General features: G+C 65.8%; 211 protein-coding genes, 1 tRNA gene and 1 riboswitch (1 of these 213 running past the window's edge). Of the genes, 71 read left to right on the top strand and 141 right to left on the bottom strand.

Translation table 11 applies throughout. The annotated features are described in order from the left end of the window. A partial coding sequence (locus tag B0I08_RS17910; RefSeq protein WP_219905663.1) for a hypothetical protein occupies nucleotides 1-248 on the top strand: 248 nt, incomplete at its 5' end. A 209-nt stretch (nucleotides 249-457) separates the two neighbouring features. Here the strand turns inward: B0I08_RS17910 and B0I08_RS13025 are convergent. After that, nucleotides 458-1,135, bottom strand: a complete 678-nt coding sequence (locus tag B0I08_RS13025) for a hypothetical protein (protein WP_146134415.1) — start codon at nucleotides 1,133-1,135, stop codon at nucleotides 458-460. Nucleotides 1,136-1,300: 165 nt separating this feature from the next. Between B0I08_RS13025 and B0I08_RS13020 the strand changes: the two genes are divergently transcribed. The 6 genes from B0I08_RS13020 to pstB all read left to right on the top strand — a co-directional run bounded on the left by B0I08_RS13020 (nucleotide 1,301) and on the right by pstB (nucleotide 8,717). Beyond that, nucleotides 1,301-3,481, top strand: coding sequence for an RNA degradosome polyphosphate kinase (locus B0I08_RS13020; protein ID WP_106213499.1), 2,181 nt, complete (start codon nucleotides 1,301-1,303; stop codon nucleotides 3,479-3,481). Then, entirely contained in the window at nucleotides 3,478-4,428 is a 951-nt protein-coding gene (locus B0I08_RS13015) for an NUDIX hydrolase (protein ID WP_106213497.1), read from the top strand. The genes B0I08_RS13020 and B0I08_RS13015 overlap by 4 nt, the downstream gene beginning before the upstream one ends. A gap of 230 nt (nucleotides 4,429-4,658) precedes the next feature. Then, entirely contained in the window at nucleotides 4,659-5,750 is a 1,092-nt protein-coding gene (locus tag B0I08_RS13010; RefSeq protein WP_106213496.1) for a phosphate ABC transporter substrate-binding protein PstS, read from the top strand. A gap of 121 nt (nucleotides 5,751-5,871) precedes the next feature. Then, the gene (gene pstC / locus B0I08_RS13005) at nucleotides 5,872-6,813 is read left to right on the top strand and encodes a phosphate ABC transporter permease subunit PstC (protein ID WP_106213494.1); all 942 of its coding nucleotides are present in this window, start codon (nucleotides 5,872-5,874) and stop codon (nucleotides 6,811-6,813) included. Nucleotides 6,814-6,854: 41 nt separating this feature from the next. After that, nucleotides 6,855-7,910 carry a phosphate ABC transporter permease PstA gene (gene pstA, locus B0I08_RS13000; RefSeq protein ID WP_106213563.1) on the top strand — a complete coding sequence of 352 codons (1,056 nt, stop codon included), beginning with the start codon at nucleotides 6,855-6,857 and terminating at the stop codon, nucleotides 7,908-7,910. Nucleotides 7,911-7,937: 27 nt separating this feature from the next. Continuing rightward, nucleotides 7,938-8,717, top strand: a complete 780-nt coding sequence (pstB, locus tag B0I08_RS12995; protein WP_106213492.1) for a phosphate ABC transporter ATP-binding protein PstB — start codon at nucleotides 7,938-7,940, stop codon at nucleotides 8,715-8,717. A 189-nt stretch (nucleotides 8,718-8,906) separates the two neighbouring features. On the opposite strand, the gene B0I08_RS12990 is transcribed toward pstB, so the two are convergent. The 3 genes from B0I08_RS12990 to B0I08_RS12980 form a co-directional block, all read right to left on the bottom strand. Further along, the gene (locus B0I08_RS12990) at nucleotides 8,907-9,656 is read right to left on the bottom strand and encodes an anti-sigma factor (RefSeq protein WP_245884792.1); all 750 of its coding nucleotides are present in this window, start codon (nucleotides 9,654-9,656) and stop codon (nucleotides 8,907-8,909) included. Between the two features lie 206 nt (nucleotides 9,657-9,862). Then, nucleotides 9,863-10,465 carry an ECF RNA polymerase sigma factor SigK gene (sigK, locus tag B0I08_RS12985; protein WP_106213491.1) on the bottom strand — a complete coding sequence of 201 codons (603 nt, stop codon included), beginning with the start codon at nucleotides 10,463-10,465 and terminating at the stop codon, nucleotides 9,863-9,865. A 235-nt stretch (nucleotides 10,466-10,700) separates the two neighbouring features. After that, on the bottom strand, nucleotides 10,701-11,330 hold the full coding sequence (locus tag B0I08_RS12980; protein ID WP_106213489.1) for a DNA-directed RNA polymerase subunit beta: 630 nt from the start codon (nucleotides 11,328-11,330) through the stop codon (nucleotides 10,701-10,703). 77 nt (nucleotides 11,331-11,407) lie between these two features. On the opposite strand from B0I08_RS12980, the gene B0I08_RS12975 reads away from it, so the two are divergent. Next, a tRNA-Lys gene (locus tag B0I08_RS12975) sits at nucleotides 11,408-11,480 on the top strand. Between the two features lie 18 nt (nucleotides 11,481-11,498). Here B0I08_RS12975 and B0I08_RS12970 read toward each other — a convergent pair. From B0I08_RS12970 to B0I08_RS12960, 3 genes are all read right to left on the bottom strand, one after another. Further along, nucleotides 11,499-12,095 carry a site-specific integrase gene (locus B0I08_RS12970; protein ID WP_181243409.1) on the bottom strand — a complete coding sequence of 199 codons (597 nt, stop codon included), beginning with the start codon at nucleotides 12,093-12,095 and terminating at the stop codon, nucleotides 11,499-11,501. Nucleotides 12,096-12,536: 441 nt separating this feature from the next. Next, entirely contained in the window at nucleotides 12,537-12,983 is a 447-nt protein-coding gene (locus B0I08_RS18315) for an ImmA/IrrE family metallo-endopeptidase (RefSeq protein ID WP_425433003.1), read from the bottom strand. 114 nt (nucleotides 12,984-13,097) lie between these two features. Then, the gene (locus B0I08_RS12960; RefSeq protein WP_106213483.1) at nucleotides 13,098-13,463 is read right to left on the bottom strand and encodes a helix-turn-helix domain-containing protein; all 366 of its coding nucleotides are present in this window, start codon (nucleotides 13,461-13,463) and stop codon (nucleotides 13,098-13,100) included. Nucleotides 13,464-13,607: 144 nt separating this feature from the next. Here B0I08_RS12960 and B0I08_RS12955 point away from each other — a divergent pair, with 144 nt between their 5' ends. From B0I08_RS12955 to B0I08_RS12945, 3 genes are all read left to right on the top strand, one after another. Further along, a complete protein-coding gene (locus tag B0I08_RS12955) occupies nucleotides 13,608-14,567 on the top strand; it encodes a hypothetical protein (protein WP_106213481.1) in 960 nt (319 codons plus the stop codon). 38 nt (nucleotides 14,568-14,605) lie between these two features. Then, a complete protein-coding gene (locus tag B0I08_RS12950; RefSeq protein ID WP_146134414.1) occupies nucleotides 14,606-15,157 on the top strand; it encodes a hypothetical protein in 552 nt (183 codons plus the stop codon). Nucleotides 15,158-15,329: 172 nt separating this feature from the next. Further along, nucleotides 15,330-15,851: a hypothetical protein gene (locus B0I08_RS12945; protein WP_106213477.1), complete on the top strand. Its 522-nt coding sequence runs from the start codon at nucleotides 15,330-15,332 to the stop codon at nucleotides 15,849-15,851. 78 nt (nucleotides 15,852-15,929) lie between these two features. On the opposite strand, the gene B0I08_RS12940 is transcribed toward B0I08_RS12945, so the two are convergent. Continuing rightward, entirely contained in the window at nucleotides 15,930-16,346 is a 417-nt protein-coding gene (locus B0I08_RS12940; RefSeq protein WP_106213475.1) for a hypothetical protein, read from the bottom strand. A 1,111-nt stretch (nucleotides 16,347-17,457) separates the two neighbouring features. Between B0I08_RS12940 and B0I08_RS17610 the strand changes: the two genes are divergently transcribed. Further along, nucleotides 17,458-18,303, top strand: a complete 846-nt coding sequence (locus B0I08_RS17610; protein ID WP_146134413.1) for a hypothetical protein — start codon at nucleotides 17,458-17,460, stop codon at nucleotides 18,301-18,303. A 691-nt stretch (nucleotides 18,304-18,994) separates the two neighbouring features. Here the strand turns inward: B0I08_RS17610 and B0I08_RS17905 are convergent. Further along, a complete protein-coding gene (locus B0I08_RS17905; protein WP_219905662.1) occupies nucleotides 18,995-19,357 on the bottom strand; it encodes an alpha/beta fold hydrolase in 363 nt (120 codons plus the stop codon). Here B0I08_RS17905 and B0I08_RS18085 point away from each other — a divergent pair. The 3 genes from B0I08_RS18085 (at nucleotide 19,298) to B0I08_RS12925 (ending at nucleotide 23,028) form a co-directional block, all read left to right on the top strand. Beyond that, on the top strand, nucleotides 19,298-19,621 hold the full coding sequence (locus B0I08_RS18085; protein ID WP_245884800.1) for a CGNR zinc finger domain-containing protein: 324 nt from the start codon (nucleotides 19,298-19,300) through the stop codon (nucleotides 19,619-19,621). The two genes, B0I08_RS17905 and B0I08_RS18085, sit on opposite strands and share 60 nt — an antisense overlap. A gap of 76 nt (nucleotides 19,622-19,697) precedes the next feature. Further along, entirely contained in the window at nucleotides 19,698-20,339 is a 642-nt protein-coding gene (locus tag B0I08_RS12930; RefSeq protein ID WP_106213471.1) for a TetR/AcrR family transcriptional regulator, read from the top strand. A gap of 160 nt (nucleotides 20,340-20,499) precedes the next feature. Further along, on the top strand, nucleotides 20,500-23,028 hold the full coding sequence (locus tag B0I08_RS12925; protein ID WP_106213469.1) for an MMPL family transporter: 2,529 nt from the start codon (nucleotides 20,500-20,502) through the stop codon (nucleotides 23,026-23,028). Nucleotides 23,029-23,166: 138 nt separating this feature from the next. On the opposite strand, the gene B0I08_RS12920 is transcribed toward B0I08_RS12925, so the two are convergent. From B0I08_RS12920 to B0I08_RS18195, 6 genes are all read right to left on the bottom strand, one after another. Next, a complete protein-coding gene (locus B0I08_RS12920; RefSeq protein ID WP_106213467.1) occupies nucleotides 23,167-24,288 on the bottom strand; it encodes an ABC transporter ATP-binding protein in 1,122 nt (373 codons plus the stop codon). A 9-nt stretch (nucleotides 24,289-24,297) separates the two neighbouring features. Continuing rightward, entirely contained in the window at nucleotides 24,298-25,998 is a 1,701-nt protein-coding gene (locus B0I08_RS12915; protein WP_106213465.1) for an ABC transporter permease, read from the bottom strand. A gap of 45 nt (nucleotides 25,999-26,043) precedes the next feature. Then, entirely contained in the window at nucleotides 26,044-27,069 is a 1,026-nt protein-coding gene (locus B0I08_RS12910) for an ABC transporter substrate-binding protein (RefSeq protein ID WP_106213463.1), read from the bottom strand. After that, a complete protein-coding gene (locus B0I08_RS12905; protein ID WP_106213461.1) occupies nucleotides 27,066-27,884 on the bottom strand; it encodes a metallophosphoesterase family protein in 819 nt (272 codons plus the stop codon). Before B0I08_RS12905 ends, B0I08_RS12910 begins: the two co-directional genes overlap by 4 nt. A 229-nt stretch (nucleotides 27,885-28,113) precedes the next feature. Next, nucleotides 28,114-28,941 carry a MurR/RpiR family transcriptional regulator gene (locus tag B0I08_RS12900; protein ID WP_106213459.1) on the bottom strand — a complete coding sequence of 276 codons (828 nt, stop codon included), beginning with the start codon at nucleotides 28,939-28,941 and terminating at the stop codon, nucleotides 28,114-28,116. Between the two features lie 143 nt (nucleotides 28,942-29,084). Then, entirely contained in the window at nucleotides 29,085-31,178 is a 2,094-nt protein-coding gene (locus B0I08_RS18195) for a TPM domain-containing protein (RefSeq protein ID WP_281260220.1), read from the bottom strand. A 231-nt stretch (nucleotides 31,179-31,409) separates the two neighbouring features. Between B0I08_RS18195 and B0I08_RS12890 the strand changes: the two genes are divergently transcribed. The 8 genes from B0I08_RS12890 to B0I08_RS12855 all read left to right on the top strand — a co-directional run bounded on the left by B0I08_RS12890 (nucleotide 31,410) and on the right by B0I08_RS12855 (nucleotide 44,463). Beyond that, nucleotides 31,410-33,425 carry a sigma-70 family RNA polymerase sigma factor gene (locus B0I08_RS12890; protein WP_106213457.1) on the top strand — a complete coding sequence of 672 codons (2,016 nt, stop codon included), beginning with the start codon at nucleotides 31,410-31,412 and terminating at the stop codon, nucleotides 33,423-33,425. A 191-nt stretch (nucleotides 33,426-33,616) separates the two neighbouring features. Then, nucleotides 33,617-38,494, top strand: coding sequence for a DUF5979 domain-containing protein (locus B0I08_RS12885; RefSeq protein ID WP_181243408.1), 4,878 nt, complete (start codon nucleotides 33,617-33,619; stop codon nucleotides 38,492-38,494). Beyond that, nucleotides 38,491-39,024, top strand: coding sequence for a DUF5979 domain-containing protein (locus B0I08_RS12880; RefSeq protein ID WP_106213453.1), 534 nt, complete (start codon nucleotides 38,491-38,493; stop codon nucleotides 39,022-39,024). The genes B0I08_RS12885 and B0I08_RS12880 overlap by 4 nt, the downstream gene beginning before the upstream one ends. 60 nt (nucleotides 39,025-39,084) lie before the next feature. Beyond that, nucleotides 39,085-39,924, top strand: coding sequence for a DUF1206 domain-containing protein (locus B0I08_RS12875; RefSeq protein ID WP_181243407.1), 840 nt, complete (start codon nucleotides 39,085-39,087; stop codon nucleotides 39,922-39,924). A 198-nt stretch (nucleotides 39,925-40,122) separates the two neighbouring features. Then, nucleotides 40,123-41,250 (top strand): glycosyltransferase, encoded by a 1,128-nt coding sequence (locus B0I08_RS12870; RefSeq protein WP_181243406.1) that lies wholly within the window; start codon nucleotides 40,123-40,125, stop codon nucleotides 41,248-41,250. Then, complete coding sequence (locus tag B0I08_RS12865) at nucleotides 41,250-42,407, top strand: glycosyltransferase (RefSeq protein ID WP_106213449.1); 1,158 nt, start codon at nucleotides 41,250-41,252, stop codon at nucleotides 42,405-42,407. The genes B0I08_RS12870 and B0I08_RS12865 overlap by 1 nt, the downstream gene beginning before the upstream one ends. Further along, complete coding sequence (locus B0I08_RS12860; RefSeq protein ID WP_106213447.1) at nucleotides 42,404-43,546, top strand: glycosyltransferase; 1,143 nt, start codon at nucleotides 42,404-42,406, stop codon at nucleotides 43,544-43,546. Before B0I08_RS12865 ends, B0I08_RS12860 begins: the two co-directional genes overlap by 4 nt. Nucleotides 43,547-43,599: 53 nt before the next feature. After that, nucleotides 43,600-44,463, top strand: coding sequence for a glycosyltransferase family 2 protein (locus B0I08_RS12855; RefSeq protein ID WP_106213445.1), 864 nt, complete (start codon nucleotides 43,600-43,602; stop codon nucleotides 44,461-44,463). Nucleotides 44,464-44,555: 92 nt separating this feature from the next. Here the strand turns inward: B0I08_RS12855 and B0I08_RS12850 are convergent, their stop codons facing one another. Together B0I08_RS12850 and B0I08_RS12845 are read right to left on the bottom strand one after the other, a co-directional pair. After that, complete coding sequence (locus B0I08_RS12850; RefSeq protein WP_245884791.1) at nucleotides 44,556-45,557, bottom strand: ATP-grasp fold amidoligase family protein; 1,002 nt, start codon at nucleotides 45,555-45,557, stop codon at nucleotides 44,556-44,558. Beyond that, nucleotides 45,554-46,150: a TetR family transcriptional regulator gene (locus tag B0I08_RS12845; RefSeq protein ID WP_106213441.1), complete on the bottom strand. Its 597-nt coding sequence runs from the start codon at nucleotides 46,148-46,150 to the stop codon at nucleotides 45,554-45,556. The genes B0I08_RS12850 and B0I08_RS12845 overlap by 4 nt, the downstream gene beginning before the upstream one ends. Nucleotides 46,151-46,281: 131 nt before the next feature. Here B0I08_RS12845 and B0I08_RS12840 point away from each other — a divergent pair, with 131 nt between their 5' ends. Then, entirely contained in the window at nucleotides 46,282-46,872 is a 591-nt protein-coding gene (locus tag B0I08_RS12840) for an isochorismatase family protein (protein WP_106213439.1), read from the top strand. A 477-nt stretch (nucleotides 46,873-47,349) separates the two neighbouring features. Here the strand turns inward: B0I08_RS12840 and B0I08_RS12835 are convergent, their stop codons facing one another. From B0I08_RS12835 to B0I08_RS12815, 5 genes are all read right to left on the bottom strand, one after another. Next, nucleotides 47,350-47,922, bottom strand: coding sequence for a hypothetical protein (locus B0I08_RS12835; RefSeq protein ID WP_106213437.1), 573 nt, complete (start codon nucleotides 47,920-47,922; stop codon nucleotides 47,350-47,352). Between the two features lie 148 nt (nucleotides 47,923-48,070). Beyond that, on the bottom strand, nucleotides 48,071-48,541 hold the full coding sequence (locus B0I08_RS12830; RefSeq protein ID WP_106213435.1) for a pilus assembly protein CpaE: 471 nt from the start codon (nucleotides 48,539-48,541) through the stop codon (nucleotides 48,071-48,073). Nucleotides 48,542-48,573: 32 nt separating this feature from the next. Next, nucleotides 48,574-49,539, bottom strand: coding sequence for an aldose 1-epimerase family protein (locus B0I08_RS12825; protein ID WP_106213433.1), 966 nt, complete (start codon nucleotides 49,537-49,539; stop codon nucleotides 48,574-48,576). A gap of 9 nt (nucleotides 49,540-49,548) precedes the next feature. Further along, nucleotides 49,549-50,298, bottom strand: a complete 750-nt coding sequence (locus tag B0I08_RS12820) for a hypothetical protein (RefSeq protein WP_106213431.1) — start codon at nucleotides 50,296-50,298, stop codon at nucleotides 49,549-49,551. A gap of 48 nt (nucleotides 50,299-50,346) precedes the next feature. Next, a complete protein-coding gene (locus B0I08_RS12815) occupies nucleotides 50,347-51,195 on the bottom strand; it encodes a DeoR/GlpR family DNA-binding transcription regulator (protein ID WP_106213429.1) in 849 nt (282 codons plus the stop codon). 120 nt (nucleotides 51,196-51,315) lie between these two features. Here B0I08_RS12815 and galT point away from each other — a divergent pair, with 120 nt between their 5' ends. Both galT and galK read left to right on the top strand, forming a co-directional pair. After that, the gene (gene galT, locus B0I08_RS12810; RefSeq protein WP_106213427.1) at nucleotides 51,316-52,428 is read left to right on the top strand and encodes a galactose-1-phosphate uridylyltransferase; all 1,113 of its coding nucleotides are present in this window, start codon (nucleotides 51,316-51,318) and stop codon (nucleotides 52,426-52,428) included. Continuing rightward, nucleotides 52,425-53,687 (top strand): galactokinase, encoded by a 1,263-nt coding sequence (gene galK, locus B0I08_RS12805; RefSeq protein ID WP_425433000.1) that lies wholly within the window; start codon nucleotides 52,425-52,427, stop codon nucleotides 53,685-53,687. Before galT ends, galK begins: the two co-directional genes overlap by 4 nt. 157 nt (nucleotides 53,688-53,844) lie before the next feature. Here galK and B0I08_RS12800 read toward each other — a convergent pair whose 3' ends face one another. Continuing rightward, nucleotides 53,845-54,438 carry a biotin transporter BioY gene (locus B0I08_RS12800; protein ID WP_106213425.1) on the bottom strand — a complete coding sequence of 198 codons (594 nt, stop codon included), beginning with the start codon at nucleotides 54,436-54,438 and terminating at the stop codon, nucleotides 53,845-53,847. A gap of 222 nt (nucleotides 54,439-54,660) precedes the next feature. Here B0I08_RS12800 and B0I08_RS12795 point away from each other — a divergent pair, with 222 nt between their 5' ends. Further along, nucleotides 54,661-56,235 (top strand): glycoside hydrolase family 43 protein, encoded by a 1,575-nt coding sequence (locus B0I08_RS12795; RefSeq protein WP_245884790.1) that lies wholly within the window; start codon nucleotides 54,661-54,663, stop codon nucleotides 56,233-56,235. A gap of 110 nt (nucleotides 56,236-56,345) precedes the next feature. Further along, the gene (locus B0I08_RS12790; protein ID WP_106213421.1) at nucleotides 56,346-58,109 is read left to right on the top strand and encodes an HNH endonuclease signature motif containing protein; all 1,764 of its coding nucleotides are present in this window, start codon (nucleotides 56,346-56,348) and stop codon (nucleotides 58,107-58,109) included. Nucleotides 58,110-58,252: 143 nt separating this feature from the next. On the opposite strand, the gene B0I08_RS12785 is transcribed toward B0I08_RS12790, so the two are convergent. From B0I08_RS12785 to B0I08_RS12765, 5 genes are all read right to left on the bottom strand, one after another. Then, nucleotides 58,253-59,143, bottom strand: a complete 891-nt coding sequence (locus B0I08_RS12785; protein WP_106213419.1) for an META domain-containing protein — start codon at nucleotides 59,141-59,143, stop codon at nucleotides 58,253-58,255. A 241-nt stretch (nucleotides 59,144-59,384) separates the two neighbouring features. After that, nucleotides 59,385-60,401 (bottom strand): LacI family DNA-binding transcriptional regulator, encoded by a 1,017-nt coding sequence (locus B0I08_RS12780; RefSeq protein ID WP_106213417.1) that lies wholly within the window; start codon nucleotides 60,399-60,401, stop codon nucleotides 59,385-59,387. A 133-nt stretch (nucleotides 60,402-60,534) separates the two neighbouring features. Then, a complete protein-coding gene (locus B0I08_RS12775) occupies nucleotides 60,535-61,464 on the bottom strand; it encodes a carbohydrate ABC transporter permease (protein ID WP_106213415.1) in 930 nt (309 codons plus the stop codon). A gap of 5 nt (nucleotides 61,465-61,469) precedes the next feature. Continuing rightward, nucleotides 61,470-62,339, bottom strand: a complete 870-nt coding sequence (locus B0I08_RS12770; RefSeq protein ID WP_245884799.1) for a carbohydrate ABC transporter permease — start codon at nucleotides 62,337-62,339, stop codon at nucleotides 61,470-61,472. A 294-nt stretch (nucleotides 62,340-62,633) separates the two neighbouring features. Then, nucleotides 62,634-63,935: an ABC transporter substrate-binding protein gene (locus tag B0I08_RS12765; RefSeq protein ID WP_106213411.1), complete on the bottom strand. Its 1,302-nt coding sequence runs from the start codon at nucleotides 63,933-63,935 to the stop codon at nucleotides 62,634-62,636. Between the two features lie 204 nt (nucleotides 63,936-64,139). Between B0I08_RS12765 and B0I08_RS12760 the strand changes: the two genes are divergently transcribed. The 3 genes from B0I08_RS12760 (at nucleotide 64,140) to B0I08_RS12750 (ending at nucleotide 69,178) form a co-directional block, all read left to right on the top strand. Next, nucleotides 64,140-66,269, top strand: coding sequence for a beta-galactosidase (locus B0I08_RS12760; protein WP_106213409.1), 2,130 nt, complete (start codon nucleotides 64,140-64,142; stop codon nucleotides 66,267-66,269). Nucleotides 66,270-66,392: 123 nt separating this feature from the next. Continuing rightward, the gene (locus B0I08_RS12755) at nucleotides 66,393-68,726 is read left to right on the top strand and encodes a glycoside hydrolase family 53 protein (protein ID WP_146134412.1); all 2,334 of its coding nucleotides are present in this window, start codon (nucleotides 66,393-66,395) and stop codon (nucleotides 68,724-68,726) included. Nucleotides 68,727-68,839: 113 nt separating this feature from the next. Next, complete coding sequence (locus tag B0I08_RS12750; protein WP_106213407.1) at nucleotides 68,840-69,178, top strand: hypothetical protein; 339 nt, start codon at nucleotides 68,840-68,842, stop codon at nucleotides 69,176-69,178. Between the two features lie 72 nt (nucleotides 69,179-69,250). On the opposite strand, the gene B0I08_RS12745 is transcribed toward B0I08_RS12750, so the two are convergent. Continuing rightward, complete coding sequence (locus tag B0I08_RS12745) at nucleotides 69,251-71,044, bottom strand: glycerol-3-phosphate dehydrogenase/oxidase (RefSeq protein WP_106213405.1); 1,794 nt, start codon at nucleotides 71,042-71,044, stop codon at nucleotides 69,251-69,253. Between the two features lie 300 nt (nucleotides 71,045-71,344). On the opposite strand from B0I08_RS12745, the gene B0I08_RS12740 reads away from it, so the two are divergent. Together B0I08_RS12740 and B0I08_RS12735 are read left to right on the top strand one after the other, a co-directional pair. Next, nucleotides 71,345-72,241 (top strand): sugar-binding transcriptional regulator, encoded by an 897-nt coding sequence (locus B0I08_RS12740; protein ID WP_245884798.1) that lies wholly within the window; start codon nucleotides 71,345-71,347, stop codon nucleotides 72,239-72,241. Between the two features lie 23 nt (nucleotides 72,242-72,264). Next, entirely contained in the window at nucleotides 72,265-72,594 is a 330-nt protein-coding gene (locus B0I08_RS12735) for a hypothetical protein (RefSeq protein WP_106213401.1), read from the top strand. A 152-nt stretch (nucleotides 72,595-72,746) separates the two neighbouring features. Here the strand turns inward: B0I08_RS12735 and B0I08_RS12730 are convergent, their stop codons facing one another. From B0I08_RS12730 to B0I08_RS12715, 4 genes are all read right to left on the bottom strand, one after another. Then, nucleotides 72,747-73,808, bottom strand: a complete 1,062-nt coding sequence (locus tag B0I08_RS12730; protein ID WP_245884789.1) for an NAD(P)-dependent alcohol dehydrogenase — start codon at nucleotides 73,806-73,808, stop codon at nucleotides 72,747-72,749. A 165-nt stretch (nucleotides 73,809-73,973) separates the two neighbouring features. Beyond that, a complete protein-coding gene (locus tag B0I08_RS12725) occupies nucleotides 73,974-74,849 on the bottom strand; it encodes a bifunctional methylenetetrahydrofolate dehydrogenase/methenyltetrahydrofolate cyclohydrolase (protein ID WP_106213397.1) in 876 nt (291 codons plus the stop codon). 401 nt (nucleotides 74,850-75,250) lie between these two features. Beyond that, entirely contained in the window at nucleotides 75,251-76,537 is a 1,287-nt protein-coding gene (gene glyA, locus B0I08_RS12720) for a serine hydroxymethyltransferase (protein WP_106213395.1), read from the bottom strand. A 58-nt stretch (nucleotides 76,538-76,595) separates the two neighbouring features. Continuing rightward, a riboswitch (ZMP/ZTP riboswitch) is annotated at nucleotides 76,596-76,679 on the bottom strand. Between the two features lie 134 nt (nucleotides 76,680-76,813). Beyond that, the gene (locus B0I08_RS12715; protein ID WP_106213393.1) at nucleotides 76,814-78,082 is read right to left on the bottom strand and encodes an MFS transporter; all 1,269 of its coding nucleotides are present in this window, start codon (nucleotides 78,080-78,082) and stop codon (nucleotides 76,814-76,816) included. Nucleotides 78,083-78,189: 107 nt separating this feature from the next. On the opposite strand from B0I08_RS12715, the gene purU reads away from it, so the two are divergent. The 6 genes from purU to B0I08_RS12685 all read left to right on the top strand — a co-directional run bounded on the left by purU (nucleotide 78,190) and on the right by B0I08_RS12685 (nucleotide 84,386). Further along, nucleotides 78,190-79,047 (top strand): formyltetrahydrofolate deformylase, encoded by an 858-nt coding sequence (gene purU, locus B0I08_RS12710; RefSeq protein WP_106213391.1) that lies wholly within the window; start codon nucleotides 78,190-78,192, stop codon nucleotides 79,045-79,047. A gap of 91 nt (nucleotides 79,048-79,138) precedes the next feature. Next, entirely contained in the window at nucleotides 79,139-80,281 is a 1,143-nt protein-coding gene (gene nagA / locus B0I08_RS12705) for an N-acetylglucosamine-6-phosphate deacetylase (protein WP_106213389.1), read from the top strand. Between the two features lie 162 nt (nucleotides 80,282-80,443). Further along, nucleotides 80,444-81,082, top strand: coding sequence for a flavodoxin family protein (locus B0I08_RS12700; protein ID WP_106213387.1), 639 nt, complete (start codon nucleotides 80,444-80,446; stop codon nucleotides 81,080-81,082). A gap of 127 nt (nucleotides 81,083-81,209) precedes the next feature. Further along, entirely contained in the window at nucleotides 81,210-81,740 is a 531-nt protein-coding gene (locus B0I08_RS12695; RefSeq protein ID WP_106213385.1) for an FMN-binding protein, read from the top strand. A 13-nt stretch (nucleotides 81,741-81,753) separates the two neighbouring features. Then, nucleotides 81,754-82,740 (top strand): FAD:protein FMN transferase, encoded by a 987-nt coding sequence (locus tag B0I08_RS12690; protein ID WP_106213383.1) that lies wholly within the window; start codon nucleotides 81,754-81,756, stop codon nucleotides 82,738-82,740. Then, entirely contained in the window at nucleotides 82,737-84,386 is a 1,650-nt protein-coding gene (locus tag B0I08_RS12685; RefSeq protein ID WP_245884788.1) for a ferredoxin--NADP reductase, read from the top strand. The genes B0I08_RS12690 and B0I08_RS12685 overlap by 4 nt, the downstream gene beginning before the upstream one ends. Nucleotides 84,387-84,767: 381 nt before the next feature. Here B0I08_RS12685 and B0I08_RS12680 read toward each other — a convergent pair whose 3' ends face one another. The 3 genes from B0I08_RS12680 to nirD all read right to left on the bottom strand — a co-directional run bounded on the left by B0I08_RS12680 (nucleotide 84,768) and on the right by nirD (nucleotide 87,073). Next, on the bottom strand, nucleotides 84,768-85,811 hold the full coding sequence (locus tag B0I08_RS12680) for an NAD(P)-dependent alcohol dehydrogenase (RefSeq protein ID WP_106213381.1): 1,044 nt from the start codon (nucleotides 85,809-85,811) through the stop codon (nucleotides 84,768-84,770). Nucleotides 85,812-85,937: 126 nt separating this feature from the next. Further along, a complete protein-coding gene (locus tag B0I08_RS12675) occupies nucleotides 85,938-86,675 on the bottom strand; it encodes a sirohydrochlorin chelatase (protein WP_106213379.1) in 738 nt (245 codons plus the stop codon). Then, on the bottom strand, nucleotides 86,672-87,073 hold the full coding sequence (gene nirD / locus B0I08_RS12670; RefSeq protein ID WP_106213377.1) for a nitrite reductase small subunit NirD: 402 nt from the start codon (nucleotides 87,071-87,073) through the stop codon (nucleotides 86,672-86,674). The genes B0I08_RS12675 and nirD overlap by 4 nt, the downstream gene beginning before the upstream one ends. A gap of 198 nt (nucleotides 87,074-87,271) precedes the next feature. On the opposite strand from nirD, the gene nirB reads away from it, so the two are divergent. Both nirB and cobA read left to right on the top strand, forming a co-directional pair. After that, on the top strand, nucleotides 87,272-89,944 hold the full coding sequence (gene nirB / locus B0I08_RS12665; protein ID WP_106213375.1) for a nitrite reductase large subunit NirB: 2,673 nt from the start codon (nucleotides 87,272-87,274) through the stop codon (nucleotides 89,942-89,944). A gap of 1 nt (nucleotide 89,945) precedes the next feature. Next, the gene (gene cobA, locus B0I08_RS12660) at nucleotides 89,946-91,115 is read left to right on the top strand and encodes a uroporphyrinogen-III C-methyltransferase (RefSeq protein ID WP_342748179.1); all 1,170 of its coding nucleotides are present in this window, start codon (nucleotides 89,946-89,948) and stop codon (nucleotides 91,113-91,115) included. Between the two features lie 26 nt (nucleotides 91,116-91,141). Here cobA and B0I08_RS12655 read toward each other — a convergent pair whose 3' ends face one another. Together B0I08_RS12655 and B0I08_RS12650 are read right to left on the bottom strand one after the other, a co-directional pair. Further along, complete coding sequence (locus tag B0I08_RS12655) at nucleotides 91,142-92,572, bottom strand: dihydrolipoyl dehydrogenase family protein (RefSeq protein ID WP_106213373.1); 1,431 nt, start codon at nucleotides 92,570-92,572, stop codon at nucleotides 91,142-91,144. Between the two features lie 48 nt (nucleotides 92,573-92,620). Next, entirely contained in the window at nucleotides 92,621-93,835 is a 1,215-nt protein-coding gene (locus B0I08_RS12650) for an NADP-dependent isocitrate dehydrogenase (protein WP_106213371.1), read from the bottom strand. A gap of 120 nt (nucleotides 93,836-93,955) precedes the next feature. On the opposite strand from B0I08_RS12650, the gene B0I08_RS12645 reads away from it, so the two are divergent. The 3 genes from B0I08_RS12645 (at nucleotide 93,956) to B0I08_RS12635 (ending at nucleotide 95,397) form a co-directional block, all read left to right on the top strand. After that, nucleotides 93,956-94,408 carry a GNAT family N-acetyltransferase gene (locus B0I08_RS12645; RefSeq protein ID WP_106213549.1) on the top strand — a complete coding sequence of 151 codons (453 nt, stop codon included), beginning with the start codon at nucleotides 93,956-93,958 and terminating at the stop codon, nucleotides 94,406-94,408. A gap of 74 nt (nucleotides 94,409-94,482) precedes the next feature. Then, nucleotides 94,483-94,791: an MGMT family protein gene (locus B0I08_RS12640; RefSeq protein WP_106213369.1), complete on the top strand. Its 309-nt coding sequence runs from the start codon at nucleotides 94,483-94,485 to the stop codon at nucleotides 94,789-94,791. Nucleotides 94,792-94,953: 162 nt separating this feature from the next. After that, entirely contained in the window at nucleotides 94,954-95,397 is a 444-nt protein-coding gene (locus B0I08_RS12635; protein WP_106213367.1) for a hypothetical protein, read from the top strand. Nucleotides 95,398-95,459: 62 nt separating this feature from the next. Here B0I08_RS12635 and B0I08_RS12630 read toward each other — a convergent pair whose 3' ends face one another. The 6 genes from B0I08_RS12630 to B0I08_RS12605 form a co-directional block, all read right to left on the bottom strand. Next, nucleotides 95,460-97,265 carry an ABC transporter ATP-binding protein gene (locus B0I08_RS12630; protein WP_106213365.1) on the bottom strand — a complete coding sequence of 602 codons (1,806 nt, stop codon included), beginning with the start codon at nucleotides 97,263-97,265 and terminating at the stop codon, nucleotides 95,460-95,462. Further along, complete coding sequence (locus B0I08_RS12625) at nucleotides 97,262-99,247, bottom strand: ABC transporter ATP-binding protein (protein WP_106213363.1); 1,986 nt, start codon at nucleotides 99,245-99,247, stop codon at nucleotides 97,262-97,264. Before B0I08_RS12625 ends, B0I08_RS12630 begins: the two co-directional genes overlap by 4 nt. 116 nt (nucleotides 99,248-99,363) lie before the next feature. After that, the gene (ddaH, locus tag B0I08_RS18190; protein WP_281260219.1) at nucleotides 99,364-100,587 is read right to left on the bottom strand and encodes a dimethylargininase; all 1,224 of its coding nucleotides are present in this window, start codon (nucleotides 100,585-100,587) and stop codon (nucleotides 99,364-99,366) included. A gap of 308 nt (nucleotides 100,588-100,895) precedes the next feature. Continuing rightward, nucleotides 100,896-102,623 (bottom strand): bifunctional phosphoribosylaminoimidazolecarboxamide formyltransferase/IMP cyclohydrolase, encoded by a 1,728-nt coding sequence (purH, locus tag B0I08_RS12615; protein ID WP_106213361.1) that lies wholly within the window; start codon nucleotides 102,621-102,623, stop codon nucleotides 100,896-100,898. Further along, on the bottom strand, nucleotides 102,620-103,213 hold the full coding sequence (gene purN, locus B0I08_RS12610; protein ID WP_106213359.1) for a phosphoribosylglycinamide formyltransferase: 594 nt from the start codon (nucleotides 103,211-103,213) through the stop codon (nucleotides 102,620-102,622). The genes purH and purN overlap by 4 nt, the downstream gene beginning before the upstream one ends. Nucleotides 103,214-103,353: 140 nt before the next feature. Continuing rightward, nucleotides 103,354-104,805, bottom strand: coding sequence for a cell division protein PerM (locus tag B0I08_RS12605; RefSeq protein ID WP_181243405.1), 1,452 nt, complete (start codon nucleotides 104,803-104,805; stop codon nucleotides 103,354-103,356). A gap of 161 nt (nucleotides 104,806-104,966) precedes the next feature. On the opposite strand from B0I08_RS12605, the gene B0I08_RS12600 reads away from it, so the two are divergent. Next, complete coding sequence (locus tag B0I08_RS12600; RefSeq protein ID WP_181243404.1) at nucleotides 104,967-105,596, top strand: DUF4166 domain-containing protein; 630 nt, start codon at nucleotides 104,967-104,969, stop codon at nucleotides 105,594-105,596. Between the two features lie 64 nt (nucleotides 105,597-105,660). On the opposite strand, the gene sucD is transcribed toward B0I08_RS12600, so the two are convergent. Both sucD and sucC read right to left on the bottom strand, forming a co-directional pair. Continuing rightward, on the bottom strand, nucleotides 105,661-106,557 hold the full coding sequence (gene sucD / locus B0I08_RS12595) for a succinate--CoA ligase subunit alpha (protein WP_106213355.1): 897 nt from the start codon (nucleotides 106,555-106,557) through the stop codon (nucleotides 105,661-105,663). A gap of 15 nt (nucleotides 106,558-106,572) precedes the next feature. Beyond that, complete coding sequence (sucC, locus tag B0I08_RS12590; RefSeq protein WP_106213545.1) at nucleotides 106,573-107,736, bottom strand: ADP-forming succinate--CoA ligase subunit beta; 1,164 nt, start codon at nucleotides 107,734-107,736, stop codon at nucleotides 106,573-106,575. A 182-nt stretch (nucleotides 107,737-107,918) separates the two neighbouring features. On the opposite strand from sucC, the gene B0I08_RS12585 reads away from it, so the two are divergent. Continuing rightward, a complete protein-coding gene (locus B0I08_RS12585; RefSeq protein WP_106213353.1) occupies nucleotides 107,919-108,704 on the top strand; it encodes an oxygenase MpaB family protein in 786 nt (261 codons plus the stop codon). On the opposite strand, the gene B0I08_RS12580 is transcribed toward B0I08_RS12585, so the two are convergent. Continuing rightward, entirely contained in the window at nucleotides 108,670-109,335 is a 666-nt protein-coding gene (locus B0I08_RS12580; RefSeq protein WP_106213351.1) for a biliverdin-producing heme oxygenase, read from the bottom strand. The genes B0I08_RS12585 and B0I08_RS12580 overlap by 35 nt on opposite strands. 108 nt (nucleotides 109,336-109,443) lie before the next feature. On the opposite strand from B0I08_RS12580, the gene B0I08_RS18185 reads away from it, so the two are divergent. The 4 genes from B0I08_RS18185 to B0I08_RS12550 are packed head-to-tail and all read left to right on the top strand — an operon-like array spanning nucleotide 109,444 to nucleotide 115,248. Next, nucleotides 109,444-112,119 carry an HtaA domain-containing protein gene (locus B0I08_RS18185; RefSeq protein ID WP_181243403.1) on the top strand — a complete coding sequence of 892 codons (2,676 nt, stop codon included), beginning with the start codon at nucleotides 109,444-109,446 and terminating at the stop codon, nucleotides 112,117-112,119. An 8-nt stretch (nucleotides 112,120-112,127) separates the two neighbouring features. Further along, nucleotides 112,128-113,243 (top strand): heme/hemin ABC transporter substrate-binding protein, encoded by a 1,116-nt coding sequence (locus tag B0I08_RS12560; RefSeq protein ID WP_245884787.1) that lies wholly within the window; start codon nucleotides 112,128-112,130, stop codon nucleotides 113,241-113,243. Next, nucleotides 113,240-114,433 (top strand): FecCD family ABC transporter permease, encoded by a 1,194-nt coding sequence (locus tag B0I08_RS12555; protein ID WP_106213341.1) that lies wholly within the window; start codon nucleotides 113,240-113,242, stop codon nucleotides 114,431-114,433. The genes B0I08_RS12560 and B0I08_RS12555 overlap by 4 nt, the downstream gene beginning before the upstream one ends. Then, nucleotides 114,430-115,248 (top strand): heme ABC transporter ATP-binding protein, encoded by an 819-nt coding sequence (locus tag B0I08_RS12550; protein WP_106213339.1) that lies wholly within the window; start codon nucleotides 114,430-114,432, stop codon nucleotides 115,246-115,248. The genes B0I08_RS12555 and B0I08_RS12550 overlap by 4 nt, the downstream gene beginning before the upstream one ends. A gap of 55 nt (nucleotides 115,249-115,303) precedes the next feature. Here the strand turns inward: B0I08_RS12550 and B0I08_RS18070 are convergent, their stop codons facing one another. From B0I08_RS18070 to B0I08_RS12535, 3 genes are read right to left on the bottom strand one after another with little or no spacing between them, the layout of a single operon-like run. Then, complete coding sequence (locus tag B0I08_RS18070; protein WP_245884786.1) at nucleotides 115,304-115,498, bottom strand: GNAT family N-acetyltransferase; 195 nt, start codon at nucleotides 115,496-115,498, stop codon at nucleotides 115,304-115,306. Nucleotides 115,499-115,503: 5 nt separating this feature from the next. Next, nucleotides 115,504-117,987: an ATP-dependent helicase gene (locus B0I08_RS12540; protein ID WP_106213337.1), complete on the bottom strand. Its 2,484-nt coding sequence runs from the start codon at nucleotides 117,985-117,987 to the stop codon at nucleotides 115,504-115,506. Further along, nucleotides 117,984-119,030 (bottom strand): glycerophosphodiester phosphodiesterase family protein, encoded by a 1,047-nt coding sequence (locus B0I08_RS12535; RefSeq protein ID WP_106213335.1) that lies wholly within the window; start codon nucleotides 119,028-119,030, stop codon nucleotides 117,984-117,986. Before B0I08_RS12535 ends, B0I08_RS12540 begins: the two co-directional genes overlap by 4 nt. Nucleotides 119,031-119,062: 32 nt before the next feature. On the opposite strand from B0I08_RS12535, the gene B0I08_RS12530 reads away from it, so the two are divergent. The 3 genes from B0I08_RS12530 (at nucleotide 119,063) to B0I08_RS12520 (ending at nucleotide 121,328) form a co-directional block, all read left to right on the top strand. Continuing rightward, nucleotides 119,063-119,551: a hypothetical protein gene (locus B0I08_RS12530; RefSeq protein WP_146134409.1), complete on the top strand. Its 489-nt coding sequence runs from the start codon at nucleotides 119,063-119,065 to the stop codon at nucleotides 119,549-119,551. Nucleotides 119,552-119,631: 80 nt separating this feature from the next. After that, entirely contained in the window at nucleotides 119,632-120,435 is an 804-nt protein-coding gene (locus tag B0I08_RS12525) for a Bax inhibitor-1/YccA family protein (protein ID WP_106213331.1), read from the top strand. 113 nt (nucleotides 120,436-120,548) lie between these two features. Then, complete coding sequence (locus B0I08_RS12520; protein ID WP_106213329.1) at nucleotides 120,549-121,328, top strand: polyprenol monophosphomannose synthase; 780 nt, start codon at nucleotides 120,549-120,551, stop codon at nucleotides 121,326-121,328. 62 nt (nucleotides 121,329-121,390) lie between these two features. On the opposite strand, the gene guaA is transcribed toward B0I08_RS12520, so the two are convergent. The 10 genes from guaA to guaB all read right to left on the bottom strand — a co-directional run bounded on the left by guaA (nucleotide 121,391) and on the right by guaB (nucleotide 134,893). Further along, on the bottom strand, nucleotides 121,391-123,019 hold the full coding sequence (guaA, locus tag B0I08_RS12515) for a glutamine-hydrolyzing GMP synthase (RefSeq protein WP_106213543.1): 1,629 nt from the start codon (nucleotides 123,017-123,019) through the stop codon (nucleotides 121,391-121,393). A gap of 32 nt (nucleotides 123,020-123,051) precedes the next feature. After that, nucleotides 123,052-123,540 carry a DUF3817 domain-containing protein gene (locus B0I08_RS12510; protein ID WP_181243402.1) on the bottom strand — a complete coding sequence of 163 codons (489 nt, stop codon included), beginning with the start codon at nucleotides 123,538-123,540 and terminating at the stop codon, nucleotides 123,052-123,054. 21 nt (nucleotides 123,541-123,561) lie between these two features. Next, entirely contained in the window at nucleotides 123,562-125,547 is a 1,986-nt protein-coding gene (locus B0I08_RS12505) for an O-antigen ligase family protein (protein WP_106213327.1), read from the bottom strand. Beyond that, nucleotides 125,544-126,392, bottom strand: a complete 849-nt coding sequence (locus tag B0I08_RS12500; protein WP_106213325.1) for an SURF1 family cytochrome oxidase biogenesis protein — start codon at nucleotides 126,390-126,392, stop codon at nucleotides 125,544-125,546. The genes B0I08_RS12505 and B0I08_RS12500 overlap by 4 nt, the downstream gene beginning before the upstream one ends. Nucleotide 126,393: 1 nt before the next feature. Continuing rightward, the gene (locus tag B0I08_RS12495; protein ID WP_106213323.1) at nucleotides 126,394-127,995 is read right to left on the bottom strand and encodes a cation:proton antiporter; all 1,602 of its coding nucleotides are present in this window, start codon (nucleotides 127,993-127,995) and stop codon (nucleotides 126,394-126,396) included. A gap of 3 nt (nucleotides 127,996-127,998) precedes the next feature. Continuing rightward, the gene (locus B0I08_RS12490; protein ID WP_106213321.1) at nucleotides 127,999-128,529 is read right to left on the bottom strand and encodes a cation:proton antiporter regulatory subunit; all 531 of its coding nucleotides are present in this window, start codon (nucleotides 128,527-128,529) and stop codon (nucleotides 127,999-128,001) included. A gap of 228 nt (nucleotides 128,530-128,757) precedes the next feature. Next, nucleotides 128,758-130,488, bottom strand: a complete 1,731-nt coding sequence (locus B0I08_RS12485; protein WP_106213319.1) for a glycerol-3-phosphate dehydrogenase/oxidase — start codon at nucleotides 130,486-130,488, stop codon at nucleotides 128,758-128,760. 111 nt (nucleotides 130,489-130,599) lie between these two features. Then, nucleotides 130,600-131,721, bottom strand: coding sequence for a GuaB3 family IMP dehydrogenase-related protein (locus tag B0I08_RS12480; protein WP_106213317.1), 1,122 nt, complete (start codon nucleotides 131,719-131,721; stop codon nucleotides 130,600-130,602). A gap of 358 nt (nucleotides 131,722-132,079) precedes the next feature. After that, on the bottom strand, nucleotides 132,080-133,021 hold the full coding sequence (locus B0I08_RS17605; RefSeq protein WP_146134408.1) for a hypothetical protein: 942 nt from the start codon (nucleotides 133,019-133,021) through the stop codon (nucleotides 132,080-132,082). Nucleotides 133,022-133,390: 369 nt separating this feature from the next. Then, on the bottom strand, nucleotides 133,391-134,893 hold the full coding sequence (gene guaB, locus B0I08_RS12470; RefSeq protein WP_106213313.1) for an IMP dehydrogenase: 1,503 nt from the start codon (nucleotides 134,891-134,893) through the stop codon (nucleotides 133,391-133,393). Between the two features lie 299 nt (nucleotides 134,894-135,192). On the opposite strand from guaB, the gene B0I08_RS12465 reads away from it, so the two are divergent. Genes B0I08_RS12465 through B0I08_RS12450 form a run of 4 tightly spaced genes read left to right on the top strand, consistent with a single transcriptional unit; the run spans nucleotide 135,193 to nucleotide 139,075 of the window. After that, a complete protein-coding gene (locus tag B0I08_RS12465) occupies nucleotides 135,193-136,461 on the top strand; it encodes a branched-chain amino acid ABC transporter permease (RefSeq protein ID WP_106213311.1) in 1,269 nt (422 codons plus the stop codon). 7 nt (nucleotides 136,462-136,468) lie between these two features. Further along, nucleotides 136,469-137,449 (top strand): branched-chain amino acid ABC transporter permease, encoded by a 981-nt coding sequence (locus B0I08_RS12460; protein WP_106213309.1) that lies wholly within the window; start codon nucleotides 136,469-136,471, stop codon nucleotides 137,447-137,449. A gap of 1 nt (nucleotide 137,450) precedes the next feature. After that, complete coding sequence (locus tag B0I08_RS12455) at nucleotides 137,451-138,338, top strand: ABC transporter ATP-binding protein (protein WP_425433002.1); 888 nt, start codon at nucleotides 137,451-137,453, stop codon at nucleotides 138,336-138,338. Continuing rightward, nucleotides 138,335-139,075, top strand: coding sequence for an ABC transporter ATP-binding protein (locus tag B0I08_RS12450; RefSeq protein WP_106213305.1), 741 nt, complete (start codon nucleotides 138,335-138,337; stop codon nucleotides 139,073-139,075). Before B0I08_RS12455 ends, B0I08_RS12450 begins: the two co-directional genes overlap by 4 nt. Before the next feature lie 606 nt (nucleotides 139,076-139,681). Here B0I08_RS12450 and B0I08_RS12445 read toward each other — a convergent pair. The 3 genes from B0I08_RS12445 to groES all read right to left on the bottom strand — a co-directional run bounded on the left by B0I08_RS12445 (nucleotide 139,682) and on the right by groES (nucleotide 142,548). Beyond that, nucleotides 139,682-140,962: an ABC transporter substrate-binding protein gene (locus B0I08_RS12445; RefSeq protein WP_106213303.1), complete on the bottom strand. Its 1,281-nt coding sequence runs from the start codon at nucleotides 140,960-140,962 to the stop codon at nucleotides 139,682-139,684. A 175-nt stretch (nucleotides 140,963-141,137) separates the two neighbouring features. Next, nucleotides 141,138-142,076, bottom strand: a complete 939-nt coding sequence (gene rarD, locus B0I08_RS12440; protein ID WP_425433001.1) for an EamA family transporter RarD — start codon at nucleotides 142,074-142,076, stop codon at nucleotides 141,138-141,140. 175 nt (nucleotides 142,077-142,251) lie between these two features. Continuing rightward, nucleotides 142,252-142,548: a co-chaperone GroES gene (groES, locus tag B0I08_RS12435; protein ID WP_106213299.1), complete on the bottom strand. Its 297-nt coding sequence runs from the start codon at nucleotides 142,546-142,548 to the stop codon at nucleotides 142,252-142,254. A 163-nt stretch (nucleotides 142,549-142,711) separates the two neighbouring features. On the opposite strand from groES, the gene B0I08_RS12430 reads away from it, so the two are divergent. Then, on the top strand, nucleotides 142,712-143,887 hold the full coding sequence (locus B0I08_RS12430) for a THUMP-like domain-containing protein (protein ID WP_106213297.1): 1,176 nt from the start codon (nucleotides 142,712-142,714) through the stop codon (nucleotides 143,885-143,887). 132 nt (nucleotides 143,888-144,019) lie between these two features. Here the strand turns inward: B0I08_RS12430 and B0I08_RS12425 are convergent, their stop codons facing one another. The 9 genes from B0I08_RS12425 to glmS form a co-directional block, all read right to left on the bottom strand. Then, nucleotides 144,020-144,946 (bottom strand): DUF4190 domain-containing protein, encoded by a 927-nt coding sequence (locus B0I08_RS12425; RefSeq protein ID WP_106213295.1) that lies wholly within the window; start codon nucleotides 144,944-144,946, stop codon nucleotides 144,020-144,022. A 364-nt stretch (nucleotides 144,947-145,310) separates the two neighbouring features. Next, nucleotides 145,311-145,655, bottom strand: a complete 345-nt coding sequence (locus B0I08_RS12420) for a DUF4190 domain-containing protein (RefSeq protein ID WP_106213292.1) — start codon at nucleotides 145,653-145,655, stop codon at nucleotides 145,311-145,313. A gap of 193 nt (nucleotides 145,656-145,848) precedes the next feature. Next, nucleotides 145,849-146,928, bottom strand: coding sequence for a tRNA (adenosine(37)-N6)-threonylcarbamoyltransferase complex transferase subunit TsaD (gene tsaD / locus B0I08_RS12415; protein ID WP_106213290.1), 1,080 nt, complete (start codon nucleotides 146,926-146,928; stop codon nucleotides 145,849-145,851). 41 nt (nucleotides 146,929-146,969) lie between these two features. Continuing rightward, nucleotides 146,970-147,461, bottom strand: coding sequence for a ribosomal protein S18-alanine N-acetyltransferase (gene rimI, locus B0I08_RS12410; RefSeq protein WP_106213288.1), 492 nt, complete (start codon nucleotides 147,459-147,461; stop codon nucleotides 146,970-146,972). Further along, nucleotides 147,461-148,159, bottom strand: coding sequence for a tRNA (adenosine(37)-N6)-threonylcarbamoyltransferase complex dimerization subunit type 1 TsaB (gene tsaB / locus B0I08_RS12405; protein WP_106213287.1), 699 nt, complete (start codon nucleotides 148,157-148,159; stop codon nucleotides 147,461-147,463). Before tsaB ends, rimI begins: the two co-directional genes overlap by 1 nt. Continuing rightward, complete coding sequence (gene tsaE, locus B0I08_RS12400; protein ID WP_342748178.1) at nucleotides 148,143-148,745, bottom strand: tRNA (adenosine(37)-N6)-threonylcarbamoyltransferase complex ATPase subunit type 1 TsaE; 603 nt, start codon at nucleotides 148,743-148,745, stop codon at nucleotides 148,143-148,145. The genes tsaB and tsaE overlap by 17 nt, the downstream gene beginning before the upstream one ends. Continuing rightward, entirely contained in the window at nucleotides 148,742-149,863 is a 1,122-nt protein-coding gene (gene alr, locus B0I08_RS12395; RefSeq protein WP_106213285.1) for an alanine racemase, read from the bottom strand. The genes tsaE and alr overlap by 4 nt, the downstream gene beginning before the upstream one ends. Next, nucleotides 149,860-150,216 (bottom strand): holo-ACP synthase, encoded by a 357-nt coding sequence (locus B0I08_RS12390; protein WP_106213283.1) that lies wholly within the window; start codon nucleotides 150,214-150,216, stop codon nucleotides 149,860-149,862. Before B0I08_RS12390 ends, alr begins: the two co-directional genes overlap by 4 nt. 110 nt (nucleotides 150,217-150,326) lie before the next feature. Further along, nucleotides 150,327-152,177: a glutamine--fructose-6-phosphate transaminase (isomerizing) gene (glmS, locus tag B0I08_RS12385; RefSeq protein WP_106213282.1), complete on the bottom strand. Its 1,851-nt coding sequence runs from the start codon at nucleotides 152,175-152,177 to the stop codon at nucleotides 150,327-150,329. Between the two features lie 117 nt (nucleotides 152,178-152,294). Here glmS and coaA point away from each other — a divergent pair, with 117 nt between their 5' ends. Then, nucleotides 152,295-153,239 carry a type I pantothenate kinase gene (coaA, locus tag B0I08_RS12380; RefSeq protein ID WP_106213280.1) on the top strand — a complete coding sequence of 315 codons (945 nt, stop codon included), beginning with the start codon at nucleotides 152,295-152,297 and terminating at the stop codon, nucleotides 153,237-153,239. Between the two features lie 670 nt (nucleotides 153,240-153,909). Here the strand turns inward: coaA and glmM are convergent. The 52 genes from glmM to B0I08_RS12120 all read right to left on the bottom strand — a co-directional run bounded on the left by glmM (nucleotide 153,910) and on the right by B0I08_RS12120 (nucleotide 195,724). Beyond that, nucleotides 153,910-155,271, bottom strand: coding sequence for a phosphoglucosamine mutase (glmM, locus tag B0I08_RS12375; protein WP_106213279.1), 1,362 nt, complete (start codon nucleotides 155,269-155,271; stop codon nucleotides 153,910-153,912). A gap of 23 nt (nucleotides 155,272-155,294) precedes the next feature. Next, nucleotides 155,295-155,780, bottom strand: coding sequence for a 30S ribosomal protein S9 (gene rpsI / locus B0I08_RS12370; protein ID WP_106213277.1), 486 nt, complete (start codon nucleotides 155,778-155,780; stop codon nucleotides 155,295-155,297). A 50-nt stretch (nucleotides 155,781-155,830) separates the two neighbouring features. Further along, entirely contained in the window at nucleotides 155,831-156,277 is a 447-nt protein-coding gene (rplM, locus tag B0I08_RS12365) for a 50S ribosomal protein L13 (RefSeq protein WP_106213275.1), read from the bottom strand. Nucleotides 156,278-156,431: 154 nt separating this feature from the next. Beyond that, nucleotides 156,432-157,373, bottom strand: a complete 942-nt coding sequence (gene truA, locus B0I08_RS12360) for a tRNA pseudouridine(38-40) synthase TruA (RefSeq protein ID WP_425432999.1) — start codon at nucleotides 157,371-157,373, stop codon at nucleotides 156,432-156,434. A 155-nt stretch (nucleotides 157,374-157,528) separates the two neighbouring features. Next, nucleotides 157,529-158,080 (bottom strand): 50S ribosomal protein L17, encoded by a 552-nt coding sequence (rplQ, locus tag B0I08_RS12355; protein WP_106213274.1) that lies wholly within the window; start codon nucleotides 158,078-158,080, stop codon nucleotides 157,529-157,531. 56 nt (nucleotides 158,081-158,136) lie between these two features. Beyond that, complete coding sequence (locus tag B0I08_RS12350; RefSeq protein WP_106213272.1) at nucleotides 158,137-159,132, bottom strand: DNA-directed RNA polymerase subunit alpha; 996 nt, start codon at nucleotides 159,130-159,132, stop codon at nucleotides 158,137-158,139. 278 nt (nucleotides 159,133-159,410) lie between these two features. Beyond that, a complete protein-coding gene (rpsK, locus tag B0I08_RS12345) occupies nucleotides 159,411-159,809 on the bottom strand; it encodes a 30S ribosomal protein S11 (RefSeq protein ID WP_106213270.1) in 399 nt (132 codons plus the stop codon). Nucleotides 159,810-159,851: 42 nt separating this feature from the next. Beyond that, a complete protein-coding gene (gene rpsM, locus B0I08_RS12340) occupies nucleotides 159,852-160,226 on the bottom strand; it encodes a 30S ribosomal protein S13 (protein WP_106213268.1) in 375 nt (124 codons plus the stop codon). Between the two features lie 215 nt (nucleotides 160,227-160,441). Then, complete coding sequence (rpmJ, locus tag B0I08_RS12335) at nucleotides 160,442-160,555, bottom strand: 50S ribosomal protein L36 (RefSeq protein WP_007540807.1); 114 nt, start codon at nucleotides 160,553-160,555, stop codon at nucleotides 160,442-160,444. A 116-nt stretch (nucleotides 160,556-160,671) separates the two neighbouring features. Beyond that, nucleotides 160,672-160,893 (bottom strand): translation initiation factor IF-1, encoded by a 222-nt coding sequence (infA, locus tag B0I08_RS12330; protein WP_035834638.1) that lies wholly within the window; start codon nucleotides 160,891-160,893, stop codon nucleotides 160,672-160,674. 223 nt (nucleotides 160,894-161,116) lie between these two features. Then, nucleotides 161,117-161,941 (bottom strand): type I methionyl aminopeptidase, encoded by an 825-nt coding sequence (gene map / locus B0I08_RS12325; protein WP_106213266.1) that lies wholly within the window; start codon nucleotides 161,939-161,941, stop codon nucleotides 161,117-161,119. 27 nt (nucleotides 161,942-161,968) lie between these two features. After that, nucleotides 161,969-162,586, bottom strand: a complete 618-nt coding sequence (locus B0I08_RS12320) for an adenylate kinase (RefSeq protein WP_245884785.1) — start codon at nucleotides 162,584-162,586, stop codon at nucleotides 161,969-161,971. Beyond that, the gene (gene secY, locus B0I08_RS12315; RefSeq protein ID WP_106213264.1) at nucleotides 162,583-163,908 is read right to left on the bottom strand and encodes a preprotein translocase subunit SecY; all 1,326 of its coding nucleotides are present in this window, start codon (nucleotides 163,906-163,908) and stop codon (nucleotides 162,583-162,585) included. Before secY ends, B0I08_RS12320 begins: the two co-directional genes overlap by 4 nt. Before the next feature lie 121 nt (nucleotides 163,909-164,029). After that, a complete protein-coding gene (gene rplO / locus B0I08_RS12310) occupies nucleotides 164,030-164,662 on the bottom strand; it encodes a 50S ribosomal protein L15 (protein WP_106213262.1) in 633 nt (210 codons plus the stop codon). After that, nucleotides 164,662-164,844 carry a 50S ribosomal protein L30 gene (gene rpmD / locus B0I08_RS12305; RefSeq protein WP_181243401.1) on the bottom strand — a complete coding sequence of 61 codons (183 nt, stop codon included), beginning with the start codon at nucleotides 164,842-164,844 and terminating at the stop codon, nucleotides 164,662-164,664. The genes rplO and rpmD overlap by 1 nt, the downstream gene beginning before the upstream one ends. Beyond that, nucleotides 164,844-165,575, bottom strand: a complete 732-nt coding sequence (rpsE, locus tag B0I08_RS12300; protein WP_106213258.1) for a 30S ribosomal protein S5 — start codon at nucleotides 165,573-165,575, stop codon at nucleotides 164,844-164,846. Before rpsE ends, rpmD begins: the two co-directional genes overlap by 1 nt. Next, entirely contained in the window at nucleotides 165,572-165,943 is a 372-nt protein-coding gene (rplR, locus tag B0I08_RS12295) for a 50S ribosomal protein L18 (protein WP_106213256.1), read from the bottom strand. Before rplR ends, rpsE begins: the two co-directional genes overlap by 4 nt. A 2-nt stretch (nucleotides 165,944-165,945) precedes the next feature. Beyond that, complete coding sequence (rplF, locus tag B0I08_RS12290) at nucleotides 165,946-166,482, bottom strand: 50S ribosomal protein L6 (RefSeq protein WP_106213254.1); 537 nt, start codon at nucleotides 166,480-166,482, stop codon at nucleotides 165,946-165,948. 6 nt (nucleotides 166,483-166,488) lie between these two features. Then, entirely contained in the window at nucleotides 166,489-166,887 is a 399-nt protein-coding gene (rpsH, locus tag B0I08_RS12285) for a 30S ribosomal protein S8 (RefSeq protein ID WP_106213252.1), read from the bottom strand. Nucleotides 166,888-166,963: 76 nt separating this feature from the next. After that, complete coding sequence (gene rplE, locus B0I08_RS12280) at nucleotides 166,964-167,560, bottom strand: 50S ribosomal protein L5 (RefSeq protein WP_106213250.1); 597 nt, start codon at nucleotides 167,558-167,560, stop codon at nucleotides 166,964-166,966. Beyond that, a complete protein-coding gene (gene rplX / locus B0I08_RS12275; RefSeq protein ID WP_106213248.1) occupies nucleotides 167,560-167,919 on the bottom strand; it encodes a 50S ribosomal protein L24 in 360 nt (119 codons plus the stop codon). Before rplX ends, rplE begins: the two co-directional genes overlap by 1 nt. 2 nt (nucleotides 167,920-167,921) lie before the next feature. Further along, nucleotides 167,922-168,290: a 50S ribosomal protein L14 gene (gene rplN, locus B0I08_RS12270; protein WP_106213246.1), complete on the bottom strand. Its 369-nt coding sequence runs from the start codon at nucleotides 168,288-168,290 to the stop codon at nucleotides 167,922-167,924. A 33-nt stretch (nucleotides 168,291-168,323) separates the two neighbouring features. After that, nucleotides 168,324-168,638, bottom strand: a complete 315-nt coding sequence (rpsQ, locus tag B0I08_RS12265; RefSeq protein ID WP_106213244.1) for a 30S ribosomal protein S17 — start codon at nucleotides 168,636-168,638, stop codon at nucleotides 168,324-168,326. Further along, complete coding sequence (gene rpmC / locus B0I08_RS18180; protein ID WP_106213242.1) at nucleotides 168,638-168,964, bottom strand: 50S ribosomal protein L29; 327 nt, start codon at nucleotides 168,962-168,964, stop codon at nucleotides 168,638-168,640. The genes rpsQ and rpmC overlap by 1 nt, the downstream gene beginning before the upstream one ends. After that, nucleotides 168,964-169,383 (bottom strand): 50S ribosomal protein L16, encoded by a 420-nt coding sequence (gene rplP, locus B0I08_RS12255; protein ID WP_106213240.1) that lies wholly within the window; start codon nucleotides 169,381-169,383, stop codon nucleotides 168,964-168,966. Before rplP ends, rpmC begins: the two co-directional genes overlap by 1 nt. A gap of 2 nt (nucleotides 169,384-169,385) precedes the next feature. Beyond that, a complete protein-coding gene (gene rpsC / locus B0I08_RS12250) occupies nucleotides 169,386-170,171 on the bottom strand; it encodes a 30S ribosomal protein S3 (RefSeq protein WP_106213238.1) in 786 nt (261 codons plus the stop codon). Further along, nucleotides 170,171-170,566: a 50S ribosomal protein L22 gene (gene rplV / locus B0I08_RS12245; protein WP_106213236.1), complete on the bottom strand. Its 396-nt coding sequence runs from the start codon at nucleotides 170,564-170,566 to the stop codon at nucleotides 170,171-170,173. Before rplV ends, rpsC begins: the two co-directional genes overlap by 1 nt. A gap of 24 nt (nucleotides 170,567-170,590) precedes the next feature. Continuing rightward, nucleotides 170,591-170,872: a 30S ribosomal protein S19 gene (rpsS, locus tag B0I08_RS12240; RefSeq protein ID WP_106213234.1), complete on the bottom strand. Its 282-nt coding sequence runs from the start codon at nucleotides 170,870-170,872 to the stop codon at nucleotides 170,591-170,593. A 12-nt stretch (nucleotides 170,873-170,884) separates the two neighbouring features. Continuing rightward, nucleotides 170,885-171,724: a 50S ribosomal protein L2 gene (gene rplB / locus B0I08_RS12235; protein WP_106213232.1), complete on the bottom strand. Its 840-nt coding sequence runs from the start codon at nucleotides 171,722-171,724 to the stop codon at nucleotides 170,885-170,887. Nucleotides 171,725-171,742: 18 nt separating this feature from the next. Further along, nucleotides 171,743-172,042, bottom strand: coding sequence for a 50S ribosomal protein L23 (rplW, locus tag B0I08_RS12230; protein WP_106213230.1), 300 nt, complete (start codon nucleotides 172,040-172,042; stop codon nucleotides 171,743-171,745). After that, complete coding sequence (gene rplD, locus B0I08_RS12225; RefSeq protein ID WP_106213228.1) at nucleotides 172,039-172,689, bottom strand: 50S ribosomal protein L4; 651 nt, start codon at nucleotides 172,687-172,689, stop codon at nucleotides 172,039-172,041. The genes rplW and rplD overlap by 4 nt, the downstream gene beginning before the upstream one ends. Nucleotides 172,690-172,694: 5 nt before the next feature. Next, the gene (rplC, locus tag B0I08_RS12220; RefSeq protein ID WP_106213226.1) at nucleotides 172,695-173,345 is read right to left on the bottom strand and encodes a 50S ribosomal protein L3; all 651 of its coding nucleotides are present in this window, start codon (nucleotides 173,343-173,345) and stop codon (nucleotides 172,695-172,697) included. Nucleotides 173,346-173,360: 15 nt separating this feature from the next. Then, nucleotides 173,361-173,669: a 30S ribosomal protein S10 gene (gene rpsJ / locus B0I08_RS12215; RefSeq protein ID WP_106213224.1), complete on the bottom strand. Its 309-nt coding sequence runs from the start codon at nucleotides 173,667-173,669 to the stop codon at nucleotides 173,361-173,363. A gap of 406 nt (nucleotides 173,670-174,075) precedes the next feature. Then, complete coding sequence (locus B0I08_RS12210; protein WP_181243400.1) at nucleotides 174,076-174,741, bottom strand: YoaK family protein; 666 nt, start codon at nucleotides 174,739-174,741, stop codon at nucleotides 174,076-174,078. 76 nt (nucleotides 174,742-174,817) lie between these two features. Further along, nucleotides 174,818-175,030 (bottom strand): antitoxin, encoded by a 213-nt coding sequence (locus B0I08_RS12205; protein WP_106213220.1) that lies wholly within the window; start codon nucleotides 175,028-175,030, stop codon nucleotides 174,818-174,820. A gap of 74 nt (nucleotides 175,031-175,104) precedes the next feature. Continuing rightward, nucleotides 175,105-176,073: a DNA topoisomerase IB gene (locus B0I08_RS12200; protein WP_106213535.1), complete on the bottom strand. Its 969-nt coding sequence runs from the start codon at nucleotides 176,071-176,073 to the stop codon at nucleotides 175,105-175,107. Between the two features lie 206 nt (nucleotides 176,074-176,279). Beyond that, nucleotides 176,280-177,473 carry an elongation factor Tu gene (gene tuf / locus B0I08_RS12195; RefSeq protein WP_106213218.1) on the bottom strand — a complete coding sequence of 398 codons (1,194 nt, stop codon included), beginning with the start codon at nucleotides 177,471-177,473 and terminating at the stop codon, nucleotides 176,280-176,282. A gap of 118 nt (nucleotides 177,474-177,591) precedes the next feature. Continuing rightward, entirely contained in the window at nucleotides 177,592-179,706 is a 2,115-nt protein-coding gene (gene fusA / locus B0I08_RS12190; RefSeq protein ID WP_106213216.1) for an elongation factor G, read from the bottom strand. A gap of 168 nt (nucleotides 179,707-179,874) precedes the next feature. Beyond that, nucleotides 179,875-180,345, bottom strand: a complete 471-nt coding sequence (gene rpsG, locus B0I08_RS12185) for a 30S ribosomal protein S7 (protein ID WP_106213214.1) — start codon at nucleotides 180,343-180,345, stop codon at nucleotides 179,875-179,877. Beyond that, on the bottom strand, nucleotides 180,345-180,719 hold the full coding sequence (gene rpsL / locus B0I08_RS12180; RefSeq protein WP_106213212.1) for a 30S ribosomal protein S12: 375 nt from the start codon (nucleotides 180,717-180,719) through the stop codon (nucleotides 180,345-180,347). The genes rpsG and rpsL overlap by 1 nt, the downstream gene beginning before the upstream one ends. A gap of 268 nt (nucleotides 180,720-180,987) precedes the next feature. After that, nucleotides 180,988-181,470 (bottom strand): DUF6121 family protein, encoded by a 483-nt coding sequence (locus B0I08_RS12175; protein ID WP_106213210.1) that lies wholly within the window; start codon nucleotides 181,468-181,470, stop codon nucleotides 180,988-180,990. Further along, nucleotides 181,433-182,593 (bottom strand): hypothetical protein, encoded by a 1,161-nt coding sequence (locus tag B0I08_RS12170; protein WP_106213208.1) that lies wholly within the window; start codon nucleotides 182,591-182,593, stop codon nucleotides 181,433-181,435. Before B0I08_RS12170 ends, B0I08_RS12175 begins: the two co-directional genes overlap by 38 nt. 113 nt (nucleotides 182,594-182,706) lie before the next feature. After that, complete coding sequence (locus B0I08_RS12165) at nucleotides 182,707-183,465, bottom strand: hypothetical protein (protein ID WP_146134407.1); 759 nt, start codon at nucleotides 183,463-183,465, stop codon at nucleotides 182,707-182,709. Between the two features lie 6 nt (nucleotides 183,466-183,471). Then, entirely contained in the window at nucleotides 183,472-185,235 is a 1,764-nt protein-coding gene (pilM, locus tag B0I08_RS12160; RefSeq protein ID WP_106213204.1) for a type IV pilus assembly protein PilM, read from the bottom strand. 11 nt (nucleotides 185,236-185,246) lie between these two features. Next, on the bottom strand, nucleotides 185,247-186,083 hold the full coding sequence (locus tag B0I08_RS12155; RefSeq protein ID WP_106213202.1) for a prepilin peptidase: 837 nt from the start codon (nucleotides 186,081-186,083) through the stop codon (nucleotides 185,247-185,249). Continuing rightward, nucleotides 186,080-187,969 carry a hypothetical protein gene (locus tag B0I08_RS12150; RefSeq protein WP_219905661.1) on the bottom strand — a complete coding sequence of 630 codons (1,890 nt, stop codon included), beginning with the start codon at nucleotides 187,967-187,969 and terminating at the stop codon, nucleotides 186,080-186,082. The genes B0I08_RS12155 and B0I08_RS12150 overlap by 4 nt, the downstream gene beginning before the upstream one ends. Then, entirely contained in the window at nucleotides 187,966-188,775 is an 810-nt protein-coding gene (locus tag B0I08_RS12145) for a PilW family protein (RefSeq protein ID WP_106213200.1), read from the bottom strand. The genes B0I08_RS12150 and B0I08_RS12145 overlap by 4 nt, the downstream gene beginning before the upstream one ends. Beyond that, entirely contained in the window at nucleotides 188,772-190,214 is a 1,443-nt protein-coding gene (locus B0I08_RS12140; protein WP_106213198.1) for a carboxypeptidase-like regulatory domain-containing protein, read from the bottom strand. The genes B0I08_RS12145 and B0I08_RS12140 overlap by 4 nt, the downstream gene beginning before the upstream one ends. A gap of 263 nt (nucleotides 190,215-190,477) precedes the next feature. Then, a complete protein-coding gene (locus B0I08_RS18175) occupies nucleotides 190,478-190,945 on the bottom strand; it encodes a prepilin-type N-terminal cleavage/methylation domain-containing protein (protein ID WP_281260215.1) in 468 nt (155 codons plus the stop codon). Between the two features lie 165 nt (nucleotides 190,946-191,110). Then, a complete protein-coding gene (locus tag B0I08_RS12130; protein WP_106213196.1) occupies nucleotides 191,111-192,358 on the bottom strand; it encodes a type II secretion system F family protein in 1,248 nt (415 codons plus the stop codon). Continuing rightward, nucleotides 192,355-193,962, bottom strand: coding sequence for a PilT/PilU family type 4a pilus ATPase (locus B0I08_RS12125; RefSeq protein ID WP_281260214.1), 1,608 nt, complete (start codon nucleotides 193,960-193,962; stop codon nucleotides 192,355-192,357). The genes B0I08_RS12130 and B0I08_RS12125 overlap by 4 nt, the downstream gene beginning before the upstream one ends. An 88-nt stretch (nucleotides 193,963-194,050) precedes the next feature. Further along, entirely contained in the window at nucleotides 194,051-195,724 is a 1,674-nt protein-coding gene (locus B0I08_RS12120) for a GspE/PulE family protein (protein WP_106213194.1), read from the bottom strand. A gap of 723 nt (nucleotides 195,725-196,447) precedes the next feature. On the opposite strand from B0I08_RS12120, the gene B0I08_RS12115 reads away from it, so the two are divergent. Further along, complete coding sequence (locus B0I08_RS12115) at nucleotides 196,448-196,819, top strand: hypothetical protein (RefSeq protein ID WP_106213192.1); 372 nt, start codon at nucleotides 196,448-196,450, stop codon at nucleotides 196,817-196,819. A gap of 92 nt (nucleotides 196,820-196,911) precedes the next feature. Here B0I08_RS12115 and B0I08_RS12110 read toward each other — a convergent pair whose 3' ends face one another. Together B0I08_RS12110 and rpoB are read right to left on the bottom strand one after the other, a co-directional pair. Continuing rightward, nucleotides 196,912-200,793 (bottom strand): DNA-directed RNA polymerase subunit beta', encoded by a 3,882-nt coding sequence (locus B0I08_RS12110; protein ID WP_106213190.1) that lies wholly within the window; start codon nucleotides 200,791-200,793, stop codon nucleotides 196,912-196,914. A 59-nt stretch (nucleotides 200,794-200,852) separates the two neighbouring features. Further along, nucleotides 200,853-204,377: a DNA-directed RNA polymerase subunit beta gene (gene rpoB, locus B0I08_RS12105; RefSeq protein ID WP_106213188.1), complete on the bottom strand. Its 3,525-nt coding sequence runs from the start codon at nucleotides 204,375-204,377 to the stop codon at nucleotides 200,853-200,855. A 295-nt stretch (nucleotides 204,378-204,672) separates the two neighbouring features. Between rpoB and B0I08_RS12100 the strand changes: the two genes are divergently transcribed. From B0I08_RS12100 to B0I08_RS12080, 5 genes are all read left to right on the top strand, one after another. Further along, nucleotides 204,673-205,536, top strand: coding sequence for a spermidine synthase (locus B0I08_RS12100; RefSeq protein ID WP_106213186.1), 864 nt, complete (start codon nucleotides 204,673-204,675; stop codon nucleotides 205,534-205,536). A gap of 436 nt (nucleotides 205,537-205,972) precedes the next feature. Then, nucleotides 205,973-206,200 (top strand): sigma factor-like helix-turn-helix DNA-binding protein, encoded by a 228-nt coding sequence (locus tag B0I08_RS12095; RefSeq protein WP_181243399.1) that lies wholly within the window; start codon nucleotides 205,973-205,975, stop codon nucleotides 206,198-206,200. Between the two features lie 191 nt (nucleotides 206,201-206,391). Then, entirely contained in the window at nucleotides 206,392-207,654 is a 1,263-nt protein-coding gene (locus tag B0I08_RS12090) for a PQQ-dependent sugar dehydrogenase (RefSeq protein ID WP_245884784.1), read from the top strand. 10 nt (nucleotides 207,655-207,664) lie between these two features. Next, on the top strand, nucleotides 207,665-208,186 hold the full coding sequence (locus B0I08_RS12085; protein ID WP_106213180.1) for a hypothetical protein: 522 nt from the start codon (nucleotides 207,665-207,667) through the stop codon (nucleotides 208,184-208,186). Between the two features lie 9 nt (nucleotides 208,187-208,195). After that, nucleotides 208,196-208,693: a SprT-like domain-containing protein gene (locus B0I08_RS12080; RefSeq protein WP_106213178.1), complete on the top strand. Its 498-nt coding sequence runs from the start codon at nucleotides 208,196-208,198 to the stop codon at nucleotides 208,691-208,693. Between the two features lie 46 nt (nucleotides 208,694-208,739). On the opposite strand, the gene B0I08_RS12075 is transcribed toward B0I08_RS12080, so the two are convergent. Further along, entirely contained in the window at nucleotides 208,740-209,159 is a 420-nt protein-coding gene (locus tag B0I08_RS12075; RefSeq protein ID WP_106213527.1) for an SRPBCC domain-containing protein, read from the bottom strand. 21 nt (nucleotides 209,160-209,180) lie between these two features. Here B0I08_RS12075 and B0I08_RS12070 point away from each other — a divergent pair, with 21 nt between their 5' ends. After that, nucleotides 209,181-209,771, top strand: a complete 591-nt coding sequence (locus B0I08_RS12070; protein ID WP_219905660.1) for a CGNR zinc finger domain-containing protein — start codon at nucleotides 209,181-209,183, stop codon at nucleotides 209,769-209,771. Nucleotides 209,772-209,930: 159 nt separating this feature from the next. Here the strand turns inward: B0I08_RS12070 and B0I08_RS17895 are convergent, their stop codons facing one another. Beyond that, nucleotides 209,931-210,569 carry a hypothetical protein gene (locus B0I08_RS17895; RefSeq protein ID WP_219905659.1) on the bottom strand — a complete coding sequence of 213 codons (639 nt, stop codon included), beginning with the start codon at nucleotides 210,567-210,569 and terminating at the stop codon, nucleotides 209,931-209,933. On the opposite strand from B0I08_RS17895, the gene B0I08_RS18310 reads away from it, so the two are divergent. Then, nucleotides 210,496-210,906 (top strand): pentapeptide repeat-containing protein, encoded by a 411-nt coding sequence (locus tag B0I08_RS18310; RefSeq protein ID WP_425432998.1) that lies wholly within the window; start codon nucleotides 210,496-210,498, stop codon nucleotides 210,904-210,906. The two genes, B0I08_RS17895 and B0I08_RS18310, sit on opposite strands and share 74 nt — an antisense overlap. On the opposite strand, the gene B0I08_RS12060 is transcribed toward B0I08_RS18310, so the two are convergent. Continuing rightward, nucleotides 210,890-211,192, bottom strand: a complete 303-nt coding sequence (locus B0I08_RS12060) for a DUF427 domain-containing protein (RefSeq protein ID WP_106213174.1) — start codon at nucleotides 211,190-211,192, stop codon at nucleotides 210,890-210,892. The two genes, B0I08_RS18310 and B0I08_RS12060, sit on opposite strands and share 17 nt — an antisense overlap. 191 nt (nucleotides 211,193-211,383) lie before the next feature. Between B0I08_RS12060 and B0I08_RS12055 the strand changes: the two genes are divergently transcribed. Further along, a complete protein-coding gene (locus B0I08_RS12055; RefSeq protein WP_106213172.1) occupies nucleotides 211,384-211,902 on the top strand; it encodes a hypothetical protein in 519 nt (172 codons plus the stop codon). An 86-nt stretch (nucleotides 211,903-211,988) separates the two neighbouring features. On the opposite strand, the gene B0I08_RS12050 is transcribed toward B0I08_RS12055, so the two are convergent. Next, nucleotides 211,989-212,639: a GyrI-like domain-containing protein gene (locus B0I08_RS12050; protein WP_106213170.1), complete on the bottom strand. Its 651-nt coding sequence runs from the start codon at nucleotides 212,637-212,639 to the stop codon at nucleotides 211,989-211,991. 45 nt (nucleotides 212,640-212,684) lie between these two features. On the opposite strand from B0I08_RS12050, the gene B0I08_RS12045 reads away from it, so the two are divergent. Both B0I08_RS12045 and B0I08_RS12040 read left to right on the top strand, forming a co-directional pair. Further along, nucleotides 212,685-213,377 carry a DUF1684 domain-containing protein gene (locus tag B0I08_RS12045; protein ID WP_106213168.1) on the top strand — a complete coding sequence of 231 codons (693 nt, stop codon included), beginning with the start codon at nucleotides 212,685-212,687 and terminating at the stop codon, nucleotides 213,375-213,377. 356 nt (nucleotides 213,378-213,733) lie between these two features. Further along, complete coding sequence (locus B0I08_RS12040; protein WP_106213166.1) at nucleotides 213,734-215,203, top strand: DEAD/DEAH box helicase; 1,470 nt, start codon at nucleotides 213,734-213,736, stop codon at nucleotides 215,201-215,203. 250 nt (nucleotides 215,204-215,453) lie between these two features. On the opposite strand, the gene B0I08_RS12035 is transcribed toward B0I08_RS12040, so the two are convergent. The 3 genes from B0I08_RS12035 to B0I08_RS12025 all read right to left on the bottom strand — a co-directional run bounded on the left by B0I08_RS12035 (nucleotide 215,454) and on the right by B0I08_RS12025 (nucleotide 219,480). Continuing rightward, on the bottom strand, nucleotides 215,454-216,200 hold the full coding sequence (locus B0I08_RS12035) for a glucose 1-dehydrogenase (RefSeq protein ID WP_106213164.1): 747 nt from the start codon (nucleotides 216,198-216,200) through the stop codon (nucleotides 215,454-215,456). A 277-nt stretch (nucleotides 216,201-216,477) separates the two neighbouring features. Continuing rightward, the gene (locus tag B0I08_RS12030; RefSeq protein WP_106213523.1) at nucleotides 216,478-218,070 is read right to left on the bottom strand and encodes a GH1 family beta-glucosidase; all 1,593 of its coding nucleotides are present in this window, start codon (nucleotides 218,068-218,070) and stop codon (nucleotides 216,478-216,480) included. A 279-nt stretch (nucleotides 218,071-218,349) separates the two neighbouring features. Beyond that, nucleotides 218,350-219,480, bottom strand: a complete 1,131-nt coding sequence (locus tag B0I08_RS12025; RefSeq protein WP_106213163.1) for an aldo/keto reductase — start codon at nucleotides 219,478-219,480, stop codon at nucleotides 218,350-218,352. Between the two features lie 314 nt (nucleotides 219,481-219,794). On the opposite strand from B0I08_RS12025, the gene B0I08_RS12020 reads away from it, so the two are divergent. Continuing rightward, complete coding sequence (locus tag B0I08_RS12020) at nucleotides 219,795-220,685, top strand: alpha/beta hydrolase (RefSeq protein ID WP_106213162.1); 891 nt, start codon at nucleotides 219,795-219,797, stop codon at nucleotides 220,683-220,685. 89 nt (nucleotides 220,686-220,774) lie between these two features. Here the strand turns inward: B0I08_RS12020 and B0I08_RS12015 are convergent, their stop codons facing one another. From B0I08_RS12015 to B0I08_RS11980, 8 genes are all read right to left on the bottom strand, one after another. Beyond that, nucleotides 220,775-221,311, bottom strand: a complete 537-nt coding sequence (locus tag B0I08_RS12015; RefSeq protein ID WP_106213160.1) for an NUDIX hydrolase family protein — start codon at nucleotides 221,309-221,311, stop codon at nucleotides 220,775-220,777. 64 nt (nucleotides 221,312-221,375) lie between these two features. Further along, the gene (locus B0I08_RS12010) at nucleotides 221,376-221,786 is read right to left on the bottom strand and encodes a PLD nuclease N-terminal domain-containing protein (RefSeq protein WP_106213158.1); all 411 of its coding nucleotides are present in this window, start codon (nucleotides 221,784-221,786) and stop codon (nucleotides 221,376-221,378) included. Nucleotides 221,787-221,864: 78 nt separating this feature from the next. Beyond that, entirely contained in the window at nucleotides 221,865-222,776 is a 912-nt protein-coding gene (locus B0I08_RS12005) for a type II secretion system F family protein (protein WP_245884783.1), read from the bottom strand. Next, nucleotides 222,743-223,672 carry a type II secretion system F family protein gene (locus B0I08_RS12000; RefSeq protein ID WP_106213156.1) on the bottom strand — a complete coding sequence of 310 codons (930 nt, stop codon included), beginning with the start codon at nucleotides 223,670-223,672 and terminating at the stop codon, nucleotides 222,743-222,745. Before B0I08_RS12000 ends, B0I08_RS12005 begins: the two co-directional genes overlap by 34 nt. Then, a complete protein-coding gene (locus B0I08_RS11995; RefSeq protein ID WP_106213154.1) occupies nucleotides 223,672-225,087 on the bottom strand; it encodes a TadA family conjugal transfer-associated ATPase in 1,416 nt (471 codons plus the stop codon). The genes B0I08_RS12000 and B0I08_RS11995 overlap by 1 nt, the downstream gene beginning before the upstream one ends. Then, on the bottom strand, nucleotides 225,084-226,286 hold the full coding sequence (locus B0I08_RS11990) for a CpaE/TadZ family protein (RefSeq protein WP_106213152.1): 1,203 nt from the start codon (nucleotides 226,284-226,286) through the stop codon (nucleotides 225,084-225,086). Before B0I08_RS11990 ends, B0I08_RS11995 begins: the two co-directional genes overlap by 4 nt. Next, entirely contained in the window at nucleotides 226,283-227,017 is a 735-nt protein-coding gene (gene cpaB / locus B0I08_RS11985) for a Flp pilus assembly protein CpaB (RefSeq protein ID WP_106213150.1), read from the bottom strand. The genes B0I08_RS11990 and cpaB overlap by 4 nt, the downstream gene beginning before the upstream one ends. 10 nt (nucleotides 227,018-227,027) lie before the next feature. Further along, nucleotides 227,028-227,914, bottom strand: partial view of a pilus assembly protein TadG-related protein gene (locus B0I08_RS11980; RefSeq protein ID WP_245884782.1) — the 3' portion only. It continues 28 nt past the right edge of the window; only the last 887 of its 915 coding nucleotides appear in the window; the start codon falls outside the window, past its right edge; it ends in the stop codon at nucleotides 227,028-227,030.

Below are 227,914 nucleotides of genomic sequence, written 5' to 3'. Positions count from 1 at the left end.
TTTGTGGGGAGTCCGGCGATGGTCCACCCGTTGGGTTCCATCTGGGTGGTGCCGGTATCGGGATGGAAGCTTGCGATGTCCTCAAGGGTGACCGGCTCGACTTCGGCGCAGGTGGCGATAGTGGGATCAGTGCACGGCCGATCAATCTGAATGTTGAACAGAAAGCCAAACTCATCGGTCCGCTGCGCGAACGCGGCGGGGTCCTCACGTTCGGGTATTGGGGCGGGCGCTGGGTTGCTCCAACCTGATGGTGTGCGCGGCGGGGTTGCAGAGTCGGCGCCGCTACTGCCTTCGAATCCGTCGAGGACCGCGTTCTCGCCATAAATCGATCCGTTGACCGTGGCGCAGTCCTGCCATAGGCGGTCGGCTCGCGCACAATCGTCAGCGGGCGATTGAGGTTGGGTGACGCCGGTTGGGACCAGGCTCGTGGCTAGAAGGAGACCAACCGCAAATCGACCTACGACGCTCGACATATTCCGCCACCCTCCCAAACGTCGTTGGCCATCACGATGAGCCGAGTTCTGTCTTCCGGCGATTGGGTAAAGGTCACCTCGAATGCCGTCTGGTCGGAGCGGTCCGGAGCAACTACGGATTCACCTTTAGCGTTGAACACATCGACTTCAGAGATGTCCACGCACGCGTAGATGGTAGCGACGTGCGAGCCACGGGCGTCGACAGAATGCGACTGGAACTGGGCCGCAGTGAGACGCGACCGGCCCGCGAGTTGATAGCCGTTCTCCACGAATCGCTGTACGCCCTCTTTTTCAAACCTCGCAACATCCGGGGTGGCGAACTCGTCGATGCGCTCTGGAGCCGCACCACCGTCGGCAATTACCGAATCCGTCGCATCGAGAAAAGCCGCGTAGGCGGCGGATGCAGCCGCGAGCGCCTCCTCGTCGCTCGCGAAGAGTGGAGCAGGCGAGGACGTCGTGGCCGTGTCGCTAGAGTCCGCCCCCGGCGTGGAGCCCGCAGTCAGCGGCGCGGTGGCTGTGGAATCTGCGGGGCCGAAAGCCAGGAGTCCCGCGGCAGACAACCCAAGCACAGCAACCAACGCAATGACCAGGGCCGCAACCAGCGCGGCTGCCACCAGAACAGCTCGACGGTGAAGTCGGGGGAGCTGGGCGCGGGATTGCATGCGGAGACGATAAGTCAGCTCCGTGGCATCCCGCTCGACTTATCCACAGGGCTGAACAGCTCCACAGGGCTGAACAGCGATCGAGCACGAGCTGAAGCGTCGAGATTTGCTGAACGTTAACGCCTATCGGGTTCGCGCGGGTGAATCGGGTGCCAGTATGGGGATATGGATTCCGAGACGTATTTGGGCGACGCCGCGGTCGGTGCTGATTATCTGGACGACTATGAAGACGAGTCGTCCGCCGAAGATGATGGAACGCTGCCCGCTGGCCGATATCTCGACCGCGAGCTGAGCTGGCTCGCCTTCAACCAGCGTGTGCTTGAACTGGCAGAAGATCCCGACCTTCCTCTGCTCGAGCGGGCGAACTTTCTCGCCATCTTCGCCAGCAACCTGGACGAGTTCTTTATGGTGCGGGTCGCCGGCCTCAAGCGCCGCATCGTGACCGGCCTCGCCGTGCCCACGAACGTTGGGCGTGGCCCGCGTGACGCTCTCGCCGACATCAGTGCCGCCGCGCATGAGCTGCAGAACCGCCACGCGAAGGCGTTCCAGTCCATGGTGAAGCCGGCGCTCGACGAAGCCGGGATTCACATCGAAAGCTGGAGCGACCTCGACGAGGCCGACCGCATCCGTGTCGACGACATCTTCTCGCGCCAGATTTTTCCCGTACTCATGCCCCTCGCTGTCGACCCCGCGCACCCGTTCCCCTACATCTCCGGGCTGTCGCTGAACCTGTCGATCCGCGTGCGCAACCCGAAGACGGATCGGGTCGAGTTCGCTCGGCTGAAGGTGCCGTCGGTTCTGCCTCGGTTCGTGCAGCTGCCCGACGACGGAACCGGCCAGCTCCGCTTCATCCCCCTCGAAGATTTGATTTCGAACCACCTGCCTGACCTGTTCCCGGGCATGGAGATTCTCGAGCACCACGAATTCCGCGTGACTCGCAACGAGGACATGCAGATCGAGGAAGACGAGTCGGAGAACCTGATCCAAGCGCTGGAGAAGGAGCTTCTGAAGCGCCGGTTCGGACCCCCCATCCGTCTCGAGATCACCGACGACATGGACCCGGTGACGCTCAGTCTGCTGATGCAGGAGCTGGACATCACCGAGCAGGAGGTTTACCGCCTGCCTGCGCCGCTCGACCTGGGCGGCCTGTTCGAAGTCACGCGGATCGACCGGCCGAGCCTGAAATACCCGAAGCACCTGCCCACCACGAGCGTGAGCCTGCTGCCCGGCGAGCCGACCGAAGACCCAGACATCTTCGCCTCGATCACCAAAAAAGACATCCTGCTGCACCACCCCTACGAGTCCTTCGCGACCAGCGTGCAGACCTTCCTTGAGCAGGCGGCCGCCGACCCGAACGTGCTCGCCATCAAGCAGACGCTGTACCGCACCAGTGGCGATAGCCCGATCGTCGAGGCGCTGATCGCTGCCGCGGAGTCGGGCAAGGCCGTTCTCGCGCTGGTGGAGATCAAGGCCCGCTTCGACGAGACCGCGAACATCAGCTGGGCCCGCAAGCTCGAAAAGGCGGGTGTGCACGTTGTGTACGGCCTGGTCGGATTGAAGACGCACTGCAAGCTCGCGCTGGTGGTGCGCCGCGAGAAGAACGGGCAGCTCAAGACCTACAGCCACATCGGCACGGGTAACTACAACCCGAAGACCAGCCGCATGTACGAAGACATGGGCCTGCTCACCGACAGCGACACCGTCGGCAAAGACCTCACCCGCCTGTTCAACGAGCTCTCCGGCTACGCGATCGAGAAGAAGTTCAAGCGCCTGCTCGTCGCCCCGCTGCACCTGCGCAAGGGTCTGCTCAAGCGGATCGCCACTGAAGCGGCCAATGCGCGCGCGGGTCTCCCCTCGGGGATCCGCATCAAGGTGAACGCCATCGTCGACGAGGCAATCATCGATGCGCTGTACCGCGCGAGCAATGCGGGCGTTCCGATCGATATTTTCGTGCGCAGCATGTCGTCGCTGAAGCCCGGCCAGGAGCGCCTGAGCGAGAACATCCGGGTGCGCTCGGTACTCGGTCGCTACCTCGAGCACTCGCGGCTGTTCTACTTCGTCAACGGCGGCGACACGCAGGTCTACATCGGCAGTGCCGACATGATGCACCGCAACCTCGACCGCCGGGTTGAAGCGCTGGTGCGCCTGACCGAGCCCGATCACATCGCGCAGATCGAGTCACTCTTCGATCGGGCGATGTCGGAGACCACCTCGTCCTGGTGGCTCGACGAGGACGGAACCTGGACGCGGCACTCGCGCGACGAGTCCGGAGCCCCTCTCGACGACATGCAGAACGTACTCATGCGTGAAATCATGCTGCGACGCCGTGTTGGCGTGCTTCGGTGACGTCGGTGGCGACCCTGCCGGTGTTGGCCGCGGGGGCGGTCTGTTGGCGCATGGTCGACGGTAAAGCACGCGTTTTGCTCGTTCACCGCACCCAGCACAAGGATGTGTCGCTGCCGAAGGGCAAGCTCGATCCCGGTGAAACCCTGCCAGAGACAGCCGTGCGCGAGATCGCCGAAGAAACGGGTCTCGCGATCGCGCTCGGCGCCCCGCTCGGCCAGGTCGAGTATGAGCTGCCGGGCGGGCGCGAGAAGAAGGTCTACTACTGGGCCGCTGAGGTGACCGACGAAACCGTCGCGACATCACGCTTCACTCCCAACGATGAGATCGCCGCCCTCGAGTGGGTCAGCCTGTCGCGCGCCCGTAGAGCGGTCAGTTACGACCATGATCGCCAGATCCTCGACACGTTCGAGCAGCGTCTCAATGCCGGCACCGCCCGCACCTTCGCCATCATTGCCCTCCGGCACGCGAAGACCGTGCCGGGTGAGGCCTGGGATGGACCCGACGCCACACGACCGCTGATGCAGCGCGGTGCTGACCAGGCCGCAAGCATCGCCCACGGCCTGGCGGCATACCGGCCGCAGAAGATCTTCACCAGCACGGCGGCTAGGTGCATCGCTACCATCGGCCCGATTGCGCGACTTTCCGGGGTGAAGGTGAAGCAGACCGAGGGCCTCAGCCAGGACGCGCACGAGCTCGGCGAAGCACGCGTGCACGAGATCGTGACCAAACGCCTCGCGCGCCGGCAGTCCGTCGTTCTCTGCACACACGGCCCGGTATTGCCCGATCTCCTTGACGAGATCGCCCATCTCACGCAGACACCGATCACATCGGCGGTGCGCCACGCGGCAATGCTCTCCCCCGGGGAATACAGCGTCGTGCATATCTCGTCCGAGAACCCGTCCGCGGGAATCGTCGCGATCGAGACCCACAGCCCGTCTGCCGGATAGTCGACGGCAGCGCGGGTTAGCCCCTGATGTTCGTGATGAGGCGGATGTCGGGTGCCCTCGTTTCCGCGAAATCCCGGGCGCACCCGCGGAGTTACGCCTGATGTTGGTGGGTCGTTTACCCTGCGTTCATCTTCCGGGCCGATCGTAGTTAACTTCGCGACGTAGCTTCGATTCTTGGGCCGCACCGGCCCGTTCTGTCCTGCAATCAAAGTATCCCCGAAGGGAACACTGTGAGATTCACCCGTTTCGGTAGCGTCGCTGCCGTAGCAATCGCAGCATCCGTCCTCCTGTCCTCCTGCGCAGCAAACGAGGGTGGCACGCCCACGGACGACGAAAGCGCAAGCACCCTCTCCGGCTCGCTGGTCGGTGGCGGCTCGTCCGCCGTTGGCGCGGCACAGGAGACCTGGATCGCCGAGTTCCAGACCGCAAACCCCGATGTTGACATCGCCTACGACCCCGCCGGATCCGGCGCTGGTCGCGAGACCTTCCTTGCCGGCGGCAGCGACTTCGCTGGCACCGACCGTGCATTCGACGACGAGGAAGTTGCCGCTGGCGGCTTCGCATCGTGCGCGCCCGACAGCCCCATCGTTCAGCTCCCGCTGTACATCTCCCCGATCGCCGTCATCTTCAACCTTGAGGGCATCGACACGCTGGACCTCGACGCCGAGACGATCGCGGGCATCTTTGCCGGCACGATCACCTCGTGGGACGACCCGGCCATCGCCGACCAGAACGAGGGCGTCGAGCTTCCCGCGACCCCCATCACGGCCGTTCACCGTTCGGATGACTCCGGCACCACCGAGAACTTCACCGACTACCTCGCTCAGGCCGCTCCCACGACCTGGACCTACGAGGCTGACGGCGTTTGGCCGATCGAAGCTGGCGAGGCCGCACAGGGCACCTCCGGCGTGGTTGACGCAGTCACCAACGGCACCGGCACCATCGGTTACGCGGACGCTTCGCGCGCCGGTGACCTTGGTACCGTTTCGGTTCTCGTCGGTGACGAGTACCTGCCCTTCTCCCCCGAGGCAGCTGCAGCAATCGTCGACGCTTCGCCGTTCGTCGAGGGCCGCGCCGAGGGCGACCTGTCCATCGAGCTGGACCGCACCCCGGATGAGGCCGCTTACCCGGTCGTTCTGGTTGCATACCTCGTCGGTTGCGAGACCTACGAAGATTCCGCTCAGGGCGAGCTCGTGAAGGAATACTTCACCTACATGGCTAGCCCCGAGGGCCAGGAGGCCGCAGCTGAGGGCGCCGGTTCAGCACCGATCTCCGACGCTCTGTTCGAGAAGGCTTCCGCCGCTATCGAGCTGATCAAGTAACACCTCTTCACATCCTGACGGGCTGCGGAACTTGTGCTGAAAAGCGCGAGTCTCCGCGGCCCGTCAGACTGGGTTCACACCCTTCTCCTATTCCTCCCGAACAGATGGGCCCGAAGGAAACATGACAACGACAGCAACACCGCCGCTCCGCGCGAAGGTACGGCGCGCTGACCGGGTCTTCTCGACCAGCACCGTAGTCGCTGGCATTCTGATCCTCGTTGCTCTTGCTGCCGTTGCGGTCTTCCTGATTGCGCAGAGCATCCCCGCGCTTCTCGCTGATCCTTCCGAGCTCAAGGGTTCGCCGTCGAGCTTCTGGGCCTACGTCGGGCCGCTCGCCTTCGGAACCGTGTGGGCTGCGTTCCTTGCCCTCCTGATCGCGTTCCCCATCTCGATCGGCATCGCGCTCTTCATCTCTCACTACGCCCCCCGCCGCGTCGCCCAGGGCCTCGGTTACGTCATCGACCTGCTCGCAGCGGTGCCGTCGGTCGTGTTCGGCCTCTGGGGCATCAAGGTGCTCGCACCGATGGTCACCCCGTTCTACGGATGGCTCGTCGACAACTTCGGCTGGTTCCCGCTCTTCGCCGGCTCCGTCTCCGGTACCGGAAAAACCATTCTCACGGTCGCCATCGTTCTCGCCGTGATGATCATTCCGATCATCACCGCGCTGTCACGCGAGATCTTCCTCCAGACTCCCGTATTGCACGAAGAGGCCGCCCTGGCGCTCGGGGCCACGCGCCTCGAAATGATCCAGATGGCCGTCCTGCCCTTCGGACGCGCCGGCATCGTCTCCGCCGCGATGCTCGGTCTTGGCCGCGCGCTTGGTGAGACCATGGTCGTCGCAATGGTGCTCTCCCCGGCCCCGGTGATCAGCTTCGTCCTCACCGGATCAGCGAACCCGTCAACCATTGCCGGAAACATCGCGCTGAACTTCCCCGAGGCTCACGGCATTGAGATCAACGCCCTCATCGCCACGGGACTCATCCTTTTCGCCATCACACTGGTCATCAACTCGGTGGCCCGCGTGATCGTCAACCGCCGCAAGGCGTTCTCTGGAGCGAACTAGTGACTGCCACAACCGCCACCCCCGTTGTTGCCCCCTCGGGCATGACCAACTCGCTGACTACCGGGCGCCTGCCGCGCTGGGTGCCATGGACTTTGCTCGGCGCCAGCTGGGCCGTGCTCCTCGTCGTGTTCGGCATGGTTGCCGCGAGCAGCGACACTGAGCTGAACGTTCCCGCCGCGATCTTCCTCGGCACCGTCCTCTTCGACGTGTTGCTGTTCGTGACGGCATACCTCGTCGAGGGCATCCGCCAGGCTCGCGACCGCTTCGTCACCTCGCTCGTGGTTACCGCCTTCATTCTGGCGCTGCTGCCGCTCATCTCGCTCCTCTTCACGGTGCTCACCAACGGCCTCGCCCGCTTCGACCTGGCCTTCTTCAGTCAGTCGATGCGCAACGTCGTCGGCGAGGGCGGTGGAGCACTGCACGCCATCACCGGCACCCTCCTCATCACCGGGATGGCCGCGATCATCTCCATCCCGGTCGGGCTGCTCACGGCCGTCTACCTTGTTGAATACGGACGCGGCGGCCTCGCCCGCGCAATCACCTTCTTCGTGGACGTCATGACCGGCATCCCGTCGATCGTCGCTGGCCTGTTTGCGTTCGCCTTCTTCTCCCTGTTGTTCGACGACGAAGGCATCCGTTTCGGCTTCGGCGGATCGGTCGCGCTGTCGCTTCTGATGATCCCGGTTGTCGTCCGGTCGTCGGAGGAGATGCTGAAGCTGGTTCCCAACGAACTGCGTGAGGCCTCCTACGCCCTTGGTGTGCCGAAGTGGCTCACGATCCTGAAGATCGTGATCCCGACATCCATCGCGGGAATTACCACGGGTGTGACGCTCGCAATCGCCCGCGTCATCGGCGAGACCGCGCCGCTGCTGCTCATCGCCGGATTCACGACGAGCATGAACTACGACCTGGGCGCCGACCGCATGATGTCGCTGCCCGTGTTCGTGTTCAACCAGTACGCGAACCCTGGTTCCAACGTTGACCCGTATCTCGAGCGCGCCTGGACCGGCGCGCTGACGCTCATCCTCATCGTTATGGCCCTCAACCTCATCGCCCGCCTCATCGCCAACATCTTCTCTCCCAAGCTCGGCCGCTGACCAGGCCAGAACAGACAAAAGGAAACCGTGTCTAAGCGCATCGAAGTCAACGACCTCAACGTCTTCTACAGCAAGTTCAAGGCGGTAGAGGGCATCTCCCTCACCATCGAACCTCGCACCGTCACCGCGTTCATCGGGCCCAGCGGCTGTGGCAAGTCCACCTTCCTGCGCACGCTGAACCGCATGCACGAGGTCATCCCCGGCGCCTACGTCGAGGGTGAAGTGCTCATCGATGGCAACAACCTCTACGGCGCCGGTGTCGACCCGGTGCTCGTGCGTCGCCAGGTGGGCATGGTGTTCCAGCGCCCCAACCCGTTCCCGACGATGTCGATCCGAGAGAACGTGCTCGCCGGCGTCAAGCTGAACAACCGCCGCATGAGCAAGTCCGACGGTGATGACCTGGTTGAGAAGTCGCTGATGGGGGCGAACCTCTGGAAAGAGGTGAAGGACCGCCTCGGCCTGCCGGGCTCCGGCCTCTCCGGTGGACAGCAGCAGCGCCTCTGCATCGCGCGCGCCATCGCCGTCTCCCCCGAGGTGATCCTGATGGACGAGCCCTGCTCTGCCCTCGACCCGATCTCCACCCTCGCCATTGAGGACCTCATCGAGGAGCTCAAGCAGCAGTACACGATCGTCATCGTGACTCACAACATGCAGCAGGCTAGCCGCGTGTCTGACCGCACCGCGTTCTTCAACATCGCGGGCACCGGCAAGCCGGGCAAGCTCATCGAGTACGACGACACCACCACGATCTTCTCCAAGCCGAGCGTCCAGGCGACCGAGGACTACGTGTCGGGCAAGTTCGGATAAACCGCCCCCGAAGACCGAGGTGGATGTGCCGCTGCACCGGTAGATTCACCTCACACACAACAAAGCCGCAGTCCGGGTTTCCCGGTGCTGCGGCTTTTGTTGTGAGAAGGGGTGCTACCAGCTGAGGGGGATGCCGCGGCGCGACATCCCCCTCATGACCTACTTCTGGTTTCTCAGACGGCGCTGCGCTCAGGCGGCGCTGGAGATGGCGACGATCGGATCCGTCGTGGGCTGCTCCGAGCCGCCCTTCGGCTCCACAGTCACGCCGATGGTGGCTCCCGCCTGCATCTCGCCCTCAAGGACCCGCCAGACGCTGTCTGAGCCATCCATAGTGAACAGCCCTGCCGCTGTGGCCGCGCCGTCGCCGGTGATGTACCAGAGTTCGTAGGTCTCGTCGCCCTCGAGCTCCGCGAGCCCCTCGGCCACTACAACGGATTTGCCGAGATCCTCTGACCACATCAGCGTCGCGGTGCCGCCGGTGGATACCGCGGCAACGGTCTGCTGCATATCCTCGGCCGAGGTGATCTGAGCAAGCTGGTCGGCCTGCTGGCGTTGGTAGGTCGCATCGTTCACGAGGTTGACCACGCCGGTGCCGCCGACGATTAGCGCGAGCGCTGCGGCGACCGCGGTCATCGCGAGGATGGGCCGGTTGAACCAGCGCGCCTGCGCCTTGGCCGCGGTGCGCGGCCGAAGCTCTGACGGAGCAGCCGGTGTGGCAGTGCCCTGCGGCTCGACCGGATCCGCGGGTGCGGCACTCCCCTGCGGCTCGAGCAGAGCCGCGGGTGCGGCGCTTGCCACCGGCACAGTAGGAGCATCGGCCTCAACCTGCCTCGGCAGCTGCGGGGTGGACGCGATCATCGCCATGAGGTTGCGCTTGAGGTCGGGCGACGGTGTCACCGGAGTGACCGACAACCCGAGCAACGCAGCAGTCTCAGTCATTTCGGTCACCTCTTTTCGTGTTGTGGGAGATTCACCAAGGTGAGTCTCAAATTCTTGTCTTTCGTCTGCGCTGAGTGCGTTGAGCACGTACGCTCCGGAATTCAGCGCAATGTCGGATGGATGTCCGTGACCACCTGCGGTGTTCATGTCGTCCTCGCTCGGGTTGCTGTTCTGGTGGGGAAAGCCGAGTGTGCCATCATCGTTCCTCATGACGCCACCCCCAACTCATCGCGGAGCCGGATCATTCCGTCCCTGAGTCGCGTTTTTACTGTGCCTATGGGCACCTTCAACAGCTCCGCGACTTCACTGTGGCTGTAACCGCCGTAGTAGGCGAGTTTCACGGCCTGTCGCTGTAGTTCGGTGAGCCGCTCCATTGCCTTCGCTACGCGTTCGGATTCGACGGTGACCTCTACGGTCTCCGCTACCGAGTCATAGTCGGGCGTGTAGTCGCGGATTCCCACCTTGGTGTCGCGGTCACGACCGGCCTGCGAGGAGCGCACCCGGTCAACCGCGCGTCGGTGTGCCATCGTGAGGATCCACGTCGCACCGCCGCCCTTGGCCGCGTCGAAGCGGGACGCGGTCTGCCAGACCTCCAGGAATACTTCTTGCGCGACTTCCTCCGACTGCGCCGGGTCTTTCAGCACCCGCCGAATCAATCCGAGTACGCGAGCAGCGGTGAGATCGTAGAGCTCTGCGAAAGCGCCCTGGTCTCCCTCTGCCACCCGCGAGAGGAGTAGTCCGGCGGCTGCGCGAGGCACAGCAGCCTCTTCTGGGGGTACGTCGTTGGATCGGGGCACGAGCTTAAGCATGTCAGGTCGCTCCCGAACGAACGCCGTGACTCGCTCGGCGAGCGGAGGCTGACTGGATCGAGAAGGATGACATACCAGTGGTTCGGTGCCCTCCGCCAAGCGGATTGGTAACAAGTGCATTCCGAATACCGGAAGAAGCGAAAGTTGGCCCGGGCCGCAGAACGCCTCTCGGCGCGAGGCCGCTCGGAGCGGCTATTAGTGGAGCCCGGGGTTACTGCGGCCCGGATTTACTATTTTACTCGAGTTGACCCGCGCGGTGTAGTCGTGCGCTAGCAGCGAATTCGGCGGCGGTTTGGGCGAGCCGCGCAGCACGTGCGGTCAATTCGGTCGCACGGGTGGGGTTGGTCAGCTCCGTGTCATCCGCCACGCTCGTCGCCCCTGCACCACTCACGCGACAGAAGGCCGCCGCCCGATCGAGCGCAACGGCGAAGTCGCCGACGAACATCCCGCGCAGGATCTGGTCGGCCAAGGCGGTGATCTCGTCCGGTCCGGTCGGCAGGGTTGCGCCGGCAACCACGGGATCGATTGTCTGCAGCACCTCGGTGCCGCGCTGGAAGAGAAAGGCCATCCCCGTCGGATCCTGACGGATCAGCACCCGCATCAGGTAGATCCGCCACAGGGCACCCGGGAGTGTGCGGGGGTTCGACCGCGCCCAGAGTTCGGCGAGGGCGTCGATGCCGTGCTCGTCGGTGTACGAGACGAGGCGCTGCAGCACCGCGGGGTCTTCTGTCGCGCGGCCGCGATCGATGAGGGCGTGCGCAGTGTCGTGGGCCATGCGCACGATCTGCGCCGGGTCCTCTCCTCCGATGAAGGTGTCGAACTTGTCGCCGGAGTACTGCGTGGGCTTGTGGAAGTCGTCGGCCATTCCACCGAGCCTAGGCTGTCCGTGCAAACCCGGGGGTGAATAGGCACTACATTTGTTAGCGCGGGATTTCTTGCCGCGGGCCTCTAGCTCAGTTGGTAGAGCATCGGACTTTTAATCCGCGGGTCGTCGGTTCGAGTCCGACGGGGCCCACCCTTTTGATCCTTTTATTTACGCGGATCTTGACCGCCGAGCACTCGTGTCGGAATCGACGTTGGGATCGTTTGCCCACATTTTGCCCACAATTGCTGAAGCACCGGCTTCATTCAGGGCGACTCCTACTGCATCAAAATCATCATCAAACAGGTCACTGTAGACGTCTAACGTCATGGCGGCCGTCTTGTGCCCGAGCATTCGCTGCACTGCGTTTACGTTCGCACCCGCCGGAATCGCAAGACTTGCCGCTGTGTGGCGTCGGTCGTGAGGCGAGAAAACGACGAGTTCGGGATGCGCTGTAGTGAGTTCGACGACAGCGCGCTCGAAGTTTCGCCGCCGCCAGTTCCGATTGCGCAACGCCCCTCCTTTTGGAGCCGTGAACACGAAATCGCCGTGGAGGCGATTCGCGGTTCGGTCGACCAGCGCAGTTTCGATGAACTCCGGAAAAGGGACACTTCGGCGGCTGTGATTCTTAGGGGTTCCGTAGATCAAATTAGGACCTACTTCTGTTACCGCTTGGTTGACAACTAGGCGCCGGCGTTCGAAATCAACGTCTTCGACGCGCGATGCCGCGAGCTCTCCCCAGGGCAACCCTGTATATGCCAGAGTCAAGACGATGTCCCCGTCTGGTCCGCATCGGTGAGCAAACTCATGAACGTACTCGTGTGACAGGTATTGGCGCCGTGCCCGGTCAATGCGGGGTAGGCCGATTCCAGCACATACATTCCGTGAAATCCGTCCGTCTCGGATCGCATACTTGAGCACCAGCGCCGCGCTGGAATATCCTCGAGCGCGACACCAAGATAACTCTCTAACCGACCGTCTCGTAACCCTGAACGAACACGGATATTCAGCCGACAGGTTGCGGGACATCGTTACGAGATTTCTCGGTTGTCGTCGTCGTCTCACAATGGCTGTCAGAGTCCAGCCATGAGCTACTCCGACATCGAGGCTTTACACGGAGTCATCAGCAGATGTGTCTCGTAACCTAAGCGCCTCGTAACCCAAGGGTTACGAGACATACCCGCGGTTTGGAAGTGCTCAAATCCTCAACTACCTGCCTTGCTTCGCCAGCCACCGCTCTCGGATTTTTGGACCTCCCGATATACCTATCCGCCAAGTTGCCATCTCGAGGCTCACTCCAAACTTTGCTGCGAGTGTTTCGGGCTGCCTCCCGTATACCGCATGTGTTTTAGCCGCGGCGGCAGGGACGAGAAGAGCTGCCCCTAACTCCGCCGCCTCTTTCTCATGCGCAGGCGAGGCTCCGCACTTCTTACCTCCGGGCTCCATCCATGCCACATCTAAGCGATGCTCTGCGATCAGATGCGCAACTTCATGCGCAAGGTCAGATCGAATCCTGGGTGCGGAATGTGCGTGGTTATAGATCACGCAATGCCCCAGTTGATCTCTTACCACCGCAGCCGACCATAGCTCGGGAGCGTCCACCGTCAACCGCTGCAGGGTAGCTGGGTCGCTGGTCGCCTGGTCCAAAGACAGCATTGGGACGCCCCACTCGCGGCCCCAGTGCAGAGGGTCAAACTGCTGATCTGGCGTCAAGCCCAGATCTCGTCGTACTTCATGCGCCAACCGTCCAAGCTCAGCCTTATTCATCAGTTACATTTCCGCTCGAGTACTCCGGACCACCTGCAAGCCTGACTTGAAGACGTTTTCAAGCAGCATCTTGTCGCCGTCGCTTAGATCACGTCTCGCGCGCAGCAATGCCGACACCTCACTCGTGAGTTCCGGCTGTTCCTCGCGATGACCTTCTCGCTCAAGAAAATCTTCAGTTGACATGTTGAGCCATCGAACAATCAGCACATAGGCATCGAGATCGGGGCGCTGTCTGTTTCGTAGCCGAGAGAGCAGTGACGGGCTGACCCCGATCTGCCCGGCTGCCTGTCGCCACGACAATTTATCCGCCTCGATCCGCGCATCAAGGACCGCTACGAGTCTTGAGACATCGATGTTTGTTTGCGCCATTTTGTTCTCCCTCTAGATAGGTCAATGGTACGCAACCGAGAGTGTGTTGCGCTACCGACACACTTAAGGTACATTTAGTGTGTCGGTAGCGCAACAGCATGCCGCATCCGACATTCCCGACGCTTACCCTGATTGGACCAAAAAATGCCCCGAATAACTGCCGACTTCCGCATCAGCGGACCTGTCGATTTTCTTGACGTGAACGTCGAGCGCGACAACTTGCTGTTTATCGATCCCAGTGCCATCCGAGTAGCGTCCAGAACCGGCGACCGGTATGGATTGGCCGCCGACGCTGCCCTCACCCAGTTCTTTGACGGGATACTCGTGAACCTTCGTTCTGCAGCCCCCGCAGATCACGTCTCCGGAGAACAGAGCCTGCAGCACTTCAGAGAGCTCAGCGCCACCCGATTGGGCATGTCCAGTAAGGGCACCCAGGGTCATGGCGCCGCCGAAAAGCTCGGCACACAGATCTGGAACGAACTCCTCGGCAACCCCCTGTGCCAGCTCGCCGTCGCAACGCTCAAATATGTCGAAGACATCCCGCTGTTCGTTGACAGAATCGATAAAGATGTCACTTCTGATATCACGGCAAGGATCGTGCTTGAAACCCTCGAACAGTTCACCAGCGACATGATGGCGAAGCACCCCGAGTTCCATACTCGCCGACCAACAACCACCATGGAAACCACCTATTGGAACAGTGCCCGCGCCACATGGGAATCGAAGACTCTCACTCTTCCGGTTGCGGATGGTAAACCCCTCCTCCTCGTCCCGAAGTGGTTCGCCAACTACAAAATCCAAATGACCTACGGCCAGTATTACGGGGTCGCTGTCCTCGATTACGTGAAGTGGGAAAACCTTGTGAAAGTCGTCCGGCGCAAAGAAATCTTTTCTCGTCCGCGGTTCACTAAAAAGGAACTCAAGACCACGTCGGCGTTTGCTCCGAGCCGAACGACAAGCGCAAATCAGACCGCCCGCATCCTTGAGAAGGATGGCACCGACGTGCTGGGGACCTACCGGGCCGAACGGCAGAGTTCTTTTCTCGCCCTGACAGACGACCAGCTCGAGTTCCACCTGAGCCGCAAGCCTGGACCACGCTCTTAACACACCGGTAGACGGTCAGCTAGGGAAGAGAGAGAACAGTGAAGACGGCAAATTTCCACGCGTTACGCCGCGCTGTTACTGAAGCGTCGACGGCCAGCAAATGGAAGACCGGCGTGCTGGAGTGGGAGGTCACGTCCGTGGCAGAGCACCCGACGGGCGAAGGAGAGTGCGTCTGCGGTCAAACGAACCTTCTCTGGCTGTACACCATCACGAACACTCACAATGGTGCAGAGCTATTCCCCATCGGGAGCACCTGCGTGAACCACTTCGAGCGGACCGACCTCAACAGACAAATTGCTGTGTTCCGGAAGTTAGTGCATATTCGCAGCGCCGCTCGCGAAGGAAGGCAGATTGCCCTAACAACGGAATACTTCTCACGCGCTGTACTCGATTATCTCTATGACGTCGGAGCATTTACTCCCGACCAGTACAACGAAAACGACGGCTGGAATGACTGGGAGTTCCTACGGAAAATGTTTGGCGTCCGAGATAAAACCGAGATCAGTCCGAAACGACAGTGGAAAATACGAAAAATTCTAGATCAAAAAGCCGTCCCATTCGTCATAAACGATGATCGATTAGGTGACTGAACCCATACGCGTTGGGCCACGAGGAAGCAGACTGCCTTGCCCCAGCACTGGTTAGGGATCGACCGGTTTGGCCGGGAGAGCAGTTACTGTGCTGCGATCGATCGCAGGGGTCACGGGGCTATGTCGTTCAGCCAACGGACCGGGCATCTTGCGGTGCGGGTACGCTCAGGCCATGGAATGGGTATGGTCACTGATCGGGATTGTGGTCACAGTGGTACTCGCGCTTATTGCAATTTCCCAATCTCGCAAATATCAGAACAGGCCAGACCTCTTCGTCACCTGGGACCGTATTGGACTAGCAGGCGGCATCGAATTAAAGACGTTCGCTAGCTTCACAATTCCGTACATGACTCTCACCATTGAGAATCATGGGACTGCTCCTGCTCGTCTTGTCGACCTCACCACTACTTCCGTAGTCATCGGGACAACTCAAGAGACGTCCGATGGCGTTCGCCCGTATCAGCAAAAAAGTGTTGTGGCGGTTAACGAGCCATGGGCGGTGAGGATTCCGCTTTATAAGATCCATGAAAGCTTCGATCACCCGATAGAAATTCTTGATCCTGTGCTCATGAGACCCACGGTCACTCTTCGATGGAAACGCGAACACGGCAAAGGGATGGCGCGCAAGGTCATACGCCTAGATGGGGATTGGCTAACCCGCTACGCGGACCACCTTCGGGCTTCTGGTAACTAAACCGCAAATTGCGCAGCATTGCATAGCGCCTGCCAAGTCGGCGTCATAGGTCCCGATCGACTCTGCTCGCAAAGATCGTTATTGATCGGGAGACTCGGACCCTATCGACCGAAACCATTCAGCGTCACGCTCTGCTTGCGCGGTCACCTGATTCTCGATGATCTGCTCGGTTCGTTTCTGTGAGAACCCGCTTACGTCGAGATCTCCGTCCTTGCTGATGGCGACACGCTTGCCGTCATGGCGATGCACGAAGGTCCTATACATAAAACCGAGACCGCCAACGATTCCAGCTGCGCCCGTCCCAATGCGCACGGCCTCGATTGCGAGTTCGACGCCCTCAGAAAACTCCGCTGCGCTGCTGTGCTCAATTCCGTTGTCGTCGAGCAAAGCCTTAATCTCTGCTGTGTACTCCCGTGGGAAACGCAGGTTGAGCGAGCCGGACCCGACAGGCCCAGCGGTGAGGAGAAGCGGGATGGTTTTAGAGTCGTCTGCCATTTGGGAAGTTTGGCACGACTGGCTATCTCGATGACCTCCGCGGGCACCACCGAGCACCGATTGTTATTGAGGACGAATCGATCTGGTGCGGTTCATGCCGCTACACAATCGCGGCCGATGTAGAGACGCGGTTTCACATCGACAACAGGCCCAGTTTGAAGAGCTACCCCGCCCTGTTTAGCGCTGCTGTATCCGTTCGATGAGCGATCGGAGGCGATAGCGCGGCGCAGCTTGCCGGCGTGGCTCCGATGCAAGACGACCAGGCAACGGCTCACTACTGACATGCAGCTGAGCCATCGCAGCGGGGAGCGACGGTAACGGGGCAAGAACCATGGCGCTGGCCCAGCTTGGGCGTTCGTACGTGTCGCCGCATGAGCACGTCAAAGACGTACCATCGGCGGTAAACGTGAGCGTCCCCAGGTGAGAGTCGTTCTGCATGTCTGCGGGAAAAATTTGACACCCTTCGCACAGTTCAACACCGTTGACGGTGGTTATCAAACTCCCATCCATTTGGCCTGTACAGAAGGCACATATTGCAGTTGGTTGGCCCGTGGGCTCCATCCTCTCTGCGACCACCGACAACAAGCATTTGCGGTGAGAGCGCGCCCAGGCGGCATGCGCCGCCCGGTCGAAGCACAAGTTAGCCCCTAGCCGAGTCCGGTTCCACCGCAAACGCGGGTCTGACGCGAAAACTGCAGAGGCTAGCTCGCTCAGCTACTTAGACCGAATACGGATGTTGCCGCGTGGACGAGCAGAAAGAACACCAGCCACGCCCGAGGTGCGGCGACCACCAGCCAGACTCAGCCTGTGAAAGTTGGAAGGTGTGGACGCGGATCGGGCTCTTCCGAGGCTAATGAGACGACCGCGAAGTTTTCAGCAAACCCCCCTCGCAAGGGGAGCCAATTATTCACGGACCCGAATCGCGGCCACGAGGTCAGACTAATCGCTGGTGTCATTGTTTGTCAATAGCACCCATCGCTATTCTTTTTCAGATTCTTCTTTTCGCATGTAAAACCCAGCAAACAAGCGGAACGTGCTAAGCACGATTCTAACCGGTCATTGTATAAACTAGTACTAGGCAGTTGTTTGCAACGGTGATAACCTATTGTTTGTGACGGCTCATAATAATTCCGAGAGTAATTACCTCGAACTACATCCACCCTCCTCCGTTTTTTTGGCTCAGCAGGCGGCGATGTCTGGGAAAGCATTTGCGCGTCGCATCAAACGCGAGTCTGCGATTATCCGATCCTCTTTCTTGGGACCATCGCTCTTGGAGAATCAGCCATCCCCGGTTGCGCGACTGTTACGCGGAGGTCGAGGTGGAGGCGTTGTAAAAATTAAGCTGTTGATTTCCATTTTGTGGATCGCTGTCAGTGAGCCTTACGACGTGAGCTTTTCCGCCAGGACTTGGGCTACGTTGTTGGGTCTTAGCGAACCTGAGACCAAAGGAGCGAGCCGCGTAAACGCTGCGCTGCGACGTCTCGTTGAGCAACAATTTTTAGATTCCGAACCCTCCCCGGGTTTACCACCCCGCTTACGTTTGCTGGAAGAAACTGGACGGGGCCGCCCTTACATTCCGCCGGGGAAAGTTCTGGTTGAAGCAAGGCAAAAAGAAATCGACGCGCTCGATGAGAATCGATATTTCAAGGTTCCTAATGAAATTTGGACCAATGGCTGGATTGCAAGGCTAAGCGGGCCCGGTTTCGTGATGCTGTTAGTGCTTCTCGACCTAGCGTCCGGAAGGAAACCAACAAATTTATGGCTATCTCCCAAACAAGCTGAACGTCGATATCAACTATCTGACGAGACCAGGAGTAAAGGATTTGACGAGCTTGTCGAGCTAGGCATTGCATCCGTACAGTTGCGACTCATACAACGAGATCTCACCCAATCTCCCTATCGCAGAAACGTTTACACCCTCCACCTCGAGAAGCTCAATGAGTCACCTCCAAAATGAGTATCGACAGCGCCAGCTAAATACATGGTCCCGGCAAGGGCATCGATTCCCTCGATTGTGCGGTGATGTCTCTTCTCGTCAGGTCGTTAGCTTGAGTGGGAGCATTGACCACATGCGACGATCACTGATGTCACACCAAATACCAGAGCCCACAGCGGAAGAGCTGGCGCGGATCAATAAGTTATTGCAACGTGTCGGCGGTAAGGATGTTCTGTGGGGTGCAGGGTCGTCACTTGACATCTGGGTGATAGAGCAGCGGGCCCGTCTCGACCAGCAGATGTCTGAGCGGATTCATTCGGCCTCTCAAGCACTAGTTGTAGCGACAGTCGGCTTAGTGATTTGTACGGCTGGTATTATCTGGGCGACGTTTGCCGCTTAGCCCGTCTCTGTGGCCAATGGTTCTGTGTCGCACTTACGGTCAATATCGGCACATTGCGACTTGCCGCTAATACGAGCATTCTGCAGAACCGTTTGACCACTTCCCCTATGCGGATTGTCCTCTGCAGTGAGGCAACAGGATCCTGAGCTGCGTACCGAGCAGCGGAGCAACCTCCTACACCTCAAGGCGCGACGGCCGGGGGCAACGCAGCTTGCACAGCGGCGTCGACCAACTTTTGGGTGCCCTCCACGCGGCGAAGGCACTCATCAGTCAGGCAGCGGTTCGGCGCCGGTGACCCCGGGTCTTCCACCATCACAGGCCGTGCACATCGGCCCAGGCCACGATCGCCCCGGCCACATGCTCGAGGTGCGTCTCGAGCATGAAATGGCCGCCGCCGAGGAGAAGCACCTCCGCGTCTGGGCTGTCATTTCCGAAGGCCTCGGCTCCTGCCGCCGCGAAGATCTCATCGTTGCGGCCCCACACGGCGAGGACAGGAACGGCGCTCTCGCGAAGCCACTCGTGCACGCGCGGGCAGAGCACGCGGTTACTGGCGTAGTCGGCGAACAGAGCGAGTTGCGCCTGGGAAACACCGGGACGGGCAAGCAGGGGGAGGTCGTGTTCCCAGGCGTCCGGGTCGACGAGCGACGGGTCAATGACGCCGTGCGGTACTGCCACTCGACAGCCTCGCGCTCGAGCGCGGGTCGCAGCGCGGCTTCCGTCTGCGAGTTCTGTTCGGCCCCGAATCACCAGATCAGCTTCGTCCTGGCCTGGGCCGAGGTGATCCGCCAACACCCGGGGCGACTCCGCCCCTGTGGCAACGACGAATGCCGGCTAGTTCTTCTCGACCGCAGCCGACCGGGCACCGCGAAATGGTGCTCCATGGCGACCCGCGGCAACCGGATGAAGGCACGCGCACACTTACAGCGGAACCGTGACTGATTCTTCACAGCTAAGTCGCAGCCGCGGCATTCGCTTTCCGCTGCACTTCGTGCGTCGTTGCACTTAGTGTAGATACGTGATTCAGGACATCGCCCCCGATCGACGGGCCGAGCTCAAAGCCCGGCACCGCCAGGCCATCCTGAACGCCGCCGATTCGCTCATTCGTGAACGCGGCAAGCCTCGCTTCAGCGTCGACGAGCTTGCCAAGCGAGCGGATGTCGCCCGCCGCACTGTCTTCAATCACTTCTCATCGCTTGACGACGTGATCATGACCACCTGCACGCGGGTAGTGAGCGATGCTGTCGAAGAGTTCCGGGCCACCACGGCGGCCATGCCGGTGGGCGACGGAAGCCGCGTCGCGCTGTTCGACGAGATCACTGCGACGCTGCGCAATATGGACCTCCCGACGGTGGTCGCCTACCTCTGGCGCGTGCTCTCCGACGAGGACAACGCCGGAAAGTCGCAGATGGCCGTGCAGGACGTCTTCACCCGCACCACCGAGCAGCTGTCGGCGGAGATGGCGCAGCGCAGCCGCGAGCTCGACGAGTTCGAGGTCGCCGTCATGGTCACCTCGCTCATGAACGGGATCGCCGTCGTCTGCCGGTACTGGATGGTGCAGACCGGAGCGGAACTCACCGAGGCCTCGCGGAAAGTTTGGGATGACCTGCTCGACCGGCTCATCACCAGCGTCCGCGCCGGATACGCACCGCCCGCCTGACCGCCCCCACACTCTTTTCTGCCCGCTTGACGCACTACCGCACCGCCCTGCACCACCGCACCGCCCTGCATCACCTCACCCGCTTCACCTCTCCGCTCTCATCGACGCGACGCGAGACGCACCATCCCGTCACCGCCTAACACGAAAGAACCTGAGGAACATGGCATCCCTTCTCTACCGACTTGGTCGGTTCTCCGCCCGCCGCGCGTGGCTGGTCATAGTCGCGTGGGTGGTCATACTCGGCCTCGCCGGCGGCGCGTTCGCGCTGTTCGGCGGCACGCTCACCTCGTCCGTGAGTATCCCCGGCACGGCAACCCAGAAGGTGAGCGACGAGCTCGCCGAGAAGTTCCCCGCAGCCAGCGGCGGGCGCGGCACGGTCGTCTTCACCACCACAGACGACTCCGCGTTCACTGCCGAGCAGCAGGCCGCGATCGGTGAACTGCTGACCAGCACCACGGAGCTGGACAACGTGACATCCACCACAAATCCATTTGAGACCCAGGCTCAGCTCGACGGCCAGGCACAGCAGGTCGCCGATGGTCGCACGCAGATCGCTGACGCGCAGGCGCAACTCGACGCCGGCCAGGCTCAAATCGACGCCGCTACTGCCCAGCTCGCCGCGGGCAGGCAGCAGCTCGACGCCGCGCGCGCCCAGGCAGAGGCCGCCGGACAGCTCGCCGCCGCGGAGACCCAGCTCGCCGCGCAGCAGGCCGAGATCGAGGCCGGCGCGGCCGCAATCGCCACCCAGCAGACGACCCTCGACCAGGGTCGGACCGAGCTTGAGACGCAGAGCACCACTCTGGAGGACGGCTCAGACCTGCTTGAGCTCGCCGCCGAGATCCGCCAGGTGTCCTCAGACGAAACCACCGCTGTTGCCAGCATCCAGTTCGATACCGGCCTCAACGCGGTCCCCGCCGAGTCGAAGGAAGCTGTCGTCGAAGAGATGACGAATGCTGACATCGACGGTGTTGTCGCCGAGGTATCGAACGATATCGCCGCCACCATCCCCGAGGTGCTCGGCCCAGGAGAGATCGGCGGCGTGATCGTTGCCGCACTCGTGTTGTTCATCATGCTCGGCACCCTGATCGGCGCGGGACTCCCCCTGCTCAACGCCCTCGTTGGCGTGGGTGTGGGTGTGCTCGCCTCTCTCGCTCTCTCCGGCTCCGTGGAGATGATTTCGGTCACGCCGGTTCTCGGTGTGATGCTCGGTCTCGCGGTCGGAATCGACTACTCGCTGTTCATTCTCAACCGGCATCGCACCCAGTTGCGGAGCGGTGTACAGCTGCACGAGTCCATTGGCCTGGCCAACGGCACCTCGGGCAACGCGGTGGTGTTCGCGGGCGCCACGGTGCTCATCGCACTCCTCGCCCTCAACCTCACCGGAATCCCGTTCCTCGGGCTGATGGGAACGGTCGGCGCGGTCTGCGTGTTCGTGGCGATCCTCATCGCTATCACGCTAACCCCGGCACTGCTGCGCCTGGTCGGCGAGAAAATCCTGACCAAGAAGGCGCGCGCCCGCATCGGCAACGCCGATCACCACGCCAGTGTGCCGAGCAAGCCGATGAACACCGTGCGCGCCGTGGTGACGGTTGTCGCTGGCGTTGCCGTGCTGCTCATCATCGCGATCCCCGCGCTGTCGATGCGCCTCGGCCTGCCGGCGGGGTCGTCTGAACCGGTCGACTCGAGTGCCTACAAGGCGTACAAGCTCGTTGACGACAAGTTCGGTGCCGGAGTCAACGGTCCGCTGCTTGTCGTCGCCGACCTCGAAACCGCCGTCTCGGAGGACCAGCTGGTCGCCGAGCAGGTACGCATCGGAACCGCCCTCAAGGCGGAGAACGATGTGGTCGCGGTCGCCCCGATTGGCGCGTCCGACGACGACCTGCTCCTCGCGTTCCAGGTCATCCCGGGCGAGGGACCGACGAGCGAGTCGACAGAGCAGCTCGTGCGCGATCTGCGCGGGCTCGAGATCGACGGCGTCGCGTCACTCGGTGTCGCGGGCAACGCCTCAGGAAACATCGACGTCAGCGAGAAGCTCGCCGACGCCCTGCCGCTGTATCTCCTCGTGGTCGTCGGGCTGTCGTTGATCATCCTGATCTTCGTGTTCCGCTCGATCCTCGTGCCGATTACCGCGACCCTCGGGTTCGTCCTGTCGCTGTTCGCGTCCTTCGGCGCCATCACCGCCGTGTTCCAGTGGGGCTGGCTCGCGCCGGTCTTCGGGGTGCACGATCCCGGCCCCATCCTGAGCTTCCTGCCGATCCTTGTGGTCGGTGTGCTGTTCGGGCTCGCCATGGACTACCAGCTGTTTTTGGTCAGCGGCATGCGGGAGTCGTACGCCCACGGCACCCCTGCGCGGCTTGCGGTGCAGCGCGGAGTGCACGCGGGTCGCACCGTGGTGATCGCCGCGGCGCTCATCATGACCTCGGTGTTCTCCGGGTTCGTCTTCTCGAACTCGGTGATGATCCAGTCCATCGGCTTCGGACTGGCCATCGGTGTGCTCTTCGACGCATTCATCGTGCGCCTGCTGATCATCCCCGCCGTGATGCACCTGCTCGGCGACGCCGCGTGGTGGATTCCGAAATGGCTCGACCGCATTCTGCCGAACGTTGACGTCGAGGGTGCTTCGCTCGAGCGCACCCATCCGGTCGCTCCCGCTGCGGTACCCGAGGTCGTGACCGCGCCTCGCGCGTAACGGCTGCAGCGAGAACCACAACGGTACGAGCAACACCCCAATCGGAACGGGCGCGTGGTGAGCAGAAATGCTCGCCACGCGCCCGTTCCTCTGTTCCGTGCCAGGCGTGCAGTGTGCTGGCGTAAGGACCAGGCGGCGCTACAGCTGTGCGGGCTCGAGGGTCGGCTCAGTCGCGACCGCGGGCGCAAGAGCGTAGACGATGGCACGCGCGACAGACACCGTGACCCGCTCCCCCACGACGGGGCGATGGCTGCGGCTGCGACACCGCAGCGACAGCCCGTCCCAGTCGAGCACCACATCGTTGCCGTCCCGGCCGAACAGCGACGACACCACCGTCGCCTCGTTCGCAACAAAACGGGTACCGGCATCACGCCCGCCCGATCCCGAGGCCGGCGCGATCTCGACGTCCTCGGGCAGAATCGCGATCTCGCAGCTGCCGGTTGAGCGCACGCCCTCGAGGCGGGATGGCTGCACGATGAGCGGATGCCCCGCCGCCGCGAAACCGTCCGCGGAGCTCATCCCGGTGATAGTGGTTGCATCGGACAGAAAGCGAGCGACGAGCGCAGACGCCGGGCGGGCCAGCATCTCCGAGGGCGTGGCGATCTGTTGGATCCGACCGGAATCGAGCACGACCACCCGGTCGGCGAGGGCAAGGGCCTCGTCCCGGTCGTGAGTGACGTGCAGAACCGTGAGTCCCATCCGGCGGGTGAGCGCCTGCAGCTCGATCCTGAGCCGATCACGCAAGGGCTCGTCAAGGGCCGACAGTGCCTCATCGAGCAGCAGCACGCGCGGCTCGGCGACGAGTGCACGCGCCAGCGCCACCCGCTGGCGCTGGCCGCCCGAGAGCGTCGCGGGATCTCGGCGTGCGAAGTCCTCCAGTCCGACGAGGGTGAGGGCCTTCTCCACCCGTTCGGTCCGCTCCCGGCGGGCAACACCCGAGCGGCGCAGCGGGTAGTCCACGTTGCGCCCGACGTTCCAGTGCGGCCAGACGGCGTGCTGCTGAAACACCATGCCGAGCCCCCGCAGCTCCGGCGGGACAGACTTGCCCGCCTCCGCCACGGTGCGGTCACCGATGCGAATCGTGCCAGCGGTGGGTGTCAGAAAACCGGCGACGGTGCGCAAGAGCGTGGTTTTGCCGGAGCCGGACGGCCCGAGTAGTGCGACGAATTCGCCGTCGGCGATGTGCAGGTCGATGTCGGCAAGACCGACGGTGCCCGACGGGTAGCGGAGGGTAACGGAGTCGAGAGATACGGAAGCCACGGTGACCTTTCAGCGGGGCGAGCGGGCGGCGAAGCCAAGCCCGGCCAGGCCCACTATCGTGATGATCAGGGACAGTGCAGACGCGGTGTTGTACGAACCGGCCTGCTGGAGGTTGAAGATCGCCACCCCCAGAGTCTGTGCGCCGGGTGACAGCAGCAGCACCGACAGGGTGAGTTCCCGAACCGCGGTGAGCGCGACCAGCACCGTTCCGGACACGGCTGCGGGAATGGCCATCCGGCAGGAGATGTCAACGAGCGCACGCAGCCTCGTTGCGCCGGAGGCCCGGGCCGCTTCCTCCGCCGTCAGCGGTGTCGCACTCAAGGGCGCGGCCACCGCCTGCACCACGAGGGCAACGAACGAGGTGATATAGGCGCAGAGGATGAGCCACGGGGTGTTGAACAGTCCGATGCGCGGCGCGATGACGAGCCACGCGACGGCGATCACGAGCCCGGGTATCGCTTGCGGGAGGATCGCGAGCGCGTGCAGGGCCCGGTTGTCGCGGGCCTTCGTGCGGGTCACCAGTGTTCCGATGCCAAGACCGAGGACGCCGCAGATCAGGCCGGCCAGGGTGGCGAGCATGATCGAGGTGGTCGCGCCCGTCACGGTTCCTCGCGCGGTGACCGCCCTGGTGATGTTGTCGAGGGTGAGGTTCTCCAGCGTCAGCGGCACCCCCGGAGCCGGCAACAGCGATTGGCTGAGCAGCGCGAGCAGGGGAAGGACGGTAATCGTGAGCACAAACGTCCAGGTGAGCACGGCGACGACAACGCGGCCACGCCCCAGCGGGAGGCGCTGCGGCGTCGAGGTCGAGGAGTCCAATTCCCAGCGACGACGGGATGCCACGAGGTCAAGCACGAGGGCGGCCAAAGCGACCACGAGCAGAACCGCGCCGATGGTGGCGACTACCTCGAGCGGGCGATCCACCGTGCCGGACTGGATGTAGCGGTAGACGAGGGTGGAGAGCGTGACGAAGCGCTCGGGCAGGCCGATGATCGACGGAATCCCGAAGTCGGCCAGGTTCGAGACGGCGATCAGGGTGAAGGAGGAAAGCAGCGCCGGACGCAGCAGCGGCAGTGTGATGTTCACCAGCGCGCGGAGGGCCGATGCGCCGCCGATGCGCGCCGCGTGTTCGAGGTCGGTGGGGATGCGGCGCAGGGCAGCCGATACGACGAGCATCGCGATGGGGTAGCTGTGCACGATGAGGAGAAAAACCACGCCGTCGCCGCCGTAGATGATCCAGAGGGGCCCGCCGAACTCGTCGCGCCACCAGAGATTGACCGGGCTGGTGGGCCCGGCGATGCCGATCCAGGCGATGGCACCGACGAAGGGAGGCACGAGCAGGGGGCTGAGCGCCAGCAGGCGGAAGACCCGCCGCCCCGGCAGGTCGGTGCGGTCGAACAGGATCGCCAGGGCGGATCCGACCACAACGGCGCCCGCCGCCGAGAGCACGGCCGAGACCAGGCTGTTCACGCCGGCTTCGAGAACGTCGCCCTCGAGCAGCAGGGCGAGGTGGTTACCACCGGCGGCAAGGGCGAGCACCGTGCCGAGCGGCACCACCACGAGTGCCAGGCACGCCAGCCACAGCAGGGTGCGGGTAATCGTCACACCATCGGGTCTGCGTCGGCCGGGCTCCGGTTGCCCCGGGCGCACGCCCTTGCGGGTCCGGCCAGAATCGGCCGAACCCGCAAGGGTGTTGCTACGTGTTGCGCTCATTACAGTACGACTACCTCAATACGGGTGTTGCTCGTGGACGAGCGTCTACGAGAACAGCTCGTTGAACTTCGCGACCGCCGCGTCCTGCGTGCTGCGAATGGTCTCGAGGTCGGGCGAGAGTACGGCGATGTCATCCATCGACGGGGCACCCTCGGGGGTTCCGACGTCGGAGCGCACGGGGAGGTAGGACTGCTCGACGGCAAGCTTCTGGCCTTCCTCGCTGACGAGGAAGTCTACGAAGGCCTCCGATGCGGCCTGCGCGTCGGTGCTGGCGAAGATTCCCACCGGCTGGGACACGTAGGGCACGCCCTCGGTGGGGTACGACACCGCGATCGGTGAGCCCTGCGCGGCGAGTTCGCGCACGAGGTAGTCAACGACGATGCCCACGGGCTGGGTGCCCGCCGCAATCGCCTGCGCGACGGGACCGTTGCTGTCGGCGATCACGGGCTCGTTCGCGGCGAGCTCGGTGAGCCAGGCCTCGCCCAGCTCCGGCTCCGCGAGCCAGACTGCTGCGTTGTAGGCCGCGGCTCCTGACACGTCCGGGTTCGGCATCACGATCTGGCCCGAGTACTCGGCGTTGGTCAGCTCCACCCACGAGGTGGGTGCGTCGTCGATCATGCCCGTGTTGTAGGCGATGACGGTGGGGATGATCCGCGTTCCGGTGTAGTAGCCGTCCGGGTCAACGACATCGGGGTTGAGAGCATCGACGTCGGCGGGCGAGTACTGCAGCAGCAGGTCTTCGGCGGCGTAGTCCTCGAACGTTCCCGAATCCGCGGCGAGCAGCACATCCGCCTGCACGTCGCCAGAGGTGCGCTCCGCTTCGATTCGCGCCGTGAGGTCGCCCGTACCTGCGCGGAACACCTCGACGGTGACTTCGGGGTGCACCTCGTTGAAGGCAGCGACCAGGGCGTCTGCTTTCTCCTGCGGTTCGGACGTGTACAGGGTGATCGTCGCGGGCTCGAGCGCGTCGTCGGTGGCAGGCGCGGCAGGCTCGGCGGCGCTGCATCCCGCAAGAAGGATGGTTGACAGCGCGAGGGCCGAGACGGCGGTCGTGCGGGTGATGCGGGTCATGATGTCCTTCGGTGTGTTTGGTGGTGGGGAGGGGTGTGTTGGGAGGTGAACAGTGGTTCTGGGGTGCGCATGCTCACCGAGGTCGCGCTCACGGAGTCCGCGGTGAGGTGCACCAGTGAGAACATCGCCGAGTCGTGGCCGCTCACCACGTTGGGGCCTGCGTTCATCACCTGGTGATAAGCCAGCGATGGTCCTACGGAGATCGGGATGCCGCGCACCGTTGCGGACAGCGGATGATGGAAATGCCCGGCCAGCACGAGGCGCGTGTCGGTGTGCACGAGCGCGTCCAGCAACTCCGAGCCGTCGCGGAGCCCCTGCTTTGCGAGGGTCGGAAGCGGCGAGCCGAGCGGTGCGTGGTGCAGGGCGACGACGGTGCCGAGCGCATGCGGAACGGCAAGCTGGCCGCGGAGCCAGCCGAGCTGCTCGTCTCCGAGAGCGCCGCTGCTGGAGTCCAGAATTAGGATCCGCACGGTGTCGAGAATGACGGCTCGGTAGTGCGCACTCTCGTGGTGCGCGAGTGCCCTGGCCGCCTCCGGGTCATCGTGGTTACCGAGCGCGGTCAGCACCGGGGCGCCGATGCGGTCCTCGAGGCGGGCGAACGCCCGGGCCAGTGCCGGGTACGCCGCGGCGTGACCCCGCTGCACGAGATCGCCGGTGACCACCACCGCCTCGGGGGTGATGCCCGCGTCGAGCGCGTAGGAGCAGACCAGAGCAAGCCGCTCGAGCCCGTTCACGGCGCCGTAGAGGAGTTCGCCGTTCGTTGCGTGCACGTCGCTCACGTGCAGGATCGTGATGCGCCCGGAGTCCGCGCTCATGCCACAGCACCCGCGAGTGGCGTGCCCAACGCGCTGCCGTCACTGAGGGGGAGTTTCACGAACTTGCGCACCGACCCACCGCCTCCCATTCCGTACATTCCACGGAGCGCGGAATGCGGTTACTGAGCCAGCGTGAGCGGACGGGATGAACGTCGGGTTACGTCGGAGTAACTAAGCGACGAACGTTGCGTAGTCACGACGAACCCGCACGGCACGGCGAACCGCAGAGCTACTCGTCCTCGGCGAGAGCCTCGGCAATAACGTGGCGCATCTCCACGACGTCCGAACCGATCCGTTGCGCCAGGAGTGAATGCAGCGCATGGAGGATCACCATGTGGTTGAGCCGGCTCAGGAACGGATCGATGCCGTGCGCGCTGCCCACGGGTGTGGTCACGAGGGCGATCGTGCCGAGGCGCGCAAGCGGGGACCGCGCAAAACTGGTGATAACGATCACCGTCGCCCCCCGATCCGCCGCAGCGCGGCAGGCGGCAAGCGAATGCAGGTTTGCTCCCGAGTAGCTCACCGCCAGGCAGACATCCCCCGGGGCAAGCGAATGCGACGCGAACTGTTGCGCGAGAACATCGCTCGGGGCTTCGACCGAACGACCGATCGTGCTGAACCGCAGTGCGGCATCCTGCAGTGGCGGCGACGAGAAGCCGTTGCCCACCAACACCAGGCGGCGAGCCCCCTCAAGCGCGCGCACCGCCGCCTCGACGGCGCCCGGATCGACGCTCTCGCGCCCAACCCGCAGGGCGTCCACCGCCTCGTCGAACAGCACGCCAACCGGATCATCGTTGGTCTCCGGGAGCGAGGGCGCCGCCCGCGCGAGTTCGAGGCGGAGGTGCTGGAAGCCCCGAAAGCCCAGGCTCTGGCAGGCACGGATGACCGTCGCGGCCGACGTCTCAGCGGCGGCAGCGAGCTCGGAGGTGGACCAGTCGGTGACCTCGGAGGGTCGCGCCAGAATGACGCTGGCGACCCGTCTTTCGCTGGGTCCGAGCTGAGGCGACCCGGCGCGCAGGCGCGCCATGACCGTGCTTTCGCCCCAGTTTCCGCTCATCGAATCCCTACTTTCTTGCGACCACCGTCGTCACAACCGACCGAACGAAGAGTACGCTACCGAGGAAAACTCCGAACAACGTCGTGCGAGAGACGATGCCGGAGCCAGTCGCTGCCCGGTGATACTTCGGCCAGCCTGGCGGGCTAGAACCGGCCGCCGCCGCGGCGGGAGCGGGTGCCGCCGCCACCGAAGCTGCCGGGTCCGCGACTTCCGCCGCCGCGACCACCGCCACCGCCGCCAAACCCGCCGAAGCCGCCCCCGCCGCCTCCACCACCAAAACCGCCTCCACCGAAGCCGCCGCCACCGAACAGGCCTCCCCCACGGTTGCCCCCACCGAGAACGGAATTGATGATGATGCCGCCCAGCACGGCCCCCATCATCCCGTTTCCGCTCGATCCACCGCCCGTCCCGGGCATACCGCCGAACCCGCCCATGTTAGAGCTGAACCCGCTGACGTCCTGTTCGGCGAGCTGGATGGACTGGCCGGCGAGGTCGTCGGCCCGCTGGGCGTGCGCCAGCGCGAGCGCGGGGTCGGTCGGGGCGGCAGCGTGGGCGGCGGACACGAGCCTGCTGGCCTCGGCCAGACGGGTGCGCGCCTCTGCCCCGACGCCCCCTCGGCGCGCGGAGATGAAGTCGGTCGCCGCCGACACCTTGCTCTCGGCGGACCCGAGCACCTGCCGGAGGGCCGCGCTGGCCCGGCGGTCCTGCGACTGGCGGTCGCGCACCGCGGCGAGAACACCGTCGATGTCGCGATTGGCGAGTTCGAGCTGCTGGGCCAGGCCGTGAGCATCGACGGCCTCAGCACCGAGCTGGCGCTGAACTTCGGCGACGGCTGTGGTGGTGGATGATGCGACCGCCGCAATGGAACCCTGCGAGTCACCCGCCGCAGCAAGGGCGCGGGCGTCCACGAGGTCACGCTGCAGGTCGGCGATGGCGGTATCGATCGCCGCGCGGGTGGCCGCGAGGTCGGTGCCCACCTTGTCGATGGCGTCGAGCAGACGCTGCGCCTGCGCGACAGCCTCCTGGGCCGCCTGGACACCGACGGCTGCCTCGCTCAGTTCGGCGGCAGCGACATCCTCCTCGGCTCCGGCAAGGGCGGTGCTCGCGAAGGTCAGCCGCTCGGCCGCCTGCTCGGGGTTGTCGGCGACGGTGTTCAGGGTGGTGTCGGTGAATCGTTGACTTAGCGCCTGCAGGGTGGCGCGGGCGGCCTCGATCCGGGGCTCTGTCGCGGCCAGGTCAGCCCGCACGGCGGCGATGGCGGTCGGCACGTTCTTCTCAAGTTCGCGCAACTCGTCGAACGCGTCTGCCTGCTCGTCGAGCACGGCGTTCGCTTCTTCACAGAGCTCGATGATCCGGGAGTTCCAGTCGCGGGCCTGGGCTTCAGAGTCCGGCTCGGCGTCATCGAGCTTCTGCTTCAGCCGGAATGCTTCCTCGAGCTGGGTCTTCGACAGGGCGAGGGCGCGGGTGAACGGCTCGGCAGCGGCGCCGTAGGAGGCGATGGCGAAACCGAGTTCTTCCTCGCTGGTTTGCACCGCATCATCCGTCTGCACGAGGGCACTGCCCGCTCGCTGCTGCAACTCGGCGAGAGGAATGGGCGGCGGCTGGACCGCCGCGGAACCCGCTCGCCGCTCACCGCTCTGGACGCCCGCGGCAGACTTGCGGCGGGACCGGGCAATCAGCAACACGATCAGGGCAAACCCGGCGAGCACAACCAGCGCGACCACGATCAGGCCGCCGCCGAAGCCGCTGCCTGTACCGCTTTCCGTGGCGCCTCCGCCCCCGACGGCGTCACCGAGCCCTTCGGCCGCGGCGATCGCGGCGCCCTCCCAGTTGTCTTCGCGCAGCTGCGGCTCGACCAGGTCGTTCTCGATGCTCGCGAGCTGGTCTTCGCTGACCGGGCCGGCCGAATCCCCGGACAGGTAGTACGCGCGCCCGCCGACTGCGACGGCGAGCAGGTAGTCGGTGGGGCCGAGGTTGTTGAGGGAGGCCGTGCTGTTTGCCCAGTCCGCGGCGTTTTCGGGGCCCGTGAACTGGTCGACGTAGACAACGTAGAGGTCGATTCCGTCGGCGTTGTAGAGCTCGTCGGCGGCCTCCTCGATAGCAGCGGTGTCGCCGCCCAGCACGCCCGCGGCGTCGACGACGTGGGTCGACCCGAGCTCGACCGGTTCCTCAGCCGAGGCGGGCAGGGCGCCCACGGAGACCAGCGCAGTGGCCAGCACGGCCACGGAGAACAACATTCTCTGCATTTTCATACTCACGACAGACATCCTCACGACACACATCGGGCACCCCGCCTGCTGCGGAAGCTGCGCCACCCTCAACATAGAATTCTGCACCTCTGCTGGCTAGGCCCCGTGCCGGAGTCTCGGTGAATCGACATCAACCCCGCCGCAGCGTTGGCAGGAAAAAACGAAACGTTGTCAAGTTTCTCTGGTGCTCACGGTAGTTAATGAGACAAAATTTGGTAAATGAGCCCCGACTCGCCGAATCCGCCCAGCGGAGAGGACGTTTCGGTTCCTCCGAGCCCATCATTTGACTCGAATAACGAGGGGGATGCCGCGGCGCAGACCACCGGAGCGGGGGCCAGCGACGCTGAGGGCAGAGACGCTGCGGGCGGTGACGCTCCGGGCGGTGACGCTCAGGATAGTGACGCTGAGGGTAGTGACGCGGCGCTCCTCACCCGGGCACGTGCCGGTGACAGTGACGCGTTCGCCGCGTTGTGGCGAAACAATGTCAAGCGCGCTCGGGCCCAGGCACAGCAGTTTCCCTCGCTCGATGCCGACGATCTCGTTGCGGAAGCGTTCGTCCGGGTCATGGGCATCATTGGCCGCGGCGGCGGGCCGGACTCGGCGTTTGGCGCCTATTTGGTCACCACCGTGCGCCACCTCGCCGAAGAGTGGGGTCGCGCGCCGCGACCGTACTCGGTGGATGATCCCAGCACCTCGGAGAATGACGCGCTCGTGACCTCCTCTTCTGCCACGATGGCGGAGTCTCGCGCCGACAGCACGTTGGTGGCGGAGGTGTTCCGGGAGCTTCCGGAACGCTGGCGCGACGCCCTCTGGCTGAGCGACGTGGAGGGATTGCGGCCCCGCCAGATCGCTCCCCGGTTGAAACTCAGCGCAAACGCGGCGTCAGCCCTGCTCGTGCGGGCGCGTCGCGGCTTCCGAGACGCGTGGATAGCGCGCCAGCTCACCCGCGCCGGTTCCGAAGAGTGTTCCCGGGTGCTGGAGAAGGTGATCCTGCACACCCGGAATGCCCTGTCGCCCGCGGCGGCGCGCCAGGTGGACGAGCACCTCGCACTCTGCGCGAGCTGTCGGCGAGCCGCTGACGAAGCACGCGCTCTGGCAACCGGACTGATCTGGGCCACCCTTCCCGCACTATTGGGCGGGTCAGCCCTTGCTCATCAGAGCCTGGGAGAGCCCGGACTCGTGGCAGCGGCCCACGTGGGCGTGACCACGACGGTCGCCGCGAAAACCGGAGCTGTGGTTGCATCGATCAGCCTCGGCGCGACAGCAGCTCTCGCAACCACCTGGTTCGTTGTCGTCGCGGTGCTCCAGCCGGCCGTCCTCCCGGAGGCCACACCACCCGAGGTCATCAGGGCTGAGGATAAAAGTTCGGCGACCACAACGGCTGCGCCCACGCCTTCGGCCACACCGACCCCCACGGGAACGCCGACTCCCACGGCGACACCCGTTCCCTCGGCGAAACCCATCCCGGCCGACGAGCCACCCTCGTCATCGAGACACCACCCGGACGACGATCCGGCGAGCGCCTCGACCACCGCGCCGAGCCCGAATCCAGGCTCTGCATCCACACCAGTTCCGCAACCCGCGCCGGTGCCCGTGCCCGTGCCCGTGCCCACTCCCGTTCCACCGTCCGTTCCGGTACCGGAGCCAGAGCCTGAGCCTGAGCCTGAGCCTGAGCCTGAGACACCCCCCGCACCCACACCGCTCGCTGCGCCGACAATGCGAGTCGACGTCGATCCACTCGAACTCGTCCTCCCAATCATCTCGGGCACGCGCGCCCAGATCGGCGCCCGGGTGGAGCTCGTCAACAGCTCCCTCCGCGTTCTCGCCTCCGCGACCGCGTCGTCCGACGGGACCTGGAGCATCATCGACCTGAGAGAGATTCGCGCCGGCACAACGCAGCTCTCCGTCAGGCAGGTTTTCGAGGGTCGCACCTCGGCCATTGGCCCCTCCGTCGCGGTGACGATCCGACAGCCGCCGACTCTCACCAGCCCGCTCGCGGGCAGCACGGTCTTTGCTGCGGGTCTGCGAATTTCGTTCAGCGGCGAGCCCGGAGCGTCGGTGCAGCGCGTCGTCAACGGATCACCTCGCGCGGACGTAATGCGCATCGGCGACGATGGCACCTGGTCGGGCGACTTCACGACCAGCGCGGGCCTGGTGACGCTCGGACTTCGCTATTTTGACCCTCTAACGGGGCGATTTGGGCCGACTTTTTCGACCTTCTTTACCGCTGGGTAAATTCTTTCTGACGGAACGTCACGTTTTTGAGCTGAGTCCCTCTCTATAAAAGAGGGCGAATGCTCTCGACGTGCGGCGCACGACAGCACTCCCGTGAGGGACCTGCGCGCCCCATCGATTCTTACTACCCGGAGGTAAGTCCCTTGCTACGTACCCGTTATTCGTCGCGCCGAAAACCCGTGATCGCTGCAGTGACAGCTGCCCTGGTTCTCGCCACCATGACCGTGCCCGCCGGAGCTGCGATTGCCGCCGGCACGGCCACGCTCGCCATCACCAAGGCAAACGATCTCGCCGGTGCGCCGCTGCAAGCGGGGGACGACATCAACTACACCCTGTACCTCTCCTGCTCGAGCATCGAAATCGACTGCGCGAACTTCACCTTCGAAGACACTCTCCCGGCTGAGCTGGTGGTGGATGTCGCGAGCCTGCCCACCTCGACACCGTCACGCCTGGTCACCTACGACAGCGCGTCGCACAAGCTCACGATCGTCTACCAGCAGCGCCTCGACAATCCGACGGGCACCGGGCTGCTCGCCGGCACCAACGAGACACTCGACATCAAGATGACGCTGCCCGCGGACACCCCGCTCCTCGACGGCGCCTCCATCAGCAACAGCGCCACCGTGACCGCCGACAATGCGACGCCCCAGACGGCGACCGATGTCGTTCAGGTGACCGTTCCCCGTGTGGTCACGCCCGTTGCCACCAAGCAGTGGCCAGGATCAGCGGCCGTCGCCGGAAGTGCGGCGACGAGCACAGTGCACCTGGGTGTGCGCAACGCGTCGTCCAGCTCAGCCAAAGTTACTTCTCTCGCCGTTACCGACGACGGATCTGAGGTATTCGATCGGTTCAACCTGCGCGAGGTCGCACTCGTGTCTTTGCCCGCCGGCACGGATCGGGCGCAGGTCTTTTTCTGCACCGACCCCACACTCGAGTGCGCCGACGGCGCGTACACGGGCGGCGGTACCCTGACGGCGGCCGCAGCGTTCGCGTTCCCTGCCGGGGTCGACCCCGCCACAATCACGGGCGTACGGGTCGTGTTCTCCCACTCCGCAGGAACCCCGATCCCCACCTCAGCGACGGCGGGCTTCATCGACCTCACCCTCGCCCTCCGCAGCACAATCCGCTCGACGGGCGCGGAGCAGAAACCAACGGAACGCACCACGGTGGCCAACTGCGCGACCCCCAGCGCGACAGATTCCACGGGCGCGACCACGGTCGGCACCGCTGCCTGCGCGTCGAAGGACATCCTTCCCGACACGTTGGTTCTCACCGCCACCAAGTCGTTCTTTGCCGACACCAATCAGAATTTCTCGCGGGATGCCGGGGAGCACGCGGTCATCAACAAGCGCTCACCCGTGTCCGCAGTGGTGCGCGCCACCAACGAATCGCCGTTTGCTCTCGCCGAGGTCACCATCGCCGAACCGGCGGCCACCGCGCCCGCCGAATTCGCAAAGTTCGACACGGAGATCGTGCGTCTCACACTTCCCGAGGGCGCAGCATCCGCTCTCCTGTTGATCGGCTACTCCGACGGCTCATCCACCACCACGACCCACACGGAGAACACCCTGATCAGTGACGCCGCCCGCCCGGGCGTGCGCATCACGAGCGTTTCGGTCACCTACCGGGGAGCCGCAGGCGCGGCCACCATCGTTCCCGGTGCGTCAGCATCGCTCGGCTTGTCCGGACTCCTCAACGCGCTGGTGACCAACGACGACCTGGCCGGCGGCAGCAGCGCCGGCGTCGACAACTGCGCCCGGGTGTCCGGTATCGCGAACACCACGAACGGCACGGGCGCATCGGCGGCAAATGCCTGCGACACGGTCGCCGTGGAAACAGCGCACCTGGCCGGTACCGGGGTCAAGACCGTCGGGCGCGCCAGCATCCCGTTCGGTGAACCCATTCCGTTCACGCTCCGCTTCACCAACAGTGGCAATCTGCCCCTCACCACTCCCGTGATCACCGATCCCCCCGTCGACGCGAGCGATCGCCCGACGGTGGCCGGCAACCCTTTCGCGGTTCTTCGCATCGTGGACGCCGCGGTGACCAAATCATCCGGAACCGGGGAGGCAACGATCGAGGTGTTTGATCCGGCGGCCGACGCGTGGGTCGCCTTCGATCCCGCAAACGCAGCGCTGCTCGACCGTGCGACCGGAATCCGCGCCTCACTCGCGGGTGAGCTTCCGACCACCCAGTACTTCCAGCTCAACCTCACCGCCGAGCGCCGCTCGGGTACGCCCGATGGCACGGCGCTCAGTAACTGCTTCGTGCTGACCGCGACGGGCTACGTCGGTGCAGAACCCGCCTGTTCGCCGGCCACCAGCACCGGGCCGACGGCAGACGGCGCCTCCGTGAACAAGATGATCACCCCGAGCGCACTGCCGGTGCGGGTCGCGGGTCTGCCCGAGCAGTACACCTCGGTGAACCTCACGGTTCGCAATACCGGAAACCTCAGCGCCCGCGAGTTGGGCATCGAAGACGGGGACACGAAGTTCTTCGAGTCGGTCGATTTTGTGGACTTCACCGCGATGACCCCGCCCGCGGCATCCGCCTCTGGAAGCACGGTCCGGATCGACGCCTATGTGAAGGGCGCCTGGGTACGCGGAGTGCCGGCGGAGCGCGCAGCACTGCCCACCGGCGTCGCCGAGGGCGAGGTGACGGGTATCCGTGCAACGTTCGGCAGCACGTCTACAGCCAACGGCGGTCACGTGTTCACGCCGTGCGGCGACGAGCGTTGCACGGGAAAAGTCACGTTCAGGGTCACCCCACGCGCCACCCTGCGCAGCGACGCGTCGACCGCGGTCGCCAGCCCCATTCACAATACGGCGACCGGGTTCTACGCCACCTGGCTTCAGGCTCCCGGAGTGACGGAAAAGACCGACCCGGTCACCAGCACCCTGGAACTGAACGGTGGCACACCGCGTCTGGACGTCGACAAGACCCCGAACGCCGTGATCTCCCCCGGGGAACGAGTGCCGTTCACCCTGAAGGTCACCAACACGGGAACCGCCAGCATTCCGAACCTGCGGGTGGTGGACTCGATTCCTGCGGGCCTGAGCTTCGACGAGGAGTACGCGGGCGACAACGGCCAGCCCTTCAGTATCACCGCCGTCGATCTGCCCGCCGGAACTCCGGCAGTTCCCGCGCCCACATTCAGTGTGGTGCGCGAGGGCGAGCACGTGGCCCAGGCGACGTTTGACTTCGGTGCGTGGATGCTCGCCCCGGGGGCAACCTTCAGCATCGTGGTGCAGATGAAGCTGGAGCCCGGCGTGCTGGCGGGCCAGCTGCTCACCAACACCATGGCGGCCGGCTCCCCCATTGCGGGGCTGGCCTGCGAGAAGGGTGATGGAACGTCGGGCGACGGTTCATTCGGCGTGGGCACCTTCTGCACCGACACCGCTACCGCGCGTACCCGCGCCGGTGCGTCGTTCGAGTCGCGAAAGTGGATCGCCGGCAATCACGATCTCGGCTGGTACAACGGCGAGAGCGCCCGGCCCGTTCCGATCGGAGACGCAAGCTGCCCCAGTTTCACTGAGAATGGCGAAACCTACACGGCAACCCCGTGTGTCGCTCTCGTGAATCCCGGCGACCCGATCAACTTCCTCATCCGGGTGAGAAACGCCGGCACCGAGCCCGGCACCCAGATGACGATCATCGACCGCCTCCCGGCCGCGGGAGACACCGGTGTTCTCGGCGCCGACCGGGGAACGCAGTGGGATAACCGTCCGACCCTCGCTGCGGCACCCGTGGTGACGGGCGGCGGGTCTGCTCTCGCGCTCGACTATAGTTCGGGCAAAACGCTCTGCACCGAGGACATCGACTACGGAACGCCGGGCACCTGTGCGCCCGACGACTGGACGCCGACCTTTGCCGCAGACGCGACCGCATTCCAGGCTGCGATGGACTTCTCGCAGAAACCCCTCTCCCCCGGAGCCGGCGTGACCATCGCGTTCCAGATGGTGACACCGCTCCGCGTCACCCAGGTGAGCGACCCCACCATCGCGTGGAACTCGATCGCGCACAGCGAAGTGACCCAGCGCGGCGACGGCAGCGCCCGCATTCTCGCCCCCATCGAACCCATCAAGGTCGGTGTGGCGACGAGCTACGGGTCGCTCGTGCTCGAGAAGACGCTGGGCGCAAACCCCGCGAAGGTGCAAACCGGTGACCTGAAATACACCTTCCAGTACGAGTGCACCATCGCTCCCGGCGACGGGACCACAAAAACCGTGGTCGCGTCCGGTACGGAGCGCCTCTCCGTCGGCGCCAAGAAGGTCATTGACGCGATACCGGCTGGCGCGGAGTGTCTTGTCTGGGAGAGCGACGCGAAGGGTGCTGTAAGCGACCACCCCTCGCGCGCAACAGCCCACCGGGTAACCATCGAACCGCACTTCGGTACGCCGGCCCCCGCCCCGATCCCGGTGGCGACGGCACCCATCACCAATAGCTACCCGATGGGCGTTCTGCGGGTGACCAAAGCGGTGACGGGAGATGCCGCCTCCTACGGTGTCGGGCCGTTCTCGGTGAGGGTCAGCTGCGAATACAACGGGGCGGTCGTCTCTGGCTTCCCGCTCACGCTGACCTTCCGGGGTGCGCAGACGCAGGAGGTCGCCGCACCCGTGGGGGCAGCCTGCACAATCACCGAGACGAACGCGGGTGGCGCGACCGACACCAGCATCACGCCGTCCACCCCGGTGGTGATTCCGGCCGTGGACACCGGCGGGGTCTATCTCGCACCGGTGGTGGTCACCAACCGGTTCGATGCGGGTTCGATCGTGATCACCAAGACGCTCACCGGCGTGGGGGTGGCGGCCAACCCCGACCGCGATTACGTGTTCAGCGTGGACTGTTCCTTCAACGGCGTCGACCACGTCTATACGGGGGATGTCACGCTCCGAGCAGTGGGCGACGCGGACACGATCACGTCAGAACCCATCACCGGCCTTCCCCTGGGGGCCGAGTGTGTGGTCACCGAGACGGACGCGGGAGGGGCGGACACCGTTCCTGACCCCGTCACGGTGGTGGTTGTCGCTGACCCGCTGACCGACAACACGGTCACTGTCGGGTTGTGAACGCCTTCTCCGGCGGCGTTGTGGAGCTGAGCAAGAAGGCTGAGGGGGCTCTCGCGGGCACGCCCGCCGTTGCTTCCGCAACCTTCACCGTGCTTGTCACCTGCCAGGTGCCCGTGGTCGTTCAGACGGACACGGCTCCGGGCGACGAGACACTGGCCACCGTGTTCAGCGGCAAGGTTGACATCGGGGCGAATGAAACCATTCGTCTCGACACGCTCCGGCTGCCGGTGGGGGCACGCTGCTTCGGCGTCGAAACAGAAACGGGGGGCGCCACCAGAAGCACGGTGACCCCGTCTACCTTCGCCGACGCGCAGCCGGTTGCCGCTGGCTCGCCAGAACGGGAGCAGGTGCTCACGATTGCGGCCGTGAACACGTTTGATGCTCCCGTGCGCACCGGCGCGCTTCCGTCGACCGGTGTGGGCTCGGTGGGAGCGCCCGCGCTGCTGGCGTCGCTGCTGCTGCTCCTGGGTGGCCTGTTGCTGCTCGCGGGTCGCAGCGCCCAGCGACGCAGTCGCGCACAACACAGCTGAGCGATGCGGACTCACCCCTGCTGGGGTGAGTCCGCATCGGTTGGGCCCTAATGTTGGGGCATGCCTGATCTGAACGATGCCTCCGACGCAGCCTCCGCCGCCGCAACCTCGTCGCGCCGCGCGGCCGACCGTATGCAGGACAGTCCCGTGCTGAAAGTCCTCGCCCGCGGCGGCTTCGCGATGAACGGGCTCCTGCACATCCTGATCGGGGGAATCGCGCTGAGCGTCGCCTTCGGTGGTGGCGGCGAGGCCGATCAGTCCGGCGCGCTCGGTTCGCTCGCGGCCAACCCCGGCGGGGTTTTTGTTCTCGTCGTGGTGGTGATCGGGCTCTTGGCGCTTGGCCTGTTCCAGCTGCTCGAGGCTGTGCTCGTCCGCGGCACCGACAAGGACGCCTGGGTCGATCGCGCCAAGGAAGGCGGCAAGGGCATTGCCTACCTCGCCGTCGGTGCGAGTGCCGCGACCTACGCGCGCGGCGGCAGCTCCGACAGCTCCGGCCAGACGCAGGACTTGAGCGCAAGCCTGCTCGCCGCTCCCGGTGGGGTGTTCGCGCTCGTGGCGGTTGCGCTCGCCATCGCCGCTATCGGTGTCTACTTCATCGTCAAGGGCGCCCGCAAGAAGTTCCTCTCGGACATCGCGGAGCCGCGGGGGGCCGCGACCACGGCAATCGTCGTGCTCGGTGTCGGCGGCTACATCGCCAAGGGAATAGCGCTCGTTGTTGTCGGGGGCCTGTTCGGAATCGCAGCGGCGACCGCCGACCCCTCGGCCGCGACGGGTCTGGACGGTGCGCTCAAGTCGCTGGTTGCGCTGCCGTTCGGTGTCGCTATCCTCACCCTCGTCGCGCTCGGACTGATCTTCTACGGCGTGTACTGCTTCGCCCGGGCGAAGTACGCGCGCCTGTAGGCACGGAGGGCATCCCGCATGCCTACTATCCCGTTCACATAGTGTCAAGGCCCCATTCCCGCTAGGGGCGGCCCGTATATTTTGAATGCGCTCTGCCTTGAGCGCTTACGAGCGAGAGGGAGAGTATTGCACCGGACGACTCCGACTCTCCTGGGTAAATCTTCTGCTCCGCTCACTCCGTCCCAGCCCAGCATCAGAGTGGTATCCGTTCCGGCAGCGCACCCCTATCCCCAGCGGGTCAGCGGGTCCGAGGGGATCACGGTCCTGCCCGATCCGGTGCCCGCGGGCGTACCCGCTGGCCAGTGGTGGCCTCCCGTTGCGCTGGACCCGTCCTGGATCCGCGATAACGCGTCCGCGGCGGACCTGGTGCACATCCATTTCGGCACCGAGTCGTTCACTCCCGAGCACCTCGCGGCCTGCGTGGCGGCGGCGCACGACGTCGGCTGGCCGGTGGTATTCACCGTGCACGACCTCGAGCACCCGCAGTTAAGCGACAGCGACCAGAGCGGCTACCGCGAGCAGCTCGACGTTCTGATCCCGGCCGCGGACGCGCTCATCACCCTCACCGCTGGGGCCGCCCGCGAGATCCAGCGCCGGTGGGGCCGTTCCGCTCTCGTCTTGCCTCACCCTGCGGTGGTGTCGGACGCTTCCGCGATGCCGCAGCCCCCGGCATCCGCCTCATATCGTGTCGAAATGCACCTCAAAGACCTGCGCTCCAACATCGATTCCGTCGCCATGGTGACGGCATTGTGCGGCGCGATCGACGACCTCGCCCGCGCCGGACGCGAGGTGACCGCCCTCGTGCGGATGCACCACCGGGTGCGCGATGCCGCCGCGCGCGCCGAGATCCGGGCGATCACCGCCGGCAGCGAGAGAGTCGAGCTCCTCGAGCACGACCGACTCGACGATTCCGCGCTGGCCCACGCGATTGCGGGCTCGGACGTCTGCGTGCTGCCCTACCGGCACGGCACGCACTCCGGCTGGCTGGAGCTGTGCTGGGACCTCGGCACCGGCATCGCCGCACCGGCGCTCGGCTTCTACGCCGAGCAGCACGCCGATGGCAGCGTTGCGTCATTCTCCGCGGAGCGTTCTGTAGCGCCGTCTGCAGAGCCGGATGGGATGTCGGATGGGATGTCGCTTGCCGCGGCCATCGCGGCAGCGCTCGACTCACCCCGCGCAACCCGACCGGGCTCCGACGACCGGGCGGCAGAAGTGCGGCGGCGGCAGGCGCAGCGCGAGACGGAGCGCGACTCGCTCACGTCCGCGCACGCGGCGCTCTACCGCCAGCTCGTTCTCGACAGAACACCATCCGAGCTCCGATCGTGATGGCCGCGAACCGCCTCCGTATCGTTGTCATCGCTCCCCTCCGGTTTCCGATTCGCCGTCCGCACGCCGGAGGGTTGGAGTCCGCGGTGTGGAACGAGGCCGACCAGCTGCGCGCGCGAGGACACGAGGTCACGATCATCGCGGCGGAGGGCTCGGACGGCACCACTGCGGGCAGCCCGTTTACCACCCCCGCACTCACCTGGCCGGAGGGCGCTCACCCGACGGATGACACCTACCCGGCGAGCTACGAGACGTCGTCTGTTCCCGCGCTGGCACATGCCCTTGACGTAATCGCGGCGCATCCGGAACGATTCGACGTCATCTCCAACCATTGCCTGCACAGCCTTCCGCTTCGCCGCGCGGCCGAGCTCGGGGTGCCGATGATCTCGACGCTGCACACCCCGGTGGACCGGGACATGGTCGAAGCCCACCTGGCCGCGGCGCACCGGGCCGGGACCGGTCGGCCCAGCCACTTCCTCTCGGTGAGCGAGCACACCCGCGCCCAGTGGGCCGCCGCCGGGATCGAGTCGACCGTGCTGAGCAACGCGGTGGATCCGGCAGCCTGGCCGCTCGGTCAGGGGGGCGAGAACCTCGTGTGGTTCGGACGCATCGTCGAAGAGAAGGCGCCGCATCTCGCGATCGACGTCGCCGAGCGTCTCGGTCTGCCGCTCGTCATCGCGGGGCGCATCGGTGACGAGCGGTATGCCGAACAGCACCTCTTTCCCCGCCTCAGTGACACGATTCGATACGTTGGCCACCTTTCTCCCGAGGAGCTGGCGGATGTCGTGGGGCGAAGCGCCTGCTCCATCGGCACCCCCGCGTGGGAGGAGCCATTCGGTCTCGTCGCGCCCGAAGCCCTTATGTGCGGCACCCCGGTTGCGAGCTTCGCGGTGGGCGGCGTCTCCGAGATCGCCAGCGGGAGTGTGGGAATGGCGACCGCCGACCGCGGCGACGTCGCCGGGCTTGCTGCTGCGGCGCACGCGCTCATCGCCCGCTCGCGCACCGAGTCGGGCTTCCGGGAGGCCACGCGCGCGAGTGCGATCGCGCGCTTTTCACTTACCGCCCGCATCGGGGCGCTCGAAGCGCACTTCGCGCGGCTGATGGCCGGCGCAGACTCGCTCGGGTCGCTGGACTCGCTCCCGGAGCAGGCGGCGTGACGCGAATCGGCTGGTACGTCCACCACCACGGACGGGGCCACCTCGGCCGGCTGCTCGCAATCGCTCCGCATGTCGCCGGCGAGATCGTCTGCTTCAGCTCCCTTCCGCAGCCAGCCACCCTGCCGGCCAACTGCCGCTGGGTGCTGCTCGACCGCGACGACGCCGAAGAACCAGAAACGGGCGGACCGGTCCGGCACAGAAACACCGACGCCGGCGGCCTGCTGCACTGGGCACCACTGCTGCACAACGGGCACCGGCGTCGCCTGACCGCGATTGCTACCCAGCTTGATCACAGCCCGGTCAGCGCATTTGTGGTGGATGTCTCGGCGGAGGTCACCCTGTTCGTGCGACTGCTGGGGATCCCGACCGTATTGATTACGCAGCCAGGCACGCGCGACGACATCCCCCATGACCTCGCGTTTCGCGCCGCGACCTCGGTCATCGCGCCGTGGCCGGGCGACCTGATGCGGCCTGCCCACCTGAACGCCCTGCCGCGCGTCGCCTACGTCGGGGGAATCAGCCGCTTTGCCGGCAGGCAGGACGCTACTCCCAGCCTCGACGACGCCGCGGCCAGCCTGCCCGCCGCCGCGCCCAGCCTGCCCGCCGCTGCGTCCGACCTGCCCGCCGCTGCGTCCGACCGTCCCGCCCGCTCGGGAAACGCGCGTCCCGAGGTTCTCGTGCTGGGCGGCGCCGGAGGTAGCGACGTGACCGCGGAGTCCATCACCGCGGCCGCCGCAGCAACACCGGGATACACTTGGAGCGCCCTCGGTATACCCGGGTTCGGCGGCGGCTGGTCGGAAGACCCGTGGGTGCAGCTCCGTCGCGCGGACATCGTCGTCGCCTGGGCCGGCCAGAGTTCGATCGCGGATCTGGCTGCTGCGAATGCACGCGCCGTCATCATCCCCCAGGAACGTCCGTTTGAAGAACAGGCGCAGACCGCCCAAGCCCTCGCGCAAGCTGGCCTCGCCGTCGTCGAAACGTGCTGGCCCGCCGCAGACGCGTGGCCCGGCCTGCTCGAGAAGGCGCGCTCGCTGCGTCCGGAGTGGTCCCGCTGGCAGACCGCCGGTGCTGCCGAGCGCGCTGCCGCGGAAATCGAGGCTACGGTGATCGAGGCTACGGCCGGGGCGGTCCGCTCGTGAACCGCGAGAGGTCCAGCCACGCCGAATCCAGTGCGCCGTCGAGCACGCACGCCATGACCCCGACCGTCATCACGCTCGCGTCCGCACCCCGACGCGCCCACGTGCATAACCAGCTGCGAGCCGTGAGGAAGATAGGCGGCGTCACCAGCGTGCTGGTCTGGGTCGGCGATGACACTCCGCCGCGGCTCGCCTCCGACGGCACGCTAGACGACCACTCCCTCGACGCCGGCCGTGCTCTCGCCGAGGGCACCCTCGTCAACCACACCCTCCACGTGCCGCCCGGCCCGCATGGGCTCCGCCTCGCGGCCGCACGCAACGCGGGAGCCGACCGGGCAGTCGCGGCGGGCGCCGACGTGCTCATCTTCCTCGACGCCGACTGCGTGCCCGGTCCCGACCTCATCGACCGGTACACCGCGGCGGCGTCCGAGCACCCCGATACCGTGTTCTGCGGCCCGGTCACCTACCTCCCGCCGGGCATTGATGTGACGGATGCCACGGCGCTTGTCACCGCCACCAACCCCCACACCGCCCGCCCGGCACCCCCGCCCGGGCAGGTACTGCCGGCGACGCCCGACCAGTACACCCTCTTCTGGTCGCTGTCCTTCTCGATGACCGCGAGCACCTGGGCCACCACACCACGATTCGACGAGGGATACGAGGGGTACGGCGGGGAAGACACCGACTTCGCGTTTGCGCTGCGCTCCTCGGGTATCCCGATGGCCTGGGTCGGCGGCGCTCACGCGTACCACCAGCACCACCCCACCTCGTCTCCGCCGTGGCAGCACCTCGACGACATCCTGCGCAACGGGCGTCGCTTCGCCGACCGGTGGGGACAGTGGCCGATGACGGGCTGGCTGGAGGCCTTCGAACGCGGAGGCGCGGTCCGGCGCGACGGCGACGGCTGGGTGCGGGCCTGAGCGGTCTGCGTCGGCCTACTCGGTGACGGCAACGAGCCACCTCTGCGGCGAGCGCCAAGGCGCCGGTGCCCCGTCGGTTCGGCCGCGCCCGGTCACCGATACCGCTTCGGCACGCTCCAGTGGGCGCCGAACTCCGCGTTGAACCGCCGCGGCTCGAACGGACTGGTGCCGCCCGCGGGGTAGCTGGTGAGTTCGCCGAACACCACCCGGTCGGGCAGGTTGTAGAGGTCGACCCGCACGAAATCGGTTTCTGCGGCGAGACGCTCCGCGAGCGCGATCATCGCGTCCAGGCCCGCGGGCCGGGGGTGCGACGGGTCTGCCCAGGCCGGTCCGCCGCTGAGCGCGAGGTGGTTCCAGTCCCGGTCGAAGAAGTCCTGGGTCCGCTGGCCGAACCGGCCGGCGTCGACTTCGATGTAGCGGCAGGACCCGTGGAACACGAAGAACTTGAGGTCATCGGGGATACCGCCGTCTTCACCGGTCAGCAGCTCCTCCACGATGACCTGCCGCGGCACGTGCCCGTACGCCCACTCTCGGTTCGGCCCCTGGCCGTACAGCTGCGCGATCCAGCCCTCTGCAAGCCACGCGAGATGAGTGCGATCAACCGCCGCAGGAAGTACGTGGCGGTATACCCAGCTCCCGGGGTCGGTCGGCAACGTGGCATCCGGCGACGCCCGCGGGGACACGACAACCGCAACCCCGCTGCCGTGCGTAGGCTTCACGACGTACGCCTCCGGCAGGTCGAGCGTGAGCAGATCGCGGGGGTCGGCCGTGATCGCGTAGGCAACGGGCAAATATTGGGCGCCGATGGTGGATGTCACGTACTCACGCACCGCCGCCTTGTCAGCAAAGGTGATGACCAAGGGACGACGGTCCCGCAACATCTTGTAGCGCACCTTCTCGGTGAAGGTGCGCGGGCGGCGCGTCACGAACAGCCGCCACGCGCGCACCAGCCTGCTGCGCTCCCGCCAGACCGGCCTGGAGTTTGGCGGGCTCGCCGGCGCGGGGCTGGCTACGGGCACGCTCGCGTCCGGCACCGTCGCTTCTGGCTCGCTCGCTTCTGGCCCGCGCGCTTCTGACACTTCTTCTGCCGTCACCGGCTGTGCCCAATGGCGGGGTCCGACAGCCGGACGAAGATCCCGTCGAGCAGCTCGCGGAACGACGTGTCGGGCAGCTCCGCCCATTCGCGCCAGGCGACATCGAACGCCGACAAAGCCGCGGCGACGAGGACCTTGGCGGTGAGCGGGTCGCTGATCTTTTCCACCAGGGCAGCGGCGAGCAACTCCTCCTGGAGCAGGCGCCGCTCGCCGAGGTGCGCACGGAGCGACGGTATCGAGCTGATGAGATTCACCTTGGCGCGCAGTCGTGTCGGGTCGGCCTCGGCCTCCGCCACCAGCACCGCCGGTTCGAAGGCGCGACGCAGATGCGTCCAGATCGGCTCCGCGTTTGTCAGATCGAAAGTGCGCAGCAGGCTCGCGTAGTCGAGCTGGGTCGACTGCATAGCCACGATCACGGCGTCTTCCTTGGACGGGAAGTAGCGGAAGAAGGTTGCTCGGGAGATCCCCGCCGCCTTGGCCGCCTCTTCGACCGTGGTGCCGTCGAAGCCGTTCTCGAGAAAGCAGTCGTAGATCGACTCCGCGAGCCGCGCGCGCACCGCGTCCCGGGTGAGTTCTCGAACGCCGACATCCATGATGTTTGAGTCTAGCCAGTGATACGCTATCTCACAGATGAGACTCCGTATCACGACGATCTGAGTGCTCCACCCGACAGCCGGCCGTGAGTGCTCGACCCGACATCCCACTACGCAAGAGGAGAACCACTGTGCCTATCACCAACCTCGACCCGACCGTTGCCCTGATTGTTGTTGACCTGCAGGCGGGAACCGCGGCCAACCCGACGGCCCACCCCATTGCGGATGTCGTCGCACGCAACGTCGAGTTGCTCGCCGCATTCCGCGAGCGCGGACTGCCCGTTGTGCTGGCGAACGTCACGGGAACGCCGGCCGGCCAGACCCAGTACGGCGCCGGCGCTCGCGCGTTCCCGGCCGAATGGAGCGCGATGCTGCCCGCACTCGACCAGCAACCCTCCGACCTCACGGTCTCGCGCGCCACCTGGAGCGCCTTCGCCGGCACCGATCTCGACATGCACCTGCGAGCCCTCGGCGTCACGCAGGTGGTGCTCGCCGGCATCGCAACGAGCTTCGGGATCGAGTCCACTGCCCGCCAGGCCTACGACCTCGGGTACAGCGTGGTGGTGGCCGTCGATGCGATCACCGATCCGCGCCTCGAAGCCCACACGGGCAGCGTCGAGCGGGTGTTCCCGGCTCTCGGACAGCTCGATTCGACCCACGCGATCGTGGCCCTACTCGAAACGTCGCGCGATACAAGTGACGAGATATCGACTCTGGGATAGCCTGCAATAGTGAACCCGGAACCATGCGAAGCGGAATATCAGGGGCGATACGTGCTACAAACCTAGATTTTTTCTCAACTTCGTGTTATCGTCGCCCCGGGTGTTTCATCGCCCCTGGTCACGGCGTTCACCGCTGCAGCTGGGGGTTCCTTCATTCCGGCCTCGGCTGGAAAGTCAGCAGTAAGCCCCTCACCTCTTCCTGCCAAGTCGTGACTGAGGTGAGGGGCTCCCTGGATTCGTCGACCGGGCAGTTCGCGCCGCTCCGGGTCGAAACACCCCGTCGAGTGGGCGCTCCCGTCGCTTTTTCTCGCGGAACGGGTCGATTGCTGTCCGGCCAGCGAGCGTTTTCCCCGTCGAGGGTCGATAGCTGTCCGGTCGATGAGGCTTGGTCGTCGAGTGCCCGTTCCATGGCCACGCTCTGGCTCGGGCTAGCAGTCGGGCTAGCGCTCGACCGGCTCGACCGAAGCAACGCGCCGGCTACGCGCCGAGGTCGTCCTCGCCGAGCGTGCCGGTGATGCGGGGTGGCACCGGGGCGCCGTGCTCGGCGGCGGTAGCGAGGATCGCCAGGCTCTCTAGCAGGGGCGCGGGTTGTTCTTGGGCGCCGGAGACGTACCAGCCTCCGACCAGGAAGGCGCCAGCGACATCCGACCATACGGCCATGCCGGTAATCGTGAAGCTGCCGTACGCACGAACGTGGAACCCCGCGCGCACGAGATCACCGTGGTGCACCGCCGCGACGGTCGCGCGCAGTTCGGCGGTGTCGGAGGCGGGGATGACGACGTCATCGGCCGTCGAGGAGTCCGGAGTGACCGGGGCGAGCAGGCGCAGAGTGCGGTCGGGCTTCATGCCTTGTTCGATGAACCGGCCCGCCATGGTGAGGGTGCGCGCGGACGCGGACAGCACGGCGTCGCCGACCACCACGAAGGTGCCGTAGCGGTCCTCTACGAACGTCGCTCGCATCGGGGTGGGCGCCTCGATCTCCGTCAGTACCGTACCGAGGCCCTTCACGTCGCGGCGGGCGGGGAGCTTCAGAGTATCCAGAGCAGGCACAAGGTTCCTTTCGAGCAGCAGCGTCTTTCGAGCGGCAGCGTTCACACTGTAACGGACGAGGCGCGGGCGGCGGGCTGCAGTGCGCACGGGCGACCGCGGTGCGAGGCGCTCGACGTCAGGGGCAGCTCGTCAGATCAGGGGCAGCTCGTCAGATGCGGGGCAGCTCGTGCTCCAGGTCGGGAAACGGGTCGCCGATGGACTCGTCGATGAACAGGAGCAGCGCCTTCGCGTAGGCGTCGACGGCGGTGCGCGCCTCGAAGCTCTGCGGCAGGTCGCTGAAGATCGTGGACACCCGGAATCCACCGCCGGGCAGCACCTCAAGGCTGCGGAAGCAGCGGCGCAGGAGGGTGCGCAGCTGGTCCTCGCGCGGCAGCCACAGGGTGTCCTCGAGGGAAACCGAGTCGAGCGCCCACTCGGTCGTGCCGTTGAATCCGAGGACGGTGCCGGTGGAGTATTGGTGCGCTTCCACGGTCATGTCGCTCAGGATGAAGACGTCGGCGTCGACCTCGAGCCGGTCGATGGAGAACGCGTCGCCGACCGCGGGATGCCACACCAGGCCAGAATCGCGCAGCGCCCGGGCCAGCTCGGGAGAGATCGTTGTTGCGGCGGTCGTACTCATTCCGCAATTATGGTCGGCGTCGCCGCGCCTGCCTAGACCGTGTAGCGAATCCCCCAGCTGGCAGTCCAGGTTTGCTCAGGTTCTATCCAGCGAAGCGACTGGCCGGAGTTGAACGCGTCCGCGGGCGCTGTCATCGGCTCGATCGCGATGGCGAGGGTGCGCGACTCGGGCGGGGTGGTGTCCGGTTCCAGGGCGTTCATTACCGTGAGGTTGTCGCCAACGGGAAAGTTCGGCGTGGTGAAGACCTGTACATACGGAAAGTTCTCGTCCTGCCAGAGTGACACCGTGCGGCCGTCTGGTGCAGTGAGCGTTGCGGTGACCTGGTCGATGGGTGTGACGTCTCCGAAGGCGTCATCCAACTTCAGGGTTTCGACCTTCTGGCCGGCACGCAGATCGAAACGTCCCTCGACCGGCACTTCCGCGCTGACGTTCAGGCGCTCGTCGACCGGAAACCGTGAGGCCGCGTGCACCGTCAGGGTGAGGTCTTTCGTGGGCACATCGCCGATCTGGAAGAACGGATGGGTGCCGATCGCGGCGGGAGCGGGAGTCGCGCCCTCGTTGCGAATCTCATGGGTGACCGTCAGGCCATCGTCGACGAGCTGGTAGGTGACCTGTGTCTCGAGGGCGAAGGGGTAGCCGCGCTCGGGAAACACCGACGCGGCAAGCGTGACCGAATCGTCGGTGCGGCTCACCATCCAATAGGCGGTGTGCACGAGCAGGCCGTGGATCGCGTTGTGCAGTTTCGGTTCAGACAGCACCAGCTGCTGGGGCTGACCGTCGTGCTGCCAGAGGCCATCTTCGATCCGGTTCGGCCACGGCACGAGAACGATGCCGCATCCGAAGGGCGGAGGCACATGTTCCGGGTACGGCTGGGTGAGGTCTACGCCGTTGATGCGGAGGGTGCGGATCGAGGCCGCCACCTCCGTGATGATCGCCTCGGCCGGGCCGAACGGCGTTGAGCGGGTCAGGACGAACTGTTCACCAGTGGAAGCACGCATGCCGCAAGCCTATTGGCTCGGCTCGGCCAGAGTCGCACCTGGGGTCCCGGGCGCTGCCGGGCCTTCGGGCGCTGCCAGACCTCGTGGCGCTGCGGTTGCGGTGACCTGCGTGAGCCAACCGTCCATCCGCTCTTGCGCGACTGTCGTTCCCAGTTCGCCACGGCTTTCCTTTGTCATCCAGTAGTAGATGAGCGCCCAGTAGGTCACGATCGGAGATGCCCCGAGGATCTGGGTGTTCAGGTCAACCCGCGAACCGGCGTACTCCACGCGCAAGACCGGGATGTTCGCCTTTCGGGGGTTGTCCTCGTTCGTGAATGTCGCCCTGATCGAGGTGACGGCGTCCCATGGCACGTCCGCATCGCCACCGGTGAGGCGAAACGCGATGCCCGATTCGCCAATGCCCACCCCGTGGAGGTGCGGCCAGCCCGTTCGCGTGCCGTAGGAGACGACGGAGTTTACTGTGGCCCAGCCGAAGAACAGCGCGCCCGCGGCCATCAGAACGAGGGGAAAGATCGCGTACTCGAGTTCTTCGGCGAACTGGATGAGCGTGCTGACAATCCCCCAGACGCAGAACGCTGCGATGAGGGCAAACGCTCCAACCAGCTTCCACGGCACGGGCCTGAGCTTGGCGAAGTGCGTCCACTGGTCTGGCGGTGGGGTAGACGACTTAGCGAAGGCGAACGCGTTCACCAGGCGCAGCGGGGTGCGGGATGCAGAGCGAGCGAGCCAGCCGGCGGGTACGTCGTAGGTGCGGGTCACGCCTGCGAGGCTACCGAGTTCCCCGGCGGATGTGGAGAAATCTCAGGATCAGGCCACGACCAGAACCTCAAGGCCGGCGCTCCGCAACGAGTCGACGATGACCTCGTCCACCACCCCGCCCGTCACCAGCTGCGCGAACTCCGCCACCGCCCCAATGACTCCGAGGTGCGCCTGCCCGAGCTTGCTCCCGTCGGCGATGAGCACCTGGCGGCTCGACGACTGAACCATCCTGCGCTTCACCTCGGCCTCGGGATAGTTGATATTCGTGACCCCGCGCACCGGGTCGATCCCGTTGCACCCGATGAACGCGATGTCGACGTGCACCGACTCGAGGAACGCGGAGGCCGACGGGTTCACGAGCGAGTGCTGGAGCGGCCGAAGGGTGCCGCCGGTAACGACAACGGTGAAGCGCGGGATCGCCGCCTCGAGCGCGAGGGCGATGCTGATCCCGTTGGTGATGACCGCGACATCCACCAGATCAACACGCCGCACCAGCGCCTCCGCCACGGCCAGCGCGGTCGATCCGACGTCGAGAATCACGCTCTGCCCGCTGGTGACGAGGGCGGCGGCTGCTTCGCCGATCGCGCGCTTGGACTCCGTCTCGCGAATCAGAGCCTGCTCGAAGGTGGGCTCAGGCACCGCGTCGGATTTTGGGTCGTGGGATGTCGCGGTGCCCACGCCCGCGCCGGGTACCGGCATCGCGCCGCCGTGTACCGGCATCGCGCCCCCGTGCACCCGCAGCACCCGGTCGGTCGCTTCGAGCGCGGTCAGGTCGGCCCGAACCGTGACCTCGCTCACCCCGAGAATCGCGCTGGCATCGGCGACCCGCAGGAATCCGCGCTTGGTCACCAGATCCGCCAGCTTCTCCCGGCGTTCCGCGGTGCTGTCACGTGCCATCCGGTGCCCTGTCTCCCGTTGATGAAGCATTGCGCCTCGCGCGCCAGGCGCGCCCCGCTTCGCCGCTCCAGCGTCTATTTACGATATCGAAAGTAGCCTACTTACGATATCGTAATCACCATGACTACGAGCGGAATCGTCAAACGGCCCACGGTGCTCAACGACGGACGGGAACTGATCTACTTCGACGACGCAGACACCGTTCTGCCCCCGGAGCGCACGGCCGACGCGCGCCACCTCGACCCGCGGCCCGACACCGCCACGATGCGCCAGGACGTGCTGACCGGCGAGTGGATCTCCATCGCCGCTGCGCGCCAGAACCGCGTCTTTCTCCCGCCGGCCAACCAGGACCCGCTCGCGCCGACCACCCCGGACAACGCGACCGAGGTGCCGAGCATGTACGACGTCGCCGTGTTCGAGAACAAGTCGCCGTCGTTCGGCCCGGCTCTTGCGGGCGATGCCGGCGCTCCCGAGTCGCTCGAAGCCCTCAGCGAGGTCGGACTCGGCCGCAGCTACACATCGATCGGCCGCTGCGAGGTCGTCTGCTTCAGCCCCCAGCACGAGGGCTCGTTCGGCTCACTCACCCCGTCGCGCGCCCGCACGGTGATCGAGGCGTGGGCCGACCGCACCGCCGCTCTGTCGGCGATGCCCGGCATCCAGCAGGTGTTCCCGTTCGAGAACCGCGGCCAGGAAATTGGCGTCACCCTGCAGCACCCGCACGGGCAGATCTACTCCTACCCGTACGTCACCCCGCGCACCACGCGCCTGCTCGAGTCGATCGAGAAGGTCGGACCCGACCTGTTCGAACAGATCCTGCAGAGCGAACGCGCCTCGGAGCGGGTCGTGCTCGAGGGCAAGAACTGGACCGCGTACGTGCCGTTCGCCGCGCGCTGGCCCATCGAGGTGCACATGCTGCCGCACCGCCACATCCCGGACTTCGCCGCGACCAACGACGAGGAGCGCGACGAGCTCGCCACCCTCTACCTGCAGCTGCTCCGCGGCATCGACAAGCTGTATGACACCCCGACCCCCTACATCGCCGCGTGGCACCAGGCTCCCGTGAACGTGGGGCGTGACGACATCCGCCTCATGCTTCAAATCACGTCGCCGAGGCGCGCCGCAAACAAACTCAAGTACCTTGCCGGGTCGGAGGCTGCGATGGGCGCCTTCATCGGCGACGTCCTGCCCGAACAGACCGCAGCATTCATCCGAGAAGGAATTAGCCGAGCATGACCACCACAGATAACACCTCGATGCCTGAAGCGGATGACGCTGCGCTCCTCGAGCGGGTGCAGTCCACCTTCAGCGCGCTCTACGGCAAATCCCCCGATGGCCTCTGGTCCGCCCCGGGCCGGGTGAACCTGATCGGTGAGCACACCGACTACAACGAGGGCTTTGTGCTGCCGTTCGCGATCAACCGCCGCACGGTGCTGGCGCTCGCGCTGCGCGATGACCGCGTCATCCGCATCTCCAGCGCCTTCGCCGAGGGAGTTGTGGAGATCAACCTCGACGACCTCGCTGTGGAGGAGCTCGGGCCCGACGTGCTTTCGGGCTGGTCGGCGTACCCGCTCGGCGTCGCCTGGGCGCTGGGACGCTTCGGCGCGGACCTCAGCGGAGCCGGCGACGCGGTTGACGGCTTGGCTGCCGGCGCAGTGACCGGCTCGGTGACCGGGTTCGACGCCTACCTGGAGTCTACGGTTCCCGTCGGTGCCGGCCTTTCGTCGTCTGCGGCCATCGAAAGCTCCATCGCCCTGGCGTTGAACGACTCGTGGCGTCTCGAATTCGACCGCCAGACCCTCGCGAAGGTCGGTCAGCTCGCCGAGAACAAGGCAGTGGGTGCCCCCACCGGCATCATGGACCAGTCTGCATCGCTACTCGGCCGCCGCGACGCCGCCGTGTTCCTCGACTGCCGCAGCCTCGACGCCGAAGTGGTCGACCTCGGCTTCGCCGCCGCGGGCCTCGAGCTGCTGATCATCGACACCAACGTCGCGCACGCGCACTCCACCGGTGGGTACGCCGCTCGACGAGCCTCCTGCGAAGAGGGCGCCCGCCTGATGGATGTCCCGTCGCTGCGTTACCTCGACGTCGACGACCTTCCCCGCGCCCAGGAGGTGCTCAGCGAGGAAACGTTCCGCCGCGTGCGCCACATCGTTACCGAGAACCAGCGTGTGCTCGACACCGTGCGCACCCTGCGCCTCGAGGGTCCGGCCGCGATCGGGTCTCTCCTTGACGCCTCCCACGCGTCCATGCGGGATGACTTCGAGATCTCAGTCGCCGAGCTGGATGTCGCGGTCGAGACCGCGCAGGCGAACGGCGCTATCGGCGCCCGCATGACCGGAGGCGGATTTGGAGGCGCCGCTATCGCACTGGTGCCGAGCGAGAGCATTCCCGCGCTCAAGATCGCCATCACGGCGGCCTTCTCCGAGCGGAACTTCACCGCTCCGACGATGTTCGTCGTGAGCGCCGCCGATGGAGCCGTGCGCGAGGTCTAGCCAGCAACTCGGCCCAGCTCAGCAACTCGGGTCTGGGCCCAGCGCACAGCCTTGGCCCAGCAACGCAGAACGACCCCGTCGAGACTCTCGGCGGGGTCGTTCTCTGTTCGGGTCCTGCGGCGGCTGTTGCCGGAACGGCTGTCGCCGGAGCGACTCGCTATTTCTTGGTGCGGCGGCGGGCGATCTGCCAGACGGACGGGATGATGCCCGCGGCCAGCAGCGCCTTGACGGCGCCTCCGATGATGAACGGGTAGAGGCCCGCCTGGAGCGTCTGCTCGAGGTTCAGGTTGAGCGCGGCGGAGAGCCAGATCAAACCGAAGGCGAAGGTGACGACGGTTCCGGAGGCGAAGGCGAGGCTGGCACCGAGGAACTTGCGGTCTCCAGCGCGCTCTGCGATCCAGCCCACGAGGGCCGCGGAAGCAATAAAGCCGATGATGTAACCACCGGTCGGGCCGGCGATGACACCGAGTCCCGCAGCTGCGTCGGAGAAGACGGGCAGACCAACGATTCCCAGCAGCGCGTAAACAACCATGGAGAGCGCGCCACGAACGGCACCGAGGGCGCTGCCGACAACGAGTACCGCGAGGGTTTGACCTGTGATTGGCACGGGCCACAACGGAACGGCGATCTGGGCGGCGACACCGACGAGGGCGGCTCCGCCAACAACGAGAGCCACGTCAGTGGCGAGAGTACGGGTGATGAACTGGTCCACGAGAGTGGATCGGCCACCGGCCAGGGCTGCTTGCGACATATGGTCTCCTCATCGGGCGGCATCTGCACCACCCAGAGAATCAGACTAGGGGACTATTACACCGAGCACGACTGGAGGACTCCTTCTGAAAAAGCGAATTTCTTATGTGGGCAACCGCAATTCTGCGCAGGAGTAGCGTTCTCCGTGTGGATCTTGTTCGGCATCCGGGATCGGCGCGCATCACAAGTGGACGAAAACTGCGTCCCCAACGAAAGGACCACCGTGGCACAGGAGCCCCGCCCCGTCATCCCGGGCTTCCATCCTGATCCGAGCGTGGTGCGCGTGGAAGAGGATTACTTCCTTGTCACGTCGTCCTTCGAGTACTTTCCCGGCGTTCCCCTTTTTCACAGCACAAACCTCACCGACTGGACGCAGATCGGCCACGTGCTGAACCGCCGCGCGCAGCTGGATCTCAGCCGCGCAAAGCCCTCAGGCGGCATCTACGCCCCCACAATCCGCCATCACGGCGGCCGGTTCTGGATGATCACGACCAACGTCGACGACGATGGTGGCCAGATCTTGGTGTCGGCAACCGACCCACGCGGCCCGTGGTCCGATCCGGTCCGGATTCCCGGAGCCGCGGGCATCGACCCTGACCTGGCGTGGGATGACGCGGGAAGATTGTTCGTCACCTTTGCAACCTTTGACGCTGCCACCATCACCTCAGTCATCCGCCAGGCAGAAGTTGACCCTGTAACGGGAAACGTGCAGGGCGAGCCGATCGAACTGTGGCAGGGCACCGGGCACAAGTTTCCGGAGGGCCCGCACCTGTACCGCATCAACGACTACTGGTATCTCATGCTCGCCGAGGGAGGCACTGAACGCGGTCACTCGGTGGTCATCGCGCGCGGACCCACCCCGCAGGGCCCATTCGAAGCGAACCCGACCGGGCCGATTCTCACCCGCCGCGGTTACCCGGGCACTCTGCAGAACACGGGCCACGCCGACCTGGTTCAGCGCCCGGACGGCAGCTGGGCCATGGTGTTCCTTGGCGTGCGGGTTCGTGGCGGCTCCCACGGCTTCCACGGCCTCGGTCGGGAAACGTTCGCGGCCGAGGTGCGATGGCAAGACGGATGGCCCGTGGTCGGCGATCTGCTGTCCCCGACCGTCGCGCACCCCAGCGCGATCTCCAGCACGGTCACCGGTACGTCCTCCGGCACAGCCGTCAGCACGGTCACCGACGTTCTCACGGATTTCTCTGCGCAACTCGGCTACGAGTGGGTTTCGTCCGGACCGGCCTCTGGCTCTCCAGTAGCGGCCTTGGGTGACGGCTCGCTGCTGCTGAACTCGGCCCGGTACAGCGACGTGTTCCTGGGGCGCCGCCAGGAACAGCTGTTCGCAGAAGCCACGGTCTCGATCGAGCCGGGCAGCGGGCGAGGCGCCTTGGTATTGCGTCTCACACCGACCCACGAGTATTCGGTAGAGGTGTCGGCCAGCACGGTCGCTGCGGTCAGTCAGGTCGGCGCGGTACGGGCGGTCGTGGTTCAGCGAACGCACTCGACAGAGTGGCCGGGAAGCAGCCGCGAAAGCACGAGCGTGACGGTCTACGTGGCGGTTGTGCCGGAAACATCCGGTTCGGGCGGTCCAGACTGCGTGGCGCTCGGTTACATGAAGGACGGCGAGCGAGTGGAATTGGCGCGCCTCGATGGCCGTTACCTCTGCACCGAAGTCGCGGGAGGATTCACGGGGCGCCTGTTCGGAATCGTTAGTGCCGACGGGCAGCCCGCCTTCAAGCACTTTCGCTACCGAGGATCGGACGATGCTACGGCGCTCGCGTTGGACGCCCCAGCAGTTTAGGGCCATGCGCTTGAGCACCGCCGCCTTGGTATTCATTAGAACATAGTTTCGAATGTCGGTGGCAATGTCAAGCCCTATCTTCGAACCCTGTTCGACGCAATCATTGATGTATGGCCCTCACCTTCGAACACACCGCCCCGGTAGAGCACTGGACTGTGCCCGGAGTCCGGATCGAGCCGCCGGTCGAGGCGTGGGCGCTGCCACCGACCGCGACCGAGCCGGTCGCGGGTGGGTCGGTCGCGGGTGGGTCGGTCGCGGGTGGGTCGGCGGAGGCAGGGAGCGTCCCCCAAATCGACAATGGGGCGAATTCGGCCGTGTCGGGGGATCTGGTCGAGCTACTCGACCAGATCACCCGCGACCTGGCCCGCGCAGCAGAACTTGCCACAGCCACCACCGGCACCGAATGCCTCGCCGCCCAAAACGACGCCACCGTCCTCAGCGTGCTGGTGCGCACCGAAGCCGTAGCCCGGCTCGTCGGGTCCGTGCAAATCTCCACAGCAGCCGTCATCGACGACCGCTCCCCCTACACCGCCGGCGCATCCGGGCTATCGTCCCGACACGGCCACCGCCGCGCCCACCACCTCATCGAATCCGTCGCCCGGATCAGCAGCAGCGAAGCGACCCGCCGCATCCGCGTCGCCACAGCGACCCGCACCCACCTCACCCTCACCGGCGACACCCTCCCCGCCCCCTACCCCGCCGTCAGCGCCGCCCTCCACAGCGGACACCTCAGTATCGACACCAGCGCACGCATCATCACCGGCCTCGACGAAGCCCGCAAACACCACAACGAAAGCGACCCCGACACCGAGGAACACTGGCAAGACAGCGTCCGCGCTGCCGAAGCCCACCTCGTCGACACCGCCACCGATACCGCCCCCGACACCGTCGCCATCCACATCCGGCAATGGCGCGAAGCTCTCGACCCCGACGGCGCCGAACCCCGCGAAGACGACATCCGCTCCCGCCGCGGATTTCGCCAAGGCCGCGAACGAAACGGCATCACCCGCAACACCTGGGACACCACCGGCGAAGACACCGCGCTGCTCAAAGCACTCTTCGCCGAATCCGACGCCGCCGCGACCCCCAAGTTCTACTGCGAAGACGACGCCCTCCACCTCACCCACAACGGCATCACCATCGCCGACCCCACCGAAACCGCCCGACTGCTCAACACCGGACAACTCGACATCACCAACCCCAACATCACCCACCCCCACACCGACGGCGACGTCGACCCGGAAACCACCGCGGTAGTCACCAAAGTCACCGACCTCCGCACCCGCGAACAACGCCACGCCGACACCATGTCCGGCTACCTCCGCGCAGGACTCCGCGCCTCCGCAGACACCCTCGGCGGCACCCGCTCCCTCGCCGAAGTCACCGCCGTCGTCACCGCCGCCGACCTCCAATCCGGCATCGGAGTCGGCTGGCTCGACGGAGTCGAGGAACCCGTATCCCTCGCCACCATCGAACAACTCGCCTGCACCGGCGGCATCCGCACCGCCATCCTCGGCACCCACGGCGAACTGCTCTACCTCGGCCACAAACGCCGCCTCTTCGGCAAAACAATCCGCAAAGCCGTCGCCATCCGCGACGGAAGCTGCGCCTGGGGCGACTGCCACAAACCCCCCACCCACTGCGACGTCCACCACGTCACCCCCTGGTCCCACGGCGGAAAAACCAACATCGACAACGCCGTCCTCCTCTGCCCCGAACACCACAGACAAATCCACACCTCCCCCTTCACCATAAAAATGGTCAACGGAAAACCCTTCCTCCTCGCACCCCGCTACCTCGACCCCACCCAAGCCATGAAAGCCCTCGGCAAAGCCCGCTACACCACCCGCAACACCAACCGCATGAACAGATAGGCCGGGAGCTGGGCTGGGCTGCCCTACGCCTAGGTAGCGTTAACCCGCGGTAGCGCCCTCGAACCGGTTTACCCGCGGCTCCTTTAGCCCGGTAGCAACCCGCAACAGCGCCCTCGAGCCTCGTTATCCGCGCTCAAGAAGCGTTACCCGCGCTCGAGTCGCCCGACCTCGGAGCCACTCGCGTCCAGTAACAGCAGCCAGCCGTCGTCGATCACAGCTGATCTTGCCTGCGCCACCCAGTACGGAACCGGCGCACCCTCACAACCCATCAGGGTGGACGGCCCCGCGGCCGCCAAGAACGCTCCCGCATCATCAGCCACCCAGCGGCCCCCACCGCCGTTGCACCCATCCGACCCGGTCCACGTTCCGTCCGCGTTGAAAACGACGTGTGGACCGGTAGAAACGCTGTAGGCCACCGGCACCCAGCGCCCTATCAGCTCGTCCCCTGTAGCGGGGGTGAGGCCAGGCGGCACCGCTGCGGCCTGGTGCATCGCTGCGCGCACGGCGTCCGTAATTACGGGGGGCTTGGTATAAATCTCGGCAGCGTTGGGGTCTGGTTCGGGCGCCCCGTCAAGCGTGAGGGTTGCGACCACCTCGCCGTCTGAATTGCTCAGCTGCCAGCCGTCTCCCGACGCGCTGTAGGACACCACCGATTCAAGCCACGGGACCCCCGGGATTCCACCGCCACTGGCACATCCACTGCTGGCCCCCGAGGTGGTTGCCACAAACAGGGTCTCCGTCGTCAACCACGACCCCACAACCAGACCGCAGTCGCTCCACAGCTGAAACTCCGGCACATCCAAGCGCAACCACGTGTCGACACCTTCGCCGGCGGCCCCCGAAACCCGCCACAGGTTCACCAGGCCAATCGCCGCTGACTCAGGACCGACGCCCGCGCCAGCCAGCGGAGGCGAATCCGGGTTTCGGTCAGACCTGGTGGCTGGAGTCGCAGCGCACCCAGCCAGAGCACTGCCGGTCAGCGCGAGCGCCAGCAGCAGCATCGTCATCGCCGCGACCCGATCGAGAATTCGCATGCTCTACTCCCCAGTGCAAACCCAGTGGCCTCCGTTGTGCAGCGGATAAGTGCGCAGAGGCTAGATGTGCAGAGGCTACCAGCGGCGACGCACGGGCACGTAGGCGCGCGTACGCCCCAGCGCGGGGGCAGTCCGCCCCGGCGCGCGGGCAGTCGCCCCAACGCGCGGGCACGCGCCCCAACGCTCGCGCACTCGCCCCAACGCGCGGGCAGTCGTCCCAGCGCGGGGTCAGTCGGGCAGCCTACGCCGACTCGCGCCGTACCAGCTGCGTGGGGATCGTCATCGCCGCCGTGGCCTCGCCGGCGATGGCGGCAAGCAGCAGGCGCACCATTTCCTGGCTGATGCGCTCGAACGGCTGGCGCATCGTCGTTATGGTGGGGCTTCCGTCCAGGGCTGCCGGTGAATCGTCGAAACCACCAACCGCGATATCTTCGGGCACGCGCCGACCGGTCGACTCGATCGCCTTGATTGCCCCGCGCGCCATCAGGTCGTTGCCGACAAACACCGCGTCGATGTCGGGGGCGCGCTCGAGTAGCTCGTGCATCGCTCGTTCACCGCTGGCGAACCCGTAGTCGCCGTACGCGATCCGGTCTTCCACCACGTCGTCACCGAGTTCGTCGCGGTAGCCCCGCAAACGCGAGAGGCCACCGGAGGTGTCCTGCGGTCCCGCGACCGTACCAATGCGGGTGCGCCCGATACTGCGCAGGTAGCGCACCATCTCCTGGGCGCCAGAAAAGTCGTCCGCCGCGACGTATCCGATCTTGCGCTCGAACCCGAGCGGAATACCGCAGGAAATCGCGGGAACCCCGGCCCGTGAGATCTCGGGAAGAAAGTCCTGCCTGCCCTGGTGGCTGGAGACCAGCAGCACACCGTCAACGTGACCACCGGTGATGAACTCGGTCGCCCTGCGCTGTTCCGCCTCGTTCCCTGCCATAAGGAGGACCAGGGGGATGTCGCTTTGCGCGAGCGCCGTGGAGGCTCCGCGTAACAGGATCGCGAAGTTCGGATCGTCGAACAGGCGCTCATACGACTCAGTGAGTAAAAACGCGACGGAGTTGGCCTTGCTCGTGGCCAGCGACCGCGCGTGCGGGTTCACTCGGTAACCGGTTTCTGCGATTGCCGCAGTCACCGCCGCCGAGGCATCCGGACTCACCCAATGTCCACCGGTGAGCACCCGCGAGACGGTTCCCCGCGAGACTCCCGCGACCCTTGCCACGTCGTCGATGGTCGGGCGCTTCTTTGCGGGGGGCGGGGTCACGCCGACAGCCTATTGGAATGGCCGCGGCATCCGACACGGCCTCCTCCGCGGTGCGGGACGCGGCATCCAACACGGCATCCCCCGCAGCGCCCGACACGGCGCGGGACGCAGCGCCCGACGCGGCGCGCGACCACTACGCCTTCACCGCTCCGGCGGCCAGGTCGACCTTCCAGAAGCGTTGCAGCAGAAGGAACATCGCGATGAGCGGGATGATCGACAGCAATGCGCCCATGATCACGAGGGTGTACATCGACGGAACCGAGGCACCCTGGTTGAGGAGACCGCTGAGCCCAACGGTGATGGGGAACAGCTTGTCGTCGCCGAGCATGATGTAGGGCAGCATGAAGTTGTTCCAGATTGCGACGAACTGGAACAGGAAGATCGTCACGAGACCCGGGCCCATCATCGGCAGCGCGACGCGGTTGAAGATCGAGAACTCGCGCGCACCCTCGGTTCGGGCGGCCTCGATGACCTCGGTAGGAACAGAACCGGCCGCGTAGATGCGCGAGAGGTAGATGCCGTACGGGCTGATGATCTGCGGCAGGAGCACTGACCAGTACGTGTTGGTCAGTCCGATCTGCGCCATCAGGAAGTACTGCGGGATCGCGAGGATCACGCCGGGTACCAGAACACCCATCAGCAGCACGGTGAAGACCGTGCTCTTGCCGGGGAAGGTGAACTTCGCCAGCACGTAACCGGCGATGGCGGAGACCCAGGTGGAGGCCAGAGCGCCGACGCCCGCGTACAGGGCGGTGTTCAGCATCCAGCGCCAGTAGAGCCCGCCACGGTACTGCGACAGCTCGACGATGTTGTTGAAGAAGTTGCCGCTCGGTGCGAGCGTGAACGTGGAGAAGAGCTCGCCGCCGTCCTTGCTGGCGGCCATGACAACCCACAGCACGGGGAACAGGCAGTACACCGCGCCGAGGATCAGAATCGTCGTCGACAGCGGGCTGGCCTTCGGCCGCCCGAGCAGAGATCGCGAGGTCGGTGTCGGCGCGGGGGCGGAGGCAGACGCGGCGATCGTCGGGTCGGACGACGGGGCTTCGAGAGCGGAACGTGACATGGCGGTCAGTCTTCCTGTCCGAATGCGCGGCGCTGAACGATCTTGAGGAACAGGAACGAGAGCGCGAACGTGGCAAGGGCGATGATGATGGATGTCGCGGCGGCAGAGTAAATGTCGTCACGAGTGAACGCGTCACGGTAGACCTTCATCAGCGGTGTCCAGCTGGTGGAGAGGGTGTTGGTGAGCGGGCGCAGGGTGGTCGGTTCGGCGAAGACCTGAAGCGTGGCGACCATCGAGAAGAGCGCGGTCATCACGATCGAGGGCGCGATGATCGGGATCTTGATGCGCAGAGCCATCTGGATTTCGGATGCACCGTCCAGTCTGGCGGCCTCGTAAATGTCCTGCGGTACGGCCTTCAGCGAGGTGTAGATGACGATCATGTTGAAGCCGACACCGCCCCAGAGAGCAATGTTCGCAATGCCGAACAGGATCAGGTTCGACGAGAGCACCTGGGGTGCGTCCCAGCCAAGCTTGTCGAAGATGTAATAGAACGGGCTGACGGCCGGAAGGTAGAGGAAACCCCAGAGCAGCGAGCTGATGACCGCGGGAACGGCATAGGGCATAAAGATCGCGACCCGCGTGAAGCCGGCGGCGCGGGTGCGCGGCGAGTCCAGCAGCAGGGCGAACAACAGTGCGAGCCCGAGCATGCACGGCACCAGGACGAGCCCATAGAGAAACACGCGTCCAACGCTCGCGCCGAACTCCGGGTCACCGAACGCGGCGGCGTAGTTCTCCCAGCCGGCGAAGACCTGGCTGCTGCCACCCGAGCCGAGACCAAGACCGACGACCTGCTTCTTCTGGAAGCTGAGGTAGAGGGTGTAGAGAATCGGCGCTGCCATAAACGCGGCGAAAAGGATGATCGCCGGCGCAAGCATCGCGTAGGGGATACCAATGCGTGTCCAGCGCGACCCATTCAGGCGCTTGCGGGGAGAAGCGGCAGACCGATCGCGGGGCGGAGCCGCATCGCCTTCGATCCTGGTGGTCGTGGCCACTGGGTGTCCTTTCCTAACGGGGGTGCCTGAGGGGAACACCATGGGTGTTCCCCTCAGGGTCGTACTCATTCAGGGTCGTACTCATTCAGGGTCGTGCTGGTCGTGCTGGTCGTGCTGGTCGTGCTTGTCGTGCTTGTCGTGCTGTCGTGCTGGTGATGCGGGATGCCGCGGGGCGAACTACTCCTTGACGGTGAAGCCAGCGCTCTTCAGGTCGTCAATCGTAATCTTCTGCATCTGCGTGACCGCTTCGATGAACGCAGCCTGCGTCTTGGCGTCCGCGGCCTTGGCGAACTCGTCGTTGTACGCGCTGTAGGCGACGTTCACGTTGGGTCCGTAGGTGAAGGGATTCGCGGTCTCCGCAACTTCGGCGACGACGTCGTAGAAGTCGGTCTGGTTGGAGAAGAACTCCGGCGCGGTGGTGAGGGCCTCGGCTGCAGCCTCCTGCGCTGCCGGGTACACACCGGAAACATCGGCGAGGGCGGTGACGGCCTCGGGGTCGGTGTTCAGCCAGGTGATGAACTCCATGGCTTCTTCCGGGTGCTCGGACTGCGTGGTCACTGCCGTGGTCGAGCCACCCCAGTTTCCGGTGGCCGGTTCGTCGGCATCCCACTGCGGCATCGGTGCTGCCTCCCAGAGGCCAGCCGTGTCCGGTGCGTTACCGCTCAGAACTCCCGGAGCCCAGACGGCACTGAGCCATCCGACCTGCGAGCCATCGTTCAGGCCGGCGTTCCACTCGGGCGTGTACATGGGCTGGTTGCCGATGACACCCTCCTCGACGAGTCCGCCCCAGTACTCGGCGACCTTCTGAGTGGGCTCTTCGTCGACGCCAACCGTCCAGGCCTCGCCGTCGATTCCCCACCACTCGGCGTCAGCCTGCTGTGCAAGGCCGGTGAACCAACCCGCGTCGTTCGCGGAGAAGGTGCCGAGGAGCTGGTCGGGGTTTGCCGTGTGAACAGCGCGAGCGAGCTCCGCGTACTCTTCCCACGTCGTGGGGGCGGTCAGGCCGAGCGAGTCGAGAATGTCGGCGCGGTAAAAGAACATCATGGGAGCGGTGTCCTGCGGGATCGCGTAGATCGCGTCGCCGCCAAGGGTGACCTGGTCCCAGTCGCCCTCGGAGAAGACGTCTTCGAGGTCGCCCGCACCCTGATCCGAGAGGTCCGCGAGCGCGTCCGACCCGACGAGTGTCGCGATCTTCTGGTACTCGGCCTGGATCATGTCCGGGGCGCCGCTTCCGGCTTTGATCGCTGTGAGCAGCTTGGTGATGGCGGGGTCGCCACCGTCCTGCTTGTTGACCGTCACCTGGATGTCGGGGTTCTGCTCGTTCCAGATCTCGACGACCTGCTCGAGGTTCGGGGCCCAGGCCCAGTAGCTCAGCTCAACGGGACCGGAGTCACCGCCGGATCCCGCAGAGCAACCCGTGGTGAGAAGCGCGGCGGCGGCTACGGCCGCGATGGCGCTTGAGCGAAAAATTCGGTGCATTTCGTCCTCCTTGTCGAAAGCTGCTGCTTAACGGCGTTGTAGAGGTTCCACCGTCGATCATGAAGATTAGCCGGGGTACCTGTGAGCGGTTCCAGTTACTCACATCATCTGCTCGCTGTCAAACGAAGGGATACCCGTTAGAGACAGTTCAACTAAGCTGTGATAGAACTGTGACCGCACACAGTAAAGGGAGATCGTATCTACATGCCGACTACAACGACCGCAGCCGACGCGAGCACGACCGTGGGTACGACCCCGAAAGCGGATGCACTGCCGGGCCTGGCCCCCGAGACATCCGCCGCCCCATCCTCAGCCCTATTCCCCGCTCCCTCACCGGCTCCCGTTCGCGACTGGCCCCGGGGCACCGCCGACATCCGATACGGCGGGGATTACAACCCCGAGCAGTGGCCGCGCGAGGTGTGGATCGAAGACATCGCGCTCATGAAAGATGCGGGCATCAACCTCGTCAGCATCGGCATCTTCTCCTGGGTGCTACTCGAGCCGAGCGAGGGCGTCTACGACTTCTCGTTCCTCGATGACATCTTCAGCCTGCTCGCCGACGCCGGCATCGACGTCGACCTCGGCACGCCGACCGCCGCTCCCCCGGCCTGGTTCTGGAAGAAGTACCCGCAGTCGCGTCCGGTGACCCGCGACGGACTGCCGCTCGCATTCGGATCGCGCGGAATGGTCAGCCCGTCCTCGCCCGAGTACCGGCGCGCGTCGGTCGCCCTGGTTGAGAAGCTGGCGGAGCGCTACGCAAGCCACCCCGCTCTGGCGATGTGGCACGTGCACAACGAATACGGCGCCCCGATCAGCGATTCCTATGACGACGCCTCCGTTACGGCGTTCCGCGCGTGGCTTGCCGACCGCTATGGCTCCCTCGACGCCGTGAACGAGGCCTGGGGCACCACCTTCTGGGGCCAGCGTTACGGGCAGTGGGACGAGATCGATGCTCCGCGCACCTCGGCGAGCATCACCAACCCGACCCACCGGCTCGACTTCCAGCGCTTCACCTCAGACGCGCTGCTGGCCTGCTTCGTCGCCGAGCGCGACGCGATCCGCCGCTTCACCCCCGACCTCGCGGTCACCACCAACTTCATGGCCACCAACTGCCCGTCCGTCGATTACTGGAAGTGGGCCAAAGAGGTGGATGTCGTCGCAAACGACCACTACCTGGTCGCGGAGCGCCTCGACAACCACATCCACCTCGCCATGGACGCCGACTTCACCCGCTCGCTCGCGAAGGGCAAGCCGTGGATGCTGCTCGAGCACTCGACCTCGGCCGTCAACTGGCAGCCCCGCAACATCGCCAAGCGTCCGGGCGAAATGGCGCGCAACAGCCTGTCCCACATGGGTCGCGGCGCCGATGCGATCATGTTCTTCCAGTTCCGCGCCTCCCGCTACGGTGCCGAGAAGTTCCACTCGGCGATGCTCCCCCACGCCGGCACCTCCAGCCGGGTCTGGCGCGAGGTCGTGCAGCTGGGCGCCGACCTGCAGCGGCTGGCCGCGGTGCGCGGATCCCGCGTGACCTCCCGCGTCGCCATCCTCTGGGACATCGAATCGTTCTGGGCCCAGGACCTCGAGTGGCGCCCGAGCATGGAGCTCGGCCACCGCGAGCGCATCGAGGCCTTCTACACGCAGCTGTACCTGCGCGGCGTGAGCGTCGACTTCGCCCACCCCCGTGACGACCTCAGCGGCTACGACGTGGTCTTCGCCCCGGCGCTCTACCTCGTCGATCGGGATTCCGCTGCGAACCTCGATTCCTACGTTCGCGGCGGCGGGCACCTGGCGACGTCGTTCTTCTCCGGAATCGTCGACGAGACCGACACCGTCTACGCGGGCGCCTTCCCGGGCGCCCTGCGCTCGACGCTCGGTATCGCGGTCGAGGAATTCCTGCCGCTTCACGAGAACGAGACGGTCACGCTCGACAACGGCATGATCGGCTCCGCCTGGAGCGAAGACCTCGCGCTCGACGGCGCGGAAGCCGTCGCCAGCTTCACCAGCGGTCCAGGCGCCGGTATCCCGGCGATCACGCGCAATGCGCATGGATCTGGGTCTGCCTGGTACACCTCGACCAAGCTGGAGAACGACGACCTCGGTCGTTTTGTGAGCGATGTGCTCGCAGACGCCGGGATCGTGTCCGAACTGCTTCCCGAGGGCCTCGAGATCACGACGCGACGCACCGAGTCAGAGACGTACACGTTCCTGATCAACCACAGCGAGCAGCCGATCGCGGCCCCCGTGCAGGGAATCGACCTGCTCACGGGCGCCGCGTCCGCAGCCGAAGTACCCGCCCGGGGCGTGAGCGTCGTGCTCACCTCCGCCACCAGCTGAGGCTTCGGCCTCGGGCCGCCTCCCCTAGGGGGCGGCAGCACAACGAGCACGGCCAGCACCATCACGGCCAGCACGAGCACGACCAGCACAACCGAATCACCCACCCACGTCAAGGAGGACGATATGCAGCACAACCACAATTCCGGTCGACGACGGGAAGCGAGGGGGCCACAAACCCGTGCGCTGCGTGTCGGCACCCTGCGCGCCAGCGCCCTGGGTGCCGGCGTGGCGATTCTCGCGCTCGTCGTGGGCAGTGGCGCGGGGCTCGGCCCGAGCCTCAGCGCCAGTGCCGCCGCCGCGGCGCCCACACCGCCGGCGACCGCGCCGACCATCACCAACGCCGGCTTCGAATCCGGCCTGGACGGCTGGACGACCACCGCGGGTGTAACCATCGAGTCAAGCGGCTACGCGTCGAACTCGCGCCTGAGCCAGTGGCTCGCCTCCGACGGATCCGCCGCCGCCACTCAGCGGGTCTCCGGACTCAGTGAGGGCTGGTGGACCGTGCGCGCGCACGTGAAAGCGGGCGGAGCCCTCGCGGCATCCGCCCTGTCCCTCACAGGCTGTGGTGTAGATGGAGAGACAGTGCTTCCCTCTACAGAAACGGATGACGCCTGGCTCGAGCTTGCGGTCAGCGGCTACGTCTCGGGGGGCGAGTGCACGATCGGCCTCACGACAACCGGGGCCGCGGGCGCGTGGGCCAGTATCGATGCCGTGACTCTCGAGCAGGGCACTGTGGACAGGGACATCCGCGGGGCCGACCTCTCGGGAGTCAACAAGAACGAAGCGTTCGGCGCCGAATACCGCACCGCCGACGGCACGCCCGGCGACCCCGTCGAGATCATTGCCGATGCCGGCGCCAACCTCGTGCGCCTGAAGGTGTGGGTCAATCCGGCGGATGGCTACAACATGATTCCGCAGGTGGTCGATACGGCCGTGAGAGCGGATGCCGCGGGCATGGGCGTTCTCGTTGACTTCCACTACTCCGACCGCTGGACAGACCCGGGAGCGCAGGGAATGCCTGCCGCGTGGGTTGGCCTGGATGCCGCCGCTGTCGCGGACAAGGTCTACGAGCACACCCACGAGGTGCTCACGGCGATCGTCGCGGCCGGGGTCATCCCCGCGTCGGTGCAGGTCGGCAACGAGATCAACCCCGGAATGCTCTGGCCGCTCGGCCAGACCTGGGACGTCGACCCGACCGACACCGTGTCGGGTGCGCAGTGGGACAACCTCGCGGCTTTCCTGACCGCTGGTGCAAACGCCGTCCGCGACGTGACGCCCACCGCGGAGATCATTCTGCACCTCACCAACATCAACAACGGGATCGGCGGCCTCACCTGGTGGTACGACGAGGCCACGGCGCGCAACGTGCCGTTCGACGTGATCGGCCTGTCCTACTACGGGTACTGGCACGGGTCGCTCGCCGACCTGCAGAACGCCGTCTCGACTCTGTCTGACCGCTACGACCGCGACGTGCTCGTGGTGGAGACGTCGTACCCGTTCACCCTCGAGGACGACGCCACCGCGCCATCCTCCGCCTGGGAGAACGTCGTCCGCGACCCGGCGATGCTCGTGACCGGCTACCCGGCGACACCCGAGGGACAAGCCGCGAACGTGCGGGCCGTACAGGACGTTGTGGCTTCGGCCGCGGGTGGCCGCGGGCTCGGCGTCGTCTACTGGGAACCGGCGTGGACCTCGGTTGAAGGCAACGGCTGGGACCCCGCAGACCCCGCATCGGGCAATGCGTGGGAGAACCAGGCCCTGTTCGACTTTGAGGGCGTCGCGCTTCCGGGAATGTCGACGTTTGCACCGGACAGCACCGCGAGCGCAACCCTCGCGGTGACCGGAGCGGACGCCGACGGCGCTCTAGTTCTCGGCGAGATCGAAGTCAACGCCCCGTCGGTCGCCACTCCCCTCACGGTCACCAACACGGGCACGGCAACCTTCAGTGGCACCGTCGCGGTCACGGTTGGCGCCGGATTCAGGCTGCGGGATGTCGTGTCCTCGGTGGTTATTGCTCCCGGCGCCACGGCCCGGGTCGGCACGGTATCCCTCGACGAGACCAGCGCTGCCACGGTCGGTGCGTACCGCGCGTCGGTAACCATCACGCCCTCCTCCACTTCCACGGCCGCGCGAGTGACGACCGACACCAGCGCGCTGCACGTGCCGGTGGCGGGCACTGTCCGCGCGGTCGTGGTCGATGCTCCCGGTGACGGCACGCCCGGTTCGGGCACGCCAGGCACGGGAGCGCCGGGCACGGGGACCGGAACGGGCGCGGTTGGCTCGGGAGCTGGAGCTGGGTCCGGATCGGTGTCGACGGCCGGTTCGGCGGGTATCTCCGCCCTCCCGACAACCGGCACGGACTCCGCCGGAGTCCTGCTCGCCGGGCTTGGCCTGCTTGTCGCGGGTCTGGTTGCAGCGGTGATCACGCGCTCGCGCAGGGTGCGGCGCAGCAACTAACCGCACGCAGCTCGTAACCGCACGCCGCACCTGCCACAACAAACGGCTGCCGCGAAGTCTCACCAGACTTCGCGGCAGCCGTTTTTGAACAACACTCGTCGCTAAGCTCGACCATGACGACTTTGCCACCCACTCCGCCGCCCGCGCCAGCAGCGCCGTCCGCGCCACTCAAGACACGCTCGACGGGAACGACTCCGCTGGTTTTCGGCATAATCCTGTGCTTCATCGCGCTGTTTCCGAGTATCCGGTTCCTCTCGCTCGGACTGCTCGCGATCATTCGAGCAGACCCGTACATCTTCGGCCAGGCCATTGCCGCATTCATCTTCCTGGCGGTCTTCGCGATCCCCGGGATCCTGCTGATCCGACGGAGCAACCGCATCCGCAAGGCCAACCGCGGGGCAGCTGCCGCCGCGATCTACGGGCAACCTCCGGTATACACGACGGAGGTTTAGCCGGAGCGCCGCGCACTACGCCCGTGGGAACTGATACGACGGTGTAGCCGTGTCAGTTCGCGGTCACACGCCTCAGCTCGCGGTCGCGGTCGCGCGCGTCTGCGCCGCAGCGGGGATGACTACCCCGTGCACGTCGGCGAGGAGCGTGCGCACCCGGCTCACTTCTTCAGCACGGTGTGCGTCGTCCCAGCCGAGGCCGGCGGCGACGACATCCGCCACCTCTTCAAGAACGGCAGGGGTGATCGAACCCGTGAAGGCGAGGCTGGTGCGGCGCAGGAAGACGTCGTCCAGATGCACAACCGACTCGTCGGCAACGAGGAACTGCAACTCGGTGCGGGTGTACTCGCTCGTGGAGTCGAGCATCACGTCGCCGTGCTCGGTGATGTAGTCGATGACGTCGGAGGCACGGGTGCCGTAGCGGTTCAGCAGCGCCTCGGCGCGGCACGTGCCGATGAGGTCTCCATTGCTCGCGAGCCAGACCCGCAGGGTGTCTTCCGTGGTCGGGAAGCCCACGCCGCCGCCGATCGCGAGTCCCTCGGTGCTGACCGTTCGGGGCTTTCCGAGCAGGCCGAGGATCTCGTTGCCGAGGTGCTCGGCGAGCGCGCGGAACGTGGTCCACTTGCCGCCGACGAGGCTGATCAGGGTTGCTCCGGGGCGGGCGAAGATCGGAGCGCGTTCGATGCGGTAGTCGCGGGATACAAAGCCCGGGGCCTCGTCGTCGTGCTGCGGGAGCGGGCGGATGCCGGCGAAGCGGAAGACGATCTGCGAGCGGTTTAGGGTGAACGCGGGGAAGACGTGCTTCACGAGGTCGAAGAAGTAGTCGACCTCGTCTTCGGTGCAGACGCTCACCTCGTTGACGTCGGCCTCGATGTCGGTGGTGCCGACCATAACGCGACCCTTGAGCGGGTAGATGAGCACGATCCGGCCGTCGTTGTTCTCGAAGAACAGCTCCCGGCCCGCGAGCTCGTTGTAGAGATCGGGGTGGTCGAGCACGATGTGCGAGCCCTTGGTGCCGCCCATGAAGGTGGTCGGCATCCCGAGGGCGCCGTTGGTGACATCCGTCCACGGTCCTGACGTGTTGACGACCACGTCGGACGCGATGGTGAATTCGTTGCCCGTGACGCGGTCGCGTACGCGCACGCCTTCGGCGGTGAGAGCTACGGCTTCGAGGTAGTTCGCGCTGCGGGCGCGGTTGCCGGCGGCGTTCTTGTCTGCGGCGTGTGCACCGGCGGCGTGTGCACCGGCGTTCTGGCCGTCGCGAAGCACGTCGAGGGCGAGGCGCTCCGGGTCGTGCATCGACGCGTCGTAGTAGGTCGCGGTGAACTTGATGTCCGGGTTGAGCGCGGGAAGCTGGGCCAGCGACGCCTTGCGTCCGCGGAACTCGTGGCGGGGCACCGATCCACCGTCGCGGCTGAAGGAGTCGTAGAGGGTCAGGCCGATCTTGATGAGCGCAGCGCCGCGCTCCTTGGTGGAACGCTGCTTGTGGCTGAGCAGACGGATCGGCGCGTTGAGCACGCCCGAAACAGTCGAGAAGATCGGAATGGTCGTCTTCAGCGGCTTGACGTAGTGCGGCGCGGTCTTGAGCAGGCCATTGCGCTCCTGCACCGACTCGCGCACCAGGCGCAGCTCGCCGTTCTCGAGGTAGCGAACACCTCCGTGGATCATGTGGGATGAGGCGGATGATGCGCCCGAGACGTAATCGCCGCGCTCGACCAGCACAACGTCGACACCCTGCAGCGCCAGATCGCGGAACGTTGCGATGCCGTTGATACCGCCGCCAATGATCAGGACCTCGGCTGTGGGGCGCGCGGAGATGGCCGCCACATCCGTGCGAGTGTGTCCTTCATTCTTGGACTGGGAGCCCATGGTATTTCCGCCTCTTCAAGGTGAGTAGTTGGTGCATCGTTGCACCTGCGGCGCGGCTACATTGCGCGCGGGCGTCAGGTGTGGTGAGTTAAGTGTCATCCGTGCAACACATTCGATCAAGACAGTTGCACAAACGTGCAGGGAGTCGCCATGTCAGCGTCACTAGAGGGACCCGGGTCGAGCCCGATTGCCGCCCATGGCACAGGTCAGGGCGGAGGTCACGGCACAGGCCGGGGCTCGGGCTCAGGGCAGGGGGACGACAAAACGCAGGAGGCGCTGCGCGCGGCACACCTCTACTACATGCAGGACCTGACAATGGATGCGATCGCCCGCGAGCTGCATGTTTCCCGCTCGTCGGTGTCCCGCCTGCTCAGTTTCGCCCGCGCCACCGGCCTGGTCGAAATCCAGATCAAGTCGCCGCTCGACCAAATCTCCCGCGTGCAGAACGATTTGCGTGACCGCTACGGTGTCGCCCCGCACATTGTGCCGGTGCCCGACCACGCCAGCGAGGTGGACCGGCTCGAGCGGGTGGCCCTGTCCGCTGCACGTATTCTCGGCTCGTTCTTCGACTCAAATATGACGATGGGGGTCGCCTGGGGCTCCACGATGAGCGCCGTCAGCCGTCACCTCGTCAGCAAAACGACCCACAATGCGCAGATCGTTCAGCTCAATGGCGCCGCGAACACCCGCACCACCGGAATCGTCTACGCGAGCGAGATCCTGCAGCGCTTCGGCAACGCGTACGGCGCCTTCGTGCAGCACTTCCCCGTGCCGGCATTCTTCGACGATCCGGCAACCAAAGAGGCGTTCTGGCGGGAGCGCTCCACCCGGCGCGTCCTTGAAATTCAGGGCCGAATGGATGTCGCGCTGTTCGGCATCGGAAGCCCCTACGCAGACGTCCCCAGCCACGTGTACACGACCGGGTACCTCGACGATACGGACTTCCAATCACTGCGGGATGCCTCGGTGGTGGGAGATGTGGCGACGATCTTCCTCCGCGCCGATGGTTCGCACGACGGCATCCCGCTTAACGCCCGCGCCACCGGACCGGACTTCGCCACCCTCCGCCAGGTCGCGCGCCGGGTGTGTGTGAGTTCGGGCATCTCCAAACTGGACGCCGTGCGCGGAGCGTTGGCCGCGGGTCTCATCACCGACCTTGTCATCGACGAGGGCACGGCTCGCGCGCTGGTGGAGTAGCTGGCTCGCGCTAGCCTTGGCGCATGGCCGCACCTACTCCCCGTCGCCCCAAAGCCCGCAGCGGAGCTGCACCTGCCACCGCCGCTGCGCGTGCGTCAGTTCCCGCCGCGGCGACCGCGCCCGGACGCACCGCCGCGTTCATCTGGGCGGTCATCGCGTTGGTGTGCTGCACGATTCCGTTGCTCTGCGTGCCTTTCGGGATTCTCGCGCTCGGTTTCACGATCCGGGCGTTCCGCCACACGACCTCCGGCGGCCCCGGGCGCGGCCTGGTCATCGCCGCGCTCATCATCAGCATCGCCGCACTCGTCATCACGATCACGCTCGCGCTGCTCGCCGCAGCGAAGATCCTGTAGCGATGGCGGGAGTCGCTGGCGCTCGTCCCCGTAGGTCTGCCGCTACCGCGTTGCTCGTCGCTTTCGCGCTGGATGTCGGGTTCGACGACCGGTAGCACCCTGATACGCGGTGGCAGACGGCGCTGCCAGGCCGCGCTGCCAGGCGGCGGTTTTTAGACGGCAGCGGGCAGGGTCGAGTTGTCGATGACGTAGCGGAAGCGCGCGTCGTTGGCGATGACCTTCTCGAAGGCCGCGTTGATCTGGTCAGCGGCAACGAGCTCGATGTCAGAGGCGATGCCGTTCGCCGCGCAGAAGTCGAGCACCTCCTGCGTCTCGGCAATGCTGCCGATCGCCGACCCGGCCAGCGTGATACGCATCAAGGTCACCAAAGCGAAGTCGATGGGTTCCGATGGCTCGAGCATTCCGACCGTGACAAACGCGCCGTCGTGCTTCACCAGCGCGAGGTACGGGTTCATGTCGAACGCGGTCGGGATCGTTGAGAGCACCAGGTCGAAGGTGGCTGCATGGGCCTTCACAGCATCCTCGTTGCTCATCACGACGACCTCGTCTGCGCCGAGGGCCAGGATCTCGTCGGTCTTCTCCTCCGTGGTGGTGAGCGCTGTCACCGTGGCACCGAGGGCCTTCGCGAGCTGAACCGCGAGGTGGCCGAGGCCGCCAATGCCGGCAACAGCCACAACGGAGCCGGGTCCGATGTTCCAGTGCTTCAAGGGCGACCAGGTGGTGACGCCGGCACACAGGAGCGGCGCTGCCTTTTCGAGCGGAATCGAGTCCGGGATGTTCAGCACGAAGTGCTGGTTCACCACGATCTCGTCCGAGTAGCCACCGAACGTGACCTCACCGGTCTCGGCGTCGGGTGAGTTGTAGGTGAAGACGGCCGGCGGGTTCTGGTACTGCTCGTCGGTGCCCCCGCGCTGGTCATCGGAGCCCCAGTAGATCATGCAGCCGACGCCGACACGGTCGCCGACCGCGAAGGTGGTCACCTTGTCGCCTACATCCGCGACGATCCCGGCGATCTCATGCCCGGGCATGCAGGGGTAGTTTGTGGCCAGCGCATTGCCCCACTCGTCACGAGCCTGGTGGATGTCGGAGTGACAGATTCCGCAAAATTTGATGTCGATCCGGACATCCTCGGCCCCGACTTCACGACGGTCGAAAGGAAATGGAGCGAGCGGAGTCTTGGCGTCGGTGGCGGCGTATCCGATGTTCTTGGGCACGTGATCGTCCATTCTGCGGGCCGAAGCCCGCGGTGAGAAATTCGAGTCGCTTGACGATTAACATTCAACGACTGATCTCACGCACGCGCGAGGTACCGCTTGTGGAGGTACCAGCAGTACACCCCTTATGAGCTGGAGCCGCTCGGCTGCCTCGACCCTCCTCGACTAGAGCCGCTCGGCTGCCTCGACCACGTTCTTCAGCAGCATCGCCCTTGTCATCGGGCCGACACCGCCGGGGACGGGTGACAGGTAGCCCGCGACATCCCGCACATCAGGATCAACGTCGCCAACCAGACGTGCCTTGCCCGTCTCGGAGTTGACGACCCGCGTGATGCCGACGTCGAGTACCGCTGCCCCGGGCTTGACCCACTCGGGCTTCACCAGGCCGGCCACACCGACGGCGGCGACGACGATGTCCGCCTCGCGCACGTGCGACTCCAGGTCGAGCGACCGCGAGTGGGTGAGGGTGACGGTGGCGTCGAGACCCTTGCGGGTGAGCAGCAAGCCGAGCGGGCGACCGACGGTAAGGCCGCGACCGATGACGACCACGCGCTTGCCCGGGATCGACACGTGGTAGCGCTGCAACATCTCGACGATTCCGGCCGGGGTGCAGGGAAGCGGCGAGTCCAGCGGGCCACCGACGCCGAGCACCAGTCGGCCGAGGTTGGTCGGGTGCAGGCCATCGGCGTCCTTGGCGGGGTCCATCAGCTCGAGCATCGCGTTCTCATCCAGGCCCGCAGGGAGGGGCAACTGAATGATGTACCCCGTCACGGCGGGGTTCTCGTTGAGGCCGGCGATGGCCGCGCGCACCTCGCCGGCGGTCGCGGTAGCCGGCAGGTCGACCCGGATCGATTCGATGCCGACCTCAGCGCAGTCGCGGTGCTTGCCTGCCACGTAGGAGAGGGAGCCCGGGTCACTGCCGACCAGCAGGGTGCCGAGCCCCGGCGTGATGCCGCGCGCCTTCAGCGCCGTGATGCGTTCGGCCAGTTCGGACTTCACCGCGGTCGCGGTGGCGACGCCGTCGAGGAGTGTTGCAGTCATTCGGATTCTCCGAGTCTTCGGGTGTGGAATGTCGTAGTTAGCTGCTCGGCGCGGTAGTTGCTGTCGCCCCGCGATGTCGGCGCGGTAGATACTGTCGCCCCGCGATGTCGGCGCGGTAGATACCTTCTCGATGCGGCAGTTGTTTCTACCGCATCGAGTAAGTATCTACCGCGGTGGGCCGCCCGCGCCTCGGGAAGCGACTGGTTTCTACCGCGGCCAGCAGCGCAGCATCCGGAAGCGATTGGTTTCTGCCGCGGCGGGGGTACATCTGCCGCGGCGAGCTCGCGGCACCGGATACCTGCTCGCGGCGGTGGAAATGTCCCCCTCCGCGACACGTTTTCCGGTGCCGCGAGGGTTGGGCGAGGGGTGGAGCCAGGTTTCTGCGGCGGCAGCAGTCCGCGCTACGACCAGGTGCCGGGGCTGACGAGTCCCGGGTACAGCGGGAATCCGTCAGTGAGGGTGAGCACGCGTGCTCGCAGCGCCGCAACATCCGGAGCCGGCTTCAGCGCGGTCGCGATGATGTCGGCGACCTCGGTGAACTCTTCGTCGCCGAAGCCGCGGGTCGCCAGCGCCGGGGTACCGATGCGCACGCCCGACGGGGTGAGCGGCGGGCGCGGGTCGAACGGCACCGAGTTACGGTTCACGGTGATGCCCGCCTCGTGCAGGATGTCCTCCGCGTCCTTACCGTGGATCGCAGAGTTACGCAGGTCGACAAGCACCAGGTGCACATCGGTGCCTCCGGTGAGAACGTCGATGCCCGCGGAGACGGCGTCCGGAGCGGTGAGGCGCTCGGCGAGAATCTGGGCTCCGCGGATGGTGCGCTCCTGGCGGTCCTTGAACTCGGGCTCACCCGCGAGCTTGAACGCGGTGGCCTTGGCCGCGATGACGTGCATGAGCGGTCCGCCCTGCTGGCCGGGGAATACGTTCGAGTTGATCTTCTTCTGCAGCTCGAGGTCGTTGGTCAGGATGAATCCCGAGCGCGGTCCGCCGATGGTCTTGTGCACGGTGCTGGATGTCACGTCCGCGAACGGCACCGGGTTCGGGTGCAGTCCCGCGGCGACCAGACCGGCGAAGTGGGCCATGTCCACCCAGAGCTTGGCGCCTACCTCGTCGGCGATGGCGCGGAAGGCCTCGAAGTCGAGCTGGCGGGAGTACGCGGACCACCCGGCGATGAGCACCTGCGGGCGCACCTCGAGGGCCTTGGCGCGCACGGCGTCCATGTCGATGCGGAACGTCGTCGGGTCAACACCGTAGGCGTGCGCCTCGTAGAGCTTGCCGGAGAAGTTGAGCTTCATGCCGTGGGTGAGGTGGCCACCGTGGGCGAGCTCCAGGCCGAGGATCTTGTCGCCGGGCTGCGCAATTGCAGCGAGGACGGCGGCGTTGGCGGATGCCCCGGAGTGAGGTTGCACGTTGGCGTAAGCCGCCCCGAACAGAGCTTTCGCCCGGCTGAGCGCGAGAGTCTCGGCGACGTCGACGAACTCGCAGCCGCCGTAGTAGCGACGGCCGGGGTAGCCCTCGGCGTACTTGTTGGTGAGCACGGAACCCTGGGCCTCGAGCACGGCGCGGGGAACGAAGTTCTCGCTTGCGATCATCTCGAGGGTGCCGCGCTGGCGGCCGAGTTCGCTGTCGAGGATGGCGGCGATCTCCGGGTCAACCTCGGAGAGGGGGGATGTGAAGGACGAAGACATGGCGCTCCCTATGACAATCTCTGGACTCATTTGCGCCGCGGTCACGGCGTACTGCTATCCGATCGGCCCAGGCGTACGGCCAATTCGAGTGTCAGTCGCTCCCCGATGGTTGCCCATCTCAACGCCAGTTGCGACCGTTGCAGACTACCAGCCGAACGCGGGTTTGTGGGTCGCGAGCGTGCAGCATCAACCGGCGCGCTGGTCGCGACCGTGCAGCATCAACCGATGTGCTGGTCGCGAGGGACCTGGCCCGCTGTAGCCGCAGAACCGACTCCGCTACGGCGAACCGATCGTCGAGATCGACCCGGTCGACAGCGACACGTCACGCGGCAGAGACCTGCGCCGCACGATCACGTTGGAGACGAGAAGCACGACGATTCCGATGAGGAGCAGCGCGACATCCACATAGGGAAGAATTTCGAGGCCGTACCTGTCGAGCAGGCCGCCGCCGATCAGGGCACCCGCGCCGATCGCAGCGTTGAACGCGGTCGTGTACCAGGCCGAAGCGGCGTCACGAATGCGGGGCGACGCGGTGTGCAGCAGCCGGGTCTGCATCATCGCCGGGGCTCCACCGAACGCGATCGCCCAGATCACGATTGCCACGAGCACGATCGCGGTGTTGCTGTGCCACACGGCGATGACCAGCACGCAGGCGGCGACCACGGTGAACGCGACCGCGAGGCCTGCCCGCGGGTACTTGTCGCTCACGAAACCGGAGATCACGAGACCGATCGCGCCCGCGCCTCCAAACAAGAACAGGAGCGGGGCGATGGATGTCTCGTCGAAACCGGCCACGCCCGTCAAGTACGGCGAGATGTAGGTATAGAAGACGTAGTGAGCGTTCATGGTGATGAGCACGATCACGCAGAGCAGCACCACTCCGACCACCGAACGGTCCTTGCGCATCGGCACGGCGATCTCGCCCGTCTTCAGCTCGACCCGGTGGCTGATTGCGGGCAAAAACTTCAGCACCAGCACCAGGATCACCGCGATGACGGCGGCGATGACCGCGAAGGTGAGGCGCCAGCCGAGGGCCTGCCCCAGCGCGGTGCCGAGCGGCACGCCGAGCACAAACGCGGCGCTGCCACCACCGCTGGTGATCGCCACGGCGCGTCCGAGGTGATGCTTGGGAACGAGGTACCCCGTGTAGGCGCCCACGATCGACCAGAACAGGCCGTGGGCGACGCCGCCGATGACGCGCGCGATGACCAGCACCGTGTAGGTGGGCGCGAGAGCGGCGAGCAGGTTGCCTATGGCGAAGACCACGAGCACCGCGATCACAAGCTTCTTGCGCGGAACGTTGCGGGTGAGCGCCGTCAGCGGCGCCGCGGAGACAACGACCGACCCGGCGAAGATCGTGACCAGCAGCCCGACCTGCGACTCCGACACATCGAAGGTTTCGGCGAGATCCGGGAGCAGTCCGACGGGCACAAACTCGCTGGTGACGGCGACGAAGATCGCGGACGCGAGGATCAGCAGTGGGGCCCAGGGGAAGGCGTATTCAGACGTGGATGCAGGAGCTGTCTTTGAGGTGGGGGCGCCCATAACGAGGCATTCCGTTCCAGATTGCTGTGGTGCGTTCGCCGCCCGCGGGACGCGGCGGTCAGCTGCGGCGTCACATCCAGCGTACCCCGGGGCAATACTCTTGTGTCGTGACTGAGCTTTCGACCCACTGGATCCTGACCCTCGTCTGCGAAGACCGCCCGGGCATCGTGCATGCCATCAGCGGTGCGATTGTGGGGGCCAACGGCAACATCACCGAGTCGCAACAGTTCTCGAGCGATGACACCGGAACCTTCTTTATGCGCCTGCAGGTCGAGGCCGCGATCTCCCAGGAGGAGTTCAGCGCCGCCCTCGAGCCGATCACGCAGCGCTACGAGATGACCTGGCGGCTGGACGTGGTGGGTCGCCCGCTGCGCACGCTCGTGCTGGTGTCGAAGGCCGGCCACTGCCTCAACGACATGCTCTTCCGCCAGCGTGCGGGGCAGCTGTCCGTCGAGATCCCGCTTGTGCTCGCCAACCATCCCGATCTGGCTGGGCTTGCCGAGTTCTACGGGGTTCCGTTTGAGTCGCGCCCCGTGACATCCGCAGAAGAAAAAGCGGCATTCGAGGCCCGCGTGCTGCAGGTCGTGGAGGAGAACGACATCGAGCTGGTGGTTCTCGCCCGCTACATGCAGATCCTGTCGCCGGAGTTCTGTGCGGCGCTCAGCGGTCGGATCATCAACATCCACCACTCCTTCCTCCCCGGCTTCAAGGGAGCAAGCCCGTACAAGCAGGCCCACGCCCGCGGCGTGAAGCTGATCGGCGCGACGGCGCACTTCGTCACGAGCGACCTCGACGAGGGTCCGATCATCGAGCAGAATGTGGTGCGGGTCGACCACTCGCGCACCCCGGCGGAGCTCGTGGCCATCGGGCAGGACGAGGAGTCCCGCACGCTCACCCAGGCCGTGAAGTGGTTTGCCGAAGACCGGGTGCTTCTCGACCGCGCACGCACCATCATCTTTAAGTAGGGCTCGCGCTCAGTAGGGCTCGCGCTGAGTAGGGCTCGCAGCAGAGCACCGAGCACCCCGTTCACCTCGCAACGAAGCAGGAGACCAGGCCATGACTACTCTTTTCTCCCGTGCCCGCAAGCTCGATGCGCACGGGCAGGTCGACGACTTCTGGATGCTCGTGGAGGGCAACTCGATCATCTCGGTCGGGTCGGGCCCGCAGCATCCGCCCGCTGATTTTCAGGTGGATGTCGCGGGGCGGCGACTGGTCCCGGGATTCCTCGACCTGCACGGCCACGGCGGTGGCGGCTTCGCCTTCGACGATGGCGGCGAGCATCTCGTGCGGGCGCTCGCCACCCACCGGGCGCACGGCACAACCCGCAGCGTCGTCAGCCTGGTCGCGAACCCCCCTGCGGAGCTGCGCGCCAGCCTCGCGGCGATCGCGGATCTCGCGCGGTCGGATCCGCTCGTGCTCGGCGCCCACCTCGAGGGCCCGTTTATGGCGGTCGGTCGCCGCGGCGCGCACAACGCCCAGTTTTTGCTCGAGCCCGACCCCGCCCTGCTCGAGGAACTGCTGAACTCCGCGCGCGGCACCCTGCGCCAGATCACCATCGCGCCGGAGCTGGTGGGCGCGATGGAGTCGATCGACGTCCTCGTCGAGGCCGGCGTTGTGGTGGCGATCGGACACAGCTACGCCGACTTCGCGATCGCGCAGGAGGCGTTCGACCGCGGCGCCCGCCTGCTCACCCACGCGTTCAACGCGATGTCGGGCATCCACCACCGCGCTCCCGGTCCGGTCGTCGCCGCGTTCGAGGACGCCCGGGTCAGCCTCGAGCTGATCCTCGACGGAGAGCACGTGCACCCCGATGTTGCCGCGCTCACCTTTCGCTCCGCGCCCGGCCGGGTCGCGTTGGTCACCGACGCGATGGCCGCCGCGGGCTCGACCGATGGCGACTACCGGCTGGGCTCGCTCAACGTTGCCGTCCGCGACGGCACCGCGCTGCTCCGCGGCACCACCACCATCGCCGGGTCCACCCTCACCCAGGACCGCGCCCTCCGCGTGGCGATCACGCGGGCACACATCCCGGCCGTCGATGCTGTCGCCGCGCTCACCCTGACGCCGGCGAAGGTGCTGGGAATTGAACACCGCCACGGGCTCCTCGCCCCCGGTTTCGTCGCCGACGCGGTGCTGCTGAACTCGGCGTGGGAAGTGGACGAGGTCTGGGCCGACGGCCGCCGCATCGCGCAGCGGTAGCACCGGGGTGTCTCGCCCTCGGTTCGCGCGCAACGCTAGTGCCGGGGGGCTCGCACTCGGTTGCCGCGCAGCGCTGGTGCCGGGGTTACTCGCCCTCGGTTCGCGCGCGGCGCCAGTGCGCAGGCCAGCAGGATTCTCAGGAACCGGCGACAGAATGCCGCCATGGAAAACTCTTCAGTTACCTCGTCCGGCACCACCCCGCTGAGCGCGCTCGCACTCGTCTGTTCCCTCAAGCCCTCCCCCGCGCCGTCGAGCAGTGAGCTGATGGCATCCCAGATCCTCGCGGAGCTCGCCGGCCATGGCGTCACCGGTTCGAGCGTGCGCGTTGTCGACTACAACGTTGCGCCGGGCGTTGAGACCGACATGGGCAACGGCGACCAGTGGCCGACGCTGCGCGACCAAGTGCTCGCCGCCGACATCCTCGTGGTCTGCACCCCGACCTGGATGGGCCAGGCCTCCAGCGTTGCCCACCGGGTTCTCGAGCGGCTTGACGCCGAATTGTCCGAGATGGATGCCGCGGGCCGCCCTGACCTGTACGACAAAGTCGCCGTTGTCGGAGTGGTCGGCAACGAAGACGGCGCGCACCACATCACCGCCGTGCTGTACCAGTCGCTCAACGACGTGGGGTTCACGATCCCGTCGCAGGGGGGAACCTACTGGAACGGCGAAGCGATGCAGGGAACGGACTACAACGACCTCGACGAGACACCCGAGGCCGTGGCATCCGCTACAAAATCACTCGCGTCCAACGCCGCACACCTCGCCAGACTCCTGAAGGGCTCGGCGTATCCCGCATCGTAGTGCACGGCCGGTCGTAGGGCCAGCAGGACGGAAAGGCAGCGGACTCTAGGCATTTCCATAGCAAAGGGGTGTTTCCTTATTTCTTGTACCGACAACTAAAATCGGCAACAACAAACAGAGGATTTCCATGCCAATCTCCCTTCGCACGCGTTATACCTTTGGTGCCCTCGCTGGCCTCTCGCTCATCGGGAGCCTCGCGGGCTGCGCCGCCGACGACAGCACCGCCTCCACCGACACCGGCTCCGGCGCGGATGACTCGAGTTCCTCGAGCGCGCCCGCGGAGAGCTCGACCGGCTCCGACACCTCGACAGACGCCGGCACCGACTCAGGTTCCGACGATGGCACCGATACCGAGGCCGGCAGCTACGCCGACGGCACATACAGCGCCGAGGGCGAGTACACCTCCCCCGGCGGATCGGAGAGCATCTCCGTTGAGCTCACGCTCGAGGGAGACACCGTCACCGCGGTCACCGTCACGCCGAACGCCACCAGCGGCAACTCGGTGCGCTACCAGTCCGACTTCGCCGAGGGCATCGCCGATGTGGTGGTCGGCGAGAACATCGACGACCTCGATGTCGACCGTGTGGCTGGGTCCTCACTGACCAGCGGCGGCTTCAACGAAGCCGTCGAGACCATCAAAGCCGAAGCCGCCGCCTAAAGCGTCGGCACCCATGCGCACCAGCACCCCGCACGCGCAGCACCGGTTCGACGCCATCGGCGCGCCCTGGCGCATTGACACGCCGGAACCGCTCCCGCCTGAGGTCGTCGCGGCGATCGCGGAGCGAATCGAGAGCTTCGATCGCACCTACTCCCGCTTCCGCACGGACTCGCTTGTCAGCCGCATCAACCGCGAGCCCGGTGTCTGGGAGTTCCCGCCCGACGCTCCCCCGCTGTTCGCCCTGTATCGGAGCCTCTACGAGGCCACGGGCGGCGCGGTCAGTCCACTGGTCGGCGCGCGACTGGAGAATCTCGGCTACGACCGCAGCTACTCGCTCACGCCGAATCCCGAGTCGGTGCGTGTTCCCTCCTGGGACAACGCGGTGGCGTGGGACGGCGAGCGACTCACCACCGTGCGTCCGGTGCTGCTGGATGTCGGGGCCGCCGGCAAGGGGTATCTGGTCGACCTGGTGGCCGCCATCCTCACCGAGGCAGGCGTGGACGAATATGTGGTCGACGCGAGCGGCGACCTGGTGCACCGCGGCAGCTCGCCGCTGCGCGTCGCGCTCGAGCATCCGCGTGACCCGACAAAAGCGATCGGTGTGTACACCCTGAGCAACGCCGCGCTCTGCGCCTCGGCGTCCAACCGCCGGGCGTGGGGCTCGGGCCTGCACCACGTGCTCGACGCGCTGACCGGCGAGCCGACCACCCGGGTGATCGCTACCTGGGCGGTCGTGCCCGCGGCCGGTGGGCCGGGCCCCGCGGCATCCGCCACCCTGCCCACAACCACCCTGCCTACAACCACCCAGCCCACAATGCACGCCGGCACCCTGCCCACTCAACACCGCAGCGCCCTGCACACGATGCACGCCGATGGGCTGGCGACCGGGCTGTTTTTCCGTGGTGCCGCCGCGTTCGACTTTGACTTTCAGTACGTCCGGATGCTCGCCGATGGTTCGGTGGAGTATTCGCGCGACATCCAAGGGGAGATGTTTACATGACCAACGCTTCTGCAGCCAGCGCTGCTCCGAGCTCCGTGCCACCGGCCGCCCGGGACACTTCCGTGCCGCTCAGGCTGAAGATGACACTCGACCGGGTGACCGGCAGGGTGACGATGTACCGGCTCGTGGTGATCAGCCTGATCGTCCTCGCCGCGATCGCCATCGTGCTGTCGCTGGCCGGGCTCATCTTCTACACTCCGGCGGAGATCGCTCTCAGCGGGGTCGTCGCGGTGGGCGCCACCTCCCTGACGAGCATTCTGTTTGCGGCGGTGTTCCGCACGAGGGCCCACGTCGAGTCGTCGCTCATCACGGGCCTGCTGCTGCTGTTCCTTTTTCGTCCGACAACGGATGTCGCGGAGCTGGCCACCATCGCGCTGGCCGCACTCATCGCGTCGGCGTCGAAGTACCTGCTCGCCATCCGCCGCCGGCACATCTTCAACCCCGCAGCCATCGGGGCCTTGATAGTCGGACTGCTCCAGCTGAACTTCGCCGCCTGGTGGATCGCGACGCCGTGGATGCTGCCGTTCACCGCAATCGCCACCCTGCTGATCCTGTACCGCACCCACCGGCTGACCATGGGGCTCGGGTTCATCGCCCTTGCCGCGGTGCTCATTACCGTGACGCTCGGCTCGATCGGCACCGCATTCACGTCGTACCCGATCGTGTTCCTCGCCGGATTTATGCTCAGCGAACCGCTGACGCTGCCCCCGCGTCGCTGGCAGCAGCTCGTGCTCGCCGCCATCGTCGCGGTTCTCCTGGCGGTGCCGTTCTCGGTCGGTCCGTTGTACAACTCCCCCGAGCTTGCCCTCGTGGTGGGCAACCTGTTCGCGTTCGCGGTGGGTCAGCGGCGCGGCATCCGTCTCACCTTCCGTGGGCGCACCCAGCTCACCCCCACCAGCTGGGAGTTCGAGTTCGAGCCGCACCGCAGGCTGTCGTTTCTGCCCGGTCAGTACATGGAACTGACGCTGCCGCACAAGAACCGCGACCCACGCGGGCTGCGCCGGGTGTTCAGCATCGCGTCGGCCCCAGGGGTCGGGAGCGGGTCGGCTGCGGGTACGGCAACTGGTGGGGTTGCTGGTGGGGTTACTGGTGGGGCGGCTGCACCTGCCACTACGGGCGCGGCCGGAGTTGTGCGGTTCGGGCTGCGCGTACCCGAGGTGTCGAGCTCGTTCAAACGCGCGCTGCTGGAGCTGAATCCGGGTGAAACTGTGGCGGCGACATCCATCGGGGGCGACTTCGTTCTGCCCCGCGACCAGGCGCGACCGCTCCTGCTCGTCGCGGGCGGCATCGGGATCACACCGTTCATCAGCCAGCTCGAGCACCTCGAGGTCACCGGACAAAAGCGTGATGTCGTGCTCGTGTATTCGAGCAGCAGCGCCGACGAGATCGCCTACGCGGAGCACCTCGAACGCGGAGAGCACCGGGTGCTGCTGGTGTCGCCGACCGCGCCGACCGAGCTGCCCGCGAGCTGGACCTGGATCGGAGCGGGACCTCTCACCGGGCCGATGCTCCTGGACGCCGTGCCGGACGCGACCGCACGGGACACCTTCGTCTCCGGCCCGCCGCAGCTGGTCACCGCGCTGCGCCAGGCACTACGCCGAGCGGGTGTGCGGCGGGTGAAGTCGGACTACTTCTCCGGGTACTGATACTTCGCCGGTACCGATACGTCTCCGAATCGACCCGGAGCGGTAGAAACCTACTCGATGCGGTAGTTGTTTCTACCGCGGCGAGTATCTTTCTACCGCGGGCAACCCGCCCACAGTCGTGGAACTACCGCGGCGAGTGGTTTTCTACCGCCGCGAGCGCTTTCCCACCGCCGCGGCCCCGTCCCACCGGCATCCACCGCCCTCACGGCCCCCTTTAACCGCTGGCGGCACCGGATATGTCCGGTGCCGCCAGGCGATTTCGGGGGCCGCGAGCTACGCGGAGCCGAAGCTGAACCGCGCAGGGGCTCCCCGAGCGGTCACACAGCTACGCAGTCCTGCGGTTACGCAGTTACGCAGTTGCGCAGTTACGCAGTTACGCAGTTACGCCATCGTGGCGACGTCGATGACGAAGCGGTAGCGCACGTCCGAGGCGAGCACGCGCTCGTAGGCCTCGTTGATGTAGTCAGCCGCGACGAGCTCGGTCTCCGGCGCAATGCCGTGCTCCGCGCAGAAGTCCAGCATTTCCTGGGTCTCGCCGATGCTGCCGATTCCGGACGCAGCGAAGGAGCGACGGTTGGCCATCAGCCCGAACACCGAGACCGGGAGGGGCTGGGCGGGAGCGCCGACGTTGACCATCGTGCCGTCGAGCCGGAGCAGCGACAGGTACGACTGGAGGTCGACGGGAGCACTGACCGTGTTGATCATGAGGTCGAAGCTGTTGCCGAGTGCCTCGAACGTGGCCGGGTCGCTCGTGGCGTAGTAGTGGTCCGCGCCGAGACGCAGTCCGTCCTCCTGCTTGCTGAGCGACTGCGACAGCACGGTGACGTCAGCGCCCATGGCGTGCGCGATCTTCACGGCCATGTGACCAAGGCCGCCCATGCCGACCACCGCGACCTTCTTGCCGGGTCCGGCGTTCCAGTGCGCGAGCGGCGAGTACGTGGTGATGCCGGCGCAGAGCAGGGGCGCGGCCTTCTCGAACGGGATCGACTCGGGCACCTTCAGCACGAAGTCTTCGACCACAACAACGTGGGTCGAGTAGCCGCCCTGGGTGATGGTGCCGTCGAGGTCGACCGACGCGTAGGTGCCGGTGTTGCCCTTGAGGCAGTAGTTCTGCATTCCGGCGAGGCAGTTCTCACACTCGCGGCAGGAGTTGACCATACAGCCGACGCCCACGCGGTCGCCGACGTTGTGCAGGGTGACGTCGGATCCGACCTCGGTGACGAAGCCGACGATCTCGTGGCCGACGACCTGCGGGTACTGGATGTCTCCCCACTCGCCGCGAACGGTGTGGATGTCGGAGTGGCAGATGCCGGAGTACTTGATCTCGATCAGTACGTCTTTCGCGCCGACTTCGCGACGTTCGATGGTGGTCTTGACGAGAGGCTCTGTGGCGGATGTGGCTGCGTATGCGGTGACGGTAGGCATGAGGTGAATTTAATCACGCTCCGATGGACGAACGCCGCGAAACGATCAGTTATCTCCCAGAATCGCGTGCGGGCGGGCGAGCCCGCCACGACGTGCGGGAGAGCGAGCCCGCCACGAGCGGGCGAGCTACGCAGGAGCGTCGACCAGCATTCCGCGATACAGGTCAACCACAACGTCGACGAGGGCAGCCGGAGGTTCCGCCCCCTCGACGAGGATCGTGCCGCTCACAACGTCCGCACCCGCCTCGCGAGACTGCTCAGCGAAGGTGCCGGGGGCGAGCAGGTAGCTGGCCACGACGACCCGCGCTCCAGGAGACTCCGCGCGCACGGTGGCGACGGCGGCCGCCAATCCTGGTTCGGCGGCGGCGATGAAACCCACGGTGACCTCGCGTCCCAGCACCTCCGCGAGCTGCCGACCGGCGGTGAGACAGTCATCAACCGCGTTGGCATCGCTCGATCCGGCCGCTGCGAGAACCACCCGGTCGTCGTGCCGCAGTCCGCTCGCGGCCAGCCGCTCGGCAAGAATATGGGCCAGGCGGATGTCGGGGCCAAGAGCCCCGGCCACGAGTACGTTGCGCGGGGCTGCACCGGCTGCCGCGTTCGCGAGGTCAAAGGCCACGTGGTAGCCGGCGGACATCAGAAGCGGAACGATAACAACCGACGCGCCGGGATCGACGGCCGCGAGGCAAGCGGGAACGTCCGGTTGCTGCACATCGATGAACCCGCTCGCCACCAGGGCGGCTGGATCCGCTGAGACAATCCGTTCGGTCACCGCGTCGACGAGGGCAGCGACCGCTGCGCTCGCGGTCTCATTGCGGGTTCCGTGAGACGCGAGCAGGAGCACCGGGGCTCCGGCAGAATTCACAGCGCAGATTCGGCTGACGAATCAGACGACGACAGTCTGACCTGCACAATGCCCGCCTCGACGCGAGTCTCGAACGTACGCAAAGTGACGGCGGAGTCGCCAAAGCACTCCCCCGTGGCGAGGTCGTAGACCTGCTTGTGGAGGGGAGAAGCCAGGGTGGGGCGGTCGCCGCGTGAACCAACGATTCCCCGACTCATCACGAACGACCCGGTCACCGGGTCCTGGTTCGATACCGCGTGCACGGAATCGTCCGACATTCGCACCAGCGCGATCTGTTCGCCATCAATCAGCGCGGCCTCGGCGAAGAGCGGCTCCAGCTGGGTGAGCTCGCACACGCTAGCCCATCCGGTGGCGGAGTCGACACGGCTCGTGGCCGTGGTGGTCTCGGTGTTCAACATGCTTTCCCCGATCGTTGGGCAATGCCCGCGTGGCAGGCGGCGAACGTACCACTTTTAGGGGCCACGCGAGAACGGGACTAAGGACTCTCATTCTGACGGCGCTGCCGTGCGGTACTGGGTTAACACCATAGGACGGCTCGGCGCAGGAACTCGCGATCGGGAAACACCCCGACCTGAACCACCCCGAGAGGTGCCGCAATGACGTTCGACCAGACGACCCCGGAAGCCACCACCACCGACGACGGCGCTTCCGCACCGGCACGCCGGGTAATCGTCATCGGCGGCGGACCCGCGGCGCATCGATTCGCGGAGGCGATGAATGACCGCAATCTCGCAGCGGACCGTTCCACCCCGGCGATCGACGTCACCGTCATCGGCGAAGAAATTCACCTTCCCTACGACCGCGTGTCGCTATCGCACCGCCTCACCGAGCCGGAAGACCTGACGCTCGGAGACGGCACCCTTTGGGAGTCCCCAAGCATTCACTACCGCGGCGGCAGCCGCGTCACCGCCGTGGACACCGCGGCCCGCACAGTGACGCTCGGCAGCGGCGAACTACTCGGATACACCGAACTGGTGTTTGCCACCGGCTCGTCTGCTTTTGTGCCCCCGATGGCCAACAGTGACAAGGGCGTCGTCTACCGCACGATCGAGGACGTCGACTTTCTCGTCAGCGAGACGGCCCGCCTCAAAGAAAAGTTCGGCCGGCCCGCGAACGTCACCGTTATAGGTGGAGGACTGCTCGGCCTCGAAGCCGCCGGCGGGGTGCAGCGTCTCGGCGCAAACACCACCATCGTTGACGGCGCCACCTGGCTTATGCCCACCCAGCTCGACCAGGGGGCCGGCATGGCGCTCGGCCGCCTCATCGACTCCCAGGGCATCGCGCTCGAACTGGGCCACCGCCCCAGTGAAATCCTGGTCGCGGAGTCCGGGCAGGTGCTCGGCCTCACCCTCGATGACGGCCGCCAGCTGCACGCCGACCTGCTCGTCTGGTCGATCGGTATTCGCCCGCGAGACGAGCTCGCTCGCGCCGCCGGCATCGAGATCGGCGAGCGCGGCGGCATCGTGATCGGCGACGACTGCGCCAGTTCCGTTCCCGGCGTCTGGGCGATCGGCGAGGTTGCCAGCGTTGACGGCCGGTGCATCGGCCTGGTCGCTCCCGCAAACGCGATGGCTGAAGTTGTTGCCGACCGCATCAACGGCGGCGAGGCGGTCTTCCCCGGAATAGACGACGCCACCAAGCTCAAGCTGTCGGGTGTCGAGGTAGCGAGCTTCGGTGATGCATTCGGCACCGGCGACCGCGCCCTCGAGGTTGTCTACGCCGACCCGGCCCGCGGGCTGTACCAAAAAATCGTGGTGTCGAGCGATGCGAAAACCCTGCTCGGCGGAATCTTCGTCGGCGACGCGTCGCCGTACCTGTCGCTGCGCCCCATGCTCGGGCGAGAGCTGCCTGCGGAACCCGGCGCCTACCTGTCGGCCTCTGGGGCAGAGCTGCCCTCGAGCTCCGACATGCCCGACGACGCCCAGCTCTGCTCGTGCAATGACGTGTCGTTCGGCACCGTTCGCGCTGCAATCCACGGCGACCACGGTGACCCCGTCACCGAGCTCGGCGCACTGAAGGCCTGCACCCGTGCGGGCACCCAGTGTGGATCGTGTGTGCCGTTGCTGAAGAAGGTGCTCGAGACCGAGCTGAAGGCCGCGGGAATCGCGGTGTCACACGCACTCTGCGAGCACATCACGCTGAGCCGCAGCGAGCTGTTTGAGTCCGTGCGCATCCTGGGACTCACCTCCTTCGAGCAGATCATGGAGCGCTTCGGTACCGGCCTCGGCTGCGATGTGTGCAAGCCCACCATCGCGTCGGTGCTCGCATCACAAACTGGCGGCTACATCCTCGATGCCGGCCGCGGCGGGCTGCAGGACACCAACGACCGCGCACTGGCGAACATGCAGAAGGACGGCAGCTACTCGGTTGTTCCCCGCATCCCCGGCGGCGAGATCACCCCCGAGAAGCTCATCGTCATTGGCGAAGTCGCCGCGCAGTTCAACCTGTACACCAAGATCACCGGCGGCCAGCGGATCGCTCTCTTCGGCGCCCGCCTCGACCAGCTGCCCGACATCTGGCGAGTACTCGTCGACGCAGGCTTCGAATCGGGCCAGGCCTACGGAAAGAGCCTGCGCACGGCGAAGTCGTGTGTCGGGTCAGCCTGGTGCCGATTCGGCGTTCAGGACTCCGTAGCAATGGCGATCGAACTCGAAAACCGTTACCGCGGGCTGCGTTCACCCCACAAGTTCAAGCTGGGTGTGTCAGGTTGTGCCCGCGAGTGCGCTGAAGCGCGCTCGAAAGACATCGGCGTCATCGCGACCGAGATCGGCTGGAACCTCTACGTCGGCGGCAACGGCGGCTTCCAGCCCGCGCACGCGGTTCTGCTCGCCAAGGACCTCGACGCAGACACCCTCATCCGGTACATCGACCGCTACCTGATGTATTACATCCGCACTGCCGACCGCCTGCAGCGCACCGCGCGCTGGCAGGAAGACCTCGAGGGTGGCATCGACCACGTGTACGACGTGGTGTGCAACGACTCGCTCGGCATCGCCGCGGAGCTCGACGCCGCGATGGCCATGCACGTCAACGTGTTCGAAGACGAGTGGGCTGCAACGCTGTCCGATCCCGAGCGCATGCGCCGGTTCCGTCCCTTTGTCAACGCGCCGACCACACCCGACCCGTCTCTCCTCCAGGTAATTGAGCGCGGACAGCCCCGACCGGCTCGCCCGGAAGAGCGCGACGGCACCAGCGAAGCCGGCCGGGTTCAGCTGGCCGGCCTGACCATCCCCATGCGTCCGGCCGAGCAGCTCGCGGACAGCGAGTAACGTGACCCCCGGACTCGATTTCGGAGGTCGCCGGGTGCTGGTGGTGGGCGACGCGCGTCCTGCGCGGCGCGTGCTTGCGCAGTACCTCGCCGTCGGAGCAGAGGTGTTCCACCTCGGCGGCCCGCTCCCCGAACGCGGGCGCGCTGGCAACGCAGAGCACGCGGGCGCCGCCGGGCGCGCTGGCAACGCCGAGCACGCTGGCCACGCGGCGCAGACCCCAATCGTTCACGTGCACACCGTGCAGCCTCCCCGCTCCCCCACAGCCTGGAGCGATCTGGTCTCGGCGGTCGAACTCGTGGTGCTCGTCGAGGCGACCGCCCAGACCGATGCCCTCATCACCGCGGCGTGTCTGCGGCATCGAACCTGGCTCACGCGGGAGCCGGCGGCCGAGACATCCGCCATGGGATCCGTCACGCTCGTCGGAGGCGGACCCGGGTCAGCCGGCCTGCTCACGGTGGCCGCGATGGACGCCCTTCGCCGCGCGGACGTCGTCTTCTATGACCGCCTCGGACCGTCTGACCTGCTCGAGAAGTGGGCACCGGGAGCCGAGCTGGTCGACGTCGGCAAGGCGCCGGGTCACCATGCGCGTCCCCAGCGTGAAATTGAGCGGATGCTGGTTGCCGCGGCCCTCCGCGGCGACACGGTTGTGCGCCTCAAGGGAGGCGACCCGTTCGTGTTCGGACGCGGCGGCGAAGAAGTGATCGCCTGCCGCGAAGCGGGCGTCGCCGTCACCGTTATTCCGGGCGTGACCAGCGCGATCGCCGTGCCGGCCGCCGCGGGAATCCCGGTCACCCATCGCGGGGTGAGCCGACTGTTCACGGTCATCTCCGGGCACACGCCGATCGGCGACCGCGACCTGACCCACCTCATCGGCCTCGGCGGAACGATCGTCGTGCTCATGGGCATCAGCACGCTCGGTCAGATGCTGGGAGGACTTTCCCGTCTGGGCATGCGCGCGGACATGCCCGTCGCGATCATCGAGCGCGGATTCGCCGACGACCAGCGCACCACAATCTGTTCCCTCGACCGCGCCGACGAGATGATGCGCACGACGGGCGTGCGGTCCCCCGCGGTTGTGGTCATCGGCGACGTGGTGACGCTGGCGGCACGCGGAGACGAGGCAGCGGACGCGCTGCTCCGCGAGGCGGCACAGTTCGCTCTATTCGAATGAGGCCGCTTTATTCGAATGAGGCTGCTTTATTCGAACGAGGCCGAGGCGGTGGATGTCGCTGCCGCCGCAGCGTCCGACTCGGCGAGCAACCCACGTGCGGCCAACCCGATGATCGCGCTGTAGGTCGGGTAGGCGAACCGCACGTTCGCCAGCGTCGCCACGTCGACTCCGGCGGCCATCGCGGTGGTCACCGACTGCACCACCTCGATCGCGTTCTCCCCCACGGCGTGCGCGCCCAGGATCAGTTCCCGGCGGCGGTCGGAGATGAGCTTGAGGAATCCGAGTTCACGATCGTCGATGACCGCGCGGTCGAGGCTTGAGTACGGCACCACCGACACCACGCAGCGCGGGTCCCGTTCGCGCGCCTGGGCTTCGGTGAGTCCCACGCCGGCGTAGTCGGGGTCGGTGAACCCCCCGGCGGGCAGCAGGTGGTGGGGAGTGCGGCGGTTTGCGCCGAGCACCGCGTTCTCCGCGGCGGCTTCCCCCTCGAACTGCGCCGCCTGCACCAGCATGTCCTTACCGGTGGAGTCTCCCACCGCGTACACGTGCGGCACGACGCTGTGGAAGTACTGGTCCACCGGAATCGACGACCGGGTGGTCGCGATGCCGGCGTTTTCCAGACCGAGGTCCTCCACGTCCGCCGGCCACCCGGTGGCCATGATCACCGCGTCGAACTGGCCCGAGACGGGGCTGCCATCGTTACTCCATGTCAGGGTGAGGACCCCGTAGTCGTCGCGCTCGATGCTCTCCACACCATCGATTCCGGTGTGCACGGCCACGCCCTGGTCGGTGAAGGCGCCAGCAACCGCCGCGGAAATCGCCTCGTCCGAGGGCATAAGCACGCGGGGGGCGAGATCGAGCAGGGTGACGGATGACCCGAAGGAGCTGAACACCGTGACAAGTTGCGCCCCGGTGTTTCCTGCTCCGATCACGGCGACCCGGCCCGGCAGTGCCGGGAGATCGAGCACGTGCTCCGGCACGGTGGCGAACTCGGCCCCGGGAATCGGGAGTCGGCGCGAGTGCCCGCCGACCGCGACGATGATCGTCTCGGCGGTAACCTGCCGCCCGCTGTCGAGCCGGAGCGTCGTGGCGTTGGCGAAGCGCGCGCGACCCTCGAGGATCAGCTCTACCCCGGCCGCGGCGAATCGCGCGGGCTCACTCTTGAGCGCGCGTACGCGATCGACGGTGGCCCGTACCCGCTGAACGGTGGACGGCCAGTCAATGCCCTGGTCAACAACCCCGATGCCGTACCCGCCGGCCGTGCGCATCTCCCGCATGATCCGCGCTGTCTTCGCGAGCACCCGGGTGGGCACGCAGCCCGTGTTGACACAGGTGCCGCCGGTGCGCGCGGCCTCCACTACGGCTACTCGGGCCCCGAGCTCGGCGGCACGGAGAGCGGCCGCGGTGCCCGCGGGGCCCGCGCCGATGACGACAACGTCAAAGTGATTGGTGTTCATGGTTAGACGATGCCACTACCGACTGGGATTCCGCAGGGCATTTCCCGGCTACCCCAGGCGTGCGGCCAGGTTCTTGTCAAGGGTGTCGAGGAACTCCTCGGTGGTCTGCCACTTCTGGTCGGGTCCGACGAGAAGGGCAAGGTCCTTGGTCATCGCGCCGGACTCGACCGACTTGATGACGACATCCTCGAGCGTGGCGGCGAACTCGGCGAGCGCCGGGTTGTCATCGAGCTTGGCGCGGTGCGACAGTCCGCGGGTCCAGGCGTAGATCGAGGCGATCGGGTTCGTGGAGGTGGGCTTGCCCGCCTGGTGCTGGCGGTAGTGGCGCGTGACGGTGCCGTGTGCGGCCTCCGCCTCGACGACGCTGCCGTCCGGGACCGAAAGCACGCTGGTCATCAGGCCGAGCGAGCCGAAGCCCTGCGCGACAGTGTCGGACTGCACGTCTCCGTCGTAGTTCTTGCAGGCCCAGACGTAGCCGCCCTCCCACTTCATAGCGGACGCCACCATGTCGTCGATCAGGCGGTGCTCGTAGGTGAGACCAGCGGCGTCGAACTTCTCCTTGAACTCGGTCTGGAAGATCTCCTCGAAGATGTCCTTGAAGCGACCGTCGTAGGCCTTCAGGATCGTGTTCTTCGTCGAGAGGTAGACCGGGTAGTTGCGGGTGAGCCCGTAGTTGAGGGAGGCACGCGCGAAGTCGATGATCGACTCGTCGAGGTTGTACTGCACCTGGGCGATGCCGTCGCCCGGGGCGTCGTACACCTCAAACTTCAGCGGCTCGGAGCCGTCTTCCGGGGTGAACTCGACCGTGAGCTTTCCCTTGCCGGCAAAACGGAAGTCCGTAGCACGGTACTGGTCACCGAACGCGTGACGACCGATGATGATTGGCTTGTTCCAGCCGGGCACCAGACGCGGAATGTTGGAGATGATGATGGGCTCGCGGAAGATGACTCCACCGAGGATGTTGCGGATGGTGCCGTTCGGGCTCTTCCACATCTTCTTGAGGCCGAACTCGACAACGCGGTCTTCGTCGGGGGTGATCGTCGCGCACTTGACGCCGACGCCGTGCTTCTGGATCGCGTGCGCCGCGTCGATCGTGACCTGGTCGTCGGTCGCGTCGCGGTGCTCGATGCCGAGGTCGTAGTACTCGAGATTGATGTCGAGGTACGGATGAATCAGAGTGTCTTTGATTTTCTGCCAGATGATGCGCGTCATCTCGTCGCCGTCGAGCTCTACGACGGTGCCTTCAACCTTGATCTTGGCCAACTGCTTCTCCTATCAACGCGGCCCTCCGATGGACCAACGCCCAGCCTACCCGCCCCGCCAAAGTCTCTTGATGTCAAGAGATCGCTACCTTCGTCCCGCATCCGGCCCTAACCTATGGGTATGGGTGAGCTGCGACTGGAAGAACTATCCGCGAAGACAATCGTCGCGGCCAACGGGCTCACGCTCCGCCGCGGGCAGGAGCAGTTCGTTTCGCCGGTTTCATACTCCATTGCCGATGCGTACATCAACCCCGTCACTTCCTGGCCGCGTGTGGTTCTCGATGACGACGAGGTGGTCGGATTTATCCGTGGCAACTTCGATCCGGAAGCGGAGCAGGAAGAGTTTCGCAGCTGCATCTGGCGCATCAACGTCGCCGCAGACGTCCAGGGGCGCGGCGTCGGCACGTTTGCCGTCGAGGCCCTCGCGGACGAAGCCCGCAGTCGCGGCTTTGACCGCCTCACCGTCATCTGGGAACCCGGCGAAGAGGGCCCGGAGTCGTTCTTCCTCCGCCTCGGTTTCGTCGTCGTGGGCCAGACCCAGTACGGCGAGAACCTCGGCGCGCTCACTCTGTAGCGGCGAGGCGGTGGAGGCACGTTCCGTCGTGCAGGCGCGTTTCGTCGTGCAGGCGTGCGGCATTGTTAGGCGGCATGGTGAATGACTTCGTCTCCCGTGTCCTCGCGGTCGTCGAGTCGATTCCTCCCGGGAGAGTAATGACCTACGGCGGGGTGGCGGCCGCCCTCGGCTCGCGTGCGGCCCGCGCGGTCGGCCAGACGATGGCGTACTACGGCAGCGATGTGCCGTGGTGGCGCGTGGTTCGCGCGAGCGGACATCCCGCTGTCGACCACGAGTCCCGTGCGCTCGAGCATTTTCGCGCGGAGGGAACGCCGCTGCGGTGGTCCGCGAACGGTGTGTTCCGGGTTGACCTTGCGGCAGCTCGCTACGACGGCGAGCAGTAGCTCTGCCCGGCAGATCGCCGGCCACGAGACATCCGCCTCACGATTCGTCCACCTCAGAAGACCTGCCTCAGCAATCCTCCGGGGCGGGAGTCATCCTCATCGGTGACCTGACTCATCCGCTCGACCGATGTGGGCGCGGGCCGGCGACGGTTCACTGGATACATGACTTCCCCTCGCATCATCGCAGCACGACGCGGACCCGTCCTTGCCTCCGCGACCGCAGCCGTGACGCTGACCCTCGCCGCCGGACTCTCGGGCTGCGCCCTGACCGACGAGTTTGGCTCGCACCAAAAAGAGCGGGTGTTCGCCACGGCGGCGGATGTCTCGTCCGAGGCTGATCCCGCGTTCGTCCCGCCATCGTTTGTGCCAGAGGACGCCACGGACCTGAAGATCCGGGTCATCACCAACGGCCCCGGCGACATCCTCCGGTACACCAGCGCCACGGCGATCGACGACGAATACTGCGCCCCGGGCACGCTCGTCGGCTCCCCCCTGCTGGAGTCGACCTGGTGGCCGGCCGAGGTGCCGACCGAGGGAATCGTGTGCGGGTCTGGGTGGCAGGTGTTCGACAAGGACGGCAACACCTACGCGTGGGCGTCGGTGTAGCAGCGGTCCCCTCGGCGGCGCGACCCCGCGCGGTGCAGCGTGCGGCGTGGTGCGCCGGCAACCTACACGAGCGACTCGCGCCAGGCCGCGTGCAGCTGGGCGAAGCGGCCGGTTCCGGCGATGAGGTCCTCGGGCGTGCCGTCTTCCACGATCTGCCCGTGCTCCATCACCAGCACCCGGTCAGCGATAGCCACGGTCGACAAGCGGTGCGCGATGATGATCGCCGTGCGGTCGGCCAGCAGCGTCTGCAGTCCGTTCTGCACGAGGCGTTCGCTCGGGATGTCGAGTGAGGCAGTCGCCTCGTCGAGAATCAGCACCACGGGGTCGGCGAGGAACGCGCGGGCAAACGACAGCAACTGGCGTTGCCCGGCGGAAACGCGCCCGCCCCGCTTGTTGACGTCTGTCTCGTACCCATCGGGCAGGTTCTCGATGAACTCGTGTGCGCCGACGGCCTTCGCGGCGTTGATGATCTCGTCCTTCGTCGCCTCCGGTTTGCCGAGGGCGATGTTGTCGGCCACGGAACCCGAGAACAGGTAGGCCTCCTGGGTGACCATCACGATCGCGCGGCGGAGGTCTTTCGGGTGCAGCTTGCGCAGCGAGATCCCGTCGAGGGTGACCTCGCCTTCGGTGGGGTCGTAGAACCGCGCCATCAGTTTCGCGAGCGTCGACTTGCCTGCTCCCGTGGACCCGACCAGCGCGATGGTCTGACCGGCGGGCATGTCGAGGCTGAAACTCGGCAGCACCACACGGCCCTCCGTGTACGCAAAGGTCACGGTATCGAAGACAACGTGGCCCTTCGCCTTCCAGAGGTCGACGGGCTTGACCGGGTCGGGAACGCTCGGCGCCTCCTCCAGCACCCCGGAGATCTTCTCGAGCGCGGCGGTCGCCGACTGGTAAGAATTGTAGAACATCGCCATCTCCTGCGCCGGCGCAAAGAACTGGCGGGTGTACAGCATCGCCGCGAGCAGAACTCCTACGGCGAGACCACCGCCGGCGACCCGCAGTCCGCCAACCAACAGCACCACGGCGAGCGCAATGTTGCCGATGAGGACCAGGCCGGGGTCAAAAATTCCGAAGAGTTGGATGACGCGTCCGTTTACCTGGCGGTAGTCCTCGACCACCTCGCCGAACTCCTTCTCGTTGCGCTTCTCCTTGCGGAACGCCTTGACCGCACGGATTCCGGTCATGGTTTCGACAAATTGCACGATCAGGCGAGCAGAGGCGACCCGGGACTGGCGGAACAGCCTCTGCGAACGCTGCTGGAACCAGCGGGTGAGCACCGCGAGGGGCACCAGGGCGCCGAGCAGCACGAGTCCACTTCTCCAGTCGAGCACGAAGATCGCCACCCCGATGAACAGCATGTAGAGGATTCCCTGCACCAGCTGATTTACGCCGGAATCGAGCAGTTCCCGGATCGAGTCGAGGTCGCTGGTCTGCCGCGCGATGATGCGGCCCGAAGTGTAGTTCTCGTGGAAGTCGAGGCTGAGTCGCTGCGTCTGCAGGAAGACCCGCTTGCGCAGGTCGATGAGGATCGCCTGGCTGATGCGCGCCGTGAGCACGGTGTACCAGGCCATCAGTGCCGCGCCCACCACGGCCGTGGTGAGAAAGGCGGCGACGGTGAACACCAGGGGCATCGCGTCGTTGTCGATGAGCGCGGGCAGGCCGCGGTCGATGCCGAAAGCGATCAGCGCCGGACCGGCCACCTGCGCGGCGGTGCTGATCACGACGACGATCATGGTGAGCGCGACGCGCCCGCGCACCGGCCTCAGCAGTGACCCGAGCAGCCGCAGGGAACGACGGCGAATCTGAGCGCTCTCGACCCTGTTGTAGTCGTCGCGCTCCTCGCCCTGGACGCCGGTGACGCTCATCGGTTTACCTCGTCTGTTGTGGTGACTGCGACGTTCGTGACGGCTGTTGCCGTGCTGGCACTGGCCGTGCTGCCACTAGCCGCGCTGCCGCTACCCGTGCTGCCACTACCCGCGCTGCCGCTGGCCGTGCTGGCACTGGCCCGAGCCTCGGCGAGCGACTCGCGCGCGAGTTCATCCTCGAGACTGGAGATCACGAACCGATAGTGCGCGTTGCTGGCCAGCAGCTCGGAGTGGGTTCCCACCGCGCTGATCCGCCCGGATTCGAGCAGTGCCACCCGGTCGGCGAGCATCACGGTGGACGGCCGGTGCGCGACCATCAGCGCCGTCGTGGTGTCAAGCACCCGGCGAAGCGCTGCCTCCACGAGGGCCTCGGTGTCGACGTCGAGGGCCGACAACGGATCATCCAACACGAGCACGCGCGGTTTCGCGGCGATCGCACGGGCGAGGGCCAAACGTTGGCGCTGGCCGCCGGACAGGCTCATGCCCTCCTCGCCCACCCGGGTGTCGAGTCCATCGGGAAGATCGTAGACAAACGACGCCTGCGCGATGGCGAGCGCCTCGGCGAGTTCGTCCTCACTGGATTCCGGCCGGCCGAGCAGCACGTTCTCGCGCACGGAGGCGGAGAACAGCGTCGCATCCTCGAAGGCCATCGCGATGTTCTCGCGCAGGTCGTAGCGGGTGAGATCGCGGATATCGACGCCGTCGAGCGTGATCCGCCCGCCAGTCACGTCGTAGAGGCGGGTCGTGAGCGCGGTCAGGGTGGACTTGCCGGATCCGGTCAGGCCGACCAGCGCCATCGTCTCCCCCGGCTCGAGCGTGAGCTGCACGCCGTCGACGAGATCGGGATACTGCGCCGCCGAATCGGAGTACCGGAAGTGCACGTCCTCGAACACGAGGCGCCCGCGCGGGTTGTCAATGGTCTTCGGGTTTTCGGGATCGACGATGGTGTTCGGCGAGTCCATCACCTCGAAGAAGCGGTCCACGGCGGTGCGGGCGTCAAAGGTCATCGACAGCAGAAAGCCCACCGACTCCACCGGCCAGCGCAGCACGGTCGCCGTGGCGAAGAAGGCCACGAGCTCTCCCGCCGATATCTGGCCAGCGGCAGCCAACCAGACGCCGCCGAGCAGAGAGAGGGCGAAGGTGACATCCGGAACCAAAATCAACCAGAGCCAGATTCCGGCAATGGCCTTGGCCTTCTCGATCTCTGTGCCGCGGAGGTCTTCGGCTTGCGAGGCGAAGTTGGCGAGCGCGTGCTTGCCCCGCCCGAATGCCTTGAGGACACGGATGCCGTGTACCGATTCCTCTACGGCGGTGGCGAGGTCGCCGGCCTGGTCCTGGCTGCGGCGGGCCACCGCGGAGTACTTGTTCTCGAAGCGGAAACCGTTGATCCACAGCGGGATCGAGCAGACCATAAACAGCAGGCCGAGGATCCACGAGATGTTCAGCAGGAAGAGGAAGCCGATGAGGATGGTCAGCACGTTGACGATCAGCAGCACGAGGCCAAAGGAGATCCAGCGGCGGATGAGGTTCAGGTCGCTTACCGCGCGCGACAGGAGCTGTCCGGAGGCCCAGCGGTCGTGGAATCCCACGGGGAGGTCCTGCAGTTTCGCGTACAGTGCGTTGCGCATTCGCGCCTCGATGTGGGTGCCGGGTCCGAGTACGAACCAGCGGCGGAGCGCGATGAGCAGCGCTTCCGCGACGCCGAGGGCCAGCACGAGGGCAACCGCCGGCCAGATCTGGCTCGCGTCACCGTCCTGCAGCGGCCCGTCGACGAGGGCTCGCAGCACCTGGGGAATGAGCAGCGCGAGAACCGCCGCGAGCAACGCGGACGCCATCCCGAGGTAGAGGCGCGGCAGCGCGGGCTTTGCGTACGGATAGATGCGCCGGAGCGCGCCGAACGTGCCGGGGCGCTCGGGGGTGGACTTCGGCTTCGGCGGAGTGGACTCGGGCGGACGACCGGAACCGGTCGGGGTGGAAGGCATGAAAGTCCCTGGTCTGTGGCGGAAATAACGCCCGCAGGGAAGAGCAATCGCTATACCGACCCCCGGGCAGCCTTCCAGAATAACCCTCAGCTAGGCGCGGGGCAAGCTAACTTTTGTCAGCGGATGCGCACGGATAGGCAAGTGACGCACCCCTCGAGCTTCTCGAACTCGCTGATGTCGACGGTGACTACGCGGTATCCGAGGTCCTCAATCAGCGCGGCGGAGAGCGGGGCAGACGCCGCCATCAGCACGGTGTCGGGCGAGAGTACGACGACGGCAGCGCCGGTCTCCTCGGGAACCGCGAGGAACCGGGTGAACAGCTCGGGGCGCTCCACGAGCGGGGCGTAGCCGATGACCGTGCCGTCGGGAAGCGCGGTGACCGCACTCTTCAGGTGCAGCACGCGACTGACCGGCACGGCGACGACCTCGAAGCCGCGCGCGATGGCGATGGCGCGGAACTGACGGATGCCTTCGGCGTTGGTGCGGCCGCCGCGTCCGACGTAGACCGTGCGTCCGACCTTGAGAACGTCGCCGCCGTCGAGGGTGCCCGGAAGTTCGATCGTCTCGACGTCCATCCCCAGGTCCAGGCCGGGGATGGCCGCAGCGACGCCCTCGATCTCACCGCGACGCGACTCCGCGCCCGGGCTGGTGAGTACGGCGGTGTTGTCGAGGATCACGACGGCGTCCTCGACGAAGACGGAGTCGGCGAACCCGTCAGCGGCCGGCACCTCGACGGTGGTGAAACCCTCGGCCTCCAGCGCGGCGACGTACTTCTCCCACTGGGTGTCGGCGAGCTCGGCGTCGATCGGGGTGCGCTCCAGGTGGGTCAGCTCACCCTCGGCCAGGTTCGATGAGGGCAACCGCACCAGCGCGAGGGTGCGCATGCCCGCGCGGGAAGCGGCGCTGCGGGCGAGCACGGCCCTCCAGACTGCGGCACCTGCTGTCACAATCGCGATGACCGCGAAGACGACGAAGAAGAGGTTGTTGCTGCGCAGGGTGTCGAACACGCTCGGCCACACCTCTGCGGTCAGCGCATTGCCCGAGGAGATAAAGGTGATGACGGTGCCCGCGAGTGAGGCGATCACGCTGATGACGAGCGCGACCGGCAGCGTGATGAACCAGCGCCGATAGAGACCGAGCATCGCGGCGATCGCGACGAGCACAAACAGCAGGAGGCTGGAGATCGCGAAGAACGAGCTGATCGACTCAAGCTGCGCGCTTACGGCACCGTTGGTGGCGTGGAAGAAGAGGGTGGTGGCCACCTGCGTGATGGCGGCGACGGCGAGCGCCGAAACCATAGCGGCGGTCAGCCGTGGGAGGAGCGGGGCGCGAGAAGTCATGTCTACGACCCTACGGCGGAGTCTCTATGAATCAGCTGCGCGGTTGCTGGCGGGCCGATTGCTGGCGAGGCGGCTGCTTGCGGGGCGGCTGCTGGCGGGCGGCTGCTGGCGGGCGAAGCGCGCAGCTAGCCCTCCCGGAGCTCCAAACTCCCGGAGCCGGGCCACAGCGAGCCTCCGGGACTCGGAAGTGGCGCAGTTTCTCCCGCCCGGGCGCGCGCTAGGCTCCCGGCACCGGAAACCTGCTCGCGGCACCGGACATGTCCGGTGCCGCGAGTGGGTATTGGGGGCCGGGAGCGCCGGCGAGCGGATTAGTGGAAGAAGTGGCGCTCACCCGTGAAGTACATCGTCACGCCGGCTGCATTGGCCGCGGCGATGACCTCGGCGTCCCGCACGGAACCGCCGGGCTGCACGACCGCGCGTACCCCCGCCGCGAGCAGCACTTCCAGCCCATCAGCGAACGGGAAGAAGGCGTCGGAGGCGGCGACACTCCCGGCGGCGCGCTCCCCCGCGCGGGTGACGGCGAGGTGGCACGAGTCAACCCGGTTCACCTGGCCCATGCCCACACCGACGGACGCGCCAGCGTGGGCGAGCAGGATGCCGTTCGACTTCACCGCGCGTACCGCACGCCAGGCGAACTCGAGGTCTGCCCGGGTTGCCTCATCCGCGGGTTCACCTGCCGCGAGCGTCCACTCGTCGAAGGGCGCGAAATGGGTGTCGACCGACTGCGTGAGCAGCCCGCCGGAAACCTGCTTGACCTCGGTGGCCTCGCGCGCGTAGTCCGCCGGAAGCTGCAGCAGCCGCAGGTTCTTCTTGGTGCTCAGCAGTGCAAGCGCCTCCGGTTCGAACCCGGGCGCAACCACAACCTCGGTGAAGATGTCCTTGATCGCCTCGGCGGCTTCGAGCGTGACCACGCGGTTCGCCGCGATGACGCCCCCGAACGCGGAAACGGGGTCGCAGTCGTGGGCGCGGCGGTGGGCGCTGGCGATCGGGTCTCCGACCCGGGCGGCCACGGCGATGCCACAGGGATTCGCGTGTTTGATGATGGCGACGGCGGGTTCGTCGAAGTCGAACGCGGCTCGCAACGCGGCATCCGCATCGACAAAGTTGTTGTACGACATCCCCTTGCCATGCAGCTGTTCGGCCTGCGCGATGCCGCGGCCGTCTTCACGCAGGTACAGGGCGGCCGACTGGTGGCTGTTCTCGCCGTAGCGGAGCACCTGCTTGAGCGTGCCCGAGAATTCGATGTGCTCGGGGACGGTGGATGCCGCGTCGGCGGTTGCGGGCGTGGCAGTACCTGCAGCTGCGGTGGAGCTGGCGAAAGTCGACGTTGGCGCGGCGGTTGCGGGCGTGGCATCCCCCTGAGAAGACAAAGTCCTTGCCTGGTCAGGCGACGTCCCTGGCTGGTCGAACGGGGATGTCGCGAACCACTCGGCTACCGCGGCGTCGTACCCAGCGGTGTGCGCGAAGGCTTCGGCTGCCAGCTCGCGGCGCTGCAGCAGCGACGTTCCCCCGGCGGCGAGTGCCTCCTCGACCAGAAGGTACTGGTCAGGCGAGGTGACGATGGCGACGTTCGCGTGGTTCTTCGCGGAGGCTCGCACCATTGCGGGTCCCCCGATGTCGATCTGCTCGACGGCCTCGTCGCCGGTGACTCCCGCGCGGATGGTCTCGACGAACGGGTACAGGTTGGAGACAACCAGCTCGAACGGGGCGATTCCCTGCTCGGCGAGCTCGCGTTCGTGCGACTCGAGGCGGAGGTCGGCGAGCAGGCCGGAGTGGATGGCCGGGTGCAGGGTGCGCACGCGTCCGTCGAGGGACTCCGGGTACCCGGTGACCTCGGCCACCTCGGTGACCGGAACACCGCTGGCCGCAATCGTCTTCGCGGTCGAGCCGGTCGAGACAATTTCGACCCCGGCGGCGGCGAGGGCCGCGGCAAGCCGGGTCAGTCCGGTTTTGTCGCTCACCGAGACGAGCGCTCGGCGGATCGGCACCACGTCGCGGGGGCGGTACAGGGCAGGATCGTGCGAAGGTCCGCTCATGCGGTAGCTAGCTCCTTGAGATTGATGTGGCCGTTGGCGATGTCGAGCACCGCCTGGATAAGAAGCTCCCGCTCCACGGGTTTGATGCGCTCGTGGAGGGAATGTTCCGTGTCACCCGGCAGTACGGCGACCCGCTGCTGGGCGATGATGGGTCCGGAGTCCACCCCGTTATCGACCAGGATGACGCTGGCGCCGGTCTGCTGCACGCCCGCGGCGAGGGCGTCGCGCACGCCGTGGGCACCGGGAAACTCCGGAAGGTATGCCGGATGGGTGTTGATCAGGTTGGGGCCGAGCGCCTCGATGACCCGCGGGGGCAACAGCTTCATAAACCCGCTGAGGATCACCAGGTCGGGTTGCCATACCTCGATTTGCTCGACCAGCGCCTCGCCCCAGGCGTCGCGGTCGGGAAAGTTGGACAGCGCCGTGGCGAAGGTGGGAATGCCGTAGGCCTCGGCGTGCTCGAACCCGTCAGCGTCGCGGTCGGCGCCGACAGCGACGACACGGGCGGGGAACTCTGCGTCCTCCGACGCCTCGAGGAGAGCGCGAAGGTTCGATCCGCCGCCGGAGATAAGAACCACGAGTGACAGCACGCGCCAAGTTTAGCGGGCGCCCGTGCTCACGCTCAGAACTCGCCGCTCAGCTCAGAACTCGCCGTTCAGGCCAGAACTCGCCGCTGCGGCCAGAACTCGCCGCTCAGGCCGGATCTCGCCGCTCAGGCCGGATCTTGCCGCTACGGCCGCGGCGGTGCACGGAATGAACCGAGCGGATTGCTGTCTGGTCCCTCTCCGCGGTCGCGGTCCAGGGCATCGCGCACGTGCGACGAGTCGAAACCGAGCGGCGGCGTGCTCGTGTCGTCCGGATGGGTGCCGCTCGGCAGACGCGTTGCCGCCAGCAGCCCGAGGGTTGCGGCGATACCGATCTCAAGTGCAGCCCACAGCCCGACCTGCCACGGATCCGGGCCCACGGTCGCGAGCCGACCCGGGCCGGCGGCGCCACCCGATGCCCAGGCGAGCAGTCCGAGCAGCGCCCCGCCGACCAGCCCCATGCCGAGGCCGGTGATGACGGTCTGAGGGATGCCGATGCTGAGGCTTTGCCGGGCTCGCGAAGCGAAGCCGCGGCGACCGAAGCCGCCACCGCCACCACCAGCACCGGAGCCACCGCCGAAGCCACCGCCGGGCCCAGAGCCGGAGCCGGAGGCGTTGCCGCGCACCCCCTTCGACCCGAGCAGCGCCCCCGCGAGGAAACCCGCAAGCACGGGAATAAGAATGCCCACGAAGGCGAACGGGGAGTCGAAGGTGGGCAGAGCGCCCAGCACGGGCACGGCCGGAATCGGCCCAAGCGTGGTCGCGATGGGGCTCACGGCCGATCCGGTTCCGATCGCGAACCCGGGGCCGACCAGCCACGACACCCCCCACAGCACCAGGTTCGGCAAAATGGCGAGCTGCGCGATGGTGAGCGCGAGGCCGCCGAGCGCTCCCGCCTGGAGTCCCTCATACAGTTCGATGATCTGTGCGTAGCTGGTGACGATCAGCACCGCAACGACAACCGAGGCGATGGCGACGATCGCCGCGGCCGCGCTGGCGCCGCCGCGGAGTGACGCGGCAACCGTCGCGCGCGTCTGCGGCCCCCAGCTGTTGACCCAGGTGCGGATGAGTCGCGACGCGGCATCCACCCCCGGGCGGGACGCGCGCAGCGTACCCAAAACTACGCCAATGGCAAACACCATGGTCGGCAACAGGGTGCCCTGCACGAGGTTGGGCTGCGCGGCCGGAAACGAGGCGGACAGCGACAGCCCCAACGACAGCGCAGCAAAGAGTCCGATCGCCACGGCCTCACCGAGCAGGCGGTGGTCGGTTTGGGCTATCCGGCGTCCGGCACGCATGCCGAGCAAGATCGTGAGCAGCGAAAAACCCAGCGCTGCCATGGTCACGGCGAACGGGGTCGCTGCCCCTTGTAGGCCGGTGGATGTCGCGAGCGCCCCGTTCAGCGTGATGCTCAGGTCAACGCCGTGCCCAACCAGCCAAATGTCGACCGAGGCACGCCAGAAGTCCCACCAATCGGGCGCGAAGCCGTATTGCGCGGCCCACAGGATCGTGAGCGGGGCAAGGGAGATTCCCACGCCAATGGCCACGACGAGGACAGCCTCGAACGCGGCGAAGAGGGCAGTCAGCGAGCGATTCATACGGAGGGAACCTTACCGCGACCGAGCCAACATCTCCCTGTCGCCCTACCGAAACCAAGGAGATTGTGAGGCTCGGGATTCGCCGCACGATTCGTCGCGCGATTCGCCTGCGGTTCGCCCCCGATTCGCCTCGCGCCGGGACCGTCCGCGAGGATGGAGTGGTGACCCACGAATCTGCTCCACACGCTGTTCCAGAAGCGCCGACCTCGGTGTACCAGCGCGTGCTTGGCGCGCAGTTCGATGAACTCGCACCGCAGCTGCGGGAGTACCTCGCGCTGCCCGGCGACGGACAGGTCGGATTCGGCACAGGAACCTTCGAGGTCGCGGGCTCGCGCAAGCGATGGTTGCGTCCGGTGTTCGCCGTGTTGGCCCGGCAGCGCCTGGTGTTTCCCGAGTTCGGCAGGAACGTGCCGTTCACCATCACCACCGTGCCCGGGCCAGGCGATGGGCTGAGCGCGGGCCGCGAGTTTCAGTTCCCCGGCCGGGTGCGTCAGATCGAGGACACGCTCCACGTCATCGACGGCCAGCTGCACGACTTCGTCGGGCGCGGACGTTCCCTCGAGGTGCGCCTCCGGGTGCGCGTTGTCGACGGCGGCCTGAGCATGATCTCGGATGCGGCCTGGCTACACCTCGGACCACTGCGCGTGCCCGTGCCCGCAATCTTTGGGGCGAAAATCGTGCTCAGCCAGCGCTGGACGGGAGATGCCCACCGCATCGAAGTTCACCTGAGCAACCCGCTTCTCGGCGATATCTTCGAGTACGCCGGGCACTTCTCCCACCGCTGGGAGTAGTGCCCGGCGCTACAGTTTCGCCCGCGACATCCGCCACACTCAGCGGATTACCGCGACGCGTGCCCTACGCGTTTTCGAGCGTCGCGTAGATTTCTCGCAGCAGTGACGCGGTCTCGGACGGCGTCTTGCCGACGCGAACACCGGCCGCCTCGAGCGCTTCCTTCTTGCCCTGGGCGGTACCGGCACCGTCGGACACGATCGCGCCGGCGTGTCCCATGGTCTTGCCCTCCGGCGCCGTGAATCCGGCAACGTAGGCGACGACGGGCTTGGTGACGTGCTCCTGGATGTACGCGGCGGCGCGTTCTTCGGCGTCTCCACCGATCTCGCCGATCATCACGATCGCCTTTGTCTCCGGGTCTGCCTCGAACGCCTCGAGTGCGTCGATGTGGGTGGTGCCGATGATCGGGTCGCCGCCAATGCCGATTGCGGTGGAGAACCCGAGATCGCGCAGCTCGAACATCATCTGGTAGGTCAGGGTGCCCGACTTGGAGACGAGTCCGATCGGCCCGGCCTCGGTTATCGACGCCGGAATGATGCCCGCGTTCGACTTGCCGGGGCTGATGATGCCGGGGCAGTTCGGCCCGATGATCTGGGTGATGTTGCCCTTGGCAGAGGCGTGCGCCCAAAACTCTGCCGAGTCGTGGATCGGGATGCCCTCGGTGATGACGATCGCAAGCGGAATCGCTGCGTCAATCGCCTCGAGCACGGCGTCCTTGGCGAAGGCCGGGGGCACGAAAATCACGGACACGGTGGCTCCGGTCGCGTTCATCGCGTCAGCGACGGATCCGAAGATCGGCAGGGTGTGGCCCTCGATCTCGACGGTGGTTCCTGCCTTGCGCGGATTCACCCCACCCACGATCTGGGAGCCGGAAGCCAACATCCGCCCCGCATGTTTGGTGCCCTCTGAGCCGGTGAGGCCCTGGACGATGATCTTGGAACTCTCGTCAAGGAAAATCGACATTGTTGTTTCCTGCCCTTACGCGTTCGCGAGTTCGGCGGCCTTGTCGGCAGCCTCGTCCATGGTGTCGACTACGGTGACCAGCGGGTGCGCTGCATCCTCGAGGATCTGGCGGCCCTCGACGACATTGTTGCCGTCCAGGCGCACAACGAGGGGCTTCGTCGCCGCGTCGCCCAGCTTCGCAAGCGCGCCGACGATTCCGTTCGCCACCGCGTCGCAGGAGGTGATCCCGCCGAATACGTTCACGAACACGCTCTTCACCTGCGGGTCGCCGAGAATCACGTCGAGGCCCGCAGCCATCACCTCGGCGGACGCCCCGCCACCGATGTCGAGGAAGTTCGCCGGGCGAACCCCGCCGTGCTTCTCGCCGGCGTAGGAAACGACGTCGAGGGTCGACATCACGAGGCCTGCACCGTTGCCGATGATGCCGACCTGGCCGTCGAGCTTGACGTAGTTGAGGTCGTTCGCCTTGGCCTTGGCCTCGAGCGGATCGACGTCGCCCGCGTCTTCAAGGGCGTGGTGGTTGTCGTGGCGGAAGCCGGCGTTCTCGTCGAGCGTGACCTTGCCGTCGAGGGCGATGATCTCCCCGGTCTCGGTGAGCACGAGCGGATTTACCTCGACGAGGGTCGCGTCCTCTTCCTTGAACACTGCCCAGAGCCGGCCGATGACGGGCGCGATCTTTTCGAGCAGTTCGTCGGGGAAGCCGGCCTGGCGGGCGATGTCGAGCGCCTTGTCGTGGTCGATGCCCGCGATCGGGTCGACCTCGACACGAGCGAGGGCCTCGGGCTTTTCGACCGCGAGGATCTCAATTTCCATTCCACCCTCGACGCTGGCCATGGAGAGGAAGGAACGGTTGGAGCGGTCGAGCAGAACCGAGAAGTAGAACTCCTGCGCGATGCGCGCACCCGCGGCGACCATCACGCGCTTCACCACGTGCCCCTTGATGTCGAGGCCGAGGATTGCCTCTGCGGCCTCGAACGCCTCGTCGGGAGACTTAGCAACCTTGACGCCGCCCGCTTTGCCGCGGCCGCCGACCTTCACCTGCGCCTTGACGACCACGATCCCGCCGAGCTTGATCGCGGCGGCTCTCGCTTCTTCGGGGGTGTCTGCCGTGATGCCGGCAAGCACAGGTACGCCGTAGGACTCAAAAAGGTCCCTGGCTTGGTACTCGAAAAGATCCACGCTGCTCATCCAATCCGTGGGCGGTAACTAACGGAGCGGCCAGTTTCTCGACGTCGAGATAACTCGACATCGAGAGACTTGAACCACGAAGAACTCTACCGGGTCTTGGACGAACGCCGGATGCTTGCGTGCGAGCGGATGCCGGTGAGGCGAAACCCACCGCGAGAGGGCAGACTCGCTGTATGCGATTGCGTGACATGGGTGCCGAGGCGGTTCTCCTCGCGGGCGGCGGCCGCGCCATCCTGCTCCAGCTCGCGAATCCGGGCGTCGGTCACGCCGTCGCCGAGCACAGTGGCTTCGCCTCCGACCCAACCCGGCGCCTGCGCCACACGCTGACATTTGTGTACGCGCTCTACTGGGGAACGCCCGAGCAGGCCGAATTCGTGACCGAGATGGTCAACCGCGCCCACGCCCCGGTGCGCGCGCCCGGGTATGACGCGACGGATCCCGCGCTGCAACTGTGGGTGAACGCCACGCTGTACGAGTCCGCGGTGACCGTGCACGAGCGAGTGTTCGGCGCCCTGTCCGATTCCGACGCGGATGCGATCTACGACGATTACGCGCAGATCGGCGTCGCCCTGCAAATGCCGCGGGAGCTGTGGCCGCCGGATCGGGCTGCCTTCCGGCGGTACTGGGCCGACCAAATTGCGTCTGTGGAGGTGGATGATGTCGCGCGCGGTGTCGCTCACACCCTGCTTCATCCCCCAACAGGACCGCTGTGGCTGCGGGCCGCGATGCCGCTTGCCGGGCTGGTCACCGCGGGTCTGCTCTCCCCCGAGCTGCGGAAGGCCTTTGCTCTGCCGTGGTCTCCGGGGCGGCAGCGACGGTTCGACGCGGTCATGGGGCTGACGGCCCGCGTGTACCCGCATCTGCCGCGGAGCCTGCGGGAACTACCGAAGAACAGACTCCTCCGGGCGATTCCGGGTGGGCGGGTTACTTCGCCGCGGTCGATTCACCCAGCTGGGTGAACAGGTCGAAGTTCAGGCCGTAGGCGCGGTCGACCTCGAGGATGAAGTCGTCGCGATCATCGGCGCTCCACTCGGCGTCCTCGAGAGCTACCCGGTAGGCATCCTTGAAGGGCTTCGGCTTCGGCACCTCGGGGAAGATGAGGAAGCTCAGCCCCTCCTCCGAAATGCCGTAGTGACGCTGAACCATCACGCGGATGATCTGCCCGCCCGACAGGTCGCCGAGGTAACGCAAATAGTGGTGCGCGACAAACAATGCTGAGTTGGATGCCACGGCCTCCAGTCGCTCGACGTAGGTCACGGTCGCGGGCAGCGGTTCGATCGTCTCGCGCCAATTCGGGCCGGAGAAGAAGCTCAGGTCTGCCTCGAGGGCCTGGCGGCGCAAGAGCGCGTCGGAGATAAAGGCCTGGCCGACGGGGTCGGTCCTGAACGATTCGCCAACACGCTCGAGTGCCTCGTAGATAAAGAAATACTGCCCGATCAAAGCGACGTACTGGTCGATGCTTCCCGTTCCGCCCATCAAGCGGCTCATAAATCCGGCGCTTTCCGCGCGGGTGTGAGCGTTCTGCGTCTGCGTGCGCAACCGCACGGCGAAGGGCTCGGCGACACTGGCGGATGCAGCGAGGGTAGTCATGGGCTCTCCTTGAGGAAGGTTCGAAAGTCTCTGGCGCAAGCGCTCGGTCTAACACTAGGGTAGGACTACCTAATTAAGGCAAGCCTTACCTAATTAGGCCAGCCCCCGATGGAGCATCCCATCGCCGCCCCCTTTTCACAGCAGGGATACAACCAGTTGCCCACCTTCACCGAATCTATGCCCCCGAGGCATTCTCTTCTGACAAAGGCCGTCGCGGTCTCGCTTGCCGCGCTGCTGTCGATCGGAATGCTCGCCGTCGGCACAACCGCTGCCACCGCGGCGGAGACCCCCACGATCACCGTGACCGCGATCCCGGACGGCGGTGGTGAGGTGACCGTCACCGGAACAGGCTTCGACCCAAATTCGGTCGGCATCTACCTCGGCGCAGCAGCGCAGGGCTTCTCCGACTTCTACGCCGCGGGCATCAGCGCCGACACCTCGATGTGGGTGAACCGCGGCAATGCGACCACCCCCACCCGGGCGCCCATGGACAGTTCTGGCGCGTTCACCGTGACCCTCACCCTTCCCGCCGATGACGGTGCGAAGAAATGGGCGGTGTACACCGCTAAGGCGCACGGAGGCTTCGGCGACACCACGCAGGCCACGATTACTCCCCTCGCGTACACCGCACCCGTCGTTGTCGAACCCCCCGTGGTCGAGCCACCCGTCGTTACCCCGCCAGTGGTCACACCACCCGTTGTCACACCACCCGTCGTCACCCCGCCCGTCGTCACCCCGACCGTCTCCGTTGGCACCGTGCCGGACACCGGCGGAGCCGTCACCATCACCGGACGAGACTTCTCCCCCACCGGCAACGGCATCTACCTCGTCGCAGCACCCGCCGGATTCGCAAACCTCACCGCCGCAAATGCTTCCCCGGACAAACTCAGCACCAGATGGATCGCCCCCGGAATTCCCGGCGCCACCGACACCCTCGCAGCCGACGGAACGTTCAGCGTCACCATCACCTTCCCCGCCGACACCGGAACCAGCTATGCCATCTACACCGGCAAAGCTCACCGCGGCGAAGACCCCACCCAGGCCACCGTCACCCCCGTGACGTACAGCACCCCGCCCGTCGTCACCCCGCCCGTCGTGACCCCGCCCGCGGTCACCCCGACCGTCTCGGTTGCCACGGTCCCCGCCCTCGGCGGAACAGTCACCGTCACCGGAACCGGCTTCTCGCCCACCGGCAACGGTATCTTCCTGGGAGTAGCTGCAGCGGGCCAAGCCGACTTCCTTGCCGCGGCGGCCTCCCCCAGCTATATCTCGAACCAGACAAAGTGGATCGCTCTTGAGGGAACGCGCGGGGCGAGTGCGACCCTGAACGCTGATGGAACCTTCACCACCACCATCACCCTGCCCGCCGACACCGGAACCAACTACGCCATCTACACCGGCAAAGCACACCGCAACGATGACCCCACCCAGGCGACGATCACCGACGTCACCTACGACGCACCAGTAGTGGTCGAGCCGCCCGTGGTTACCCCTCCCGTCGTTACCCCTCCCGTGGTGACACCTCCGATCCCCATCGAACCCGGCGTAACTGTGCCGGTCACGGACACCGCTGGCTCGATCAAGCTTGGATACTCCGCCACCTCGGTTGCGGGCGGCACCGTCACCGTCACCGGTAGTGGATTCTCCGCGACCAGCCCCGGAATCTACCTCGCGCTCGCACCCCGCGGATTCAGCGACCTCTACACCGCGAACGCTGGGTTCCCCGGCATGGAGGCCGTGCACGTCGCGGTGGGCAACACGGTGGCGTCGACCGGCGCCGGTCGCACCGCACCGATGAACGCTGACGGCACCTTCAGTGTCGAGCTCACCGTGCCCGCCAGCGCGGCTGCAGCAGTCGCGCGAGCGCTTGCACCCGCCGGCGCAGTCGACTCAACCTGGGCGATTTATACCTCGAAGGCGCACGGCCTGGGTGTGACGGACCGCACGCAGAACGCGATCCTGAACTTCGTCTACCAGCTCGACGTCACCAGCGCGCAGGCGCCGGCCATTGGCACCCCGATCAACACGGATCCCGTAGTGATCGCCGCTCCGTCCGAGATCGCTCCCTCGGTGAGCCCGGTGGACAGCACCCCCGCGGCCGCGGAAAGCTGCGTCGCACGATCCGTGTCCGGCGCGACCCTCAACTGGGCCATCAAGGACTCGTTCCGCACCTACATCACGGGCGGCATCGCCAACGGCACCTGGGATCTCAGCTCGGTAGGAGACTCCAACGGACGGTTCGTGTGGTCGAACGGCAGCGGAAGCGTCAACACCGAGACGACCCGTGGCACGATCTCGTTCCCCGGAACGGTGCACTTCACCGGCCACGACGGCGCGCTGGACATCACCATCACGAACGTGAAGGTCCGCTTCTCCGGGTCGGCCGCGACACTGACCGCCTCCTTCGACAGCCTCGCTCTCGATGGAACGCGCACCACGCAGTCCAACGTCGCCTTCGCGAATGTTGCCGCGGGCAGCGTCAGCATTACGGGCTCACGACTCAGCCTGAATGGTGCGGGCACCACCCTCACGTCCGCCGGAGCGACCGCCTTCGGTGACTTCTACGACGCGGGTGCGGCACTCGCGCCGATCAGCCTGACCGCGCCGCTCGGCGCGACCGTGCCGTGCACGGCCTCTACGTCCTCGTCGCTCGCGCAGACCGGCACCGACACCCTCGCCGGCGGCATCGTCCTCGCCGCCCTGCTGGTGATGACCGGTTTCGGCGGCATCTCGTTTGCTCGTCGGCGCCGCGCCACCCGCTCTGCAGAAGGTTCGACGATCTAGTCGTGCCAGTGTCGACGCGTGTCCGCCGGCGATTGCTCCTAATAGCAGTCGCCGCCCTGACCGTCGGCTCTCTCGCGGCGTGCACAACGGTGGAGGCCCCGGCGGCCTCCACCGTTGTTCCGTCGCCCGCGACCCCGACGGCTTCGCCACCCACCTCTTCCACAGCAGCACCGCTCGCCGACCCAAGAACCCTTCTCGGATCATCCACCGCCGCGGCGGTTTCAGCTGTGGCACCCATCGAGTCCGAGGTGATTCCGAGCCTGCCGGTCACGGTGACCGATGAAACCGGCACAGCGGTGACGATCACGGACGCATCGCGGATCATCGCCCTTGACCTGTACGGCACCCTCGCCGATACCGTTGTCGGCTTGGGGCTCGGGGACAACCTCGTCGGCCGCGGCTCGACCAACACCTCCCCGGAGTTGGCCGACCTTCCGGTCGTTACCCAGGACGGCCACCAGCTCAACGGCGAAGCGGTTCTCGCGCTCGAGCCGACCATCGTTCTGACGGACACGAGTATTGGCCCACGCGAGGTTCAGGACCAATTGCGCGCCTCGGGTGTGGCGGTGGTTTTTTTCGCCTCCACCCGCACGATGGATTCGGTCGCCGAGCAGATTCATGCCGTCGCCGACGCCCTCGGGGTGGCGAAGGCCGGCGAAGAGCTCGCCGCCCGATCCGTCCAGGGCATCGCCGACGCGCAGGATGAGATCGCGGCGATGACGGCTGGCATCGATCCGCTACGTATCGCGTTCCTGTACGTGCGCGGCAACGGATCGGTGTTCTTTATCCTCGGGGAAGGATCCGGCGCGGACGACCTGATCACCTCGATCGGGGGAAACGACGTCGCGACCGCTGCCGGAATTTCGGGCACCAAACCCGCGAACAGTGAAGCGTTGCTTGCCCTCAATCCGGAACTCATCCTCGTGATGAGCAGCGGGCTCGAGTCCACCGGCGGACTCGAGGGCCTCCTCGGGCGGCCCGGCGTGAGCGACACGATCGCCGGACAGAACCGCCGCGTCGTCGACATGAACGACGGGCAAGTCCTGTCGTTCGGGCCATCCACCGGCGCGGTCCTGCACTCCCTGTCCGCGGCCGTCTACGCCCCGTCGGAGCTGCGCCCATGACCACCCCAACTCCGACCACCCCCACTCCGACCACCACACCTCCGCGCACCACCGGCGCACACACCCCCGGGCCGCGCACCACCCGCGCTCACACCACCGCGCCGCGCACCGCCCGACCTCGCACCGCCGCTCCTCCCCGAACCACGCGCCAGCGCCAGCGCCAGCGCCGGTTCACCCTCACGGTCGCCGTGCTCGTCGTGATGCTCGCGGCAACGGTCATCGGCTCTGCCATGGTGGGCCAGTTCCCCCTCGCGGTGGCTGACATCGTGGCATCCATCGGACGACGCCTCGGGCTGGTGCCGGTCGACGCCGCCGCACAATTTGCGGACGGCGCCCTCTGGAACGTCCGGTTCCCACGCATCGCACTCGGCCTGATCGTGGGCGCCGCACTCGGCATCGCCGGGACGATGATGCAGGGCATGTTCGGAAACCCCCTCGCCGAGCCCGGTGTCATCGGAGTGTCTGCCGGCTGTGCCGTGGGTGCCTGCGCCGCCATCGTCTTCGGGCTCGACTGGGCCGGGGCGGCGACTGTTCCGGTGGCCGCCTTCGTTTTCGGCCTCATCACCACCTTCGCCGTGTACTTCCTGTCCCGGTCGACGGGCCGCACCCAGATCCTGACGCTCGTGCTCACCGGCATCGCGGTCAACGCGGTCGCGAGCGCCCTCATTGCCCTGTGCGTGTTCCTCGCCGACACCGCCAGCCGCGAGCAGATCGTGTTCTGGCAGCTCGGTTCGTTGAACGGAGCCTCCTGGATATCAGTAGCGACGACCGCGCCGTTCCTGCTCCTGGGCGGGGTCGGCGCCCTGATCTCCGCCGGCAAGCTCGACCTGCTCGCCCTCGGCGAGCGCCAGGCCCGCCACCTCGGCGTCAACGTCGAACGGCTCCGCGTGGTCTCGATCGTGTGTGTCGCGATCCTGACCTCCGCCGCCGTCGCGTACGCGGGCATCATCGCGTTCGTCGGCCTGATCATTCCCCACCTGCTGCGGTTGCTGGTCGGACCCTCTCACCGCCTGCTGGTTCCCGCCAGTGCTCTCGGCGGGGCACTGCTGATCAGCCTTGCCGATATGCTCTCCCGCACGCTGGTGCCCTTCGCCGACCTGCCCATCGGCATGTTCACCGCGCTCGTCGGCGGGCCCGTCTTCTTTGTGCTGATGCGCCGCTCTCTCCGCGGCGGAACGGGGATGCCATGATCGATGCCACGCAGCAGCCCACCGTGACCTCGACCACCACGATCGCGCTCGAAGGCCGCGACCTGTCCTTCACCGTGCGCGGCCAGGCCCTGTTGTCCCAGGTCACCCTCGCGGTCGCTGCCGGTCAGGTCACCGCGATCATCGGACCGAACGGCGCGGGCAAGTCGACGCTGCTCGGAGTCCTCGCGGGCGACATCCGTCCCACGACCGGCTCAGTTCTCGTGCACCAACGCCCCCTCGGCGAATACTCCGTCACCGAACTCGCCCGGAATCGCAGCGTGATGCTGCAGCAGTCCGCCGTCGCGTTCTCCTACACAGTGCGCGAGGTCGTAGAGATGGGTGTGAGTGCCTGGGACAAAAATGATGGGCGGGATGCCACGGCCGTCGTCACCCGCGCCCTCGACAACACCGACAGCACTCGCTTCGCCCATCGCGACGTGACCACCCTCTCCGGCGGGGAGCAGGCGCGTGCGGCTCTCGCGCGGGTGCTCGCGCAGGACGCCCCGGTGGTGTTGCTCGACGAACCGACCGCGTCGCTGGACATCTCTCATCAGGAGCTGGTGCTCGGGCTGGCCGGGTCCCTCGCCGCTGCCGGAGGCGCCGTGGTGATCGTGCTGCACGACCTCGACGCAGCCGCGACCCACGCGGACCACATCGTGATGCTCGTCGACGGTCGCGTCGCTGCCGCCGGTCCTCCCGCTGAGGTAATGACTTCCGCGATCCTCACCGAGGTCTACGGGCACCCTATCGACGTGATCGAACACCCGGCCACCGGCAGGCGCCTGGTGGTGCCGGCCCGCACTCGTCAGCGTTAGCTGCCGAGGTGCGGTGAGCTGCGCCGGCGCGGCTGAGCTGGCCAGGTGCGGTGATCTAGAGCTTCATGCGAGTCTTCGGGGCCGGGTAGAACGCCATCACGGCGGGGTCGCCGAGCAGCGCCGCCATCGCGTCAAGATCGGCTCCCGACATCCGTCTAAATCGCAGCCGCGCTGTGGGAACCGGCACACCGCCCCTCGGCACACTGGCCCGGTGCGCCGTCGGCGGCACCGCAGCTGACGGGGCCACCATGCGCGCTAGATCTTTTCGATCGGCGCGACCTTGATGAGCAGCCGCTTGCGTCCGGCGGTGTCGAAGTGCACCTCGGCGACGCGCTTGGTGCCCTCGCCGGTGACCGCGCTGACGCGTCCGTCGCCGAAGTCGACGTGGCGGATGCGGTCGCCCGCGGCGAGCGTGAGATCACCGTTGTCACGCACGGTGCCGGTGATCTTGTTGGCCCACTCGGTCTTGGGCTTCGCGGCGTTGCGGGCGGCACGCGCGAGGGCGGTAGCGCTTGGCCCTCCCGCGTTCTCGTACCCAGAGCCCGAACCGGTGAACCCTCCGCCGAAACCGCCGTTGAACCCGGATGCCCCGGTGCCCAGGCTTCCCTCCGCACCGAACGCCCCGCGCCGCGCGTTGAGGGCCCGGGGCTGGGTTCCGTTGCGGCTGGTCGCGTCGCCCGGCGACTGCTTCCAGTCGATGAGCTCCGGCGGAATCTCCTGCAGGTAGCGGCTCGGCATCGCGACGTTGACCTCACCGAACTGGGCGCGCGTCATCGCGAGCGACAGGTACAGCCGCTGGCGTGCGCGGGTGATGCCCACATAGAAGAGGCGTCGCTCCTCAGCGGGACCCCCAGGCTCCCCCGCGGACATGCGGTGCGGCAGCAGGTCTTCTTCGATGCCGGTGAGGAACACCGCCTCGTACTCCAGCCCCTTGGCCGTGTGCAGGGTCATCAGCGAAACCGTGCCGGACGTGTCATCCAGATCATCTGCCGCCGCCACGAGCGAAACCTCGGTCAGGAAGTCGAGCAGGGTGCCATCCGGATTGTTCTTCTGGAACTCCTTGGTCACCGACAGCAGCTCTTCGACGTTCTCGGCCCGCGCCTCGTCCTGCGGGTCACGCGTCGCGCGCAGTGCCTCAATAAATCCGGTGCGATCCAGCAGCGTCTTCAGGATGTCGGACGGCTTCGCCTGCGCGACCCCCTCCGGCACGTCGACGGTGGCCTGCACGTCATCGAGGATCAGCGCGAGACCGGTAATCGCCCCGGTGACCTTGGGGCCGAGCCCGAGCGCCTGGGCGTTTCGCATGGCGTCGCGGAGCGTCGTCTGGTTGTTATCGGCGAAGTTCTGCAGCGCCGCCTCGGTGGCGGGCCCGATGCCGCGCTTCGGCACGTTCATGATGCGTCGCAGCGCCATCGGATCGAGCGGGTTTGCGACGGTGATCAGGTAAGACATGGCGTCTTTGATCTCGGCGCGCTCGTAGAACTTGGTGCCGCCGAGCACCCGGTAGGGCAGCGCCGAGCGGATGAAGATGTCTTCCAGCGCACGCGTCTGAGCGTTTGTGCGGTAGAAGACGGCGATCTCTTTGTAGGCCATCCCGCTGTCATGCAGCTTGGTGATCTCGTCCGCGACAAATTGCGCCTCGTCGTGGCCGGAGTAGCCGGTGAACCCGACGATCTTCTCGCCGGACCCGATCGTGGTGAACAGCTTTTTGTCTTTGCGGTCGAAGTTGTTCGAGATGACCGAGTTCGCCGCGTCCAGGATGTTCTGGGTCGACCGGTAGTTCTGTTCGAGCAGGATGGTCGTCGAGTTAGGGAAGTCGCGTTCGAATTCGACGATGTTGCGGATGTCCGCTCCGCGGAACGCGTAGATCGACTGATCGCTGTCGCCGACGACGGTGAGGGATGCGGGATCGAGGTGTCCCTTGCCCTGCAGGTCGAGCGGCAGGTCGCCCTGGTTCACCGGTCGGGTGAGCTCCTGGATGAGCGCGTACTGGGCGTGGTTGGTGTCCTGGTACTCATCGACGAGGATGTGCCGGAACCGGCGCTGGTAGAGCGCGGCGACGTGCGGGAACGCGCGGAACAGATACACGGTCTGGCCGATGAGGTCGTCGAAGTCAAATGCGTTGGCCGACTGCAACCGCTTGGTGTACTCCCGGAAGATCTGCAGGAACATCACCTCGCCCGGGTCGTTGAAGTTCGCCCCGCGGGCATAGGACTCGACGTCGCTGAGTTCGTTCTTGAGCTTGGAGATCTTGTTCATCGCGCCGGAGACCGTGATGCCGAAGGTGTCGGCTTCGAGTTCCTTGATGATGCGCTTGATCAGCGCTTTGCTGTCGGCGGAGTCGTAGATAGTGAAGCTCTTGGTAAACCCGAAGTTCTCGGCCTCGCGGCGCAGAATGCGCACGCAGGCGGAGTGGAAGGTGGAGATCCACATGCCCTCGGCCTGCTGTCGGCCCACCAGCTGCTGCACGCGCTCACGCATCTCTGCCGCGGCCTTATTGGTGAAGGTAATGGCGAGGATCTGGCTCGGCCAGGCCTCACGGGTGGCGAGCAGTCCGGCGATGCGTCGGGTGAGCACACTGGTCTTGCCCGAGCCGGCACCGGCAATGATCAGCAGCGCGGGGCCGCGGTACAGCACGGCCTGGCGCTGCTGCGGGTTGAGGCCCTCGAGAAGCGCGTCCTGAAACGAGCCCCCGGGTGGTGGCGTCGATGGGTCGCGGGGATCAAGAACAAAGGTCATGGCGAAGCAATTCTAGGCGGCGCCTCCGTCACTGCGAGGAAGTCCCACCGCGCGCGCAACGCCAGGTCGGGCTGGTCGGCAAACACACCGTCGACTCCGCTGCTGAGGATCAGCGCGAACTCCGCGGGCCAGTCCCCGTACCCACTCGGGCGCACTCCGATCCGCAGGTTGCGCGGCAGAAACGTGTTCTCCGCCCGAAGCGTCCAGACAAACACGATCAGTCCGGCCAGGTGCGCGCGAGCGACGACGTCGGTGATGCCGATGACGTGGCGCGAGGCATCCCGCCGCATGATCAATGATTTGGCCAGGCTCACCCCATCGACGACGTGGGCGAGCTCGGTGAGGCCAGCGTTGGTGAGGTGATCGGCGTAGCTGCGCGCGGGCACGCCGGACGCTGCCTCCTGAGCGAGAAGGTCGGCGGGACCGCCCTCGGCGTCGATGAGGAACACCAGCCGTCCGGCCACGCCGCGCGCGCGGATCTGCTGCAGCACGGTCTGCTCGAAGCTCTCCACGATGAGATTGTCGGCGGTCGCCCAGTGGGCGATCTCGGCCGCGAACAACTCGTCCAGCGGGAGGCCGATCGACGCGAAATAGGTTGCGTGCTTGATCTCGGCCACCAGGATGACGGCGCGTCCGGCGGCGTCGAGAATCTCCAGGAGGTCGCGCAGGCGCAGGATGCCGCCGCCGCCGATGAAGGTCGCGCTGCCGCGACGGATCTTCGGAAGTCGCTCGGCCGTGCGCAGCGTGGACAACTCGGCCCAGGTGAAGTCCTCAGTGAACCACCCGGTTCGCTCGACGCCGTCGATCACCTTGGTGGTGCGCCGGCCAGCAAACTCCGACAGGAAAGCCACATTGGTGGTGTCGGAAATCTCGTTCTCGTGCCGGAGCACCAGCACTCCGTCGGAACTTGCGACGATGTCGGGTTCGATCGCGTCGGCTCCCATCTCCAGCGCGAGTTCGTAGGCGGCGCGGCTGTGCTCGGGGCGATAGCCGCTCGCTCCGCGGTGCGCGATCACGAGGGGGCGGGGATAGTCGTCGGTCACGGCGTAAACGCTACGGCACTACGCTGGCGAGCATGGGGGAACGGATGCGCGGGCGCTACCTCGGCGGGCTTGCGCTGATTGTGTCGGGTTCGGTCGCAATTCAGGGCGGCAACAGCTACGCGTTGTTTCTCATCGTGCAGGGCACGGTGGCCTTTTTCGTCGGCTGGGCGCTGCTGCCCGGGTCCCGGAGCCGTCGCATGGCGGTGGTGGTGCCGGCGTACCTCGGCGCGTTCGCGCAACTCGCGGGCCCGCAATGCGCCCCCGCGCTGATTCTGCCGTTCGTCGCCTGGCTGGTGGTTCGGCAACGCAGCAGGCTGAGCTACCTGGCCGTTGTGCCCCTGCTTCTGGTGACGGTCGCTCTGGCTGGTTCCTTCCGGGAAGTCGCCGACCTGGCGTTCACCACCCCGGTGTCGGGCATCGCACTCGTGGGCAGCGCGTGGCTGGCATCGTGGCTGGACCGAACCGCGGCACGTTCGCTCAAAGCACAGCGACGCGGCACCCCTGGCGCCCGAATCGGGTGAATCCCCAGCTACTCCCGCCCCGCCAGCAAATACAATGGTTCTCAGCAACGTTTGACGTTACTCACAGAGATAAGGACCCCATGGCACTCTCCTCCAACCCCGCCTTTAAGAACGCCGCATTCGGCAACGGCGGCGCGAAGGCAGCGAACGCGCCCACCATGACGTCTGAGCAGCTCGACGAGCTGTACGGGCGTCCGTCCGCTGGCCCCGCCGAGACCGACCGCATGAGCTACGAAGACGTCATCGTCAAGACGATCGGCACCCTCGCCTTTGTCCTCGTCGGTGGTGTTGTCGGGTTCTTCCTCCCCGCACTGGCCATCCCCGCCGCGCTCATCGGGTTCGGCCTCGCGCTGGTCAACATCTTCAAGAAGCGCCCCTCGCCCGCGCTCATCCTGACCTACGGACTCGTCGAGGGTGTGTTCCTTGGAGGCCTCTCCGGCATCCTGGAGTCGCAGCTCCCCGGCATCATCGGCCAGGCGTTGCTCGGCACCGGGCTCGTCTTCGGCGTGACCCTTGCGCTGTTTGCCAACGGCAAGGTGCGCGCGTCGGCTCGTGCCACCAAGGTCTTCACGATCGCCATGATCTCGTACGGCCTGTTTGCGCTGGTCAACTTCGGGCTGCAGCTCACCGGAATCAGCAACGACCCGTGGGGACTCGCCACCGGTTTTGAGATCTTCGGCATCCCGCTCGGCCTCATCATCGGCCCGCTCGTCATCCTGATGGCCGCGTACTCGCTCGTACTCGACTTCACGTCGATCGGCCAGGGCGTTCGCGCTGGCGCTCCCCGCATTCTCGGGTGGCGTGCCGCGTTCGGACTCGTGCTGACCATCGTCTGGCTGTACACCGAGATCCTGCGTCTCATCGCGATCTTCCGCAGCAACTAGCAGCTGCTGGCGCCACCTCCGGCCTGTAGCTCACACCCAGGGGACGGTACTCCGCGGAGTCCGTCCCCTTTGTGTTGCTCGCCCGACATCCACCGAACAAGCGAAAGCATCCCGTGCCCCACCACCACCTCCCCGCAACCCTCATCATCATCCCGACCTACAACGAGGCCGGCAATATCGAGGCGACGGTCGGGAGCGTGCTCCGTGCTCTCCCGGAGGCGCATATTTTGGTGGTGGATGATGGGAGCCCCGACTTCACCGGGGACATCGCCGATCGCATTGCCGGCGAAGACGAGCGGGTTTTCGTCCTGCACCGCACGGAGAAGAAGGGCCTGGGGGCCGCGTACCTCGCGGCATTCGACTGGGCCCACCAGCACGACTACGCCATCATCGGCGAATTCGATGCCGACGGGTCACACCCCGCGGAAGCGCTGCCCCGCATGATGGCAGCGTTCGACTCCGCGGCACGGCCCGCGCTCGTGATCGGATCGCGCTGGGTGCGCGGCGGCAGCGTTGTCGGCTGGCCGCGCAGCCGCGAGTTTCTCAGCCGCGGAGGCAACGTCTACTCCCGGCTCATGCTCGGCCTCCCGGTCGCGGATGCGACGGCGGGGTTCCGGCTCTATCGCGCCGAAGCTCTGCGCGCCATCGACCTCTCCTCGGTCGACTCGCGCGGCTACTGCTTCCAGGTCGACCTGACGCTGCGCTTCCACGATGCCGGCCTGCCGATCGTGGAGATTCCGATTGAGTTTCGCGAACGCGAAATTGGCGAGTCAAAGATGAGCAGGTCGATCGTGGTCGAGGCGATGCTGCGCGTCACCGTGTGGGGTGTGCAGCGCTTCGGGCGGCGCCTCCGCGGCCGTCCGGCCACCCCTCGCCGCGCGGGCGCGCGCTAGCCAGCCGCGGCCAGCCACCCCCGGCTAGCCAGCCGTGCTGGAGTTCCTGGCGCGACGGGAGGCTACTCCCACTCGATCGTTCCCGGCGGCTTCGACGTAACGTCGAGCACAACGCGATTGACGCCGGCCACCTCATTGGTGATGCGGTTGGAGATGCGCGCGAGCACGTCGTACGGCAGGCGGGTCCAGTCGGCCGTCATGGCATCCTCCGACGAGACGGGGCGCAGCACGATCGGGTGCCCGTAGGTGCGTCCGTCGCCCTGCACGCCCACCGAGCGAACGTCGGCGAGCAGCACGACCGGGCACTGCCAGATCTCCTGGTCGAGGCCCGCCGCTGTCAGTTCCTCGCGGACGATCGCGTCCGCCGTGCGGAGCAGATCGAGCCGCTCACGGGTAACCTCGCCCACGATGCGGATCCCGAGGCCGGGCCCCGGAAACGGCTGGCGGCCCACGATGACCTCCGGCAGTCCGAGTTCGCGGCCGATCGCCCGAACCTCGTCCTTGAACAAGGTGCGCAACGGCTCGACCAGCTTGAACTGAAGGTCCTCCGGCAGACCGCCCACGTTGTGGTGGCTCTTGATGTTCGCGGTCCCGGTACCGCCGCCGCTCTCCACCACGTCGGGGTACAGAGTGCCCTGCACGAGGAAGTCGATGGACGCGCCATCCCCCTGCGCCTCAAGAACCAAAGCCTCTGCGGCGTTCTCGAAGGAGCGGATGAACTCTCGGCCAATGATCTTTCGCTTGGTCTCGGGATCGGTGACGCCGGTCAGCGCGTCCTGAAACTGCTCGACGGCGTCGATCGTGACCAGGCGCACTCCTGTGGAGGCCACGTAGTCTTCCTCGACCTGGCGGCGCTCGTCCTGGCGGAGCAGACCGTGGTCAACAAATATGCAGATGAGCTGATCGCCCACGGCCTTGTGCACGATCGCGGCGGCGACGGCGGAGTCCACCCCGCCCGACAGGCCACAGATGACGCGGCTGGTGCCGACCTGGGCCTGGATCCGGGCGACCTGCTCGGCGATGACGCTGCCGCTGTTCCAGTCGGCCGGAATTCCGGCGGCCCGGTGGAGGAAGTTCTCCAGCACCTGCTGGCCGAACTCCGAATGCTTGACCTCTGGGTGCCATTGCACCCCGTACATCTTCTTCTCGTCGCTCGCAAACGCGGCGACGGGGGTGGAAGCGCTGGACGCCAAAACAGTGAAGCCCTCGGGGGCTTTGGAGACCGAGTCGCCGTGGCTCATCCACGTGGTCTGGTCCGCCGGCTGCTCGCCCAACAGTGTGCTGCTGCCGGCGGCGAGCGTCACCGCGGTGGCGCCGTACTCGCGGAGGCCGGTGTTGGCGACTTCGCCGCCGAGCTGCTGCGCCATCACCTGGAAGCCGTAGCAAATTCCGAGCGTCGGGACGCCGAGCTTGAGGATGCCCGGGTCGAGGGACGGCGAGCCCTCGTCGTAGACGCTGGAGGGTCCACCGCTCAACACGATGCCGCTCGGGTTGAGCTTCGCGACCTCATCGGCAGTGATCGTGTGGGGCACAATCTGGCTGTACACATTCGCCTCTCGCACGCGACGCGCGATGAGCTGGGCGTACTGTGCGCCGAAGTCGACAACGAGAACAGGCCGGTGGTCAGTCTCCGGGGTCTTCTCGACGCTTTCGTTTGCGGCGTATCCCGGCTTTGTGGGCTCTGGCTGGATTGAATCGGACGGGCTGGTCACTGGTGTGCCGCTCACGGTTGTGCCTCCACGGGTGCATTCTTGGCGTTTGCCTCGACGACCGCAGCGAGCTGCGCCGTCGCGAGACGGTGATAGTGGCGCTCGACAATGAACGACAGGAAGGGAACGACGCCACCGAGGGCGACGATGATGAACCGTGTGAAGTCCCACCGCATCAGGCTCCACAGGTGGAAGTCGCTGAAGAGGTAAACCACATAAAACCATCCGTGCAGAATCAGGATGACGGTCGAAACGTTGATTCCGGTGATCTGTTCTTTCGGCGTGAGGGCGAAAAACCCGAACGCACCATTCAGCTCGATGTCGACACCGAAGCCGTAGCGGGTGACCATCATCACGCACAGCAGCAGAAGGAAGACACCGGTCACGATGGACGTGACGCGGTAGAGCTTCAGCGCGGTGGTGATGCGTTTCGCATCCGCTGCCCGGGGCTTCAGCTGCCGACGGACACGGGGGCTGGTGGCACGGGGGCTCTGCTCGGACATTGGTCTAGTTTAGTTCGCCATTCATCCGGCATCGGCGCCGAGGCGCGCAAGCTCCTTCGTCGCCCGGTCTGCGGCTGCGGCATCCCCCATCACCTCGTAGAGGTACTGCAACGTCAGCCAAACATCGACCGAGTCAGGATTGCGGGATGCTGCGAACTCCAGCTGAACGCGAGCGCCGTCCTGATCGGACGCCAACAGCAGCATTCCGCCGAGGCGATGGGCCACTTCAGGGTCATTCGGCGTCTGTTTACGCAGGGCGGTGAGTAGTTCGATCGCGCCATCGATGTCGCCCGAGTACTGCAGCGCGACGGCACGCGCCTTACCCGCGAGCACCGAAGTGGGAACGGCCTGCAGGGCCTTTTCGGACCAGAGCAGTGCAAGCGGCAGCGCTCCCGGGACCTCCCGCTCGGTGGCCTCAGCAAACGACTGGGCTGCCACGGAGGGAACGTCAACGTCCCACGGTCGCAGCGCCGCCGCCGAAGTAAAAGCAGCGTCCGCATCAGCGATCCGGAGGCTGCTGGCCGACGCAACACCCGTGTTGAGGTGCACGTCCGCGACGGTCCAGACAGAACTGAGCACCAACCATACGGCCAGGGCTCCGATGCGCAAGCGACGCACTACCGGTCGTTCGGCGGCCACACGTCCTCCGACCAGACCCTCACCCGTTGTAGGCCGGATGGCGACCACCACGCCCCATGCCAGCGCCGCGAGGATAGCCGTGCCAGGCGAGGAGAAGTGGGTCAGGAGAGCGACACCCCACACAGAAAGGGCCAGGGTCGCGCCAACAACAGCGCTCCGCCGAGTGGCGTCGTACGATACGGACGCCCTCAGGGCGGTGGTCGATGCGCCGCGCCTGCCCTCTGCAACCTCCCGCTCGGGCGCGCGGAGAACGCGAACGGTGGCGCGGAATGTCAGCAGCACAGCGACTACGGCCACGACCAGAAGCGGAATCCCTCCCACGAGCAACAGTTGGAGGGGGATGCTGTGGGGCGAGTCGATGGTGGTTCCGCTGCCAACGTTCGCAAACCAGGTGGCTTCGTGCACCGCACCAACCGCGTCGAGGTACCCGTTCGGCCCCACACCCAGCCACGGATGTCGGGTGAAGAGCGTGATCGCGTCGCTCCAGATCGCAAACCGGTCGTCAACCGAACTCGATGAAAGCGGGCTGAGAGAGAGGATCCTGTCCCGGGTGAGCGGCACAGCGAACGCCGCTCCGGCAGCAACAAGGGCTGCCCCGCCGAGACCCACGGCGAGTCTGAGACGAGAAACGGCGGCGGGAGGGCGGACAAGCAGGATCGCGACGAGCGCCAAGAACACGACGAGAAGACCCAACAGCGCTGCGCGCGACGCCGAGACCACAACCGTCGCAACGCCGAGTGTGATGCCCGCGGTGAACAACCATCTCCGGGCGTGCCAGGGGCTCAGCCGAGACGACCACCCGTCGATGGCGGGCAACACCAACAGGGCGGTGAGCATCACGCCGACGATGCCCTGCTCGGTAGCGTTCCCCAGCAGCGCGCCCGGGCGCGCGAGGTCAGTGGCGATCGGACGAGCGCCGCTGGCTTCGAGCAGGGACACCACTCCCAGAAGCACCGAAGCGGTTGCGAGCGACGTATACAAGCTCTGGAATCGCTGGGCCGTGCCCGCCGGTCCCAGCAAGCGCGCGGCGGCCCACGCGACAGCGAAGTAGACACCAACGGAAATGAGACCTTCGTACCGGGGCCATCGCCCCACGATCTGCGCGAGCGGAGTGGCACCGAGGAGGGCAGCCGAGGCCGCCACCACGAGTCCCGTGCCTGCGGCGATCCAGACCCAGCGCGGCAATCGACCCGCCGGAATCGCGATAGCGGCCAGCAGGACACCCGCCAGAGCGACGGTCTCTTTCGGAAACACCCACCGGTTGAAAGCACCCGGCAGCAAAAAGATCACGGCCGCGACGAGTACCCAGAGCGCTGGCGCCGCCAGCGACTCCCTTGCCCGAGGGAACGCTGCGGCTCCGCGCGTCATCGCTTCGCCGATGGGGTTCGTGCTGAGGGGTCGCGGTTCTCGGGAGGTGTGGATTCCCTATCGACAGCCGCTGACTCGGCCGCGTCTTGCGCGGCTGCCTCCGCCGCATCCTCGGCGGCGAACTCCTGCTCCCGCTCCCAGGCGTCGCGCACGAGGCGGTACCAGAGGAAGATCGCGAAGACCGCGAACACTGCCCATTCCGCGGCGTAGAAAATGTTCAACCAGTTCAGTGACACCTCGTCGTCCGGCACGGGCGAGTCGATGTCGACCAACCCGTCAGGGGCATCGGCCGACACGACGTAGCCCCCGTACACACTCTCGAACGGCGTGCTCCACTCGTTGATGAGCGCGGCAACCGAGGCGGTGTTGCGCTCCCCCGACTCGAAGTCCCCCTCCTGCGGAGCCTCCGACGCGAGGTACCGACCCTGGAACGGAACGAGCGCGGCGATACCGACAGACCCCGCCGCAGCGGCCTCCGCCTGCTCCTCCGTTTCCGCCCAACCCAGCGCGACCGCTACGCTCGCGCCGTTGTCCACGACCACGTGCGCCATCACCCAATAGCCGGCCTCACCGCCGTTGAGCCGGCCGGTGAGGACCGTGCTGTCGCCCGGGACGACTGTGCCTTCGAAGGAGACCATCAGCCCCGCGACATCCGCCATCACCGGCGTTTGAGGTTCGACCACGTCGGTCAGCTGGCGCACCGTTTCGGTGTCGCGGTCTACAACGGTCGCCTCAACGATGCTGCGCGAGAACTGCCACTGCCCCAGAGCTGCGAATGCGGCAGCGATCGCCAGGGCCAGAACAAGCGCCGCGATCCAGCGAGGCTGGCGCGCCAATCTCCACACGTTAGTACTCCGGATCCGTTTTGCGTTCGTCCTGCTGGTCTGATTGTTCCATTGCCTGCTGGATGAGCCGGTCGACGACGTTAGGCTCGGTCGCTGCATCGTCTTCAGCGCTGTCGGCAGAGTCCTTGCCCGCAGCGTCCCTGCCCGCGGGGTCCGTACCCGCGGAGTCTCTACCCGCAGCGCCCAGGCCCGCCGAGTCCCTACCCGCAGCGCCCAGGCACGCCGCACGATCTCCTCCGCTGTGGGTGCGAACGAACGCCGCCATATCGGCGGGTGCCGGGTCGAAGTTGTCGAACTCCTCGTCGCCGTCGCCGTCGCCGTCGTCCGAGCCTTCAGACAGGGTTCCGGATGTCGCGGCGGCCACCAATGCGATGGCCTCCTGGTTCATTCGGTCGCGCTCATTGCGTTCGCGGGACGCCAGAGCCTTCGCCCGCTTGCGGTTTGTGCCGAGGATGACCCCGCCGATGCGCTCGGAGTTGGAGGCGAGGATGGGTCCAAAGATCGACATCACCAGCACGTACAGGCCGGCGAACGGCACTATGCGGTCGTCGAGTCCCGCGGCCATTGCCAGGGTTGCGAGAATCAGCGCGAACTCGCCGCGGTTCTGCAGGATCACGGTGGTGTTGATGCCCGCCTGCGGCCCGAGCTTGTTCAGCCACGCGACGAACTGACCGGCGATGATGTTCAGCACGAGCGTCATGAGCACCGCGCCGGCAACCGGCCACAACACCTGCCCGAACAGGGAAGGGTTGAGCCCGAGACCGAAATTCAGGAAGAAGAACGCCCCGAAGACATCCCGCATCGGCAAGGAAAGTTGTTCAATCTTCGCGCGGTATTTGGTCGCACCCAGGACGAGCCCGATGAGGAATGCGCCGATCGCGTCGGTCACCCCGAGAAGTTCCCCGATGCCGCCGAACGCGACGGCGAGACCGAAGAAGAGGATCGTGAAGAGCTCGTCGTCCTTGGTGCGGAAGATGCGCGAGACGTACTTGCCGCCCCAGCGCGCGACGGTGAACATCACCACGACGAAGAGGAACGCTACGCCGAGCTTGCCCACGACGGGCCAGATCTCTGTCTCGCCGGAGAGGACCACCGACACGATCGCCAGGTAGATCGCGATGAAGATGTCCTCCACCACGGTGACGCCCAGGATCATCGGCGTTTCGCGGTTGGGGAGACGTTTCAGCTCGATCAGCAGCTTCGTGACGATTGCGCTCGATGAGGTCGCGGTGATGCCCGCGACGACGAGCGCTTCGCGGCTGCCCCAGCCGAGCATAAAGCCGAACGCCAGACCCACACCCATGTTGACGGCGATGTAGGTGCCGCCCGAGAGCAGGAGTTTTCCGGCATTGCTGAAGAACTCGTCCTGATCGAATTCCAGTCCGAGGTTGAACAGCAGCAGGATCAGCCCGAAGACAGCGATCAGTTCGACGTAGCTGGGGTCGAAGTTCAGGGGGAACAGGTCGAAATTGGGGCTCGCGACGAGTCCAACCAACATGTAGATCGGGATCGCGGGGAGCCCGATGAGCTTCCCGAGGCGCCCGAAGATGTACGCGAGGATGAACAGGATGCCCAGGACGAGGAGTTCTTCACCTAGGTGCATCGTCTACGTTCCGGGTGGCGCGTCGACGGGCGTCTTCATCTTCATCTCGCCCGTGCGATAGAAATGGAACGCCTTGGCGACCTTTTCGGGTGATCCGGCCACGACGAGGGTGTCACCAGGGAAAACCTTGAAATCGTCCTCCGGAGCGGGATTCGCGGAGTCGCCGCGCACGACGGCAACGACGGTAAGTCCGACCACGCCGCGGCTACCCAGGTCGCCGAGGGGTTGTCCGGCGATGTGGTCTTCGTAGTCGACGGTGAACCAGTCGATCGAGAGCCCGGGAATCTGGTCGAGGCTCGAGAGCGACTCCGTGATACGGGTGCCGCCCAGCAGTTCGGCGAGGGTGTGCGCCTCGTCTTCGTCCAGACGGAGGGAGACCTTCGCGGAGTCCGCGGCGTCCTCGGCATCCGAGAACGTGATCAGGTCGCTGTGTCCCGACCGGTGAGTGATCACGCCCACCTTGCCGCCGTCGTCGGTGACGAAGGTGTGCAGAACTCCGACACCGGGAAGTTTTACTCGGCGGACATCAACCATGAGTGGACTCCTTCAGTGCGTGCGGGCGGCGTGCGAACTGCGGCAGCGCGAAACGCACGCAGTTATCCCAGTCTACCGAGCCCGCTCCTGCCGGGTTCCCGTGAGCGGGGTTCGCTCACCACCCGGATTGCGCCCACAGCGCAGCCCCGCGGGCGCACGGTGGTTTGCGCACGCTGACAGCGCTCGCTGGCGGGCGCTCGCTCCGCACGCCCCGCACGCCCCGCACCGCTACGCGGTGGCGACGATGTCCGGTGCCTCCAGCCGGGACCGGTCGGCAGATTCGTCGTCTGGCTGCTCCTGGCTTGCCCGTTCGGCGGCGACCCGCTTGAGGTAGACGTTCACCTCGCGCTCGGTGCGCTCGTCATCCCACCCGAGAGCCTCCGCCATCAGACGAGCCGCGACCGGCGCGGCCGAGATCCCGCGGTCCCACGCTTCGATGCTGATCCGGGTGCGCCGAGCCAGTACATCGTCGAGGTGCAGCGCGCCCTCGTGGGTGGCCGCATAAACAACTTCAGCCTGGATGTAATCGTCGGCGCCCGGGATGGCCTCGGCCAGTTCGGGGCGCTCACGGATGAGGTCGAGGATTTCGTCGGTCATCACGCCGTACCGGTTGAGCAGGTGCTCGATGCGGACACGGTGCAGACCAAACGCACGGGCAATCTTGCCGCGCTTGTTCCACGCGGCCTGGTAACCCTCCGCGCCGAGAAGAGCGATGTCCGCGGTGATCGAGGCGGGCACCTTACCGTCGAGCGCCGCAGCGGCCTCGTCGACGGCATCCTTCGCCATAATCCGGTAGGTGGTCCACTTGCCACCCGCGACCACAACCAGCCCGGGAACGCTGTGGGCGACGAGGTGCTCCCGGCTCAGCTTGGAAGTCTGCTCAGACTCCCCCGCGAGCAGTGGACGCAGCCCCGCGTAAACACCCTCGACGTCGTCGCGCGTCAGGGGAACGGCCATGACTTTGTTGACGTGTTCGAGGATGTAATCGATGTCTGCAGCGGTGGCCGCGGGGTGCGACTTGTCGAGGTTCCAGTCGGTGTCGGTGGTGCCGATCAGCCAGTGGCGACCCCACGGGATCACGAACAGCACGCTCTTCTCGGTGCGCAGCAGCAGCCCGATCTTCGACTGGAAGCGGTCGCGGGGCACCACGAGGTGCACACCCTTCGATGCGCGCACCTTGAACTGGCCGCGCTCTCCCACCATGGACTGCGTGTCGTCGGTCCAGACGCCCGTCGCATTCACAACCTGCTTCGCCTTGACCTCGAAGTGCTCCCCGGTCTCGAGGTCGTGCGCTTTCACACCGACCACGCGCTGGCCGACCTTCAGGAAGCCTTCCACGCGCACCCGGCTGGCGACGTGGGCGCCATAGAACGAGGCGGTGCGGGCGAGCGTTGAGGTGTAGCGGGCGTCATCCACCTGTGCGTCGTAATACGTGATGCCACCGGTGAAGGCGTCCTTGGCGAGGCTCGGCGCTGCGGCCGCGATCTGCCGCTTGCTGAGGTGGCGGTGATGCGGCACTCCCGGCGAGCGGCCTCCGGTGTAGCTGAAGATGTCGTACAGCAGCATGCCGGCACCGATGTAGCAGCGCTCGGTGAAACCCTTGGTGAGCGGGTAGAGAAAACGCACCGGCTTCACCAGGTGCGGAGCGAGCCGCTGCAGCAGGAGCCCGCGTTCAATCAGCGCCTCACGCACCAGCCGGAAGTCGAGCTGTTCAAGATAGCGGATGCCGCCATGCACCAGTTTCGACGAGCGGCTCGAGGTACCGCTCGACCAGTCCCGGGCCTCGAGCATGCCCACACTGAGCCCGCGAGTCACGGCGTCAAGCGCCGAGCCGGTGCCCACAATGCCACCGCCGACCACCAGGATGTCCAGCTCTTTCGACTTGAGCGCTTCTATCGCGGCGGCGCGTTCCTCCGGACCGAGCTTCGACGATCGAGTGACGGAATTGGACTGGCCCATGCGTGCCTCCTGATTTATCAATACGACTTCATTGTCGACGTCCCTGTCGACGATCCACTGGTGCTCACGGCCAATCCGAAGCTGTGGGGCTGCGGACTGACTGCTTCGAAACTACCGCTGTGTGTACGGCGCGACAACTACCTCGACGCGCTGGAACTCCTTGAGGTCGGAGTATCCCGTGGTGGCCATCGACCGGCGCAACGCCCCCATCAGGTTCACACGACCGTCTGCAACGGTGCCCGGACCGAACAGGATCTGCTCGAGCGGGGCAACGCTGCCGACCTCGACGCGATTGCCGCGGGGAAGTTCGCTGTGGTGCGACTCGGTGCCCCAGTGCCAGCCGGCTCCGGGTGCGTCGGTCGCGCGGGCGAGAGTGCTGCCGAGCATGACGGCGTCCGCACCGACCGAAATCGCCTTGACGATGTCGCCGCTGGTGCCAAGGCCGCCGTCGGCGATGACGTGAACGTAGCGCCCGCCGGACTCGTCGAGGTAGTCACGGCGTGCACCCGCGACATCCGCTACGGCCGTTGCCATGGGAGCGTGGATTCCCAGGCTGGCCCGGGTGGTGGATGCTGCGCCGCCACCGAATCCGACAAGCACGCCCGCGGCACCCGTACGCATGAGGTGCAAAGCCGCGGTGTAGGTCGCGGCGCCACCGACGATGACGGGAACGTCGAGCTCGTAAATGAACTTCTTGAGGTTGAGGGGCTCGGTGGAGCGCGACACGTGCTCGGCGCTCACGGTGGTGCCGCGGATCACGAACATGTCCACGCCGGCCGCCACAACCGTCTTGTAGAACTCCTGCGTGCGCTGCGGGCTGAGCGCACCGGCGACGGGAACACCCGCTGCTCGAATCTCGGCGAGCCGGTCACGGATCAGCTCGGGCTTGATCGGTGCGGAGTAGATCTCCTGCATGCGCACCGTCGCGTTCTCGGGCGACAGGTGCTGGATCTCCGCGAGCAGCGGCTCCGGGTCGTCGTACCGGGCCCAGACACCCTCAAGGTCGAGCACGCCCAGCCCGCCCAGCTTGCCGATGGCGATCGCGGTCGCCGGGCTCACCACGGAGTCCATCGGGGCGGCAAGCACCGGGATGGAGAAGGTGTAGGCGTCGATGGTCCAGCTGATGGATACGTCCTTCGGATCGCGCGTGCGCCTGCTCGGCACAACGGCAATATCGTCAAAGGCGTATGCGCGGCGAGCGCGCTTGGCGCGTCCGATCTCGATGTCACTCACCGGTACAGCCTACCGGCGGTGCACGACACCCGGGCACTGGCCGCCACGCTGTGCGGTCACCCGCGCTGTCCGCCGGCCCGGTCTCCCCGCACCCGCGCCCGCCCGCGCACCCGCACGCGAACGCGCTGGACGCCTCAGCGCGGTAGAAGCCCGCTCGCCGCGGTAGTTATCTGCACCTATGAGAAGAGGCCCGGGCTCGGTGCGGCAGAAACCCACTCAATGCGGTAGAAACAACTACCGCATTGAGTGGGTTTCTACCGCGATGAGTTTTCCGGGAACAGGTGTCTACCGCGCCCAACAGGCTTCTACCGCGCCGAGCGAGTCAGCTCGCAATCTCCGGGCCGGATCTCGCCCGGGATCACCGGCCCGCTATCCTCGGGACGCCCGCGGATACCAACAGGCTCTCAAGCCGCTGCGGATTCTCTACGTGCTCGGTCAGAATCCGCACTACCCCGAGATTGAGTGCGCGAAGTCGGTCCTCCCGTTTCTTTTCCTGCCAAACGGTTTCACCTGGCGCCCGCGGGGAGTACTGGGGTCGCATGTACTTTTCCTTGCCGTCGAATTCCCCCGCGATCCGGACGTCGCGCCAGAAATAGTCGGGGAACATCTCGCCCTGCGAGTCCCTCATCGATACCTGGAGTTCTGGAGCAGCAAACCCGAGCAGGTGCATAGCGGCCCGAGCAGCTGACTCGTAGAACGAGTCTGACAGAGGCGAGGCAAACGCCGCGACACGCTCAAGGTGAGCGCGCCCCGCGCGGGGCGCCATACGCGACAGTTCTTCTGTGAGGTCGCTGACCGAAATCCCACGTGGGTTTTTTCGCCAAAGTGCCCAGTCAGCGGAACCTATCGCATCAGTGAAGGTGTGTACGCGGGCGACATCGAGGGTGGTGCGCGCCAGATCCGTGACGGTGACCCCGTGAACTTCGACGAGCGAAGCAGACGAGAATCCAACACTGGTGCGCCGAACACCCGGGGCAGACCGTCCGCCTCGCTCCTGAGGCTCAACCACAGTCACAGCTGTTGGCCACGGACCCTTCACCGGCATGCCCCAGAGTGCAGCAGCCGACATCCCGCCAATCACCACGGGTTTAGATGTCGCCGCCACGACCGAGTGGATGCGCAGAATGTGGCGCTCGCGGGGCGTCGCCGATTCCCACCGCTCGCGTTCAACATATGCGCCACGCCGCACGCGCACGAGTGATCCAGCTGCTACGTCGCGCGCGACAGCTCGCTCGGTTACAAATGGGCGAAGGGAACCAGCGAGAATTAGCCCGTTTCGGGTCAAATTTGTGTAGGTCATTCCCCCAGCCTCGAAGTTCGACAGTGGCGGTCGCGCGTCAAAGAGGGATCTGGTGGATGTCGCGGTACTCGCAGTGGATGTGCAGGGCAAGTCGGCCCGCAGCTCCCACCGCGTCCGGGCGAGTCGGCCTCCCCAGTCAACTCTTCATCGCGCACTGCTGGGAACGCGGCAGGCATTGCTAAGACCCACCCGCTCCGCTCGCGGATGGAGATACTGCGTCCCGGATGGAGTCATAGTCCCGTCCGGGAGACGTCTTCTCCATCCGGGACGCTGAGTCGGTTCAACCGCAGCGAGCGCCAGGCGAGACCGGCGGCCGCGACCGGAGTTTGGCGGCCGCGACAGAGACCCGCGGCCGCAGCGGCCACAGCCTCAGCGGCGGTAGTTCGGCGCCTCGACCACCATCTGCACGTCGTGCGGGTGCGACTCCTTGAGGCCGGCCGCGGTGATGCGCACGAACTTGCCCTTGTTCTTCAGCTCCGTGATGGTGCGCGCGCCCGTGTAGAACATCGACTGGCGCAGTCCCCCGAGGAGCTGGTACGCGACCGAAGCGAGCGGCCCCCGGTAGGGCACCTGGCCCTCGATGCCTTCGGCGATGAGGGCGTCGTCGGACGGGACATCCGCCTGAAAATAACGGTCCCGTGAGTAGGACGTCTTCTTGCCCCGGGTCTGCAGCGCGCCGAGCGAACCCATGCCGCGGTAGTTCTTGAACTGCTTGCCGTTGAGGAAGACGAGATCCCCGGGGCTCTCGTCGCACCCCGCGAGGAGCGATCCGAGCATTACGGTGTCTGCGCCGGCAACGAGCGCCTTGGCGATGTCACCCGAGTACTGCAGGCCACCGTCGGCGATGACGGGGATACCCGATTCACGCGCGGCGAGGGATGCCTCGTACACGGCGGTCACCTGCGGAACACCCACACCGGCCACCACTCGGGTCGTGCAGATGGAGCCAGGGCCGACGCCGACCTTGACAGCGTCAACACCGGCGTCGATCAGGGCCTGCGCGCCGGAGCGGGTCGCGACGTTTCCGCCGATAACGTCGATGTGAGCGAACGAGGGGTCGGACTTGATGCGGCGAATAATCTCGATCACGCCGGCCGAATCACCGTTGGCGGTGTCAACAACCAGCACGTCGACTCCGGCCTCGTTGAGGGCAACAGCGCGGTCCCAGGCGTCTCCGAAGAAGCCGAGCGCGGCGCCCACACGCAGGCGACCCTCGCTGTCCTTGGTGGCGTTCGGGTACTTCTCGCTCTTGTCGAAGTCCTTGACGGTGATGAGGCCGCGCAGTCGTCCGTCTTCGTCGACGATGGGGAGCTTCTCGATCTTGTGCTGGGCGAAGAGTGCGATCGCGGCATCCGACCCCACCCCCACCGGCGCGGTGACGAGACCGTTGGTGGTCATCACGTCGCGTACGAGAGTGGTGGACTTTTCGAACTCGGAAACGAAACGCATGTCCCGGTTGGTGATGATTCCGACCAGACGGCCATCGTCGTCGATGACGGGGAGACCGGACACCCGGAACTGCCCGCACAGGGCGTCCACTTCGGCGACAGTTGCGTCGGGGGTCGTCGTGACCGGGTTGGTGATCATGCCGGACTCGCTGCGCTTGACCTTGTCGACCTGCGCTGCCTGGTCTTCGATCGAGAGGTTGCGGTGCAGGATGCCGATTCCGCCCATGCGCGCCATGGCGATCGCCATCCGGGCCTCGGTCACGGTGTCCATCGCCGCGGAGAGAAGGGGTGACGCCACATTGATACGACGCGTGAGGCGGGATGTCGTGTCCGCCTCGCTCGGGATCACATCAGTGTGTCCGGGCAGGAGCATGACATCGTCATAAGTGAGGCCGATGAAGCCGAAAGGGTCAGGCTGGTCCATTAGGTCCCTTGATTCGTTTCGCGATTGGTGCCCGGGTGCGGCACTGGATCCCGGTAGTACATATTAACCAATTCGACTCACGCCTATTCCGGCACGATAACGAATTGTGCTAATTAGCACCCCGACACGGATAATAGCGAGACCATTTGGTGTCCTTTCCGAAACACAAGGGCAACATTAAGCCAGTAGCGTCAACGACGACGATGAGCCAGAACCACGAGGTCGGAGGACTTCGGCTGGTCCGTCTTGGAGGTTCCGTGCAAATCGCTCTTAGAGCTCGCAAGCGCAGATCGCGCTTTATGGTCTTGGTGTTCGCCGCGCTGTGCGCCGCGTTCGCCCTATCGCTTGTCCCACTTTCGGCCGCCACAGCGGACGAGGTCGGCACCGATGAATATGACTTCATCTTCAGTGGAAACGTCAAAAACGACGGTGTTCCGCTTGAGGATGTGCTCATCTCGGTGTCGGGGAACGGCTACGAGGCAGAAGTCGAGACAGACGCAGAAGGTAAGTGGCGCATCGGTGTGCCGGAGAAGGACACGTACGAGATCACTCTCGACGAGTCCACCCTGCCGGACGGCGTCATCGTCGCCGAGGGCAGCGCCACCACCGAAGTTGAGTTTGGACTGACCAGCAACAAGTCGGTCAACTTCTTCCTCGGTGAGGGTGTGCGGGTGACGGTGTCCTTCTGGGACCAGCTCGCCGATCGTGCCGTCAACGGCCTCAACTTCGGTCTGATGCTCGCGCTGGCCGCCATCGGTGCCTCGCTCGTGTTCGGAACGACGGGCCTGTCCAACTTCGCTCACGCCGAGTTCGTGACCTTCGGGGCCATCGCTGCGATGGTGTTCAGCACGTATCTCTCGATGCCGATTTTGATCGCGATCCCCCTGGCGGTGATACTCAGCGGGGCACTGGGATTTGTGCTCGACCTTGGCCTGTTCAGACCCCTGAGGAGACGGGGCATCGGAATCGTCCAGCTGATGATCGTCAGCATCGGCCTGTCGCTCGCGTTGCGGTACACCTTCCAGTACTTCATCGGTGGAGGCACGTACCAGCTGCCCGGCGCAGGAGCCGCGGAGATCAACCTGTTCGGCGCGGTCTCCCTGACCGTGACCGACATGGTCAGCATGGTGGTCAGCGTCGTTGTTCTCCTCGCCGTTGCCTACTGGCTGCAGCGCACCCGGGTCGGTAAGGCCACCCGCGCGATCTCCGACAACGCCTCGCTGGCAGCTGCGAGCGGCATTGACGTCGACCGCGTCATCCGCATCGTCTGGATTCTTGCTGCGGCACTCGCCGGACTCTCCGGAATCCTGTGGGCATACTTCCGTCCGGGCATCAAGTGGGACATGGGCGCCGGCATCCTGCTGCTCATCTTCGCCGCCATCACGCTCGGTGGACTGGGTACCGCGTTCGGAGCCCTCGTCGGCTCGCTCGTGGTCGGAATGATCGTCGAGGTCTCCACCCTGTGGATCCCCTCGGACCTGAAATATGTCGGAGCGCTGATCGTTCTGATCCTGGTGCTGCTGGTGCGACCGCAGGGCATCCTCGGCCGTCGAGAAAGAATAGGTTAGGCGTCATATGGACTGGGGACAGATCCTCTCAAACACGGCCGCGTACCTCATCTCTCCGGAGACCATCGCGTATGCCCTCGCCGCACTCGGGCTTGCCTTGCACTTCGGATACACCGGCCTTCTGAACTTCGGCCAGGCGGGCTTTATGGCCATCGGCGCCTACGGGTACGCCATCTCCATCCTGTCCTTCGGGGCTCCGTGGTGGGTCGGCATCCTGGTGGGCATCGTGGGCTCGGTGATATTCGCGTTCATCCTGGGTATCCCGACGCTGCGTCTTCGCGCCGACTACCTCGCGATCGTCACCATCGCCGCCGCGGAGATCGTGCGCCTCTTGTTCACAACGCAGGCGTTCGACGAATACACCAACTCCGCTGACGGCCTCGGCAACTATCACGCGGGATTCCGCGCGGCCAACCCGATTCCGGAGGGCACCTACGGCTTCGGCCCCTGGGTCTACAACGAGACGCAGTGGTGGGTGCGCATCTTCGGCATCCTCCTCGTCGTCGTCGCCGCCCTGATCGTCTGGGCCCTGATGCGCAGCCCCTGGGGCCGCGTCATCAAGGGAATCCGTGAGGACGAGGATGCCGTGCGCGCCCTCGGCAAGAACGTCTTCGCCTACAAGATGCAGTCGCTCGTTATCGGTGGCGTCTTCGGCGCACTCGGTGGCGTGGTGTTGGCGTTGCCGTCCGCGGTCGTGCCCAGTGTCTACGTGACGAGCCTGACGTTCTTCCTCTACACAATCCTGCTGCTCGGTGGTGCCGCGACGGTCTTCGGACCCATCGTCGGTTCCGTCATCTTCTGGGTGATCATGGCGTTCCTCTCGAACGCCCTGCCCCAGATGGTCAACGCGGGCCTGCTGCCCTTTATGACCACCACGCAGTCGCAGGTACTCCGATTCATCCTGGTGGGAGTCGCGCTCATGCTGATCGTGATCTTCAGACCCCAGGGAATCTTCGGCAACAAGAAGGAGCTGACCTTTGTCAAGTAACGTGCTCCCCACCGGTCGTCCCGTAAAGACCACCGGCCTGCACTCGGGCGAAATCGCGCCGGGTGTCGCCAAGGTCGACCCGATCATCGTCGCGGATAACATCACGCGCACGTTCGGTGGCCTTCATGCGGTGGATGTCGCTCACCTCGAGATCCCTCGTGGCGCGATCACAGCGCTCATCGGGCCGAACGGCGCGGGCAAGACCACCCTGTTCAACCTCCTCACCGGATTCGATAAGCCGAATACGGGCACGTGGACGTTTGACGGCAAGTCGATCAGCGGGATGTCGGCATTCAAAGTCGCACGCCTCGGCCAGATCCGTACCTTCCAGCTCACCAAGGCGCTCGGACTGTTGACCGTTCTGGACAACATGAAACTCGGCGCCAAGGGCCAGCGCGGTGAGGGGCTGTTCAGCAGCCTCTTCCCGGCGCTGTGGCGCAAGCAGGACCAGGAGCTCGAGGCGCGCGCGCAGGAGCTTCTCGTGAAGTTCAAGCTCGACGCCAAGAGCGCCGACTACGCCGCGAGCCTCTCCGGTGGGCAGCGCAAGCTGCTCGAGATGGCGCGGGCGCTGATGAGCGATCCGACACTGGTGATGCTCGACGAGCCCATGGCGGGCGTCAACCCGGCGCTCACCCAGTCGCTGCTCGACCACATCCTGGACCTCAAGAAGGAGGGCATGACCGTGCTCTTCGTCGAGCACGACATGGCGATGGTCAGCCATATCGCCGACTGGGTCATCGTGATGGCCGAGGGCAAGATCGTCGCAGAGGGTCCGCCGGAAATCGTGATGAAAAACCCCGCGGTGATCGATGCCTACCTCGGCGCGCACCTCGACGTGGACCTCGGTGTTGTCACCGGCCGCGTGAACGAAAAGGGAGAACAGCTGTGAGCGCCACATCCGAGTACGTCGTCGAGGTCGCGAATGTCACCGCCGGGTACCTCCCCGGAGTGAACATCCTCAACGGTTGCTCCCTCACCGCAAGAAAAGGTGAGCTGATCGGAATCATCGGCCCGAACGGCGCGGGCAAGTCCACGCTGCTGAAGTCGATCTTCGGCCAGGTCAAGGTGCGCAGCGGCGAGATCCTGCTCAACGGCGAAGACATCACGGGCTTGCCCGCGAACAAGCTCGTCGGGCGCGGAGTCGGCTTTGTGCCGCAGAACAACAACGTGTTCCCGAGCCTCTCCATCGAGGAGAACCTCCAGATGGGCCTCTTCCAGAAGCCCAAGATCTACGAGGAACGCCTCGAGTTCGTCACCGGCATCTTCGCCGAGCTCGGCAAGCGTCTGAAGCAGCGCGCTGGTTCGCTATCCGGCGGCGAGCGCCAGATGGTCGCGATGTCTCGGGCGCTCATGATGGACCCGGCCGTGCTGCTGCTCGACGAGCCCTCTGCCGGCCTGTCTCCCGTGCGCCAGGACGAGGCGTTCATCCGCGTCTCTGAGATCAACAAGGCCGGCGTGACGACCATCATGGTCGAGCAGAACGCGCGCCGCTGCCTGCAGATCTGCGACCGCGGCTACGTGCTCGACCAGGGCAAGGACGCGTACAGCGGCCCGGGCCGCCAGTTGATGAACGATCCGAAGGTCATCTCGCTGTACCTCGGCACCCTCGGCGAGGACGCAGCCTAGGCCGCAGCTCGATTCGCAGCTCGGCCTCGCGTCGACAAGAAAGTCCCGGGAGGGCACCCGCGCACACCGCGCAGGTGCCCTCCTTTTTATGTCTGCCTGTGTGGCTCTGCGCACCCAGGCGGGCCGCGTCAGCCAAGCCCGCTGGCCCCGCCCCGCCCGCCCCCGCCCGGGCCGGCGTTTGACGACGGCGCTGGCGTACACACAGGCGCGCGGCCGACAACGCGCAGCGCCGTTCCCTCGATGCGTCCGGGGCGCCGCGCGGCGCGCACAAGTTGCGCCAGGCGCCGCGCGGCACGCGCACGTTGTGCAGGGCGCCGCGCGGCGCGCACAAGTTGCGCCAGGCGGCGCGCGGCACGCACACGTTGTGCAGGGCGGCGCGCGGCACGCACACGTTGTGCAGGGCGTCGCGCGGCCCGCCCAGGACCGCCGCACCGCCTCGGCACGACAACCTGCGGCGGCGGTCTACTGAGCTCTCCAGCGGCGGTACGGACGCAGATCCCCCGGCCGCGCGGACGCAAAAACCCCCGGCCGAGGTGGCCGGGGGTTTCTGGTAGTTCTAGCGGAGCGTTCCCGCGAATTACTGCGGTGCCGCGTTACCGCGCAGTGCTAGTTGGCGATGCGCTCGTAGGTGTTGTCCTCGAGGTACTGGAAGATTCCAACGGTTGCTTCGGTCGGGTCGCCGTTCTCATCGAACGTGATCGGGCCGGAGTTTCCGTCGTAGTCGACCGTGTCGCCATCGAGGATGGCCTGAGCTGCTTCAGCGAAGTTGGTGTACTTCTCACCGTCACCGCTACCGCCCGAGACTTCCTGCAGCTTCTCAGCGATGTCCGCACCTTCGACGGAGTTCGCCTCAAGAGCAGCAAGCGCCAGCAGGATCACGGCGTCGTACGACTCAGCCGCGTAGCTGTAGTCCTTCAGCGCCGGCTCACCGTTTGCAGCAACGAATGCCTGCAGGTCGTCGGTGAAGGTGCCGAGCTCCGCGGTGTCAAGACCCGGAAGGGTTCCCTTGGCGCCGGTCAGAGTTCCCGCTGCGAAGTCCGCGCTGTAATCGGCGAGGTTCCCGTCAACGAAGTAGAGCTTGTCCTTCGCGAAGGAGGACAGGCCAGGAACGATGGTCTTGGTCTCGTCGAACGCGATGATCGCGATGGCGTCCGGGTTAGCGGCCGTCACCTCGCTGATCTGAGCATCGAAGGAGGCGTCACCAGCGTTGAACGACGCGGCAGCAACAACTTCGCCGCCCGCGCCTTCGAATGCCTCGGTGGTGAACTCGGTCAGGCCGGTGCCGTAGGAGTCGTTGAGGTAGATGATGCCGAGGGTTTCGTTGCCGTCTTCGGCGATGAGGTTACCGAGAACCTCGCCCTGCAGGATGTCCGAGGGAGCGGTACGCCAGTAGAGGCCGTTGTCGTCCCAGGTGGTGAAGTCGGCCGAGGTGTTGGCCGGGGAGAACTGGATGACACCGGCGCCGGTCACGTCGTCGATGAAGAGCTTGGAGACACCAGAGGACGCGGCACCGATGATGGCGGAAACGCCATCGCTCAGCAGACGCGGAACCTCGGTTGCGTACGCCTTGTTGTCAGCATCACCGGAGTCACCGTAGGTGACCTCGATCTGAATACCCAGGTCTGCGGCGTTGATCTGCTCTGCAGCAAGTCCAACACCCGCGATCTCGGGTGGGCCGAGGAACGCCAGGCTCCCGGTGACCGGAAGGGCCGTACCAATCTTCAGGGTGAGGTCCTGGCGGGTGCCGGTGTCCTCCGCGGTGTCTTCCTCTGCGGGCGCGGCGCAGCCGCTCAGCACGAGTGCGCTGACGCCGACCATGGCGACACCGCCGAGGATGGACTTCAGGGACCGTGAGCGGGAGGCCTTGGCCTTCGCGAAAACGCTCATGTTGCTCCTTGCGTTAGGAAAATGTGATTCAGAACACAGTTATGTCGTGCACTGCTGTGATGTCACGGTATTGCGCTAAAGGGACGGGCACAATACGTGCGTGTTACAGGCCTGTAACACGCACCGAATCGTTATCAACCGTGATATACGGCGGATGTCGCTGCGTGGCGAGCTCCTACGCCGACTGCAGCGATGCCTGGCGCCCGGCCCGACTCGCCACAAGCATGTCCACCGTCAGCACGATCAGCGCCAACCACACGATTGCGAAACCCGCCCAGCGGGCGGGCGGCATGTCCTCACCGAGCACAAAAACGCCAATCAGGAATTGCAGGATCGGGGCGAGGTATTGCACGAGTCCCAGGTGCACCAGCGGCATCCGTCGCGCGGCCGCGGCGAACAGAAGCAGCGGCACGGCAGTGATAACTCCGGTAGCCACCATCGCCGTGGTGTGCAGGGCACTTACGGTGCCGATGGTCAGCCCGGCGGTGGAACCGACGACGATGAGCATACCGATCGCGATGGGCGAGATCCACATCGTCTCGATGGTCAGCCCGCTGATCGCGTCGACCTTGCCCCCCACCCGCTTCTTCACAAGGCCATACATCCCGAACGAGCAGGCGAGCGCCAGGGCAATCCACGGAAAAGCGCCGTAGTTCAGGGCAAGCACGACAACGGCTACTGCACTGATCGCGATTGCTGCCCACTGCAGCGGGCGCAGCTTCTCGCGCAGCACGAACACACCGAGCAGCACCGTGACGATCGGATTGGTGAAGTAGCCCAACGCTGCCTCGACCACGTGTCCGCTGAGCGCGGCAAAGATGAACACGAGCCAGTTCACGAGGATGAGTCCGCCGGCCAAGCCAAGCGAAAGGGTGGTTCGGCGGTCGGCCAGAATCGCGCGCAGTCTCGCCCAGCCGCGGGTGACGCTGAGGAGGATCGCGCAGAAAACGACGGAGAACAGCACCCGCCATGCGACGATCTCGACCGCTCCCGCGGGCGCGAGCAACAAGAAAAAGATGGGAAGCACGCCCCACAACCCGTAGGCCGCCACGGCGAAGCCGAATCCCTTGCTCAGGCGATCGACGGCGGGCTGCGCGGGGGTGGTAGACACGATTTCAACACTATCGGGGGCGTGACCGCTATTGCCCGCGCGGTCGAAACGGAGGCGGGAACCGTTGTTCGCGTGGCAGAAACGCAGTGCCCCGCAAACGACACAGGCCCGGCGGAAACCGCCGGGCCTGTGTCGTGAGCCCTTGCGGGCTCTGGTGTTCGTTTAGTGAACGACGATCCTAGTGAACGACGATCGCGAGAACGTCACGCGCCGACAGCACGAGAAGGTCTTCACCGGAGTACTTGACCTCGGTTCCGCCATACTTCGAGTAGATGACCTTGTCACCCACGGCGATGTCCAACGGAACGCGGTTGCCGTTGTCGTCAATGCGCCCGGGGCCTACGGCCACGACCTCGCCCTCCTGGGGCTTCTCCTTCGCGGTGTCCGGAATTACCAGACCTGAAGCAGTCGTCTGCTCCGCCTCGACCTGGCGAATGACGATGCGATCCTCGAGCGGCTTAATGGAGACCGACACGGTTCACCTCTTCTTTCTCAGAAAACTGGGGTTAGCACACTCCCTATGAGAGTGCCAGAAACAATCATAGAGGGTGGATTGGCACTCGTTCAATCCGAGTGCCAGATCCGTTGCTCTTCGTGCCCGGTTCGGTGTGGAAGGTGCAGTGGGGAAGGATGGAGGGATGGAGTCTTCTGAGCTTGTCGAATTGCTGTCCCCCGAGGCCCTGCGCCTGCTCGACTCCCTTCCGCCGTACAGCGCGGGCACCGACGTTGTTCGTGCGGTCGCTGAGTTGCGCAAGGCGGGCCATCCGGCAGGCAGAGTCGCTGCGGTGTTGAGCCAGTCGCGCCTGCGGGCTCGCGCGGACAGCAAGTTCGGCCCGTTCGCTGCGCGAATGCTCTTCACCGAAGCGGGCCTCGAGCAGGCGACCCGTCTGAAGGTAGCTGCGCTGCATGCCGGACGATTCCAGGCTGCAGGGGTGAAGTGGGTCGCCGATCTGGGCTGCGGAATCGGGGCGGACGCCCTCGCGATAGCTGCGCTAGAGCTTGAAGTCACCGCGGTCGAGAAGGATGAAGTCACCGCGGCCCTCGCGGCGTTCAACCTCGCGCCGTGGAGCAACGCGACCGTGCGGCACGCGGACGCGACCGAGGTCGACCTCGCCGGCATCGACGGCGTGTACCTGGACCCCGCGCGGCGAGACAACGTTCGCCGGCTTAACAACCCCGCCGACTGGACCCCGTCACTGGACTTTGCGTTTGATCTCGCCAAGCGCCTGCCGACCGGCATCAAGCTCGGCCCCGGTATCGACAGGGATCTCATTCCCGAGGACGCCGAGGCCCAGTGGGTCACCGTGGACCACGACGTCGTAGAACTCGGCCTCTGGTTCGGCGCCGTGGCCCGCCCCGGGATCCGCCGCGCAGCACTCGTGCTCGGCGAGCATGGCGCCGCAGAACTGACGGCCGCCGAGGACAGCGAAGATGCGCCGGTGGGCGAACTCGGGGAGTTCATCTACGAGCCGGACGGCAGCGTGATTCGCGCGCGCCTCATCGGTCAACTGGCCCGACAGATCGATGCGCGGATGGTGAGCGCCTCGATTGCGTATCTCACGGCCGATGACGCGGTTGCGACCCCGTTCGCCACCTGCTTCCGTGTGTTGGAGACGTTCCCCTATGACGAGCGACGCCTGAAGAAAGAACTCGCACTGCGCGGCATCGGGTCACTCGAGATCAAGAAGCGCGGGGTCGACGTCGACCCCGCGCAGCTGCGCAAAAAGCTGAACCTGAAAGGCGCGAAAAGCGCCACGCTGATCCTCACGCGGGTCGCCGGTCGCCACACCGCTCTTCTCTGCGAGAGGGTCTAGCACTCACCGGCGGGCGAGACCAGTTTCTTGGCTCAGCTCAGCTCAGCTCAGCTCAACTCAGCTCAACTCAGCTCAGGCCGGGTAGCCGTCACTCAGCTCGGGTCAGGCCGGGTAGCCGTCACTCAGCTCGGGTCAGGCCGGGTAGCCGTCACTCGACACGCCTGCGTTGATCACGAACAGAATCGGGATAACGATGAGGAGAATCATGAGGACGCTGAACATGATTCCCACGTACCCGGTGATAATGCCGGTGAGCCAGAATGCCCGCGCCCGAGGCTCGCGCCGCGCGGCGATATGCCCGGTGATGACCGCCGCAATTGACGGCAGCAGCCCGAAGAAGGCGGCCGCCGAGAGAACCCCGACGATGCCGCAGACCATTGACGCGATGCTCAGCCCCTGCGGTGTCGTGGGCGCTGCCGTCATCTGCGTGGCGTACCCGTTCGCGCCCGGCGCGTAGGGGTTCTGGGAGTACGGGTTCTGCGCGTAAGGGTTCTGTCCGTAAGGGTTCTGTCCGTACGGGTTCTGCGCGTAAAGGTTCTGCCCATTGGGGTTCTGCGCGTACGGGTTTTGCGCATACGGGTTCTGCGCATAGGGGTTCTGGGGAGCGGAATTCTGAGCGTAGGGGCTCTGCGCGGATGAGTTCTGTGCGGAAGAGTTCTGCGTGTATGGATTGTGGGCGGGAGAATTGTGCGCGTCGTCTGACTTGAGCGGGAACGGCTCCCCGATGCCACCTACCCCGGGCAGCGGCTCCGTAACGTTGTCTGACCCCTTGTACGTTGCCTCCGGGTCCGCAGCGGACGGGTACGGCGCTGTGGGGTACGGCGCTGCAGGGTAGGGCGCGGTGGCGTTCTGCGATGACGGGTATGCACCTGGGCTGGCCGCGAATCCGCCGGGAGGGGCGAGAGGCGTCGGTGGTTCCCCGATTTCAGATCGAGGGAAGGCGGATGGTGCGGACCAGGTATCCCGAGGCGCGGCGGCGTCAGCGATCGGGACCGCGGTCGGCCGAGCAGTATCGCCTGCTGGCGGCGCCGACGGTGCAGCGGCCTCATCGATTGGCACTGCCGAGGAGGGCGCGGAGGGCGGCGCAGGTGGCGCAGTCGGTGGGTCAGTAGGTGGGTCAGTAGGAGGCGTCGTCGGCGGATCGGTCGGGGCAGACGTCGGCGGATCGGTCGGGGCAGACGATGGCGGGTCGACGTCAGCGTTGACGGCTGCATCGGGGTCCGGTGGCGAAGGGATCGGCGGGAGGTCTCGGTTGTTCAATGACATGATTCCCAGCTCTGTTTCTCTCGTGGTGCCTGGTTCGGCGTGTTGTCCCGACGCGATGGACCCGACGCGACTAGCCCGACGCATTAAAGCGGTCTGGATCCACGCTATCAAGCGCGGATCCAGACGAAAGGCCTTCGGGCCTATTGGTGAAAACGCGTTACGGCGCGGTCTCCATGTCGTAGGCGCTGATGCCGGCCATGAGCGCAACAATGAAGATCGCCAGAATGATGAGGTTCAGCACGATACCGGCGTAACCGGTGATCAGGCCGGTGAGCCACATGCCCTTGGCGGCGGGCTCCTTGCGCTGGCCGAGGTGGCCGAGCACAACGGCACCGATCGAGAAGAGAAGTCCCCAGCCGATGAAACCGGCGAGGACGCCGAGGATACCGGCGATGAGCGAGATGATGCTCAGAACGGGGGACTTGGCTGGCGCGCCACCGTTGGATGAGTACGGAGTCGGCTCCGGCGCGGCGTAGGGCATCGGTTCGGGATTGTTGGTCATGGGGTGCGATCTCCTTGGTACTTGCTATGGACAGCTATTCGGCGGCTACCGGGCTAATGCTGGCAGTGTGCGCGAGGCGTGTCAATTACAACCGTCAGATAGATCGGTCTACAACCGCCAGAGAGATCCCTCTCCACTCATCAGATCGATCCGTGCGAGACACGGCTCTGGCGCCAACTCCGCGGGACCGGGTTCACGCCTGGATGGTCGTGACGGGCAGCGTGGAGTCGGCAGAGAAATCGAGCGTCGACGGGGGAAACCCGGCCTGCACAAGCTGTGCTCCCAACGCCGCGATCATCGCGCCGTTGTCCGTGCAGAGCTCCAGCGGTGGGATGCGCAGTTCTACACCGGCTGCGGCGCAGCGTTCCGCCGCGAGTTCACGGATGCGGGCGTTCGCGACCACACCGCCGCCCAACAGCAGCCGCGGAATGCCGTAGGCCGCACAGGCGGCGAGTGCCTTCGTCAGCAGAATGTCGGCGACCGCCTCGCGGAAGCTGGCGGCGACATCCGCCATGGGTACGTCCTCACCGGCATCCCGCTTCGCCTCAACCCACCGCGCCACAGCCGTCTTCAGGCCCGAAAACGAGAAGTCGTAGCGGTGTTTGGCCATGTCCTTCGACTGGCTGAGCCCGCGGGGGAACCGAATCGCCTTCGGATCTCCACCCTCCGCGACCCGGTCTATATGGGGTCCGCCCGGGTAGGGAAGCCCGAGCAGCCTCGCGACCTTGTCGAAGGCCTCCCCCGCCGCGTCATCGATGGTTTCACCGAGCAACTCGACGTCGGAGACCAGGTCGCGCACGAGCAGTAACGAGGTGTGTCCGCCGGAGACCAGCAGCGCGATGGTGGGCAGCTCGATGCTGGTGCCGTCGGTGCGCAGCACGTCCGCACCGACATGACCCACGAGGTGGTTGACCGCGTAGATCGGTTTGTCCAGTGCCACCGCGAGGGCCTTGGCCGCGCCGACGCCCACCATCAGCGCGCCGGAGAGGCCGGGGCCGCTCGTGACCGCGATCGCGTCGAGCTCGGCGAGCGTCACACCGGCTTCGGCGAGCGCGGCGCGCAGGGCAGGCTCGAGCGCCTCAAGGTGGGCGCGGGCCGCAACCTCGGGAACCACTCCCCCGTAGCGCGCGTGCTCGTCCATCGACGACGTGATGACGTTGGCGAGCAGGGTGCTGCCGCGCACGATGCCGATGCCGGTTTCATCGCAGCTGGTCTCGATACCGAGGATCAGGGGTTCCTGCCTGTGGGCTACAGATCCCTGGGGGAGGATCATAGAGGCGGATGCCGCGGAGCCGGGTTTTGGGTGGACCGTGCTCATGCGCCCACCGCCGGACTCAGGCGGGGCTCGGCAATGCTCAAGCGCATGATCCGCGCGTCCACTCCGTCGGGCTGGTAATACTTCGGGCGCACCGCGATCTCCTCGAATCCGAGCGAAACATACAATTGCTGCGCGGTGGGGTTATCGGCGCGCACCTCCAGAAAGAGGGCCGTCGCGCGGCGTGCGCGCGCCTCCGCGATGAGTGCCTGCATCAGCATCCGGCCAAGCCCCTGGCGGCGAGCGGACTCGGCGACGGCAATCGTCTGGATGTCGCCTTCGCCGCTGCCCACGGGAGACAGCAGCCCCGCGTAGCCCTCGATGAGATCGGGGGTCTCGGGGTGGAACGCGACGAGGTAGTAGGTGTGTCGGTTGCCCAGGTCGGCGCGCATGGCTGAGTCGGTCCAGGCATCCGTTCCAAACGTGCTGGATTCGATTGCCATGATCGGCGCGAGGTCGTGCGAGCCCGCGACGCGCAGCTGCCAGGCCATCAGCTGACCCTTTTCGGGCCGGCGGACATGGTGACGTCCGGAGCACGCAAGTAGAGGGCGTCGGGTCCGGCGAAGGGACGCCGGTGCAGGTACAGGCTTTCGGCGAACATTCCGAGCGCCGCCGCGGAAACGGCGTCGGCGTCGAGCCGCTCGTACCGGTCGAAGCCGCCGGCGCGGCTGGAAGAACCGTCACGCCCGGTGAGTTCGGGGAGGTTCGGCAGATCGTCCGGGCGGGCCAGCCCGGGGCCGGCGACGCGGATCGGCAGTCCCTGTTCGTCCGATCCGGAATAGGCGGACCAATAAACCTCGCGGCGGCGGGCATCGCTGACCACGAGGAGCGGATGCGGAACCGCAGCCGCAATCGACCCGGGCGCACGTTTCATTCCCTCGAGCGCGGCAAAGGCGATCGCGTCGTGGCTGACCACCGGAACGACCGGTTTGCCCGCGCCGAAGGCGAACGCGCGGGCCGCAGCGATGCCGACGCGAAGACCGGTGAAGGGGCCCGGGCCCATTCCGACCGCGACACCGCTGAGAGCCGCGACCTCGATCCCCGACGCTTTCAGCGCCTCTGCGATGAGGGTGCCGATCACCTCGGAGTGGCGGCGGGTGTCGTGTTCGGAGAATTCGGCGAGCACGCCGCGGTCGCGGTCCACCACGGCGACGCTGGTTCCGGCGGAGGTATCAATTGCGAGAAGCACCGACCCACCCTAAGTCCTTCCAGCGGTCGCCGTGCCCCGTGATGGTTACCTCGCGGGGTTCTACGCCGTCGTCCGCGTCGCTGGGCTCCGTGGCATCCGCTCGCTCATCCGCACTTTCGGCGCTGTCGGAGCTCTCGGTGCTGCCCGAAAGTACGCGCGCGCCGGTGGGCCGGGCGATGTCGAGCGACAGCCAGGTGTCGGTGATTCCGTCGAGCAGGCCCGCGCCCCACTCGACCACCACGATGGAGCGGGCGAAGTCGATGTCGAGATCGTCGAGTTCGGCGGCCGTGGACAGGCGATACGCGTCGACGTGCACCAGGGGAGGCGCGGCATCGTCGAGCCGCCGGTGGGTGCGGGCGAGCACAAACGTCGGGCTGGTCACCGCGCCGCGTACCCCGAGGGCCTCGCCGAGTCCGCGGGTAAGAGTGGTCTTGCCCGCACCGAGTTCGCCGTTGAGGGTGACAAGGTCACCGGCGGCGAGCTGGCGGGCGAGCGACGCTCCCAACTCGGCCATGTCTTCGGGGGTGGAGATGGTGAGGCGCCGCACGATCCCGGAGTCGAAAGTGGGTGCCGGATCGCCGGTCACGTTGTGGTGCGGGTGACGCGGGCACCGATACGCGTCACGATTTCGTAATTGATGGTGTCGGCTGCCTCGGCCCAGTCGTCGGCCGAGGGCACTCCCGTGCTGGGGTCGCCGAAGAGCACGGCGCGGTCGCCGACCACGGCGGTGTCCTGGCCGAGATCGACGACAAACTGGTCCATCGCCACGCGACCGCTGATCTGATAGCGGCGTCCGTTGATGAAGACCGGGCCGCGGGATGATGCGTGCCGGGGAATCCCGTCGGCATACCCGAGCGGCACCAGGGCGAGGGTCGACTCCGCGGAGGTGCGATAGGTGTAGCCGTAGGAGACACCGCTGCCCTCCGGAACCCGCTTCACCGACACTATGGCCGCCGAGAGCTCCATCGCGGGCCGCAACCCGAGCGACGCCGAACTTTCGCCCTCGAACGGCGACAGCCCGTAGATGCCGATGCCACACCGCACGAGGTCGAACCGGGCCGCCGGCAGCCTGAGCGCCCCGGCGGTGGCCGCGAGGTGCCGCAGTGCAATATTTAGACCGGCGGATGTCGCGGACTCCACGAGCGCCTCGAATCGAGCAACCTGCTCCAAGTCCTCCGCTTCGCCGGTATTGGCCAGGTGGCTGAAGATGCCGCGCACCCGCAAGAGTCCCGCTCGCTCGTATTCGGCGGCACGGTCGAACACGGCGGGGCAGTCGGATTCCTCGATGCCGTTGCGACCGAGCCCCGTGTCTACCTTGAGGTGCACGTACGCCGGGGAGCCCGCCTTGCGGGCGCCCGCTGCGGCTATCCGATCGAGCTGCTCGAGCGAGCTGACGCCCAGGTCGATGTTTGCCGCGAGGGCAGCAGGGAAATCGGTGGTGGGTCCGTGGAGCCAGGCCAGCAGCGGGGCCGTGATTCCGGCTTCGCGAAGCGCGAGCGCCTCCTCGACGTCCACGACGCCGAGCCAGTCCGCACCGCCCTCGAGGGCTGCACGCGCGACAGCCTCCGCGCCGTGGCCGTACCCCCCTGCCTTGACGACAGCCATAAAGGCAGCTGGCGCGGTCGCCGCCTTCAGGGTGGCGACATTGTGCCGGATCGCACCGAGGTCCACCCGGGCCTCGCGCGTCGGGCGTGCCGAGCTCACGGTCGAGCCTCCGCGATCACGTAGGCGATTGCCACGCCCGCGTCATGCGACATAGACAGGTGCACGGTGGCGATTCCTTTCGTCGCTGCGATGACCGCGACAGCGCCATGCAGCAGAAATGAGGGGTTACCGACGGCATCGGAAACCACCTCCATATCTTGCCAGCCCACACCCGCAGAATCACCGAACGCCTTGATGAGTGCTTCCTTCGCCGCAAAGCGCCCCGCGAGCGAGCGCAGCGGTAAGACGCGTTCGGCCGGGGTGAACAGCCGCTCCAGCAACGCCGGAGTGCGACTGACGGCGCGCTCAAACCGCGCCAGGTCGACGACATCGACGCCGATACCGACGATCATCGCGTGTCCCCCGTTGCAGCGCGCGACCCGGCCGTAACACCGAGGGACGCCCCCGTCACAGCGGGCGCGACGGACGTCACCGCACGCGACTCGACCGCCCGCACCGCGAGCTACTCGACGGTGACGGACTTGGCCAGGTTGCGGGGCTGGTCGACATCCAGACCCTTCGCCATCGCCAGTTCCATGCTGAAGATATGCAACGGCACGACCGCAAGCAGCGGTTCGAAGAAGGTGCTGGCCAACGGAATGGGAATCACCTGATCCGCGAACGGGAGCACAGCGGCATCCCCCTTTTCGGCGATGGCAATGACGCGGGCGCCGCGCGCTCGGATCTCCTGAATGTTGGAGACAACCTTCTTGTGCAGGGAGTCATGGGCGCGAGGGCTCGGCACCACAACGAAAACGACCTGACCGGCCTCGATCAAGGCGATCGGGCCGTGCTTGAGCTCACCAGCGGCGAATCCCTCGGCGTGGATGTACGCCAGCTCCTTCAGCTTGAGCGCACCCTCCATCGCGATGGGGAACCCGACGTGCCTGCCCAGGAAAAGCACGGAGGTGGTGTCGGTCATGAAGTGCGCGAGCTGCCCAATAACGGTGGAATTCTCCAGCGTCTCGGAGATCTTCTCGGGAATGGAACGAAGCTCGTCGAGTTGCTCGGCGATGAACTCGGGGGTCTGCGTGCCGCGAACGCGGGCGAGGTGCAGGCCGAGCAGGTACAGCGCGGTGATCTGGGCAACAAAGGCCTTGGTGGATGCCACGGCGACTTCTGGTCCGGCGTGCGTGTAAATGACCGCCTCAGACTCGCGCGGAATCGTCGCGCCCTGGGTGTTGCAGATGGACAGCACGCGGGCGCCTTCTTTTCGGGCGTACTTGACGGCCATCAGGGTGTCCATGGTCTCGCCCGACTGGCTGATGGAAATCACCAGGGTCTTCTCATTGATGACCGGATTGCGGTATCGGAACTCGTGGGCGAGTTCGACGTTCACCGGAATGCGGGCCCAGTTCTCGATCGCGTACTTGCCCACCTCGGCGGCGTTTGCTGCAGTCCCGCAGGCGACGATGATGATGCGGTCGATGCCCGCGAGCACGGACTCGTCAAGGCCATTGAGTTCGGGGATGGTCACCACGTTGTCGACGATCCGGCCGCGGAGAGTGTTCGCAACAGCCTCCGGGCCCTCGCTGATCTCCTTCGCCATAAAGGAAGCCCAGCCACCCTTTTCTGCGGCGGAGGCATCCCAGGCGACCTCGTACTCAAAAGCCTCAACCGGGGCACCGTCGAAGTCGGTTACCAGCACGGAGTCGGGGCGGATGGTGACAATCTGGTCCTGCCCGATCTCCATGGCACGACGGGTGAAGCCGACGAACGCGGCGACGTCGGAGCCGAGGAAGTTCTCGCCGTCACCGAGACCGATAACGAGGGGCGAGTTGCGCCGGGCGCCGACGACCACGCCGGGGCTGTCCTCGTGCACGATGAGGAGGGTGAAGGCACCCTCGAGGCGCGCGACGACGCGGCGCATGCTCTCGGTCAGGTCGCCCGTGGCGCGGTATTCGCGGCCGACGAGCAGAGCGGCGACCTCGGTGTCGGTCTCGCTCTCGAATACCTCGCCGAGGTCGACCAGTTCCTGCTTGAGGGCCGAGAAGTTCTCGATGATTCCGTTGTGGATGAGGGCGAGCTTTCCGCCATCGCCCAGGTGCGGGTGCGCGTTGCTGTCGTTGGGTCCGCCGTGCGTGGCCCAGCGAGTGTGACCGATACCGGTCTGGCCGTCCGAGAGCGGTGTTGCCTCAAGATCGGACGTGAGAACCTTCAGCTTGCCCGCATGCTTGCGGGTTCCGAGGTGACCGTCACTGTCGATGACCGCGACACCCGCCGAATCGTAGCCGCGATACTCAAGCCGACTCAGTCCGGCGATCAGAACATCGAGGCTGCTATTGGGACCAACGTATCCAACAATTCCACACATGCCCCTCACTCTACTTCCCGAGCGCTGTGCGAACCGCGGAGCGCAGCGCCACTATCCGTGAGGATAGGTCACCGGTATGATTCTGACTTCTCATGTGCTGCGCTAGCGTTGACTGCAATGTCTGATTCCTCCGCGCCCAGCCACGACTCCCCCTACGTGGAGATCGACCGAAATGACTGGGCCGATCTCGCCCCGAGCACCCGGCTGCCGCTGAGTGAAACGGAATTGGTGCAGCTTCGCGGCCTCGGTGACGTGCTCGACCTGCGGGAAGTCAGCGATGTGTACCTTCCGCTCAGCCGCCTGCTGAACCTCTACGTCGCTGGAGCGCGCGACCTGCACCGCTCGACCAGCTCGTTCCTCGGCGAACGAACGCAGAGCACGCCGTTCGTGATCGGCGTCGCCGGTTCTGTCGCCGTGGGCAAGTCGACGATCGCCCGTCTGCTGCGGGAGTTGCTCGCCCGCTGGGATGACACCCCGAGGGTGGAGCTTGTGCCCACCGACGGGTTCTTGCTTCCGAATGCCGAGCTTGAACGTCGCGGGCTCATGGACCGCAAAGGCTTCCCCGAGAGCTACGACCGCAGGGCACTGCTCCGGTTCGTCAGCAAGATCAAGAGCGGGGCGAGCGAGGTGCGCGCGCCGTTCTACTCACACCTCAGCTACGACATCGTGCCCGACGCCGAAGTAGTCGTGCGCCGCCCCGACGTGCTCATCGTCGAGGGTCTCAACGTGTTACAGCCGCCGGCTCCCGGCCACCGCCTCGCGGTCAGCGACCTGTTCGACTTCACCATCTACGTGGACGCCCGCACCAGCGACATCCAGCGTTGGTACGTCGACCGGTTTATGTCCCTGCAGCGTGGCGCATTCACCAACCCACAGTCCTACTTCCACCGATTCTCCACGCTCAGCGAGGAAGAGGCGGGGGCCCGCGCGCGCCAGGTCTGGAAAGACATCAACGAACCGAACCTGCTCGAGAACATCCAGCCGACCCGCGCGCGGGCGGACCTGGTGCTGCGTAAGGGCTCGGATCACGCCGTCAGCAGCGTGCTCCTCCGAAAGATCTAGCCGATCGAGCCAATGACGCCTCCGACCGGCCGTGACTCCACCACCTCCCTCCGAGAGGCCAGATGGCGAGGCCGCCTCGTGTCCACCGGCCACTTCTCGACCCGGCGCTTCATCGACCGGCCAGTCGCGTCGCCATTTCCTGTTGGCGTGGGTCGATTCCTGTCCCCTGGGTGGGCCGGGTTTGAGGAACCGGTCGGCAACTGGCCACTGGGTGCGCCCGATCACTCGAGGCCCGTCGGCGCTGGCCGCTGAGTGCGCCCGATCGCGTCGGTTTGGGCCACCTCGCCCCTCCTGGTGCCCCAGTCGCACGGGACTCGAGGTAGGGGCGGCGCACGGGCGAAGACGGCCGACCCCGAACGCGCTGGCTGTGTGACGGTGCCGCCCGAGCCAATGCTCGCCAGATTGAAACATCCCCCTGACCGGCGTTATTCGTCAGCTGTACAAGATCGCTCTCGACAACGGCCCCGTGGGTCCGTAGATTGGTGCCAGGTCGACGAAGATGGAGGGATTTCGTCGTCCGATGGGGGTATCGATCGAGTTCGTCGGGAACTCCCACTGGATTTTGGGGGCGGAGGGTTTTTGACGGACTCGATCCTCCCACTACCACTGCGTGCATTTTCCGCACTTCACAGCACTCACGCCTAGTTAGACCGGCGCCAGAGAGTCCGCGCTAGAGCGCCAGGCGCTCGCGCACGACGTCGGCCAGACCGGCAGCAATGTCGTCCGCCGTGGACTGCTCCTCGGCCTCGACCATGACGCGCACCATCGGCTCCGTGCCCGACGGGCGCAACAGCACGCGGCCGCTGTCACCGAGGGTCGCGGTCACCTCAGCCACAGCGGCGGCGATGTGCTCGTCTGACGCGAGGCCGTGGTGGTTCACTCCGCGCACGTTGACCAGGGTCTGCGGGTACACCGTCATGATGGATGCCAGCTCCGCCAGGGTCTTGCCCGTGCGAGCCATCTCGGCCACAAGGTGAAGTCCCGTGAGGATGCCGTCGCCTGTGGTCGCGAAACGGGTCATGATCACGTGGCCCGACTGCTCGCCCCCGAGCGACAAGCCCTGGGCGTTGAGCTCTTCCAGCACGTACCGGTCGCCGACCTTGGTCTCGACCATCGAAATGTCGTGGGCTGCCATCGCGCGCTTCAGCCCGAGGTTGCTCATGACTGTTGCGACCAGTGTGCGGTTGACGAGTGCGCCCCGGTCCGCCATGGCGACGGCGAGGATGGCCATGATCTGGTCACCGTCGACGACAGCGCCGGTGTGATCCACCGCGAGGCAGCGATCCGCGTCGCCGTCGTGAGCGATACCGAGATCGGCACCATGCTCGAGCACAGCACGGGCGAGGTTGTCGAGGTGTGTTGAACCAACGCCGTCGTTGATGTTCATACCGTCGGGGTCAGCACCGATCACGGTCACCCGTGCGCCGGCATCCGTGAATACCTGCGGCGATACGCCGGCCGCGGCGCCGTGGGCACAGTCAAGAACAACGTGCACGCCGTCGAGGCGGTTCGGCAGGGTCGACAGGAGGTGGACGATGTAGCGGTCCTCGGCGTCGGCGAAGCGACGGATTCGGCCCACATCACCACCGGTGGGCGCAAGCTTTGGCGCGGACATGGCCGCCTCGATGCGGTCCTCGACCTCGTCCGGAAGTTTCGTGCCACCGGAGGCGAAAAATTTGATGCCGTTGTCGGGCGCGGCATTGTGCGAGGCGGAAATCATCACGCCAAGGTCGGCCCCGAAGTCGCCGACGAGGAACGCCGCCGCGGGGGTCGGTATGACGCCGGCGTCGTAAACATCGACACCGGAACTGGCGAGTCCCGCCGACACTGCTGCCGACAGGAACTCACCGGAAACGCGGGGGTCGCGAGCGACGACCGCGATCGGGCGGCGGCCAGAGGCACGCCGCCCGTCTGCAACTCGGCCTTTGCCGAGCACGACGGCTGCCGCCTGGGCAAGCCCAAGCGACATTTCGACCGTGAGCTCGCTGTTGGCGAGCCCACGGACGCCGTCCGTGCCAAATAACCGAGGCATGATGGCCGGCTACTCGGCGCTGACTAGCGCTTCGAGAACTGCGAAGCCTTGCGGGCCTTCTTGAGACCGGCCTTCTTGCGCTCGATGACGCGAGCGTCACGAGTGAGGAAGCCAGCCTTCTTGAGGATCGCGCGGTTGTTCTCGCGGTCGATCTCGTTCAGCGAACGGGCGATGGCGAGGCGCAGGGCACCGGCCTGGCCGGAGGGGCCACCACCGTTGATCTTTGCGATCACGTCGTAGCTGCCCAGCAGGTCGAGGACCTTGAACGGGTCGTTGATGAGCTGCTGGTGAAGCTTGTTGGGGAAGTACTCCTCGAGCTGGCGTCCGTTCACCGTGAACGTGGTGCCGCCGGGGATGAGGCGCACGCGGGCGATTGCCTCCTTGCGTCGTCCCACGGCTGCGCCGGGAACGTTGAGAACCGCGCGAGGAGCCTTGGGCGCCTCGGTTGCGGGGGTCTCGGTCGTGAAGCTCTCGGGAGCTTCCTCGATGATGTCTGCGATCTTCGCCACGTCAGTGAATCCTTTTAGTCTTTATTCGCGAAAAGTCTGGCTGGCCGGCGCTACTGAGCGACCTGGCTGAGGGTGTACGGCTTAGGCTGCTGCGCCGCGTGAGGGTGCTCGGCGCCGGCGTAGACCTTGAGCTTCAACAGCTGGGCGCGACCGATCGAGTTCTTGGGGAGCATGCCGCGGACGGCCTTCTCGACCGCGCGGGTCGGGTGCTTCTCCAGCATCTCGGCGTACGTGGTAGCGCTGAGGCCACCCGGGTAACCGGAGTGACGGTACAGCTTCTTCTGGGCGAGCTTGGAGCCGGTAAGGGCAATCTTGTCGGCGTTGATGATGATGACGAAGTCACCCATGTCCATGTGAGGAGCAAAGGTGGCCTTGTGCTTGCCGCGAAGAAGGATTGCGGCGTGGCTGGCGAGGCGACCGAGGACGATGTCTTCGGCGTCAATGATGACCCAGTCGCGCTGAACATCAGCGGGGGTGGGCGAGAACGTACGAGTCACAGCTGTACTGCTTTCTTAGTCGAAATGAGGCGTTCGTGAATCCCACTCCGTGGAAGGTTCCTCGCTAAGAAAAGCGGAGGAACGATGCCGGTGGAGGGCTCAACTTCGGGTGTAGCGCATAGAACGCAGGCACCAAGGATCTACATTAGACCGTTCACCCCTCGGGGTCAACTATCAGAGGGCGACGACGACGGGTCAGCTCGGCGCGCTCGGCCAGATCTTTATCATCGGGGTACCCCACCTCGGTCAGAACGAGGCCCTTGGCCGGCATTACCTTGAACTCACTCCCGCGCACCTTCTCGTCGCGAATCGCGGCGGGCCTGTCCATGGGGAGATTGTTCTGCCCCGCCGAGACGCAGGCGCCCACGAGCGAGCGCACCATGCTGTGACAGAACGCATCGGCTTGCACGCGGGCGACGAGAATCCCGTCATCCTGGCGGATCCAGCTGAAGTCCTGCAGGGTGCGCACCGTCGTCGCTCCATCGCGCGGTTTGCAGTACGCCGCCCAGTCGTGCAGGCCGAGCAGGGAGCTCGCGGTCGCATTCATCACGTCGACGTCGAGAGGGGCTGGGTACCAGAGGGTGCGGTGCCGCTCCAACGGGTTTCGTGGAGCGTTGGTATCCGCGATGCGGTACTCGTACCGGCGCCAGAGTGCCGAAAAGCGCGCGTCAAAACCGTCGGCCGCGATAGCCGAGCGAGACACATACACGTCGCTGTCCAGGCCAGCGATGCCGTTGATCCGGCGGCCGAGCGACGCGGGACCGTCGTAGCGTTTGCCGGCCAGCCCCCCTCGGCGCGGCCGATCGAGGCTCGTGAGTTGTTCGGGGGTGAGATCGACGTGGGCGACCTGGCCGGTCGCGTGAACCCCCGCATCCGTGCGCCCCGCGACGGTGAGCTGAGGGATCGGCGTGAACCGACGAAAAACAATCGCGAAGGCGTCTTCAATGGCCCCCTGCACGGTCCTCAGCTCGGGCTGCGCGCCCCACCCGTTGAAGCCGCCGCCGTCGTACGCGATGTCCAGTCGCAGACGGGTGAGCGAGTCATCCTTGTCCGGCACCTCGGGCGCGTTGAGGGTAACGGATTCTTCGCTTTGCACCGCGCAAGTCTATGCCGCCGCGCGAGTCTGCCTCGTCGAGGGCGGGCGAGCGGATGCCGCGGGGCGCGACCCACCGGACACAGAAATGGCCCCGTCCGAAGACGGGGCCATTCACGGTTGCGGGTAATGCTGGTGGTGCTGGGTTGTGCGAGTGACTACTTGGCGTCCGTCGCGGGAGCGTCCTCGACGGGAGCCGCAACGGCCTCGTCGGTGACGGTCTCCTCGGTGGGGGCTTCGTCGGTCGCTTCGGACGGTGCCTCTGCGGCCTCGTCCTCGACGACTACCTCAGAGGTGCCAGCAGCAGCAGCGGCCGCTGCAAGCTTCTTGGCGCTCTTCGGCTTCGGGTTGACGGGCTCGAGGACGAGCTCCATCTGAACCATCGACGCGTTGTCACCCTTGCGGAAACCAAGCTTTGTGATGCGGGTGTAACCACCCTCACGCAGCTCGACCAGGGGCGCGATCTCGGTGAAGAGCTCGTGCACGACGGTCTTGTCGCCGATGGTCGCGAGAACGCGACGGCGAGAGTGCAGGTCGCCCTTCTTTGCGAAGGTAACCAGCTTCTCGGCTACCGGACGAAGGCGCTTGGCACGCGTCTCGGTGGTCTTGATGCTCTTGTGGGTGAACAGGGCAGCCGCGAGGTTCGCGAGCATAAGGCGCTCATGCGCCGGCCCTCCGCCGAGGCGGGGTCCCTTGGTTGGTGCAGCCATTGTTATTTCTCCGTAAGTGTTATGAAGTCGTCAGACAGATCGAGGCCGACGAGGAATTAGTTGGCGGTCTCTTCTTCGTCGTACCCGCCGTAGAAGTGAGCGCCGTCAAAACCAGGAACCGTGTCCTTGAGTGACAGGCCCATCTCGACGAGCTTGTCCTTGACCTCATCCACCGACTTCTGTCCGAAGTTGCGGATGTTCATGAGCTGCGTCTCCGACAGGGCGACGAGCTCGCTCACAGTGTTGATGCCCTCGCGCTTGAGGCAGTTGTAGCTGCGCACGGACAGGTCGAGGTCTTCGATCGGCATGCTGAGTTCGCTCGAGAGAACGGCGTCGACCGGAGCCGGACCAATCTCGATGCCCTCAGCGGCGGTGTTGAGCTCGCGAGCCAGGCCGAACAGCTCGGTCAGCGTGCGACCGGCGGAGGCGATGGCGTCACGAGGTGTGATCGCGTTCTTGGTCTCGACGTCGACCACGAGGCGGTCGAAGTCGGTACGCTCACCGGCGCGAGTTGCCTCGACGCGGTACGTGACCTTGAGGACGGGCGAGTAAATGGAGTCGACCGGAATCTGGCCGGCTTCGCTGAACTCGCTGCGGTTCTGAGTCGCCGAAACGTAGCCACGGCCACGCTCGATGGTCAGCTCGAGCTCGAACTTCGCCTTGTCGTTCAGCGTCGCGATGACGAGGTCCGGGTTGTGGATCTCGACGCCGGCGGGCGCAGAGATGTCAGCAGCGGTGACCTGGCCAGCACCCTGCTTGCGCAGGTAGGCGGTGATCGGCTCGTCGTGCTCGCTGGAGACAACGAGGTTCTTGATGTTGAGGATGACCTCGGTGACGTCTTCCTTCACACCGGGTACGGTGCTGAACTCGTGCAGAACACCATCGATGCGGATGCTGGTTACAGCAGCACCGGGGATGGACGACAGGAGCGTACGGCGAAGGGAGTTGCCGAGCGTGTAGCCAAAGCCGGGTTCGAGGGGCTCAATGACGAATCGCGAGCGGAACTCGGAAATGTTCTCTTCTGAAAGAGTGGGGCGCTGTGCAATGAGCACTGGTTGTTCCTTTCGGCAAAGTGTCCGCTATATGACACTTGGGCTCGACGGGCGGCGAACCCGTCGTTTGTGTGTTGAGTTGTGAGGAAGCTGGTCGAGCGGTGAGGCAAGATCCGTGCGGAACGAGCGAGGCCGAAGGCGGTAACCGGGCCCCGGATCATCCATCTGAATGAATGAAAGAGGCTTCGATTACTCGCCTTCGGCGCGTAGCTCGACCCGTCGTCGATCTAGTTCCGTGAGGAAACTAGCTCCCGGAAGGAGACAGTTCCGCGGAAGGACTAGACGCGGCGACGCTTCGGCGGACGGCAACCGTTGTGCGCCTGCGGGGTGACGTCGCTGATGACGCCGACCTCGAGGCCAGCGGCCTGAAGTGAGCGGATTGCGGTCTCGCGGCCGGAGCCGGGTCCCTTGACGAACACGTCGACCTTCTTGACGCCATGTTCCTGCGCCTGGCGAGCCGCGGACTCCGCGGACAGCTGGGCTGCGAACGGGGTCGACTTACGCGAACCCTTGAAGCCGACCGTTCCGGACGAAGCCCAGCTCAGTACGGCACCGGTCGGGTCCGTGATGGTGACGATGGTGTTGTTGAACGTGGACTTGATGTGGGCCTGGCCCACTGCAACGTTCTTCTTCTCTTTACGACGCGGCTTACGAGCGGCCGATTTTGGTGCTGCCATGATGTTCTCCTAAAACGTGTATGGCGATACGAGCAGTGCTCGCTATCGGGCCTTCTTCTTGCCGGCGACGGTGCGCTTCGGACCCTTGCGGGTACGAGCGTTGGTCTTGGTGCGCTGTCCGTGTACGGGGAGCCCGCGACGGTGGCGAATACCCTGGTAGCTGCCGATCTCGACCTTGCGGCGGATGTCGGCTGCAACCTCACGACGAAGGTCACCTTCTACCTTGAAGTTGACTTCGATGTAGTCACGAAGTGCGATGAGCTGGTCATCGGTGAGGTCCTTGACGCGAATTTCTCCGCTGATCTCAGTGTCCGCGAGCGTCTTGAGGGCGCTCGTACGGCCAACACCGTAAATGTAAGTCAGTGCGACTTCCACGCGCTTGTCGCGCGGGATGTCTACGCCTGCTAGACGTGCCATTATGGCTTCTCCTGTGAGTGGGTGGAGGTCTGTAGCAGCACCTGTGCCGTGGCCTCCAACCACGGGTGTCCCCCGGCCCCTCCTTCGAGGAGCCGGGATCTGGCGTTGCTATCGTGCTTTGTTTGTTGCGCTAGTGCAGTGATGCGCCAGCGCGGTGATGCGGTGTAGCGGTGTAAATCTTGATGCAGCCTGACGACCGCAAGAAGTGCTCCTGCTTAGCCCTGGCGCTGCTTGTGGCGCGGGTTTTCGCAGATGACCATCACGTTGCCGTGGCGGCGGATGACCTTGCACTTGTCGCAGATCTTCTTGACGCTGGGGTTGACCTTCATTGTGGTTCCTTGTGCTCGCTGTCTTCGTACCCGCAGGATGCCGCGGGCCGTTACTTTCCAGCAGTTACTCCGGCACACATCGCGGCTTCAAAAGAAGCCCCGGTGTAGGTGAGGAGCTACTTGTAGCGGTAAACGATCCGGCCACGGGTCAGATCGTAGGGGCTCAGTTCTACGATCACGCGGTCCTCGGGGAGGATGCGGATGTAGTGCTGACGCATCTTGCCCGAAATATGGGCAAGCACTCGGTGGCCGTTGCTCAGTTCAACGCGAAACATTGCGTTGGGCAGAGCTTCGACTACTGCGCCTTCGATCTCGATGACACCGTCTTTTTTTGCCATTGCCTCTTCGTCGCTATAAGTTGGTTGTGCTGGTCTTGCGTGGATGATGGCGTCTCTGGGCGTGCGAAAACAGGCCTGAAACACCAAAGATCAAGCTTAGGTCATTAAGGGTAGTTTCGCCAAGTCCGCCCTATACTTTGTTCCCGCGCATCGAGGGAACGACGCGCCGACGTCGCCCAGGTGAGTATCGGTCAGCAAAGAGGACCGCACGAGAGCCAGCACGTCAGCGCAGTGCGCGCGGTGTCACTCCGTAGGCTGCAAGCTTTTCTGCGCCCCCGTCGGCGGCGGTGAGTACCCAGATCCCGCCGTCGTGCACGGCGATGGAGTGCTCCCAGTGCGCGGCATCCGATCCATCATCGGTCACCATGGTCCAGTCGTCCGCGAGCACGTGGGTATCGATCGACCCCAGTGTGACCATCGGCTCGATCGCGACCACCAGGCCAGGCTTGACCCGCGCCCCGCGGCCCCGGATGCGGTAATTGAACACCGGCGGCTCCTCGTGCATGGAGCGCCCGATGCCGTGACCGGTGAAGTCTTCGATGATCCCGTAGGGATAGCCCGGCTCGGCGCCCGAGTCGATCGCGTCCTCGACTGCTGCACCGATCTCGTTCACGTGGGAGGCGCGGGACAGCGCTGCTATTCCCGCCCACAAAGACTGCTCCGTGACATCCACCAGCCGCTGCCGACGCATCTGGAACTCGCTCGGGCCCGCGCCGCCCACCACGACGGAGAATGCGGCGTCACCGTTCCAGCCGTCGACCTCGGCGCCGCAGTCGATCGAGACCAGGTCACCCGCGGCGAGCGGACGATCGGTGGGGATACCATGCACCACCGCGGAGTTCACCGAGGCACAGATCGTGTGGCGGTAACCGGGCTCGAGAGCGAAGTTAGGAATGCCTCCACCTGCGCGGATGACCCGCTCGGCGATGGCGTCTAACTCGAGTGTCGTGACGCCGGGAGTGATCGCCTCGCGAACCGCGTCAAGCGCCGCAGCGGTCAACAGCCCGGGGGCCACCATCAGCCGCAGCTCGTCCGGCTTTTTGTACATCGCTCGGTCCGACACCGGCGAGATGCCCTAGGCCTTCTCGAGTGGAGCGATGCCGCGACCGGCGAGAGCAACCTCGATGCGCTCGGTGACGTCATCCACCGTTCCGATCGCATCGACGGTCACGATGAGACCGCGGTCGGCGTACACGGCGATGAGGGGTTCCGTCTGCTGGCTGTAGACGGTGAGGCGATAACGGATGACTTCTTCCGTGTCATCCGCTCGTCCCTGCTCACCCGCCCGCTTCAACAGGCGTGCGACGACAAGCTCAGGGTCGGCGACGAGTTCGATTACCGCGTCAAGCTGGGCATCATGCCCGGCCAGGATGTCGTCGAGCTCGTCGACCTGTTGCGGCGTGCGCGGGTAGCCATCGAGGAGGAACCCGCCCTTGACGTCGTCTTCGGCGAGGCGACTACGCACCAGCGAATTCGTGAGGCTGTCTGGCACAACGTCTCCGCTGTCCATGTAGGACTTGGCGACAAGGCCGAGCTCTGTTTCGTCCTTGACGTTGCTGCGGAAGATATCCCCCGTCGAGATCGTCGGGATTCCGTAGGCCTCCGCGAGGAGCGCCGCCTGGGTTCCCTTACCCGCGCCGGGGGGCCCGATGATGAGCAGTCGCAGGGCGTCGGTCGCGCTGCGGCCGCTCAACGAAGGAGACCCTCGTAGTGACGCTGCTGCAGCTGCGAGTCGATCTGCTTGACCGTCTCGAGACCCACACCGACGATGATGAGGATGCTGGCGCCGCCGAACGGGAAGTTCGCGTTGGCGCCGACCGTCGACAGGGCGATGAGCGGGATCAAGGCAATGATGCCGAGGTACAGCGCGCCGGGGAGGGTGACGCGGGTCAGCACGTAGTCGAGGTAGTCGGCGGTCGGGCGGCCGGCGCGGATGCCGGGCACAAATCCGCCGTACTTCTTCATGTTGTCGGCGACCTCTTCGGGGTTGAAGGTGATCGCGACGTAGAAGTAGGTGAAGCCGACGATGAGCAGGAAGTACAGCGCCATGTAGAACGGGCTGTCACCCGACACGAGGTTGTTGCTGATCCAGGTGACCCAGGCCGCGGGGGTCTCCCCCGCCGCCGGCTGGTTGAACTGCGCGATGAGCGCGGGCAGGTAGAGCAGCGATGAGGCGAAGATGACGGGCACAACGCCGGCCATGTTCACCTTGATCGGGATGTAGGTGTTGTTGCCGCCGTAGGTTCGACGACCCACCATCCGCTTGGCATATTGCACCGGAATGCGGCGCTGGGACTGTTCGACGAACACCACCGCCGCCATGATGACGACTCCGACGGCGAGAACCATGATGAGGATCTCAACTCCGCGGGCCTGCTGGATGCTGAGCAGCGCACCGGGGAACTGGGCGGCGATCGAGGTGAAGATAAGCAGCGACATACCGTTGCCGATGCCGCGCTCGGTGATGAGCTCGCCCATCCACATGATGAGGCCGGTGCCAGCGGTCATGGTGATGACCATGAGCATGATCGCGTACCAGGCGTCATCGGTGATGAGCGCGGTGCACTCGGGCACACCGGTGGTGGTGCCGAAGAGGGCGCCGCTACGGGCCACGGTGATGAGGGTGGTCGACTGCAGAACGCCGAGGGCGATGGTGAGGTAACGCGTGTACTGCGTCAGCTTCGCCTGGCCGGTCTGGCCCTCCTTGTAGAGGGTGTCGAAGTGGGGGATGACCACGCGCAGCAGCTGCACGATGATCGACGCCGTGATGTACGGCATGATGCCGAGGGCGAAAATGGACAGCTGGAGCAGGGCTCCACCGCTGAAGAGGTTGACCAGCTCGTAGAGGCCGGTCGTTCCTGCGTTATTTGCCAGGCAGGTCTGGACGTTACCGAAGTCCACGAAAGGGGCCGGTACAAACGATCCGAGACGGAACAGCGCGACTATGCCGAGCGTAAATCCAATCTTCCGTCGAAGATCGGGCGTGCGAAAGATTCGCGCGACAGCTCTAAACACAAGGCCTCCTGCTAGTTCCGGTTGGGGGGTGGGGGGAGTCGCCGCGCATTGCACGACGACTCCACACCGAACACCTGTGACGGCACGATTTCTCGTCCGAACACAACGCTATCGCGCTTCGTTACTTGACGGAGCCGCCTGCTGCGAGGATCTTGGCCTCGGCGGAGCCGGAGACCTTATCCACAACAACGTTTAGCTTAACCGCAATGTCACCCTGGCCAAGAACCTTGACCTTCTCGTTGTCGCGAACGGCGCCCTTGGCGACGAGGTCACTGATCGTGACCTCTCCACCGGTCGGGTACAGCTCGGCGAGCTTGGCGAGGTTGACGACCTGGTACTCGACGCGGAACGGGTTCTTGAACCCGCGCAGCTTCGGGGTGCGCATGACGAAGTTCACGCCACCGCCCTCAAAGCCAACACGCATCTGGTAACGAGCCTTGGTTCCCTTGGTACCGCGACCGGCAGTCTTACCCTTCGAGCCTTCACCGCGTCCAACGCGGGTCTTGGCCTTCTTGGCGCCTGCGGCGGGACGAAGGTGGTGCACCTTGAGAACCTGCGGGCGGGGAGCGACGACGTCCGAAACGGACGCCTTCTTCGCCGGCGCAGCCTTCGTGGTGGTGGCGGCCGTCGTGCCAGCAGCTGCCTGCGTGGACGAAGCCTTGGCCTTGGCCGGAGCCTTGGCCTTTGCCGGTGCCTTGACCGCGGTGGCCGTAGCCTTCGCGGGTGTCTTCTTAGCTTCCTTCTCGTCAGCCATTAGTCAATCTCCTCGACCTTTACCAGGTGAGCAACGGTCTTCACATAGCCGCGGTTCTGCGCGTTGTCCTCGCGGATAACGACATTACGGATGCGGTGAAGACCCAGGCTGCGAAGCGTGTCGCGCTGGTTCTGCTTCTCACTAATTTTGGACTTGATCTGGGTAATCTTCAGGCGGGCCATCAGACACCTGCCTTCGCGGTTGCCAGGGCGCCGCGCGCCTCTGCATCGGCACGAACCAGACGGGCGGGCGCGACATCTTCGAGCTCGAGGCCACGACGCGCGGCGACCGCGCGAGGCTCCTCAAGCGCCTTGAGCGCGGCGACCGTGGCGTGCACGATGTTGATGGTGTTCGACGAACCGAGCGACTTGCTCAGAACGTCGTGGATGCCGGCACACTCCAGTACCGCGCGAACCGGGCCACCGGCGATTACACCGGTACCGGGAGCTGCGGGACGGAGGAGTACGACGCCGGCAGCGGCTTCACCCTGCACGGGGTGCGGGATCGACGCTGCGACGCGGGGAACGCGGAAGAAGTTCTTCTTCGCTTCCTCAACACCCTTGGAGATCGCGGTCGGCACCTCGCGGGCCTTGCCGTAGCCGACACCCACCAGTCCGTTGCCGTCTCCGACGACGACGAGAGCGGTGAAGCTAAAGCGACGACCACCCTTGACGACCTTGGATACGCGGTTGATGGTGACGACGCGCTCGAGGAACTGGCTCTTCTCAGAGTCCCTCGAACCACGGTCACGGTTCGGGCTGCGCTCACGGCCACCACGACGAGCCTCGCGAGGCTCGTTGGTGGTGTCGGTAGCGGGCGCATCGACGACTGCAGCCGTAGCAACGGCCTCAGCAGTGACGACGACGGGTGCTTCGGCGGCCACGTTCTGCTCCTTGTTGGTTTCGGTGCTCACAGGTCTAGTCCACCCTCTCGAGCTCCCTCGGCGATTGCAGCTACGCGACCCGCGTACTTGCTACCACCACGGTCAAATACGACGGCTTCGACACCGGCGGCCTTGGCGCGCTCGGCGACGAGTTCGCCAACCTTGCGTGCCTTGGCGGTCTTGTCACCATCGAAGGTGCGCATGTCAGCCTCAAGCGTTGATGCGGATGCCAGGGTGAAACCCTTGCTGTCATCAACAACCTGCACGAATACGTGACGGGCCGAACGCGTGACGACCAGGCGCGGGCGCGCCTCGGTGCCAATGACCTTCTTGCGAAGACGAGCGTGCCTGCGGCCCTTTGCGGCCGACTTGCTCTTGCCTCTAGTTCCGAGACCCATGATTACTTACCACTCTTTCCGGCCTTGCGGCGGACTACCTCGCCTGCGTAACGCACGCCCTTGCCCTTGTAGGGCTCTGGCTTGCGCAACTTACGAATGTTGGCCGCGACTTCGCCGACGGCCTGCTTGTCGATGCCGCTGACAGTCAGTTTGTTGTTGCCCTCGACCGTGAAGCTGATGCCGGCGGGCGGCGCAACCGTGATCGAGTGTGAGAAGCCCAGTGCGAACTCGATCGAGTCGCCCTTTGCTGCTACGCGGTAACCGGTACCTACGATTTCGAGGCCCTTCTTGTACCCTTCCGTCACACCAATGATCTGGTTGGCGATGAGGGTACGCGTGAGGCCGTGCAGCGAACGCGAAGCGCGCTCGTCGTCTGGACGGGTGACCAGGATCTGGCCATCCTCCTTCTTGACCTCGATGGGGCTGGCGACGGAGAGCGTGAGCTCTCCCTTCGGGCCCTTGACCGTGACGGCTGAGCCATCAACGGTGATGTCGACCCCAGCGGGGATCGAGATGGGAAGTCTTCCAATACGCGACATGACGGGTTACCACACGTAGGCGAGGACTTCCCCACCCACGCCCTTCTTGCTGGCCTGGCGGTCCGTGAGGAGACCGGAGGAGGTCGACAGGATTGCGACACCGAGCCCGCCGAAGACCTTGGGGATCTCGGTCGACTTGGCGTACACGCGAAGGCCGGGCTTCGACACGCGCTTGATGCCCACGATGGAGCGTTCACGGTTCGGGCCGTACTTCAGGTCGATGGTCAGCGTCTGTCCGACGCGGGCCTCTTCGAGCTTCCAGCCGGAGATGAATCCCTCGGCCTTGAGAATGTCGGCGATGTGAGTCTTGAGCTTGCTACTCGGGAGCGACACGGTTTCGTGGTACGCCGAGTTAGCGTTGCGCAGTCTGGTCAGCAGGTCTGCGACCGGATCTGTCATTGTCATTGCGAGTATTTCCTTTTCTCACCTGGTTTCGGCACCCGGTACACCGGATGCCGACCTAGGCGATAGGTGGTGCAGGTTAGGAGGGTGTGTTCTGCGCGTTACGGAACGGGAACCCGAGCGCCTGAAGCAGCGCGCGACCCTCGTCATCGTTCTTTGCAGTGGTCACGACGGTGATGTCGAAACCACGAACACGGTCGATCTTGTCCTGATCGATCTCGTGGAACATGGACTGTTCCGTGAGGCCGAAGGTGTAGTTACCGTGGCCGTCGAACTGCTTGTCCGACAGGCCGCGGAAGTCGCGGATACGGGGAAGCGCGAGCGACAGAAGCCGGTCGAGGAATTCCCAGGCGCGGTCGCCGCGAAGCGTCACGTGGGCGCCAATCGGCTGGCCCTCGCGCAGCTTGAACTGAGCGATCGACTTGCGGGCGTTGGTGACCTGCGGCTTCTGGCCAGTGATGGCCGTGAGGTCCTTGACGGCGCCATCGATGATCTTTCCATCGCGGGCGGCTTCACCAACACCGGTGTTGACAACGATCTTCACAAGTCCGGGCACCTGGTGCACGTTCGTGAAGTTGAAGTCCTTCTTCAGCTGCGCGGAGATCTCTTCGCGGTACTTCTGCTTGAGGCGCGGCTGAGCTTTGACAGCCGGCGCGGCAGTTTCGGTGTTCGTCATTACAGGTCCTCACCGGACTTCTTGGCGTAACGGATACGAACGGTCTTCTTGACACCGTTCTTCTCCACTACCTCCTCGCGGAAGCCAACTCGCGTCGGCGTCTTCGTCTTGGGGTCGATCAGCGCAACGTTCGAGACGTGGATGGACGCCTCGACGGTTTCAATGCCGCCGGTCTTGGTACCACGCTGGGTCTGGCCCACACGAACGTGCTTGGTGACAAAGTTGACACCCTCCACGATCACGCGGTTCTTCTCAGCGAATACCTCGAGGACGCGTCCCTGCTTGCCACGGTCTCCGCCGCGGGTCTGCTTGGCGCCCGTGATGACCTGAACCAGGTCACCCTTCTTGATGTTTGCCATGATTAAATGACCTCCGGTGCCAGCGAGATGATCTTCATGAACTTCTTGTCGCGAAGCTCACGACCTACCGGCCCAAAGATGCGGGTACCGCGAGGGTCTCCGTCAGCCTTGAGGATCACTGCGGCGTTCTCGTCAAACTTGATGTAAGAACCATCAGCGCGACGGGTCTCCTTCTTGGTGCGAACGATGACTGCCTTGACGACGTCACCCTTCTTGACGTTTCCGCCAGGGATCGCATCTTTTACGGTGGCGACGATAACGTCACCAAGACCCGCGTAACGACGGCCAGAGCCACCGAGCACGCGAATGGTCAGAATCTCCTTGGCGCCGGTGTTATCGGCGATCTTCAGGCGGGATTCCTGCTGAATCATTTTTTTCTCCTGCTACTCAAGTAAGCGCGAGGCTTACTTGGCCTTCTCGAGGACTTCGACGAGGCGCCAGCGCTTCGTAGCGGACAGGGGACGGGTCTCGCTGATAACAACGAGGTCGCCGATTCCGGCCGAGTTGGCCTCATCGTGGACCTTGACCTTGGATGTGCGGCGGATGACCTTGCCGTAAAGCGGGTGCTTTACGCGGTCCTCAACCTCGACAACGATGGTCTTTTCCATCTTGTCGCTGGTGACGTAGCCGCGACGAACCTTGCGGTAACCGCGCGCACTGGCGTCCTTGACATCGGTTCCGACGGACGTGGCGTCCGCGGTGTCGTTGACCTTAGCCATTACTTGGTCTCCTCGGCGGTCTCGGTAGCGTCGGCCTCTGCAACAGCAGGAGCGTCAGCCTTCTTGGTCTTCTTCGCCTTGACGGGAGCCTCAACCGCGACGGGCGTGGCACGAATGCCCAGCTCGCGCTCACGGATGACGGTGTAGATGCGGGCGATGTCGCGCTTGACAGCGCGCAGTCGTCCGTGGCTCTCGAGCTGGCCGGTAGCCGACTGGAAGCGCAGGTTGAACAGCTCTTCCTTGGCCTTCTTCAGCTCGTCGACGAGTCGGTCGTCTTCAAAAGTGTCGAGCTCGGTTGGTGCGAGCTCCTTGGATCCGATCGCCATTATGCGTCGCCCTCCTCGCGCTTGATGATGCGTGCCTTCAGGGGCAGCTTGTGAATGGCACGAGTGAGTGCCTCGCGTGCGACTTCCTCGGTTACACCGCTGAGCTCAAAGAGCACGCGTCCGGGCTTGACGTTGGCGATCCACCACTCGGGCGAACCCTTACCGGAACCCATGCGGGTTTCGGCCGGCTTCTTGGTAAGCGGGCGGTCGGGGTAGATGTTGATCCACACCTTTCCACCACGCTTGATGTGACGGGTCATCGCGATACGAGCTGCCTCGATCTGGCGGTTAGTCACATATGCGGGAGTAAGGGCCTGGATGCCGTACTCACCGAACGACACCACGGTGCCACCAGTAGCCTGGCCGGTACGGCCGGGGTGGTGCTGCTTGCGGTGCTTAACTCTGCGGGGAATCAACATTGTTACGCCTCAACTCCTGCTGCAACGGGGGCAGCGACAGCGTCGGTACGCGGGGCACGACGTGCACGGTCGCCATCGCGGCCACCGCCATCACGACGCTCCGGACGCGACGACTTCTGGTTGGCCTGCTCGCGAGCAAGCTCCTTGTTCGTTATGTCGCCCTTGTAGATCCAGACCTTCACACCGATACGGCCGAAGGTGGTCTTGGCCTCGTAGAAGCCATAGTCGATGTTCGCGCGCAGGGTGTGCAGCGGCACACGGCCTTCGCGGTAGAACTCCGAGCGGCTCATTTCTGCGCCACCCAGACGACCGGACACCTGGATACGGACACCCTTGACGGTGGGGGTGCGCTGGGCACCCTGCATGCCCTTACGCATCGCGCGGCGGAACGCCACGCGGGCGCTGAGCTGCTCCGCGATTCCCTGTGCGACGAGCTGAGCTTCAGCCTCGGGGTTCTTGACCTCGAGGATGTTCAGCTGGATCTGCTTGCCCGAGAGCTTCTCGAGGTCGGCGCGGATGCGCTCGGCCTCGGCGCCACGACGACCAATCACAATGCCCGGACGGGCGGTGTGGATGTCGACGCGGACACGGTCACGGGTGCGCTCGATCTCGATACGTGCCACGCCGGCGCGGTCAAGCGACGTCTTCAGCAGGTTACGGATCTTGATGTCTTCAGCAACGTAGTCGCTGTAGCGCTGGCCGGCCTTCGTGCTGTCAGAGAACCAACGCGACACGTGGTCGGTGGTAATTCCCAGACGGAAGCCGTAGGGGTTTACTTTCTGGCCCATTACTTCTTTCCTGCCTTCTTGGCGGCTTTCGCCACGTCGGCATCCTCTGGCGTGGCCAGAACAATCGTGATGTGGCTGGTGCGCTTCAGGATCTGGAATGCACGGCCCTGAGCACGCGGCTGGAACCGCTTCAGGGTCGTTCCCTCGTCAACAAACGCCTGCGAGACGAACAGGTCCTGCTCGTCCAGGTAGGTGTTGGATGCATCTGCCTTGACTCGCGCGTTGGCGATAGCGGATGCAACCAGCTTGTACACGGGCTCGCTCGCACCCTGCGGTGCGAACTTCAGAATTGCCAGTGCTTCAGTGGCCTGCTTGCCGCGGATCAGGTTAACGACGCGACGGGCCTTGGTGGCTGTAACGCGAATGTGCTTCACGCGAGCGATGGATTCAACCATTTCTCTCCTCCTTCCACCACCGCGTTAGCGGCGGCGACCCTTCTTGTCATCCTTCACGTGGCCGCGGAAGGTGCGGGTGGGCGAGAACTCGCCGAGCTTGTGGCCCACCATGGACTCGGTGACGAACACCGGGATGTGCTTGCGACCGTCATGGACCGCGATCGTGTGGCCGAGCATGATCGGAATGATCATGGAGCGGCGCGACCAGGTCTTGATAACGCTCTTGCTTTTGGCCTCATTGGCGACGACTACCTTGCGAAGCAGGTGCTCGTCGACGAAGGGGCCCTTCTTCAGACTGCGTGGCATCTTCTACAACTCCTACTTGCGCTTCTTGCCGACGTTGCGTCGACGAACAATGAGCTTGTCACTCTCAAGCTTGCGCTTGCGGGTGCGGCCTTCCTTCTGGCCCCACGGGCTGACGGGGTGACGTCCACCGGACGTCTTACCCTCACCACCACCGTGCGGGTGGTCCACCGGGTTCATGGCTACACCACGAACGGTCGGGCGAACGCCTTTCCAGCGCATACGGCCGGCCTTGCCCCAGTTGATGTTCGACTGCTCGGCGTTGCCGACCTCGCCGATCGTGGCGCGGCAGCGTGCGTCGACGTTGCGGATTTCACCCGACGGCAGACGAAGCTGCGCGTAGGGGCCATCCTTGGCGACGAGACGAACGGATGCACCAGCGGAACGAGCCATCTTCGCGCCACCACCGGGCTTGAGCTCGATCATGTGAATGACCGTTCCCACGGGGATGTTGCGCAGCGGCAGGTTGTTGCCTGGCTTGATGTCCGCGCCGGGGCCGGATTCGACGATGTCGCCCTGGCTCAGCTTGTTCGGAGCAACGATGTAGCGCTTCGTTCCATCGACGAAGTGCAGCAGTGCGATGCGCGCGGTGCGGTTGGGGTCGTACTCGATCTCAGCGACGCGGGCGTTGATGCCGTCTTTGTCGTTGCGACGGAAGTCGATCACGCGGTACTGGCGCTTGTGGCCACCACCGATGTGACGGGTCGTGATGCGACCGGCGTTGTTACGGCCACCGGTCTTGGGCAGCGGACGAAGAAGCGACTTCTCCGGGGTCGAACGCGTAATCTCGGCAAAGTCTGCAACCGAAGAACCGCGACGACCAGGAGTCGTGGGCTTGTACTTACGAATAGCCATGGTTTATCCCTCTGTTCCCTAGCCGACAGCTGTGAAGATGTCGATGGAACCGGACTTGAGTGTGACGATCGCACGCTTGGTGTTCTTGCGCTTGCCGATACCGAACTTGGTACGGGTCGCCTTGCCGGTGCGGTTGAGTGTGTTGACCGAGTCGACCTTCACGGAGAAGATCTTCTCGACGGCCAGCTTGATCTCCGTCTTGTTGGCACGAGGGTCAACAATGAAGGTGTACTTGCCATCGTCGATCAGGCTGTAGCTCTTCTCGGAGACGACGGGAGCGATGATGATGTCGCGCGGGTCCTTCTGCGTAGCGGTCATGCGCTGACCTCCTCCTTCTTGGACTTCGACGCGACGAACGCTTCGAATGCGGCCTTGGTGAAGATGATGTCGTCGCTGACCAGAACGTCATAGGCGTTCAACTGGTCGGGCGGCAGCACGTGGACGGTGGGGATGTTGCCCACGCTGCGACGCGACAGCTCGTCGTCACGCTCAAGCACGATGAGTACGTGCTTGCTCGAGGCGATGGTGTCGATCAGCGTGATGACGGCCTTGGTCGAGGGGCTCTCGCCAAGGGCGAGGGACTCGATGACGTGAAGGCGGTCACCGCGGGCGCGGTCGGAGAGAGAGCCGAGCAGTGCTGCAGCAATCATCTTCTTGGGGGTGCGCTGCGCGTAGTTGCGCGGCTTGGGCCCGTTGACAACGCCACCACCGGTCATGTGAGGTGCACGGATCGAGCCCTGACGAGCGCGACCGGTTCCCTTCTGCTTGAACGGCTTGCGTCCGGCACCGGAAACCTCGCCACGAGTCTTCGTGGAGTGCGTTCCCTGGCGAGCGGCTGCGAGCTGAGCAACGACGACCTGGTGGATGAGCGGAACGTTGGTGGGTACGTCGAACAGTTCGGCGGGAAGCTCTACGCTTCCGGCCTTGTTGCCCTGGACGTCAACCACATCAAGTGAGGTAGCCATGTGAACTACGCCCCCTTCACTGAGTTGCGAACGAATACGATGCGGCCACGAGCGCCGGGAACCGCGCCCTTGACGAGCAGCAGACCCTTCTCGAGGTCGACCGAGTGAACCTTGAGGTTCAGCACCGTCACGCGGTCGCCACCCATACGTCCCGCCATGCGCATGCCCTTGAAGACACGGCTGGGGGTCGAGGAGGCACCGATCGAGCCGGGCTTGCGGTGGTTGCGGTGCGAACCGTGCGAGGAAGAAACGCCCTTGAAGTTGTGACGCTTCATAACACCGGCGAAGCCCTTACCCTTGCTCGTTCCGACGACGTCGACGAATGCGCCGGCCTCGAAGGTGTCAACCGTGAGCTCCTGGCCGAGTGTGTACTCGGCGGCGTCAGCGGTGCGAACTTCGGTGAGGTGACGGCGAGGCGTGACGCCAGCCTTCTCGAAGTGTCCTGCAGCAGGCTTGTTCACCTTGCGGGGGTCGATCTGGCCGTAGGCGATCTGGATCGCCGTGTAGCCGTCAACCTCGGGGGTGCGCAGCTGGGTCACAACGTTGGGGGTGATCTCAACGACGGTGACGGGAACGAGCTTGTTGTTCTCGTCCCAGACCTGGGTCATACCGAGCTTCTTGCCCAGCAGGCCCTTGACTGTCTTTGTGTTAGTCATGGTTTCCTCCTCGGCCTAGAGCTTGATCTCGATGTTGACATCGGCGGGAAGGTCGAGACGCATAAGCGAGTCGACGGCCTTCGGCGTCGGGTCAATGATGTCGATCAGACGCTTGTGGGTGCGCTTCTCAAAGTGCTCGCGGCTGTCCTTGTACTTGTGAGGAGAACGGATCACAACGATGATGTTCTTCTCGGTCGGAAGCGGCACCGGGCCAACTACCGTGGCACCCGCGCGGGTTACCGTGTCGACGATCTTGCGCGCCGAGCTATCGATGACCTCGTGGTCATACGACTTAAGTCGAATGCGGATCTTTTGTCCCGCCATGTCTGACTCTCTCTCTCTAATGCATCGTGGTCTGTGCTTGCGCACAACTATTGGATGCTTGGTAAGCCCAGCACTTCTGCTGTTTGCACCACTGTTTATCTGTCAAGTACTGGGGTTCCCCACCCCGCAAGAGCACATGCGTGTTCTGAACTGTGTTCGGGAGTGGGTAATCCGTGTTCTTCCCCCCGCGGCCTAGATCAACAACGCCTGTGTTCCACTGGAACGGACGTCGGTCTATGCACTGCCTGGTGGTGATTCGCACACGCGTAGTGGCGAAATGTTGAACTAGACGAGTTTGCCACACTCCGGGCATTGCTGCAACCCGGGCGTGTCGCGCTGCGGGGCGGTGTTCTGCTTGGCCACGGGGTGCTCTTCGAAGGCGGGGCGAGCGGATGCAGCATCCGCCCTAAATGAGCTTGCGACGCCCCGCGATGATGAGTGTGACGGCGCCAGCGACATAGATCAGCGCGGCCGCAAAAAGGGCCCAGGGGCCGCCCCAGATGGTGATCACCCAGGCGCCGAGTGCCGCGCCAAGACCCATCATGACAACCGCGAGCAGGCGGTGCACCCAGGCCTGCCCCTTGCCGCCGCCCAGACGGCTGTCGCGGGCGAGATTCGCGAGGGTGTTGGTCACCACGATCGTGGTGATGTCGCTGTTGCCGACCGGTTTGACGGCGGACACCTGGCCGCCCATGACGACGGCGAGGAGGAAGGTGATCACCAGGATGGCGAGATGGGGCAGGTCGCCGAGAACGGTCCAGAAGATGCCCAGCCCGATCGCGAGCGCTCCACCGACGAGAAGCACCCAGGCCGAGGCCAGCGGCAGCTTCTCCTGGTGACCGCGACCCACGATCCGGCCGCTGACGATCGATCCCACAACGAAGCCGAGCAGGGCGATGATGTTGTTCAGCAGCGGGATGCCAGCGACCCCGACGAGGGCGAATCCGATGAACAGCACGTTGCCGGTCATGTTTCCGGTGAACACCCGGTCCAGAGCCAGGTAGCTGACGGCGTCGATAGCGCCCGTAGACGCGGTCAGCAGGAGCAGACCTGCGGTGTAGCTTCTGTGCACGTGCGGAGCCTTTCGTCGGGCGGGATGGTGATTGCCCGGCGGCATCCGTATCGAGACTACCGGTGCGAGACCACTGTCACTCGTTGCCGAGACGCTTGTCGGCCTGGTCGCGTGCACCGTCTATTTTGTCGTTGTGCTTGCCTCCGGAGACCTTCTTCGCGATATCACTCGCGCGGTCGAGGACGGTGTCACTGATGCCCTCGGCCTTTTCGCTCTTGAGGTGCTTCTGCACCTTCTCGTCGCCCAGCAGATTCTGTGCCTTCTTCATCATGTCGCCGAAGCCTGCCATGGTCGTGCTCCCATCGGGTTGAGGTTCTGAATCGTGCGTGGTTTTCGAATCGTGCTGGGTTAAATGGTAGGCGGTCATTCGAAGAGCAGCACGCGCAGTTCGCTCTCGGCGGCGTGGATCCGGTTCGGGTCCAGCGTGCGGCCGTGTGTGAAGTGGTCGATCACGCGCGGATCCACGTAACTCGATCGGGCGATCGCCGGAGTGTTGCTGAGCTCGGCAGCGGCCTCGCGCACAGCTTGCGAGATCGCACGCTGCCGTGCCGTTTTGGTGGCGGCCGGCCCGTGCTTGGCGAGGCTGACCGCGGCGGCCACGGTGCCGTGGAGCGTGCGGAAGTCCTTCGCGCTGAACTCGCCCCCGGTGCGTTCGCGCACGTACTCGTTGATCTCCACCGCGGACACCGGGTGCCACCCGTTGTCTGCCCGGTAGGCGAGCAGCCGCGCGTTGGCTCCCCGGCGCTTCAGGCCGCGCACCACGCGGGCCAGATCCGGGTCGGTGATGTCGCTGTCCCAGGCCTGCCCGCTCTTGGCCGGAAAGCGTAGCTGTACCGTGTCTCCGGACACGGTGGCGTGCGCGCACAGCAGCGTGGTGAGGCCGATGCTGCCGTTGGCCTCGGCGTAACGCTCGGACCCGACGCGGAGGCTTCCGGTATCCAGCATCCGGAATCCCGCCGCAAGGGCCCGCTCCCGGGTGGGCTGTTCCTGGCGAAGGTCCATCGTGACTCGACGCCTCGCGGTGGGGAGTGATTCGGCCAGAGCGAGAGCGCGATCGTACTTGATCCGGTCCTTCTGCTCGCGCCAGGTCGGGTGGTAGATGTACTGCCGTCGTCCGGCCGCGTCGACGCCCGTCGCCTGGATGTGACCGTTCGCGAACGGGGCGATCCACACGTCGGTCCACGCCGGCGGAATCCCGAGGGACTCGAATCGGGCTCGCAGCTCGGGATCGGTGACGGTTCCCCCGCGGGGGTCACGGTAGGTGAAACCGCGTCCCGCCCGCACCCGGTGCACACCGGGAGATGACGAGTCGCTGCGGCGAAGTCGAGGCATGTACACACAATTACCACGCTCGCCTGAGCGCAATACCCTATCCGGGACGCGATGGCCCCATGGTGGGGCGGCCCATGCGCGCCCTGGCCCTCGGGCACGAAAAAGGGGCCGAGTCCGTGTGGACTCGACCCCTCGGTCGCTACTCAGATGCTGTCGGGCCAGAAGGCCGGTTCAGCTGCTGCGCGGATGGTGCGGTGGTGCAGAGGTTACTTCAGAACCTTGGTCACCGTGCCGGCGCCGACGGTGCGGCCACCCTCACGGATCGCGTAGCCGAGGCCCTCTTCCATGGCGATGGGCTGAATGAGCTCAACGGTCATACCAGTCGTGTCGCCGGGCATTACCATCTCGGTGCCCTCGGGCAGCGTGATGACGCCGGTGACGTCGGTGGTGCGGAAGTAGAACTGCGGGCGGTAGTTCGCGTAGAACGGGTTGTGACGGCCGCCCTCTTCCTTGGAAAGGATGTACGCGGTTCCCTCGAAGTTCGTGTGAGGAGTAACGGAGCCCGGCTTGACAACAACCTGGCCACGCTCAACGTCTTCACGCTTGGTTCCACGGAGGAGCAGACCACAGTTCTCGCCGGCCCAAGCCTCGTCGAGCTGCTTGTGGAACATCTCGATACCCGTGACGATGGTTTTCTGCGTCGGGCGGATGCCAACGATTTCGACCTCGGAGTTGAGTGCGAGGGTTCCACGCTCGGCGCGGCCCGTAACGACGGTTCCACGACCGGTGATCGTGAAGACGTCCTCGATCGGCATCAAGAACGGCTTGTCCTTGTCGCGGATCGGGTCCGGCACGGACTCGTCAACGGCGGCCATGAGCTCGAGGATCGAGTCGACCCACTTCTCGTCGCCCTCGAGAGCCTTGAGGCCCGAGACGCGAACAACGGGAGCGTTGTCGCCATCGAAGTCCTGGCTGGAGAGCAGCTCGCGAACCTCGAGCTCAACGAGCTCAAGGATTTCTTCGTCATCAACCATGTCGGACTTGTTCAGCGCGACGAGCAGGTACGGCACGCCGACCTGCTTCGCGAGCAGAACGTGCTCACGGGTCTGAGCCATCGGGCCGTCGGTCGCTGCAACCACGAGGATTGCACCGTCCATCTGAGCAGCACCGGTGATCATGTTCTTGATGTAGTCAGCGTGGCCGGGGGCGTCTACGTGTGCGTAGTGGCGCTTCTCGGTCTCGTACTCGACGTGCGAGATGTTGATGGTAATTCCGCGCTGGCGCTCTTCAGGAGCAGAGTCGATCGACGCGAAGTCGCGCTGAACGTTGGTAGCGGAAGGGAACTTGTCGGCGAGGACCTTGGAGATCGCTGCGGTGAGCGTGGTCTTTCCGTGGTCAACGTGACCGATCGTTCCGATGTTTACGTGCGGCTTAGTCCGCTCGAACTTGGCCTTGGCCACTGTGGGTCCTCCTCAGGACTCTGGTGCGAAGCGTGCGGTTGAGGTTCTCAACCGCACGCTTCACGGAATTGGTGTGTTGTTATGTTACTCGGGCTCGGTGAGCCTTCGTGTCAGGGTGCTATTCGCCCTTGTTCTTCTGGATGATCTCGTCGGCAACAGCTCTCGGGACCTCAGCGTACGACTCGAAGGTCATCGAATACACGGCGCGGCCAGAGGTCTTCGACCTCAGGTCACCCACGTATCCGAACATCTCCGACAGCGGCACGTTTGCGCGGATGACCTTGACGCCAGTCGCGTCATCCATGCTCTGGATCTGACCGCGTCGCGAGTTGATGTCGCCGATGACGTCGCCCATGTATTCCTCAGGGGTACGCACCTCGACAGCCATCAGCGGCTCGAGCAGAACGGGTTGTGCCATGCGAGCGGCTTCCTTGAAAGCCATCGATCCGGCAATCTTGAACGCCATCTCCGAGGAGTCGACGTCGTGCGCGGCACCGTCAAGCAGAAGTGCCTTGACGCCCACCATCGGGTAGCCGGCCAGGACACCAACGTGCAGTGCGTCCTGAATTCCAGCGTCAACCGAGGGGATGTACTCGCGGGGAACGCGGCCACCGGTGACCTTGTTCTCAAATTCGTAGGTCTTCTCGGCCGTGACTTCCAGCGGCTCGATGGAGATCTGAATCTTGGCGAACTGGCCGGAACCACCGGTCTGCTTCTTGTGCGTGAAGTCGTGCTTCGGCACAATGCGGCGGATCGTCTCGCGGTAGGCAACCTGCGGCTTACCAACGTTGGCCTCAACGCCGAACTCGCGCTTCATACGGTCAACGAGGATGTCGAGGTGAAGCTCGCCCATTCCCTTGATCGTGGTCTGGCCGGTGTCCTGGTTGTGCTCGGTGCGGAACGTCGGGTCTTCTTCGGCGAGCTTCTGAATGGCGAGGCCCAGCTTTTCCTGGTCCTGCTTCGTCTTCGGCTCGATCGCGACCTCGATCACGGGCTCCGGGAACGTCATCGACTCGAGAACAACCTGGTTCTGCGGGTCGGAGAGCGTGTCACCGGTGGTGGTGTCCTTGAGGCCGATGACCGCGTAGATGTGCCCGGCGCTCATTGCGGCGACCGGGTTCTCCTTGTTCGCGTGCATCTGGAAGATCTTGCCGATGCGCTCCTTCTTGCCCTTGGTCGCGTTGATGACCTGGGCTCCGGAGTCGACTGCGCCCGAGTAGACACGAACGTAGGTGAGACGACCGAAGAACGGGTGGACGGCAACCTTGAACGCGAGAGCCGCGAAGGGCTCGGTCGCGTCGGGGTGACGCTCAATGATCTTCTCTTCGTCGCGAACGTCGCGGCCTTCGGTTGCCGGCACGTCGAGCGGGCTCGGCAGGTAGTCGATGACGGCGTCAAGCATCGGCTGGACGCCGCGGTTCTTGAACGCGGAGCCACAGAGCACCGGGTAGATCTCCGAGTTGACCGTCATCTTGCGGATGGCGGCCTTGATCTCGGCGACGGTGAGCGCTTCACCCGCGAAGAACTTCTCGAGCAGCGCGTCGTCAGTTTCTGCGACGGTCTCGAGCAGCACCTGGCGGTACTCGTTGGCCTTTTCGACGAGGTCTTCCGGGATGGGCTCGATCTCGTACTTGGCACCGAGCTCAACGTCACCCTTGGAGTCTCCGCGCCAGGTCAGCGCGCGCATCTCGACCAGGTCGACAACGCCCTCGAAGGTGTTCTCGAAACCGATCGGCAGCTGGATGACCAGCGGACGGGCACCAAGGCGCTTGACGATGGTCTCGACGGTGAAGTAGAAGTCCGCGCCGAGCTTGTCCATCTTGTTGACGAAGCAAATGCGGGGGACGTCGTACTTGTCGGCCTGGCGCCAGACGGTCTCGGACTGGGGCTCAACGCCCTCCTTGCCGTCGAACACGGCGACGGCACCATCGAGGACGCGGAGCGAACGCTCCACCTCGACCGTGAAGTCAACGTGACCGGGTGTGTCGATGATGTTGATCTGGTGGTTGTTCCAGAAACAGGTCGTCGCGGCAGAGGTGATCGTGATGCCACGTTCCTGCTCCTGCGCCATCCAGTCCATGGTGGCTGCGCCATCGTGAACTTCACCGATCTTGTGAGTGATACCCGTGTAGAACAGGATGCGCTCAGTCGTGGTGGTCTTGCCGGCATCGATGTGGGCCATGATGCCGATGTTGCGGACCTTGTTCAGGTCGGTGAGCACGTCTTGTGCCACGGATTTCCTCCGAAAGGGTTAAGAGTGAAGGCTGGTTGGGCAGGTCCCGAGGGGCCGCGCCGAAACTATGTTGCGGCACAGACGCCCGTGTTCATAACGAGCACATGCTCTTTACGAGCACAGTCACTCTACGAGCACGGTGTGTCTTGCCCAACCAGCGGGAGCTAACTACCAGCGGTAGTGCGCGAAGGCCTTGTTCGACTCGGCCATCTTGTGGGTGTCTTCGCGACGCTTCACAGCGGCTCCAAGACCGTTCGACGCGTCGAGAATCTCGTTGGTGAGACGCTCGGTCATCGTCTTCTCGCGGCGAGCCTTGGCGTAGCTGGTGAGCCAACGCAGCGCGAGCGTGTTCGCGCGGTGCGGCTTGACCTCAACCGGCACCTGGTACGTCGAGCCACCAACGCGGCGAGACTTGACCTCGAGGGTCGGACGGACGTTGTCGAGGGCCTTCTTCAAGGTGACAACGGCATCCGCGCCGTTCTTGGCGGAGACACCTTCGAGGGCGCCGTAGACGATGCGCTCGGCAAGGCCCTTCTTGCCATCGAGGAGAATCTTGTTAACGAGCTGGCTGACGATCGGAGCGCCGTAAACCGGATCTGCTACGACCGGGCGCTTGGGTGCTGGTCCCTTGCGAGGCATTACTTCTTCTCCATCTTCGCGCCGTACCGGCTGCGAGCCTGCTTGCGGTTCTTGACTGCCTGGGTGTCCAGCGCGCCACGAACGATCTTGTAACGAACACCGGGGAGGTCTTTCACACGACCGCCGCGCACGAGCACCATCGAGTGCTCCTGGAGGTTGTGGCCCTCGCCGGGAATGTATGCGGTGACCTCGGTGCCGTTCGACAACTTGACGCGAGCGACCTTACGGAGAGCCGAGTTCGGCTTCTTCGGGGTGGTCGTGTACACGCGGGTGCACACGCCGCGCTGCTGCGGGTTGTTCTTGAGGGCCGGTGTCTTGGACTTTGTGACCTTCGGGCTGCGGCCCTTACGGACCAACTGCTGAATGGTTGGCACTACGTACTCCTTGTATTTACTGCACGGTGACAGCTGCTTGCTACTAATTCGCATTCGCTTCGCGCCAACGTACTGACGCACAACGAGTTCATCTGGACCAACCGCGGGACACAAACGTTCGGGCCCTGGCTGGTATGCCGTGGGGGCTGTTCCGGAAGGAACAAACCCAGCGTGTATGGCGTGGTCAGACCTGCAGCGCATGTGAGTCAACAATCAGATTCACAGGGGCACAATGCAGGCGCACGACAAAGCGCACACCCAAGTAATACTAGCCTTGCGGCTCTCCGCGGTCAATACCACGGCCGTCGCCCGGCGGGCGTGACGACACCGCCCAGAGCGAAAGAACTATCGCGCCCGACAGCAGGGCTGCCGCGATCACAAACGGGCTGCTCGCCTGCTGCGCCGCATAGATCAGCAGCCACACCGGCTCCCCCTGTGCCCAGGCGAACCCGAGACCTCCGACCAGGATCATAATCACGAAGACGGATGCCACGGCCGCTGCTGACGCGCCCCACGGTGTTGTCCGCCCCGCAGTTCGCACCAGCGCCCGAAAGGTGACCAGGGCCGCTGCCAGCACCATGGACGGCCCGAGCAGCGTTCCCGCTTCCGGGTCAGAGATGACGTCCCGTCCGAGAAACAGGCTGAGGAACCCAAAGGTCGCGATCACCATCGCGAAGTACGCGACAGTGGCCAGCGCGGGAAGCAGAAACCGGTTAGGAGGCGGCGCGGGGGGCTGCGGAGGTGTGGCCATGACGGGTTCCTCGCTCAATCACATCACGCTCGAACTGCGCCTGCCTCTCGGCGTTCTGCACCTTCACCCGGCGACCCCGCGCGCTGATCGCCAGCCCCGTCCAGAGAGATACCTCGCGCGCGAGCACGCCGGCCGCGATCACCAGCGGGTTGACGAGCGCACGGGCGAACTCGGCGCTGGCCTCTGCGGGAGTCGAGCTCACCACATCGCTCAACAGCAGCAGAACGCCGATGGTCACGAGGTAGGTGAACAGCGCCACGGGAATGCTGCCGAGCACGTAAGCCCACCAGCCCGCCCGGTTGGCGATGAGCACCAGAACGACGAACCCGATCGCATACAGCACCACAGGAACAAAGAAACTCGCCTGACCAAGGAAGTTGGTGACCACCCGTCCGGTGGTGAGGTAGAACAGGGCAAAGATGACGACCGCAAACAGCGCGGCGAACGCAAGAGCGGAGAGCGCGGCGAGCAACGAGCCGACTCCGCGGTTGTTCCGCTTCGCTGGCGGCATGGGCGCTTCCACGTAGACCACCCGCGGCTGCGCGTTCTGGTCGTCGTCGGCGACACCGTGGTTGGCGACACCGTGGTTGGCGAAACTGCCGTGCGCGAAACCGTTCTGGGGGGAGCCGTTCTGCGGGGAGCCATTCTGGGGAGAGCCGTCCGACGCGGCAGTGGCGGGGGCGGTCGCGTACGCGACTGTGGGGGCGGCGGCGGAGGCGAGGGCCAGGGTCGTGTTTGTCGACGTGGACGCGGGCGTAGACGCGTCGATCACGTACTGGGAGCGGTCGATCACCGTGTCCGGCGAGGTGAACGGCACTGCGCCAGCCGGGGACTGGTGCGCGGGTGGTGCGTTCGACGCGAGGGCGCGGGCGGCGGCACGTGCTGCGGCACGCTGGGCAACGGCGGAAGCGGCGATCACGCGCGCCGCGGCATCCGGCTCCACGAGAGCGGGCGGGATGTACTTCGACCCGACCGCCGCGTGAGAGTCGTCGGCACCGTGGGCCGGGGAGGACTCCGCATGCTCGGGCGAGGTCTCGGCGGGCTCAGGCGAGGTCGCGGCATCTCGTGCGGGCGCGTTCGGTGCGTCGCGGGGAGACTGTGCCCCAGAGTTGTCGTCGCTCACTGTGGTGCTCCTCGCTGCCCGGAACCACGCGGATCAAGGCAACCCGGATGGACGGATGTCACTTTAGCAACGCTGCGTGACAGAGCGCTGGACGCGCGAGGCCGCGCCCGCCCCTACCCGGTCGCGGCGTCGATCAGCACGTAGGCGTACCCGCGCACCTCCGACACGCTTTCCTCAAGCGGCTCGGTGGCGACGAAGTCGGCTGAGGTGACGAGGAACAGGCGCCGTCCGTGCTGGAGCTCGCCGACCATCGCGCGCGCGTCGGCCGGTGTGCCACTCAGGGTGAGAGTGATCGGCACGGCGTAGAGGTTGCCGGCGGTCACGCGCGGTGAAGGTGCGGTTGCCGCTGACTCGGCGATCGACTCGGCGGCGGGTGCCGTGGGCTGCCCAGCGGTGGGTGCGGCGGGCTGCTCCCCCGTGGGCTCGGTCGTCGGAGCGACCGAGGCCTGCGCCGCTTCGGCAAGGGAGATCGGCGACAGCGGCTCTTCTGCGCCGTAGCGTGTGATCACCACCCCGTGAGCCGCCGCGACCGCGGTCATCTCATCGACCAGGTCTGGCAGGCCCAGGCCCGCGGGAATCTCACCGCGCAGGCTGAGCGTCTCTGCCCGGATCGCATCGATGCGGGCGTGCTGCTCGATGAGGGCGAGCAGGGTGGTGCGGTGCTTCGCGTTCTGCAGCTCGGTGCTGGCAAGGGCGGTGTGGGAGGCGGCCGCGGCATCCACCTGCGGCGACACACCGAGGAACCACCCGAGGGCGAGAATTCCACAGCAGCTGACCGTGGTGATGATGAGCGGCATCCGTGGGTTGGGCAGGCGTTGTGCGGGCAGGCGTTTCGTGGGCAGGCGTTTGGCGGGCAGGCGGGTAATGGGCATGGTGTCCTACTCTCCGGCCGCGTCGACGGTGCCGCCCACCGGCCCGTCCTGGGGTGGGGTCTCCGCGGCGGCGAAGCGGCGAGCGCGCGCGTCGGCACCAACGTTGAGGGTGACCTCGGCGATGTACCCCGGGCGGGCGCCGGTCTCGTCGAGGGAACGGGCGTCCAGCGACGAGTCGGCGTACCCGGGCAGGGCCTCGAGGCTGCGTACCCACGCGGTGAGGTCGCCCTCAGATGAGCTCGAGGTACGCAGCGTGAGGGTTCCGGCGACGTCACCCCGGAGCGGCCCGGCCGGTGGCCGCTGCACCTCCCAGGGTGCGGCGGCGCTGGCGGCGGCTTCGATGAGACTGGTCCCCGCGGGCATTGTCGCCTCGATGAGGGAGAGGTAGGCGGCCCAGTCGATTTCGGTGGATGCTCCGTAGGCCCGAGCGTCGTGCAGGGTGGCGAGCAGCGCGGCGAGGTTTTTCGATTCCGCGTAGTTTTTCTGCTGATCGAGCAGGGCGGTGGTTTCCGCTTGGGCCGCGTCGAGGCGGTTCTGTGCCTGGCCGGCAAACCATCCGGCGCCGAGAACTCCCGCGACGGTCGCCACCAGCACGGTGGCCGCGGCGAGCGCGAAGCGTCGGTTGAGTGTGCGGGCCCGGGCGCGCAGCCCGATCTCGGGCGGAAGCAGGCTCACCCGCGGCTGGCCCGCGACACCGAAGAAGTCGGCGGGATTACCCGTGCGGGCTCCTCCGATGGCGAGACCGAGGGCGATTGTCATGGGCGCATCTGCGCCGCGGCGGGGGGATGTCGCGGCGCCGTCGTCAACGGAGAGCCCGGCGAGCGGTTTGCCCACCAAGGACGGCAGCCGGGTTATCTCGGCGAGCGCGGCCGGGAGCCCGCGCAGTCGCGCACCACCACCGGTGAGCACGATGCCCTCGAGCGGATGTTCGGGGTGTGCGTTTTCGAAGTAGCGCAGGGTGTTGCGCACCGCCTCCAGCAGGTCGTGGGAGAAGTCGTTGATCACGGCGGCGGCCTGGCTCTGCGCAGGGTCCGGGTCCGACGGCCCGAGCACCAGGCCCACCTCGCGTTTGATCCGTTCCGCCTGCTCGAGCGGCACCGCCAGCGTCTGCCCGATGAGCCGGGTGAGGTCGTGGCCGCCGGTCGGGATGATGCGCACAAAATGCGGCACCCCGCGAGCGGCGACCACAACCGTGGTGGTGCGGGCGCCGACATCCACCAATGCCACGGTCGACGTTCGAAACGACGCGGCCTGCGCCCGCACCAGGGCGAACGGCGCGAGGTCGACGTCGACCACGGTGAGTCCGGCCTGGGTGGCGGCGGCGATCAGCGCGCTCACGGTCTCGGCGACCGCGGCGACGAGGAGACCGCTCACCACCGGCAACCCGTCTGCCACCGCCTCCGAGATCGGATAGAAGTCGAGAATCGCCTCCGATGTCGGCACCGTGAGCAGATCGTGCACGGAGAACGGCAGCGCCTGCCGCATCTGGGCCATGGTGCCGCGGGGCACGGTGAGGTCGCGTACGAGAACCCGGGCGTTGCCGACACCGAGCACGACGCGGGTGGAACTGAAGCGGTGGATTGACCAGAGCTCCCGCAGAAGTGCCGCGACGGCATCCACCTCTATCACCTCCCCGCTTGCGACAACGCCCGGCGGCACACTGATCTGACCGAACGCGCGAATGGACGGATGCGAGCCGGCGGCGCCCTCCACCTCGACGGCGCGGATGGCGTCCGAACCGATGTCGACACCGACGATGCGTTGGGTCATGTGCTGCTCCTTTAGTTCAGGCCGACAGAGGTCAGGCCGACAGAGGTCAGGCCGACAGACGTCAGATACACGTGCGCGATGCGCTCCCCCAGCAGGATTCCGACCCAGGCGCCCGCGAGCATCCACGGCCCGAACGGCACCCCACCGCCGCGCTGAACCCTGCCAGCGGCGAGCAGCGCCACGGAGTACGCGCCGCCCAGCAGGAACGCCGCGAACGCCCCGACCGCGAGCTCCGCCCAGCCGAACCAGCCGAGGTAGAGGCCGAGCACCCCTGCGAGTTTGACGTCGCCGAGGCCCATGCCGCGCGGGTAGGCCAGGGCGAGCGCCAGGTAGAAGGAGAAGAGCAGTGACGCCCCGATGAACGCGGTCACGAGTGCCTCCCACTCGCCCGCGACCGCGGTTGCGCCGAGTAGTAGTGCCGCGCCGATCGGATACGCGGGCAGCACGATGCGATTGGGGAGCGTGTGGGTGTCGATGTCGATGAGGGCGAGCGAGATGGATGTCGCGGCCAGAAACAACAGCGCGGGCAGCTCGGCGAGCCGGCCGGGAGCCTCGAACACGTAGTACAGGGTGAGCGCAACGAACGCGAGCGCGGTGGTCGCCTCGACCAGCGGGTAGCGCGCCCGGATCGGTTCTGCGCAGTCGCGGCAGCGGCCCCGGAGCAGCAGCCAGGACGCCACCGGCACGTTGTCCCGCGCTCGGATCGGGTGGGAGCAGCGGGGGCACGCGCTCGGCGGCGCGACCAGCGACTCACCGCGGGGCACCCGCCAGACGACCACATTGAGGAACGATCCGATCGCGAGCCCCAGGGATCCGCCAAGCGCGCTTATCAGCAGCGCGGCGCTCATCGTGCCGCTCCGTCTGCGGCGAAGGCGGCGCGCGTCTCGATCCACAGGGTGACCGCGTAGCTGGTGCTCACCGGCAGCAAAAACTTCGGCGGGGTGCGGGTCGCAAAGCGGGAGTCGTAGGAGTAGTCCTTGGTGTAGCCGTGGACCGTGCCGTCCGGGGTCCGTACCCACACGGTTCCGCGGAACTTCTGCGCGATCGCGCCCACCACCGTGAGCGATCCGCGGGCGCCACCCTTGGACGGGTTCTGCACCCGGAAGGTGTGGTTGACCGACAGCACCGCCGCGTGGATGCTCCGGCTGCCTCGCTCGGCGTCGGGCATCACCGAAACGCCGGAGGCATCCACCGGGTTCCATACCAGAACAGCGTCGTTACCCACCAAGCCGAGCATGTCGCGGGTCGTGTTTGCCAGCGTGATGTTGCCCACGATGTAGAGAAGGTGGGATGTCGCGACCGTCACCGACCCGTTGAGCACTCCCCGCACAAAAGCGTCGCCGGTGCGACAGCCGTAGTCGGTCGCGCTGGCGGATTCGTTCGTCGTGGGGTAGCCGATGCCGTTATCGGAGCCGTGCCCGTCGACGCCCGTGCAACTCAGCGGTACGGTGCCGGTTCCGGTTGCCTCCTGCACGGGAGGAAACGCGGTGGGGCTCCAGTAGTTCGGGTCGGTGGCTACGGCCGGGACATCCTGCACGTACATCACGTTGTTGGCCGGCACCGCGAAGGTCGACCCGTCCCGCGAGCCGAGACCGGTCGCGCCGGGCACCCCACAGGCGGCCGGCGCGCTGCCCCCACTGGCCGGGTCGCCGGTGACCTGGGTCTGGCGGGTCCACGGCGAGCGCACCGTGACGGTGCCGGTGGCGTTGAAGACGATCTGGGTCGGACCGGTGAACAGGCAGCCGGCCGGGGTGGTCAGGTCGCTGCGGGTCTCGAGCATGAGCGCCGCGTTGGTCGCGGGCATCACGACGGCGCCGACCGTTGTGGGGCCGGTGGCTGGCGAGAAGGTCGAAGCTCCGCAGGGGTGGCTGTTCGAGTCCATCGGGGCGTACAGCGGCGTGCCGCTCGGGGCGCTGTAGGCCGTGGTGACGGGGCCCTTGAAGGTGGCGCCGCAGGAACGGATCGTGTCGTTCGAGTGCACGGGCCCGTTGAGCACGTCCGAGCCAATGAACGAGAGCTCGCCACAGTGGTTCGCGTCGGTGCGGCCCGCATATGCGTACCGGGTGCAGTCGTGGACTACGGCGGCAGAGGCGCCCGTGGGATCGGCTACCTCATAGTCGGTGAAATAGAGGTAGTCGAGGAAGCTGTTCACCTTGAGCTCGGCGATCACGGTGCGGGTTTGCGTGCCGACGCGGCCGGTGGAGCGCAGGGACATGCTGCCGGTGATGTCAAACTCCGAGACATCCACCTCATATCGAAAGCTCGCGGTGCCCCCGCTGCCCGGCACACTCGCCCAGCTGCCGGTGAGGCCTACTCCGAACGCGGGGTTGGCGGCGGCTCCGGCGGGAAGGCTGATAGCGGTCGCCGAGGGGGCGGAGTAGGGCGCGGCCGGGTTACCGTACCGGCCGTAGCTGGGGTCGGCGGCGAGGCGGCTCTGGTATTCCTCGACCCCGGCGTAGGCGGCGGCGAGCGCTCCGTTCCAGTCCTGGTCGGTGCGCGCCGTGCGGGCGCTACCGAGGGCAATCGCGACGGCGGCGACCGTGAGCAGTGCGAGAACCGCACCGACGCCGATCACCATGACGAGAGCGACACCGTCTTCGTCGCGCCGGAGCGTGCTGCCGAGGCGACGAAGGACGCTGAGGGCGGGGGGCGCAGAGCGGGCGGATGCCACGCTGCCGGTTGGACTGGTGGATGCCACGCTGCCGGTTGCGGGCGGCGAAGCACGGCGGCTCACCGGGTGCCCCGCACGCGGCTGATGCCGAGGTTGGGGAGTCCAATCGTGTTGTCCAGGATGGCGGTGGTCCCAGAGCTCGCGCTGCTGCTTTCACTCGCGGGCTGCGGGCTCTGTTGCACCCGGAGCGTCACCCGTACGGAGGCGATGGCCGGTAGTTGCGCCGAATCGAGGGCGGCGCCGGGTGCGGGAACCAGCTCGGAACCGGCCGCGTTGTAGTAGCGCAGAAGCGGAGTCGCGGAATCGGTGAGGATGCCGCGGACGATCGTGCGCTCGGATGCGGGTTCGGTGGCGAAGTGCCACGGCGTCGTCGCCGTGGCAGCTGCCGGGCCGCCTGGAGTCGCGGGAATGCCCGGCGTTGCGGGGGTACTCGGCGTCGCGGGGGTACTTGGCGTCGCGGGGCTGCCGACCCACCGGGTCTCGGTCAGGGTGCCCCCGGCGGTGACGGTGAACTTCACGGCGAGGGGTGCCGGCGCCGCGGCATCCGCATCGATGAAGGAGTAAAGGGTGATTTCGGCGGCCGTCGCGCGGAGGATCGCGTTGGCCGGGGCGGTGCCGGCGGGCGTGCCGATGAGGGAGACCTCCGCGGCCGAGCGGATCACGCGGGACAGTTCGCGCATGCCGATCGACGCCGAGCTCGAATTGGCGGATGCCTGCGCTTCGCGGGTGAAGCTGCGCGACACGGTGACGACGATCGAGACCATCAGCGTGGCGATGATGGCGGTGAGCGCGATCGAGATGACGAGTTCGACCAGGCTGATGCCTGACTGGTCGCGCGCGAGTCGGTGGTGCGGGACGGGTTCGCTCATGGCGCGACCCGCGGATCGAGCGTGATGACAGTTGCCGCGACGCTGCCGCGGCTGCCGAGCGTGATTGCCGATCCCGGCACGGTGGCTCCGGGCACGGTGCTGCCGGGCACCGCCGCTCCTGGGGCCGTCGCCGCGGTCGAGTGCAGGGTCCAGGATCCGAACGGAAGCGCGATGGTCGACCCCGACGGCACGGCGCCGAACGCGTAGGTGGTGGCGCGGGTGCAGCCGGGATCGCCGGTCGACGCGGGGGCCGCGGCGCTCACGGCCGTGAGATTGGCGCCGGGAGCCAGGCCGGTGACCGTGAGGATGCCCATCGGTACGGTGCCGGCGACGGACTCCCCCGGGCTGCTGGCGACCTTCGTGCGCGTGCCCGTCAGGACCACGCCCGCCTCGGTCACCGGAGCCCACGCGGCCGGGTCGATCGACAGGCAGGACGCGTCCGCGGTGTACACCCCAGCAATTACCTCGTACCCGGAGGCGAACGGAAACAGCGACGCCGTGAGGGTGCGGGTGGTGTTCGTGCCGGATCCGGTGAGGGATGCCACGGTCACACGTCCATCCGCAGCCAGGTAACTCGTGTCGAGGTTGCGCGGCAGGTACACCGCGCCCGCGGGGACGGTCGGCGTCGCGGTCGGCGCGTAGGTCAGGGTGAACTGGCTCGCGCGATCGTAGGAGAAGGACGCGCCCGCGGAGTACCCGGCCACGACGGGAACGGTCGCCACGGGAGAACTGGCCTGCGCCATCGAGTCGAAGTGGTCGGCCGCGGTGGCCGTAACGCTGTAGTTGCCGGGCGTGAGGCGGGTGAGAAACGCGCAGCCCTGGGAGTCCGTCGTGGCGTTCGCGCTGCTGGTTGCTCCGTTTGCGACGGCAGAGGGTGTCGCAGTGATGCCGACCCCCGAAACACCGGAACCGGACGTTCCCAGCACCCGCACCAGGATGGTTCCGCTGTCGGGAGAGTTGAGGTGGGAGTTGGGCGTGATGACGGTGTCCGCGCGCACGGGGCTCGAGCCGCCGCGCTGGTTGTCCCAGCGCACCTCGACGTTGATCCGCTTGTACAGCAGGGTTCCGCCGGTCGCCCCGCACGCGTCATCCGTGCCCGTGGCCGACACCCACGCGGTCTTCACGACTACGTGGAAAAGGTCGCCACCAACGCGCTGAGCTGGCCGCGTGACATCCGTCAATGCCATCACGCTTGCTGCGTCCCTGGCCAGGTCGATCTCCTCGGCGGCAAGGTTTGCGGCGACGTGGCGGGCTCGGGAATCACGATCGAGCTGGATCACGCTCAGCACCGTGTAGGCGGTTCCGGTCGAGAGAAGGGCGAAGACAAACAGCGCCACCATGACCTCGACGAGGCTGAACCCGGCGTCGTCCGCGATGCCATGCTCGGGCTGCTCGGCGTGCTGGGTGGGTGGGGCCGGCGTGTTCTGTGCTGCGGTCATGGTGTCACCTCGCTTCGGGGCGGTGGTGCGGCAGGTAAGGCGGGTGCTGCGGGATGCCGCGGGCGGGCGTTTCCCCCAGGGTGCGGCACCGCGGGCCGGGGGAAACCAGCGGTGCCGCAACACTTGCTAGGTGGAGCACGTGCTAGGTAGAGCACTTGCGGGGTAGAGCGGTGTTTCTGTGGGGTCTCCCGCGTGGTTAGGGCCACGAGGGAGGGTTCGGTGGGGTGCCGCTGGGGGGAACGGGACCCCACCGAGTCTTGGGGCTAGGTACCGGCTGTCACGGCTGATTCTGTGACCAAACCGGTCGAACTCGTGTAGGTCCATTTGATGGTTCCTAGCCGGGAATGGCGACCCGAGATCGTGTACCCGGCGCCATCGATTGCGGGCGTGAGAGTCACATCAGCCGATTTGCTGTAGCCCGCATTCTTGAGAGCATCTGTGGTCGTGATCGATGAGTACGAGCCGTTGTTGTTTACCGCGATGGTCTCGACCGCGATGACGGCATTCGCGATATCCGAAGTGACCTGCGCCTCCCACGCCGCCTGCCGCTGGTTCAGGAACGTCGGGATCGCAATGGCGGCGAGGATGCCGATGATGACGACCACTACGAGCAGCTCGACGAGGGTGAAGCCCTTCTCCCTCGAAGACTCGCCGTCCTTCGCGGGGTCGATGTCGGATGAGGCAACGGAGGCACGACGGGCCGCCAGGGAGTTGGCGATTGTTGTTTTCACTGTTCATTCCTTCGGGTAGGTGAGTGCGTGGAACACGATGTTTCTGTACGATCTGCAGCTTTGCCGCCCCCACAATTGGGGTGAATCCTCGGTTTCCGCGCCCCAGAAGTGGGGGCAACCCCGAAAACAAAAGCCCAGATCAGCGCACACTTACACGAGAGAGCGCTAGCGGATCTGATCGAAGATCGAAAAGATCGGCAGGTAGAGGGCAACGATCATCCCGCCGATCACTACGCCGACCGAGGCGATCATGATGGGCTCGATGAGGGCCGTGAGCTGGGATGTCGTCGCCTCGACCTCCTGGTCGTAGAAGGCACTGATTTTGTCGAGCATTGGCTCAAGCGCCCCGGCATCCTCCCCGACCGCGATCATCTGCGTCACCATCGCGGGAAAGACCGGTTCCTCGGCGAGCGGGGCCGCGATGCTCCTGCCGTGGCGCACCGATTCCTGAACGGTGAACAGGGCGCGCTCGACGACCCAGTTGCCCGAGGTCGCGCCCACGATGCCGAGCGCCTTCAGGATCGGCACACCCGCGCCGATCATTGTCGCGAAGTTGCGCGAGAACCGCGCGATCGCGACCTTCTGCAGCAGCGGCCCGAACACGGGCAGTTTGAGCAGCAGCGGATCGAGCACCTGGCGCACCCGTTCCTCGTGACGATGGCGGCGCCACCAGATCCCGCCCACGATGGCGAGCACGAGTAGTACGGGGGCAACCCACGCCATCACATCCGACAGCGCCACCAGCACCAGCGTCGGAAGCGGGAGTTCGCTGTCGAAGTCCGCGAACATCTGCTCAAACACCGGAACGATGAACAGCAGCATCCCGATCACCGCGAGGATGGCCATCACGAATACGACCACCGGGTAGGTCAGCGCGCTCCTGATGGTGCCGCGCAGCTTCACCTCGGACTCGTAGTTGTTCGCGACGGCGTCGAGCGCCCGCTCCAGAAATCCCGACGTCTCCCCCGTGCGCACGAGATTCAGCATCAGGGGTGGAAAATCGCGGGGGTGTTTGGCCAGGGCATCGGACAGCGACATCCCCCCTTCGACATCACCGCGCACCGTGCGCAGCACCCCCGCGAGCTTCGGATTCTCGGTCTGCTCGGCGAGGATGCTGAGGGTGCGCAGCAGCGTGATGCCCGAGGAGATCATCGTGGCCAGCTGCCTGCTCATCACGGCCAGGTCGGCGAGGCTGATGCGCTTCTCGAGGCCGGGAATCGAGATGTCGCGGTTCAGCCCGGTTGCCGCGGATGCAACAGTGATCGCGGACGGCGAGATTCCCTGCGCCCGCAGCCGCGCGGTCACGGTCGCCTCGGTGCGCGCCTCGATGCGCCCCCGTACGGCTTTGCCGGACGAGTCTGTGCCTTTGTATGCCCAGCTCTGCAGGGGATCGACCGCGCCCACCGCGCTCATCTGGTCGGACCAGCCGTGGAGAACGTGTCGCCGAAGTCCACGCCCCCGACCGCGAGGGGAGGGGCGCTCCCGGCCGGTTCCTCGCGTTCGATCAGCTGGCGGAGCCCGCCGACGTCCTGCGCCTTCTCGTAGGCGGTGGCGTGGGTGATGGTTCCGAGGTTTACCAGCTCGGCCAGCCGCTGATCGGCCGTGTGCATACCCAGCTCGCGCCCGGCCTGCATCGCCGACCGGATCTGGTGGGTGCGCCCGTCGCGGATCAGGTTCGCGATCGCCGGGGTGGTGACGAGCACTTCTGTGGCGACCACCCTGCCCTCGCCGTCCGAGCGTCGCAGCAGCATCTGGCAGACGACGCCCTGCAGTGTCGCGGCCAGTTGCGCGCGCACCTGCGCCTGTTGGAATGATGGAAACACGTCGATGATGCGATCGATCGACTGCGCAGCATCCTGCGTGTGAAGGGTTGCAAAAACGAGGTGACCCGTCTCCGCCGCGGTCAACGCCACCGAGATGGTCTCGAGGTCGCGCAGTTCGCCGATGAGGATGACGTCCGGGTCCTGCCGCAGCACGTGCCGGAGCGCGGCGGCGAAACTGTGGGTGTCGGAACCGACCTCGCGCTGGTTGACCAGCGACCGCTTGTTGCTGTGGAGAAACTCGATCGGGTCCTCGACGGTGACGATGTGGTCGGCCCGGGTGCGGTTGACCAGGTCGATGAGGGCGGCGAGAGTGGTCGACTTGCCCGAACCGGTGGGTCCCGTCACCAGCACCAGTCCGCGCGGGAGGGCGGCAAACCGGCCGATCGTGTCGGGAACGCCGAGTTCCTCGAGCGGCTTGATCCGGGTGGGCACAAGCCGGAACGCTGCCCCGATCGCGCCGCGCTGCTGGTAGAAGTTCACCCGGAAGCGCGCGCCCGTCGGCAGCGTCAGCGCGATGTCCAGCTCGAGAACGTCGGCGAAAGCATCCCGCTGCGCCGGCGTCAGCACACTGAGCAGGGCCGCCCGCACCTTCTCGCGCGACCACACGGCGCTCCCCTCAACCTGCCGCAGCCTGCCGTCGACGCGGAGGGTCGGCCCGGCGTTGCCCGTGATGTGCAGGTCGGATCCGCCCACTTCAACGACCTGCGCCAGCGCGCGCAGCAGGTCGGCGTCTGCTCCATCAGGGACGGTGGATGCCGCGGCCGCCGGCTCCCCTTCGCCCTCCACGGTCCCGGTCGAGAGTGCCTCCGGCGTACGGAGCCCCACCTCGAGCACCGCGGTGCGCGGCGCGGTGGCGAGTCGGGGCAGGCCGGCTGGTCGCGGCGCGGGGGTTGGAGCGAGAGGTGATGGAGCGGCAGGTGTTGGAGCGACAGGGGTTGGAGCGACAGGGAGCTGGGCGACAGGTGTTGCCAGCTCGCCCGCCGCGTTGAGGCCGAACATGCCCGGGCCTGATGCGGGCAGCTCCGACGGCTTGGGAGCGAGCTGCCACGCGTCCACCGCGGACGGCTCGGGCGCGATTTCCCGCGGGATCGGCGGGATCGTGCGCGAGATGTCCTGGTGTTCCGCGAACGGGAGTGCCGCCCGGCGCAGGCTTGCCCGCGTCGGGTAGCTGTTGTCTGAGGTCAGAGTATTCATTCGGGGTTCCCCTCGGGTGTCACGGTGGGCGGAACGATGGACGGCACGGCGGGCGGAGCGATGGGCGGTGCAAAGGGCCGTGCGGGCATCACGCGACGACCCGCAAAATTTCTTCGACCGAAATGAGCCCGGCGGCGGCCTTCGCCCAGCCATCCTGACGCAGGGTGCTCATCCCCTGGCGGCGGGCAACCCGGGCGATCTCGGCGCTCGAAGCGCGCTGTGCGGCGAGTCGCTCGATGTCTTCGCTCACGCTCATGACCTCGTGCAGCGCAATGCGTCCGCGATACCCGGTGTGGGAACAGTGGGCGCATCCCACCGGAGCAAACAACGTGACATCCGCCTGCTCAGCATCAAATCCGAGATCGAGCGATCGAAGGTAGTCCGCTCCGTGCTCGGCCGGGATGCGGCACCGGTCGCACAACCGCCGGGCGAGCCGCTGCGCCACAACGCAGTCGAGGGCAGAGCCGACCAAAAACGGCTCGATCCCCATCTCAGTGAGCCGGGTTATCGCGCTCGGAGCATCGTTGGTGTGCAGGGTCGACAGCACGAGGTGTCCGGTGAGCGACGCCTCGATCGCGATCTGTGCGGTCTCGAAGTCGCGGATCTCGCCGAGCAGCACCACATCGGGATCCGACCGCAGAATCGAGCGGAGGGCGCTCGCGAAGGTGAGACCCGCTTTCGGGTTCACCTGCACCTGGTTGACGCCATCCATCCGGTATTCCACCGGATCTTCGACGGTGATGACGTTGATCTCGGGCCGCGCGACGGCGTGCAGGGTGGTGTACAGGGTCGTCGACTTGCCGGACCCGGTGGGGCCGGTCACCAGGATCATTCCGTACGGCTTGCTGTACGAGGCGCGGAACACCCGCAGGTTGCGCTCGCGCAGGTGCAGCTCGCTCATCCCCATCGCCGTGTTGTTGTTGTCGAGGATGCGCAGCACGATCTTCTCGCCATGGATGGTGGGCAGAGTCGCCACGCGGAGGTCGATCGTACGGCCGTCATGGGTCACCGACATCCGCCCATCTTGCGCCCGGCGCCGCTCGGCGATATCGATGTCGGCCATGATCTTCAGTCGCGAGATGATGCCGGCCTGAATGCCCTTCGGCGCGGTCTGCATCTCGTGCAGCACGCCGTCAATGCGGTAGCGCACGCGCAGCTGACGCTCGCCCGGCTCGATGTGAATGTCGGAGGCGAGGTCCTGAATAGCCTGGCTGATCAGCAGGTTCACGAAACGCACGATCGGGGCGTCTTCCCCGGCGGATGCTGCGTCGACACTGTCTGGACGATCCTCGCCCGACGCGCTCTCCTCGGCCAGCGCGGTAGTCAGGGAGGTGAGCTCACCGTCCGCGCGGTGGTAGCGGTCGATGGCGGCGTGCAGGTCGGCCCTGTCGACGGCGGCGACCCGCACCCGCAGGCGGGATGTCGCGCGCACATCGTCCAGCGCGACGACGTCACCCGGGTCTGCCATTGCAACCAGCACCGTGTCTCCCTTGCGCGATATGGGCAGCACCTCGTGCCGACGACACAGGGCCGCCGGCACGAGGGCTATGGCAGAGGAATCAACCGGGTAGTCCAGCAGCTCCACAAACGGAAAGCCGGCCTGGGCAGCGCGCGCAGACGCCAGCTGGGGAGCCGAGACGAGGCCTGCCGCGACTAGGGCACGGACAGTCTCCTCATCGTCTCCCCGCAGCGCCGCGCCGCGACCGAGCTTCTCGATCGACACGACACCGCGCATCATCAAAATCTCCGTCAGCGACGCCATGCGGTTCACACCTCTGCTGTGTGGGGTATTCGGGTTGCCCCACGAGCACACGGTAGAACGGGCGCAAATTGCGGCCTATCCCCTCGAACGCGGGGTTGCGGCCCGGTCCCCGCAACAGGTAGACGACTCGGACTGCCCCCGGCCGCGGGGGCAGAACTCGGGGGTATGCCACCAGCACCCCGCACGGAGGTCTCGTTGCGCGCCGGTGCTCCGCGGGGGCACGCGGCGGAGGCGCACGGCAGTCGTTCGCGACGCCCCGAGTGGCAACCACGCCACCGCGCTGTACCCCGATTCTGCCGATGCTCTACTTCCGGACGCCCACCTCGGGCGCCGCCGTTCAGCGCTCCGCGCGGGTGTCAGGTCGTAGCCACCTCGGGCGGACGTACCCCGTTCGCCACCTGAGGAGCCGCGCCCGTAAAACTGCATGCTGACCAGCACTTTTGCGCTACCGATAATGACAACCGTGTAACTACGGCGCTGTAATTGCGCTTGATCCGGGAGACAGCCACCCCGACCAAGCGCCCCACCGTTACCCCTGTTCGCGGGGTGCCCGCAGCCGACCGATTTTTGCCGGCACCGCTGAAGTGACGGGGATTCACGAAAGAATGTTGTCAGCGAGGGCCCAGCACCGGCTTGAACGACCTCGGGATCGCCCATGACCGCCTCCCGTCGCCGCTCCTCCCGGCGTAAGCTGCTGATTTCCCCTACCGCAAGGAACTCTGAATGACCGAATATGAGCTTCTGGGCCTCTGGGCCAAGGCGCGCTTGCACATCATTGTCAGCCAGCTGGCCCCGACCTTCCTTCTGATCGTGACCGTGGCGTTGCTTTTCGCCGGCCTTGATGAAGCGTCTGTGGCGGTGCGGGTGGCGACGGCAGGCATTCTGCTTGCCTCCGGCGTTCTAGGCGCGGTTGCCCAGATCTCCGCGGCGAACGAAGCGATCGCGGTTGCCGATGACCTCAGCTCCGTGTCGTCCGTCGGCGCTGTCACCCGGCGGATCGTCGCTCAGCGGCCCTGGGTCAACGTGGTGCGATTCGTGTCGCCCACGATCTTCGTCGTGATCTATCTGGCACTGCTGTTGGCGCTGTTTATCTAACTCGAAACGTTATCTAACTCGAACGGCTGACGAACCCAGAACGGCCCGCCACCGTGAGGTGGCGGGCCGTTCTGGCGCTACGCGGGAGCTACTTAGTTGTAGGTACCCGGGGTGTAGTCATCCGAGCTGAAGCTGTCGAAGTCGACGAAGCTCAGGTCGGACTCGCTGAATACCGACTCATCCGTGAAGATGCGGTTCGGGTAACGCTCGGCCTTGGCCTCGTCCGTTGCCTCGACGCTGACGTCGCGGTACTTGGCAAGACCGGTTCCGGCCGGGATCAGCTTTCCGATGATGACGTTCTCCTTGAGACCCATCAGCGGGTCGGACTTGCCCTCCATGGCCGCCTGCGTCAGAACGCGGGTGGTTTCCTGGAACGACGCGGCCGACAGCCACGACTCGGTTGCCAGCGATGCCTTGGTGATACCCATGACCTCCTGGCGAGCCGATGCCGTCTGCTTTCCCTCGGTGAGGGTTGCACGGTTGATCTCGTTGTAACGCAGGCGGTCAACAACCTCACCGGGCAGCAGGTCGGTGTCACCGTGGTCAACCACGGTTACCTTCCGCAGCATCTGGCGAACGATGACCTCGATGTGCTTATCGTGAATCGGCACACCCTGCGAGCGGTAAACGCCCTGCACACCATCGACGAGGTGCAGCTGAACGGCACGGACACCCTTGACGCGAAGAACTTCCTTCGGGTCGAGGTTACCGATGTGCAGCTGCGTGCCGAGCTCGACGTGCTGGCCATCCTCGATGAGGAGGGTTGCACGCTTGAGCACCGGGTACGCGATGGGCTCGTCACCGTTGTCGGGGGTCAGGACGAGCTTGCGGCTACGGTCCGTGTCCTCGATGGTGATGCGACCAGCGGCCTCGGCGATCGGGGACGCACCCTTGGGGGTACGAGCCTCGAACAGCTCGGTGACGCGGGGCAGACCCTGGGTGATGTCATCAGCCGATGCGATACCACCCGTGTGGAAGGTACGCATGGTCAGCTGGGTTCCGGGCTCACCGATCGACTGTGCGGCGATGATGCCGACGGCCTCTCCGATGTCCACGAGCAGACCGGTCGCGAGCGAACGGCCGTAGCAGACCGCACACACACCGACGGCCGACTCACAGGTCAGAACCGAACGCACCTTGATGTTGTTCACACCAGCAGCGAGAAGCTGCTCGATCAGAACGTCACCGACGTCGGAACCCGCCGCGGCAACAACGTTGCCAGCAGCGTCGACCGCGTCAGCCGCGAGGCTGCGAGCGTAGACCGAGTTCTCAACGTTGCTGTCACGAACCCAGTTGCCTGCGGCGTCCTGGATAGCGATCGGCATGTCGAGACCGCGGCTCGTGCCACAGTCGTCCTCGCGGATGATGACATCCTGCGAAACGTCGACGAGTCGACGCGTTAGGTATCCGGAGTCAGCCGTGCGAAGCGCGGTGTCGGCCAGACCCTTACGGGCACCGTGGGTGGAGATGAAGTACTCGGCTACAGACAGACCCTCGCGGTAGCTGTTGACGATCGGGCGAGGAATGATCTCACCCTTCGGGTTCGACACCAGTCCACGCATACCGGCAATCTGGCGGATCTGCATCCAGTTACCACGAGCACCGGACGAAACCATGCGGAAGATGTTGTTGTCGGTGGGGAGGTTGTCCTCCATCGCCTTTGCAACTTCTGCCGTGGCCTTGTTCCAGATCTCGATGAGCTCCTGGCGACGCTCGGCCTCGGTGGTCAGACCCTTTTCGAACTGGTCTTGAACCTTGGAAGCCTGCTTCTCGTAACCCTGGATGATCTCGCGCTTGTTCGGCGGGGTCAGGATGTCGGAGAGTGCAACGGTAACACCCGAGCGAGCTGCCCAGTGGAAACCGGCGTCCTTGATGCGGTCGAGTGCTGCAGCGACCTCCACCTTCGGGTACCGCTCCGCGAGGTCGTTGACGATCGCGGAGAGCTGGCCCTTGTCGGCCAGTGCTTCGATGTACGGGTAGTCGACCGGAAGGGTCTCGTTGAACAGTGCGCGGCCCAGCGTGGTGTTCATCAGGACGGTGTCGCCCTGCGTGAACGCCTCGGGAGCTTCGCCCTCGGCGAACCAGATGTTCTCCAGGCGGATGCGAATCTTCGCGTTCAGGTCCAGAGACTTCTGGTCGAACGCGAGGATGGCCTCCGCAATGGAGGTGAACGCGCGGCCTTCGCCTGCGACACCTTCCTTGAGCGTGGTCAGGTGGTGCAGACCAATGATCATGTCCTGGGTAGGCAGGGTCACCGGACGTCCATCGGACGGCTTGAGGATGTTGTTCGACGCGAGCATCAGGATGCGGGCCTCGGCCTGCGCCTCGACGGACAGCGGCAGGTGAACTGCCATCTGGTCACCGTCGAAGTCGGCGTTGAACGCGGCACACACCAGCGGGTGAAGCTGAATGGCCTTACCTTCAACGAGCTGAGGCTCGAACGCCTGGATACCCAGACGGTGAAGGGTGGGTGCACGGTTCAGCAGCACGGGGCGCTCGCGGATGATCTCCTCGAGGACGTCCCACACCTGCGGGCGGCTACGCTCCACCATCCGCTTGGCGCTCTTGATGTTCTGCGCGTGGCTGAGGTCGATGAGGCGCTTGATGACGAACGGCTTGAAGAGCTCCAGGGCCATCTGCTTGGGCAGACCACACTGGTGCAGCTTCAGCTGCGGGCCAACGATGATGACGGAACGACCGGAGTAGTCCACGCGCTTTCCGAGCAGGTTCTGGCGGAAACGACCCTGCTTACCCTTGAGCATGTCGCTCAGGGACTTGAGGGCGCGGTTACCAGTACCCGTGACGGGGCGGCCACGACGACCGTTGTCGAACAGCGCGTCAACAGCTTCCTGCAGCATGCGCTTCTCGTTGTTCACGATGATCTCGGGCGCACCGAGGTCAAGCAGGCGGCGGAGGCGGTTGTTGCGGTTGATCACACGACGGTAGAGGTCGTTCAGGTCGCTGGTCGCGAAGCGGCCACCGTCCAGCTGAACCATCGGGCGAAGCTCCGGAGGAATAACCGGAACAACCTCGAGCACCATCGCGGCCGGCGAGTTGCCGGTCTGGAGGAACGAGTTCACCACGCGCAGGCGCTTGATGGCACGGATCTTCTTCTGGCCCTTGCCGTTGGCGATCTGGTCGTGGAGCAATTCGCTCTCCGCGGCCAGGTCGAACGCCTGGAGGCGCTTCTGGATCGACTCCGCGCCCATGAAGGCCTCGAAGTAGGTTCCGAAGCGGTCCTGGAGGTCGTGGAAGACGGCATCCTCGGGCTTGAGGTCGCCAACCTTGAGGCTGCGGAAGTCATCCCACACACGCTCAAGCTGGGCGATCTGCTCGTCGAAGGACTTGCGGGCCTGGCCCATTTCCTTCTCGGCGCCATCCTTGGCACGGCGCTTCTGGTCGCTCTTCGCGCCCTCAGCCTCCAGTGCCGCGAGGTCTTCCTCGAGCTTGGCCAGACGGTCGGCAATACGCGAGTCGCGCTGGCCTTCCAGGGTCTTGATCTCGAGACGAAGCTCGTTCTCAAGGCCCGGCATGTCCTCGTGACGTGCATCCACGTCGACCGAGATGATCATGTACGCAGCGAAGTAGATGACCTTCTCGAGGTCCTTCGGGGCCATGTCCAGCAGGTAGCCGAGACGGCTGGGCACACCCTTGAAGTACCAGATGTGCGTAACCGGAGCGGCGAGCTCGATGTGACCCATGCGCTCGCGGCGGACGGAGGACTTGGTGACCTCCACGCCACAGCGCTCACAAACGATGCCTTTGAAGCGCACTCGCTTGTACTTGCCACACGAGCACTCCCAGTCGCGAGACGGGCCGAAGATCTGTTCGCCGAACAGGCCGTCCTTCTCGGGCTTGAGGGTGCGGTAGTTGATGGTTTCGGGCTTCTTTACCTCACCGTGCGACCAACGACGGATGTCGTCGGCCGTAGCGAGGCCAATCTTGATTTCGTCAAACGCGTGAACGTCGAGCAATGTTTTCTTCTCTCCTTGGAAAACGAAAAGTCTTACGGCTGAGGCCTAGACCGCGAGGTCTAGATCTCGTCAATCGACGAGGACTCAAACCGAGTGGAGATGTTGATGCCGAGTTCTTCCGCAGCACGGAAGACCTCGTCATCCGTGTCGCGCAGATTGACAGTTGAACCGTCGGCCGAGAGAACCTCGACGTTCAGGCACAGGGACTGCATCTCCTTGATGAGGACCTTGAAGCTTTCCGGAATACCAGGCTCCTGGATGTTCTCGCCCTTGACGATCGCCTCGTAGACCTTGACGCGGCCGAGGATGTCGTCGGACTTGATCGTCAGGAGCTCCTGCAGTGCGTAAGCGGCGCCATAGGCCTCGAGAGCCCAGACCTCCATCTCACCGAAGCGCTGTCCACCGAACTGCGCCTTACCACCGAGGGGCTGCTGCGTGATCATCGAGTACGGACCCGTCGAGCGTGCGTGAATCTTGTCGTCGACAAGGTGGTGCAGCTTGAGGATGTACATGTAACCCACGGAGACCGGAGCCGGGAACGGCTCGCCGGAGCGGCCGTCGAACAGCTGGGCCTTACCGGAGGATCCGATGAGACGGTCGCCGTCACGGGTGACGGTGGTCGAGTCAAGCAGACCGGCGATTTCCTCTTCGAGGGCACCGTCGAACACAGGAGTCGCAACCTTGGTTCCGGGAGCGGCGCTGTGCGCGTCGGCGGGGAGACGACCAGCCCACTTGGGCTTGCCTTCCACCTGCCAGCCCTGCTTCGCGATCCAACCGAGGTGCGTTTCGAGCACCTGGCCGAAGTTCATGCGACCGGGGATACCGAGCGGGTTGAGGATGATGTCGACAGGGGTTCCGTCCGCGAGGAACGGCATGTCCTCGACGGGCAGGATCTTGGAGATAACACCCTTGTTGCCGTGACGACCCGCGAGCTTGTCACCAGCGGTGATCTTGCGCTTCTGGGCAATGTAGACAACAACGCGCTGGTTGACGCCGGATCCGAGTTCGTCGTCGTTGTCGGCGCTGAACTCCTTGACGGCGATGACCGTTCCCTGCTCACCGTGCGGAACCTTCAGCGAGGTGTCGCGAACTTCGCGGCTCTTCTCGTTGAAGATGGCGCGCAGCAGGCGCTCCTCTGCGGACAGCTCGGTCTCGCCCTTCGGCGTGACCTTTCCGACCAGGATGTCGCCGGGGCGAACCTCTGCACCGATACGGATGATTCCACGCTCGTCGAGGTCGGCCAGGAGTTCCGGGCTGACGTTCGGGAGGTCGCGGGTGATCTCTTCCTTACCGAGCTTCGTGTCGCGGGCGTCGACCTCGTACTCTTCGATGTGAATCGAGGAGAGGGTGTCGTCCTTCACCAGGTTCTGGCTCAGGATCATCGCGTCCTCGAAGTTGTAGCCCTCCCACGGCATGAATGCCACGAGAAGGTTCTTTCCGAGGGCGAGTTCGCCGTTCTCCGTCGAGGGGCCGTCGGCCAGCACCTGGCCGGCTTCGACACGCTCGCCGGCGCTGACGATCACGCGCTGGTTGTAGCTGTTGCCCTGGTTCGAGCGGGTGAACTTGTTGAGGAAGTACTGGTCCGTGCCACCCTCGTCAGTCATGACCGACACAACGTCGGCCGAGACCTCGGAGACAACACCGGCGCGAGAAGCCGTGGTGACTTCTCCGGCGTCGATTGCGGCGTAGCCCTCCATACCGGTTCCGACGAGCGGGCTCTCGCTGCGCAGCAGCGGGACAGCCTGGCGCTGCATGTTCGCACCCATGAGGGCGCGGTTCGCATCGTCGTGCTCGAGGAAGGGGATGAGGGATGTCGCTACGGATACCATCTGGCGCGGCGAGACATCCATGTAACCGATGGTCTCGGTCGGGATGAGGTCTACCTCGCCACCCTTCTTACGTGCAAGCACGCGAGGGTCAGCGAAGCGCGCGTCGGCCGTCAGCGGGGCGTTTGCCTGGGCGACGATGAAGTCGTCCTCTTCGCTTGCGGTCAGGTAGTCGATCGTGGCGGTGACCACACCGTCGACAACGCGACGGTAGGGGGTCTCGATGAAACCGAACGCGTTGATGCGTGCGAACGATGCCAGCGAACCGATCAGACCAATGTTGGGGCCCTCAGGAGTTTCAATGGGGCACATGCGGCCGTAGTGCGACGGGTGAACGTCTCGCACCTCGACACCGGCGCGCTCACGGGACAGACCACCGGGGCCAAGCGCAGACAGGCGGCGCTTGTGGGTGAGACCCGACAACGGGTTGTTCTGGTCCATGAACTGCGACAGCTGCGACGTACCGAAGAACTCCTTGATCGCCGCGACGACGGGGCGCACGTTGATCAGGGTCTGCGGGGTGATCGCTTCGATGTCCTGCGTGGTCATGCGCTCGCGCACGACGCGCTCCATGCGGGACAGACCGGTGCGAACCTGGTTCTGGATCAGCTCGCCGACCGCGCGGATGCGACGGTTACCGAAGTGGTCGATGTCGTCCACGTCGAGGCGGACGTCAACAGCCTTGCCCTCGCGAACACCCTTGATGGTCGAGGTGGCCGAATCGACAACCGTGACGTAGGGGGAGGTCGAGTCGTGCAGCGCAACCATGTACTTGATCGTCGCGAGGATGTCCTCGAGGGTCAGTACCGAGTTCTTCAACGGAGCATCGATGCCGAGCTTGCGGTTGATCTTGTAGCGACCAACCTTCGCGAGGTCGTAGCGCTTGGAGTTGAAGTAGAAGTTGTCGAGGAGCGCGCGGGCGGCCTCAGCGGCGACCTGCTCTCCAGGACGGAGCTTGCGGTAGATGTCCTTGAGCGCCTCTTCCTTGGTAAGGATGGAATCCTTCTCCAGGGTGAGAGCGATCGACGGGAACCCGGCGAACTCCTCGAGGATCTGCTCGCTGGTTAGACCGAGCGCCTTGAGGAAGACCGTGACGGACTGCTTGCGCTTGCGGTCGATGCGAACGCCGACCTGGTCGCGCTTGTCGATCTCGAACTCGAGCCAGGCACCGCGGCTCGGGATGATGCGAGCGGAGTAGATGTCCTTGTCGGACAGTTTCTCGGGGGTGCGGTCGAAGTAGACACCGGGCGAACGAACGAGCTGCGAGACAACAACGCGCTCGGTGCCGTTCACAATGAACGTACCCTTCTGCGTCATCAGCGGGAAGTCGCCCATGAATACCGTCTGGGTCTTGATCTCACCGGTGAGGTGGTTCATGAACTCGGCGTTGACGTACAGGGGAGCAGCAAAAGTCTTGCCGCGCTCCTTGCACTCCTCGATGGAGTACTTCGGCTCTTCGAGCTCGGGGCCCGTGAACGACAGTTGCATCGTCTCGCCGAGGTCCTCGATCGGCGAGATCTCCTCGAAGATCTCGTCGAGGCCGCTGCGGGTAGGCAGGTCGGTGCGGCCCTGGGCCTCACCCTCCGCTACGCGCTGCTTCCAGATGTCGTTGCCAACGAGCCAGTCGAAGCTCTCGGTCTGCAATGCGAGCAGATCGGGAACGGTCAGGGTGTCAGTGATCTTTGCGAAGGACAGCCGCGATGCGTTGCGGCCGTTCTTCGGGGATGAGTTGGTGGTTGCGTTGCGCGCAGCAGCCAAGGAAATAACCTCCGTGGGCCCCGTCGGGCCATTACTGTCGGTGTTGTGAGATTTGCCCACCAGAGTCTCGACGATTTCTAATCGATGGAGATCTACCCCGCCGCTATACTCGGGGCGCGCCTGCTGTCCACAATATGACGGCATAGGTTGTCTGGGAGCGCAAAGAATAAGTATAGGATCCCGCGGCCACTTCTGGCAAGTTGTTTCTTGACCGATTTGCGACAATCGGCTATAAGGGCCGGGATGGCGTCGGCCCGAGGCATCCGCTCGCACAGATTTGTGGCAGTGTCAGAGCATGGAACACCCCTCGACTACCCTGAAACACAGCGGTTTTCTTGCCGTCATCGAGCCGGACCGCTGGGTCCCTGGCGCGTTCACGCTGGTCGTCGACGGAACTCCCCAATCGCACGTCAACGTCGAGGACCCGACCGAGCTGTTTTTTGAGTACGTGCAGCGCATCGGTCACGTCATCGACCAGATCGGCATGCCCGGCGAGCCGATCACGGCGGTGCACCTCGGCGCCGGCGCCTTCACACTCCCCCGCTATGTCGAGGCCACCCGTCCGGGCTCGCGCCAGCAGGTCGTCGAACTCGAGAGCGACCTGGTCGACCTCGTGCGCGCCTCGTTGCCGCTGCCCAAGACAGCCCAGATCCGGGTGCGCCACGGCGACGCCCGCGAGGTGCTCGCGAAGTTTCCCGCCGGGCTCCGTGGAACGGTTGACCTGCTCGTCGTCGACGTCTTCTCCGGCGCGCGCACACCCGCCCACGTCACAAGCCTCGAGTTCTACACGGAGGCCGCGACCCTGCTCAAGCCCGGCGGCATCATCGCGGTGAACGTCGCAGACGGCCCGGGGCTCGCGTTCGCGCGGGCGCAGGCCGCCACGCTTCTTGAGGCGATGCAGGATGTCGCGGCGCTGGCCGAAACGCAGATCCTCAAGGGTCGCCGTTTCGGCAACGTCGTGATGGTGGGCTCACAGGAGCCGCTGCCGCTCGACTGGATGCCGCGACTGCTCGCCGGTGGCCCGCACCCGTCGAAGGTCGTGACCGGGCGGGAGCTGCGCGAGTGGATCGCCGGGGCCAGCGTCGTGACCGATACGACGGCCACACCGTCACCGCTACCGTCGCGGGGTATCTTCCAGGTCAAGCCCGGGCGCGACTGAGGCAGGAGCGCGGGGCGACTGACGCGGGCGTACGGGGCGACGCGGCCGGGCGACGCGGCCGGGCGACGCGGCCGGGGCGACGCGGGCCAGATCAGGCCCTCGGAGAAGGACGTTTCCACGTCACGCTCGCATTCTTCGTAGATCTGTACTAAAGTAGTGCCTCGGCGCCTGAAGCTTCATCCAGGCCCAAGCGCTTGATGGCCCCAGCCGTCCACCGCAGTTCGTCTTCCCACGACGTCTGCGCCGCTCCTACCCGGAGCATCGTTCACCCGTTTGGGTGAGCAGTTCCGCTGCCCTGATCCACGGCCGGAACCGAACCACATTCGCCCGAGGCAATCCCGGGCGTCCACATACGCTGCTGAAATTTGGCGCGCGCGATGCCGCGCCGCACATTCATAGTCACATCCAGAAAGTTCGCTTCACCATGCACTCCGCAATGATCACCACAGCCACTACCCCCACCATCGACATCAACCTCGACCACGCCACCGACGCCCTCGACTCGCTCGACGCCGAGCTGCGCCAGTCGATCCACCTGGCCTTCTACTCGGGATTCAGCACGAACCAGGTCGCGAACCTCCTCGGCGTCAGCGTCGAGACCGCCGAGACGCGCCTTTCGAACGGGCTCGTCAGCCTGCGCGAGGCCCTCGCTTCCGCCGCCTGATCCTTCCGCGGCGGTTGCCAGCGCTCTTGCCCGGTAAGTGCCTCCGCTCTCGCCCGCCAGGCGCCGGTGGCGGCAGCGCGTCCGTAAACTCAGGACTTCAGCAGGCGCCACCCACCCGAAAGCCCAGACATCCGTGGGTGCCGTGCGACAGAATGAGACGACTTCCTGAATCACCGACACGGGAGGCCCCTGTGGCATCTTCGCAAGCCCGCCTCCGCCGCTCCCGATCGCTGCGCGCCACCGTCGTGCCTGCTTCCGCGGGTTTCGTCGCCGCGGTCCTGACGCTGTCGGGGTGCACCACCGGCGTTCCGCTCGACCCCGCGCCGGTGCCGTCCATTTCGGCACCGCCCGCTTCATCCCCGTCCGCTTCATCCCCTCCCGCAGCGCCCCCGACAAACGGCGCGACGCCCGCCCAACCGGCCGCCCCGGCCTCCCCCGCCGGGCCCGTTCAGCCCGAGGGTGAGCCGCGCGTCGTCGCGACCGAGCTCAACCTTCCGTGGTCGCTCGTGCGGCTCGACACCGGCGCGACCCTCGTCAGCGAACGCGATACGGCGATCGTGAAAGAGGTATCCGACGCGGGCGTTGTCCGCGACGTGGGCCTGGTCAACGGGGTCATCCCTGGAGGCGAGGGTGGCTTGCTCGGCCTGACCGTGTGGACAGAGGCATCCGACACCCCTGACGCCCCGCCGATGCGCTGGCTGTACGCGTATCTCACGTCCCAAATAGACAATCGTGTGGTGCGGATGCCGCTGCTCGGCGCCGCGGGAACCCACAGTCTCGGTGCCCCAGAAACGATCCTCAGCGGCATCCCGAAGGCGGGCAACCACAACGGTGGTCGCATCAAGTTCGGCCCGGACGGCGCGCTGTACATCACCGCCGGCGACGCCGGCGTGCGCGACAGCTCGCAGAACCTCGACGAACTGGGCGGAAAGATCCTCCGTGTTGCTGCGGACGGCAGCGTGCCGGCCGACAACCCGTTCCCGGGCAGCCCGGTCTATTCGTACGGCCATCGCAACCCGCAGGGGATCGCGTGGGACCGTGACGGAAACCTCTGGGCGTCCGAGTTCGGACAGAACACCTGGGACGAACTCAACCTGATCGAACCCGGCATCAACTACGGGTGGCCGGTCGTCGAAGGGATCGGCTCCGATTCGCGCTTCCGCAACCCGGTGCACCAGTGGTCGACCGACGAGGCCAGCCCGAGCGGCCTGCTCTGGACCCGGGACACTTTGTTCCTCGCCGCGCTCCGCGGTGAGCGACTCTGGTCGATCGCGCCGACTCCCGAGGCCGTCACCACCACCTCTTTCTTCGCTGGGCAATTCGGGCGAATGCGGGATGTCATCGAGGGACCGAACGACACTCTGTGGATACTTACTAACAACACGGGTCGCGCTCCACGCGACGGGGACGACAAGATTCTCGAGGTGCGTGTAGGCGCCCTCAACAAGGGCTGACTAGATAAAAATGAGCATCATCCTCGGGTACGACCCCACCACACTCCGCGAGCGCGTTGACCTCGCCGCCGCCACCCGCCGGCTCGACGAGCTCGGCGACCAGCGCAGCCTGTCCGCCATCACCGAGCGCGCGGCGCTGCTCCGCCTGGTCGGGCGACTCGACGAAGCATGGGACTCCTCCAACGAGGCCCTCCGCCTCGCGCGATTCGCCGGCGAACGCACGCAGATCACCCGTGCGCGCGTGCGCCGCGCGGTCGTGCAGCAGTACCAGGGACGCCTGGTGGACGCGCTGCGCGAGCTCAGCGACTGCGTCGACGAGGCGCGCACCCACGGCTGGACGAGCGTGGAGGCCTATGCGCTTCAGCACCGCGGCCGCGTCTTCTTCGACCAGCAGGACTACAGCTCGGCGCTGCTGGACTTTCGCACGTCGCTGCTGCTGCGTAAAAAGATCAACTCCTCCACAGAGCAGATCGAAGCCGTGACTATCGCCATTGCGGTCGCCGAGACGTTTGTTGACGGCGCCGCTTCGTAGTCTTATCTGGTGGCTGATTTAGACCGAGTACGCACCTGGGGCACTGCCCTGATCACGATGCACCTCAACCCGGAGGAGTGGTCCTTCGGGTTCGACAATGCGAAAAAGCGCGCGGGCCAGTGCAACTGGTCGACCAAGCGAATTACGGTGTCGCGGTATCTGGCCGCCACGGCCGAAGACGACGACATCCACCAGGTTCTGTTGCACGAGGTGGCCCATGCGATGGCCGGCAACGCGGCCGGGCACGGGCCGCGCTGGAAGGAGACGGCCGCGAGCATCGGCTACGTCGGAACGCGCCTCTACCCCGGGGCGATAGCCAACGAGCTGGCGCCGTGGGTGGGCACCTGCCCCGCGGGCCACGTGCACTACCGGCACAGACGTCCGGCCCAGATCATGGCCTGCGGCAAGTGCTCGCGGCGCTTCGACCCGGCCCACGTGCTGGTGTGGGAGAACCGGGTGATTCCGCCCGCGGTGCGCCGCTCGGCGCGCTCGGCGCGCGCCAGCTGATGACGGGTGGCCAGGAGCACTTCGGTGACTAGAAGCGCGTCGGCGCCTAGGAGCGCTTCGTAACCTCGAGGAGCCCGTGCTGGAGTCGGTCGAGCACCTCTTTCCAGTGGGTCAGCATGATCTTGCGCTCGTCGCGGTTGGCCAGGCGCTCCTGCTCAAAGCCGATAGTCGTGCCGATCGGCGTCGTCTTCACGGTGACGTGAAGGACGGAATCGTGATCCCACTCGCCGGGCTGCCAGGTCATCCGGATGCGGGACTTGTCACTCACGCTGATGATGTGACCGCTGATGTCATCATCCGTCTCGTACCTCGCGCCTTTTTCGAGCGAAAGACGCGTGTTGCCCAGCCAGATGTCCAGGCCCTTGCCGAGAAGAAAGACCCACACAACGTCGAGCGGAGCGTCGACCGTTTTACGGACACCCACGTCCCAGCCGGCGTCCTTGGTCTGTCCATTCGTGTTGTTCATGTAACCGACTATATTGGTTACGTGACCCAGGCCAAACCAACCGGACAGTGGTTCGTCGCCTCAGACGGCACTCGCTGGTGGTTCGATTCCGGGTCCGTCGCGTTCGACTTTGCCTACACCGGCGGCTTTGCTGCTCGATGGGAATCGCTTCACACCCCGGGCGACCTGGGCCAGTGGCTCGCCGGGCGTTTTCCCGAGGTGGGCGGCGAGATATCGGAGGGCGATCTGGTCGACGCAAAGGCACTGCGCGACACTCTGGCCCGAATGGCCACGGCCGTGAGCCGGGCGGAGCCCCTGGCTTCGGGCGACGTTGACATGCTCAACCTGTTTGCCGCGACACCCGACATCCCACCGCCTGCACTGTTGGGTGGCTTACGCCGCGCGGGGCGCACCTCCGCGCGCGCGGGCCAGGCACTGTCGGCGATGGCACGCGAGGCCGTCGAGCTGTTCTCCGTGGCGCAGGATCGCATCCGCGAGTGCAGTGCAGCCGACTGCGGCCTGATTTTTTACGACGAGTCGCGCTCGAACAATCGCCGGTGGTGCTCGATGCAGCGCTGCGGCAATCGCGCGAAGGTGCGGGCCCACCGCATTCGCTCGGCGTCCCGGGTCTGAGCCTGAGGCTGCGGGTGCGGGTGCGGCTGCGGGTTCGGCGGCGGGTTCGGCGGCGGCTACGGCCACGGCTCCGGCGACGGCCACGGCTCCGGCTCCGGCTACTTTTGTGACCCCGGGCGCGGCGGATCATGCATGTGCGATGGCGGCAGGGGCAGCGCGTCACCGAAGGCCGGCGGGTTGAGCGCGATCTCGATGGCCTGCTCGCGGGTGACTGCCCGGAAAGTTGAACCAGGTAAACCGGCCCGTGGGGTCATCCGGTGTCTGGGGAAGCTCGATACGGGATCGGCGCAGCACCTCGGCCACCAGCCGTGCAGGCTCGGTGGGCCGGGTCTGGCCGTAGCTTGCTCGCACGACGTACGAGGCGAACCCGCGATGGACAACTTCCGACCCGACTCGAAGTGTGCCTGGTCCGAACTGCAGCGTGATGGTGCGCGACTTCTTCGTCTCGGTCACCAGCAGCCTCGCCCAACGGATCTCGCTCATGGGCAGGGTGCGGCGCCCACGTCGGACTTCGCTCGTGTCGAAGTTCACCCGGGGAACCGGCTTGAAGCGATACCAGGCGAAAACAGCGAGCAGTCCGCCCGCCAAGCAACCCGCCCAGGCGAGAAACCTTGCCGTGATCGGGAGTCCGTCCGTGACGATATTCGACGCATTGCCGAATATTACGACCCAGATAACGAGCCACGAGCCGGTAGCCACAAACTCGGTCACCCAGTCGTTTCGGATGAGGGTTACCCAGCCTGACGGAAGGCCGTCCGTGCGCCCATCTTTGTCGGGCACCACTGCGTCGGGCGCCACTTTGTCAGGCGCCACTTTGTCAGGCGCCACATTGTCAGGCGCCACTTTGTCAGGCGCCTTGTGCGTCGGGTCGTCGGCTGGCCGTTCCGGCGAAGGTGACCCGTCGCCATTCACGTTCATACTCCCGAAAGATACTCACGTGTGGCCGGCACGTCCAGCCCCAGCCAGGGAACGTCCAGCCCGAGCCAGGCAAGGTCCAGCTCGAGCCAGGAATACCGCGGGGCCGGGACGCGCACCCCAGGTGTCTCAGCGACAGCGACGGGGCCGACGGACGACGGACGACGGCCAGCGGCCAGCGGACGACGACCGAACGCGAGCTGTTACTCGACGACCTTGACCTCTTTCCAGAACGCAACGTAGTTGCTGTAGTCCATGCCGACGCGGTCGAACGAGGCTGGGTACGGAGTCGGGTAGCTGAAGGCCCGGTCCTGAAGCAGCTGGTCGCCGTTCTTGACGCTGAAGTACTGGCACTCGCCCTTCCACGCACAGGTGTACGGGGTGGCGCTCGGGGTCAGAAGGTCGGCGTTGACGCTCGACGGTGGGAAGTACCAGTTGCCCTCGATTGAAACGAGGTCTTCCTGCGGAGAGTCAGCCAGGACCAGGTCGCCGAGTAGTGCCTTCATAGTTCCTCCAACGGATCAATGCGGTGCAGATGGATGTCACGTGCTGGGGTGAACCGGCTGAGCCCCCGTCACATTCCCACAGCATCGCCGTCTCAGCGCATCCGCAGCTAGCGAACGCTTGTCACTCTCCCGGACGCTTGTCACTCTCCCGGACGCTTGTCACCTGCAGCCATCCCCGTGAGACTGGGCAGATGCGTGTGCTTCTCAAACTTGTCCTCGATTGCCCGCCGGATGCCGCGTGGCGGGCGATCCGGAGCCCCGAGGTGTTCGGGGCGGTCTCTGCCCCGTTCACCCGGTTCCGCTCCCTCGAAGCAGACGGGTATCCCGCGCTCTGGACGCCCGGCGACCATCTCGTGCGGGTCTCCGCGGGCGGGATCATTCCGATCGGTGACCAGGTCATCGGCGTCTCGTTTCCCGAACCCGGGGATCCGGGAACCGGCACGCGCCCGGTCTCCTACTCCGGCGTCGGCAGTGGCGAGGTGCGCATCATGCGCGATGGAGGCCATGGTATCGGCGGGGTGCTTGGCGTGATCACGCGGTGGGAGCACACCATGGTGGTGTCCGACGCCCCGGGCGGGCGCACTCTCTACCGCGACCGTCTGGTGTTCGAAGCGGGACGGATGACGCCGCTGCTCTGGCCGCTGTATTGGGCGTTCTGGCAGTGGCGCGCGTTCGGCCTGCGGCGGCTGGCGCCCGGCTGGAGGGTCTGAGCGGCTGGAGGGTCTGAGCGGCTGGAGGGCGAGCGGGAGCCACCGGAGGGAGTCGCCGGCGACCGCGGCTGACGGGAGCACGCGGCTCAGCGCAAAGGAATGGGCGGGTGCTTCGGCCGCACTGGCTGCCGCAGGACGGTTCTTAGCCGCGCGGCATCCGTTTTGCGTGGATCACTGAGATAGATCTCGTGATGCAACCCGTTCTCGACGAACCCCTCGGCGGGAAGAAACTCAGCGTGAAGGCGCGCGATCGTGGGACCCTCGTCGTCGTAGCTTCCGACGTGGAGGATCTGCACCGATTTGCCCTCCTCGAAGTGCTGGAGACCAACTTTCGGCAGGGCCGGCAGGTTCTTCTTCGCAGAGGTGGCGCGCGCGGCATCCCGAATCTCATCGGTTATCCAGGACGGCTGCCGGATCATCATCGTCCACGACCACTGGTCCTTCGCCCGGTTCGGGAAGGCATCGCGATGTTCCGAGTGCCAGAGTCCCTCCAGCGGCGCGACCACGTAATCACGCCCGCCGCCGGCCTTGTTCGCAAACTTTGCCGCATACGAGAGCGCGTAGAGGGCTTCGAGTGCGTGGACGTAATCCGGGCTGGTGTTGGGGTCGCCGTGGCCGTCGACGATAAGGAAGTCGAACGGGGGCACCTCGACGATGCTGAATTCCTTGCGGCCCGGCGCGTAGAGATCGGGGCGTTCCTTGCGAAAGTCCACCTTGCCCGTATCCGCCATTTCCATACCCGGATTCAATCGCATCGCGCAGCCGCGGACTAGCCTCGAACTATGACTGCTCTTCAGGTCGCCGACTGGCGCCGCCGCGTGTTCTCCCTCTATAAGTCCGTGCGTGAATCGTCCGACGTGGTCGCCGCGCATGCCCTGTGGAAAACGGAACGGGATGAACTGTTTGCGCATCACCCGTCGTCGCCGCTGCTTCCGGAGGACTTGGCCTCGTTCGCGGGCCTGCCCGTCGAGCCCTACGACCCGGCCTGGCGGTTCGAGCTGCCGCTGCTCGACGCTGCTGAGCCGAAACGAATGGACGTGGAGACCGGAACCGACGGAACCGTTCCCTTCGAGCGCATCGGCTTTGTTGATGTGCCGGATGTCGGGACGCTCGACGTGTGGCGCCTCGCCTCCTACGGCGGCGGAATCTTCGTGCCCGTCAAGGACGCTCTCGCCGGCAAGCCGGGCGGCACCTACGGCGGCGGGCGCTACCTCATCGACACGATCAAGGGCGCAGACCTCGGGTCTGGCCTGGCGGGCCTCGGCGACGCGGAACCTGAGTCTGGCCTGGCCGGCCACGGTGACACGGGCCTGCAACTGGGAGGCCCGGAGACGCTCGTGCTCGACTTCAACTTCGCCTACAACCCTTCGTGCGCGTACGACCCCGCGTGGGCGTGCCCGCTGGCGCAGCCGGGAAACAGGGTCGCGGTTGAGATCCCCGTCGGCGAACGCTACGAGGGCCTCGCCGGCCACTGACGCCGCGCTTCCTTCCACCTCTCGCACACCAAATCTGTGCAACAGGTGACGGATCCGCTATGCTGGGGCTACTTGTAAGTCCACGACGGACTTCCTGCGTCGTTGAACGCTTGTCCCAAGTTGAGTGCCTGCACTCGAAACGAAGGACTTCTTCTCTTCTCGCCGACACCGCCAATCAGAAGCGGACCGGCTCGAGATCTTTCTCCGGCGAACGGATGTGGCCCTTGCCACCTTCGCCACAAAAGCTGCTTTCGTTGCGCGCCCAGAGCGCCACCGGCCAGCGCTGATGCCCGAAAGGCACAACACCTTTGTCTGAAACTCAAAAATCCTTTGCTGAGCTCGGCGTTCCGGCGCCCATGGTTGCGGCTCTCGCCGCGCAGGGCATCGACAGCCCGTTCCCGATCCAGATCGACACGCTTCCCGATACTCTCGGTGGACGCGACGTTCTCGGCCGCGGAAAGACCGGCTCCGGCAAGACCCTCGCGTTCTCGATTCCGATGGTTGCGCGCCTCGGCGGCAAGCTCGCCGGTGGCAACCGCCGCCCGGGCCGCCCGCTTGCGCTGATCCTCGCCCCGACCCGCGAGCTCGCCACCCAGATCACCGTCGCGCTCACCCCGCTCGCCGAGGTCTACGGCCTCAAGTCGACCACCATCTTCGGTGGCGTCTCGCAGCAGCGCCAGGTCGCCGCGCTCAAGGCTGGCGTCGACATCGTCGTGGCCTGCCCCGGCCGCCTCGAGGACCTCATGAAGCAGGGCTTCGTCAACCTCGACTCCGTCGAGATCTCGATCCTCGACGAGGCCGACCACATGGCCGACCTCGGGTTCCTCCCGGTCGTCACCCGCATCATGGACAAGACCCCGCAGAACGGACAGCGCATGCTGTTCAGCGCGACCCTCGACAACGGCGTGGACAAGCTGGTGCGCCGCTACCTCCACAACGAGGTGCTGCACTCCGTCGACGAGGCCAACTCCCCCGTCGCCGCGATGACCCACCACGTCTTCGAGGTCGACGGCACCGAGACCAAGCGGATTCTCATCGAGAAGCTCGCTTCGGGCAGCGGTCGTCGCATCCTCTTTATGCGCACCAAGCACCACGCGAAGAAGTTGGCCCGCCAGCTGACCGACAGCGGAATCCCCGCCGTCGACCTGCACGGAAACCTCTCGCAGGTACAGCGTGACCGCAACCTCGCCGCGTTCTCCGCTGGTGACGTCAAGGTGCTCGTCGCCACCGACGTCGCCGCCCGCGGCGTTCACGTCGATGACATCGAACTCGTGATCCACGTGGACCCGCCGGCCGAGCACAAGGCGTACCTGCACCGCTCGGGCCGCACGGCCCGCGCCGGAGCCGCCGGTGACGTGGTCACCCTCGTGCTTCCCGACCAGCGCAAGGACACCGCGTTGCTGCTCCGCAAGGCAGCCATCTCGGTTCAGCCGCAGCAGGTCACGGCAGCCTCGGCCGCCGTCACCGCTCTGGTGGGCGACGTCGCCGCGTACGTCAAGCCGCTTCCCCGCGTCGAGACTCCGGTGCGCGGGCAGTCGCAGGGTGGTCGCTCGCAGGGCGCCAACGCCCAGCGCAAGCGTGCGAACCGCGACGGTTCCACCGGTGGCGGTGGCCGCGACGGCCAGCGTTCCGACGCGGCTCGTTCGGGTCGTCCCGCGCGCGCTGCTGGCGAAGCCGGCTCCGGTCGTCCCGCCCGTCAGGGTGGCTCCGGCCGCTCGGGCGGATCTGGCCAGGGCGGCGCAGCACAGTCCGGCGGCGGCAAGCTGCAGGTCGGTGGCCTCGTGCGCATGTCCCAGGCTGGCGGCGCACGCCGTGGCGGTCGCTGAGCTTCGGCTCCGCAGCATCCGTCTGAACGACGGCATCTCCTTGGGATGACGAGCACCACCCGGATCTACATTCCGCAGTAAAGCACCACAGCAGCAACATCACAGAAGGCCGGATCCCCCGCATCACACGGGGAATCCGGCCTTCTGTCGTTGACGCGCGGCTGCGCCCTACCGCGCTCGGGTGCGCCCGGCGGCTCGACGCCCGCGGCCGGCGGCGCTACGGCTCGCGCCCGGCGGCTCCGCGCAGCTGCTACGCCAGCGGAACCGGCGGAACGACGCCCGCCGTCTCGCCGCCATCAGCCACGAACTCCGAGCCGGTCGAGAAGCTCGACTCGTCGCTGGCGAGGAAGAGCACCATGTTCGACAGCTCAGACACCTCGCCCATCCGAGCCAGCGGCACGAGCGACTGGTCGACGTCGAGCCCGTCGGTCATCGGCGTGCGGATGTTGCCGGGGTGGATGGAGTTCGCGCGGATGTTGTACTTGCCGAGATCGATCGCGATCTCCTTGGTGAGCCCGCGCACCGCGAACTTGGCGGCCGTGTAGCCGGGGATACTCGCGACGCCCTTCAACCCGGCGGTCGACGAGATGTTGATGATCGACCCCTTACCCGAGGCCTTGAGTGCCGGAATCGCCGCCTTGATGCCGTTGAACGTTCCCGTGAGGTTGATGGCGATGATCAGGTTCCACTGGTCGAGGGTGTACTCCTCGATGGGCGCGAAGTTAGCAATCCCGGCGTTGTTGACGAGGATGTCGAGGCCGCCGAACTCGGAGACGGCGGTGGCCACTGCGGCATCCCACTCGTCGGGCTTGGTGACGTCGAGGTGCACGAAGCGGGCGTTCTCGCCGAGCTCTGCGGCGGTTGCCGCGCCCTCCTCATCGAGCAGGTCGCCGATCACAACCTTGGCACCTTCCTCGACCAGGCGTCGGGCGTGGGCCGCGCCCATTCCCCGTGCTCCGCCGCTGATGAGGGCCACTTTTCCGCTTACGCGTGCCATGTCACTTCTCCATTTCGATTGCGCCGACCGGTCGAATGCTTCGAAACAGCTCCGATGCCGACTCCTCTATTCAACACCTGTTAGATAAAAGTCGCCTGTGTAGGGAGCGGGTCAACCACCGACCGGGCCCTACGTCGACGACAGAAGGTCGGGAGAGCCGCCACGGCACCGTTAACCGACTGACGGCACCGGATATGTCCGGTGCCGTCAGTCATTTTCGGGGGCCGCGAGGATCCTCCAGCGGGCTCGACCCCCAGCGGGTTAGCGTTCCAGCGGGTTAGCGTTCGAGCGGCGGGATGCTGCGGGTTGCGATCAGCGTCGAATACCACTTGGCGCTGTCCTTGAGGATGCGCTCCTGGGTGTCGAAGTCGATGTAGACGATCCCGAAGCGCTTGGAGTAGCCGTAACCCCACTCGAAGTTGTCCATCAGCGACCAGACCTGGTAGCCGCGCAGGTCGACCCCGCGGGACAGCGCGCGGTGCGCGGCGGTGAAGTGGCGCTGCAGGTAGTCGATGCGCTCGAGGTCGTGCACGGCAGAAACCGTTGCTCCGGACTCGTCGACCGAGGTGGTGACCTCATCGGCGAAGGCCGCACCGTTCTCGGTGACCATCAGCGGCAGCGTCGGGAACTCGGCGTGGAGCGACATCAGCAACTCCTCGAGACCGGCCGGCTCGATGTTCCAGCCCATCTCCGTGTACGGACCCGGCTGCGCCAGGAACTCTATCCGGTCGGCACCGGGCCAGGGGGAACCGCCCATGTCCTTGTGACCGTCGTTGTTCGCGCGCGGGGTGACTCCGTCCCAGATGCGCACGAGGGTCGTCGAGTAGTAGTTGACTCCCAGGAGGTCGAGCGGCTGGTGGATGAGTTCGAGGTCACCGTCGTGCACAAAAGCCCAGTCTGTGACATCCGCCGTGTCCTCAAAAACGTCCTCGGGGTAGGAACCGTGCAGCAACGGGCCGAGGAACACCCGGTTGGCGAGGCCGTCAATCTGGCGCACCGCCTCGGGTCCGGTCTCGCCGTCGCCGCGGATGACGTGGAGGTTCAGCGTGATGGAGAACGCCGGGTCGTTGGTGACGACCTTCTTCAGGGCGGTGACCGCGAGTCCGTGCGCGAGGTTGAGGTGGTGCACGGCGGCGAGCGCGTCTGCGCCATTCATGCGTCCGGGGGCGTGGGCTCCTGAGCCGTAGCCGAGGTAGGCCGAGCACCACGGCTCGTTCAGTGTGGTCCAGGTGACGATCTTGTCGCCGAGGGCCTCGCCCATGATGCGGGCGTACTCGGCGAAGGCGTAGGCGGTCTCGCGGTTGGCCCAGCCGCCCTGGTCTTCGAGCGCCTGCGGAAGGTCCCAGTGGTACAGGGTCGCGATCGGCTTGATGCCGCGCGCAACGAGTCCGTCGACCAGGCGGGTGTAGAAATCGAGTCCCGCGGGGTTCGCGGGGCCCGTGCCCGTGGCCTGGATGCGCGGCCACGCGATCGAGAAGCGGTAGGACTCGAGCCCGAGGTTTTTCATCAGGTCGAGGTCGGTTTCGAGGCGGTGATAGTGGTCGTCCGCGACATCCCCCGTGTCCCCGTTCCAGATTTTGCCGGGGGTGTGGCTAAAGGTGTCCCAGATGGACGGGCCGCGGCCGTCTTCGGTGGCGGCACCCTCGATCTGGTACGACGCGGTGGCGGAACCGAAGACGAAGTCAGCGGGAAAGGCGAGGCCCGAGTCGCGGTAGTCGGCGGATCCGACAACGGCGGTGGCGGACGCGGCAGCGGGAGCGGTGGTCGCTGCGGTCTCGGTCTCGGTCTCGGTCGCAGGCGCGGTGGTCGCTGCGGTCTCGGTCTCGGTCGCTGGCGCGGTGGTCGCTGCGGTGGTATCGGCGTTAGACATGGGGAGAACAGCCTTTCCATTTGATGTGGTGTGGATGTCGCCGCCGGCCAGGCGAACCCGGATTTCGGCGGCGCTGCCGGTGGAGCTTGTGACAGACACGGTGGAGGCGGCGTCCGTACGCTCCACCGTAACGACAAGCTGCTCGCCCGCCGCGCAACTGGTGACGAGCGTTGTTGTGGCGCATCTCGCGAGGCCCGGGGCGGCGGGTGTGGCGTGGGCGGAGCAGCGGGTGTGGCGGTGGGCGGGGCGGATGCCGCGGGGCCCGACCGTGCGGACCGCCTACGGCCAGCTGCTCCCCGGGGGCTCCTGCCAGACCTCGGAGTCGGGCACGAGGGTTTCGAGCTCGTCCCACAGCTCCGCCGGGATCGGCAACGCGTCGTCCGCGATCGCGTCGCGAACCTGCTGGGGTGAGTTTCCGCCGACGATCGTGGACACCACGCGCGCGTCGCGAGTGCTGAACTGCAGCGCCGCCGCAGACAGAGTCACTCCCGCCCGCTGGCAGGCCTCGCCCATCAGTGCGATCGCCCGGCGCATGGCGGGAGACGTCTCGCGGTACGCATAGTACGTGGCCTCCTGGGGCCAGCGCGCGAGGGCTCCTCCGCCGAGCACCGCGGCGTTGACCACGCTGACGCCGCGGTTTACCGCGGAGTTGAGGAGCTCTTCCGACGAGCGATCGACCAGCGTGTAGCGGTTGTGGGTGATCACGGCGGTGAACAGTCCGGTCTCGACGTAGCGCTGCAGCATCGGCGCGGGCCCTCCCGAGATGCCGATCTGGTCGACGAGCCCGCGTTCCTTCATCTCCACCAGCGCGCGCACCGGCCCGTCGACAGCGAAGGCCTCGTCCCAGCCGATCCGCTCGGGGTCGTGCAGGTACATCATCGGCAGGCGGTCGAGGCCGAGCCGTGCGGTGCTTTCCAGCAGGCTTCGCCACATCCGGTCACTCGAGAACGAGCCGGTCTCGGGGTCGCGGTCCAACTTGCTCTGCAGCACCACTCCCGCGGGCAGTCCCCCGCGGCGGCGGATCGCCTCACCGATGTAGGCCTCGCTGGCTTGGGCCCCATATTCGTTGGATGTATCGATGAAAGTAATGCCCGTGGCATCCCGCACATCGCCTTCGTGAGAAACGCCGTCGCGCACATTGCCCTCGCGCACGTCACCCTCGTGCACACTGCCCTCGTGCACGTCACCGTCGTGCACGCCCGCCGCGGCATCCAGTACCAGCTCGAGCGCGTCGATCGGGCCGGCGCCGAAACGTGCTCTCGACCACGCCGAGGTACCGAGGCACAGCCGGGACACGACCGGCCCACCGGGCCCGAGGGTTCGTGGTGCGTGCGCGTGCGCGTCCGCGTGTGCGTGTGCGTGTGCGTCAATCGCGTGCTCGTCACCCACGGGGGCAATGTTGTCCGTCATCAGGCGTGTCCCAATCTCGTGAATTTATGGCCCTCGACCCCGCCGAGAGTGTTCGAGGAACCAGGAGCGCCACAGAAGAAGCATGGGGGCAATCCGAGAAAAGATCGAGACCGCCGCACCCGTGAAGGCCCCTCCGACAATATGGCGTACGGGCCGACCCGCACAATGATGCGCCGCCCGCACGCGCGGTCAAGGTGCACGGCCGCGATGGCTGCGCGGTCAAAGTGCACGGCCTCGATGGCTGCGTGCTCCCGTCCGTGTTGACCCGCGACAGAAGCGGGGATTGCGGATGTCGCGCTGGCTACGATGGCCTCATGACCGATCCCGCGCTGCCCGCGTTCACAACCGCCACAACAGCCACTACCTCCACCACAGCCTCGACGCTTTCCGCAGCCACCGAGGCGCCCCGGGCGCCCGGTGCGCCCGTGCCAACCCTGGCGGACGCCGACCTTCAGTTTCGCGCGGCCGTAGACGCGGACCCGCAATCGCCGCCACCGCTGATGCTGGTGCTGCCCGGGGGCTCGTACCGCGAGCACGCCGACCACGAGGGAATCACCATCGCGGACTGGCTCGCCGAGATCGGCGTGAACGCGCTCGTCGTGAAGTATCCCGTTGACCCCGCCCGCTATCCCGCTGCGCTGCGGCGTGTGCAGGACGTGCTCGCCGCCGCCCGCTCGGGTGCCCTCGACTTTGGTACGGACGAGACGGGGGCCGCCGTCGTCGTTGACCGCTCGCGCATCGGTGTTCTGGGGTTCTCCGCCGGCGGACACGTCGCGGCGCTCATGGCGACCGGGGTGACCTCGGCGCCGGTGGACCCGGCGAACCGGGTGGACCTCTCCGTACTGTGCTACCCCGTGATCTCGATGACCCATGAGCCGCATGGCGAGTCCCTCGAGAGCCTGCTCGGCAACGACGACACCCTCGATGACCGCCGCGCGCTCAGTGCCGAGCACCTGGTCAGCGCCCAGACGCCGCCGACGTTTCTCTGGCACACGGCAGACGACGGCGCCGTCGCGGTCAGCCACTCACTGCGCTACGCGAGTGCGCTCGCGGCCCACAACGTGCCTTTTGACCTCCACGTTTTCGAGCGCGGCGACCACGGCAAGGGGCTCGCCTACGACCTGGGCCCGCTCGAAGCGTGGAGTGCTTTGTGTGAGTCCTGGCTTGGCGAGCACGGCTGGGTCGGCGGTCCGGCGTCCGCGTAGCGGTCAGGTCGGCGAGCCAGCGTCCGCCTAACGGTCAGGTCGGCGGCCCAGCTTCCGCGCAGCGCGTCAGCCTGCCTCGGTGCTAGCGGCTAGAAGAGGCGCCCGACCGAAGCAAGTCCCGTACGGAGCAGCGCGCCGCGCCCACCCTCCATGTCGGCAGCGACCGCATCCGAGGCGGCCTCCATCGGCGTCATCCAGGTCAGTTCGAGCGCATCCTGGCGCGGGTCGCACGTGCCGGTGACCGGCACCACATACGCGAGCGACACCGCGTGCTGGCGGTCGTCGGTGAACTGCGCGCCGGCGAACGGAAAGTACTCGGCAACCGAGAACGGCACCGGCGACGCGGGGAGCTGCGGGAACGCCATCGGGCCCAGGTCCTTCTCGAGGTGACGGTAGAGCGCGTCGCGCAGGGTCTCGCCGAACAGAACCCGACCGGACACGAGGGTGCGGGTAATCGAGCCGTTCGTCGCCCGCAGCAGGACGCCGACGTGCGTCACCTGGCCGAGACCGTCAACGCGCACCGGAATCGCTTCCACGTATAGCAGCGGCAGTCGGGTACGGACGTGCGCAAGCTCCTCGTCGGAGAGCCAGCCAGGATTGGGATCAGGGGTGCCTACGGTGCTCATGCTCCATTCTTACCCTTCCCGTGTTACCGATTTGCACGCCTTGCCGCGATGGCGCTTCCGACACTCACTCCGAGCGCTTTCGACGCTCTTCGATCTCGGCTTCGAGGAGACGAATGCGTTCCTGGTTTTCGTGGAATTCGATCTCTCGCTCGAGGTCGGCCAGCTCCTCTTCGGTGCTGCGACCGCGCCCGGCGCCCGCGACGGACGACGCGAAGGCGGACGAGCCGACGGCAGACGAGCTCTCCACCGGCGAACCCCAGCGGCGGGGATCACCGAACGTGCCCCGGTCGCCGCGTGCGGCATACTCGCGCCCGATCGCAAACCACAGGATGCTGCCCACGAACGGCAGCAGCACAACCAGGAGAATCCAGACCATCTTGGGGAGGTGCTTCACCTGCGAATCGTCCCGCGTGATGATGTCTGCCAGGGCAGCGATGATCAGCACGAGAGGTAAGACCGCAGCCAGCAGATACATGAGCGATATTCTATTCAGAACGAGGTCGGCGGCGCGAAGAAATATCTGCGCGCGCTCTCTAGGCCTTCTGTCGGTGACTCAAAAGTTCGTCATAACCGTGATCACCGTGGGACCCAGCACGGCGATGAGCAGCACCGGCAGGATGAACAGCATCAGCGGAAACAGTACCTTCACGGGAATCTGCATGGCTTTTTCTTCCGCGCGCTGCCGCCGCTTGATCCGCATTTCCTTCGCCTGGGTGCGGAGGACCGAGCTGATCGAGATGCCATAGGCGTCTGCCTGCACTACGGCACGGATGAATGCGCGCAAGTCGGGAACATTGGTTCGCTTGGCCAGGGCCTGGTAGGCATCCTTGCGGGACATACCGACCCGCATGTCCTGCAGGGTCCGGATGAACTCGTCCGCGAGCGGTCCCTTGCCGTTCTCCCCCGCACGCGTCATGGCCGCCTCGAACCCGAGCCCCGCCTCCACGGCGATCAGCATCTGGTCGAGCGTGTCGGGCAGCTCCAACGCGATTGCTGCCTGGCGCTCGATGCCTCGGCTGTGGAGGAGAAGGTCGGGCACAAAGTAGCCGAGCACTACGATCGCGAGCACCAGCAGAAACAATCCCGCGCTCGGCTTCTGCGAGAACAGCAGCACTCCGAACAGACCGGCAACGATCGACAATGCCGGTTTGATCACGATCAGGCGATCGATCGGCCAGCCGGCCGGCCGGCCGGCGAGCGCATGGAGGTGGTCGAGCTTCGCGCGGCTCCGCGCGGACACCAGCACCTTCGCAACCTCCGAGAAGACCCGGCGATCGCTCGGTGCGGAGGTGCCCTCGACAACGATGCCGCGCCCCAGGTTCTCCCGCACCTGGCGGCGGACGCGCCCATCGCCCTGAACGAGCGCCCACAGGCCCACCGGCACGCACGCCGCCACGCAGAGGATGGCAACGATGATGAGTGGGGGCAGGGTCAGAATTTGAAACTCACCACCTTGCGCATCCACAGGCTGCCGATGGTCAGCATCACGGCGGAAAGCGCGATCAACATAAAGCCGATCGGGCCCTCTACAAAGCGCAAGATATAGCTCGGGCTGGTCAGGACGAGAACTCCGACCACCACAAAGGGCAGCGCGACCAGAACGTACGCCGACATCTTGCCCTCGGCGCTGAGCGACGCGACCTGACGACGGATCTGGTTGCGTTCCCGAATGGTGTGCCCCACCTCATCGAGCACCGAGGAGAGGTCACCGCCGACCTCCCGGTGGATTCCGATGGCCTGGGCGACCCAGCTGAAGTCTTCGCTTCCCATCCGCGCCGCTGTCTCGTCGAGCGAGTCGTTGAGGTCACGGCCCAGGCGGGTCTGGTTCACCACGCGGGCAAACTCTTCGGCCGTGGGTGACTCCGACTCCCGAGACACTGCGTCGATCGCGCGAAGCAAGCTGTGGCCCGCACGGAGTCCGCCCGCGAGAAGTTGCAACGTGTCATCCAGCTGATCGGCAAAGGCCTTTTTGCGTTTGCCCTCGCGAAATCCGAGCAGAAGTTTTGCGACCAGCGGCGCGGCGATCAGGGCGATGAATCCGAGGACCGGGCCAGCGATCAGGCCGGCGAACAGCGCGGCGATGGCGGCTCCGGACGCGACGAGAACCACAAACTCCGCGGGAGCGAGCTTGATTCCGGCCCGCTCGAGCGCCGAGGCGAACCCCTGCGACCAGCCGCGGTCTCCGAGCACGCGGTCGATGCTCTCAACGGTCGCCCCCGTCACCCGGGTGAGACCCGTCTCCGGTTCCTTCACACCCGGCCGCCTCCGTTCGAGCGGCAGCCGGGTAACCGCGGGGCCGAACGCACCGAAGACGGCCACAACGATGGCGAGGTAACAGAGGACAAACCCGAGGATCCACATCAGCGGTTCCGGCCCTCCGCGGTAGCAAACACCCGGGGGGACAACTCGATACCGAGGTCATTGAACCGATCGACGAAACGGGGCCGGACGCCGGTGGAGACGGGTTTGCCCAGGAATCTGCCGGAGGCATCGACGCCCGCCGAGTAGTCGAACACAAACGCGTCCTGCAGGGTCACGATCTCGCCCTCCATGCCCTGCACCTCGGTGATATGGGTGACCCGCCGGCTGCCGTCGCGCATACGCGTCAGTTGCACAATGACGTCCACCGCCGAGGCGATCTGCTCGCGGATCGCGCGCAGCGGCAGGTCCATGCCCGCCATCAGCACGAGGGTTTCCATCCGCGAGATCGCGTCGCGTGGTGAGTTGGAGTGCACGGTCGACAGCGAGCCGTCGTGGCCGGTGTTCATCGCCTGCAGCATGTCGAGCGCCTCGCCACCCCGGCACTCCCCCACCACGATCCGGTCCGGGCGCATCCGCAACGAGTTGCGCAGCAGGTCGCGGATGCTGATCTCACCCTTGCCCTCGATGTTCGCCGGCCGGCTTTCGAGGCGAACGACGTGGGACTGCTGCAGCTGCAACTCGACGGCGTCTTCGATGGTGATGATGCGTTCGCCCTGCGGGATGAAGGACGACAAGACGTTCAGCAGGGTGGTTTTACCGGTGCCCGTTCCACCGGAGACGATGATGTTGAGGTGGGCTTTGACGCAGGCGTCGAGAAGTTCCGCCATCTCCGAGGAGATCGAGCCGAACCCGATCAGGTCGTCGACCTTCAGCGGATCGGCGGCGAACTTACGAATGGTCAGCGACGACCCATTCACCGCCAGCGGAGGGATCACAGCGTTTACCCGCGATCCGTCTTCGAGGCGCGCGTCCACCAGCGGAGAGGACTCGTCGATGCGGCGCCCGACGCGCGACACAATCTTCTCGATCACCCGGCGCAGCTGGGTCTCGTCACGGAACCGCGCTCCGCTGAGCGTGAGCTTTCCGCCCCGCTCCACAAAGATCTGGTCGGGGCCATTCACCATGATTTCGGTGAGGCTGGGATCATCCAGCAGCGATTGCAGCGGCCCGTAGCCCAGCACGTCATCGCTGATCTGCCGCACCAGGCGCTGCTTCTCCTCCGTGCTCAGCGGCACCTTTTCCGCTGCAACGATCTCGGTGAGGACGTCCCGCGCGAAGATGAGCAGGTCGGCCTCTGCCAGTTTCGGGTCGTTCATCCTGGCACCGAGGCGCTCGAACAGGGCGGCGCCCACCCGGGCTTTCAGGGTGAGCAGCGCGTCGATCGGGGGCCCTTTTGGTGCTTCGGGAACGGGGGATGCCTCGGCCGCAGCCACGGTGCGTTCGGGCACGGCGCGTTCGGGTATCGCTGACGGTTCCATCCCACCCACGGCGGCAAGTCTGTCGGAAAGTTTCATTGCAGTTCCGCTCTTTTGTGCAGGCCCTTGCGCGCTGCCGGGGCGGCCGCGGGATCAAAGAAATTCGCGATCGATTGCAACGCCTTGGCCGTGCGCCCCCGTGACGTTTGCTGCAGTAGCGGCTCACCCGTGTTGGTGGAATGCGCGATCTGCTTCGACCGCGGCACCACCACGTCGACGGTCGCGCCGATGGTCGCCTCGATGTCCCGCACCGAGAGACCGCTCGCGCGATCCCCGAAGTTCACCACGATGCGCCTGTGGCGCGGCACGAGTTTCAGGTTGTCGAGCACATCGATCTCCTTGCGGAGGCCCCGCACGCTCGGCACGTCCATTGTGCAGAGCAGCAGCGCGTCGGTGGCCTTCTCCAGTGCCGCGAGCGTGTGCTCGCCGAGGCCGGGCGCCGAGTCGATCACGACGTAGCGAAATTCGCTCGCGAGTTGGTCGAGCAGGTGGGTGATGTTATCTCCGCTGATGCGGTCCGCTTCGGCGGGGGATGTCGGGGCGCACAGTGCATAGATGGAGCTGTGATGCACGCTGAGGTAGGCCTTCAGTACCATCGAGTCCTGCGAGGCCGCGCGGCTCACCGCGTCGGTGAGGGTGTGCTCGGGCTCAAGCTGCAGCGCGCTCGCGACATCACCGAACTGGGCGTCGAGGTCAACCAGCACGGTCGACATCGGGGCCACCCGACCGAGAGCGACCGCGAGGTTGGTCGCGAACGTGGTCTTGCCGACCCCACCCTTCGGGGACGCCACGACGATGACCTGCCCCGCTGGCCCCGTGGATGCAGGAGCGCTCGCACTAGCGACCCTTCGACGGTTCTCGGAGGTGCGGCAGGCGCGCTCGAGCAGCACGCGGATGGTTTCGGTATCGGCGTCGTCGTCAAGCAGGTCCCGGATTCCGGAACGCATGGCCGCGAGCGCCAACTCGGGATCGGGGTCAGACACCAGCACCAGGCTGATCTCGGGCATCTGCACGTCGAACACGGCGGCGAGTTTGAGCGCGGCATCCACCACCACGCCTGGCCCGAGGATCACGACGGCGGTCGGCTCACCGCTGACGCCCTTCAGCATCTCGTTCGGAGTCTCGGGAAGGGCGGTGGTCTCGAACACGCGCAGGGAGCCGGTCAGTCCTCCGGAAACCGCCTGCTGCACCCGAGCGGTGAACGGGAGGTCGTTGGTGACGAGCAGAAAGCGGCTCATTGCAGGAAGTTCTCGTCGGTGACCATCTTCGTGTCCGCGTCGAGATCATCCTCGGTCTCGAGCGACAGCCACAGCGATGCGGCGTATTGGCGCGCCCAGATGATCCGCTCTGCATCGACGGCGGTGGTGGCGAATGTCACGAAAACTCCGGCCTCCGGCACCGGCGCGGCCGAGCTGTCGTCTGACGGAACGACGACCCCTTGCACGCTGGTCACCAACACGCGATGGAACACGTGGTTCGTGCCGGGGAGGATTCGAGCCTCCGCGGGGTCGAGGTCACCGAAGCTGACGTAGATGCCGACGGTGTCACCGGCCGCGAGCCGTCCGCCGATGGTCTGCTCCGCGGTGAGAGTGACAGTGAACTCCTGCAGGCCCTCCGGCGCGGGAATACTCCCCGGTGCCACGAGCGCGGTCGGATCGATGAGCCGCGACGCCAGCAGGGTCTCGCCCACGACCAGGTCGACGCCGACAACCCGTCCGCCGAACTGAGCCAGGTTGGTGACGACGTCCTCGGCGACGACGGACTGCGGTACAGCCTTGACCTCCAGAAACTCGCCGAGGTCCTCGGTGGGTGTGCCGGCGGGAACGGCGGCCGCGACCACCAGCACCTCTACGGTTTGCGCCTCGCCGTAGGCGCGCTCGTCGGCGCCCTGCACGTACTGGGAGAGCAGCACCACGCCGATGATCGCCAGGACAAGAGCTGCCAGGGCACTGATGAGTCGGATTTTCATGGGCTGGTTCCTAGCGGGTTAGTTCGACGACGGAAGTGCCGAGGTTCGGCCCGCCGCGAGTGAAACGATCGTCGAGGGAGACGAAGCTAATGAACTGGCCCACGATGCCCTTGCAGGAACCCTTGCAGTTGGCCCCCGGGTAAGTGGCGTTGTGGTAGCTGAATCCCGGAAAGTTCCAGCCGAGCAGCCGGAACGCGGCCCAGCCCCTGATCTTGTAGAAAGCGGAAGCACCCGTGCCGCCGCGGTCCGAGTAGACGGGCAAGAGGATGGTCTCGTTGGCCATCGAGGACAGGAGCGCCTGGCACCCCGGGGGAAGGCTGACGCCGGTGCTGCCGCTGACGGTGGTGTTGGTGCCCGCGGTGACCGTGGCCTGGCACTGGCCCGCGTTGTCCTTCAGCCACCCGAAGCCGCCCGGAAGCACCTGGCCCGACGGGCTGGTACTGGTGCACGAGTTGCCGCCCGAATCCCCGTGCATGCTGATCACCTGAATGGCACCGTTCAGCGCGAAGACACACGGGGCAAACGTCATCCCGATGACGGCGGGCCCGGTGAGCGGACTCCCCCAACCGGCCGTTGCGGTCGCGGCCACCGCTTTGCTGTCGATACCCAGCACCGGCGCGAACGACAGAGCCAGGGCACCTGCGCCGGTCTCGCCATCGACGGTAGCGGTGGACACCGTGACCGAACTGGTGGTCAGGCCCGAGACGGTCGCCCGCGCCGCGCTGTCGTTGGCGTTTGCGTTGGCGAAGAGCTGGGCTGTCGCCGGGGTGTTGGTGCAGGTGCCATCAGCACAGTCCTGCGCGATGGCGAGCGCCGCAGCATCCGCCCCATTCTGAAGTTGCCCTCGTTCGGCATAGAGTGCGCCGACGTCGATGACAATGGCGACGAACCCGAAGA

The organism is Glaciihabitans tibetensis, assembly GCF_003003265.1.
Classification (GTDB): domain Bacteria; phylum Actinomycetota; class Actinomycetes; order Actinomycetales; family Microbacteriaceae; genus Glaciihabitans; species Glaciihabitans tibetensis.
This window is presented reverse-complemented; position numbering and strand designations above follow the sequence as displayed.

What these genes read in the sequence shown, in the direction of transcription:
- B0I08_RS13025 (WP_146134415.1), bottom strand. Translation starts at nt 1,135, where the DNA reads ATGCAATCCCGCGCCCAGCTCCCCCGACTTCACCGTCGAGCTGTTCTG.
- B0I08_RS13020 (WP_106213499.1), top strand. Translation starts at nt 1,301, where the DNA reads ATGGATTCCGAGACGTATTTGGGCGACGCCGCGGTCGGTGCTGATTAT.
- pstC (WP_106213494.1), top strand. Translation starts at nt 5,872, where the DNA reads ATGACAACGACAGCAACACCGCCGCTCCGCGCGAAGGTACGGCGCGCT.
- pstA (WP_106213563.1), top strand. Translation starts at nt 6,855, where the DNA reads ATGACCAACTCGCTGACTACCGGGCGCCTGCCGCGCTGGGTGCCATGG.
- B0I08_RS12990 (WP_245884792.1), bottom strand. Translation starts at nt 9,656, where the DNA reads ATGACTGAGACTGCTGCGTTGCTCGGGTTGTCGGTCACTCCGGTGACA.
- sigK (WP_106213491.1), bottom strand. Translation starts at nt 10,465, where the DNA reads ATGCTTAAGCTCGTGCCCCGATCCAACGACGTACCCCCAGAAGAGGCT.
- B0I08_RS12980 (WP_106213489.1), bottom strand. Translation starts at nt 11,330, where the DNA reads ATGGCCGACGACTTCCACAAGCCCACGCAGTACTCCGGCGACAAGTTC.
- B0I08_RS18315 (WP_425433003.1), bottom strand. Translation starts at nt 12,983, where the DNA reads ATGCTGTCTTTGGACCAGGCGACCAGCGACCCAGCTACCCTGCAGCGG.
- B0I08_RS12960 (WP_106213483.1), bottom strand. Translation starts at nt 13,463, where the DNA reads ATGGCGCAAACAAACATCGATGTCTCAAGACTCGTAGCGGTCCTTGAT.
- B0I08_RS12955 (WP_106213481.1), top strand. Translation starts at nt 13,608, where the DNA reads ATGCCCCGAATAACTGCCGACTTCCGCATCAGCGGACCTGTCGATTTT.
- B0I08_RS12945 (WP_106213477.1), top strand. Translation starts at nt 15,330, where the DNA reads ATGGAATGGGTATGGTCACTGATCGGGATTGTGGTCACAGTGGTACTC.
- B0I08_RS12940 (WP_106213475.1), bottom strand. Translation starts at nt 16,346, where the DNA reads ATGGCAGACGACTCTAAAACCATCCCGCTTCTCCTCACCGCTGGGCCT.
- B0I08_RS12925 (WP_106213469.1), top strand. Translation starts at nt 20,500, where the DNA reads ATGGCATCCCTTCTCTACCGACTTGGTCGGTTCTCCGCCCGCCGCGCG.
- B0I08_RS12915 (WP_106213465.1), bottom strand. Translation starts at nt 25,998, where the DNA reads ATGAGCGCAACACGTAGCAACACCCTTGCGGGTTCGGCCGATTCTGGC.
- B0I08_RS12910 (WP_106213463.1), bottom strand. Translation starts at nt 27,069, where the DNA reads ATGACCCGCATCACCCGCACGACCGCCGTCTCGGCCCTCGCGCTGTCA.
- B0I08_RS12905 (WP_106213461.1), bottom strand. Translation starts at nt 27,884, where the DNA reads ATGAGCGCGGACTCCGGGCGCATCACGATCCTGCACGTGAGCGACGTG.
- B0I08_RS12900 (WP_106213459.1), bottom strand. Translation starts at nt 28,941, where the DNA reads ATGAGCGGAAACTGGGGCGAAAGCACGGTCATGGCGCGCCTGCGCGCC.
- B0I08_RS18195 (WP_281260220.1), bottom strand. Translation starts at nt 31,178, where the DNA reads ATGTTGTTCTCCGTGGCCGTGCTGGCCACTGCGCTGGTCTCCGTGGGC.
- B0I08_RS12890 (WP_106213457.1), top strand. Translation starts at nt 31,410, where the DNA reads ATGAGCCCCGACTCGCCGAATCCGCCCAGCGGAGAGGACGTTTCGGTT.
- B0I08_RS12875 (WP_181243407.1), top strand. Translation starts at nt 39,085, where the DNA reads ATGCCTGATCTGAACGATGCCTCCGACGCAGCCTCCGCCGCCGCAACC.
- B0I08_RS12865 (WP_106213449.1), top strand. Translation starts at nt 41,250, where the DNA reads ATGGCCGCGAACCGCCTCCGTATCGTTGTCATCGCTCCCCTCCGGTTT.
- B0I08_RS12855 (WP_106213445.1), top strand. Translation starts at nt 43,600, where the DNA reads ATGACCCCGACCGTCATCACGCTCGCGTCCGCACCCCGACGCGCCCAC.
- B0I08_RS12845 (WP_106213441.1), bottom strand. Translation starts at nt 46,150, where the DNA reads ATGGATGTCGGCGTTCGAGAACTCACCCGGGACGCGGTGCGCGCGCGG.
- B0I08_RS12830 (WP_106213435.1), bottom strand. Translation starts at nt 48,541, where the DNA reads ATGAGTACGACCGCCGCAACAACGATCTCTCCCGAGCTGGCCCGGGCG.
- B0I08_RS12825 (WP_106213433.1), bottom strand. Translation starts at nt 49,539, where the DNA reads ATGCGTGCTTCCACTGGTGAACAGTTCGTCCTGACCCGCTCAACGCCG.
- B0I08_RS12815 (WP_106213429.1), bottom strand. Translation starts at nt 51,195, where the DNA reads ATGGCACGTGACAGCACCGCGGAACGCCGGGAGAAGCTGGCGGATCTG.
- galT (WP_106213427.1), top strand. Translation starts at nt 51,316, where the DNA reads ATGACTACGAGCGGAATCGTCAAACGGCCCACGGTGCTCAACGACGGA.
- galK (WP_425433000.1), top strand. Translation starts at nt 52,425, where the DNA reads ATGACCACCACAGATAACACCTCGATGCCTGAAGCGGATGACGCTGCG.
- B0I08_RS12800 (WP_106213425.1), bottom strand. Translation starts at nt 54,438, where the DNA reads ATGTCGCAAGCAGCCCTGGCCGGTGGCCGATCCACTCTCGTGGACCAG.
- B0I08_RS12790 (WP_106213421.1), top strand. Translation starts at nt 56,346, where the DNA reads ATGGCCCTCACCTTCGAACACACCGCCCCGGTAGAGCACTGGACTGTG.
- B0I08_RS12785 (WP_106213419.1), bottom strand. Translation starts at nt 59,143, where the DNA reads ATGCGAATTCTCGATCGGGTCGCGGCGATGACGATGCTGCTGCTGGCG.
- B0I08_RS12775 (WP_106213415.1), bottom strand. Translation starts at nt 61,464, where the DNA reads ATGTCACGTTCCGCTCTCGAAGCCCCGTCGTCCGACCCGACGATCGCC.
- B0I08_RS12770 (WP_245884799.1), bottom strand. Translation starts at nt 62,339, where the DNA reads ATGCTTGCGCCGGCGATCATCCTTTTCGCCGCGTTTATGGCAGCGCCG.
- B0I08_RS12765 (WP_106213411.1), bottom strand. Translation starts at nt 63,935, where the DNA reads ATGCACCGAATTTTTCGCTCAAGCGCCATCGCGGCCGTAGCCGCCGCC.
- B0I08_RS12760 (WP_106213409.1), top strand. Translation starts at nt 64,140, where the DNA reads ATGCCGACTACAACGACCGCAGCCGACGCGAGCACGACCGTGGGTACG.
- B0I08_RS12755 (WP_146134412.1), top strand. Translation starts at nt 66,393, where the DNA reads ATGCAGCACAACCACAATTCCGGTCGACGACGGGAAGCGAGGGGGCCA.
- B0I08_RS12750 (WP_106213407.1), top strand. Translation starts at nt 68,840, where the DNA reads ATGACGACTTTGCCACCCACTCCGCCGCCCGCGCCAGCAGCGCCGTCC.
- B0I08_RS12745 (WP_106213405.1), bottom strand. Translation starts at nt 71,044, where the DNA reads ATGGGCTCCCAGTCCAAGAATGAAGGACACACTCGCACGGATGTGGCG.
- B0I08_RS12740 (WP_245884798.1), top strand. Translation starts at nt 71,345, where the DNA reads ATGCAGGACCTGACAATGGATGCGATCGCCCGCGAGCTGCATGTTTCC.
- B0I08_RS12735 (WP_106213401.1), top strand. Translation starts at nt 72,265, where the DNA reads ATGGCCGCACCTACTCCCCGTCGCCCCAAAGCCCGCAGCGGAGCTGCA.
- B0I08_RS12725 (WP_106213397.1), bottom strand. Translation starts at nt 74,849, where the DNA reads ATGACTGCAACACTCCTCGACGGCGTCGCCACCGCGACCGCGGTGAAG.
- glyA (WP_106213395.1), bottom strand. Translation starts at nt 76,537, where the DNA reads ATGTCTTCGTCCTTCACATCCCCCCTCTCCGAGGTTGACCCGGAGATC.
- B0I08_RS12715 (WP_106213393.1), bottom strand. Translation starts at nt 78,082, where the DNA reads ATGGGCGCCCCCACCTCAAAGACAGCTCCTGCATCCACGTCTGAATAC.
- nagA (WP_106213389.1), top strand. Translation starts at nt 79,139, where the DNA reads ATGACTACTCTTTTCTCCCGTGCCCGCAAGCTCGATGCGCACGGGCAG.
- B0I08_RS12700 (WP_106213387.1), top strand. Translation starts at nt 80,444, where the DNA reads ATGGAAAACTCTTCAGTTACCTCGTCCGGCACCACCCCGCTGAGCGCG.
- B0I08_RS12695 (WP_106213385.1), top strand. Translation starts at nt 81,210, where the DNA reads ATGCCAATCTCCCTTCGCACGCGTTATACCTTTGGTGCCCTCGCTGGC.
- B0I08_RS12690 (WP_106213383.1), top strand. Translation starts at nt 81,754, where the DNA reads ATGCGCACCAGCACCCCGCACGCGCAGCACCGGTTCGACGCCATCGGC.
- B0I08_RS12685 (WP_245884788.1), top strand. Translation starts at nt 82,737, where the DNA reads ATGACCAACGCTTCTGCAGCCAGCGCTGCTCCGAGCTCCGTGCCACCG.
- B0I08_RS12680 (WP_106213381.1), bottom strand. Translation starts at nt 85,811, where the DNA reads ATGCCTACCGTCACCGCATACGCAGCCACATCCGCCACAGAGCCTCTC.
- nirD (WP_106213377.1), bottom strand. Translation starts at nt 87,073, where the DNA reads ATGTTGAACACCGAGACCACCACGGCCACGAGCCGTGTCGACTCCGCC.
- nirB (WP_106213375.1), top strand. Translation starts at nt 87,272, where the DNA reads ATGACGTTCGACCAGACGACCCCGGAAGCCACCACCACCGACGACGGC.
- B0I08_RS12655 (WP_106213373.1), bottom strand. Translation starts at nt 92,572, where the DNA reads ATGAACACCAATCACTTTGACGTTGTCGTCATCGGCGCGGGCCCCGCG.
- B0I08_RS12645 (WP_106213549.1), top strand. Translation starts at nt 93,956, where the DNA reads ATGGGTGAGCTGCGACTGGAAGAACTATCCGCGAAGACAATCGTCGCG.
- B0I08_RS12640 (WP_106213369.1), top strand. Translation starts at nt 94,483, where the DNA reads ATGGTGAATGACTTCGTCTCCCGTGTCCTCGCGGTCGTCGAGTCGATT.
- B0I08_RS12635 (WP_106213367.1), top strand. Translation starts at nt 94,954, where the DNA reads ATGACTTCCCCTCGCATCATCGCAGCACGACGCGGACCCGTCCTTGCC.
- B0I08_RS12630 (WP_106213365.1), bottom strand. Translation starts at nt 97,265, where the DNA reads ATGAGCGTCACCGGCGTCCAGGGCGAGGAGCGCGACGACTACAACAGG.
- B0I08_RS12625 (WP_106213363.1), bottom strand. Translation starts at nt 99,247, where the DNA reads ATGCCTTCCACCCCGACCGGTTCCGGTCGTCCGCCCGAGTCCACTCCG.
- ddaH (WP_281260219.1), bottom strand. Translation starts at nt 100,587, where the DNA reads ATGACTTCTCGCGCCCCGCTCCTCCCACGGCTGACCGCCGCTATGGTT.
- purH (WP_106213361.1), bottom strand. Translation starts at nt 102,623, where the DNA reads ATGAGCGGACCTTCGCACGATCCTGCCCTGTACCGCCCCCGCGACGTG.
- B0I08_RS12605 (WP_181243405.1), bottom strand. Translation starts at nt 104,805, where the DNA reads ATGAATCGCTCGCTGACTGCCCTCTTCGCCGCGTTCGAGGCTGTCCTC.
- sucD (WP_106213355.1), bottom strand. Translation starts at nt 106,557, where the DNA reads ATGTCGATTTTCCTTGACGAGAGTTCCAAGATCATCGTCCAGGGCCTC.
- B0I08_RS12585 (WP_106213353.1), top strand. Translation starts at nt 107,919, where the DNA reads ATGCGATTGCGTGACATGGGTGCCGAGGCGGTTCTCCTCGCGGGCGGC.
- B0I08_RS12580 (WP_106213351.1), bottom strand. Translation starts at nt 109,335, where the DNA reads ATGACTACCCTCGCTGCATCCGCCAGTGTCGCCGAGCCCTTCGCCGTG.
- B0I08_RS18185 (WP_181243403.1), top strand. Translation starts at nt 109,444, where the DNA reads ATGGAGCATCCCATCGCCGCCCCCTTTTCACAGCAGGGATACAACCAG.
- B0I08_RS12555 (WP_106213341.1), top strand. Translation starts at nt 113,240, where the DNA reads ATGACCACCCCAACTCCGACCACCCCCACTCCGACCACCACACCTCCG.
- B0I08_RS12550 (WP_106213339.1), top strand. Translation starts at nt 114,430, where the DNA reads ATGATCGATGCCACGCAGCAGCCCACCGTGACCTCGACCACCACGATC.
- B0I08_RS18070 (WP_245884786.1), bottom strand. Translation starts at nt 115,498, where the DNA reads ATGGTGGCCCCGTCAGCTGCGGTGCCGCCGACGGCGCACCGGGCCAGT.
- B0I08_RS12540 (WP_106213337.1), bottom strand. Translation starts at nt 117,987, where the DNA reads ATGACCTTTGTTCTTGATCCCCGCGACCCATCGACGCCACCACCCGGG.
- B0I08_RS12530 (WP_146134409.1), top strand. Translation starts at nt 119,063, where the DNA reads ATGGGGGAACGGATGCGCGGGCGCTACCTCGGCGGGCTTGCGCTGATT.
- B0I08_RS12525 (WP_106213331.1), top strand. Translation starts at nt 119,632, where the DNA reads ATGGCACTCTCCTCCAACCCCGCCTTTAAGAACGCCGCATTCGGCAAC.
- B0I08_RS12510 (WP_181243402.1), bottom strand. Translation starts at nt 123,540, where the DNA reads ATGTCCGAGCAGAGCCCCCGTGCCACCAGCCCCCGTGTCCGTCGGCAG.
- B0I08_RS12505 (WP_106213327.1), bottom strand. Translation starts at nt 125,547, where the DNA reads ATGACGCGCGGAGCCGCAGCGTTCCCTCGGGCAAGGGAGTCGCTGGCG.
- B0I08_RS12495 (WP_106213323.1), bottom strand. Translation starts at nt 127,995, where the DNA reads ATGCACCTAGGTGAAGAACTCCTCGTCCTGGGCATCCTGTTCATCCTC.
- B0I08_RS12490 (WP_106213321.1), bottom strand. Translation starts at nt 128,529, where the DNA reads ATGGTTGATGTCCGCCGAGTAAAACTTCCCGGTGTCGGAGTTCTGCAC.
- B0I08_RS12485 (WP_106213319.1), bottom strand. Translation starts at nt 130,488, where the DNA reads ATGGGCCAGTCCAATTCCGTCACTCGATCGTCGAAGCTCGGTCCGGAG.
- B0I08_RS17605 (WP_146134408.1), bottom strand. Translation starts at nt 133,021, where the DNA reads ATGACCTACACAAATTTGACCCGAAACGGGCTAATTCTCGCTGGTTCC.
- guaB (WP_106213313.1), bottom strand. Translation starts at nt 134,893, where the DNA reads ATGGACCAGCCTGACCCTTTCGGCTTCATCGGCCTCACTTATGACGAT.
- B0I08_RS12465 (WP_106213311.1), top strand. Translation starts at nt 135,193, where the DNA reads ATGGTCTTGGTGTTCGCCGCGCTGTGCGCCGCGTTCGCCCTATCGCTT.
- B0I08_RS12460 (WP_106213309.1), top strand. Translation starts at nt 136,469, where the DNA reads ATGGACTGGGGACAGATCCTCTCAAACACGGCCGCGTACCTCATCTCT.
- B0I08_RS12445 (WP_106213303.1), bottom strand. Translation starts at nt 140,962, where the DNA reads ATGAGCGTTTTCGCGAAGGCCAAGGCCTCCCGCTCACGGTCCCTGAAG.
- B0I08_RS12430 (WP_106213297.1), top strand. Translation starts at nt 142,712, where the DNA reads ATGGAGTCTTCTGAGCTTGTCGAATTGCTGTCCCCCGAGGCCCTGCGC.
- B0I08_RS12420 (WP_106213292.1), bottom strand. Translation starts at nt 145,655, where the DNA reads ATGACCAACAATCCCGAACCGATGCCCTACGCCGCGCCGGAGCCGACT.
- tsaD (WP_106213290.1), bottom strand. Translation starts at nt 146,928, where the DNA reads ATGATCCTCCCCCAGGGATCTGTAGCCCACAGGCAGGAACCCCTGATC.
- rimI (WP_106213288.1), bottom strand. Translation starts at nt 147,461, where the DNA reads ATGGCCTGGCAGCTGCGCGTCGCGGGCTCGCACGACCTCGCGCCGATC.
- B0I08_RS12390 (WP_106213283.1), bottom strand. Translation starts at nt 150,216, where the DNA reads ATGATCGTCGGTATCGGCGTCGATGTCGTCGACCTGGCGCGGTTTGAG.
- glmS (WP_106213282.1), bottom strand. Translation starts at nt 152,177, where the DNA reads ATGTGTGGAATTGTTGGATACGTTGGTCCCAATAGCAGCCTCGATGTT.
- coaA (WP_106213280.1), top strand. Translation starts at nt 152,295, where the DNA reads ATGTCTGATTCCTCCGCGCCCAGCCACGACTCCCCCTACGTGGAGATC.
- glmM (WP_106213279.1), bottom strand. Translation starts at nt 155,271, where the DNA reads ATGCCTCGGTTATTTGGCACGGACGGCGTCCGTGGGCTCGCCAACAGC.
- rplQ (WP_106213274.1), bottom strand. Translation starts at nt 158,080, where the DNA reads ATGGCTGCACCAACCAAGGGACCCCGCCTCGGCGGAGGGCCGGCGCAT.
- rpsK (WP_106213270.1), bottom strand. Translation starts at nt 159,809, where the DNA reads ATGGCAGCACCAAAATCGGCCGCTCGTAAGCCGCGTCGTAAAGAGAAG.
- rpsM (WP_106213268.1), bottom strand. Translation starts at nt 160,226, where the DNA reads ATGGCACGTCTAGCAGGCGTAGACATCCCGCGCGACAAGCGCGTGGAA.
- rpmJ (WP_007540807.1), bottom strand. Translation starts at nt 160,555, where the DNA reads ATGAAGGTCAACCCCAGCGTCAAGAAGATCTGCGACAAGTGCAAGGTC.
- infA (WP_035834638.1), bottom strand. Translation starts at nt 160,893, where the DNA reads ATGGCAAAAAAAGACGGTGTCATCGAGATCGAAGGCGCAGTAGTCGAA.
- map (WP_106213266.1), bottom strand. Translation starts at nt 161,941, where the DNA reads ATGTACAAAAAGCCGGACGAGCTGCGGCTGATGGTGGCCCCCGGGCTG.
- rplO (WP_106213262.1), bottom strand. Translation starts at nt 164,662, where the DNA reads ATGGCTGACGAGAAGGAAGCTAAGAAGACACCCGCGAAGGCTACGGCC.
- rpmD (WP_181243401.1), bottom strand. Translation starts at nt 164,844, where the DNA reads ATGGCCCGCCTGAAGATTACCCAGATCAAGTCCAAAATTAGTGAGAAG.
- rplR (WP_106213256.1), bottom strand. Translation starts at nt 165,943, where the DNA reads ATGGGTCTCGGAACTAGAGGCAAGAGCAAGTCGGCCGCAAAGGGCCGC.
- rplF (WP_106213254.1), bottom strand. Translation starts at nt 166,482, where the DNA reads ATGTCGCGTATTGGAAGACTTCCCATCTCGATCCCCGCTGGGGTCGAC.
- rpsH (WP_106213252.1), bottom strand. Translation starts at nt 166,887, where the DNA reads ATGACAATGACAGATCCGGTCGCAGACCTGCTGACCAGACTGCGCAAC.
- rplE (WP_106213250.1), bottom strand. Translation starts at nt 167,560, where the DNA reads ATGACGAACACCGAAACTGCCGCGCCGGCTGTCAAAGCTCAGCCGCGC.
- rplX (WP_106213248.1), bottom strand. Translation starts at nt 167,919, where the DNA reads ATGGCAAACATCAAGAAGGGTGACCTGGTTCAGGTCATCACGGGCGCC.
- rplN (WP_106213246.1), bottom strand. Translation starts at nt 168,290, where the DNA reads ATGATTCAGCAGGAATCCCGCCTGAAGATCGCCGATAACACCGGCGCC.
- rpsQ (WP_106213244.1), bottom strand. Translation starts at nt 168,638, where the DNA reads ATGGCTAAGGTCAACGACACCGCGGACGCCACGTCCGTCGGAACCGAT.
- rpmC (WP_106213242.1), bottom strand. Translation starts at nt 168,964, where the DNA reads ATGGCGATCGGATCCAAGGAGCTCGCACCAACCGAGCTCGACACTTTT.
- rplP (WP_106213240.1), bottom strand. Translation starts at nt 169,383, where the DNA reads ATGTTGATTCCCCGCAGAGTTAAGCACCGCAAGCAGCACCACCCCGGC.
- rpsC (WP_106213238.1), bottom strand. Translation starts at nt 170,171, where the DNA reads ATGGGCCAGAAAGTAAACCCCTACGGCTTCCGTCTGGGAATTACCACC.
- rplV (WP_106213236.1), bottom strand. Translation starts at nt 170,566, where the DNA reads ATGGTTGAATCCATCGCTCGCGTGAAGCACATTCGCGTTACAGCCACC.
- rpsS (WP_106213234.1), bottom strand. Translation starts at nt 170,872, where the DNA reads ATGCCACGCAGTCTGAAGAAGGGCCCCTTCGTCGACGAGCACCTGCTT.
- rplB (WP_106213232.1), bottom strand. Translation starts at nt 171,724, where the DNA reads ATGGCTATTCGTAAGTACAAGCCCACGACTCCTGGTCGTCGCGGTTCT.
- rplW (WP_106213230.1), bottom strand. Translation starts at nt 172,042, where the DNA reads ATGACCGCTACGCAGAAGGACCCGCGCGACATCATCATCGCTCCCGTC.
- rplD (WP_106213228.1), bottom strand. Translation starts at nt 172,689, where the DNA reads ATGGCTACCTCACTTGATGTGGTTGACGTCCAGGGCAACAAGGCCGGA.
- rplC (WP_106213226.1), bottom strand. Translation starts at nt 173,345, where the DNA reads ATGACTAACACAAAGACAGTCAAGGGCCTGCTGGGCAAGAAGCTCGGT.
- rpsJ (WP_106213224.1), bottom strand. Translation starts at nt 173,669, where the DNA reads ATGGCGGGACAAAAGATCCGCATTCGACTTAAGTCGTATGACCACGAG.
- B0I08_RS12205 (WP_106213220.1), bottom strand. Translation starts at nt 175,030, where the DNA reads ATGGCAGGCTTCGGCGACATGATGAAGAAGGCACAGAATCTGCTGGGC.
- B0I08_RS12200 (WP_106213535.1), bottom strand. Translation starts at nt 176,073, where the DNA reads ATGCCTCGACTTCGCCGCAGCGACTCGTCATCTCCCGGTGTGCACCGG.
- rpsG (WP_106213214.1), bottom strand. Translation starts at nt 180,345, where the DNA reads ATGCCTCGCAAGGGACCAGCACCCAAGCGCCCGGTCGTAGCAGATCCG.
- B0I08_RS12175 (WP_106213210.1), bottom strand. Translation starts at nt 181,470, where the DNA reads ATGGCCACACCTCCGCAGCCCCCCGCGCCGCCTCCTAACCGGTTTCTG.
- B0I08_RS12165 (WP_146134407.1), bottom strand. Translation starts at nt 183,465, where the DNA reads ATGCCCATTACCCGCCTGCCCGCCAAACGCCTGCCCACGAAACGCCTG.
- pilM (WP_106213204.1), bottom strand. Translation starts at nt 185,235, where the DNA reads ATGACCCAACGCATCGTCGGTGTCGACATCGGTTCGGACGCCATCCGC.
- B0I08_RS12155 (WP_106213202.1), bottom strand. Translation starts at nt 186,083, where the DNA reads ATGAGCGCCGCGCTGCTGATAAGCGCGCTTGGCGGATCCCTGGGGCTC.
- B0I08_RS12145 (WP_106213200.1), bottom strand. Translation starts at nt 188,775, where the DNA reads ATGAGCGAACCCGTCCCGCACCACCGACTCGCGCGCGACCAGTCAGGC.
- B0I08_RS12140 (WP_106213198.1), bottom strand. Translation starts at nt 190,214, where the DNA reads ATGACCGCAGCACAGAACACGCCGGCCCCACCCACCCAGCACGCCGAG.
- B0I08_RS12130 (WP_106213196.1), bottom strand. Translation starts at nt 192,358, where the DNA reads ATGAGCGCGGTGGGCGCGGTCGATCCCCTGCAGAGCTGGGCATACAAA.
- B0I08_RS12125 (WP_281260214.1), bottom strand. Translation starts at nt 193,962, where the DNA reads ATGAATACTCTGACCTCAGACAACAGCTACCCGACGCGGGCAAGCCTG.
- B0I08_RS12120 (WP_106213194.1), bottom strand. Translation starts at nt 195,724, where the DNA reads ATGGCGTCGCTGACGGAGATTTTGATGATGCGCGGTGTCGTGTCGATC.
- B0I08_RS12115 (WP_106213192.1), top strand. Translation starts at nt 196,448, where the DNA reads ATGACCGAATATGAGCTTCTGGGCCTCTGGGCCAAGGCGCGCTTGCAC.
- B0I08_RS12100 (WP_106213186.1), top strand. Translation starts at nt 204,673, where the DNA reads ATGGAACACCCCTCGACTACCCTGAAACACAGCGGTTTTCTTGCCGTC.
- B0I08_RS12095 (WP_181243399.1), top strand. Translation starts at nt 205,973, where the DNA reads ATGATCACCACAGCCACTACCCCCACCATCGACATCAACCTCGACCAC.
- B0I08_RS12085 (WP_106213180.1), top strand. Translation starts at nt 207,665, where the DNA reads ATGAGCATCATCCTCGGGTACGACCCCACCACACTCCGCGAGCGCGTT.
- B0I08_RS12075 (WP_106213527.1), bottom strand. Translation starts at nt 209,159, where the DNA reads ATGAACAACACGAATGGACAGACCAAGGACGCCGGCTGGGACGTGGGT.
- B0I08_RS18310 (WP_425432998.1), top strand. Translation starts at nt 210,496, where the DNA reads ATGAGGGTTACCCAGCCTGACGGAAGGCCGTCCGTGCGCCCATCTTTG.
- B0I08_RS12060 (WP_106213174.1), bottom strand. Translation starts at nt 211,192, where the DNA reads ATGAAGGCACTACTCGGCGACCTGGTCCTGGCTGACTCTCCGCAGGAA.
- B0I08_RS12055 (WP_106213172.1), top strand. Translation starts at nt 211,384, where the DNA reads ATGCGTGTGCTTCTCAAACTTGTCCTCGATTGCCCGCCGGATGCCGCG.
- B0I08_RS12050 (WP_106213170.1), bottom strand. Translation starts at nt 212,639, where the DNA reads ATGGAAATGGCGGATACGGGCAAGGTGGACTTTCGCAAGGAACGCCCC.
- B0I08_RS12045 (WP_106213168.1), top strand. Translation starts at nt 212,685, where the DNA reads ATGACTGCTCTTCAGGTCGCCGACTGGCGCCGCCGCGTGTTCTCCCTC.
- B0I08_RS12040 (WP_106213166.1), top strand. Translation starts at nt 213,734, where the DNA reads ATGGTTGCGGCTCTCGCCGCGCAGGGCATCGACAGCCCGTTCCCGATC.
- B0I08_RS12035 (WP_106213164.1), bottom strand. Translation starts at nt 216,200, where the DNA reads ATGGCACGCGTAAGCGGAAAAGTGGCCCTCATCAGCGGCGGAGCACGG.
- B0I08_RS12030 (WP_106213523.1), bottom strand. Translation starts at nt 218,070, where the DNA reads ATGTCTAACGCCGATACCACCGCAGCGACCACCGCGCCAGCGACCGAG.
- B0I08_RS12025 (WP_106213163.1), bottom strand. Translation starts at nt 219,480, where the DNA reads ATGACGGACAACATTGCCCCCGTGGGTGACGAGCACGCGATTGACGCA.
- B0I08_RS12020 (WP_106213162.1), top strand. Translation starts at nt 219,795, where the DNA reads ATGACCGATCCCGCGCTGCCCGCGTTCACAACCGCCACAACAGCCACT.
- B0I08_RS12015 (WP_106213160.1), bottom strand. Translation starts at nt 221,311, where the DNA reads ATGAGCACCGTAGGCACCCCTGATCCCAATCCTGGCTGGCTCTCCGAC.
- B0I08_RS12010 (WP_106213158.1), bottom strand. Translation starts at nt 221,786, where the DNA reads ATGTATCTGCTGGCTGCGGTCTTACCTCTCGTGCTGATCATCGCTGCC.
- B0I08_RS12000 (WP_106213156.1), bottom strand. Translation starts at nt 223,672, where the DNA reads ATGTGGATCCTCGGGTTTGTCCTCTGTTACCTCGCCATCGTTGTGGCC.
- B0I08_RS11995 (WP_106213154.1), bottom strand. Translation starts at nt 225,087, where the DNA reads ATGAAACTTTCCGACAGACTTGCCGCCGTGGGTGGGATGGAACCGTCA.
- B0I08_RS11990 (WP_106213152.1), bottom strand. Translation starts at nt 226,286, where the DNA reads ATGAGCCGCTTTCTGCTCGTCACCAACGACCTCCCGTTCACCGCTCGG.
- cpaB (WP_106213150.1), bottom strand. Translation starts at nt 227,017, where the DNA reads ATGAAAATCCGACTCATCAGTGCCCTGGCAGCTCTTGTCCTGGCGATC.